At 64.1% G+C, this 226,637-nt stretch carries 216 protein-coding genes and 5 pseudogenes (2 of these 221 only partly in view); 122 read left to right on the top strand and 99 right to left on the bottom strand.

Annotated features, from left to right (window positions below):
- Positions 1-533: the 3' portion of a MarR family winged helix-turn-helix transcriptional regulator gene (locus ABID59_RS06200; protein ID WP_354082780.1), read on the top strand. 4 nt of this gene lie to the left of the window's left edge; the window shows 533 of its 537 coding nt (coding positions 5-537); its start codon lies beyond the left edge, outside the window; its stop codon occupies positions 531-533.
- 126 nt (positions 534-659) lie between these two features.
- Here ABID59_RS06200 and ABID59_RS06195 read toward each other — a convergent pair whose 3' ends face one another.
- The gene (locus tag ABID59_RS06195; protein WP_148753875.1) at positions 660-911 is read right to left on the bottom strand and encodes a hypothetical protein; all 252 of its coding nucleotides are present in this window, start codon (positions 909-911) and stop codon (positions 660-662) included.
- 196 nt (positions 912-1,107) lie between these two features.
- Here ABID59_RS06195 and ABID59_RS06190 point away from each other — a divergent pair, with 196 nt between their 5' ends.
- Positions 1,108-2,340 (top strand): lytic murein transglycosylase, encoded by a 1,233-nt coding sequence (locus ABID59_RS06190; RefSeq protein ID WP_354082779.1) that lies wholly within the window; start codon positions 1,108-1,110, stop codon positions 2,338-2,340.
- A 6-nt stretch (positions 2,341-2,346) separates the two neighbouring features.
- Here ABID59_RS06190 and ABID59_RS06185 read toward each other — a convergent pair whose 3' ends face one another.
- From ABID59_RS06185 to recJ, 3 genes are all read right to left on the bottom strand, one after another.
- Positions 2,347-3,138 carry an aldolase gene (locus ABID59_RS06185; RefSeq protein ID WP_354082778.1) on the bottom strand — a complete coding sequence of 264 codons (792 nt, stop codon included), beginning with the start codon at positions 3,136-3,138 and terminating at the stop codon, positions 2,347-2,349.
- Positions 3,139-3,234: 96 nt separating this feature from the next.
- Positions 3,235-4,044 (bottom strand): SDR family NAD(P)-dependent oxidoreductase, encoded by an 810-nt coding sequence (locus ABID59_RS06180; protein WP_354082777.1) that lies wholly within the window; start codon positions 4,042-4,044, stop codon positions 3,235-3,237.
- 45 nt (positions 4,045-4,089) lie between these two features.
- Positions 4,090-5,931 (bottom strand): single-stranded-DNA-specific exonuclease RecJ, encoded by a 1,842-nt coding sequence (recJ, locus tag ABID59_RS06175; protein WP_354082776.1) that lies wholly within the window; start codon positions 5,929-5,931, stop codon positions 4,090-4,092.
- 270 nt (positions 5,932-6,201) lie between these two features.
- Between recJ and ABID59_RS06170 the strand changes: the two genes are divergently transcribed.
- From ABID59_RS06170 to ABID59_RS06160, 3 genes are all read left to right on the top strand, one after another.
- Positions 6,202-7,281 (top strand): methyl-accepting chemotaxis protein, encoded by a 1,080-nt coding sequence (locus ABID59_RS06170; protein ID WP_148753870.1) that lies wholly within the window; start codon positions 6,202-6,204, stop codon positions 7,279-7,281.
- Between the two features lie 238 nt (positions 7,282-7,519).
- A complete protein-coding gene (locus ABID59_RS06165) occupies positions 7,520-8,068 on the top strand; it encodes a hypothetical protein (protein WP_354082775.1) in 549 nt (182 codons plus the stop codon).
- A 114-nt stretch (positions 8,069-8,182) separates the two neighbouring features.
- A complete protein-coding gene (locus ABID59_RS06160; RefSeq protein ID WP_148753869.1) occupies positions 8,183-8,680 on the top strand; it encodes a bleomycin resistance protein in 498 nt (165 codons plus the stop codon).
- Here ABID59_RS06160 and ABID59_RS06155 read toward each other — a convergent pair.
- Positions 8,677-9,663, bottom strand: coding sequence for a helix-turn-helix domain-containing protein (locus ABID59_RS06155; RefSeq protein WP_354082774.1), 987 nt, complete (start codon positions 9,661-9,663; stop codon positions 8,677-8,679). The genes ABID59_RS06160 and ABID59_RS06155 overlap by 4 nt on opposite strands.
- A gap of 502 nt (positions 9,664-10,165) precedes the next feature.
- On the opposite strand from ABID59_RS06155, the gene ABID59_RS06150 reads away from it, so the two are divergent.
- The 20 genes and pseudogenes from ABID59_RS06150 to ABID59_RS06055 all read left to right on the top strand — a co-directional run.
- Complete coding sequence (locus ABID59_RS06150) at positions 10,166-11,173, top strand: formylglycine-generating enzyme family protein (RefSeq protein ID WP_354082773.1); 1,008 nt, start codon at positions 10,166-10,168, stop codon at positions 11,171-11,173.
- Between the two features lie 242 nt (positions 11,174-11,415).
- A complete protein-coding gene (locus ABID59_RS06145) occupies positions 11,416-12,411 on the top strand; it encodes an AAA family ATPase (RefSeq protein ID WP_354082772.1) in 996 nt (331 codons plus the stop codon).
- Between the two features lie 7 nt (positions 12,412-12,418).
- A complete protein-coding gene (locus tag ABID59_RS06140) occupies positions 12,419-13,396 on the top strand; it encodes a DUF58 domain-containing protein (RefSeq protein ID WP_354082771.1) in 978 nt (325 codons plus the stop codon).
- The gene (locus ABID59_RS06135; RefSeq protein WP_354082770.1) at positions 13,389-13,904 is read left to right on the top strand and encodes a DUF4381 domain-containing protein; all 516 of its coding nucleotides are present in this window, start codon (positions 13,389-13,391) and stop codon (positions 13,902-13,904) included. Before ABID59_RS06140 ends, ABID59_RS06135 begins: the two co-directional genes overlap by 8 nt.
- Positions 13,897-14,895 carry a VWA domain-containing protein gene (locus tag ABID59_RS06130; RefSeq protein WP_354033533.1) on the top strand — a complete coding sequence of 333 codons (999 nt, stop codon included), beginning with the start codon at positions 13,897-13,899 and terminating at the stop codon, positions 14,893-14,895. The genes ABID59_RS06135 and ABID59_RS06130 overlap by 8 nt, the downstream gene beginning before the upstream one ends.
- Positions 14,888-16,411, top strand: a complete 1,524-nt coding sequence (locus ABID59_RS06125) for a VWA domain-containing protein (RefSeq protein ID WP_354082769.1) — start codon at positions 14,888-14,890, stop codon at positions 16,409-16,411. The genes ABID59_RS06130 and ABID59_RS06125 overlap by 8 nt, the downstream gene beginning before the upstream one ends.
- The gene (locus ABID59_RS06120; RefSeq protein ID WP_354082768.1) at positions 16,408-17,805 is read left to right on the top strand and encodes a BatD family protein; all 1,398 of its coding nucleotides are present in this window, start codon (positions 16,408-16,410) and stop codon (positions 17,803-17,805) included. Before ABID59_RS06125 ends, ABID59_RS06120 begins: the two co-directional genes overlap by 4 nt.
- Positions 17,806-17,948: 143 nt before the next feature.
- On the top strand, positions 17,949-19,568 hold the full coding sequence (locus tag ABID59_RS06115; RefSeq protein ID WP_502916777.1) for an arylsulfatase: 1,620 nt from the start codon (positions 17,949-17,951) through the stop codon (positions 19,566-19,568).
- 28 nt (positions 19,569-19,596) lie between these two features.
- The gene (locus ABID59_RS06110; RefSeq protein WP_354033575.1) at positions 19,597-20,607 is read left to right on the top strand and encodes an HAD family hydrolase; all 1,011 of its coding nucleotides are present in this window, start codon (positions 19,597-19,599) and stop codon (positions 20,605-20,607) included.
- A gap of 58 nt (positions 20,608-20,665) precedes the next feature.
- The gene (locus ABID59_RS06105) at positions 20,666-21,175 is read left to right on the top strand and encodes a hypothetical protein (RefSeq protein WP_354082766.1); all 510 of its coding nucleotides are present in this window, start codon (positions 20,666-20,668) and stop codon (positions 21,173-21,175) included.
- A gap of 17 nt (positions 21,176-21,192) precedes the next feature.
- The gene (locus ABID59_RS06100; protein WP_354033574.1) at positions 21,193-22,599 is read left to right on the top strand and encodes a DUF1254 domain-containing protein; all 1,407 of its coding nucleotides are present in this window, start codon (positions 21,193-21,195) and stop codon (positions 22,597-22,599) included.
- Between the two features lie 14 nt (positions 22,600-22,613).
- On the top strand, positions 22,614-23,651 hold the full coding sequence (locus tag ABID59_RS06095) for a DUF1254 domain-containing protein (RefSeq protein WP_354082765.1): 1,038 nt from the start codon (positions 22,614-22,616) through the stop codon (positions 23,649-23,651).
- Positions 23,652-23,661: 10 nt separating this feature from the next.
- Positions 23,662-23,901 carry a DUF3302 domain-containing protein gene (locus ABID59_RS06090; RefSeq protein ID WP_148748847.1) on the top strand — a complete coding sequence of 80 codons (240 nt, stop codon included), beginning with the start codon at positions 23,662-23,664 and terminating at the stop codon, positions 23,899-23,901.
- Positions 23,901-24,842 (top strand): HlyD family secretion protein, encoded by a 942-nt coding sequence (locus ABID59_RS06085; protein WP_148748846.1) that lies wholly within the window; start codon positions 23,901-23,903, stop codon positions 24,840-24,842. The genes ABID59_RS06090 and ABID59_RS06085 overlap by 1 nt, the downstream gene beginning before the upstream one ends.
- A gap of 37 nt (positions 24,843-24,879) precedes the next feature.
- Positions 24,880-25,878, top strand: a complete 999-nt coding sequence (locus tag ABID59_RS06080) for a SphA family protein (RefSeq protein WP_502916417.1) — start codon at positions 24,880-24,882, stop codon at positions 25,876-25,878.
- Between the two features lie 22 nt (positions 25,879-25,900).
- Positions 25,901-28,003 carry an adenylate/guanylate cyclase domain-containing protein gene (locus ABID59_RS06075; RefSeq protein WP_354082764.1) on the top strand — a complete coding sequence of 701 codons (2,103 nt, stop codon included), beginning with the start codon at positions 25,901-25,903 and terminating at the stop codon, positions 28,001-28,003.
- Positions 28,000-29,004, top strand: coding sequence for an ABC transporter substrate-binding protein (locus tag ABID59_RS06070; RefSeq protein WP_148748844.1), 1,005 nt, complete (start codon positions 28,000-28,002; stop codon positions 29,002-29,004). The genes ABID59_RS06075 and ABID59_RS06070 overlap by 4 nt, the downstream gene beginning before the upstream one ends.
- 313 nt (positions 29,005-29,317) lie before the next feature.
- On the top strand, positions 29,318-30,061 hold the full coding sequence (locus tag ABID59_RS06065; protein WP_354082763.1) for an SDR family oxidoreductase: 744 nt from the start codon (positions 29,318-29,320) through the stop codon (positions 30,059-30,061).
- A 437-nt stretch (positions 30,062-30,498) separates the two neighbouring features.
- On the top strand, positions 30,499-32,340 hold the full coding sequence (gene ftsH, locus ABID59_RS06060) for an ATP-dependent zinc metalloprotease FtsH (protein WP_354082762.1): 1,842 nt from the start codon (positions 30,499-30,501) through the stop codon (positions 32,338-32,340).
- A 99-nt stretch (positions 32,341-32,439) separates the two neighbouring features.
- Positions 32,440-32,547 (top strand): annotated as a pseudogene (locus tag ABID59_RS06055) (NmrA family transcriptional regulator); the annotation flags it as partial.
- Between the two features lie 36 nt (positions 32,548-32,583).
- On the opposite strand, the gene ABID59_RS06050 reads toward ABID59_RS06055, so the two are convergent.
- From ABID59_RS06050 to ABID59_RS06020, 7 genes are all read right to left on the bottom strand, one after another.
- Positions 32,584-33,504: a L,D-transpeptidase family protein gene (locus ABID59_RS06050; protein WP_354083111.1), complete on the bottom strand. Its 921-nt coding sequence runs from the start codon at positions 33,502-33,504 to the stop codon at positions 32,584-32,586.
- A 198-nt stretch (positions 33,505-33,702) separates the two neighbouring features.
- Complete coding sequence (locus ABID59_RS06045; protein ID WP_148748841.1) at positions 33,703-34,707, bottom strand: 4-hydroxythreonine-4-phosphate dehydrogenase PdxA; 1,005 nt, start codon at positions 34,705-34,707, stop codon at positions 33,703-33,705.
- Positions 34,704-36,242 carry a tripartite tricarboxylate transporter permease gene (locus ABID59_RS06040; RefSeq protein ID WP_148748840.1) on the bottom strand — a complete coding sequence of 513 codons (1,539 nt, stop codon included), beginning with the start codon at positions 36,240-36,242 and terminating at the stop codon, positions 34,704-34,706. The genes ABID59_RS06045 and ABID59_RS06040 overlap by 4 nt, the downstream gene beginning before the upstream one ends.
- An 11-nt stretch (positions 36,243-36,253) precedes the next feature.
- Positions 36,254-36,736 (bottom strand): tripartite tricarboxylate transporter TctB family protein, encoded by a 483-nt coding sequence (locus tag ABID59_RS06035; protein ID WP_354082761.1) that lies wholly within the window; start codon positions 36,734-36,736, stop codon positions 36,254-36,256.
- A 58-nt stretch (positions 36,737-36,794) separates the two neighbouring features.
- Complete coding sequence (locus ABID59_RS06030; protein ID WP_354082760.1) at positions 36,795-37,787, bottom strand: Bug family tripartite tricarboxylate transporter substrate binding protein; 993 nt, start codon at positions 37,785-37,787, stop codon at positions 36,795-36,797.
- Positions 37,788-37,842: 55 nt separating this feature from the next.
- Positions 37,843-39,102 (bottom strand): CaiB/BaiF CoA transferase family protein, encoded by a 1,260-nt coding sequence (locus ABID59_RS06025; protein WP_354082759.1) that lies wholly within the window; start codon positions 39,100-39,102, stop codon positions 37,843-37,845.
- Between the two features lie 12 nt (positions 39,103-39,114).
- Entirely contained in the window at positions 39,115-39,909 is a 795-nt protein-coding gene (locus ABID59_RS06020) for an enoyl-CoA hydratase/isomerase family protein (RefSeq protein WP_354082758.1), read from the bottom strand.
- A 116-nt stretch (positions 39,910-40,025) separates the two neighbouring features.
- On the opposite strand from ABID59_RS06020, the gene ABID59_RS06015 reads away from it, so the two are divergent.
- Together ABID59_RS06015 and ABID59_RS06010 are read left to right on the top strand one after the other, a co-directional pair.
- Positions 40,026-40,691 carry a GntR family transcriptional regulator gene (locus tag ABID59_RS06015; protein ID WP_148748835.1) on the top strand — a complete coding sequence of 222 codons (666 nt, stop codon included), beginning with the start codon at positions 40,026-40,028 and terminating at the stop codon, positions 40,689-40,691.
- Between the two features lie 152 nt (positions 40,692-40,843).
- Positions 40,844-43,312 carry a hypothetical protein gene (locus ABID59_RS06010; RefSeq protein WP_354082757.1) on the top strand — a complete coding sequence of 823 codons (2,469 nt, stop codon included), beginning with the start codon at positions 40,844-40,846 and terminating at the stop codon, positions 43,310-43,312.
- 6 nt (positions 43,313-43,318) lie between these two features.
- Here the strand turns inward: ABID59_RS06010 and ABID59_RS06005 are convergent, their stop codons facing one another.
- The 3 genes from ABID59_RS06005 to ABID59_RS05995 all read right to left on the bottom strand — a co-directional run bounded on the left by ABID59_RS06005 (position 43,319) and on the right by ABID59_RS05995 (position 47,361).
- Positions 43,319-44,272 (bottom strand): phosphatase PAP2 family protein, encoded by a 954-nt coding sequence (locus tag ABID59_RS06005; protein WP_354082756.1) that lies wholly within the window; start codon positions 44,270-44,272, stop codon positions 43,319-43,321.
- Positions 44,273-44,349: 77 nt separating this feature from the next.
- Positions 44,350-46,140, bottom strand: a complete 1,791-nt coding sequence (locus ABID59_RS06000) for an adenylate/guanylate cyclase domain-containing protein (protein ID WP_354033514.1) — start codon at positions 46,138-46,140, stop codon at positions 44,350-44,352.
- Positions 46,141-46,434: 294 nt separating this feature from the next.
- Positions 46,435-47,361 carry a LysR family transcriptional regulator gene (locus tag ABID59_RS05995; protein WP_354082755.1) on the bottom strand — a complete coding sequence of 309 codons (927 nt, stop codon included), beginning with the start codon at positions 47,359-47,361 and terminating at the stop codon, positions 46,435-46,437.
- Between the two features lie 97 nt (positions 47,362-47,458).
- On the opposite strand from ABID59_RS05995, the gene ABID59_RS05990 reads away from it, so the two are divergent.
- Positions 47,459-48,334 carry an ABC transporter substrate-binding protein gene (locus ABID59_RS05990; protein WP_354082754.1) on the top strand — a complete coding sequence of 292 codons (876 nt, stop codon included), beginning with the start codon at positions 47,459-47,461 and terminating at the stop codon, positions 48,332-48,334.
- Positions 48,335-48,353: 19 nt separating this feature from the next.
- On the opposite strand, the gene ABID59_RS05985 is transcribed toward ABID59_RS05990, so the two are convergent.
- The 6 genes from ABID59_RS05985 to ABID59_RS05960 all read right to left on the bottom strand — a co-directional run bounded on the left by ABID59_RS05985 (position 48,354) and on the right by ABID59_RS05960 (position 53,793).
- Complete coding sequence (locus tag ABID59_RS05985; RefSeq protein ID WP_354082753.1) at positions 48,354-49,073, bottom strand: haloacid dehalogenase type II; 720 nt, start codon at positions 49,071-49,073, stop codon at positions 48,354-48,356.
- 129 nt (positions 49,074-49,202) lie between these two features.
- Positions 49,203-50,204: a class II fructose-bisphosphatase gene (gene glpX / locus ABID59_RS05980; RefSeq protein WP_148748828.1), complete on the bottom strand. Its 1,002-nt coding sequence runs from the start codon at positions 50,202-50,204 to the stop codon at positions 49,203-49,205.
- 142 nt (positions 50,205-50,346) lie between these two features.
- Positions 50,347-51,663, bottom strand: coding sequence for a homoserine dehydrogenase (locus ABID59_RS05975; RefSeq protein WP_148748827.1), 1,317 nt, complete (start codon positions 51,661-51,663; stop codon positions 50,347-50,349).
- 28 nt (positions 51,664-51,691) lie between these two features.
- Positions 51,692-52,912 carry an LL-diaminopimelate aminotransferase gene (locus ABID59_RS05970; RefSeq protein ID WP_148748826.1) on the bottom strand — a complete coding sequence of 407 codons (1,221 nt, stop codon included), beginning with the start codon at positions 52,910-52,912 and terminating at the stop codon, positions 51,692-51,694.
- Positions 52,913-53,170: 258 nt separating this feature from the next.
- Positions 53,171-53,446: a hypothetical protein gene (locus tag ABID59_RS05965; RefSeq protein ID WP_354082752.1), complete on the bottom strand. Its 276-nt coding sequence runs from the start codon at positions 53,444-53,446 to the stop codon at positions 53,171-53,173.
- 41 nt (positions 53,447-53,487) lie between these two features.
- Positions 53,488-53,793, bottom strand: a complete 306-nt coding sequence (locus ABID59_RS05960; protein WP_187434585.1) for a hypothetical protein — start codon at positions 53,791-53,793, stop codon at positions 53,488-53,490.
- Here ABID59_RS05960 and ABID59_RS05955 point away from each other — a divergent pair.
- From ABID59_RS05955 to ABID59_RS05945, 3 genes are all read left to right on the top strand, one after another.
- On the top strand, positions 53,699-55,519 hold the full coding sequence (locus tag ABID59_RS05955; protein ID WP_354082751.1) for a PHA/PHB synthase family protein: 1,821 nt from the start codon (positions 53,699-53,701) through the stop codon (positions 55,517-55,519). The genes ABID59_RS05960 and ABID59_RS05955 overlap by 95 nt on opposite strands.
- 58 nt (positions 55,520-55,577) lie before the next feature.
- Positions 55,578-55,976, top strand: a complete 399-nt coding sequence (locus ABID59_RS05950; RefSeq protein WP_354082750.1) for an MAPEG family protein — start codon at positions 55,578-55,580, stop codon at positions 55,974-55,976.
- Positions 55,977-56,250: 274 nt separating this feature from the next.
- Positions 56,251-57,027: an outer membrane protein gene (locus ABID59_RS05945; protein WP_148748822.1), complete on the top strand. Its 777-nt coding sequence runs from the start codon at positions 56,251-56,253 to the stop codon at positions 57,025-57,027.
- A 128-nt stretch (positions 57,028-57,155) separates the two neighbouring features.
- On the opposite strand, the gene argC is transcribed toward ABID59_RS05945, so the two are convergent.
- The 5 genes from argC to ABID59_RS05920 form a co-directional block, all read right to left on the bottom strand.
- Entirely contained in the window at positions 57,156-58,154 is a 999-nt protein-coding gene (argC, locus tag ABID59_RS05940; protein ID WP_354082749.1) for an N-acetyl-gamma-glutamyl-phosphate reductase, read from the bottom strand.
- The gene (locus ABID59_RS05935; RefSeq protein ID WP_354082748.1) at positions 58,151-58,816 is read right to left on the bottom strand and encodes an FMN-binding negative transcriptional regulator; all 666 of its coding nucleotides are present in this window, start codon (positions 58,814-58,816) and stop codon (positions 58,151-58,153) included. The genes argC and ABID59_RS05935 overlap by 4 nt, the downstream gene beginning before the upstream one ends.
- A gap of 257 nt (positions 58,817-59,073) precedes the next feature.
- On the bottom strand, positions 59,074-61,671 hold the full coding sequence (locus ABID59_RS05930; protein ID WP_354082747.1) for a DUF3857 domain-containing protein: 2,598 nt from the start codon (positions 61,669-61,671) through the stop codon (positions 59,074-59,076).
- Between the two features lie 182 nt (positions 61,672-61,853).
- Positions 61,854-62,384 carry a DedA family protein gene (locus ABID59_RS05925; protein WP_148748819.1) on the bottom strand — a complete coding sequence of 177 codons (531 nt, stop codon included), beginning with the start codon at positions 62,382-62,384 and terminating at the stop codon, positions 61,854-61,856.
- Positions 62,385-62,495: 111 nt separating this feature from the next.
- Positions 62,496-62,651, bottom strand: a complete 156-nt coding sequence (locus ABID59_RS05920; protein ID WP_354033508.1) for a hypothetical protein — start codon at positions 62,649-62,651, stop codon at positions 62,496-62,498.
- 5 nt (positions 62,652-62,656) lie between these two features.
- On the opposite strand from ABID59_RS05920, the gene parE reads away from it, so the two are divergent.
- The 4 genes from parE (at position 62,657) to ABID59_RS05900 (ending at position 67,143) form a co-directional block, all read left to right on the top strand.
- Positions 62,657-64,705, top strand: a complete 2,049-nt coding sequence (gene parE, locus ABID59_RS05915) for a DNA topoisomerase IV subunit B (protein WP_354033507.1) — start codon at positions 62,657-62,659, stop codon at positions 64,703-64,705.
- Between the two features lie 383 nt (positions 64,706-65,088).
- On the top strand, positions 65,089-65,874 hold the full coding sequence (locus ABID59_RS05910) for an outer membrane protein (protein WP_148748817.1): 786 nt from the start codon (positions 65,089-65,091) through the stop codon (positions 65,872-65,874).
- Positions 65,875-66,165: 291 nt separating this feature from the next.
- Complete coding sequence (locus ABID59_RS05905) at positions 66,166-66,351, top strand: hypothetical protein (RefSeq protein ID WP_007609848.1); 186 nt, start codon at positions 66,166-66,168, stop codon at positions 66,349-66,351.
- 21 nt (positions 66,352-66,372) lie between these two features.
- A complete protein-coding gene (locus ABID59_RS05900; protein WP_148748816.1) occupies positions 66,373-67,143 on the top strand; it encodes an SDR family NAD(P)-dependent oxidoreductase in 771 nt (256 codons plus the stop codon).
- 89 nt (positions 67,144-67,232) lie between these two features.
- On the opposite strand, the gene ABID59_RS05895 is transcribed toward ABID59_RS05900, so the two are convergent.
- Complete coding sequence (locus ABID59_RS05895) at positions 67,233-68,003, bottom strand: outer membrane protein (protein ID WP_354082746.1); 771 nt, start codon at positions 68,001-68,003, stop codon at positions 67,233-67,235.
- 169 nt (positions 68,004-68,172) lie between these two features.
- Positions 68,173-69,441 (bottom strand): FAD-dependent oxidoreductase, encoded by a 1,269-nt coding sequence (locus ABID59_RS05890; protein WP_354082745.1) that lies wholly within the window; start codon positions 69,439-69,441, stop codon positions 68,173-68,175.
- 121 nt (positions 69,442-69,562) lie between these two features.
- Between ABID59_RS05890 and ABID59_RS05885 the strand changes: the two genes are divergently transcribed.
- Positions 69,563-69,847 (top strand): hypothetical protein, encoded by a 285-nt coding sequence (locus ABID59_RS05885; RefSeq protein WP_148748813.1) that lies wholly within the window; start codon positions 69,563-69,565, stop codon positions 69,845-69,847.
- A gap of 39 nt (positions 69,848-69,886) precedes the next feature.
- On the opposite strand, the gene ABID59_RS05880 is transcribed toward ABID59_RS05885, so the two are convergent.
- Entirely contained in the window at positions 69,887-71,404 is a 1,518-nt protein-coding gene (locus ABID59_RS05880; protein ID WP_148748812.1) for a caspase family protein, read from the bottom strand.
- A gap of 191 nt (positions 71,405-71,595) precedes the next feature.
- On the opposite strand from ABID59_RS05880, the gene ABID59_RS05875 reads away from it, so the two are divergent.
- From ABID59_RS05875 to fabA, 4 genes are all read left to right on the top strand, one after another.
- Entirely contained in the window at positions 71,596-72,573 is a 978-nt protein-coding gene (locus tag ABID59_RS05875; protein ID WP_148748811.1) for a helix-turn-helix transcriptional regulator, read from the top strand.
- Between the two features lie 280 nt (positions 72,574-72,853).
- Positions 72,854-74,398 (top strand): DEAD/DEAH box helicase, encoded by a 1,545-nt coding sequence (locus ABID59_RS05870; protein WP_354082744.1) that lies wholly within the window; start codon positions 72,854-72,856, stop codon positions 74,396-74,398.
- A gap of 128 nt (positions 74,399-74,526) precedes the next feature.
- Positions 74,527-75,594 (top strand): GGDEF domain-containing protein, encoded by a 1,068-nt coding sequence (locus tag ABID59_RS05865; protein WP_148748809.1) that lies wholly within the window; start codon positions 74,527-74,529, stop codon positions 75,592-75,594.
- Positions 75,595-75,707: 113 nt separating this feature from the next.
- Positions 75,708-76,238, top strand: a complete 531-nt coding sequence (gene fabA / locus ABID59_RS05860) for a bifunctional 3-hydroxydecanoyl-ACP dehydratase/trans-2-decenoyl-ACP isomerase (RefSeq protein ID WP_354082743.1) — start codon at positions 75,708-75,710, stop codon at positions 76,236-76,238.
- A gap of 62 nt (positions 76,239-76,300) precedes the next feature.
- Here the strand turns inward: fabA and ABID59_RS05855 are convergent, their stop codons facing one another.
- The 9 genes and pseudogenes from ABID59_RS05855 to ABID59_RS05815 all read right to left on the bottom strand — a co-directional run.
- A complete protein-coding gene (locus tag ABID59_RS05855; protein ID WP_148748854.1) occupies positions 76,301-76,741 on the bottom strand; it encodes a TfoX/Sxy family protein in 441 nt (146 codons plus the stop codon).
- A 166-nt stretch (positions 76,742-76,907) separates the two neighbouring features.
- Complete coding sequence (locus tag ABID59_RS05850; protein ID WP_148748807.1) at positions 76,908-77,318, bottom strand: HesB/IscA family protein; 411 nt, start codon at positions 77,316-77,318, stop codon at positions 76,908-76,910.
- 49 nt (positions 77,319-77,367) lie between these two features.
- Positions 77,368-77,739, bottom strand: coding sequence for an SUF system Fe-S cluster assembly protein (locus ABID59_RS05845; RefSeq protein WP_148748806.1), 372 nt, complete (start codon positions 77,737-77,739; stop codon positions 77,368-77,370).
- Positions 77,736-78,983 (bottom strand): cysteine desulfurase, encoded by a 1,248-nt coding sequence (locus tag ABID59_RS05840; protein WP_354082742.1) that lies wholly within the window; start codon positions 78,981-78,983, stop codon positions 77,736-77,738. The genes ABID59_RS05845 and ABID59_RS05840 overlap by 4 nt, the downstream gene beginning before the upstream one ends.
- A complete protein-coding gene (sufD, locus tag ABID59_RS05835) occupies positions 78,980-80,284 on the bottom strand; it encodes a Fe-S cluster assembly protein SufD (RefSeq protein ID WP_354082741.1) in 1,305 nt (434 codons plus the stop codon). Before sufD ends, ABID59_RS05840 begins: the two co-directional genes overlap by 4 nt.
- A gap of 11 nt (positions 80,285-80,295) precedes the next feature.
- A complete protein-coding gene (gene sufC / locus ABID59_RS05830; protein WP_354033498.1) occupies positions 80,296-81,048 on the bottom strand; it encodes a Fe-S cluster assembly ATPase SufC in 753 nt (250 codons plus the stop codon).
- A gap of 61 nt (positions 81,049-81,109) precedes the next feature.
- Positions 81,110-82,606, bottom strand: coding sequence for a Fe-S cluster assembly protein SufB (sufB, locus tag ABID59_RS05825; protein WP_354082740.1), 1,497 nt, complete (start codon positions 82,604-82,606; stop codon positions 81,110-81,112).
- Between the two features lie 113 nt (positions 82,607-82,719).
- Positions 82,720-83,859, bottom strand: coding sequence for a cysteine desulfurase family protein (locus ABID59_RS05820; RefSeq protein WP_354082739.1), 1,140 nt, complete (start codon positions 83,857-83,859; stop codon positions 82,720-82,722).
- Positions 83,860-83,943: 84 nt separating this feature from the next.
- Positions 83,944-84,063, bottom strand: a pseudogene (locus ABID59_RS05815) (acyltransferase family protein); the annotation flags it as partial.
- Between the two features lie 176 nt (positions 84,064-84,239).
- On the opposite strand from ABID59_RS05815, the gene ABID59_RS05810 reads away from it, so the two are divergent.
- From ABID59_RS05810 to ABID59_RS05795, 4 genes are all read left to right on the top strand, one after another.
- Positions 84,240-85,058: a LytTR family DNA-binding domain-containing protein gene (locus ABID59_RS05810; RefSeq protein WP_354082738.1), complete on the top strand. Its 819-nt coding sequence runs from the start codon at positions 84,240-84,242 to the stop codon at positions 85,056-85,058.
- Positions 85,059-85,412: 354 nt separating this feature from the next.
- Positions 85,413-86,060, top strand: coding sequence for an alpha/beta hydrolase (locus tag ABID59_RS05805; RefSeq protein WP_007591562.1), 648 nt, complete (start codon positions 85,413-85,415; stop codon positions 86,058-86,060).
- Between the two features lie 7 nt (positions 86,061-86,067).
- Positions 86,068-86,580, top strand: a complete 513-nt coding sequence (locus tag ABID59_RS05800; protein ID WP_354082737.1) for a DUF1697 domain-containing protein — start codon at positions 86,068-86,070, stop codon at positions 86,578-86,580.
- Between the two features lie 43 nt (positions 86,581-86,623).
- On the top strand, positions 86,624-86,914 hold the full coding sequence (locus ABID59_RS05795) for a DUF1330 domain-containing protein (RefSeq protein ID WP_148748798.1): 291 nt from the start codon (positions 86,624-86,626) through the stop codon (positions 86,912-86,914).
- A gap of 15 nt (positions 86,915-86,929) precedes the next feature.
- Here the strand turns inward: ABID59_RS05795 and ABID59_RS05790 are convergent, their stop codons facing one another.
- From ABID59_RS05790 to ABID59_RS05780, 3 genes are all read right to left on the bottom strand, one after another.
- Positions 86,930-87,253, bottom strand: a complete 324-nt coding sequence (locus tag ABID59_RS05790; protein WP_148748797.1) for a DMT family transporter — start codon at positions 87,251-87,253, stop codon at positions 86,930-86,932.
- A gap of 3 nt (positions 87,254-87,256) precedes the next feature.
- The gene (locus ABID59_RS05785) at positions 87,257-87,934 is read right to left on the bottom strand and encodes a glutathione S-transferase family protein (protein WP_354033494.1); all 678 of its coding nucleotides are present in this window, start codon (positions 87,932-87,934) and stop codon (positions 87,257-87,259) included.
- A 77-nt stretch (positions 87,935-88,011) separates the two neighbouring features.
- Entirely contained in the window at positions 88,012-89,115 is a 1,104-nt protein-coding gene (locus tag ABID59_RS05780; RefSeq protein WP_354082736.1) for an anhydro-N-acetylmuramic acid kinase, read from the bottom strand.
- 165 nt (positions 89,116-89,280) lie between these two features.
- Here ABID59_RS05780 and tyrS point away from each other — a divergent pair, with 165 nt between their 5' ends.
- The 3 genes from tyrS to ABID59_RS05765 all read left to right on the top strand — a co-directional run bounded on the left by tyrS (position 89,281) and on the right by ABID59_RS05765 (position 92,504).
- Complete coding sequence (tyrS, locus tag ABID59_RS05775; protein WP_354082735.1) at positions 89,281-90,534, top strand: tyrosine--tRNA ligase; 1,254 nt, start codon at positions 89,281-89,283, stop codon at positions 90,532-90,534.
- Positions 90,535-90,589: 55 nt separating this feature from the next.
- Positions 90,590-91,846 carry an MFS transporter gene (locus ABID59_RS05770; protein WP_354082734.1) on the top strand — a complete coding sequence of 419 codons (1,257 nt, stop codon included), beginning with the start codon at positions 90,590-90,592 and terminating at the stop codon, positions 91,844-91,846.
- A gap of 220 nt (positions 91,847-92,066) precedes the next feature.
- Entirely contained in the window at positions 92,067-92,504 is a 438-nt protein-coding gene (locus ABID59_RS05765) for a DoxX family protein (protein ID WP_148748792.1), read from the top strand.
- A gap of 135 nt (positions 92,505-92,639) precedes the next feature.
- On the opposite strand, the gene ABID59_RS05760 is transcribed toward ABID59_RS05765, so the two are convergent.
- On the bottom strand, positions 92,640-92,879 hold the full coding sequence (locus ABID59_RS05760; protein WP_354082733.1) for a hypothetical protein: 240 nt from the start codon (positions 92,877-92,879) through the stop codon (positions 92,640-92,642).
- Here ABID59_RS05760 and ABID59_RS05755 point away from each other — a divergent pair.
- On the top strand, positions 92,862-94,556 hold the full coding sequence (locus ABID59_RS05755; protein ID WP_354082732.1) for a methyl-accepting chemotaxis protein: 1,695 nt from the start codon (positions 92,862-92,864) through the stop codon (positions 94,554-94,556). The two genes, ABID59_RS05760 and ABID59_RS05755, sit on opposite strands and share 18 nt — an antisense overlap.
- A 220-nt stretch (positions 94,557-94,776) precedes the next feature.
- Here ABID59_RS05755 and ABID59_RS05750 read toward each other — a convergent pair whose 3' ends face one another.
- On the bottom strand, positions 94,777-98,583 hold the full coding sequence (locus ABID59_RS05750; protein WP_354083110.1) for a YhdP family protein: 3,807 nt from the start codon (positions 98,581-98,583) through the stop codon (positions 94,777-94,779).
- A gap of 204 nt (positions 98,584-98,787) precedes the next feature.
- Between ABID59_RS05750 and ABID59_RS05745 the strand changes: the two genes are divergently transcribed.
- Both ABID59_RS05745 and ABID59_RS05740 read left to right on the top strand, forming a co-directional pair.
- Complete coding sequence (locus ABID59_RS05745) at positions 98,788-99,552, top strand: peroxiredoxin (protein WP_354082731.1); 765 nt, start codon at positions 98,788-98,790, stop codon at positions 99,550-99,552.
- 111 nt (positions 99,553-99,663) lie between these two features.
- Positions 99,664-101,025, top strand: a complete 1,362-nt coding sequence (locus ABID59_RS05740; protein WP_354082730.1) for a M23 family metallopeptidase — start codon at positions 99,664-99,666, stop codon at positions 101,023-101,025.
- On the opposite strand, the gene ABID59_RS05735 is transcribed toward ABID59_RS05740, so the two are convergent.
- Together ABID59_RS05735 and ABID59_RS05730 are read right to left on the bottom strand one after the other, a co-directional pair.
- Positions 101,022-101,948, bottom strand: coding sequence for a LysR family transcriptional regulator (locus ABID59_RS05735; protein WP_187434578.1), 927 nt, complete (start codon positions 101,946-101,948; stop codon positions 101,022-101,024). The genes ABID59_RS05740 and ABID59_RS05735 overlap by 4 nt on opposite strands.
- A 14-nt stretch (positions 101,949-101,962) precedes the next feature.
- On the bottom strand, positions 101,963-102,097 hold the full coding sequence (locus ABID59_RS05730) for a hypothetical protein (protein ID WP_354082729.1): 135 nt from the start codon (positions 102,095-102,097) through the stop codon (positions 101,963-101,965).
- Here ABID59_RS05730 and ABID59_RS05725 point away from each other — a divergent pair.
- Genes ABID59_RS05725 through ABID59_RS05700 form a run of 6 tightly spaced genes read left to right on the top strand, consistent with a single transcriptional unit; the run spans position 102,080 to position 106,996 of the window.
- Positions 102,080-102,754 (top strand): RraA family protein, encoded by a 675-nt coding sequence (locus tag ABID59_RS05725; RefSeq protein ID WP_354033488.1) that lies wholly within the window; start codon positions 102,080-102,082, stop codon positions 102,752-102,754. The genes ABID59_RS05730 and ABID59_RS05725 overlap by 18 nt on opposite strands.
- Positions 102,751-103,968: an aspartate transaminase gene (locus tag ABID59_RS05720; protein WP_354082728.1), complete on the top strand. Its 1,218-nt coding sequence runs from the start codon at positions 102,751-102,753 to the stop codon at positions 103,966-103,968. Before ABID59_RS05725 ends, ABID59_RS05720 begins: the two co-directional genes overlap by 4 nt.
- 25 nt (positions 103,969-103,993) lie before the next feature.
- Positions 103,994-104,812, top strand: a complete 819-nt coding sequence (locus ABID59_RS05715; protein ID WP_148748783.1) for an ABC transporter substrate-binding protein — start codon at positions 103,994-103,996, stop codon at positions 104,810-104,812.
- A gap of 35 nt (positions 104,813-104,847) precedes the next feature.
- Complete coding sequence (locus ABID59_RS05710; protein WP_246229562.1) at positions 104,848-105,561, top strand: amino acid ABC transporter permease; 714 nt, start codon at positions 104,848-104,850, stop codon at positions 105,559-105,561.
- Positions 105,561-106,265: an amino acid ABC transporter permease gene (locus ABID59_RS05705; RefSeq protein ID WP_354082727.1), complete on the top strand. Its 705-nt coding sequence runs from the start codon at positions 105,561-105,563 to the stop codon at positions 106,263-106,265. Before ABID59_RS05710 ends, ABID59_RS05705 begins: the two co-directional genes overlap by 1 nt.
- 8 nt (positions 106,266-106,273) lie before the next feature.
- Positions 106,274-106,996, top strand: a complete 723-nt coding sequence (locus tag ABID59_RS05700) for an amino acid ABC transporter ATP-binding protein (protein WP_354082726.1) — start codon at positions 106,274-106,276, stop codon at positions 106,994-106,996.
- A 19-nt stretch (positions 106,997-107,015) separates the two neighbouring features.
- On the opposite strand, the gene ABID59_RS05695 is transcribed toward ABID59_RS05700, so the two are convergent.
- Together ABID59_RS05695 and ABID59_RS05690 are read right to left on the bottom strand one after the other, a co-directional pair.
- A complete protein-coding gene (locus ABID59_RS05695) occupies positions 107,016-108,200 on the bottom strand; it encodes a DUF5666 domain-containing protein (protein ID WP_354082725.1) in 1,185 nt (394 codons plus the stop codon).
- Positions 108,200-109,099: a DUF6502 family protein gene (locus tag ABID59_RS05690; RefSeq protein ID WP_354082724.1), complete on the bottom strand. Its 900-nt coding sequence runs from the start codon at positions 109,097-109,099 to the stop codon at positions 108,200-108,202. Before ABID59_RS05690 ends, ABID59_RS05695 begins: the two co-directional genes overlap by 1 nt.
- A 124-nt stretch (positions 109,100-109,223) precedes the next feature.
- On the opposite strand from ABID59_RS05690, the gene ABID59_RS05685 reads away from it, so the two are divergent.
- From ABID59_RS05685 to ABID59_RS05670, 4 genes are read left to right on the top strand one after another with little or no spacing between them, the layout of a single operon-like run.
- On the top strand, positions 109,224-109,388 hold the full coding sequence (locus ABID59_RS05685; protein ID WP_354082723.1) for a hypothetical protein: 165 nt from the start codon (positions 109,224-109,226) through the stop codon (positions 109,386-109,388).
- 7 nt (positions 109,389-109,395) lie between these two features.
- Complete coding sequence (locus ABID59_RS05680; protein ID WP_354082722.1) at positions 109,396-111,324, top strand: glycosyltransferase; 1,929 nt, start codon at positions 109,396-109,398, stop codon at positions 111,322-111,324.
- Positions 111,325-111,327: 3 nt separating this feature from the next.
- Positions 111,328-112,068 carry an ABC transporter ATP-binding protein gene (locus tag ABID59_RS05675; RefSeq protein ID WP_354082721.1) on the top strand — a complete coding sequence of 247 codons (741 nt, stop codon included), beginning with the start codon at positions 111,328-111,330 and terminating at the stop codon, positions 112,066-112,068.
- Positions 112,065-113,450, top strand: a complete 1,386-nt coding sequence (locus ABID59_RS05670; RefSeq protein ID WP_354082719.1) for a glycosyltransferase family 4 protein — start codon at positions 112,065-112,067, stop codon at positions 113,448-113,450. Before ABID59_RS05675 ends, ABID59_RS05670 begins: the two co-directional genes overlap by 4 nt.
- Before the next feature lie 38 nt (positions 113,451-113,488).
- Here ABID59_RS05670 and ABID59_RS05665 read toward each other — a convergent pair whose 3' ends face one another.
- The 3 genes from ABID59_RS05665 to ABID59_RS05655 form a co-directional block, all read right to left on the bottom strand.
- Entirely contained in the window at positions 113,489-114,748 is a 1,260-nt protein-coding gene (locus ABID59_RS05665) for an ABC transporter substrate-binding protein (RefSeq protein WP_354082718.1), read from the bottom strand.
- Positions 114,749-114,852: 104 nt separating this feature from the next.
- Positions 114,853-115,764: a DMT family transporter gene (locus ABID59_RS05660; protein WP_354082717.1), complete on the bottom strand. Its 912-nt coding sequence runs from the start codon at positions 115,762-115,764 to the stop codon at positions 114,853-114,855.
- Between the two features lie 79 nt (positions 115,765-115,843).
- Positions 115,844-116,719, bottom strand: coding sequence for a DMT family transporter (locus ABID59_RS05655; RefSeq protein WP_354082716.1), 876 nt, complete (start codon positions 116,717-116,719; stop codon positions 115,844-115,846).
- A gap of 156 nt (positions 116,720-116,875) precedes the next feature.
- On the opposite strand from ABID59_RS05655, the gene ABID59_RS05650 reads away from it, so the two are divergent.
- Entirely contained in the window at positions 116,876-117,283 is a 408-nt protein-coding gene (locus ABID59_RS05650) for a hypothetical protein (RefSeq protein ID WP_354082715.1), read from the top strand.
- Between the two features lie 65 nt (positions 117,284-117,348).
- Here ABID59_RS05650 and ABID59_RS05645 read toward each other — a convergent pair whose 3' ends face one another.
- From ABID59_RS05645 to ABID59_RS05625, 5 genes are all read right to left on the bottom strand, one after another.
- Positions 117,349-118,230 (bottom strand): NAD(P)-dependent oxidoreductase, encoded by an 882-nt coding sequence (locus ABID59_RS05645; RefSeq protein WP_354082714.1) that lies wholly within the window; start codon positions 118,228-118,230, stop codon positions 117,349-117,351.
- A 2-nt stretch (positions 118,231-118,232) separates the two neighbouring features.
- A protein-coding gene (gene prfB / locus ABID59_RS05640) for a peptide chain release factor 2 (protein WP_354082713.1) occupies positions 118,233-119,364 on the bottom strand; the annotation gives its coding sequence in 2 pieces (ribosomal slippage) (positions 118,233-119,294 and positions 119,296-119,364; 1,131 coding nt in all).
- Between the two features lie 110 nt (positions 119,365-119,474).
- On the bottom strand, positions 119,475-121,982 hold the full coding sequence (locus ABID59_RS05635; RefSeq protein ID WP_354082712.1) for a penicillin-binding protein 1A: 2,508 nt from the start codon (positions 121,980-121,982) through the stop codon (positions 119,475-119,477).
- A gap of 242 nt (positions 121,983-122,224) precedes the next feature.
- Positions 122,225-123,523 (bottom strand): N-acetylmuramoyl-L-alanine amidase, encoded by a 1,299-nt coding sequence (locus ABID59_RS05630; RefSeq protein ID WP_354082711.1) that lies wholly within the window; start codon positions 123,521-123,523, stop codon positions 122,225-122,227.
- A gap of 614 nt (positions 123,524-124,137) precedes the next feature.
- Entirely contained in the window at positions 124,138-124,992 is an 855-nt protein-coding gene (locus ABID59_RS05625; RefSeq protein ID WP_354082710.1) for a hypothetical protein, read from the bottom strand.
- Positions 124,993-125,013: 21 nt separating this feature from the next.
- Between ABID59_RS05625 and ABID59_RS05620 the strand changes: the two genes are divergently transcribed.
- Positions 125,014-127,305, top strand: a complete 2,292-nt coding sequence (locus tag ABID59_RS05620) for an Rne/Rng family ribonuclease (RefSeq protein WP_354082709.1) — start codon at positions 125,014-125,016, stop codon at positions 127,303-127,305.
- A 67-nt stretch (positions 127,306-127,372) separates the two neighbouring features.
- On the opposite strand, the gene ABID59_RS05615 is transcribed toward ABID59_RS05620, so the two are convergent.
- Complete coding sequence (locus ABID59_RS05615) at positions 127,373-128,056, bottom strand: helix-turn-helix domain-containing protein (protein WP_148748768.1); 684 nt, start codon at positions 128,054-128,056, stop codon at positions 127,373-127,375.
- Positions 128,057-128,265: 209 nt separating this feature from the next.
- Here ABID59_RS05615 and ABID59_RS05610 point away from each other — a divergent pair, with 209 nt between their 5' ends.
- From ABID59_RS05610 to ABID59_RS05590, 5 genes are all read left to right on the top strand, one after another.
- The gene (locus ABID59_RS05610) at positions 128,266-129,762 is read left to right on the top strand and encodes an amidase (protein WP_354082708.1); all 1,497 of its coding nucleotides are present in this window, start codon (positions 128,266-128,268) and stop codon (positions 129,760-129,762) included.
- A gap of 50 nt (positions 129,763-129,812) precedes the next feature.
- Positions 129,813-131,039 carry an MFS transporter gene (locus ABID59_RS05605; protein WP_354082707.1) on the top strand — a complete coding sequence of 409 codons (1,227 nt, stop codon included), beginning with the start codon at positions 129,813-129,815 and terminating at the stop codon, positions 131,037-131,039.
- A gap of 16 nt (positions 131,040-131,055) precedes the next feature.
- Positions 131,056-132,288: an NAD(P)/FAD-dependent oxidoreductase gene (locus ABID59_RS05600; RefSeq protein WP_148748765.1), complete on the top strand. Its 1,233-nt coding sequence runs from the start codon at positions 131,056-131,058 to the stop codon at positions 132,286-132,288.
- Positions 132,289-132,555: 267 nt separating this feature from the next.
- Positions 132,556-133,044, top strand: coding sequence for a hypothetical protein (locus ABID59_RS05595; protein WP_354082706.1), 489 nt, complete (start codon positions 132,556-132,558; stop codon positions 133,042-133,044).
- A 33-nt stretch (positions 133,045-133,077) separates the two neighbouring features.
- Positions 133,078-134,910 (top strand): hypothetical protein, encoded by a 1,833-nt coding sequence (locus tag ABID59_RS05590; protein WP_354082705.1) that lies wholly within the window; start codon positions 133,078-133,080, stop codon positions 134,908-134,910.
- Between the two features lie 161 nt (positions 134,911-135,071).
- Here ABID59_RS05590 and ABID59_RS05585 read toward each other — a convergent pair whose 3' ends face one another.
- Positions 135,072-137,147 carry a tetratricopeptide repeat protein gene (locus ABID59_RS05585; protein WP_354082704.1) on the bottom strand — a complete coding sequence of 692 codons (2,076 nt, stop codon included), beginning with the start codon at positions 137,145-137,147 and terminating at the stop codon, positions 135,072-135,074.
- Between the two features lie 61 nt (positions 137,148-137,208).
- Entirely contained in the window at positions 137,209-138,042 is an 834-nt protein-coding gene (locus ABID59_RS05580) for a helix-turn-helix transcriptional regulator (protein ID WP_354082703.1), read from the bottom strand.
- A gap of 104 nt (positions 138,043-138,146) precedes the next feature.
- On the opposite strand from ABID59_RS05580, the gene ABID59_RS05575 reads away from it, so the two are divergent.
- Positions 138,147-139,025, top strand: a complete 879-nt coding sequence (locus ABID59_RS05575; protein WP_354082702.1) for an SDR family oxidoreductase — start codon at positions 138,147-138,149, stop codon at positions 139,023-139,025.
- Between the two features lie 34 nt (positions 139,026-139,059).
- On the opposite strand, the gene ABID59_RS05570 is transcribed toward ABID59_RS05575, so the two are convergent.
- The 3 genes from ABID59_RS05570 to ABID59_RS05560 form a co-directional block, all read right to left on the bottom strand.
- Positions 139,060-140,394, bottom strand: coding sequence for a dicarboxylate/amino acid:cation symporter (locus ABID59_RS05570; RefSeq protein WP_148748762.1), 1,335 nt, complete (start codon positions 140,392-140,394; stop codon positions 139,060-139,062).
- Between the two features lie 84 nt (positions 140,395-140,478).
- Positions 140,479-141,036: a biotin transporter BioY gene (locus ABID59_RS05565; RefSeq protein WP_354083109.1), complete on the bottom strand. Its 558-nt coding sequence runs from the start codon at positions 141,034-141,036 to the stop codon at positions 140,479-140,481.
- A gap of 90 nt (positions 141,037-141,126) precedes the next feature.
- Entirely contained in the window at positions 141,127-142,314 is a 1,188-nt protein-coding gene (locus ABID59_RS05560) for a pyridoxal phosphate-dependent aminotransferase (RefSeq protein ID WP_354082701.1), read from the bottom strand.
- Positions 142,315-142,516: 202 nt separating this feature from the next.
- Between ABID59_RS05560 and ABID59_RS05555 the strand changes: the two genes are divergently transcribed.
- From ABID59_RS05555 to aat, 10 genes are all read left to right on the top strand, one after another.
- On the top strand, positions 142,517-143,923 hold the full coding sequence (locus ABID59_RS05555; protein WP_354033464.1) for a M48 family metalloprotease: 1,407 nt from the start codon (positions 142,517-142,519) through the stop codon (positions 143,921-143,923).
- Positions 143,924-144,019: 96 nt separating this feature from the next.
- Complete coding sequence (locus ABID59_RS05550; RefSeq protein WP_148748759.1) at positions 144,020-144,787, top strand: DsbA family protein; 768 nt, start codon at positions 144,020-144,022, stop codon at positions 144,785-144,787.
- Positions 144,788-145,038: 251 nt separating this feature from the next.
- Entirely contained in the window at positions 145,039-145,851 is an 813-nt protein-coding gene (locus ABID59_RS05545; protein WP_148748758.1) for a DUF1236 domain-containing protein, read from the top strand.
- A gap of 255 nt (positions 145,852-146,106) precedes the next feature.
- Complete coding sequence (gene aroQ / locus ABID59_RS05540) at positions 146,107-146,574, top strand: type II 3-dehydroquinate dehydratase (RefSeq protein ID WP_148748757.1); 468 nt, start codon at positions 146,107-146,109, stop codon at positions 146,572-146,574.
- Positions 146,575-146,611: 37 nt separating this feature from the next.
- Positions 146,612-147,097, top strand: coding sequence for an acetyl-CoA carboxylase biotin carboxyl carrier protein (gene accB / locus ABID59_RS05535; RefSeq protein WP_148748756.1), 486 nt, complete (start codon positions 146,612-146,614; stop codon positions 147,095-147,097).
- An 82-nt stretch (positions 147,098-147,179) separates the two neighbouring features.
- Positions 147,180-148,538 carry an acetyl-CoA carboxylase biotin carboxylase subunit gene (gene accC / locus ABID59_RS05530; RefSeq protein WP_148748755.1) on the top strand — a complete coding sequence of 453 codons (1,359 nt, stop codon included), beginning with the start codon at positions 147,180-147,182 and terminating at the stop codon, positions 148,536-148,538.
- A 102-nt stretch (positions 148,539-148,640) separates the two neighbouring features.
- On the top strand, positions 148,641-150,158 hold the full coding sequence (locus ABID59_RS05525) for a sensor histidine kinase (RefSeq protein ID WP_354082700.1): 1,518 nt from the start codon (positions 148,641-148,643) through the stop codon (positions 150,156-150,158).
- On the top strand, positions 150,155-150,595 hold the full coding sequence (locus tag ABID59_RS05520) for a response regulator (protein WP_354082699.1): 441 nt from the start codon (positions 150,155-150,157) through the stop codon (positions 150,593-150,595). The genes ABID59_RS05525 and ABID59_RS05520 overlap by 4 nt, the downstream gene beginning before the upstream one ends.
- A complete protein-coding gene (locus ABID59_RS05515; RefSeq protein WP_354082698.1) occupies positions 150,592-151,707 on the top strand; it encodes a sensor histidine kinase in 1,116 nt (371 codons plus the stop codon). The genes ABID59_RS05520 and ABID59_RS05515 overlap by 4 nt, the downstream gene beginning before the upstream one ends.
- A gap of 61 nt (positions 151,708-151,768) precedes the next feature.
- Positions 151,769-152,449 carry a leucyl/phenylalanyl-tRNA--protein transferase gene (gene aat / locus ABID59_RS05510; protein WP_354082697.1) on the top strand — a complete coding sequence of 227 codons (681 nt, stop codon included), beginning with the start codon at positions 151,769-151,771 and terminating at the stop codon, positions 152,447-152,449.
- A gap of 6 nt (positions 152,450-152,455) precedes the next feature.
- Here the strand turns inward: aat and ABID59_RS05505 are convergent, their stop codons facing one another.
- On the bottom strand, positions 152,456-153,508 hold the full coding sequence (locus ABID59_RS05505; protein WP_354082696.1) for a DUF2155 domain-containing protein: 1,053 nt from the start codon (positions 153,506-153,508) through the stop codon (positions 152,456-152,458).
- A 246-nt stretch (positions 153,509-153,754) separates the two neighbouring features.
- Here ABID59_RS05505 and ABID59_RS05500 point away from each other — a divergent pair, with 246 nt between their 5' ends.
- A complete protein-coding gene (locus ABID59_RS05500; RefSeq protein WP_354082695.1) occupies positions 153,755-154,771 on the top strand; it encodes a Na+-dependent transporter in 1,017 nt (338 codons plus the stop codon).
- Between the two features lie 490 nt (positions 154,772-155,261).
- Here ABID59_RS05500 and ABID59_RS05495 read toward each other — a convergent pair whose 3' ends face one another.
- Positions 155,262-156,200, bottom strand: a complete 939-nt coding sequence (locus ABID59_RS05495; RefSeq protein ID WP_354033456.1) for a GlxA family transcriptional regulator — start codon at positions 156,198-156,200, stop codon at positions 155,262-155,264.
- Between the two features lie 91 nt (positions 156,201-156,291).
- On the opposite strand from ABID59_RS05495, the gene ABID59_RS05490 reads away from it, so the two are divergent.
- Positions 156,292-156,978 carry a DJ-1/PfpI family protein gene (locus ABID59_RS05490; protein ID WP_148748746.1) on the top strand — a complete coding sequence of 229 codons (687 nt, stop codon included), beginning with the start codon at positions 156,292-156,294 and terminating at the stop codon, positions 156,976-156,978.
- Between the two features lie 335 nt (positions 156,979-157,313).
- On the opposite strand, the gene ABID59_RS05485 is transcribed toward ABID59_RS05490, so the two are convergent.
- Positions 157,314-157,721, bottom strand: a complete 408-nt coding sequence (locus tag ABID59_RS05485) for an NADH:ubiquinone oxidoreductase subunit NDUFA12 (protein WP_354033454.1) — start codon at positions 157,719-157,721, stop codon at positions 157,314-157,316.
- Positions 157,722-157,992: 271 nt separating this feature from the next.
- On the opposite strand from ABID59_RS05485, the gene ABID59_RS05480 reads away from it, so the two are divergent.
- The 6 genes from ABID59_RS05480 to ABID59_RS05455 all read left to right on the top strand — a co-directional run bounded on the left by ABID59_RS05480 (position 157,993) and on the right by ABID59_RS05455 (position 165,534).
- Entirely contained in the window at positions 157,993-158,613 is a 621-nt protein-coding gene (locus ABID59_RS05480) for a BA14K family protein (protein ID WP_187434573.1), read from the top strand.
- A 316-nt stretch (positions 158,614-158,929) separates the two neighbouring features.
- Positions 158,930-159,343 (top strand): response regulator, encoded by a 414-nt coding sequence (locus ABID59_RS05475; RefSeq protein WP_148748743.1) that lies wholly within the window; start codon positions 158,930-158,932, stop codon positions 159,341-159,343.
- Positions 159,340-161,595: a CHASE3 domain-containing protein gene (locus ABID59_RS05470; RefSeq protein WP_354082694.1), complete on the top strand. Its 2,256-nt coding sequence runs from the start codon at positions 159,340-159,342 to the stop codon at positions 161,593-161,595. The genes ABID59_RS05475 and ABID59_RS05470 overlap by 4 nt, the downstream gene beginning before the upstream one ends.
- A 174-nt stretch (positions 161,596-161,769) precedes the next feature.
- Positions 161,770-163,671, top strand: a complete 1,902-nt coding sequence (locus ABID59_RS05465) for a DUF4236 domain-containing protein (protein ID WP_354082693.1) — start codon at positions 161,770-161,772, stop codon at positions 163,669-163,671.
- A gap of 2 nt (positions 163,672-163,673) precedes the next feature.
- Positions 163,674-164,603, top strand: a complete 930-nt coding sequence (locus ABID59_RS05460) for an AbiU2 domain-containing protein (RefSeq protein ID WP_354082692.1) — start codon at positions 163,674-163,676, stop codon at positions 164,601-164,603.
- Positions 164,604-165,015: 412 nt separating this feature from the next.
- Entirely contained in the window at positions 165,016-165,534 is a 519-nt protein-coding gene (locus tag ABID59_RS05455; RefSeq protein ID WP_354082691.1) for a hypothetical protein, read from the top strand.
- 53 nt (positions 165,535-165,587) lie between these two features.
- Here the strand turns inward: ABID59_RS05455 and ABID59_RS05450 are convergent, their stop codons facing one another.
- A complete protein-coding gene (locus ABID59_RS05450; protein WP_354082690.1) occupies positions 165,588-166,484 on the bottom strand; it encodes a DMT family transporter in 897 nt (298 codons plus the stop codon).
- Positions 166,485-167,250: 766 nt separating this feature from the next.
- On the opposite strand from ABID59_RS05450, the gene ABID59_RS05445 reads away from it, so the two are divergent.
- A complete protein-coding gene (locus tag ABID59_RS05445; RefSeq protein ID WP_354082689.1) occupies positions 167,251-171,018 on the top strand; it encodes a vitamin B12-dependent ribonucleotide reductase in 3,768 nt (1,255 codons plus the stop codon).
- A gap of 160 nt (positions 171,019-171,178) precedes the next feature.
- Positions 171,179-172,207 (top strand): GTP pyrophosphokinase, encoded by a 1,029-nt coding sequence (locus ABID59_RS05440; RefSeq protein ID WP_354082688.1) that lies wholly within the window; start codon positions 171,179-171,181, stop codon positions 172,205-172,207.
- A gap of 220 nt (positions 172,208-172,427) precedes the next feature.
- Here the strand turns inward: ABID59_RS05440 and ABID59_RS05435 are convergent, their stop codons facing one another.
- Positions 172,428-172,760 carry a hypothetical protein gene (locus ABID59_RS05435; RefSeq protein ID WP_354082687.1) on the bottom strand — a complete coding sequence of 111 codons (333 nt, stop codon included), beginning with the start codon at positions 172,758-172,760 and terminating at the stop codon, positions 172,428-172,430.
- Positions 172,761-173,066: 306 nt separating this feature from the next.
- Here ABID59_RS05435 and ABID59_RS05430 point away from each other — a divergent pair, with 306 nt between their 5' ends.
- On the top strand, positions 173,067-174,095 hold the full coding sequence (locus ABID59_RS05430; protein ID WP_354083108.1) for a hypothetical protein: 1,029 nt from the start codon (positions 173,067-173,069) through the stop codon (positions 174,093-174,095).
- A 93-nt stretch (positions 174,096-174,188) separates the two neighbouring features.
- Here the strand turns inward: ABID59_RS05430 and ABID59_RS05425 are convergent, their stop codons facing one another.
- Positions 174,189-174,812, bottom strand: a complete 624-nt coding sequence (locus ABID59_RS05425) for a cell envelope biogenesis protein TolA (RefSeq protein WP_148755963.1) — start codon at positions 174,810-174,812, stop codon at positions 174,189-174,191.
- 134 nt (positions 174,813-174,946) lie between these two features.
- On the opposite strand from ABID59_RS05425, the gene ABID59_RS05420 reads away from it, so the two are divergent.
- On the top strand, positions 174,947-175,744 hold the full coding sequence (locus tag ABID59_RS05420) for a transglycosylase SLT domain-containing protein (protein ID WP_354082686.1): 798 nt from the start codon (positions 174,947-174,949) through the stop codon (positions 175,742-175,744).
- A gap of 3 nt (positions 175,745-175,747) precedes the next feature.
- Here the strand turns inward: ABID59_RS05420 and ABID59_RS05415 are convergent, their stop codons facing one another.
- From ABID59_RS05415 to ABID59_RS05395, 5 genes are all read right to left on the bottom strand, one after another.
- The gene (locus ABID59_RS05415; RefSeq protein ID WP_354082685.1) at positions 175,748-176,257 is read right to left on the bottom strand and encodes a GDSL-type esterase/lipase family protein; all 510 of its coding nucleotides are present in this window, start codon (positions 176,255-176,257) and stop codon (positions 175,748-175,750) included.
- A 213-nt stretch (positions 176,258-176,470) separates the two neighbouring features.
- A complete protein-coding gene (locus ABID59_RS05410) occupies positions 176,471-177,481 on the bottom strand; it encodes an acyl-CoA desaturase (RefSeq protein WP_354082684.1) in 1,011 nt (336 codons plus the stop codon).
- 246 nt (positions 177,482-177,727) lie between these two features.
- Positions 177,728-178,009 carry a hypothetical protein gene (locus tag ABID59_RS05405; protein ID WP_354082683.1) on the bottom strand — a complete coding sequence of 94 codons (282 nt, stop codon included), beginning with the start codon at positions 178,007-178,009 and terminating at the stop codon, positions 177,728-177,730.
- A 304-nt stretch (positions 178,010-178,313) separates the two neighbouring features.
- On the bottom strand, positions 178,314-179,138 hold the full coding sequence (locus ABID59_RS05400) for an FkbM family methyltransferase (RefSeq protein WP_354082682.1): 825 nt from the start codon (positions 179,136-179,138) through the stop codon (positions 178,314-178,316).
- 318 nt (positions 179,139-179,456) lie between these two features.
- Positions 179,457-180,128 (bottom strand): hypothetical protein, encoded by a 672-nt coding sequence (locus ABID59_RS05395; protein ID WP_354082680.1) that lies wholly within the window; start codon positions 180,126-180,128, stop codon positions 179,457-179,459.
- A gap of 88 nt (positions 180,129-180,216) precedes the next feature.
- Between ABID59_RS05395 and ABID59_RS05390 the strand changes: the two genes are divergently transcribed.
- Together ABID59_RS05390 and ABID59_RS05385 are read left to right on the top strand one after the other, a co-directional pair.
- The gene (locus ABID59_RS05390; RefSeq protein WP_354083107.1) at positions 180,217-181,053 is read left to right on the top strand and encodes a PhzF family phenazine biosynthesis protein; all 837 of its coding nucleotides are present in this window, start codon (positions 180,217-180,219) and stop codon (positions 181,051-181,053) included.
- Between the two features lie 209 nt (positions 181,054-181,262).
- On the top strand, positions 181,263-181,613 hold the full coding sequence (locus ABID59_RS05385) for a zinc ribbon domain-containing protein YjdM (protein WP_354082679.1): 351 nt from the start codon (positions 181,263-181,265) through the stop codon (positions 181,611-181,613).
- 25 nt (positions 181,614-181,638) lie between these two features.
- Here ABID59_RS05385 and ABID59_RS05380 read toward each other — a convergent pair whose 3' ends face one another.
- Positions 181,639-182,049, bottom strand: a complete 411-nt coding sequence (locus ABID59_RS05380; protein WP_148755956.1) for a VOC family protein — start codon at positions 182,047-182,049, stop codon at positions 181,639-181,641.
- Positions 182,050-182,259: 210 nt separating this feature from the next.
- Between ABID59_RS05380 and ABID59_RS05375 the strand changes: the two genes are divergently transcribed.
- Entirely contained in the window at positions 182,260-182,520 is a 261-nt protein-coding gene (locus tag ABID59_RS05375; protein WP_148755955.1) for a hypothetical protein, read from the top strand.
- Positions 182,521-182,671: 151 nt separating this feature from the next.
- Here the strand turns inward: ABID59_RS05375 and ABID59_RS05370 are convergent, their stop codons facing one another.
- Positions 182,672-182,818 (bottom strand): hypothetical protein, encoded by a 147-nt coding sequence (locus ABID59_RS05370; protein ID WP_354082678.1) that lies wholly within the window; start codon positions 182,816-182,818, stop codon positions 182,672-182,674.
- On the opposite strand from ABID59_RS05370, the gene ABID59_RS05365 reads away from it, so the two are divergent.
- Entirely contained in the window at positions 182,817-183,050 is a 234-nt protein-coding gene (locus ABID59_RS05365; RefSeq protein ID WP_354082677.1) for a hypothetical protein, read from the top strand. The two genes, ABID59_RS05370 and ABID59_RS05365, sit on opposite strands and share 2 nt — an antisense overlap.
- A gap of 61 nt (positions 183,051-183,111) precedes the next feature.
- On the opposite strand, the gene ABID59_RS05360 is transcribed toward ABID59_RS05365, so the two are convergent.
- Together ABID59_RS05360 and ABID59_RS05355 are read right to left on the bottom strand one after the other, a co-directional pair.
- Positions 183,112-183,366 carry a hypothetical protein gene (locus tag ABID59_RS05360; protein WP_148755954.1) on the bottom strand — a complete coding sequence of 85 codons (255 nt, stop codon included), beginning with the start codon at positions 183,364-183,366 and terminating at the stop codon, positions 183,112-183,114.
- 158 nt (positions 183,367-183,524) lie between these two features.
- The gene (locus ABID59_RS05355) at positions 183,525-183,689 is read right to left on the bottom strand and encodes a Flp family type IVb pilin (RefSeq protein WP_187435426.1); all 165 of its coding nucleotides are present in this window, start codon (positions 183,687-183,689) and stop codon (positions 183,525-183,527) included.
- A gap of 317 nt (positions 183,690-184,006) precedes the next feature.
- Between ABID59_RS05355 and ABID59_RS05350 the strand changes: the two genes are divergently transcribed.
- Positions 184,007-185,347, top strand: coding sequence for a M15 family metallopeptidase domain-containing protein (locus ABID59_RS05350; protein ID WP_354082676.1), 1,341 nt, complete (start codon positions 184,007-184,009; stop codon positions 185,345-185,347).
- 8 nt (positions 185,348-185,355) lie between these two features.
- On the opposite strand, the gene pdxY is transcribed toward ABID59_RS05350, so the two are convergent.
- From pdxY to ABID59_RS05335, 3 genes and pseudogenes are all read right to left on the bottom strand, one after another.
- Positions 185,356-186,168 carry a pyridoxal kinase gene (pdxY, locus tag ABID59_RS05345; RefSeq protein WP_354082675.1) on the bottom strand — a complete coding sequence of 271 codons (813 nt, stop codon included), beginning with the start codon at positions 186,166-186,168 and terminating at the stop codon, positions 185,356-185,358.
- 48 nt (positions 186,169-186,216) lie between these two features.
- Positions 186,217-186,297: pseudogene (locus ABID59_RS05340) on the bottom strand (FMN-binding negative transcriptional regulator); the annotation flags it as partial.
- Between the two features lie 57 nt (positions 186,298-186,354).
- Entirely contained in the window at positions 186,355-186,999 is a 645-nt protein-coding gene (locus ABID59_RS05335) for a TetR/AcrR family transcriptional regulator (RefSeq protein ID WP_354082674.1), read from the bottom strand.
- A gap of 98 nt (positions 187,000-187,097) precedes the next feature.
- Here ABID59_RS05335 and ABID59_RS05330 point away from each other — a divergent pair, with 98 nt between their 5' ends.
- The 3 genes from ABID59_RS05330 to ABID59_RS05320 all read left to right on the top strand — a co-directional run bounded on the left by ABID59_RS05330 (position 187,098) and on the right by ABID59_RS05320 (position 188,883).
- Positions 187,098-187,763 carry an O-methyltransferase gene (locus ABID59_RS05330; protein ID WP_354082673.1) on the top strand — a complete coding sequence of 222 codons (666 nt, stop codon included), beginning with the start codon at positions 187,098-187,100 and terminating at the stop codon, positions 187,761-187,763.
- 206 nt (positions 187,764-187,969) lie between these two features.
- On the top strand, positions 187,970-188,314 hold the full coding sequence (locus ABID59_RS05325) for a DMT family transporter (RefSeq protein WP_354082672.1): 345 nt from the start codon (positions 187,970-187,972) through the stop codon (positions 188,312-188,314).
- Positions 188,314-188,883 carry a TetR/AcrR family transcriptional regulator gene (locus ABID59_RS05320; protein ID WP_354082671.1) on the top strand — a complete coding sequence of 190 codons (570 nt, stop codon included), beginning with the start codon at positions 188,314-188,316 and terminating at the stop codon, positions 188,881-188,883. The genes ABID59_RS05325 and ABID59_RS05320 overlap by 1 nt, the downstream gene beginning before the upstream one ends.
- Positions 188,884-188,893: 10 nt before the next feature.
- Here the strand turns inward: ABID59_RS05320 and ABID59_RS05315 are convergent, their stop codons facing one another.
- From ABID59_RS05315 to ABID59_RS05295, 5 genes are all read right to left on the bottom strand, one after another.
- Positions 188,894-189,211, bottom strand: a complete 318-nt coding sequence (locus ABID59_RS05315) for a hypothetical protein (RefSeq protein WP_354033427.1) — start codon at positions 189,209-189,211, stop codon at positions 188,894-188,896.
- A gap of 87 nt (positions 189,212-189,298) precedes the next feature.
- Entirely contained in the window at positions 189,299-189,676 is a 378-nt protein-coding gene (locus ABID59_RS05310) for a hypothetical protein (RefSeq protein ID WP_354082670.1), read from the bottom strand.
- Between the two features lie 129 nt (positions 189,677-189,805).
- Positions 189,806-190,084 carry a hypothetical protein gene (locus tag ABID59_RS05305; protein WP_187435425.1) on the bottom strand — a complete coding sequence of 93 codons (279 nt, stop codon included), beginning with the start codon at positions 190,082-190,084 and terminating at the stop codon, positions 189,806-189,808.
- A 163-nt stretch (positions 190,085-190,247) separates the two neighbouring features.
- On the bottom strand, positions 190,248-191,225 hold the full coding sequence (locus ABID59_RS05300; RefSeq protein WP_354082669.1) for an SH3 domain-containing protein: 978 nt from the start codon (positions 191,223-191,225) through the stop codon (positions 190,248-190,250).
- Between the two features lie 140 nt (positions 191,226-191,365).
- Entirely contained in the window at positions 191,366-193,288 is a 1,923-nt protein-coding gene (locus ABID59_RS05295; protein ID WP_354082668.1) for an FAD-binding monooxygenase, read from the bottom strand.
- A gap of 98 nt (positions 193,289-193,386) precedes the next feature.
- Here ABID59_RS05295 and ABID59_RS05290 point away from each other — a divergent pair, with 98 nt between their 5' ends.
- Both ABID59_RS05290 and ABID59_RS05285 read left to right on the top strand, forming a co-directional pair.
- Positions 193,387-193,845, top strand: a complete 459-nt coding sequence (locus ABID59_RS05290) for a MarR family winged helix-turn-helix transcriptional regulator (RefSeq protein ID WP_148755945.1) — start codon at positions 193,387-193,389, stop codon at positions 193,843-193,845.
- A 185-nt stretch (positions 193,846-194,030) separates the two neighbouring features.
- Positions 194,031-194,465, top strand: coding sequence for a COG4315 family predicted lipoprotein (locus ABID59_RS05285; RefSeq protein WP_354082667.1), 435 nt, complete (start codon positions 194,031-194,033; stop codon positions 194,463-194,465).
- 61 nt (positions 194,466-194,526) lie between these two features.
- On the opposite strand, the gene ABID59_RS05280 is transcribed toward ABID59_RS05285, so the two are convergent.
- Complete coding sequence (locus tag ABID59_RS05280) at positions 194,527-195,123, bottom strand: L,D-transpeptidase (protein WP_502916780.1); 597 nt, start codon at positions 195,121-195,123, stop codon at positions 194,527-194,529.
- Positions 195,124-195,463: 340 nt separating this feature from the next.
- Here ABID59_RS05280 and ABID59_RS05275 point away from each other — a divergent pair, with 340 nt between their 5' ends.
- The 4 genes from ABID59_RS05275 (at position 195,464) to ABID59_RS05260 (ending at position 198,017) form a co-directional block, all read left to right on the top strand.
- Positions 195,464-196,492, top strand: coding sequence for a hypothetical protein (locus tag ABID59_RS05275; RefSeq protein WP_354082665.1), 1,029 nt, complete (start codon positions 195,464-195,466; stop codon positions 196,490-196,492).
- A gap of 368 nt (positions 196,493-196,860) precedes the next feature.
- On the top strand, positions 196,861-197,091 hold the full coding sequence (locus ABID59_RS05270) for a DUF6894 family protein (protein ID WP_280706853.1): 231 nt from the start codon (positions 196,861-196,863) through the stop codon (positions 197,089-197,091).
- Positions 197,092-197,268: 177 nt separating this feature from the next.
- Positions 197,269-197,661, top strand: a complete 393-nt coding sequence (locus tag ABID59_RS05265) for a hypothetical protein (RefSeq protein WP_148755940.1) — start codon at positions 197,269-197,271, stop codon at positions 197,659-197,661.
- 101 nt (positions 197,662-197,762) lie between these two features.
- A complete protein-coding gene (locus tag ABID59_RS05260; protein WP_354082664.1) occupies positions 197,763-198,017 on the top strand; it encodes a hypothetical protein in 255 nt (84 codons plus the stop codon).
- A 45-nt stretch (positions 198,018-198,062) separates the two neighbouring features.
- Here the strand turns inward: ABID59_RS05260 and ABID59_RS05255 are convergent, their stop codons facing one another.
- The 5 genes from ABID59_RS05255 to ABID59_RS05235 all read right to left on the bottom strand — a co-directional run bounded on the left by ABID59_RS05255 (position 198,063) and on the right by ABID59_RS05235 (position 201,506).
- Positions 198,063-198,248 (bottom strand): hypothetical protein, encoded by a 186-nt coding sequence (locus tag ABID59_RS05255; protein ID WP_234682669.1) that lies wholly within the window; start codon positions 198,246-198,248, stop codon positions 198,063-198,065.
- A 191-nt stretch (positions 198,249-198,439) separates the two neighbouring features.
- Positions 198,440-198,721: a cell division topological specificity factor MinE gene (gene minE, locus ABID59_RS05250; protein ID WP_148755937.1), complete on the bottom strand. Its 282-nt coding sequence runs from the start codon at positions 198,719-198,721 to the stop codon at positions 198,440-198,442.
- Entirely contained in the window at positions 198,718-199,533 is an 816-nt protein-coding gene (gene minD, locus ABID59_RS05245; protein ID WP_148755936.1) for a septum site-determining protein MinD, read from the bottom strand. The genes minE and minD overlap by 4 nt, the downstream gene beginning before the upstream one ends.
- Positions 199,534-199,554: 21 nt before the next feature.
- The gene (gene minC, locus ABID59_RS05240; RefSeq protein WP_148755935.1) at positions 199,555-200,253 is read right to left on the bottom strand and encodes a septum site-determining protein MinC; all 699 of its coding nucleotides are present in this window, start codon (positions 200,251-200,253) and stop codon (positions 199,555-199,557) included.
- A gap of 248 nt (positions 200,254-200,501) precedes the next feature.
- Positions 200,502-201,506 carry an ABC transporter substrate-binding protein gene (locus tag ABID59_RS05235; protein ID WP_354082663.1) on the bottom strand — a complete coding sequence of 335 codons (1,005 nt, stop codon included), beginning with the start codon at positions 201,504-201,506 and terminating at the stop codon, positions 200,502-200,504.
- A 100-nt stretch (positions 201,507-201,606) separates the two neighbouring features.
- On the opposite strand from ABID59_RS05235, the gene ABID59_RS05230 reads away from it, so the two are divergent.
- The 6 genes from ABID59_RS05230 (at position 201,607) to ABID59_RS05205 (ending at position 206,806) form a co-directional block, all read left to right on the top strand.
- A complete protein-coding gene (locus ABID59_RS05230) occupies positions 201,607-202,254 on the top strand; it encodes a TetR/AcrR family transcriptional regulator (protein WP_148755933.1) in 648 nt (215 codons plus the stop codon).
- Between the two features lie 82 nt (positions 202,255-202,336).
- Entirely contained in the window at positions 202,337-203,110 is a 774-nt protein-coding gene (locus ABID59_RS05225) for an ABC transporter permease (RefSeq protein WP_148755932.1), read from the top strand.
- 18 nt (positions 203,111-203,128) lie between these two features.
- Positions 203,129-204,166 carry an NAD-dependent epimerase/dehydratase family protein gene (locus tag ABID59_RS05220; RefSeq protein WP_148755931.1) on the top strand — a complete coding sequence of 346 codons (1,038 nt, stop codon included), beginning with the start codon at positions 203,129-203,131 and terminating at the stop codon, positions 204,164-204,166.
- Positions 204,153-204,974: a GNAT family N-acetyltransferase gene (locus tag ABID59_RS05215; RefSeq protein WP_354082662.1), complete on the top strand. Its 822-nt coding sequence runs from the start codon at positions 204,153-204,155 to the stop codon at positions 204,972-204,974. Before ABID59_RS05220 ends, ABID59_RS05215 begins: the two co-directional genes overlap by 14 nt.
- A gap of 6 nt (positions 204,975-204,980) precedes the next feature.
- Complete coding sequence (locus ABID59_RS05210; protein WP_354082661.1) at positions 204,981-206,036, top strand: dihydrodipicolinate synthase family protein; 1,056 nt, start codon at positions 204,981-204,983, stop codon at positions 206,034-206,036.
- Positions 206,024-206,806, top strand: coding sequence for an ABC transporter ATP-binding protein (locus tag ABID59_RS05205; protein ID WP_354082660.1), 783 nt, complete (start codon positions 206,024-206,026; stop codon positions 206,804-206,806). Before ABID59_RS05210 ends, ABID59_RS05205 begins: the two co-directional genes overlap by 13 nt.
- A 183-nt stretch (positions 206,807-206,989) precedes the next feature.
- Here the strand turns inward: ABID59_RS05205 and ABID59_RS05200 are convergent, their stop codons facing one another.
- Positions 206,990-207,424: a MarR family winged helix-turn-helix transcriptional regulator gene (locus ABID59_RS05200; RefSeq protein ID WP_354082659.1), complete on the bottom strand. Its 435-nt coding sequence runs from the start codon at positions 207,422-207,424 to the stop codon at positions 206,990-206,992.
- Positions 207,425-208,009: 585 nt separating this feature from the next.
- Between ABID59_RS05200 and ABID59_RS05195 the strand changes: the two genes are divergently transcribed.
- Positions 208,010-209,863 (top strand): tannase/feruloyl esterase family alpha/beta hydrolase, encoded by a 1,854-nt coding sequence (locus tag ABID59_RS05195; protein WP_354082658.1) that lies wholly within the window; start codon positions 208,010-208,012, stop codon positions 209,861-209,863.
- 106 nt (positions 209,864-209,969) lie between these two features.
- On the opposite strand, the gene ABID59_RS05190 is transcribed toward ABID59_RS05195, so the two are convergent.
- Positions 209,970-210,227 carry a hypothetical protein gene (locus tag ABID59_RS05190; protein ID WP_148753038.1) on the bottom strand — a complete coding sequence of 86 codons (258 nt, stop codon included), beginning with the start codon at positions 210,225-210,227 and terminating at the stop codon, positions 209,970-209,972.
- Between the two features lie 64 nt (positions 210,228-210,291).
- Positions 210,292-211,242: a DUF2778 domain-containing protein gene (locus ABID59_RS05185; protein WP_354082657.1), complete on the bottom strand. Its 951-nt coding sequence runs from the start codon at positions 211,240-211,242 to the stop codon at positions 210,292-210,294.
- Positions 211,243-211,434: 192 nt separating this feature from the next.
- Between ABID59_RS05185 and ABID59_RS05180 the strand changes: the two genes are divergently transcribed.
- Both ABID59_RS05180 and ABID59_RS05175 read left to right on the top strand, forming a co-directional pair.
- Entirely contained in the window at positions 211,435-211,875 is a 441-nt protein-coding gene (locus ABID59_RS05180; RefSeq protein ID WP_354082656.1) for a DUF1810 domain-containing protein, read from the top strand.
- Between the two features lie 101 nt (positions 211,876-211,976).
- Positions 211,977-214,058: a methyl-accepting chemotaxis protein gene (locus ABID59_RS05175; RefSeq protein WP_354082655.1), complete on the top strand. Its 2,082-nt coding sequence runs from the start codon at positions 211,977-211,979 to the stop codon at positions 214,056-214,058.
- An 11-nt stretch (positions 214,059-214,069) separates the two neighbouring features.
- Here the strand turns inward: ABID59_RS05175 and ABID59_RS05170 are convergent, their stop codons facing one another.
- Positions 214,070-214,660 (bottom strand): NADPH-dependent FMN reductase, encoded by a 591-nt coding sequence (locus ABID59_RS05170; protein ID WP_148753035.1) that lies wholly within the window; start codon positions 214,658-214,660, stop codon positions 214,070-214,072.
- Between the two features lie 51 nt (positions 214,661-214,711).
- Entirely contained in the window at positions 214,712-215,659 is a 948-nt protein-coding gene (locus ABID59_RS05165; protein WP_148753034.1) for an AraC family transcriptional regulator, read from the bottom strand.
- 300 nt (positions 215,660-215,959) lie between these two features.
- Between ABID59_RS05165 and ABID59_RS05160 the strand changes: the two genes are divergently transcribed.
- The 3 genes and pseudogenes from ABID59_RS05160 to ABID59_RS05150 all read left to right on the top strand — a co-directional run.
- Positions 215,960-217,063: a DUF2336 domain-containing protein gene (locus ABID59_RS05160; protein ID WP_354082654.1), complete on the top strand. Its 1,104-nt coding sequence runs from the start codon at positions 215,960-215,962 to the stop codon at positions 217,061-217,063.
- On the top strand, positions 217,060-217,380 hold the full coding sequence (locus ABID59_RS05155; RefSeq protein WP_148753032.1) for a PilZ domain-containing protein: 321 nt from the start codon (positions 217,060-217,062) through the stop codon (positions 217,378-217,380). The genes ABID59_RS05160 and ABID59_RS05155 overlap by 4 nt, the downstream gene beginning before the upstream one ends.
- 73 nt (positions 217,381-217,453) lie before the next feature.
- Positions 217,454-217,636, top strand: a pseudogene (locus ABID59_RS05150) (hypothetical protein); the annotation flags it as partial.
- Between the two features lie 44 nt (positions 217,637-217,680).
- On the opposite strand, the gene ABID59_RS05145 reads toward ABID59_RS05150, so the two are convergent.
- On the bottom strand, positions 217,681-217,884 hold the full coding sequence (locus ABID59_RS05145) for a hypothetical protein (RefSeq protein WP_354082653.1): 204 nt from the start codon (positions 217,882-217,884) through the stop codon (positions 217,681-217,683).
- 133 nt (positions 217,885-218,017) lie between these two features.
- Positions 218,018-218,167: a nitroreductase family protein gene (locus tag ABID59_RS05140; protein WP_354082652.1), complete on the bottom strand. Its 150-nt coding sequence runs from the start codon at positions 218,165-218,167 to the stop codon at positions 218,018-218,020.
- A gap of 112 nt (positions 218,168-218,279) precedes the next feature.
- Between ABID59_RS05140 and ABID59_RS05135 the strand changes: the two genes are divergently transcribed.
- From ABID59_RS05135 to ABID59_RS05125, 3 genes are all read left to right on the top strand, one after another.
- Positions 218,280-219,242, top strand: coding sequence for an alpha/beta hydrolase (locus ABID59_RS05135; protein ID WP_354082651.1), 963 nt, complete (start codon positions 218,280-218,282; stop codon positions 219,240-219,242).
- A 114-nt stretch (positions 219,243-219,356) separates the two neighbouring features.
- Positions 219,357-219,605 (top strand): hypothetical protein, encoded by a 249-nt coding sequence (locus tag ABID59_RS05130; protein WP_148753029.1) that lies wholly within the window; start codon positions 219,357-219,359, stop codon positions 219,603-219,605.
- A 195-nt stretch (positions 219,606-219,800) separates the two neighbouring features.
- Positions 219,801-220,946, top strand: a complete 1,146-nt coding sequence (locus ABID59_RS05125) for a type II asparaginase (RefSeq protein WP_283812749.1) — start codon at positions 219,801-219,803, stop codon at positions 220,944-220,946.
- A 10-nt stretch (positions 220,947-220,956) separates the two neighbouring features.
- On the opposite strand, the pseudogene ABID59_RS05120 reads toward ABID59_RS05125, so the two are convergent.
- Positions 220,957-221,193: pseudogene (locus ABID59_RS05120) on the bottom strand (MBL fold metallo-hydrolase); the annotation flags it as partial.
- A 119-nt stretch (positions 221,194-221,312) separates the two neighbouring features.
- Between ABID59_RS05120 and ABID59_RS05115 the strand changes: the two are divergent.
- Positions 221,313-221,846, top strand: coding sequence for an REP-associated tyrosine transposase (locus tag ABID59_RS05115; protein ID WP_354082650.1), 534 nt, complete (start codon positions 221,313-221,315; stop codon positions 221,844-221,846).
- A 79-nt stretch (positions 221,847-221,925) separates the two neighbouring features.
- Here the strand turns inward: ABID59_RS05115 and ABID59_RS05110 are convergent, their stop codons facing one another.
- Entirely contained in the window at positions 221,926-223,548 is a 1,623-nt protein-coding gene (locus ABID59_RS05110; RefSeq protein ID WP_354082649.1) for an ABC-F family ATP-binding cassette domain-containing protein, read from the bottom strand.
- 203 nt (positions 223,549-223,751) lie between these two features.
- Between ABID59_RS05110 and ABID59_RS05105 the strand changes: the two genes are divergently transcribed.
- On the top strand, positions 223,752-224,840 hold the full coding sequence (locus ABID59_RS05105) for a hypothetical protein (RefSeq protein WP_354082648.1): 1,089 nt from the start codon (positions 223,752-223,754) through the stop codon (positions 224,838-224,840).
- A gap of 192 nt (positions 224,841-225,032) precedes the next feature.
- A protein-coding gene (locus ABID59_RS05100) for a xanthine dehydrogenase family protein molybdopterin-binding subunit (protein WP_354082647.1) crosses the window boundary here: on the top strand, positions 225,033-226,637 show its 5' portion. Its footprint extends 1,167 nt past the window's final position; only the first 1,605 of its 2,772 coding nucleotides appear in the window; its start codon is at positions 225,033-225,035; its stop codon lies off the right edge, out of view.

The following is a 226,637-nucleotide window of genomic DNA, read 5'->3' as shown; positions in this document are numbered from 1 at the left end:
CGCGCAAGACTGTCAACGTCACAAGGTCGCAACCGGGGCGGACGACGCCCGAGCCGGCCAAGCATAGCCGGCCGCACGTGCCCGCCCCCGGCGAAGGCAAGCGCGGCGAGCAAGGTTATCTCGGCTATCTCTTGCGTCAGGCCCACGCCGCTGTGCGGCTGAAGATGGAACGCACGCTGGCTGATCTCGGCGTCACCTCGCCGCAGTTCGCCGTGCTGACCATGCTGAACGCCTATCCAGGACTATCAGGCGCCGATGTCGCCCGCCTCACCTTCCTGACGCCGCAGACCGTCGGGGTGATCATCCGCAACCTCGAGCGCGACGGCGCGATCCTGATGACGCCGCATCCAGTCCACGGCCGCATCCAGCAATGGACGCTGACGCCGCGCGGCGCGACGCTGCTCAAGGCGTGCCGGGACCGCGTGCTCGAACTGGAGAAGCGCCTGGTGACAGGGCTCGACGGCAAGGCTGAAGTCACTGTCCGCCGCTGGCTTGCGGGAGTCGCAGCCGATCTGCAGGAGGAGGAGGCCTAGTCGCCTCCTCCGTCGCCGCCGTCACCATCTCCAATATCGCCGAAGCCGAAGTCGCCGTCGCCGTCGCCCTGGAAGCGAAGCGACCGTAAACGGACAGGCTTAAAGTTTGGGATTTGAGAGGCTGCCCTATCCGCGCTTCAACGCGTTCTTAACCTCGCCATCCGGCCACACCTCGCCCGCCGCAATGACCCGCACCCGGCTTCGGTCCGCAGCGTTGACCAACACATGCGAACTCATCCGGTCGCCGCTCGGCTCCAGATCCAAATCCGTTTCAGGCTTCCAGCTCAGCGTCGCCGCGAGATCGCCGGGAAAAATCTGCCAGCACGATCCGTCGTCGAGCTCGACGACATGGCTTTCCGCATGCGCGCGTATCTTCATCCCACCCCGAAGTCTCGTTGAAGAAGGCGAGCCCCGGCGACCGGCCGGAGCCCTGCCTCATCTCATCCTCTTCCAATGTGAGCGGAAGGAATGCGGGGCTGCGACACTTTGTTCCGGGGAACATGGCGTCGAAAGCCTGTTCCTCCTGTTCCAGGAACCGGCTCACAGGCGCCGCGTTTCCGGCTACGATAGCCGCATGAAACACGCTGATTCCTCGGCCAATCGCATCACCCGCCGCGCCGTGCTCCAATCAACGCTGGGCGCAGCCGCTCTGCTCGCAGTCCCGACGAACGTCTTCGCGTCGCCTCCCGGCTTCGACGAATGGCGCGAGGGTTTTCGCGCACGCGCAATGGCGAAGGGCATTTCGGCGGCGACCTGGCAGCGCGCGATGGCGCGGATCGAGCCGGACATGAGCGTGTTCAAGCAGATGCGCAACCAGCCGGAATTCCACGAGCAGGTCTGGCAATACATCAACCGTCGCGTCTCCGACTGGCGCATCATCAACGGCAAGATCGCGCTGAAGAACAACGAGGCGCTGCTTGCGCGCATCGAACGCGATTTCGGTGTCGAGCGCGGCACGCTGCTGGCGCTGTGGGGCGTGGAGTCCGCCTACGGCGATCCGCTGGTGCAGCAGAACCACATGACGCCCGTTTTTCCCTCGCTCGCCGCGCTCGCCTGGAACGAGCCGCGCCGCAAGGCCTATTGGGAGGCCGAGCTGATCAATGCGCTGCGCATCGTCGACAAGGGTTGGAGCACGCCGGAGGAGATGCAGGGATCCTGGGCCGGCGCCATGGGCCATTCGCAATGGATGCCGGAGGTCTGGCTCAATGTCGGCATCGACTACGACGGCGACGGCAAGGTTTCGCCGTTCGGCAAGCCCGATGACGCGCTGGGCTCGACGGCAAAGTATCTCGTCAATCGCGGCAAGTGGCATCGCGGCGAGCATTGGGGTTACGAGGTCCGCGCGTCCAGTGAGATGAGCGGCAGCCGCACTTATTCGGCGTGGCAAGCAGCCGGTGTCACTCGCGCCGACGGCCAGGCATTTCCGCAGCCGAACGCATCCGCACAGATGTGGACGCCGGTTGCGGGCGGGCCGACGTTCCTGCTGGGCCCGAATTTCTATTCGGTGAAGAGCTACAATCCCTCGATGAATTATGCGCTCGCGATCTGCCATCTCGGCGACCGCTGCCTGGGCGCGCCGCCGTTCATTCAGCCTTTCCCCGGCTCCGAGCGTGTGCTCACGCTCGCCGAGGTGCAGGAAATGCAAACGCGGCTGACCAAGGCCGGCTTTGATACCGGCGGCACCGACGGCCGCGTCGGCAATGACACCATGAAGGCAATTAAGGATTTTCAGCAGCGCGCCGGGATCACGCCCGCCGATGGTTATGGCGGGCTTAAGGTGCTGGCGAAGCTGCGGCAGGGATCGTAGACGGCCTCAGTGCCGATACTGGGGCTCCTCGGCGTCGAGCTGGCGCCGGATCGCGGCGAGATGCAGTCGCGCGGATTCTGAATCGCCTTCACGCATCTGCTTGTAGGTTGCAGCCGCAATCGCGGGATCGACCGGTTGCACCTTTCGCCCCGTGGACATCGCCAGCACCTGCACCTCGGCGGCGCGTTCCAGATAGTAGAGATCGTCCCAGGCTTCCGCAATCGTCGGCGCCAGCACCATCACGCCGTGATGCTTCATGAAGATGATGTCGGCATCGCCCACGGCGGAAGCAATGCGTGCGCCTTCGCGGTTGTCGAGCGCGAGGCCGTTATAGTCGCGGTCGACCGCGGTGCGGCCGTAGAATTTCAGCGCGGTTTGTCCGGCCCAGATCAGCGGATCGCCCTCGGTCATCGACAACGCCGTGGCGTAGGGCATGTGGGTGTGGAAGGCGACTTTCGCGCGCGGCAGGCGCTTGTGCATCTCGGCGTGGATGTAGAACGCGGTCGCCTCGGGCTCGCCTTCGCCATCGAGCACGTGGCCGTGGAAGTCGCAGATCAGCAACTTTGACGCGGTGATCTCGCGGAAGGCGTAGCCATAGGGATTGACGAGGAACAGATCGTCATGGCCCGGCACGACGGCCGAAAAATGGTTGCAGATGCCCTCCTCAAAGCCATTCCGTGCGGCCATCCGGAAGCAGGCGGCGAGATCCTCGCGCGCGGTGCGGATTGCATCGGTCGCGAGGTCCGGCCGGTTCGAGCGAACGGCTGCGGGTGCGGAGGCATGAAGGCTGTGTGCCATGGCGAAGGAAACCTCTTTCAGGCAGGAGACGGCAGCGTTTTACAGGGCCCACGCCTGCGCGTCAGCCCCGCTGGCCGCCACCCTGCCCTGCGCGTCTCACGCCCGCCGCGGGACGCCGCCGGCATTCATGCCGCCGTCGATCACGAGCTCGCTGCCGGTGACGTAACGCGAGGCATCTGACGCCAGATACAGCACGCCGGAAGCAATCTCGCCAGCCTGGCCGGCGCGGCCGAGCGGGGTTGCGACCTTGGCGCGCTCCTCCGGATCGATCGGCGCGTTCTGACCTGCGCCAGTCGCGCCGGTCGGGATCTTGCCCCAGATCGGCGTGTCGATGATGCCTGGATGCACGGAGTTGACACGGATGCCGTCGCCGGCCGCCGCGCACTCCATCGCGATCGACTTGGCGAACAGCCGCACGCCGCCTTTGGTCAACGAATAGGCTGCGAGGCCCGGTGCGCCGCGCAGGCCCGCAAGCGAGGACATCATGACGATCGAGCCGCCGCCGGTCTTGCGCATCAAGGGCAGGCAATGTTTCACCGAGAGAAACACGCCATCGAGATTGATCGCATTCTGCTTGCGCCAGTCAGCGAGCGTCATGTCGACGATCGAGGGCACGGCAATGCCGATACCGGCATTGGAGACCAGGATGTCGAGCCGCCCGTGGCGCTTCGCGATCTCGTCGACGATCTCGATCCAGCGCTCCTCGCTGGTGACGTCCTGCTCCAGAAAGATCGCCTTGCCGCCTGCCTGGGTGATGCGCCTGGCGAGCTCGGGGCCGCGCAGCTCGTCGATGTCGGTGGCGATCACGGTGGCGCCCTCGCGCGCGAACAGGTCGACAATGGCCTCGCCAATACCGGACGCGCCGCCCGTCACCAATGCGACCTTGCCCTCAACCTGCCCCGCCATGTTCACTCCCTTTTTTTGTTGTTTGAAGTTTGTTGTTTACGGTCGTTATCTAATCACGGATGGTCCCTGGTCCGGTAGCGCGACGTCGATGACGCGAAACTGCACGCGCTCGGCGCCCTGATAGCGGTCGACCGACAAGGAGCCCGCGACATGCAGCTGCTGGCCACGATTGGCGAGCAGCGCGTTGCCGAGCTTTTGCCCGACCGAGCGGAACGCGATGCCGTTGACGATGGCGCCGTCCCCCGACTTGAATCGCAAACGCAGATGCGCCTGTCCCACCTCGTCGGCAAAGACGAGCTGATGCGCCGGCAGCGCCAGCACGGCTTCCGGATTGCCGCTGCCGAAGGGACCTGCCCGATTGAGCGTGGTCGCAAGCTCCGTCGTCACCGCGCGCGCCGAGATCGCGCCGTCGATGTAGAGCTCGTTGACATGCCGCGCCTCGGCGACGTCCTGCGCCAGCGCGTTCTCCAGATAGGCGCGGAATTCGGCAAGCTTCTCTTTCCGCAGCGTGACGCCCGCGGCCATCGCGTGGCCGCCGCCCTTGAGCAGAATGCCATCAGTGACCGCCTGCCGCACGGCCTTGCCGAGATCGACGCCGGCGATCGAACGGCCTGAGCCGGTGCCGATACCGCCGGGCTCGAGCGCAATGGCAAACGCGGGCCGCGAGAACTTCTCCTTCAACCGGGAGGCGACGAGGCCGACCACGCCGGGATGCCAGCCTTCGGACGCGGTAACGATGACGCCGAGCTTGTCTTCCAGCCCGATCGAAGCAAGCGCCTCGGCTTCGGCCTGCGCTTCTGCCGCCTGCTCGATGACCCGGCGCTCGCTGTTGAGACGGTCGAGCTCGGCGGCGATCCGCGCGGCCTCGACGCCGTCGCTCTCGAGCAGAAGCCGAACGCCGAGATCGGCGCGGCCGATACGGCCGCCGGCATTGACGCGCGGTCCCAGCATGAAGCCGAGATGCCAGGCCTCGGGCGGGCCATTGAGCCGCGCCACGTCCATCAGCGCGGTGTGGCCGACATGGTCGCGCCGCCGCATCGCGATCAGCCCCTTGGCGACGAAGGCCCTGTTGAGGCCGATCAATGGGGCGACGTCGGCGACGGTCCCAAGCGCGACGTGATGGAGCATGCCGAGCAGATCGGGCTCGGGCATCTCCGCGTTCCAGAAGCCGCGCCGGCGCAGCTCGCGATTGACGGCGACGAGCGTGACCAGCACGAGGCCGACGGCGGCGAGATGGCCGAGCCCGGAGAGATCGTCGAGCCGGTTCGGATTGACCAGTGCATCGACCTCCGGCAGCTCCGTGCCGGCCTGGTGATGGTCGATCACGACGACGGACATGCCGAGGCGCCTGGCTTCGGCCAGCGGCTCGATGCTGGTGGTGCCGCAATCGACGGTGACGAGCAGCGTGGCGCCCTTGGCCGCCAGCCCGCGAACGGCTTCGACATTGGGACCGTAGCCTTCAAAGATGCGGTCGGGAATGTGGATCAGCGGATCGAGCCCGCAATGGCGCAGATGCCAGGCGAGCAGCGCCGCCGAGGTCGCGCCGTCGACGTCGTAGTCGCCGAAGATCGCGACCGTCTCGCCCTTCGCGGCCGCATCGGCGATCCGCCTCGACGCGGCCTCCATCTCCGTCACGGTGAACGGATCGGGCAACAATTTTCGGATGGTCGGATCGAGGAAGTCGGGCACCGCGTCGATGTCGATACCGCGGCCGGCCAGCACCCGCGCCAGCAGTTCCGGCAGCTGGTGACGCTGCACGATGGCAAGCGCGGTGGCCGCGCCCCGCGCATCCAGCCGGTTGCGCCAGAGCTTGTCGGTGAGCGAGCGTGCCACGCCCAGGAAGGCCTGAGGCATTTCGACGGGCAAGGCGGTGGCGGGCGGCGTCATGATTGAGAGGGTCTCGGGACTCTGGCCCGACGCGATGGCGCGGCGTCCAGCTGGCTAAGGGATTGGCCGGCAATCCCCCGGGAATTGCAACGGCAGCGGCGCACAAAGCGGTGGATGGCCCGGCCGGCGTGACTACCATTTAGGCACTGCGCCGAACAGCAAATTAAGCAGGCGTTAGGTTGAATCCTAGAAAAAGACTCGTATTCGATCTGTAATTTGTTGTCCCGGGTTCGTTGCAGATCAGGCCTCATTGCCAAGGGAAGTTCCCCGATGTCCGCTGCGCTGGGTCTGAAAACCAAGCCGACCACCACCGAACCGGACGACGACGATGATTCCGACATCTCCGCGCTGATCAATCGCCTGACCGCGGAGGTCAACCAGATCGCGGTCGACAAGACCAAGTCGATCCAGCAGATCACCAACCAGATGAAGATGCTGGCGCTGAACGCGCTGATCGAAAGCTCGCGGGCCGGCGCGCAAGGCGCGGGCTTCGCCGTGGTGGCGCAGGAGGTGCGCGGCGTCGGCCAGCAGGTCGAGACCATCGCGCGCGAGCTCGAGACGCAGCTGACGAAGCGCACCGGCGATCTCGTCGCCTCGATCGACCGCATGAGCCAGCGCTCGCGCGGCGAGCGCATGATGGATCTGTCGCTCAACGCGGTCGAGCTGATCGACCGCAACCTCTATGAGCGCACCTGCGACGTGCGCTGGTGGGCGACCGATTCCGCCATGGTCGATTGCGCAGCCTCGCCTGCGCCGGCCGCGGTCACCTACGCCTCGCAGCGCCTCAGCGTCATCCTCGGCGCCTATACCGTCTATCTCGACCTCTGGCTCTGCGACCTCGACGGCAACGTCATCGCCAACGGCCGCGCCGACCGCTTTCGCGTCGTCGGCCAGAACGTCGCCCACACCAAATGGTTTCGCGAGGCGAAAACCTTGCGCTCCGGCGACGACTATGTCGCCGGCGACATCGAGAGCCAACCGCTGCTCGGCAATGCCCAGGTCGCGACCTACTGCGCCAGCGTCCGCGCCGGCGGCCAGGCCAACGGCGCGCCGGTCGGCGTGCTCGCGATCCATTTCGACTGGGAGCCGCAGGCGCGCGCCATCGTGCAAGGCGTGCGCGTCGGCGACAACGACAAGGCCCGCGTGCTGCTGGTCGACTCGCATTTTCGCGTCATCGCCGCCTCCGATGGCCAGGGCATTTTGAGCGAGCGCATCTCGCTGTCGCTCAACGGCCAGCGCTCCGGCTTCTACCAGGACCGCACCGGCACGATGATCGCCTTCCATGCGACGCCGGGCTACGAGACCTATCGCGGGCTCGGCTGGTACGGCGTGATCGTCTGCGGAGCGTGAGGCCGGAGCCGCCCAATCCCAAACCTTGAAAACAACCCCATGCACAGTAGCCGCGGGGTTGTTTTCATGACGTTTTCTCTTTCGATCTGGCGGGTCGAAACCAAGCCCTGGATTCAGTTTTGATCTCGCCGGGAGCGTCCTGTGAAGGCTCGCTCAAGGCTATCCGCTTCGCCGTCGCACGACTTGAATTTTCTCGCGATGCCGTTTGACACGTCGGGCAAAACACCGGCATTCTGCGATGATGGCAAAGCCTGCGAGGCTCGGAGCCGCTTCCGCGGCAAGGCAGCTGATCTGGCGCTCCTGCGATGCCTGGATCGCCTCCAGAGTGTCATCGGCGCTCTCGTCAAAACAAGTTCGATTAGTACCGGACGAACGACCTGACTTCGAGATTCGAAGCGCCGAACGAGTCCTCCAATTCGAAGCCACTGAAGCGGATATGGAGGGCCGCCGGCGTGGCGACGAGCCTGACGACGAAGGCTGGCAGCCTGATCCCGTCGAGGAGTGGCGGAAGAGATTTGACGCGATCCCAGCGGCCCTCGACCGTGTCGTAAGTAAGAAGCTCTGCAAAGATTATCCGCCGGGCACAGCTCTGGTCGTGTACGTCAATCTGGGATGCTACGGTGCATACCTAAAGGAAGGAATTCCAATTCTCCAAACCGGCACCGCAGCCGCCAAAGATAGATTCAGCGTTGTGTTCGCGATGTGGGAGGGCGTCCTCTACAAGTTTTGGGAGGACGGCGCTGCTGTCTCCGAGCAATGGCCGTACGCCCGCCCGGACGACATCTAGCGACACATCTAAGAGCCGAGCGCACGCGACCAACGCCAAATGACGAATGGCGAAGCGGACCCGGCAAACGCCAATTCTATTCCTAGCCCTTCTGCTCTTCTCCGGGAAGCGACCATGTCAAAGCCACCGCTTTCAGATCCTCACGCTCGCGCCGCCTCCGACAGCACGGGAAGCGCACCACGCGACGGCTTTGCCGATCTCGTGCCTGAGCTCAGCGTCTCGGACATTCAGGCCAGCCTGTCGTTCTGGCGAGACCTGCTCGGGTTCGAGATCGCCTATGACCGTCCTGACGCCCGGTTTGCCTATCTCGTCAGGGGCCGCTTGCAGGTGATGCTGTGCGAGCGGAACGGACGCTGGGAGACGGCCGAGATGCAGCGGCCACTTGGACGCGGCATCAATTTTCAGATGGTTGTCGACGGCATCGATACGATCCTGAGCGCGCTCGATGGAGCGAAATGGCACCTCTACGAGCCGCCGAACGAGGTCTGGTATCGGGTCGGTGACCGGGACGTCGGGCAGCGTGAATTCCTGGTCCAGGATCCCGATGGCTATTTGATCCGCCTCGTCGAACGCTTAGGGACACGCGCGCCATCGTCATCCGCGCAGCGCTAGGCGCTAGCGGTATCGTTCCCGGCCGTGTGCAACGTTGCAACTCCGAGCGTCTGCGACGGACGTTCGCCGAACATCGCAAGATAATATCGCGAGAACCGGCCGAGCTCGTAAAACCCCTGCTCCATCGCGACGGCCGCCACGGTGGTCGAGCCAGGTGCGCTCTGCTGCAGGATGGAATGAACGGCGCAGAGCCGCTTGTGCCTGAGGAAGCTGACCGGGCCGAGGCCAAATACTTCATGAAAAGCGCGATGCAGAGTACGCCGCGCGACGCCCAGCGCAGCGCAGACTTCCGACACGTGCACCGGGCGGGTGCCAGCCTCGTCGAGATATTCCTCGGCCCTGCGGATCAGCCGTCTTGCCGAAGGCAGCGAGCCATTGTCGTCGGTCGGCAGCGAGGACATGACGTTGGCGGCGATGCATTCGACGATCGATCGTTTCCAGAAATCGGCGGTCGATCGCGTCAGGCCGGACTTCTGGGTCCGCAGATGCGACATGATCCGAACAAGGCTGCGTGACGCTATTGCGCCGGTCTCGAGGTCCGCGCGGAAATGGCCGCGGCTGCGCCAGGTATCGGGGTCGCTCAACCGCGGCTCGCCGCCAAATAGCGAAGCGACCTCGTTGATGTCGAAGCGCATCGCTGCGTAAGCGGACGCGCCGTGAAACACCCCGTCATGCTCCAGCAGCGGCGGAATCACGAGCACGTCGTTGAGCTGCATGTCGAACGACCAGTGCGCGACACGATCTTCGGCTGCGAGAAGCATCCCGATGATCAGCTTGTCATCGCTGGAAATGCGCTGCGTGCGCATGCCGACATTGAAGGTGCCGATGCTCAGCGAAAAATCGTCGATGCCGATATGCGACAACGTTCCGCGCAGCCGCCCGCGGCCGAGCTGCATCACATCGACATGCGAGCCGTGAACGGCCTGACGAAGTCCTTCGAAACCGTCCAGCTTTCTCGAATCAACCAGAAGGAATTGCCCCATGGTTGTACCCTGTTGCTGAAGCGCGACAATTCTGCGGCAGGTCGCAACAAAGTGCCACCACAACGCGAGGCGGGTGCGACAATCTGCCTTCGCGTTTTGAGACAAACGCTATCGAAATCCAGCAGGCAAATTTGACTGCATTTCGGCTTAATTTCAGTGGTTTGCGACGTGGGTCGTTTGGTCTCACCCAGTGCTCCTGCGTACTGGCACAAACTGCACATCACAGCCGTCCAATCTTCGGATACCGTTTGCAACCTCAGCGGTATCGACCCAAAGCGCTCTGCGGATGGCAGAGCGCACGCGGCAGGGTTTTGCCGCCTGCTCGAAAGCGTGCGCGCGAGGGGAAAAAGATGTCGACGCAATGAAGCGTCGTCCTCTCCTCCAAGCGCCAAGAAAGAGGGACCGGACAATGCGTCCAGCGTACCGGGCAATGGGCCGTCGACGACCTCTGCCAAGGTCTTCGCCGTAGCATCGGGTGGAATACGCGTATCGGAGTACCACCATGTTGCGCGCGGATCTCGATCACTGCGAGTGGTTGCCGGATGATGTGAAGACCGGCGAGATGGTCTTTATTCCCGGCGGAACCTTTCGCATGGGGTCCGACCATCATTATCCCGAGGAGGCGCCGAGCCATCGCGTCTTCGTCGACAGCTTCTGGATCGACCGTACGCCGGTCACCAACCGGCAGTTCAAGCAATTCGTCAACGCGACCGGCCATGTCACTGAGGCGCAGATCGTTCCTGATCCCAGGAACTATCCCGGCGCGCTGAAAGAGATGCTCTATGCGGGATCGCTGGTGTTCTCGCCCCTGCCCCGCATCACCGATCTCACCGACTGGAGCCAATGGTGGTCCTTCCTGCGGGGCGCCAACTGGCGCCATCCCTACGGCCCCGGCAGCAACATCAGGGGTCTCGACGACCATCCGGTCGTGCACATCTCCTACAGCGATGCAGCGGCCTATGCGCGCTGGGCCGGCAAGGATCTGCCGACCGAAGCCGAATGGGAGTTCGCCGCGCGCGGCGGCCTCGACGGCGAAGAGTTTGCATGGGGCGATGCGCTGATGCCGGGCGGCAAGCACATGGCCAACATCTGGCAGGGAAGCTTCCCCGCCCAGAATCTCGGCGAGGATGGTTACGAGCGTACCTCCCCGGTCATGGCCTTCCCGCCGAACGGCTACGGCCTCTACGACATGATCGGAAACGTCTGGGAATGGACCTCCGACTGGTGGACGGCAAAGCACGCCGCCGACGCCGCAAAACCCTGCTGCATCCCCAAAAATCCCCGCGGCGGCGGTGAGGACGCAAGTTACGACCCTCGCCTCCCCGACATCAGGATTCCCCGCAAGGTGTTGAAGGGCGGATCACATCTTTGTGCGCCGAATTACTGCCGCCGCTACCGCCCCGCCGCACGCCATGCGGAGCCGGTCGACACATCGACCAGTCATGTCGGATTCCGATGCGTGGTGCGAGCGGCCGATCCTGATTCAGCGAGATCACCGTCCGCAGGATAGGAGTGCCGGAAAGCTTCAGGAATTTCCCGCCATGTGCCAAGGCGGCGAGCTTCACCATCGGCGACGCCATGGACAAAATCTACGCGGCCAACCCCAACAAGTGAGGCACCGAGATCCGAGATGAATGCCGCGCCATCATGCGTGGTCGTGAACAAGTCGACGTTCGCGGGATGCGAACGTCTCGCAAGGTGAGTGAGATTTCCATGCCGGACGGAAGCCCAAGCAAACGCATGGCGGCTCCAGTGTCTCAAGGTGCCGGGACGTCGTCGGCGCGCGAAGGCCTGCTGGATCTCAGGACACGGATCGGAAAGTCGGTGCTCGGTCAGGATCATCTGGTGGAGAGCATGCTGATCGGGCTGCTCGCCAACGGCAATCTTCTGATCGAAAGCCTGCCGGGCCTTGCCAAGACCCGCGCGGTCAAGACGCTCGCGAAGCATCTCGCGGCGGATCTGTCGCGCGTGCAATTCACGCCCGACCTGCTGCCGTCGGACGTGACCGGCGCGGAGATCTATGTCCAGACCGACAAGGGCGGGCAATTCGAGTTTCAGAAGGGACCGATCTTCGCCAACCTCTTGCTCGCCGACGAAATCAACCGCGCGCCGGCAAAGGTGCAATCCGCGCTGCTCGAAGCGATGGAAGAGCGTCAGGTTACCGTCGCCGGCAAGACCTACAAGATGCCCGACCTGTTCATGGTGCTTGCGACCGAGAACCCGATCGAACAGGAGGGCACGTATTCGCTGCCGGAGGCCCAGCTCGACCGCTTCCTGATGCATGTCGTCATCACGTATCCGGACGAGGCCGTCGAAGGCGAGATCATCAAGCTCAATCGCGCGGAGAACGCGCAGAAGCCGAAGGACCGCGGCGCGGAGCTGCCGCCGATCCCGCAACAAGCAATCCTGGACGCGCGCGGCGAAATCGATGGGATATTCGTCTCCGATCTTGCCCAGAAGTATGTGGTGGACGTGATCTACGCGACGCGATTTCCGGACCGCTACGGCGATCCGCTCGCCAAATGGATCCAGGTCGGCGCCAGTCCGCGTGGCAGCCTCGCGCTCGATCGCTGTGCCCGTGCACGGGCCTGGCTCGATGAATACGAGTTCGTGACACCCGACCACGTGCGCGCGGTGGTCCATGACTGCCTGCGGCATCGCTTGATCCTCAGCTACGAGGCGGTGTCGCAGGGCGTGACGCCCGACCAGGTGATCGACAAAATCACCGAACTTGTCGCTGCAGCGTGAGGCCGTCATGACATCAGCCAACTCGCCCGGTGTCTATGTCAGTCTCGACGACCTGATCGCGCTCGAATATCGCGGACGCAAGGTCTCGTTCCTGCCGCGCCAACCCGTGCACAGCCTGTTGTCAGGTCGCTTCGCGTCGCGCATGCGCGGACGCGGGCTCAATTTTGAGGAGATCCGGGACTATCGCGCCGGCGACGACGTCCGTTCGATCGACTGGAAGGTGACGGCACGGCTCCAGAAGCCACACATCAGGGTTTTCAACGAGGAGCGCGATCGGCAGACGATCCTCGTGGTCGACCAGCGCCTGTCGATGTTCTTCGGCAGCCGGCTCGCGATGAAATCGGTGACCGCGGCACAGGCTGCGGCGATCGGCGCGTGGCGGGTGCTTGGTGTCGGCGACCGGATCGGAGCAATCATCTTCGGTGACCGCGATCTCGTGGAGGTGAACCCACGGCGCAGCCGGGCCAACGTACTCCAGATCTTCTCAGCCATCGTTGCGCAAAACCAGGCGTTGGGCGTCGGTCGCGGTCTCGTCTCCGCGCCGGCCATGCTCAACACGGCGCTGGAGCACGCTCTGCGCCGCGCGCTGCACGATACGGTCGTGGTCATCATCAGCGATTTCGACGGCGCCGACGATGCGACGCGCAAGAAGATCGGCGCGATGGCCCTTCACAACGACGTCGTCGCCCTGCTGGTTCACGATCCCCTGCAAAGCGACCTTCCGCCATCGGCCAGCATGACGGTGACTGACGGCGAGTTGCAGATCAGGCTCGATGTCGGACGCGACAGCGTGCGCAAGAACATCTCGCAGGCGACCGAGGAGCGCCTGAGGGGCGTCTTCGCCTGGACGCACGAGCTAGGCATTCCCGTGCTGCCGCTGAGCGCCGCGGAGGATACCGCCGTGCAGCTCCGTCGCCTCCTTGGCGCGATGCCGGCCAGGCACGGTCGCGGCGGTAGCCACAGGACGGAGCCGACCCTTGGCTGAACACCTGGCTGAATCCTTGGCAAAAGTTCAACCCGCCATGCCCGATCCGGTCGCCGGCCTCATCGACATCCCGTTGCCGCGCGAGGTGAGCCTGTGGCCGCAGACCTGGGAAGCGCGGATCGCAATCATCCTGGTCCTGGCGGTCGTGACCGCTGCGGCGTGGCGCCTCGTGCACCATCGGCGCGGCAATCGTTATCGGCGCGAGGCGATCGCCGAGTTGACCGCGATCAGGCGCGCGAGCCCCTCGGCACGAGGAGAACTGCTGACACGGCTGGCCCTGCTGGTCCGGCGCACGGCGCTCGCGGCCTTTCCTCGGGAGCAGGTCGCGCCACTGATCGGCCCGGCCTGGCTTTCTTTCCTCGACCGGAGCTATGGCGGAGACGAGTTCTCGCAAGGAATCGGTCGTTTGCTTGTCAGCGGCCCCTATCGCCAAATCTCGCCGGATGATGCCGAACTGAAATCGCTCGTCGGTCTCGTCCGCAGCTGGATCAGGAGGCACCATGCTTGAATTCGCCTGGCCCTGGCTGTTCCTGCTGCTGCCGCTGCCGATCCTCGTATGGTGGCTGTTGCCGCCATACCGGGCGCGGCAGGCTTCGGTCCAGGTGCCGTTCTTCGAACGGCTGGCGGCCGCGACCGGACAGACCCCGCAGCGGGGCGCCGTGGTGCTGGAGCGTCGCGCCTTGCAGATGATCGTGGCGGCGGCGATCTGGATCCTGCTGGTCATAGCGCTCGCAAGGCCGCAATGGGTCGGTGATCCCGTGACGCGAGAGGTGTCCGCGCGCGATCTGATCCTGGCGATCGACATATCGGGATCGATGGACCAGCGCGACTTCAAGACGCCGGACGGTACGACGCTGACGCGGCTCGACGGCGTGAAGCGCGTCATCAAGGATTTCATCGCCCGCCGCAAGGGCGACCGCGTTGCGCTGATCCTGTTCGGCACCAGGGCCTACGTGCAGGTGCCGTTCACCCAGGACCTGCAGACCGCGCAGCAATTGCTCGACCAGACCGCAGTCGGAATGGCCGGCCAGCAGACCGCGATCGGCGACACCATCGGGCTTGCCATCAAGACCTTTGCGACCAGCACGGCGAAACAGAAGCTCCTGATCCTGCTGACCGACGGCAACGATACGGCGAGCCGGGTGCCGCCCGAACACGCTGCCGATATCGCGCATCAGAACGATGTCGCCGTCTACACGATCGGCGTCGGCGATCCCGCAGCTTCGGGCGAAAATCGCGTCGATCTCGGCGTCCTGCAATCCGTTGCAAGCACGACCGGCGGTCACTTCTTCCGCGCCGAGGACGGTGCGCAGTTGCAGGCAATCTATGCCGACATCGACCAGCTCGCCCCGGCAAAGCTCGATACGCTGTCATGGCGCCCGAAATTGCCGCTGTTTCAATGGCCGCTCGGCGCCGCCGTCGTCCTCGGCCTGTTGCTGTGGCTTACGCTTCTGCTCGGAAGCGAATGGCATCGCATGAAGATCGTCAGCCATGCATGATGCCGCCACCATATCCTTCCATCTGCTGCGCCCGCTGTGGCTTGTCGCGCTGATCCCGGTTGCGGCCGTGTTCGCGCTGTTGCTGTGGCGGCAGAACGCGCGGGCGCAATGGGGCGGCGTCATTGCGCCGCACCTGCTTGACCATCTGATCGTGCAGCCCGGCCGGGGACGCAGCGTCAACGCGCTTTATCTCGTGGCCGCCGCAATGGTGCTCGGCACCATCGCGCTGTCCGGCCCCACCTGGCGGCGCGAATTGCCGCCCTTTGTCGAAGACAAGGCGCCGCTGATGATCGCGCTCGCGGCCGGGTCGTCGATGACCGAGAGCGACGTCGCGCCTTCGCGCCTCGAACGCGCCAAGCAGAAGATCGGCGATCTCCTTGCGGCACGCGCTGGCGCCAGGACCGGGCTCGTCGCCTATGCCGGAACCGCGCATCTGGTCATGCCGCTGACCGACGACCGCTCCGTGATCGCGCCGTTTCTCGCCGCGCTGACGCCGGGATTGATGCCGTCGGACGGCAAGAACGTGACGAGTGCGGTTGCCCTGGCTGCACAATCCCTCGCGACGGAGCCAGTCGCCGGCACGATCCTGGTGGTCGCCGACGACCTCGGCGCTGCCGACGCCGCGCCGATCCGGCAGGCGGCCGGGCGAAACAATCTGGTGATGCTCGCCGTGACCGCGAGCGCAACGTCCGAGCCATTGGGAAGCGACGTCGTTCGGGTCAGTGTCGACGGTGAGGACATTCTGCGGCTTGAGCGCCGGATCGAGACGCGTTTCCAGGCTGCCGAGGGCGATGCGTTCGGTACGCGATGGCAGGACGAGGGCTTCTGGCTGCTGCTGCCGCTCGCGCTGCTGAGCCTGCTCTGGTTTCGGCGCGGCACGACGGTCGCGTGGGTTGTTGCCTTCGTCCTCCTGACCCAAGTGAGCCCGTCACGGGCCGGCGAGACGTCGCGCCTTGCTAATCTCTGGCTGACTCCGGATCAGCAGGGCCGGCTCGCGTTCGACCGGGGCGACTATCGTGCCGCGGCAAATCTGTTCGCCGACCCGATGTGGCGGGGCATCTCCGCATACCGCGCCTACGACTTCATCGTGGCCGCGCAGGAATTTACGCGGGTCGAGACGCTGGAGGGCACCTTCGCGCTCGGCAACGCGCAGGCCCAGAACCATGCCTTCGAGAAGGCGATCAAGGCCTATGACGATGTGCTGAAGGTCCAGCCGGGCCATCTCGCCGCCAAGACCAATCGCGCAATCGTGCAGGCCGCGCTGGACGCGCAGGAAGCGAAGCGTCGCAAGCAGGAGCAGGACGATAGCGCGGCGCCCGACCAAAAAGCCGACGAGATGCGCGTCGACCCCAAGCAGAAAGGCGGCAAGACGATCAAGGTCACGCCGCAGGACGTCACCACCGCAGGCGCGGCCGAAGCCTGGATGCGCCAGGTCCAGACCTCGCCCGCAGACTTCCTCAAGCTGAAATTCGCGATCCAGGCGGTCGCGCCGGCCCAAGGGGGAGCGTCGCGATGAGACATTGGCTCGCTGCCATTGCGTTGCTGCCCGCGGTCGCGCTGCCGTCGCAATCCGGGCGGGCGCAACAGCCCGTCACGCCCGCCCCGACGGTGCAGGTGACCATCGATCCGCCGCGCGTGGTGGTCGGGCAGCAAGCGACGCTTCACGTCATTGTGCTGGCGCCGAACTACATGACGTCGCCGCCCGAATTGCCCGGCTTCCAGCTGCGTAACGCCGTGACCCGGCAGCTGCAGAGCGTCAACACCAACGAGCAGCGCGACGGTGCGTTCTATGCCGGCGTGCGCTTTGAATATGCCATCTACCCGCAGGAGCCGGGCTCCTATGCTGTTTCGGACCAGAAGGTCCACGTCAAGTATGCTGCCGAGCCTCCGGCGACGCGCGAAGTCGACATCGTGCTGCCGCGCGTTTCGTTTGAAGCCTTCATTCCGGATGCCGCGGCCGAGCTTCGGCCATTTCTGTCGGCGACCCGGCTGAACGCCGAGCAAACGATCAAGCGCTCGTCGGATCAGCTCAAGCCAGGCGATGCCGTCACGCGGACTGTGACGATCGCGGCCGAAGGGACGCCCGCGATGCTGCTGCCCCCGCAGCCGTTCGCCGACGTCGATGGTCTCAAGCTCTATCCCGCGCAACCCGCCCTCGCGGACAAGACGGAGGGTCGCACCGACGTCATGAGCTCGACCCGCGTTGATTCCGCGACCTACATGCTGGAACGCCCCGGCGACTATTCCCTGCCCGCGATCGATATCGGCTGGTGGAACACCGGCGACGGCAAGGTCCAGCAGGTTCATCTCGATGCCGTGCCGCTGAAGGTCATTGCCGATCCGGCAGGAGGTACGGTGCCCATCGACGGGTCCGACGTGAGCCGGACGTGGAGCGGCCTTGTCGACCTCATTGCGGATCACTGGCCATCTGTGCTGGTCGCGACCCTCATTGCTGTCGCACTTGGCTGGTTCGCACCCGGCATGGCGCGGCGAGCTGCGGATTATCATCGTCGCCGGCGGGAGGCCTATCGGCAATCCGAAGCGTTTGCGTTCGACCGGCTTCGCCGCGCCGTTCGTCATCGAGACGCAAGCACCGCGTACTTCGCATTGCTTGACTGGCTGCCACGTCTTGAGGCCACCTCCTCCCGGACTACGATCAGCGCCTTCAGGTCCGTCGCATGCGATCCTGCCCTGGACGGTCAGATCGGCGCCATCGAGCACGAACTGTTCGCAAGACAGCACGATTCGCACCGCTGGTCGCCACGCCAGCTGCTGCGCCACGTCACCGTCGCCCGCCGCAGGCTGCGACTGCGAACCCACCGCCGCAAAAGCGCGCGTCTACCGCAAACCCTCAATCCAGTCGGGGCCTCGAAGGCTCCGGCCCATGGCGGCAGAAGGCCTGCCAGATGACTGAAGCCTACGGAGACTGATCAAGCAGAACGCAAGACTCGGAAGCCAGAGCGAACAACACTTGCAGACCAAAGGAGCGTCGAATGCGCAACGAGACAAATAAAGACGGCGTCGCCGGATCCCCTTGCAGCGATAACTCAGCCATGAACCGTCGGGCCATACTGCTCGGCTCGTCATCAATTGTCGCGGCGGCGACATTGACCTCGCAGGCATTCGCGCAAGCTCAGAAGGCCGCTCCCTCTGCGGCTCCGGCCGCGTCGCCTGCCCCGGGCCGCAAACCGAATATTCTCGTCATCTTCGGCGACGACATCGGCATCCCCCAGATCAGCGCCTACACGATGGGCATGATGGGATATCGCACACCCAACATTGACCGCATCGCACGCGAAGGCGCCATCTTCACCGACGCCTACGGCCAGCAAAGCTGCACCGCCGGCCGTGCCTCCTTCATTCTCGGTCAGGAGCCGTTCCGGACCGGCCTTCTCACCATCGGCATGCCCGGCGATCCCCACGGCATCCAGGACTGGATGCCGACGATCGCCGACGCCATGAAGACCCAGGGCTATGCCACCGGACAGTTCGGCAAGAACCATCTCGGCGACCGCGACGAGCATCTGCCGACCAAGCACGGCTTCGATGAGTTCTTCGGCAATCTCTACCACCTCAATGCCGAGGAGGAGCCGGAAGGCTACTTCTATCCGAAGGATCCGAACTTCCGGAAGCAGTACGGTCCGCGCGGCGTGATCAAGGCATCCGCGGATGGGAAGATCGAGGACACCGGTCCGCTGAACACGGCGCGGATGCCCACGGTCGACGAGGAATTTCTGGGAGCCGCCAAGGACTTCATTGGGCGACAAGCCAGAGCGGACAAGCCATTTTTCGTCTGGTTCAATTCCACCCGCATGCACATCTTCACGCATCTGAAGAAGGAGTCGCTCGGCAAGACCGGCAAAGGCATCCACGCCGACGGCATGGTCGAGCACGACGGCATGGTGGGAGAGTTGCTCAAACAGCTCGACGATCTCGGCATCGCCGACAACACCATCGTCCTCTACACCACCGACAACGGCGCCGAGATTGCGCTGTGGCCCGACGGAGCCATGACACCCTTCCACGGAGAGAAGGGCACCACATGGGAAGGCGGCATGCGCATTCCGATGATGGTCCGCTGGCCGGGCGTGGTGAAGCCGGGCACCCAGTACAACGAGATCATCTCGCTGATCGACTGGTTCCCGACCCTGTGCGCAGCAGCCGGAATACCTGACGTCAAGGAGAAGATGAAGACCGGCTTTGCCGGTGCCGGCGGAAAGAATTTCAAGGTTCATCTCGACGGCTACAACTTCATGCCGTTCTTCAAGGGCGACGCCGCGCAGCCGCCGCGCGACGCGATCTACTACTTCGATCAGGGCGGCAACCTCAATGCCATCAGGTGGAACGACTGGAAGCTGAGCTTCGCATCGTCGAAGGGAAACATCGCGACCGGCACACGGGAGGTCACCGCCTGGTCGCTGATCACCAACCTTCGGATGGATCCGTACGAGAGAGGTCTGGAAGAGGGAGGGGGAGCCATGGAATTCCTTGGCCGGAATATATGGCTGCTCGTGCCGGTACAGGGAAAAATCAAGGAGTTCTTCTCCGATTTCGACCAGTTTCCGTATCAGGAAGGCGGTTCGCTGAACGCGGGCGGCATCAACTACGGACTGCTCCGGCAGCAGGCGGCGCTGAAGCGGCTCAACGAGCTTGAGTCGCTCAAACCGCAATAGCTAGGGAACAGGAGGACAAGTGCCCGTGATGGTCCGGTTCTACGCCGTGCTGCTTGCATGTCTCGCCACCGTCTCGATTGCGGTGGCGCAGCCGGCCGACCCCTTGCCGTCCTGGAACGGCGGTGCGACGAAGACGGCGATCGCCGATTTCGTCGCACGCGTCACATCGCAGGGCGGCGCGGACTTCGTGCCGTCCGCCGAGCGCATCGCCGTGTTCGACAATGACGGCACATTGTGGTGCGAGCAGCCGGTCTATTTCCAGCTCGCCTTTGCCCTCGACCAGGTCAAGGCGATGGCGCCGCAACATCCCGAATGGAAGCAGCAGCAGCCGTTCAAAGCGTTCCTGTCGCACGACAAGGAGACGCTGGCGGCGCAAGGCGAGAAAGGAATGCTGTTGCTGGCCGCCGCCGCCCATAGCGGCATGACGACGGACGTCTACGCGCAGTCGGTCGCCGATTGGCTCGCCCGGGCCCGGCACCCCAGATTCAACCGTCCCTACAACGAGCTCGTCTACCAGCCGATGGTGGAGCTGCTCGCCTATCTGCGCGCGAATGGATTCAAGACCTTCATCGTCTCCGGCGGCGGCGTTGAATTCATGCGGGTGTGGGCGGACAAAGCCTACGGCATCCCGCCGGAACAGGTGGTCGGCTCCTCCGGCGTCACGCAGTTCAGGATTGGCGCCGACGGCAAACCCGTCCTGATGAAGTTGCCGAAGGTCGAGTTCATCGACGATGGCCCCGGCAAGCCGTCCGGCATCAACCGCTTCATCGGCCGCCGCCCGATCCTCGCCTTCGGCAATTCGGACGGCGACCACCAGATGCTGCAGTGGGTGGCGGCCGGCCCCGGCGCGCGCTTCCTCGGGATCGTCCATCACACCGACGCGGCCCGCGAATATGCCTACGACCGGCAGTCCAGGATCGGAAAGCTCGACAAGGCCTGGGACGACGCCGTGCAGCACGGCTGGACCGTGGTCGATATGGCGAAGGACTGGAAGACGGTGTTCGCGTTCGAGCGCGGCGGCACGGGAGCGTCGCAATGACCGGGACAATTGCGGCGGGACATTTCATCAACGAAGCAAAAACTATGGAGGCACGAACATGTCTAGACACATCCGCACGTTTCGGCTGACGGGCTGCTTGCTGGCATTGGCAACCAGCGTTTCTCTCCCGATAGGGACGGTATCGGCGGCGCCGCTTCAGCCGGCGGCGATCCAGCAGGGCGCAACTGGACCATCCGACCTCGTCGAGGTGCGCGCTGCCGGCCGACGTGGCGGCGCGGCCGTGGGGCCGCGCGGCGGAGCCGTGGTCCATCGCGGCGGCGCGGCGGTCGGCCCGCGCGGCGCCGCCTATCGCGGCGGCACCGTCGTGCGAGGACCACGCGGCAACGTCGCGGTTCATCGCACCACGGCAGTGGCCGGGCGCGGTGGATGGGCGCGGCCCGGCCGTTATTACTGGCCGCGAGGCGGTGCGATTGCCGCCGGTGCGGCGATCGGTTTCGTCTCAGCGGCCACGGCTGCTGCCTGGGCCGGCGCGGCACCCGCGCCGGGGATGTGCTGGTACTACACCGATCCGTCCCGGACCCAGGGGTTCTGGGATTACTGCCAGTGATTGCAAGCAGGACCGTGATGGTGACGAAGCATATCGCTGCCGCAGCCGTTGGCTCAGTGTTACTCCTGACGCCCGGCGCACCGGCTCAGGCCCAGACGGTCGCTCCGAGTGAGGCGCGTGCAATCGCCAGGGAGGCCACGATCTACGGCTTCCCGCTCGTGGACAATTACCGCGTCCAGTACGCCTATTTCGTCGACCGCGGCAGCCCTGAATTCAAGGCGCCGTGGAATCATATCTTCAATAACGCGCGTGTCTACACGCCAGAAGACAAGGCTATCCAGACCCCCAATTCCGATACGCCGTATTCCTATGTCGGGGTCGATCTGCGCGCGGAGCCTGTCGTCCTCACAGTGCCGGAAGTTGAGAAAGGGCGTTACTACTCTTTGCAGTTCATCGACATGTACACGTTCAATTTTGCCTACGTGGGAAGCCGAGCCACAGGCAACGGTGCCGGCAGCTATCTGCTCGCCGGACCCAAATGGAAAGGCGAGAAGCCGAAAGGCATCAAGGCGGTGATCCCGTCCGAAACGGAATTCGCGTTCGTGCTCTACCGTACACAGCTTTTCAATCCCGGCGACATCGACAACGTCAAGAACATTCAAGCCGGCTACAAGATCGAACCGCTCTCGGCGTTCCTTGGCAAGCCTGCGCCGCCGGCCGCGCCGGCGATCGATTTCTTCAAGCCGATCGGGACCGACCAGGAGCGAACCTCGCTCCAATTCTTCTCGGAACTGAACTTCATTCTCCAGTTCTGCCCAACGCATCCGTCCGAGAAGGCTCTGATGGCGCGCTTTGCCCGGATCGGCGTCGGCGCGGGTAAACTCTTCGATTCCGACGCGTTGTCTCCGGACATGCAGAAGGCGTTGCAGGACGGCATGGCCGATGCCTGGGCCGCATTCAAGGTCCACAAGGAAACGGAGGTGGACACGGGCAAGGTTTCAAGTGCGGACAGCTTTGGAACGCGTGCCTTTCTGAAGAACAATTACATGAGCCGCATGTCCGCCGCCGTGCTCGGCATCTACGGCAATTCGAAGCAGGAGGCCTACTATCCGGCCTATTTTGTCGATGCTGACAAGCAGAAGCTGGACGGCAGCCACAGCTATACGCTGCGCTTCGCGCCAAACCAGCTGCCGCCGGTCAATGCGTTCTGGTCGCTGACGATGTACGAACTGCCGGCGAGCCTGCTGTTTGCCAATCCGCTCAACCGCTACCTGATCAATTCGTCGATGCTGCCGTCGCTCAAGCGCGACGCCGACGGCGGCATCACGCTGTACGTCCAGAACGAGTCGCCGGGCGCGGACAAGGAATCAAACTGGCTGCCCGCGCCGAAGGGACCTTTCCTCGCGGTCATGCGGCTGTATTGGCCCAAACCGGCGGCACTCGACGGGAAATGGAAGGCGCCGCCGCTGCAGCGGGTGAATTGAGGGAACGTCACATCATGAAAATGAAATCAACCCTGCCCCTGTCATTCGTCTCGTTCGCCGTGACCGGTACGGTCGCGTTCGCAGCGACGCCCACGCCGGAAACGATCCCCATCACCGTCGACAATTTTGTCCGCGCCGAAAGCGATTTGTATTTCCGCGGGATATTGAAGGACAGCGGCGGAATCGGGAAGGTTCTGCACCGCCGCGAGCCGGCGGCGATCGACAAGCAGACTGTGATCCGGCTCAACCGCGATACTCTCTATTCGTCGGCCGTTTTCGATCTCGATGCAGGGCCTGTGACGATCACGCTGCCTGACACGGGCAAACGCTTCATGTCGATGCAGGTCATCAATGAGGATCACTATGTGCCGGAGGTCGTCTACGGCAAGGGCAGCCATACGCTCTCGAAAGACAAGGTCGGCACGCGCTATGTCGCCGTCGCGATCCGGACGCTGGTCGACCCGGCCGACCCGAAAGATATCGAAACGGTTCACCGACTCCAGGACGCCATCACGGTCACCCAGAAGGCTGCCGGCGCGTTCGAGGCGCCGGACTGGGACCAGGCCAGCCAGAAGAAAGTGCGCGACGCACTCCTGGCGCTCGGCTCGACCATTCCGGACTTCAAGAAAGCGTTCGGCACCAAGGCCGAAGTCGATCCCATCCGGCACCTGATCGGATCAGCGGCAGCCTGGGGTGGCAATCCCGACAAGGATGCAATCTATCTCAACGTCACGCCGGCGAAGAACGACGGCACGACGGTCTACAAGCTCGACGTGAAGAATGTTCCGGTCGACGGGTTCTGGTCCGTCAGCCTCTACAATGCCGAGGGGTACTACGAGAAGAATTCGTACGACGCCTACTCGATCAACAGCATCACCGGCAAGAAAAGCGCCGATGGCTCGATCGCCGTTCAGTTCGGCGGCTGCGACGGCAAGGTTCAGAACTGTCTGCCTATCATGAAGGGCTGGAACTACACCGTGCGGCTCTATCGTCCGCGGACCGAAATCCTGAACGGCAAATGGAAATTCCCGGAGCCGCAGCCGGCCAGCTAGAGGATCAACCATGAGCGGCTATGATATCTTCGCTTGGATCGTGCTCGTGATCTTGCTCGTGAGCGCGATCGGCGTGGTCTGCATCGCCGGCTGGCTGCCCGGGCATATCGCGAAATCGCGCGGCCATCCCCATGCGCAGGCCGTGACGGTCGCCGGCTGGATCACGCTGTTCTTCGGCTTCGCGCTGTGGCCCCTCGCCTTCATCTGGGCCTATGTCGACGTGCCCTCGCGCAAGAGCGGAGACGCGTGATGGCCGTCGCGATCCTCAACATCTATCTCTTGCTGCTGTTCCTGCTGGTTCATTTCAAGGTGGTGCCTTTCAATCTGTTCTGGAAAGTTTCGCCGTTCATCGTTCTGGTGCTGGTGATGTTCGGCCTGCTGGTCCCGATGGGATGGGGCGCGCCGCAAGGCAGCGCACTGGTCGTGCGCAACGCGGTCTCGATCGTGCCAGACGTCGCGGGTGAAGTGACGGATGTTCCTGTGGTCGCCAACGCGCCGCTGAAGTCCGGCGACGTGTTGTTCAAGATCGACCCGACGCCCTATGCGGCGCAAGTCAAGGCAATCGACGCGCAGTTCAAGCTCGCCAAAACGCGCCTCGGCCAGATGACACAGCTTTACGAACGTGACGCTGGCCGCGGCTTCGACGTCGAGCAGCGCCAGTCGGAGGCGGACCAACTCTCGGGCCAGCTCGAGGCCGCGCAATGGAATCTCGACAAGACAATCGTGCGCGCGCCTGCCGACGGTTACGTCACCAACCTCGCGCTGCGCAAGGGCGCGCGCGTCGGCACCTTGCCGTTGTCGCCGGTGATGGCCTTCATCGATACCTCCTCGACCATCATCGGCGTCGAGATCAACCAGATCGACGCGCGCTACGTCGCGCCCGGCCAGCAGGTCGAGGCGACGTTCAAGTTCGCGCCCGGCCAGATTTTTGCCGGCAAGGTCGAGAGCGTGCTCCAGGCGATCGCGCCCGGGCAAACGCAGACCTCGGGCTCCGCCGTGATGCCGAAGGCAATCGAGGCCGCGCCCTTCGTCGTCCGCGTCAGGCTCGACGACGCCGAATTCGCCCGGCGCCTGCCGGCCGGCAGTGCCGGGACAGCGGCGATCTACACCGATCACGTCAAGCCGACTCACGTCGTCCGCCGCGTGATCCTGCGGCAGCTTGCGATCCTGAACTACGTCAATCCGTTCTGAAGGCACAACGATGAAGACGATGGGGACATGCGACATGATGAAGAATTTTCGGAAAGGCGCGCTTGCGGTCGTGCTGGCGGTAACGGTTTTCGCGGCGCAGCCCGCGCTCGCCGATGAAGGCGGCATCAGCTTCTGGCTGCCGGGTAATTTCGGCAGCCTCGCCGCCGCGCCCGGCACGCCGGGATGGTCGTGGGCGACAGTCTACTATCATACCGACGTCAGCTCCGGCGCGGGCCAGCAGTTTCCGCGTGGCGGCCGCGTCGACGTCGGCATCAGCGGCAAGGGCGATATCGCCCTTTTCGGGCCGACCTACGTGTTCGCCACACCCGTCCTGGGCGCGCAGCTCTCCGTCAGCGTGCTGGGTGTCGGTGGCAGGAATGAAGCCTCGGCGGCGCTGTCGCTGACGGGACCGCTCGGCAACACCATCGGGATCAATCGCACCCAGGATCTCGTCGCCTTCGGCGATGTCATCCCGGAGGTCGCGCTGAAGTGGAACATGGGCGTCAACAATCTCATGGTCTACGGCATGGGCGACATTCCCATCGGCGCCTACAATTCGTCCCGGCTTGCCAATCTCGGCATCGGCCACGGCGCGATCGATTTCGGCGGCGGCTACACCTACTTCAATCCCCAGACCGGCAACGAATTCTCCTGGGTCGCGGGCCTCACCTACAATTTCAAGAACACCGACACGCAATACCAGAACGGAATGGACTTCCATCTCGACTGGGGCGCTTCGCATTTCGTCACCAAGCAAGTTCAGCTCGGGCTGGTCGGTTACTACTTCCAGCAGGTGACCGACGATTTTGGGGCACCGCCGGCGCTTGGCGGTTTCCGTTCGCGTGTCGCCGGCGTCGGGCCGCAGGCCGGCTTCCTGTTTCCGGTCGGCGACATGCAGGGCTACCTCAACCTGAAGGGCTATTGGGAGTTCGCTGCGGAGAACCGCCCATCGGGCTGGAACACCTGGGTGACGTTCGCGATCTCGCCCGCGGCGCCGGAGCCGGCCTCCGCAAAGCCGATCGTGCGCAAATACTAGAGGAGGCGTTCAGGACGCTCTGATGGAAGGAGATTGGATCAGAGGCACACTTCGCATCGGCTTCCGGACATCGATCATCACGGTGTTCGTTGGCGTCGTGCTGCTCGTGGGCCTGACGCTGGTCTATCTCAGCTTCGAGCGCGTGACCTCGATCACGCGGACGGCGGCGAGCGGCTTCATCGAGAAGGTGGCACAGTTGGGTGCCGATCACGTCGACGAGCAGTTCAAGCATGTCCGCGACAATCTCGACATTCTCTCCGCCCTGCCGTCGATCCAGGAAGCCGATATCGCGGACAATTCGCGGTTGTACAGCCTGATGGCGGCGATGCTGCGCAACAACCCGCAGCTCTTCAATCTCTATGTCGGCTACGAGGACGGCTCGTTCATCGAGATGGACGTGATCGATCGCGCCAGGCCGGAGTTCCGGACGAGCCTGAAGGTCGATCAGGATGCGGCGTTCCGGCTGGTCGTGATCACGCGCACGGCCGGCAGCGCACCGGTCACGCAATATCTGTCGGAAAACATCATCCAGGTCGCGGAGGTCGCCGGGCCCACCGGCTACGACCCGCGGCAACGGCCCTGGTATGTCGAAGCGTTCAAGAACGACAAGACGCTGCTGACGGGGCCTTACGTCTTCTACGCCACGGGCGAGCCCGGCTACACGCTGCGGACGCCGCTGAAGGAGGGCCGCCGTGGCGTCGTCGCCGGCGACATCCTGCTGAACCGGTTCGAGGACATGCTGGCGCAGCAGAAGCTCGGCCGATCCGGGCTCGCCTTCCTGTTCAACGCTGCCGAGCGCATCGTCGGCCATCCCGAGATGAGCCGCCTGATGGCGGAGATCCCGGAGCGGCAGAATGGCCTGCCGCAAATCGGTGCGCTCAAGCTGCCCGCGCTGGTCCCGATCATGCGCTCCTGGCGCGATGGCGGGCCGGCGCAACAATTCTTCGACGACGACGCCGGCCGGACCTATATCGCGGCGGTCCACCGGCTCGATACCGCCGGCTCGGCCAATGTCCGGCTCGCGATGATCGCGCCGCTCGACGAATTCTACGCCCGGATCATCAACGAGCGCCGCACGCTGTTCGCGCTGGCGCTGGCCTTCGTCGGCGCCACGCTGCCGTTCGCATTCTGGCTGGGGTCGCTGATGGCGCGGCCGCTGCGCAAGCTGGCCGAGGAAACCGACGCGATCCAGCGCTTCGATATCGCGGAACGGCCGCGCATTCATTCCGCCATCGCCGAGATCGAGGAGCTCGGCCGCTCGGTCTTCACCATGCGCAGCGTGGTCAGCAGCTTTGCAAGCTTCATTCCGCGCCCGATCGTGCGGCAGCTGATCGAGACCGGCTCGTCGCTCCGCCTCGGCGGTAGCAGGCGTGAGGTCACCGTGCTGTTCACTGACGTCGCCGACTTCACCGCCAAGACGGAGCGGGCTGACCCGTCGCAGGTGATGATTTTCACCTCGCGCTATTTCGCCGCGCTCTCGGACGAGATCATGCGGCACCAGGGCACGGTCGACAAATATATCGGCGACGCCGTGATGGCGCTCTGGAATGCGCCGGCGGACGATCCCGATCATACGGTCGACGCCTGCCGCGCCGTTCTCGCCTGCCTTGCGGCGAACGAGGCCCTCAACAAGGAGTTTCGACGCGAGGGCTGGCCGCCTTATGAGACGCGGTACGGCCTGCATGTCGGCGACGCCGTGGTTGGCAATGTCGGCTCCAGCGATCGGATGAACTACACCGCGCTCGGCGCCACCGTCAACCTGGCCTCGCGGCTGGAAGGCCTAAACAAGAACTACGGCACGCGCGTGCTGGTCAGCGCAGTGGTGCGTGCGCGAGCGGGCCATGCGTTCCTGTTCCGCAGCGTCGACAGCATCACGCCGAAGGGATTTGCCGAGCCGATCGCGGTCAGCGAGCTGCGCGGCGAATTGGCGCAGGCCAATGAGGCCGAGATCATCATGTGCCAGCGCTGGGACGAGGTTTTTGCAGCGATTGCGCAAGACGGTGCGGCCGACACCACGCTGGTCCGCCTCTCCGGCTTCCTGCTCGACTATCCCAAGGATGGCATCGCGCAGTTTCACGCCCAGCGTCTTCGCGCGGCTGCCGGGAATAAAGGAGCTGCGGCATGAGCGCTCGCCTGGTCAGCCGTCGGCAACTGCTGCGCCATGGCGCTGCGCTGACGGTGGCTGCGGCGCTCCGCGCGCCCGCCATCGCGCAGGCCCGCGCAAAAGTCCGGCTCGGTTATGTCCATGTCGTCGCCGTGGACGGGCACATCTGGACCGGCATCGATCGCGGCTCGTTCGCCAGGGAGGGCATCGATTTCGAGCTGCACGAATTCAACACCGGCCCCGAAGTGTTCGAGGCGATGATGCGGGACGAGCTCGACGTCGCCTCGGCTGGCGGCGTCATCTCCAACTACTTGGCGCTCGGCCGCGGCCGGGGCTTTCTCATCAATGACATCGAGGTCGCCACCGCGCAGCTCTGGGTCCGGCCGTCGCTGGGGGTGAACAAGCTGGCCGATCTCAGGGGCAAGCGGATCGCGACGACCATGAAGACCACGGCGCACATCTTTCTCGACCGCGCGCTGCGCGCCAACAACATCACCCCGTCCGAGGTGAAGATCGTCAACGCCAGCATGCCGGATGCCGTCAAGGCGTTCATTGCCGGCGAGGTGCCGGCCATCGCACTGTGGGTGCCATTCAATGTCGCCGTCCGCGAGGCGCTGCCCGACGCCGTGAAGCTGGTCGATGCCTCCGCCTTTTATCCGCAATCCGCCGTGCTCGGCGGCTGGGCGGCGCGGACGGACTATTATGCCGGGAACAGGGACGTGCTGAGCCGGATCATCCGCGGCTGGATCGGTGCGAACGACCACATGGTGCGGAACCCTGCGGCGGCCGCGGAGGCGCTCCAGGCTCACTACAAGCCCTCGCGCCCTGCCGACATCGCAGAAGCCCTCAAGGCGCAAAAACTCTACTCCGCGCGCGAATGGCGGCGGCTCTATGCTGACGGCACCGTGGTAAAGTGGTTGCAGGAGGTCAGCGATTTTTTCATGACGGACGCCGGCGTCACTGGCGCGCTGCACGCGTCCGATTACTTCGACACACAGCTTTACCTGGCGGCCGCCGGATAGAGGCGCGCTCAAGACAAGCCCGGCCACCACCGCCTCGACGTCGATCCATCCCCGTAGAAGCCGTCATGCTGATGCGCGGCAACGCGAATAGCGATATTCGGGCGCGGCGTACCATCATTCGTTCGAGCCAAACGGAATATTTTTCTCGGCATGCGCGTTTCCTGAGCATTTTCCGGCGAGTTTGGGCCGCTGCAGGGGGGAGCGTGCCCGACAACTCTGTTAGGATGCATCCCGCACCACATTCAGCAACGTGAGAGCGTGAGCATCCGCTGGATCGGTCAACTCACGCTCCGAAATGTTGAGGAGATACGTCATGAAGATCGTCGTGATCGGCGGAACCGGGCTGATTGGGTCCAAGCTCGTTGCGAAGCTCAAGCAGCAGGGCCACGAGACAGTCGCCGCCTCGCCAAGGTCGGGTGTGAACGCCGTGACCGGGGAAGGCCTCACGGCAGCGCTGGCCGGCGCGGATGTTGTCGTCGACGTTGCCAACGCGCCATCATGGGAGCCAGCCGCCGTGCTCGAGTTCTTCGAGCGTTCCAGCCAGAATCTCGTCGCGACCGAGGCCGCAACTGCGGTCAAGCATCATGTCGCGCTGTCGATCGTGGGGACCGACCGCTCGCCCGACATCGCCTATTTTCGTGCCAAGCTCGCACAGGAGACCATCGTCAAGGCCTCTTCGGTGCCCTACTCGATCGTTCGCGCCACCCAGTTCTTCGAATTCCTCGGCGCCATCGGCGAAGCGGGCGTGACTGGAGGCAAGATCGTCGTTCCATCGGCGCTGTTTCAGCCGATCGCATCCGACGATGTGGTCGATAGCCTTGCCGAGGTCGCAACGGGACGGCCGCTGAACGGCACGATCGATATCGCAGGCCCCGAGAAGGCCCCCTTCAATGAATTCGTCGCGCGACGTCTGAAGGCGTCCGGCGACAATCGTCCAGTGGTCGGAGACCCCAGCGCGCAGTATTACGGCGCCCCGATCGACGACACCTCGCTGAACCCGCTCGGCGAGGCGCGGCTCGGGAAGACGCCGCTCGCAACGTGGCTCGCAAAGCCGTGAGGACCCACAACGGAGAGTAACGCCGGATCAGCCGGGACCGCACCGGGTCGATGATCGGCTTCCACGCGACGCCGGGCTACGAGACCTATCGCGGACTCGGCTGGTGCGGCGTAATCGTCTGCGCCGTATGACGAGCCGGCCGTCCGGCGCGCTGGGACCGGTGGGCCAGCCGGCCCCCGGTGGTTGCAGGCACAAGGTTTTTAGCCACGGTCGTTTGACACGTCGGGCAAAGCGAAGGCATCGACGATCGTCGCGCCGTTTGCGGGCGCAGTGCTCTTTGCGAGGCCGGGAGGGCCTGCTGCGCCGGACAACGGGCCGCGCGGGGCACGCGACGGCCCAGTATTGAAACCAAGCCTGCGGGCCCAGGTTATTCCCGATGGTCCGGCCGATGCCGGCGTCCGCTTTCGCCCCGTTCACCCGTCATACCGAGCTTTCGCATGACGACGAAGACCCGCTTCAATATCGCCTATGCCATTGCCGCCATCCTTGCGGTCTTTGTCCTTCAGCACCTGATTGCGACGGTCGGCCAGATCGCCGTTATCCCCTACAGCGAGTACCAGCAGCTCTTGCGCGACAACAAGGTCGAGAGCGTCGGAATCTCGGACCGCACCTTGCAAGGCACGCTCAAGGAGCCGCTGCCGGGCGGGCAGAAGCAATTCATCACGACGCGCGTCGATCAGGATATCGCCCAGGAGCTCGAGAAGCACAATGTCCGCTTCACGGGCCAGATCGAAAGCACCTTCTTCCGCGATCTGCTGTCGTGGGTCATGCCGGTGCTGCTGTTTTTCGGCCTGTGGTGGTACGTCGGCCGCCGCATCGCCGAAAGCGGCGGCCTTGGCGGCGGCTTGATGCAGATCGGCAAGAGCAAGGCGAAAATCTACGTCGAGTCCAACACTGGCGTCACCTTTGCCGACGCTGCAGGCGTCGACGAAGCCAAGGACGAGCTTCGCGAGGTCGTCGATTTTCTGAAATCTCCCGCCGACTATGGCCGGCTGGGCGGACGCATGCCGAAAGGCGTGCTGCTGGTCGGACCACCGGGGACAGGCAAGACCCTGCTGGCGAAGGCGGTAGCGGGCGAAGCGAAAGTGCCGTTCTTCTCGATTTCGGGATCCGAGTTCGTCGAGATGTTCGTTGGAGTCGGCGCCGCCCGTGTTCGTGATCTATTCCAGCAGGCACACGAGAAGGCGCCTGCCATCATCTTCATTGACGAGCTCGACGCGCTCGGACGCGCTCGCGGTATCGGCCCGTTCGCGGGCGGTCACGATGAGAAGGAGCAGACCCTGAACCAGCTCCTGGTCGAGCTTGATGGATTCGACTCGCGATCGGGCCTCGTCATCCTCGCTGCAACCAATCGGCCCGAAATCCTCGATCCCGCCCTGCTCCGAGCCGGTCGCTTCGATCGCCAGGTCCTCGTCGATCGCCCGGACAAGAAAGGCCGGGTCGACATTCTGAAGGTGCACATGACCAAGGTGCGGCTCGCCCCCGACGTTGAGGCGGTGGCGGTGGCCGCACTGACGCCGGGATTCACCGGAGCCGATCTCGCCAATCTCGTCAACGAGGCGGCGCTGCTGGCGACGCGCCGCGGGGCCAAAGCAGTCGGCATGAGCGACTTCAACAACGCAGTCGAGCGGATGGTCGCAGGACTTGAGAAGCGGAACCGCCTGCTCAACCCTCGCGAGCGCGACATCGTGGCCTACCATGAGATGGGTCACGCACTGGTCGCTCTGTCGCTGGCCGGGGTTGACCCGGTGCATAAGGTGTCGATCATCCCGCGCGGCGTTGGCGCGCTCGGCTACACCATTCAGCGGCCGATCGAGGACCGCTTCCTGATGACGAAGGAAGAGCTGGAAAACAAGATGGCGGTTCTGCTCGGCGGCCGCGCTGCCGAGTTGATTGTGTTCGGCCATCTGTCGACCGGAGCCGCCGACGATCTGCGCCGCGTTACCGATATCGCCCGCAGCATGGTGACGCGCTACGGCATGTCGGAGAAGCTCGGAAGCATCGCCTACGAGCGCGATCCCGGCAATTTCCTGGCGAGCACGGATCGTCCCTACCCGGTGCGCGAGCGCGAATATGCCGAGGAGACGGCAGCGGCCGTCGACCGGGAGGTCAGGGTGATCGTCGACAATGTGTTCCAGCGGACGCAGGGCCTGCTCACGATGCGCCGATCCATTCTCGACCGCGCCGCAAAGCAGCTGCTGGAGAAGGAGACGCTGGAGCAGAGCGATATCGACAAGCTGATCCGAGAGGTGCCCAAGGAAGGCTTGCGGGCGGTCTGAAGTCGGATGAGGTTTGGTCGAACCGATGCGAGCCGAACGGCCGAGCGAAGCATCCGTCACCGCTGCGCTCGACGCGTCAGGTCGGCCGCTTCCTGCCGGGATCCCGAACAGTATTACGGCGCTCCCATTGACGACACTTCGCTGATCCCGCTCGGCGAGGCGCGGCTTGGAAGAACGCCGCTCGCAACCTGGCTTACGAGCGTCTGAGGATCCGCCCTACGGCCGTCGCGGCGGGCGCTGGCATCAACCACCGCCCTCCACGAACGCGACCGGCGTGCCTTTCGCGACGCTGGTTGCGACGCGTTCGGCGTCCCAATTGGTGAGGCGCACACAACCATGCGATTGCGCCTTGGAGATATTTTGCGGCGACGGCGTGCCATGGATGCCATAGCCGTCGGCGGACAGGTTGATCCACATCGTGCCGACCGGATTGTTCGGACCGGGCCTGATCTTGAAGGGTTTTCGGGAATGAACACCCTTGAAGTGATAGGCGGGATTGTAGCGATAGGTTGGATTGGGATCGATCTCGGTGACCTTCAGCGTGCCCGAAGGTGACGGCTTCTCCTCGCTGCCGACAGTCGCCGGATAAAAGCCGATCAGCGCATTCGACTTGTCGAACAGTTTTACGGTTTGCCGCTTCTTGTCGATCTCGACCCTGCCTGCCTTCACGGGCGCAGCGCTTCCACCGTCGCTCGTGTCGACCACAGTGATGGTCTCACCGGCGCGGTCGAAGTGGCGCCCAGGGTTGAGCGCGGCCAGCAGCTGCTCGCTCATGTGAAACTTCTCGGCCAGCGCTTCGCGCGGACTGGTGTAACCGAGCCTCGGAATGTCCTTCATGTCCTCCATCTTCGACGGAAGCTTACGCAGGAACGGGCCGGCGACGTCCTTCTCGGTAATGGTGTAGGTCGCCGTCGGCGGCCGGTCGTCCGCCTTCAGGGCCTTCCAGACGTCATCCGTCAGCTCATCCGTACCAGGCAGTTGCCGTGCTTCCGCATAGGCGCGCAGCGCCTTCCTGGCGTTCTCGCCAAATTTGCCGTCGATCTCGCCCGGCGAGAAATGGGCCCTGTCCAGTAGCACCTGCAGACGCACGCCCGCCGGGGTCGGCTTCTCCTTCGACAGGGTTTTCTTCGAGGGCTCGGCGGCACCGATCGCGGCCGCGTCCATCCCGGCGGCGAACGCCGGTGCGGCCGCCAAGACCAAGACAAAGACCAAGAGCGTGAGGGCGAAAGCAATCTTCGCTGCCGCGCGTAGTGCCGCCTCCTCGATCATGTTCCAGCTCCGAGGCGGAGACATCCGTCGGATTGGCAACTCGACTCGATCGCGGAAGTTTCCAGTTTTTCCCGAAAAGCGCGCCGGCTCGGATCAACCGACCCGTCGCCCGGCCATCTCCGCCGCAAGCAGCACTGCGGCCCGGCTGGCACCGGTCGATGCGACGCCTTGCCCGGCGATATCGTAGGCGGTGCCGTGCGCGGGGGTGCAGATCGGAAACGGGAAGCCGCCGAGCAAGGTGACGCCGCGATCGAACCCCATCAGCTTCATCGCGATCTGGCCCTGGTCGTGATACATCGTCAGCACAGCATCGAAGGCGCCGGCCTTGGCGCGCAGGAACACGGTGTCGGCCGGAAACGGCCCCTCCACGGCAATGCCCTCGCGCTGGCCGGCTTCCACCACCGGCGCGATGACATCGATCTCCTCGCGGCCGAAATTGCCGCCGTCGCCGGCGTGCGGGTTGAGGCCGGCCACGGCGATCCGCGGGCGCGCAAAGCCGGCGTTGCGCATGCAGGCATCTGTCAGCTTCAGCGCACGCTGGATGCGTTCGGCGGAGAGCTTCGCAGCGACATCCCTGAGCGGAATGTGCGAGGTGACCCGCGCGTTCCAGAGCTCGCCCAGCACGTTGAATTCGCTGGCCGGCGTCTTCAGGCCCGCAACCTCCGCCGAGAACGCGATCTCGTCGTCATAGTCGGCGCGGGCATACCGCATCGCCTGCTTGTTGAAGGGCGTGAAGCAGACGGCATCGACGCGATTGTCGCGGGCGAGCTCGAGCGCGTAGCGGTAGTTCGCGAGGGCGAATTTTCCACCGGCCAGGGTCGCAGTCTTGGGCTCGACGTCCCTGGGATCGAGATGGCCGAGATCGACGAACAGCACATCGCCCTTCGCGGCGCGAAAATCGCGCCCCTGCTCCACCGATGTCAGCTCCGGCGCAACGCCGGCGACGCGTGCACCTTCGTCGAAGATGCGGCGGTCGCCGATGACGACGAGGCGGGCGCGGGCCCGGATCTCGTCCAGCGCCGCGAGCTTTGCCGTCAGCTCCGGGCTGATGCCGGCGGGGTCTCCCATCGCGAGAGCAATGAGCGGCTTTGCGGTCATATGATCACCTTTTCCTGGGCTGGCGTATCGGCGTCCGGAGACGCCGTCTTGCGAAACGGCCGCGCAAGCTGCAGCACGAGCGGAAGCAGCAACAGCGCGATGCCGGCCACCACGAGGCACGTCACCAGCTTGTTGGCAAAGAAGATTCCGAGCGATCCCTTGGACATCAGCATCGACTGCCGGAACGCATCCTCGGCCTTGTCGCCGATGACGATCGCGAGCACCAGCGGCGCCAGCGGATAAAACAGCTTCTTGAAGAGATAGCCGACAATGCCGAAGCCGAGCATCATGACGACGTCGAGATAGGAGTTCGACACCGAATAGGCGCCGACGACGCAGATGATCACGATCAGCGGCGCGATGATCACGAACGGAATCCGCATCAAGGCGGCAAACACGGGCACGGTCAGAAGCACCAGCGCGACCGCGACGATGTTGCCGACATACATCGAGGCGATCAGGCCCCAGACGAAGTCTTTCTGGTCGACGAACAGCATCGGTCCGGGATTGAGGCCCCAGATCATCAGCCCGCCCATCATGACGGCCGCGGTGGCCGAACCGGGAATGCCGAGCGAGAGCATCGGCAACAACGCGCTGGTGCCGGCGGCATGGTCGGCGGTCTCGGGCGAGATGATGCCTTCGACCTCGCCCGTGCCGAAATAGCGGCCGCGCCGCGAGAAGCGCCGCGCGATGCCGTAGCTCATGAAGGACGCTGCGGTCGGGCCGCCCGGCGTGATCCCCATCCAGCAGCCGATGGCAGCACTCCGCAGCAGCGCAACGCCGTGCCGTGGCAGGCGGCCGACCGCGCGGAACACCTCGCGCCAGTCGATCCTGGAGGAGACGGCGCGGGCATGAAACTCCTCCTCGACCGCAACCAGCAGCTCGCCGATGCCAAACAGGCCCATCACCGCGACGACGAAGTTCACGCCCTTGACCAGCTCGTCGATGCCCATGGTGAGGCGGACGCTGCCGGAGACCGTGTCGATGCCGATCGCGGCGATCGCAAAGCCGATCGCGAGCGCCACCACCGTCTTGATCGGCGCCGCGCCGCCCATGCCGACGAAGCTCGCGAAGGCCAGGAAATAAACCGCAAAGTATTCCGGCGGGCCGAAGGCGAGCGCGACCTGCGCCACCCATGACGCCAGGAAGGTGATCAGGATGACACCGATCAGCGCGCCGAACGCTGCCGAGCCGAAGGCGGTGGCGAGCGCCGTGGTCGGCCGGCCGTCGCGCGCCATCGGATAGCCGTCGAAGGTGGTCGCGACCGAGGACGGCTCGCCGGGGATGTTGAACAGGATCGAGGTCACCGAGCCCCCGAACAGCGCGCCCCAATACATGCTGGAGAGCAGGATGATCGCTGACACCGGCTGCATGCCGAAGGTCAGCGGCAGCAGCAGCGACACCCCGTTCGGCGCACCCAGCCCCGGCAGCACGCCGACGAGAATGCCGAGCAGCACGCCGACGACCATCAGCGCCAGATGCGGCACGGTGACCGCGATGGTGAAGCCGTGGAAGAGCTCCGAGAGATTGTCCATCACCCGCCCCCTCAGAACCCGAACGCGGCGGCGAACGCGCCGTGCGGCAGGCTGACCTGGAACATGCGCTCGAACACGACGTAGAGGGCGAGCGCCGTCGCCGCCGCCGCAATCGCCGAACGCAGCACGGATTGATGACGGGGGATCGCGAGCACCGCGAAGACGTAAATTGCCGACGCCAGATACATCCCGAGCAGCGGGATGGCGGCGACGAAGATCGCGGCCGGCACGAACAGGCCCGCCAGCCGCCGCAGCTCGATGGACGTGATCGCGATGGGCACGCTGGCCAGCGTCGCGCCGGGCACGACGCCGCGCGCCAGATTGTACAGGCTGCCGGCGACAATGATGACGCCGGTCAGGAACGGGAATGTGCCGGAATCCACACCCGCACTCGACCAGCCGATGCCGTTGTCCAGACTCTGGACCACCACCGCAACACCAAAACCGCCGGTGAGGATGGCGGTCGCAAGTTCGAGCGTGCGTCGTGAGATCATGGAAGGCTCCAGTCGAGCAATGGACAAGGGCATTTCACTTGCGCAAGCGCGCCCGGTCTTACTTGACCAGCCAGCCCTGCTCGCTTGCAACCTGCCTGAGGTGTTCGAGATCCTCCTTGATGAACTTGTCGAACTCGGCACCAGTGAGGAAGGTGTCGATCTGTGAGGATTTCTCGATGTAGTCCTTCCACTCCGGTGTCGCCTGCACCTTCTTCATGAGGTCGACATAGTATGCCGCCTGGTCCGGCGTGACCTTGCCCGGCAGCCAGACTGTGCGCGGCTGCTCGTATTGCTTGATATCGAGGCCCTGCTCGACGCAGGTCGGCACGTCGCTCCAACCCTCGGTCGCAGTGATCTTGGCGCCCTGCGGCAGCCGCTTCGGGCTGAAGGCGCAGAGCGGACGCTGGGTGCCGCCGCGCCATTGCCCGAGGCTCTCGCTGGGATTGTTGACGTGGGAATCGATATGGCCGCCGGCGAGCTGCACGGCCGCCTCGGCACCGCTCTTGAAGGGGATGTAGGTCAGCTTCACATGACCGGCCTTCTCGATCATGCGCGTCAACACCTCGTCGGTGTCCTTTGACTGCGCGCCGCCCATCTTGAAGTCACCCGACGCGGCGGCCTTCAGATAGTCGCCCGCAGTCTTGTAGGGCGAGTCCTGCTTGACCCAGAGCAGGAACTCGTCCTGCGCCATCGCCGCGATCGGGGTGAGATCGGTATAGTTGAATGCGACCTTAGAGACGAGCGGCTGCTGCCAGGCGTTCGAGGTGCCGAAGATCACCTTGTAGGGATCGCCAGCCGAGGCCTTGCCGTAGACATAGCCTTCGGCGCCGCTGCCGCCGGCCTTGTTGACGACGACGATCGGCTGGTCCGTCAGCTTGTACTTGGTGATGATGTTCTGCACCGCGCGGGCGATGTTGTCGGTCCCGCCGCCGGGGCCGGCGGTCGCCACGAACTCGATCGGCTTCTGCGGCTGCCAGGCAGCACACGCCGGCGCGTTGCCTGCAAGCACGGCCGCACTGACGGACAACAAAAAGAGAGACGTCCCACGCATGATTTCCTCCAACTGATTTTTTCTGTTTTGTTTGACCAGTCGTCTCGACGTCCGTTCAGGCGACGCGTTCCCTGCGCTCCCTGGATGCCGAGACGATCGCGCCTTCTTGCTCGAGCGCTTCGATCTGCTTCTCGTCGAACCCGTGCTCGGCCAGCACCTCGCGCGTATGTTCGCCATAGATGGGCGCGCCGGACAGGACCTTGCCCGGGGTTTCCGAGAACTTGACCGGCAGCCCGATCGTCTTGACCGGGCCGAGTGTGGAATGCTCGACCTCGACGACCATCTCGCGCGCCAGCGTCTGCGGATCGCTCAGCGCCTCCAGCATGTCGTGCACGGGGCCGCAGGGCACGCCCTTCTCGTCGAGTGCCGCGAGCCAATGCGCGCGCGTTTGGGTGCGGAAGCGTTCGCTCAAGACAGCCTCGAGCTCCTTCAGATTCGCCATGCGGTCGGCGCCGTTGACGAAGCGCGGATCGGAGGCGAGCTCGCTCGCGCCGAGCGCTTCCAGCATCAGCAGCCAGTGCTTCTTGTTGGCACCGCCGACCACGAGCCAGCCGTCCGAGGCCTCAAACGCCTGGTACGGCGCGTTGAGCGGATGGGCCGAGCCCATCGCGCGCGGCGCCGTGCCGGCGGCGAGCGCGATGGTCGATTGCCAATAGGTCTGCACCAGCGCCGCCTCGTAAAGCGAGGTCTCGACCCACTGCCCCTCGCCGGTCTTGAGGCGGTGCGTGTAGGCGGCGAGGATACCCATGCTCGCGAGCAGGCCGGCGGTGATGTCCGATAGCGGCGGGCCGCATTTCACCGGCGGGCCATCGGGGCGTTCGCCGGTAAAGCTCATGATGCCGCTCATGGCCTGCGCGACCAGGTCGAAGCCGCGACGATCCTTATAGGGACCGGTGCGGCCAAATCCCGACAGCGAGCAATAGATCAGCGCCGGGAATTTTCCGTGCAGCTCTTCATAGCCGAACCCAAGGCGCTCCATCGCACCCGGCGCAAAGTTCTCGACCAGCACGTCGGCGTCCGCGATCAGCCGCCGCAGCACCGCCTTGCCGCCGTCGGTCTTCAGATCCAGCACGATGCCGCGCTTGTTGCGGTTCATCATCAGGAACGAGGCGGCCTCGTCTCCGATCCTGGGCGGGACCGAATGACGGGTGTCATCGCCGTTCGGCCATTTCTCGATCTTGATGACGTCGGCCCCCATGTCGGCGAGCATCAGGGTGCAGGTCGGCCCTGCCATGACATGAGTGAGATCGATGACCTTGAGGCCGGCGAGCGGGCCGGCACGGCGTGAAGTGGATTGCGATCGATCGCTTTGCATCACGGGTGCGTCCTATTGACCGCGCCACTGCGGGGCGCGCTTGTTGAGGAAAGCATCGAGCCCTTCGCGAAAATCCTGGCTCGTGTAGCACATCAGGATGAGGTCTTCGCCCTCGTCCCGCGTCAGCCGCCGTTGCAGGCGGGCCACCGCCTGCTTGGTCGCGTTGAGCGTCAGCGGTGCATGGCTGGCAACAAGGCGCGCGAGCTCGCCGGCACGCTCGTCGAGCGCTGCGAGATCGTCGACGACCTCGCCGAGCAGCCCGACGTGGGCTGCCTCCGCCGCATCGACCAGGCGTGCGGTGAAGATCAAATCCTTGACCCGCGCAGCACCGATCAGCGCGGTGAGACGGCTGACATTGGACATCGACAGGCAATTGCCGAGCGTGCGGGCGATGGGAAAGCCGATCTTCGTGCTTCTCGTCCCGATGCGCAGGTCGCAGGCGGCGGCGATGCCCGCCCCACCGCCGGTGCAGAAGCCGTTGATCGCGGCGATCGTCGGCACCCGGCATTGCTCGAGGGTGGAGAGCACCCGGTCGATCCGGTTCTCGTAGTCGATGGAGTCCTGCGGCGTCTTGAATTCGCGGAACTGGTTGATGTCGGTGCCCGAGGCAAAGGCCTTGTCGCCGGCGCCGCGCAGCACCAGCACCTTGATGGACCGATCGTCGTTGGCCTGCCCGCAAATGGCGGCGAGCCGCTCATACATGGCGAAGGTGAAGGCGTTGCGCGCCTGCGGGCGGTTGAAGGTGATCCGCCCGATGCCGTCGTTGCATTCAAAAACGAGGTCGTCCGCCTCTACGGTCTGGTCCATTTCCGCGATCCCCGCTGTTTTTTGTCTTTTTGAATGCAAAATTTCAGATTTACAAGATATAATTACCTGACTTTCGTCTATGAGATCATTTTTGCATTCAAAAATAGAGATATCCCATGCTGCATGAGGAGGTCGTCGGCCGCATCCGCGACATTCTGCTCGACGGCGAGATTCCGCCGGGCGCGCGGATCCCCGAGCGCGAGCTGTGCGAACGGCTCGAGATTTCACGCACGCCGCTGCGCGAGGCGCTCAAGGTGCTCGCTGCAGAGGGCCTCGTGCAGCTCCTGCCCCATCGGGGCTCGCGCGCGGCAAAACTGACCGACAAGGACATGCGCGACCTCTTCGAGGTCTGCCAAGGCCTCGAAGCGCTGGCCGGCGAGCTCGCCTGCGAGCGCATCAGTGATCACGAGATCGCGGAGATCGCGGCTGCGCATGTAGCGATGGTGCAGCATTATCGTGAGGGCGATCTGATCCAGTACTATCGCGGCAACCGCGCCATCCACGAGGGGATCGTCAATGCGGCCGGCAATCCCGTGCTCACGGGGCTCTATGCGTCAGTGACCGCGCGCATCCGCCGCGCCCGCTACGTCACGCCGATGACGCCGCAGCGCTGGGCGTTTGCGGTCAGCGAGCACGAAGCCATCCTGAACGCGCTCCAGCGCCGCGACGGCGCCGGCCTCTCCCACATCTTGCGCGCCCATCTGCGCCACAAGCGGGAAGAGGTTTTGCAGGCGGGGTTTGCGGAGACGGAGGCGAATGAGCCCACGCTGAAGATCGCGTGAGACTTGTCGCTGGACCGCCCGTGCGCCCGGAATTCCTCTTCCTGGCAGCTCTTGCGCGCCCCTCCACGACAAGCAGGACGCTTGCCTCGCGCAACCACCGGGAGCATGATCAGGCCAGTCGCGCCGGAGATCGAGACCCCTCGAGGTAAACTGTGAATCTTCCGCAGGGACCAGACCTTCTGATCGAACTCGATGCGCACCGGAACGTCCGGGAGCTGCGCCATTTGCAGACACCTGCGAACGGCGAGTCCGGCCAATCCGCCAAGCAGGCCGCCCTCGCCTATCTGCAGGATGCTGGTGTGCATCGCCATCTGTTGCCTATCAGCGATGACGACTGGCAGCACCTGAACGACACCATCAACGACGACGGACCGACGAGAGCCGGTGGTTTCAGATTTCGATGGGTGGCCCCTCGCGAACTGAAACGGAATTCGACCATCGAGACCTCGATCGTCTGGGTCCAGCAGACGGCTCCACTGGCAGCCTCCGATTTTGTCCCCGATGTCCTGGGCGGCAGCATACGGCTGGTGGTCCATCACCGCGGCGCGATCCCACTGATCACCAGCGCGCGATCGACGACGATCGAGAGCGCACAATTGTCGATCGCGCCTGAGTTCGTCGAGCGAACATTTCCTGGCCGGGTCCTGGAACCGGCATGGGCAGACTTCCTACCTCGCGATCTGACCGAGAGCCTTCTGGCTCCCTTGCTTGGCCTTTCCGACGACAAGACCGGCATCGGAGACGCGCTGCTTGTCGCCTATCGCCTGCGCAAGCGCAGTGCCGTCTATGGCGGCGCGCTGGGCATCGCGGTCAGTGCAACTGCATTCCTGTCCGTGGCAGGCGAGGAGATCGCGCATCGGGTTCTGCTCGATCCTTTCGAGAACGAACTCTTGCGCAAGGCGCCAATCGCGTCGGCATGCGCCGGATACGCCTTTCTCAGCGATCCCGACAGCAAGTCCGGAACTTTCGAGCTGCGTCCCGATACCGGAGCCGACTTGCTCGATCCCGAGCGCGATCCGGTCGCGCTGCTCGACCTTGATCACGCCCCGGGCGGCCGCCGCAAGCTCTCCGGTCCGCGCGTTCAAGTGCTGACGCCGGCGGCGCTGGGTGCCGACTACGATCCACCTGTGCAGCGACCGCCTTTCGCGTTCTCGGCGCGGACCAACGCGTTCGCTGCGGTCAGCGCCTATTGTCATTGCGATTCCATGATGCTGCTGGTCGAGCAGTTCGGGTTCACGAACGCCGACTATTTCGCCAAGATCAGGCGGCCTTTGGTCGTCGAGCACAGGGCCAAGATGCTGGCGGGCTCCGGCGCGCGCGACGGCCGCGGCATCAATGCCTATGTGACACCGTTCCGCGCCGATCCGGTCGGGCCGCCCTGGGACGCCCGGATGCTGTTCGGGCTCGCCGATTTCGCCGACACCTGGAGAAATCCGCTCGGACTCGTCGCCGATGTGCGCTTCGTCTGGCACGAATTCTGCCACGTGATGATCCTTGCCGCGACCGGATCGACGGAATTCGATTTCGCCCATAGCGCCGGCGATGCGCTTGCGGCGATCATGGACGATCCTTCCTCCAGGCTGGTCAAGCTCGACGACGATGCATGTCGCGGCGTGACCTTCCCCTTCATTCAACTGCCGCTGCGGCGTCATGATCGCAAGGTCGAGGACGGCTGGGGATGGAACGGAACGCTCTATGAGCGCCCCAATCCCACCTACGGATTGCGCGATCCGGCCGGATACAATGCGGAGCAGATACTCTCGAGCACCCTGTTCCGTCTCTATTGCGCGCTGGGCGGGGATGCTCGCCGCACCAACGCGGCGGGTGTTGTCGAGCCGGACGTCGAACGCCGCCGGGCAGCGGCCTATTATTGCGCGTACCTCATCGTGAGCGCGATCGGCTCGCTCGGCTGTGTCCAGACAGAACCGACCAGCGAAGCAAGCCAATTCGCCACGGCGCTCATGGAGGCCGACGTCGGCACCTCAGAAGTCGACGACGACGGGACGCCCCGGCTCGGTGGAATGGTGCACAAGGTCGTGCGCTGGGCGTTCGAACAGCAGGGCCTGTACCAGATCGCATCGAACAGCCCACGCAACGAACCGGGACGCCCGCCGGCGGTCGATATCTATATCGACGACGGCCGCGCCGGGGGCTACGGCTACAGCAACAGCGGCTGGCATGCTCTGCCGGGGGCGGTGTGGGTCCGCCCCAATCCCGATGCCGACACCGCGGGCACACAGCCGACGCCGGGACAGCCCAACTACGTCTACGTCAGTCTGCGCAATCGAGGCGACGATGCGGCGATAGCGGCATCGGTGGATGTTTTTGCGGCCACCGGCCCTGCCGCCGATACCTGGGAGCCTGCAGCGAACTATTGGCAGAAGCTGCAGTGGAACAACGCGCCACACAACGTCCCAAGCGGGCAATCCTACACGTTCGGCCCGTTCGAGTGGACTCCACAAGTCGGCAGGAATGCGCTGCTGGTCCGCACCACCGTTGCCGGCGACCGCAGCAACATCGACGACGACTCCCCGCTGCGCTGCGCCACCGGCCCGACGCCGGTGGAAGATCTCGTCCGCAGCGACAACAACCTCGGTTATCGCGAATGGCAGCTTCCGTAGGCGTGGCTACGGCGGGGGGAAGTTCGGGAACGGCTCATTCGTAAGTTGCGCGACCGTATTTGGCGTGACCGATGCGGCCCACTCCGCCACCACAGCATCGAATAGATGACCGGTCTCTGGACATCGGGTCCGGTCCTTAATCAGGTCCACGCAAGCACGGGCAATGACTTTGCCGGCGGCGCTGTCGCTCGGATAGTGCACGCCCGCGCGCTCGCGGTTGAATGCGACCCGGCTGGCGAGCCATTCGAGCTGATCCGTCCAATGCGGCAGCACCTCGGCAAGCAGGTACGACATCAGCCAGCTCTGGAGCGAATGGCCGCTCGGGAACGAGGCATGGGCTGGCGGGCCAAACGCCGGCAGGAGACCGGGACATATGAACGAGGGCCGCGGCCGCTTGTACTTCTTCTTATAGTAGACCGCGACGACCTGACCGATGCGAACGGCAAGGTTCATGAGCACCAGCGTGTAATAGTGAGCGCGGTTGTTGACCGCCAGCATGCTCACCCAGTAGCCGGGCGCATTGTCGTGCTGAAAGACGATCTCGCCCATATACCGCTCGCGGTCGATCTGCATGAGCTGCTGGAGGTGATGAAGCTCGGCATTGATGAATGCGGTCGGGTTTGCACTGCCCTGCTGCCAGCCCAGCAAATCGGGGGTATGCCCGGCGAGATTGACCTGTTTCCAGCCGGGGCCGCAGTTCTCCATGAACTCGGTGAGGAAGAGCAAGCAGAGCACGTCGGGATCCCAGGGTCCGATCCTGCCCTGCCAGTCCCCCGATGGCAGTGTCTGCTGCGGGAAGCTTGGCGCGCAGTTCGGGCCGAGGTCGAATTGCAGGGTCAAGGGCCGGAAGCTGAGCTCGGCCGGGGTGGCTCCGAAGCCCATACCCATTCCCATACCCATTCCCATACCCATTCCCATGCCCATACCCATGCCCATACCCATTCCCATGCCCATTCCCATGTCATCCTCCGGAGCTTGTTCAGCGGGAACTTGTTTGTTGACGGCTAGCAGACGTCGCGGCGCAATTCGTCTCGCTGTTAGCGAGGCAGCCCAGCTTCAATCAATCGTTCGGCAAGCAGAGCGAGACGCGCCGGCTGCTTGATCGGGTACCAGCTGCAATATTTTTCGACCGAGAATGAGGGATCAATCCGCATATGCGCGGCGCCCACCTCGCGCGCCCGCTCGAGCGAACCGGCGGCGACAAGGCTTGCCGCAAGAAGTCGCAAATTGGCGACAAACTGAGGAGCCCCCGCCATGACCTTCGTGCCCCAATGCACGGCCTCGTCGAAGGTCTCGTTGGTGTAGTGCGCGTTAGTGAGCGCCGATTGATAGAAGTAGGCATACGGATCGAGCGGCGACAACGATATCCCGTACGATGCGCGCGCCACCGCACGCGGCCCGTCACCGATATAGCAGTAGGTCGACGCACTCAACGACCAGGCGATTGCGGAATTCGGCGTTCCTCCGATCGCACGGTCAAAGGCATCGATGGCGCGGTCATACGCGGCGAAGAGAAAGGAATTGATATGGCCGAAGATGGCCAGCGCCATGGGATCCGACGGCTCGAATTCGAGCGCACGCGATGCAAGCCTGAGAGCTTCGTGGGAGTCGGCCTTGAAGTCGGTCGTATGCCCTTCGCCGATGTGCAGGATGTACCACTTTGCCATCAGCGCGTAGGCCGCCGCATAGTGGGGATCATGGTCGAGCGCTCGCTCGAACAGGGTTCGTGCCACCTGCATGTCGTCATGACCAAGACGATAGAGGCGGTACATGCCCTGCAAGACCAGGTCGTAGGCGTTCATGCTCTGCGGAATCTTGCGCTCGGCATGCTTCAGTTCGGATATGTGGATGTGCGGCAGGAGCGCATATGCGATGTTTGTCGCGATTTTCTCCTGCACGTCGAATAACTGGCTGATCGATGAATCATATTGGTTGGTCCACAGCATGGACTTCGTATCGACATCGATCAGCTGAACCCGCATCCGCAACAACTCGCCGCTGCGGGTGAGCGTCCCCGTGACAAGATATCGCACGCCCAGGTGATGGCAGACGCTGGCAGCGTCGATGGTCGGGTCGGTGAAACCCAGCGTCGACGTGCTGGATACGACGAACAGATCGCGGATTCCCGCCAGTGATGCCACGATATCGTGGACGATACCCTGCGCCAGATAGGCGTCCGCCGCTTCGAGACCGAGCATCTGCAACGGCAGGACCGCCACGGACGGCTTGAGCGCATGAGCCACCGAGATCGTCGGAGGCCGCAGCTCGTGATGCGCGATCTTGAATGCCCGGATGCGCCGCTCGATATTCTTGAGCGTCAGGAAGCCCAGCTCTGCGGCCTGATAGCGCAGATGATCCTTCACCTGATCGTGGATGGCCCCCGAAATCACGATCCCGCCGGGGCCAGCGAATTCCTGAAGTCGGGCCGCAATATTGATGCCGTCCCCGTAGATATCGTCGTGCTCGGCGATGATGTCGCCGACATTGGCGGACATCCGTATCTGCAGCGGGTTGCCCCCGTCCGATGACGATTTCTCCAAATGGAGCTGGGTGCCGAGCGCGAAGCTGATCGCGTCAAGCGGGCTCTTGAATTCCAGGAGCAGCCCATCGCCGGTGCTTTTGATGACCTCGCCGCCGCTCGAAGCGACGCGTGGCTCGATCACGTCCGTGCGCATCGACATCCATCGCCGATGCGTGCCTTCCTCGTCGCCTCCCATCAAGCGGGAATATCCGACGACATCGATGAAGACAGCGGCGGCAGTACGCCTTTTCGGCCGGCTCTGATCCGAGCCGTCGTCCGGGGACCTGTTGTCGACACTGATCATCATGACAGGCACAACAACTGCTGGGCGGCCACAGTCATTGTGGCGCCGAAAGATTGTAGCAGACAGGGGCTGCCGGGCAAATGTAAGGCCTGCACACCGACTGGGCAGAAATTGCGGTCACGCCAATTGACTTGCACAATCAAAGCGTGCGTTTCTATAAATCCTCGTTCAAAAAAGCGAATGGAGGCACTGAGCGCTCTCCAGAACGCGAAGGTGTGCCCATCGAAATATCGAGAGCCGTCGCAGACTGGTACCCCGCGACCTCAGAGGGCACCGCCGGTGGAGCCCTTGATCGCGCTAGGCGCGATTGCCGAACAGATCGAGCGTGATCGACCGCAGCCAGCGGTGAGCGGGATCGCGGTGGTAACGCTCGTGCCAATATTGCGCGATCTCGATCCGCGGTAGCGCCACCGGCGTCTTGAACACGGTCATGCCGAGCGGCTCGGCGACGATCGTGGCCAGATTGGCGGGCAAGGTCGCGACACCATCGGTCTGCGAGGCCACGATCGCGCCCGCGATGAAGCTCGGCACCTGCAACAGGATGTTCGTGCGCGCGATCGCGCGCGTCAGCACGCGCTGCGTCTCGAGGTGGGCCGCATGGCCGGTCTCGGACGCCGTGATCAGGATGTGCTTCTCCTCGAGAAATCCCCGACGCGTGCGCGCCGCCGCCGGCCTTGGATGGCCTCGTCTCACGACGCTTGCGTAGCCGTCCGAGTAGAGCCGCTGGGAGCGAAGATGCCCCGCCGCACGCGGCAAGGCGCCGAGCGCAAGATCAGCCTCACCCGACTCGAGCTTGAGGGCGAAGTGCCGGGAGTCCAGCGGGATTGCGCGCACCTGAACGAGCGGTGCGAGTTCCGAAAGGCGCGCGACCAGAGGCGGCAGGAACCGCACCATGCCGACATCGGTCAACAGCAGGCTGAAGGTCTTCTCGGATTTACGGGGATCGAACGGCAGCCGTTCCTGCCACAACCGGTCGGCCATTTCGAGCAAGGCGCGGACCTGCGCCGCCATCTCGAGCGCGCGCGCCGTCGGCTGCACGCCGCTGCCACGTCGCACGAACAGGGGATCGTCGAAGCGCAGGCGCAATCTCGCCAGGAGCTTGCTGATCGCCGGCTGCGTGGTCTCGAGGCTCACGGCCGCACGCGTGATGCTGCCCTCGCGGATCAGCGCGTCGAGCACGCGCAAACCGCGAAAGTCGATCCCGTAAGATTCCATTTTCGACATATAAAACATTCCCTCGTGGCTATGGATCGAGCTTCGGCCTTTGCTATCCTGCAGTCAATCGAATGGCCGAAACGGCCACGCGGACAGGGAGGACGCCATGACCAAATTCGTGATCGAGTCGCATTTCCGCCTGCAGGAATGGGTGGCCGAGGAGAAGGGCTACTTCCGCGACGAAGGGCTCGACTACGAGTTTCGCGAGCTGATCCGCTCGACCGAGGGCCAGCACCACAACAAGGTCAATGAAGGCGCCTTCCAGAGCATCGAGCAGGGCCGCAAGGCCGACGTCAGCTGCGCCTGCCACTGGACCGTCAACGTCGCCGCCTCGAACGGCCACGCCAAGCTCTACGCCGACGTCTATTCGGTCGCGCCTTCGGGCATTTTCGTCCCGGCGGATTCGAACATCCGCACACCTGCCGATCTCGCCGGCGTGCCGATCTCGGTCGGATTCCAGTCAGGCAGCCATTATTCGACGATCCAGGCACTCGAGCCGTATCTGGCGCCCGGCCAGATCAACCTCACCTTCGAGGACGGCATGCTGTTCCGCCGGATGGAGCTGTTGTTCGAAGGCAAGAGCGAGGCGGCCTCGCTGTTCAACGGCCCCTATTATTTCGCCGAGCAGCTCGGCTATCGCAAGATCATCGACACCACGTTCATGATCGCGTCCATGATCAATGGCGATCCGGCGCCCGAGGACATCAAGCGCTACTTCCGGGCGCTGAAGAAGGCCCAGCGCGACATCGACCTGCGTCCGGAGCTATTCACCCGCTACTACAAGAACGAATTCCCGGACCGATTCCATGCCGCGATGGATACCAGGCGCTGGGGGCCCGGCGAGCGGATCGTGTTCGAACCCTATTCGCGCGAGATCTACGAGCAGTCGTTCGACTGGATCGAGAAGCACGGCATCTTCGAAGCCGGCACGATGGGCGACGGCGCCTACGACAAGGCGACGGTCGCGTTCGGAAGGATTTGAGGGTCGGCGAGGCCGTGCGCTAGCAGCCGAGCTGGTCGGCGACGCCGCCAAAATCCTTGGCGACGATGTCCCAGTTGCCGGTCGCCTCGAAATCGACCTTCTGCAACGGGCCGTACTCGGTCGGCCGCGCGACGAACGCGGTCTTCAGACCGTACTTCTGCGCGGCGGCGAGATCACCATTGTGGGCTGCGACCATCATCACCTGGTCCGGCTTGAGGCACAGCAGCTTTGCTGCGCCGAGATAGGTTTCGGGATCGGGCTTGTAGTGCTCGAACAGCTCGGCCGACATGATGAGGTCCCACGGCAGCTTTGCAAACTTCGCCATGTTGGTCAGCAGCGCGACGTTGCCGTTCGACAGCGGCGAGATCACGAATTTTGTCTTGAGCCGCGTCAGGCCGGCGACGCTGTCGGGCCAGGGGTGCAGGCGATGCCAGCCCTTGGTGAGATGATCGAGATCGGCTTCGGTGAGGCCTTCGATCGCGAACTGCTCGACCAGCTTCTCCAGCGAGCGGCGGTGCAGATCGTCGAGCATGACATAGCCGCGCTCGGGGTGCTTGCGCACGTCGTCCATTGAGGCCGAGTACACGGCGCGCCAGCCGTCGACCAGAGCGGTCCAGTCGGTGCTGATGCCGCGGCCCTTCCCCCACCAGATAAAGTCGGTGATCAGGCTGGTGCGCCAGTCCACGACAGTGCCGAACACGTCGAAGACGAGGGCTTTGACGGCGGAGAGGTCGGACATGTGCGCTTCCCTTGTTCTTATTGTTGTCGTTCCGGGGCGCGCGGAGCGCGCGCGAACCCGGATTCTGGCGCCATCATCTCTGGATTCCGGGCTCGACGCTTTCGCGTCGCCCCGGAATGACGGAGAGCATCAATCCAGGTGGAACTTCGCGAGCTCGCGGTGCTCGGCCTTGATGTAGCGCACGGTGCCGGTGACCGATCGCATCACCACCGTCTCGGTCTCGATCACGCCGTCCTTGCGGAATTTGACGCCCGAGAGCAGCGAGCCCGTGGTGACACCGGTGGCTGCGAACAGGCAGTCGCCGCGCGCCATGTCCTCGATGCCGTAGATCATCTTGGGATCGTTGACGCCCATCTTGGCGGCGCGCTCGCGCTTCTCGTCGGAATCGAGGATCAGGCGGCACTGCATCTGGCCGCCGATGCAACGCAGCGCCACCGCCGCAAGCACGCCTTCCGGCGCGCCGCCGGTGCCGAGATACATGTCGACGCCGGTGTTGTCGGGGTCGGCGCAGTGGATCACGCCGGCGACGTCGCCGTCGGTGATCAGGCGCACGGCAGCGCCCGTCGAGCGCACGCTCTCGATGATGCTGGCATGGCGCGGACGGTCGAGCACCAGAACGGTGATGCCCTCCGGCTTGACGCCCTTGGCCTTGGCGAGACGGCGGACGTTTTCGGCCGGCGTCGCGTCGAGCTCGACGACACCCTTGTCGTAACCGGGGCCGATCGCGAGCTTCTGCATGTAGACGTCGGGAGCGTGCAGCAACGTGCCGCCGTCGGCCATCGCCATGGTGGCGATCGAGCCCGGCATGTTCTTGGCGCAGAGCGTGGTGCCTTCGAGCGGGTCGACCGCGATATCGACTTCCGGCCCGGCGTTCATGCCAACTTTCTCGCCGATGAAGAGCATCGGCGCCTCGTCGCGCTCGCCCTCGCCGATCACGATGGTGCCCTGGATCGGCAGCTTGTTGAGCTCGCGGCGCATGGCGTCGACGGCGGCCTGGTCGGCGGGCTTCTCCTGCCCGTGCCCGCGCAACCGCGCCGACGACACCGCCGCCCGCTCCGTCACGCGCACGATCTCCAGCGTGAGAATGCGCTCGAGCAATGCGTGCGGCGGCACTGAAATATGGGTCGACATCGGCTAACTCCTTCGAAACAGTTTTGGACAGGACTCCCTGCCCGCATCAACTCGCAACGCCCACAGTTCGTTCGAACGAACCGCCTCAATGTTTGAGCATGACCTTCTCGGAAAACCGCTTCACACCTTTCCGGGTCATGCTCTAGTTCTTCTCGATCCGGATCACCTGCGGCCGTCCGCTGATCACCTTGTCGTGCTGCACAGCGGCGAGCGCGCGGCGCACCGCGTCCTCATGCGTGGCGTAGGTGATCAGGATGACGGGCACGGGGACCGCCTTGCCGTCGCTAGGCGCAGCGCCGCCATTGGGATGGCGCTGCACGATCGACTCGATCGAAATCTTCTGTTCTGCAAGCCGGGTCGCGATCGCAGCCGCGGTGCCCGGGAAATCGCGTGCCAAGAGGCGGATGTAATAGCCGCCCTCGTGCCGCTCCATCGGCGCCTTCTTGGTGTCGCGCAGTTGCGCAATGGGACGGCCGAACGGATTGGCTCGGATGCCCCGCGCAACGTCGGCGATATCGGCCACGACGGCGGACGCGGTCGCGGCACCGCCGGCGCCGGGACCGACCAGCGTGATCGGCGGAATGCCCTCGCCATCGATCGTGACCGCATTGGTGACACCCATCACCTGCGCGATCGAAGAGATTTTTGGAACCATGGTCGGATGCACGCGCTGCTCGATGCCCTTGGCCGTGCGAACGGCAACACCGAGCAGCTTGACGCGGTAGCCAAGATCAGCGGCAGCGCGCAGATCTTCCGGCGCGATGGAGGAGATGCCTTCGACATACACCGCGCTTTGAGCAACTTTCGTGCCGAAAGCGAGGCTGGCGAGAATGGCGAGCTTTTGCGCGGTGTCGTGGCCGTCGACATCGAAGGACGGATTGGCTTCGGCATAGCCGAGCCGCTGCGCATCCTTGAGGCACTCGGCAAACGACAGGCCTTCCTGCTCCATCCGCGTCAGGATGTAATTGCAGGTGCCGTTGAGGATGCCGTAGACCCGGTTGATGCCGGTTCCCGCAAGACCTTCGCGTAACGTCTTGATGACGGGGATCGCGGCGCCAACGGCTGCCTCGAAATTCAGCGCACCGCCGTGCTTTTCAGCGGCCTTGGCGAGCTTCAGGCCGTGCTTGGCGAGCAGCGCCTTGTTGGCGGTGACGACCGACTTGCCGGTCGTCAGCGCCGCCTCGACTGCCGACAGCGCGGGATCTCCGGCGCCGCCCATCAGCTCGACGAAGCAATCGATGCCGGGATGCGTGGCAAGCGCCACCGGATCCTTCACCCATTCGACGCCGCGCAGATCGATGCTGCGCTTCTTGGCCTTCGAGCGCGCAGTGACGGCGACGACGCGGATGCCGCGGCCGCTGCGGCCCGCGAGCACGCGGGCCTGGGTTTCAATCAAACGGATAACTTCGGCGCCCACGGTGCCGAGCCCCGCTATGCCCACTTTCAGGGGTGCAACCATGATGCTTTAGTGAACCTGCAGAAGAGAATTAGCGCCGATTGGCGAGCGGAACGACGTTGTGCAACGTTTCGATGCCGCTTTCAAGGAAGCGGCGCACGCCGCGCGCGGCCTGCCTGATCCGTTGCTCGTTTTCCACCATGGCGATACGGACATATCCTTCACCATGCTCGCCGAAGCCGACACCGGGCGAGACCGCGACGCCGGATTTCTCCACCATCAGGGTCGCAAACTGCATGCTGCCGACGCTGCGGAACGCTTCCGGCAACGGCACCCAGGCGAACATCGAGGCCTCCGGCGGCGGAATCTCCCAGCCGGCGCGGCCGAACGATTCCACCAGCGCGTCGCGGCGCTTGCGATAAGTGTCGCGCATCTCCTTGATGCAATCGTCCGGGCCGTTCAGCGCGGCGGTCGCCGCGACCTGCACCGGCGTGAACGCGCCGTAATCGAGATAGGATTTGACGCGGGCGAGCGCCGCAATCACGCGCTCATTGCCGACCGCAAAGCCCATGCGCCAGCCGGCCATCGAATAGGTCTTCGACATCGAGGTGAACTCGACGGTGACGTCGATGGCGCCGGGCACCTGGAGCACGGAAGGCGGCGGGTTGCTCTCGTCGAAATAGACCTCGGCATAGGCGAGATCGGACAGGATCAGGATCTCGTGCTTTTTCGCGAAGGCGACGAGGTCCTTGTAGAAATCGAGGCTCGCGACATAGGCGGTCGGGTTCGAGGGATAGCAGACCACGAGCGCGAGCGGCTTCGGGATCGAATGCACGATCGCTCGCTCCACTGCCTCGAAGAATTGCGGCGTCGGCTCCGACGGCACCGAGCGGATCACGCCGCCCGCCATCAAGAAGCCGAAGGCATGAATCGGGTAGCTCGGGTTCGGGCAGAGGATGACGTCGCCCGGCGCGGTGATCGCCTGAGCCACGTTGGCAAAGCCCTCCTTCGAGCCCAGCGTCGCCACCACCTGGGTATCAGGATCGAGCTTCACGCCGAAGCGGCGGGCGTAGTAGCCGGCCTGGGCCCGGCGCAGGCCGGGGATGCCGCGGGAAGCCGAATAGCGGTCGGTGCGCGGCTTGCCCAGGGTCTCCTTGAGCTTCTCCAGCACGTGTGGCGGGGCCGGCAGATCCGGGTTGCCCATGCCGAGATCGATGATGTCGGCGCCGGCATTCCGCGCGGCCGCCTTGGCCCGGTTGACCTGTTCGAACACGTAAGGCGGAAGGCGGCGGATGCGGTAAAACTCGTCCATGGCTCTCTGGGCTCCGGGCAACCGCTCAGGATAGAATCGATGGGCGATGACCACCCCTCGAGGAGATCTCGCCCTGCACACAAAAATCGCTTAAAATCAAATGCTTGGAGCGATTTTCGGTGACGAGGACTGAACTCCTTCGCCCTGACTCTCGGCTGAATTGAAGTCTTTTTAGCACGGAGTGGCGGGGGCGCCAGCGATTACCTTGTGCCCCGCGATGGCGTCCCGTGCCTGATTGGCGGTCCTTACTTGGCGGTCTTACTTGGCGTCCTTGGCGGCGACGGCCTGGCGGTCGCGGGCGGCCGCAAGCTCGGCCTCGATCTTGGCGCGCTGGTCGGGCGGGATGACCGCCTGATCACGATCCGGCGGCAGATCGTGCACCGGCAGATAGGCACCGGGCTCCCTCGGATGAGCCGGCGTGTCGGCGGCCGACATGTCCGCGAGCTGGCTCGAACAGCCGCCCAGCGCAAGCGCCGTCGTCAGCAGCGCGCAGCATGCAAGCCGCGACTTTTGCAGGTCCCAAAACGCAAACACCTGGGAATTCCCCTACTCGTCCCATGCGAGGCTGCGGGAGCTTAACCCAACAACCTGCCCAAGCCCAAACCATTGCTGCCCACAAATGGTACGAGCGAGAAATCATCCAAGGCCCACACCGCGAGAGGTGCACTGCGATTGTGACAAAAGCAAGAAGCCTTGTCGCAGTGCAGCACATCTTCGCGCGTGTTTGACGCGAAACCAGCGAGCTTCGCGGTGACGAATACGGAATGAATCGTTACTGTTGCCTTCATGAATAGTGCCACGACCGATACGCCCAAAGCTGGGACAAAATCTGAAACGAAGTTCGATGCGGAAACCTTCGCGATGAATGTCGCGCGGGCCATGGAAAGCGGCGGCAAGGCGCTCGCCGCGTATCTCAAGCCGCGCGAAACCGGCGAGGTGCAGGACCGTCCGCCGGCCGAGATCGCCGAGGTCGTCAAGACGTTCACGTCGGTCGCGGAATACTGGCTGTCGGACCAGTCGCGTGCGTCCGACCTCCAGACCAAGCTCGCCAAGGACTATCTCGATCTCTGGGGTTCGGCGGCACGGCGGATGGCCGGCCAGGAGGCCCAACCCGCGATTGCGCCCTCGCCGCGCGACAAGCGCTTTGCCGATCCGGAATGGAAGTCGAACCAGTTCTTCGATTTCATGATGCAGCTCTATCTGCTCACGACCAAATGGGCGCAGGAGCTCGTGCGCGATGCCGAGGGGCTCGATCCGCAGACCCGGCGCAAGGCCGAGTTCTACATGCAGCAGCTCACCAACGCGATCTCGCCGTCGAACTTCGTGCTGACCAATCCGGAGGTGCTGCGCCAAACGGTTGCCAGCAGCGGCGAGAACCTCGCGCGCGGCCTGACGATGCTGGCGGAGGACATCGCCGCCGGCAAGGGCATGCTGAAGATCCGCCAGTCCGATCCCGACAACCTCGTCGTCGGCGTCAACATGGCGACGACACCGGGCAAGGTGATCTACCAGAACGAGATGATGCAGCTGATCCAGTATTCTCCGACCACGGAGAAGGTGCTGCGTACGCCGCTGCTGATCATCCCGCCCTGGATCAACAAGTTCTACATTCTCGATCTCAAGCCCGAGAAATCCTACATCAAGTGGTGCGTCGATCAGGGCATCACCGTGTTCGTGATCTCATGGGTCAATCCCGACAAGAAGCTCGGTGCCAAGAGCTGGGAAGACTACATGAAGGAAGGCCCGCTCACGGCGATGGACGTGATCGAGCGGGTCACCGGCGAGTTGAAGGTCCACGCCGCCGGCTATTGCGTGGGCGGCACCATGCTCGCGACCACGCTGGCCTGGCTCGCCGAGAAGCGGCGCCAGCGCGTGACCTCGGCGACGTTCTTTGCCGCCCAGGTCGACTTCACCCATGCCGGCGATCTCCTCGTGTTTGTCGACGAGGACCAGATCGCGGCGCTCGAGCAGGACATGAAGGCGTCCGGCGTGCTCGAAGGCTCCAAGATGGCGATGGCCTTCAACATGCTGCGCTCCAACGACCTGATCTGGTCCTATGTGGTCAGCAACTATCTCAAAGGCCAGCAACCGAGCGCGTTCGACCTGCTGCACTGGAATTCCGACGCGACGCGGATGACCCAGGCGAACCATTCCTATTACTTGCGCAACTGCTATCTGGAGAACCGGCTGTCGACCGGCACCATGGTGCTCGACAACACGCTGCTCGACCTCTCCACGGTCAAGGTGCCCGTCTACAACCTCGCCACGCGCGAGGACCACATCGCGCCGGCGGAATCGGTGCTGTACGGCTCGCAGTTCTTCGGCGGCCCCGTGAAATACGTACTGTCCGGCTCCGGCCACATCGCAGGCGTCGTCAATCCGCCAGCCTCGAACAAGTATCAGTACTGGACCAACGACAACATCAAGGACGTCAACGTCGCCCAGTGGATGAAGGGGGCGGTGGAGCACAAGGGCTCGTGGTGGCCGGACTGGCGCGAATGGCTGGGCGGGCTCGATCCGGAGGAAGTGCCTGCGCGCGGCGTCGGAAGCGAAGCGCTGCCGCCGATCGAGGACGCCCCGGGCAGCTATGTCAGGGTTCGCGCATAGCGCAACGGCGCGCACTTTCGTATAAGCTCACGACATCGATTTTGAAGGGGACCGGGTTATGACGCGTGAATTGTTCTGGCTGACCTGCACGGTGATCCTGACCGGGATCCTCTGGATTCCCTACACCATCAACCGCTGCCAGATTCGCGGGCTCAGCGGCGCGATGGCCAACCCCTCGCGCGGCGACAAGCCGCAGTCGGAGTGGGCGAACCGCCTGATGTTCGCGCACGACAACGCGGTCGAGAACCTCGTGCTGTTCGCCCCGCTGGTGCTGATCCTGAACGCGATCGACTATTCCTCGAAATGGACGGTGCTCGCCTGCGTCGTCTATTTCTGGTCCCGCGTCGCGCATCTGATCGTCTATGCGCTCGGCATTCCGGTATTCCGCACCCTCGCCTTCACCGTCGGCTTCCTCGCGCAGGCCGTGCTGGCGCTGGCGATCTTCAAGGTGGTTTGAGACCAACGTCCCGACCACGTGGCAACGCGTAGCGATGCATAGCGAATCCAGCCGGGATTTTCTCCAAAATTTGCAATGTAGCTTCGTCCACGGCGACACTCGTGTCGGCAGGCTGCCGACAAACTGCCTACTCCCAAGGCAGCCACGTGGGAACCGCAGGTGTTGCCGAGAGACGACACTTCCAGAGAATCAGCATCGCTCCGGTTTGCACATACAAGTTGTCGCCCATCCCCATGTATATTTGCGCATCGCAATTGATAGATTCGGGGAAGACATGAATTTGAAGGTTGTATCCGCGCTCGGCGCGCTCGCGCTCGCCGCCGTCGCGACCCAGGCCAACGCCGCCGATCTCGCCGCTCGCCCCTACACCAAGGCACCGCCGATGATCGCCGCGGTCTATGATTGGAGCGGCTTCTACATCGGCGCCAACGGCGGCTATGGCACGTCGCGGAATTGCTGGGACGGGACTGCCGGTTTCCCGGCCGGCATCGCCGAAGGCTGCCATGATGCGACCGGCGCCGTCGCCGGTGGCCAGATCGGCTATCGCTGGCAGAGCAGCGCCTTGGTGTTCGGTCTTGAGGCTCAGGGCGACTGGGCCGACCTCTCGGGCCGGAATGCCAGCACGGTGTTCGGCGTCGCGAACCGCACCCATATCGACGCCTTCGGACTGTTCACCGGCCAGGTCGGCTACGCCTGGAATAATGCGCTGCTTTATGTGAAGGGCGGCGCCGCGGTCACCAGCAATCAATACCGCGGGATCGGTACGGGCGGACTGGCCGGCGCCGAGTTCGATCGCGCGAACGACACCCGCTGGGGCGGTACGGTCGGCGTCGGCTTCGAATATGGCTTTGCCCAGAACTGGTCGGTCGGCCTCGAATACGACCACCTGTTCATGGGCCGGCACGACGTCACCCTCACGGCCAATGGCGTGCTGGCGCCGGCGGTGCCTGCCGGTGCGTTCTCGCGCACTGATAGCATCCGTCAGGATGTCGACCTGATCACCGCGCGCATCAACTACCGGTTCGGTGGCCCGGTCGTCGCGAAGTATTGAGGCTTGGTGTCCCGGACGCGCGAAGCGCGAGCCGGGACCCAGAAAGCAGACCAAGCAAGAAGATGGGCCCCGGCTCGGCAGCGCATCACTGAAGAAGTGCTGCGCTGCGTCCGGGGCACGGCCGTGACTTACACGTCCGCCATGCCGAGCATCAGCCGCATGTTCTGCACGGCTGCGCCCGAGGCGCCCTTGCCGAGATTGTCCAGCCGCGCGACCAGCACCGCCTGATGGTACTTGTCGCTGGCGAAGACGTATAGCTCGAGCATGTTGGTCTCGTTGAGCGCTTCCGGCTCGAGCCGGCCGCCCTTCGACGCCTCATTCTGGAGCGGCATCGCCGAGACGTATCTTGAGCCCGCGTAGCGTTTGGCGAGCGTGGCCTGAAGGTCGGCGCCGCTCGGCTTGCCCGGCAGCGCGTCGAGCTGGAGCGGGATCGAGACCAGCATGCCCTGCCGGTAATTGCCGACCGAGGGAATGAAGATCGGCCGCCGCGTCAGGTTCGAATAGAGCTGCAGCTCCGGCAGATGCTTGTGCTCGAAGCCGAGGCCATAGAGCTCGAACGACGGCGCGCTGCCGTCTTCGAAGCTCGCGATCATCGACTTGCCGCCGCCGGAATAGCCACTCACCGCGTTGACGCTGATGGGATAATCGGGCGGCAACAGGCCGGCATCGACGATCGGCCGCAGCAGCGCAATGCCGCCGGTCGGATAGCAGCCGGGATTGGAGACCTTCTTCGCGGCCTTGATCTTGCCGGCCTGATCCGGTGCCAGCTCCGGAAAACCGTAGGCCCAGTCCGGCGCGATCCGGTAGGCGGTCGAGGCATCCAGCACCTTCGGCCCCGCAGCGCCCATGCTATCGATCAGCGCCACCGTCTCCTTGGCGGCATCATCAGGCAGGCAGAGGATGACGAGATCCACCTCCTCCATCAGCGCCTTCTTGGCCGCCGGATCCTTGCGCTTGTCGTCGGCGATGGTCTTCACCACGACGTCATTCTGGAGCTTGAGCCGCTCATTGATGCCGAGGCCGGTGGTGCCGGAGCCGCCGTCGACGAAGACGGTGGCGGGCTTGCTGGCGGCACCCGACTTCGGGGCGTCCTTGGTGTCAACGAGGCTGGTTTCAGAAAGGCTCATGGCACGCTCCTTTCGAGCTTGTTCGTGTCGTCTGCAAAAGCTTGCGGCCTTGCCTGCCGCATCAACTGTGAAATCTGCTTCGCGTCGGCATCGCCCTCGCCGAGCGCAGTCGCGATCGCCGCAAAGTCGGCGTCCGATTTGTGCTGGTTGAGCTTGAAGCTGCCTTCGACCTCTTCAACCGTCATGACCAGACCCACGATCGCCTTCTTCAACGTCTCGAACCGGCCTGCCGTCATCTTCGCCGAATTCCACGGCGTCTTCGGCAACAGCCAGCTCTCGAACTTGTCGCTCAGCGTATCGATCTGCACCGCCAGCTCATCGTCCGACAACAGCCGCACCGGGCCGCTCAGATGCACCGACTGGTAGAGCCAGGTCGGCACCTGATCCGGCGAGACGTACCAGTCGGGCGATACATAGGCATCGGGGCCATTGATCGCGAGCAGCCAGGACGTTGCGCCGTCCGCAAGCTTTACCAGCGGATTGTGACGTGCAGCATGAAAGGCGGCCTGCGGCGTGCCGTCGGCGGCGTAGGTCAAATAGAACGGCAGCGGCGAGGCGACCGGCTTGTGGCCGTCGAAGGCGCACATGGTACCGAAGCCGCGGTCGCCTGCGAATTTCAGGCTTGCGGCGCGATCCGGCTTGAAAAAGGGTGGCGTGTACATCGTGGTCTCCTGCTGGGCCTCCTTGGGGGCCGCCGGATCAGATCGCGCTGACAGGAGAGAGAATGCCGCGGATCGGGTCCAGCGGCAAAGACGATGATCTCAAACGCGATCGACCGCCCAAACCGCTAAACAGCGGCGGCGGCGACGGGCGAACAGGATGGTCGCGGCGTTGATCATGGCGCGGGGCTATAAGGCCAAACCGGCCTGGCGTCAAGGATTTGGAGCTGTCATTCCGCCCCGCCGCAGCCTTTGGGTCGCTACCACCTAGCCAGGCCGAGATGACTGAAGAGTGTCCCCCAGAAGGAACCTCCGCGTGTCAGCTCATATAGATGAGCGCCTGCTTGCTCGTTTCCACGAGCCGATGCCTTGCTGTACCAATTGATTGCCTGCTGGGTGTCCTTCGGCACACCCGTGCCACTCTCATAGGCCCACCCCAAATTGTATTGAGCCCAGCCGTCGTTCTGATCGGCGGCCTTGCGCAGCAGGGAAATGCCTTTGGCAAGGTCTTGTGGCACACCTTCGCCCTTGATGTGCAAGAGGCCGAGACCCGTCTGCGCGTACGTCGAGCCCTGCTCAGCCGCCTTCGAAAACAGATCGAAAGCGAGGGCAAAGTCCTGGGGAACGCCTCGTCCGTCCCTGTACATGGCGGCAAGGCGGGTCTGGCTGTAGGCATTGCCCTGATCCGCGGCCTTGCCGTACCACTCGGCCGCCTGCTTTTCGTCGCGAGCCGTCCCTGCGCCCGTCTCGTAGAGGTAGGCAAGTTGCTCCTGACTGTAGGCATCGCCCTGTTCGGCAGAGAGACGAAACCACTTGATCGCCTCCGCGCGATTGCGCTTCGTTCCATTTCCGTCCCGGTACATCGCGCCCAAATAGGACTGCGCACGTGCATTGCCGATTTCGGCCAGCGGCTTCAATCTCTCCATCGCGCGTTGGAAATCGTGAGCAAGATATGCGTTCGCACCGTCGGTGAAGTCTGCACTGACTTCGACAACCGAGGCTGCTCCCTTCGGGGTCAGGCCGATCAGCCCGTACTTGAACTCGTCGAGCTTATCGAACCCCTTCTCGATAGCCGGACCAAACTCCGCCGGGCAGACCGGTGCGTCGAGCGTCAGGCGAAGAAGCGCATTGGAGCGGATAGTTCGGCCATCGACAGCGATGGTGCCATTCACCTCGATCCGGCCGTGGATTTCAGCGTTGCCCGTTCTGCCTTCGAACGTCGCCGAATAGGCGATCGGTGCCGGTTTCTCGTAGAAGAATGTGTTTTCGGGAACCGTGAGTGAAGCGACCTCGCGGTATTCCATCGGTCGGCAAACAAAAGGCCGTCCATTCGTCTGGCGCGCAACCAACCGCAGGAGCGATTGTCTTGGATCGGTCAGAGGCAACATCCTGATGCGCGCGGGCCGGTCGAGATCGACAGGTTTGCTGATCTGGAACGTTGATGTGATCGCGTAGTCGTCTGTCAGTTCGCGCGGATTTGGATAGGTGTAATCGCCGGTGCCGGTCAGACCGGCCTGCTCGATCAGCTTTCTGGCGGCCATACGCCGGTCTTCATCATCCAATCCCTGCGCGAGCGTGCGTCCTATTTGCGCGCCAACGCCAGTGCCAGACAGGATCGAGCGGACTTCGCGTTTCCCATCATTGCCGAGGACGTAGTCCGTTTCCGCAGCCATCCGGAAGCGCTCCGGACCAGCCATGGGAATGCGGCTCAAAGTGCCCTTGTCGATGTTGAGAACCGGCTTGCCCGCGAGGTTCGGCGGCAGGGAGCCGAAAGCGAACAGCGGCGCGGTCGGATCGAGATATTGGTCGATCTCCGGGACATAAGCGATCGCGTGGTCGAAATTCGGCGTGGCAATTTCGGTGAGCGTGTATCTTGCGTCGGCGTTCACCGCGACCAGATTGGCTTCGATGCCCTGGGCGGCAAGCAGCGCCTTGAACAACGTCGCGTGCGCCTTGCAATCGCCGTAGCGCGAGGCCAGCACAGCCGAGGCAGGCTGCGACGTCCAGCCGCCGTCCTCGAGTCCAATCCCGACGTAGCGGATGTTTCGAGCCACCCAATTGTAGAGGCGCTCGACCTTCGCGCGCGTGCCGACGGCGTCGCCGGCAATCTCCCGCGACAGTCGCGTCACCCTGTCGTCCGGTCGCGCCATCGGTGCGTTGCGTGCGTTCAGCATCGCCGCGAAAGCGGAATAGTCGGCAAACGTGCTGACCTCGAAACGCTCGGCAAATGCGAGCGTCTCGTCGTCGATCTGGCGGGGTCTGGGCGCGTCTTGCTGGAAGCGCACGTGATGGACGATCCGATCGTTCACCCTCTCTTCACGGTGCTCGACATTGCGCAACGCGACCCGCAAAGGCCTGGATGCCGGTCCATCAACGGTCACCTCGAGCAATTCGGGAGGCTGGCTCGCCGGCTCGCTCCAGGAGCGCGCAAACTCACCCGGAAATCTCGGCTGCTTCGCCTTGTAGACCAGACGCCCGCGGATGCTGTCGCCGGGAGCAACATGGGGATAGGCGATGATTCTGTTCCGAACCTCGTCGAAATAGGGCGACGAGGAATCTGTCGACGCCGGTTGATCGCGGATGGCGCGCTCGTCGACCTCGACCACGGTGCCATCGGCCTTGAGAGTGGCAAGCGCCATCGAGGACAAATCGTCAAAATAGCTGTTGTACTGAAAACTCTGCTGCGCGATCGCCTCGGCGCCCTTCTCGTCGAGCGCCTTGATTTCGAACTCAAAGACCTCCGTGCTCAGCCCCTTCTCGTCGAATGTCACGGCGTAGCGCGCCACCGTTCGCCGCCAGCCCGGATCGACCCAGCCGGGCCGATCAGCGGCGGATGATTCAGCGGCATACGATTTCATGCATGGCGACGCGAGGAGCAACGCCACCAGGAAAGCTGAACAAACGCGTACGATCATATGCTGAGCGCTCGGCCGTTAAGTCGGCAACTCAACTAGCAGGCGAAAATTACCAGCCGCACTCTCGAAAAGAACGACTTTTAAATTTCTTCCGCCCTGCGGGCGTCAACCTGTCCCGGTCTCGCTCAGATCACGCGCCAGAGCCATTCCATGATCGTCGCGATCACATCGCCGAACAGCAGGAGCGCCGCCGACCAGACCAGCGCGGAGGCGAAATTGGCGGCCTGAAAGCTCCAGTAAGGCATCTCGAAAATGCCGGCCGCGAGCGGCACGGAGGCGCGCAAAGGTCCGAAGAAGCGGCCGATGAAGATGCTGGGCACGCCCCAGCTCCGCACGAACGCCTCGCCCCTGGGCAGGATTTCCGGATAGCGCGAGAGCGGCCACATCTGCGCGACCTGCTCCTTGTAGCGGTAGCCGAACCAGTAGGAGACCCAGTCGCCGAGGGCAGCACCGATCGCGCCGGCAATCCAGATTGGATAGAAGCTGATGCCGCTCGCCCCGATCAGCGCGCCGATGGCGACCAGCGCCCCCCAGGCCGGGATCAACAGCGAGATGAAGGCCAGCGATTCCCCGAACGCCAGCAGGAACACGATCGGCGCAGCCCAAGCCTGATGGAGGCGCACGAAATCGGCCAGTGCGTGCGCGTACTGCTCCATTCCAGAATAGCCTTCCCGCCCCGCCTTGAGGTGCTGCTGGTGAAAAGCACTGGTAAGCCAGGGACTTGTGTGACATCAAGTCACAAAGCCGGCTCCGGCCGGACCGAAGCCTCAAATTGCCGGGATTTGGTTAGCTTGCGGCGTAAATTCGCCGGCATTAGCTCCCACCCACAGCGCCCGGCCAGCGCTGCGATAACCTTTCGAAGCCAGAAGTGGCATAGTCGGGCCAACCGATTCGCCGCCTTCGCGGCCATCAAAACGCATCAAGATATATGTCCAAGCAGTTGAAAACAAAAGCCAAAGACGACCTATTCGACGGCAATGAGCCGAAGGGGCGCACAGCCGCCGCGAAGGCAGCGCCGCGCGGAACCGGCGGCGAGGCCGATTACACGGCCGCCGACATCGAGGTGCTCGAAGGCCTGGAGCCGGTGCGGCGCCGGCCCGGCATGTATATCGGCGGCACCGACGAGAAGGCACTGCATCACCTCTTCGCCGAAGTCATCGACAACTCGATGGACGAGGCACTGGCCGGACACGCGACCTTCATCGGCGTCGAGCTCTCCGCGGACGGCTTCCTCACCGTCACCGACAACGGCCGCGGCATCCCGATCGATCCGCATCCGAAGTTTCCGAAGAAGTCGGCGCTTGAAGTCATCATGTGCACGCTGCATTCGGGCGGCAAGTTCGACAGCAAGGTCTACGAGACCTCCGGCGGTCTGCACGGCGTCGGCATCTCCGTGGTGAACGCCCTCTCCTCGCTGCTCGAGGTCGAGGTCGCGCGCGGCCAGAAGCTGCATCGCATGACGTTCGAGCGCGGCCATCCCAAGGGCAAGCTCGAGGATCTCGGCAAGGTCAACAACCGCCGCGGCACGCGCGTGCGGTTCAAGCCCGACGCCGACATCTTCGGCGCCAAGGCCGCGTTCAAGCCGCAGCGCCTGTTCAAGATGACGCGCTCGAAGGCCTATCTGTTCGGCGGAGTCGAGATCCGCTGGAACTGCGCGCCCGAGCTGCTCAAGGGCGTCGAGGATGTTCCGCCGGAAGCGACCTTCCACTTCCCCGGCGGCCTGAAGGACTATCTGGCGGCGGCGATCCACGCCGACACGCTGGTGCATCCCGACATCTTCTCTGGCAAGTCGGGCCGCAACGGCGCGCATGGCGCCTGCGAATGGGCCGTGGCCTGGACCGCGGATGCCGACGGCTTCCTCTCCTCCTACACCAACACCGTACCGACGCCCGATGGCGGCACGCACGAATCCGGCCTGCGCAGCGCGCTGTTGCGCGGCCTGAAGGATCACGCCGAACGCGTCGGTCAGGGCAAGCGCGCCTCGTCCATCACCTCGGAAGACGTGATGGTGGGCGCCGCCGTGATGCTGTCCGTGTTCGTGCGCGAGCCTGAATTCCAGGGCCAGACCAAGGATCGTCTCGCCACCGCCGAAGCGCAGCGCATCGTCGAGCAGGCGATGAAGGATCCGTTCGACCATTGGCTGTCGGGCAATCCGAACATGGCCAACCGGCTGCTCGATTTCGTGATCGACCGCGCCGAGGAGCGGCTGCGTCGGCGGCAAGAGAAAGAGACCGCGCGGAAAACCGCAGGCAAGAAGCTGCGCCTGCCCGGCAAGCTCGCCGACTGCAGCGATGCGGGCTTGGACGGCTCGGAACTCTTCATCGTCGAGGGCGACTCGGCCGGCGGCAGTGCCAAGCAGGCGCGCGACCGCAAGACCCAGGCCGTGCTGCCGCTGCGCGGCAAGATCCTCAACGTCGCCTCCGCCGGCAAGGACAAGCTGACGGCGAACACCCAACTCGCCGACCTGGTGCAGGCGATCGGCTGCGGCATGCTCGCGCAGTATCGTGAAGAGGATTTGCGCTATCAGCGCATCATCATCATGACCGACGCCGACGTCGACGGCGCCCACATCGCATCGCTGCTGATCACGTTCTTCTACCGGCAGATGCCGCGGCTGATCGACGAGGGGCATCTCTTCCTCGCAGTGCCGCCGCTCTACAAGCTGACGCATGGATCGAAGTCGGTCTACGCACGCGACGACGCGCACAAGGAAGCGCTGATCAAAAGCGAATTCAATGCCAACGCCAAGGTCGAGGTGAACCGCTTCAAAGGCCTCGGCGAGATGATGCCGGCGCAGCTCAAGGAGACCACCATGGATCCTGCCAAGCGGACCATGCTGAAAGTCGTCTTGCTCGCCGACGATCGCGACACCACGGCGGATTCCGTCGAACGCCTGATGGGCACCAAGGCCGAAGCGCGCTTCGCCTTCATCTCCGACAAGGCCGAGTTCGCGAGCGAAGAGCTGCTCGACGTCTGATGCGGCGATTCCCGCTGAAAAGCCCCGGCCCGTGGCCGGGGTTTTTCAATTGGGATGGCGAAAGCGCGACTCGGCCAACGACTCACAGCGGCCGGTCGGCAAGCCAAGGCTGAGGCAGGATCGCCTCCGTTTCGGACAAAGGCGAATTCCTAACAGAACCCTACCCGGGCAGGCGATGCGGAGACCGGCGTAATACATTGAAATTACGTCGCTTTTTGGGGACTTATTGACGGCACCTCAAAACCCGGATGGCGGGCGTTTTCCGGCGACTGTGCCTGCCCTGCAACAGCATTTCGGCGAGAACCGTCTATAGTCCGGGCATCAGATCACACGGACTTCAGAGCGCTCGCGCCTGCTACGGACCTAAGGTTGGGGATTTAATCATGAAGAAGATTGTACTCGCGCTGACCGCGGTTGCGGCGATGACCGGTTCGGCTTCGGCGGCTGACCTTGCGGCCCGTCCCTACGTGAAGGCTCCGATGGCGGCTCCGGTTGCCAACTGGACCGGCTTCTACATCTTCGGCGGTGGCGGCGGCGGTCTCTCGAACTCCGACCAGTCCGTCCAGTCGACCGTCGGCGCGGTTCCGCTGACCATCACCCAGCGTCAGGGTGGTTCGGGCTGGTTCGGCACCGTCGGTCTCGGCTACGACTGGCAGTTCAGCGGCACCTGGGTCGCCGGCGTGTTCGCTGACGGTCAATTCGGCAGCATCCGCTCCACCGTGCAGGATCCGATCCTCGGCTACACCGGCAACCAGAAGCTGGAAGACTCCTGGGCCGCCGGCGTCCGCCTCGGCTGGCTGGTCGCTCCGAACGTTCTCTCCTATGTCAACGGCGGTTATTCGGGCGCTCACTTCGGCAGCACGAGCTTCACCAATCTGGGTGGCGTTCCCGCCGGTGTCCATCTCGCCGGCTACAACCGCAACGGCTTCTTCGTCGGCGGCGGCGTCGAGAACAGCCTGAACATCTTCGGCATCTCCTCGCCCGGCTGGTTCATGAAGACGGAGTACCGTTCGGCCTTCTACAACGCCAAGACCCGGGATGAGCTCTCCGACGTCACCAACCTGCCGACCGGCGTCAACAGCATCCGCGCCAACAGCTGGAACCAGACGATCTCGACCTCGCTGGTCTACCGCTTCAACTGGACCGGCCCGGTCGTCGCCAAGTACTGAGCTGAAAAGTACTGATCTGATCCGAATTCAACTTCAGACGCTAAAGCCCCGGCATTGCCGGGGCTTTTTCGTGTTCGGAGGCCTGAGCGATTGATGCTCGCCTTCAACGAGCTGCTCGCGCCGGCGATGCCCGAGGTGGTCTCGGCGAACATGCGTTCTCGCGCGGCCTTGCATCCCTGCCCATTGTATCCGAACAGAAGCTACGGCTAGTCTGGCCGCAAGCTCTCGCGAAGTGCGGCCGTCCTTTTGTTCCGCAGGCCACGACAGAATCAGACCGACAGGGAGGAACGCATGCGCAGATTTCTGCTGATCGCAGGCCTGTTTGCCCTCGCTGTCGGGCTGCTCTGGATCGGACAAGGCACGGGCACCGTCGCCTGGCCGCGATCGAGCTTCATGGTCAACCAGCTGCAATGGGCCGGCTATGGCGCCGCCATGGCAGGCTTCGGGCTGGTGCTGATCTGGCAAAGCAACCAATAGAAGAAACCAGGAAGTGAAAGCATGACATCCAACCGGTTCGATCTCCGCGGCAAGGTCGCGATCGTCACAGGAGGCAATGGCGGCATCGGACTCGGCCTCGCCCATGGGCTTGCGGACGCCGGCGCCGATATTGCCGTGGTCGGACGCAACGAAACCAAGTCGGCGGCTGCCGTTGCCGATCTCAAGGCGCGCGGCGTGAAGGCGATTTCCGTCACCACCGACGTCACCGACAAGGACGCGGTCGCGGCGATGATCGACCGCGTCGTTGGGGACCTCGGCCGCATCGACATCCTGATCAACAACGCCGGCATGAGCATCCGCAAGCCGCCGCACGAGCTCGAGCTCGACGAGTGGAACAAGGTGATCGACACCAACCTTACCAGCGCCTTCCTGTGCTCGAAGCTCGCCTATCCGGCGCTGAAGGCATCGGGCAACGGCAAGGTGATCAACATCGGCTCAATGATGTCGATCTTCGGCGCGAGCTTCGCGACCGCCTATGCGGCCAGCAAGGGCGGCATCGTGCAGTACACGCGCGCCTGCGCGAATGCCTGGGCGCCCGACAACATTCAGGTCAATGCGATCCTGCCGGGCTGGATCGACACCGATCTCACCCGCGGCGCGCGGCAGCAGGTGTCGGGTCTGCACGAGCGCGTGCTGGCGCGCACGCCTGCGGGGCGCTGGGGCGACATCGACGACTTCGCCGGCATCGCTGTCTTCTTGGCCTCGCCCGCTTCGAATTTCGTCACGGGCACCGCGATCCCCGTCGATGGCGGCTTCTCGGTGATGGCCTGAGGCGCCTTTCGCGTAAAAAAGAAGCCCCGGCGATGCCGGGGCTCTAAGTTTTTGGCAGTGATCTTTTTTGCTGGTTGGTCGTTTGTTGCTCAGTAGCGGCCGATGACCGGCGCATCGAACTTGTAGCTCGCGCGCACAACCGCCCACTGGATGTCGCGCGGCTTGGCATCGAAGGTGTAGTTACCCGAGGTGCCGCCGAGCTGATAGGTCTGGCTGCCGAAGGCCGCGTAATTGTACTCGAGGCCGACGATCCAGTTGCGGGTGATGCCGTATTCCCAGCCGGCGCCCACGGTCCAGCCGTTGGCCCAGTGGGTCTGACCGCCGTTGCCCGTCGCCGGGCCGACCGTGTCGGTCACCGACAGGCGGTTGTTGACGCCGGCATAGCCGCCCTTGATGTAGAACAGGTTGTTCTGAACCGCGAAGCCAGCGCGACCGACGACGGTGGCAAGAACGTTCGCACGCCAGGAGAACACGTCGTCGCCCGCGCCGAACGCGGTGTTCACGATGGTACCCTTGTTGTTGAGGCCGGAGATCGTGCCTTCCATGCCGAACACGTAGTTGTTGGCCTGCCAGTTGTAGCCGATCTGGGCGCCGCCCATGATGCCGCTACCACGCTGACGATAGCCTTGGCCGGGCGTCAGATCACCGAACGGCGCCCCGATTCCATTGTTGATGAACTGCTCGTTGGTCCATGCGCCACCGATGTGGCCGCCGACATAGAGGCCGGTCCAGTTGAACAGAGGCTCGATATAGGCCGGCGCCTTGGTGTAGGGCCGCGCGCCGAGATCGGCAGCGGAAGCAGCGCCGGTCGAAACCAGAGCGGTCGTGCAGGCGAAGGCGGCAATCAATTTGTTACGCATGATACTGGTACACCCCGTGTCCTTTGATGGGTGCACGCTCACAGACAGTTCTTACTCAAATTTGAATCAAGAGAGTTAAGGCGCCGGATTGACGCATTGCGGTCTATAAATCCGCGTGCGCTGTTGCGCGAACGCAACGCAAAGCGCGCGATTTAACGCGACATTATCCCTACTGAATCCCTGACGCCGGCGCGGCCTTTGAACGCACGTGCTCGGGCCGCACACCGAGCGCAACGAAGCGCGCCGCAATCCCCTGAAGCCATGGCGATGCGGAGATCAATCGCAGGAGCAGCGGCACCTTGAGCGGGTGATCGCCGCCCTGCAGCGCGCCCCTGATGATGTTGTTCTGCACGATCACCTGCATCGCCTGGGTCATCTTCACCGGGAACTCGCGGCGGCGCCGCACGGTATCGAGCTCGTCCTCGGATGGACAGCCGCGCTGAAGCTTCTCCGCGAGCAGGTTTGCAGTCGCGACCGCGTCCTGTACGGCGAGATTGACGCCGACGCCGCCGACGGGCGACATCGCATGCGCGGCGTCGCCGATGCAGAGCAGGCCCGACCGCGTCCAGCGTGGCAGGCGGTTGATCGCGACGGTCAGCAGCTTGATGTCGTCAAAACTCTTCACGTCGGCAATTCCGGATCGCAGGACCGGCGCCATGCGGACGACGTCGTCGAGCAGTGCCTGCAACCCCCTCGCCTTCACCGCATCGTATTGCCCTTTGGCGATGACATAGGCGCACTGCCAGTAATCGCCACGGTCGAACGTGACCATCATCCTGCCGGGCTCGATCCGTGCAAACAGATTCTCGGTCTCGTCCGGCTTGCGGCCGGCACGGAACCAGAGCACGTCCATCGGCGCGCCGATCTCCTTGACCTCAAGGCCGGCGCGCTCGCGCACGGTCGAATGCCGGCCGTCGCAGGCGACGGTGAGATCGGCCTCGATGTCCACAGTGCCGTCTGGCGTTTCCGCGCGCACGCCGGCGATGGTCTCGCCGCGGCGGATCAGGTCGACCGCCTCCGTGCTCATCATCACCTTGAGCGAGGCGAAGCGCCCGCCTGCCTTGCGCAGGAAATTCAGGAAATCCCACTGCGGCATAAAGGCGATGAAGGGGTATTTCGTGTTGAGCCGGCTGAGATCGGCGATCCGCACCTTGGTGCCGCCGAACAGGCCATCCATCGTCTGCAAGCGCTGATGCGGCAGCTTGAGGAAGCCGTCGATCAGGCCGAGCTCGTCCATCAGCTGTAGCGTCGAGGGATGCACGGTATCACCGCGAAAATCGCGGAAGAAATCGGCGTGCTTCTCCAGCACCACGACATCGATGCCGGCGCGCCCGAGGAGATAGCCGAGCATCATTCCCGCGGGCCCACCGCCGACAATGCAACACCGGACTCTCACGGAGTGACCTACGGTGTGCTGAGGCGTATCTGTTTCAGCCATCAGATCCTCGCTTGCGACTTTAGTCCGCTGTGCGGTGCAACAAGTCCGAATTGGTTTGCCGTGAGAGCGAATGGTCCGTAGCGTTGCTGACGAGTTCGATTGATTTCAGGATGATCTTGCTGTGCGCACCCTCCTCATAGTGCTTAGCATCTGGTTGTTGATCAACGTGCTTTTTGTCGTGATCATGCTTCCGGCGCGCAAACCGCGAAGACTGGATCCGCGGGCGACGGGTGCGCTTGCACCTGTGCGGATCGATCAGCATGGCTATCCGTTTGAGGAGCAGGAGAAGCTCCTGCTCAGCCATGTCATCATCTCGATCGCCATGGGAACTTTCTTCTCGCTGGCGCCACCCCTGATCGAGGCCATCGACTCTGCCAAGCGCCTCTTCAGGAAGCGCCGGCCTTAGCGGACCAGTCCCCGCCCGCTTCGGAGCCCCCGAGACAGCTCAATTGTTGCTGCGGTTGGCCGTACGAAAACTCTTGACCTCGGAAACGCTGCCGTCGCGATAGGTCAATTCGACCGACATGAACTGCGTGGCCGGAGGCAGCTTCTCGTAGAGCAGCATGCCGGCCGTGATCGCCGAGGGATCGCGGAGGTCGCAAGGCGGCAGCTTCAGCACCTTGTCCGGCACCGCCGTGTCGATGCCGATCCGCGCCTCGCGGATCGCGCAGCGATATGACACCAGATGGGAATAATACACCAGCAGCCCGTTAAACTGACGGAACGACAGCCAGCTCGTGGCGGTCATGTCGAGGATCTTGCGCTGGTCCCGGATCAGCGCCGCTTCGGGATCGAACTTGATCGGGAACGGGCCCTGCATGTCACCGGACGCGTCGACGTAGCGGACCTCGATGGTGCCGGCCTGCGCGTCCGGGGGCAGCTCGATCGACGGGTTCGGCATCCGCTTGCGCGTGCGCGGATCGAGCGCGTCGATGAAGCCGGTCTCGCGGAAATCACCATTGCCTGCCATGCGCCAGGACACCCCGAGGGTGGGATCAGCGAAGGAGAACGTTACGCTCCAGCCGCCATTGTGGCGCGAGAAGCTCGCGATCGGCGCGTTGGTGGTCTCTTCCTTCGGCACGCGCGGCACCGAGACCGGCGGCAGCGCCGCGAGCTTCTGCGGCGGCGGGTCGGCCGGACGCGCGGCCGCGGCATCCTTCGCGGCTCCGCTGAGGAAGACGTCGTCGACCATCTGGTCGAAATAGACCGGCACCTGCTTGTGCTTGACGGTATCGGCCATCTCGCTGACCAGGCGGCGCGTGTGCTGCGCGACCTGCACGAGGTTCTCGCCGGGCTGCAGCAGCTCCTTGGCGAAGGTGCGCGTGAACACCGAATTGGGATTGGCATCATCGTTGGAGAGGCGATCGAGCGCGGTCTGGCGCGGACCTGCCGAGAACACCGAGAACACGCCTTCGGGCAGCTGCGTCATCGGCGCAAGCCCACCACCGCCGGCGACTGCGCGCGTGCCGCTGCGCTCGAACGGATTGTTGCGGCAGGCGTCAAACACCAGGATCGAGGTGCGCGCCTTCTTGTTCTGGAGGCGCTCGACGACACGATCTGCGAGAATCGAAGCGTCGCGCACCAGCTCTTCCTGGCCTTCGGCCGCCGCCGGCACGTCGGTCGGCAGCAGATAGTTCTGGCCCGCAATCTCGAACCCGTGGCCGGCATAGAAGAAGAACGCGGTGTCGCCGGGCTCGATCGCCCGGTCGAAGGCGAGCAGCGTCTCGGAGAATTGCTGACGGTTCTGGTTTTCGGCGACCATCACGGTGAAGCCGAGTTGCTTCAGCGTATCGCCCATGGTGCGGGCGTCGTTGACGGCCTTCAGGAGCTTCGGAACGTTCCTATAGTCATTGTTGCCGACGACGAGCGCGACACGCTTTTCGGCATGTGCGGCACTCGCGAAACCGCTGAGGCCCGCCGCCAGGCCGAGCGCCGCCAAAATTCTGAAAAACCGACGCGTCATCGTGATATTCCCGCTGCAGAACGGCTCCCCGTTGGCTCCATGCGGAACCTTACGCCGTTGATGTGATAGTCGGTCCAGCCGTAACGGCGGTTCAACCGGTCCGTCCCCGCGGCGCCATGATTTGGCCTATAGAAGATTCTCGTGGAATCTGCTTCTTCTTGGGCGGAATTCCGTTCGAGACGAGGGCTGCCGTGTATCGCTGGTGCACCGACGAGGTCGAGCCGCACGATCGCTTCGATTTCTGGCGCGAGGTCCGCGCCAAGGGGCTGTTCGGGGTCACCGCCGAGCTCGAGCGCGAACGGCGCGGCGACTTCTACGGCGAATTCTCGCTGAGCCAGGTCGGCAATGGCGCCCTCGTGGAGCTGAAGGCGTCTTCCTATGCGGTCGAGCGCAGCCAGGCCGACATCGGCTACGCGCCGGGTGACAGCATCTGCGTCTACCAGCAGCTCGGCGGCGGCGGTTGGTTCGGCGGCATGCGCTCGAGCGATTTCGCGATCGCCAATGGCGGCTTTGCCACCAGCCATACCGACCTGCCCTACCACACGAGGCCGTTGGGCGATTCCGGTTTCCATCTGCGGATCCTGAAGATCCCCGTCAGCGGCCTCGCGACACAGGACAAGCGCACGCGCGAGCTTGCGCCCAAGGTTTTCAACGATCCCGCTCTCGCGCCTCTGCTCGACGCCTGCTTTGCCGACCTCGGCGACGCCGCCGCGAATGATGGTTCGTCCGGCGCGGTCCCGCTTGTACAGGCCTTGCTTGTACAGGCCTTGGGGCAGCTGGCGCTGATAGAGCGCGGCATCGTCAGGCCGGGCAGCCGGCGCGGACAGGCCGCGCTCCGGACCGGCCGCCTCTCGCTGGCGCGGCGCCTGATCGCGCGCCATCTGCAAGACCCCGATCTGGCGCCGACGCGTGTCGCCGACCTGCTCGGCGTCTCCGTGCGCCATTTGCACATGCTGTTCGAGGTCGCCGACCGCAGCTTCTCGCAGACCGTGACGGAAGAGCGGTTGAAGCAGAGCCGCCGCTTGATGTGCGAAGCGCCGGAGCGGCTGATCGCCGACATCGCCAGCGCCTGCGGCTTCGAGAGCCTGGCGACCTATTACCGGGTCTTCAACGCCGCCTATGGCATGGCGCCCGGCGATTTCCGGGCCCGGGCCGCAGGCGCGCGTTAACCACCGAGCTGGCTGCTGCGGCGAAAAGCCCAGCCGCGCCCGGTATTTGGGCAAAAACCTGAGGGTTTTTAGGGTCTTCCCGCGCCTGCTCCATTGACTTTGGCCGATTCCGCCCTATGTTCCGGGTCGACGCGGCTCGGTATCGAAGAGCGATTCCTGAGCTGGCGCTTTGTTCGCGTGAGTCAGCACCCCCAGCTTCTTTGAGAGCGCGCCGTTTCGGGGTGGAACGCGACAGCCTTATTACCCTCGATTCCGAACGGCGGTTTCGACCAGAGGCTCAATGTCCTTTTCCAATCTCGGACTATCCGAAAAAGTCCTCGCCGCAGTGGCGGCCACCGGTTACACCACCCCCACCCCCATTCAGGAACAGGCGATCCCCCACGTCCTCGCACGCAAGGATGTGCTCGGCATCGCCCAGACCGGCACCGGCAAGACCGCAGCCTTCGTGCTGCCGATGCTCACCATCCTCGAAAAGGGTCGCGCCCGCGCACGCATGCCGCGCACACTGATCCTGGAGCCGACCCGCGAGCTCGCAGCGCAAGTGAAGGAAAACTTCGACCGCTACGGCGCCGGCCAGAAACTCAACGTCGCCCTGCTGATAGGCGGCGTCTCCTTCGGCGACCAGGATGCCAAGCTGACCCGCGGCGTCGACGTGCTGATCGCCACCCCGGGCCGGCTGCTCGACCATACCGAGCGCGGCGGTCTGCTGCTCACCGGCGTCGAGCTGCTCGTCATCGACGAAGCCGACCGCATGCTGGACATGGGCTTCATTCCCGACATCGAGCGCGTCTGCAAGCTCGTCCCCTTCACGCGGCAGACCCTGTTCTTCACCGCGACCATGCCGCCGGAGATCCGGCGCATCACCGAAACTTTCCTGCACAATCCGCAGAAGGTCGAGGTTTCCAAGCCCGCCACTACCGCAGTCACCGTCACGCAGTGTCAGGTCCCGGCCGGGCGCGAGGCGCATGAAAAGCGCGAATTGCTTCGCCGCCTGCTGCGCGAGGCCAAGGATCTCCAGAACGCGATCATCTTCTGCAATCGCAAGCGCGAGGTCGCGGTCGTTCACAAATCGCTTCAAAAGCACGGCTTCAGCGTCGGCGCCCTGCACGGCGACATGGACCAGTCGGCCCGCACGGCGGCACTCGAACAGTTCCGCAAGGGTGAGTTGCCGCTGCTGGTCGCCTCAGACGTCGCCGCCCGCGGCCTCGACATTCCCGAGGTCAGCCACGTCTTCAATTTCGACGTCCCCCACCATCCCGACGACTACGTCCATCGTGTCGGCCGCACCGGCCGCGCAGGCCGGTCCGGCATGGCGATCTCGCTCGTTACGCCGCTCGACCAGAAGTCGATGGTCGCGATCGAGAAGCTGATCGGCCAGAGCATTCCCCGCGCGGAAGGCGATTACGAAGTACATGCGGGTTCGGGTGAGCAGGGCGACCGTCCGCGCGAATCGCGCGGACGCGATCGCGAACGTTCCCGCGGCGGACGCGGCAAGCCGCAGCGCGGTCGTGACCGTGAGCGCAGCCACGAGCCGCGCGAGGCGCGACACTCCTCGGAGGCAGCGCCTTCGACGGATGCAACGCCTGCCGCTGAAGCACGGTCTCCTCGCGAAGCGAGGCCTGTTCGCGAAGCAAGGCCTCCGCGCGAGGCAAGGCAGCCGTCCGAGCCGCGCGGAGGATCGCGCCAGCCGGCCAATCCGTCGCATGTCCCGTCGATCGGCCGTCCCGAGCCGCGCCGCCAGCGCGAAGCCGATACCGAGCCCGGCGATCACTCGCACCTCCCGGCCTTCCTGCTCCGACCGGTCCGCTCCCCCGCCGGGGCCTGAAACCACGATACACGCGTGAGTTGAGCGGTCGACCGTTTACCGACCGTTCATCATCGTCCGTTAGCCTACGAACATAATTTAAGCATTGCTGCGGTCGCGAGCGCATCGACCGTTGTGGGGTATGTTCTGTGGTCAAGGTTCTCGATGAACATGAACGCACGATGGCGTTTGCCGAGGTGGCGCTCGGTCAGATCCGGTCGCTGAAGCAAACCGCAATTCCCCGCAATTACGAGATCTGGTACGTCTACGCGACCGGCTACAATGCCCCGCTCAACAAGATCATCAACGAGACGCTGGCACGTAGCGGCAAGCTGACCGAAGCCGATCTCGAGCAGATCTACGACACCTATCTCTCCCACATCAAAACGACCGACCGCATCGACAAGGTCGGCGCGCGCGTCATCGGCGAGATCGACGACGTGATGTCCGTCTTGAGCGACGCGCTCGGGATGACCGGTGCCTACGACACCAGCCTGTCGCGCGCGACCGAGCAACTGTCCTCGGCCAAGAGCCGCGAGCAGATCAAGGCGATCGTCGAGACGCTGCTGCGTTCGACCGACGAGATGCGCGAGACCAACAAGGCGCTGGAAGGCCGGCTGACACTGTCGAAGAACGAGATCAGCAATCTCCAGCACAGCCTGGAAGCGATCCGCGCCGAGAGCCTGACCGATCCGTTGACCGGGCTCGGCAACCGCAAATATTTCGACCGCATGATCGGCATGGCCGTGCAGAACGCACTCGCCTCGGGCGAGCCGCTGTCACTGCTGCTGTTCGACATCGACCATTTCAAGTCGTTCAACGATTCCTACGGCCATCTCACCGGCGACCAGGTGCTGCGCCTGGTCGGCCTGTCCATGAAGCAGACCATCAAGGGCCAGGACATCACTGCGCGCTATGGCGGCGAGGAGTTCGCCGTGCTGCTGCCCAACACGGCGCTGCGCCAGGCTCTCACCGTCGCCGACCATATTCGCCGCGCCGTGATGGCGAAGGAGCTGAAGAAGAAATCGACCGGCGAGATCCTCGGCCGCGTCACCATCTCGGTCGGCGTCTCCATGCTGAAGCAGGGCGACGACACCGATGCCCTGATCGAGCGTGCGGATGCCTGTCTCTACGCCGCCAAGCGCAACGGCCGCAACCGCGTGATCTGCGAAGTCGACCCGGAATACGCGGTCGAGACACACAACCGGGTGGCGTGAGGCGGGACACGGCGGGCCGAGAGACGCGGGCCGCGCTTGACATTCCAACCTGACGGACGACATCTTCCTCGCCACCTGCAACGTCTGATCGCGCGTATCGAGGACTTGTTGTCGTGCCCAATCCTCATGATTTTCACAGGCCACAACCGTCTTACACCAGGGACGAGCTGCTGAAATCGATCGAAGGCGGCTATTTCGGTCCGGGCAATGCGCAATTGCCGGCGCCGCCGATGCTCATGATGGACCGCATCACCGAACTCAGCCTGAACGGCGGCGAGTTCGGCAAGGGCCATATCGTCGGCGAGCTCGACGTTGTGCCGGACCACTGGTTCTTCGATTGTCACTATCGCGGTGACGCGATGATGCCCGGAAGTCTCGGCCTGGATGCGATGTGGCAGATGGTCGGCTACTGGCTCGGCTGGTCGGGCTCACCGGGCAAGGGCCGCGCCATCGGCGTCGGCGAGGTCGAGGTCACGGGCGCCATCACGCCGACGACGCGATCCGTGCGCTACGAGGTCACCATGCGCATGGTCCGCCGCGGCAAGCTGGTGCTCGGGATAGCCGACGGCCGCGTGCTTGCTGACGGCACCTGTGTGTTCGTGGCGAAGGATATGCGGGTTGGTTTGACCAAGGCCGCGGAGTGACGTGCCGTAGGGTCGGCAAAGGCGCGCTTGCGCCGTGCCCACCATCTCTCCACACCGGGACTTCAACGGTGGGCACGCTTCACTTTGCCAACCCTACGAACCGACTTCTTGGCTGGCCGTTTTTTCGCAACGGGCTTCTTCGGCTCCGCCTTCTTCGCGACCTTCTTCCCCTTCGGGCGCTTCTTCACCTTGGCGCGCTGGGCGGCGGCGAGCGCCGCCCTCGCCCATTGCGCCAGCTCCTCGGAATCGTCGAACAGCCGCGCCGGCAGCTCCCAATAGGAGTTCACCAGCACGGTCTTGGCGCGGGTCGAATACTGGAAGGGCTTTGAGCCTTCCGCTTCAAAATCGGGAATGGTCACCTCGTCGGCGCGGAAGAACAGGCCGGCGCGAAGGGCGAGTGCGAAGTTGATGCCGTCGGCGGAGATGCCGTAGCCGGAGAACATCTTTCGGATGGCGACGGGGCCGAAATCGGCGAACAGGTCGATCAGGAATTCGCGGTCCATAGGCATGCTCTCTCGTGCCCCGGATGCAGCGCAGCGTGAAACGGTGCGCTGCTGAGCCGGGGCCCAGCCGTCTTTGTACTGGTGACTATAGCGTGGGTCCCGGCTCTGCACAGCAGCACAAGCGCGCTGCAGCGCGCCCGGGACACGAGAGCAACGACGGAGAAATCTACCCGTCGATCTGCGCCGGGCGCAGCTCGACCGATTCGCCGCAGCCGCAGGCGGAGATCTGGTTGGGATTGTTGAAGACGAACTGGGCCTGCATCTTGTCGGCCTTGTAGTCCATCTCGGTACCGAGCAGGAACAGCACGGCCTTGGGGTCGACCAGGATCTTGACGCCCTTGTCCTCGACGACCTCGTCGGTCGGGCGGATATCATGGGCGTATTCGACCGTGTAGGACTGGCCGGCGCAGCCGCCATTCTTGACGCCGACACGCAGGCCGACGATCTCGGAATCGGCGCGCTGGGTCAGCTCGCTGATCCGCTGGGCAGCGGCATCGGTCAGCCGCATCACCTGCGGGCGCGGACGCCGCGGCTTCGGGGTGGATGCTGGTGTCGAGCCGGACGAGATCTGGGTCATGTTATTTATGTGGTCCGTTGCGGAGCGAATTCAATATCGAGGTTACGCGTCACCACATGTTGAGGACGAGGCGCGCCTCGTCGCTCATGCGTTCCGGCGACCAGGCCGGCTCCCAGACGACCTTGACGTCGACCACGCCGACGCCGGGAACGCTGGCGACCGCGTTCTCGACCATGGTCGGCAGCTCGCCGGCGGCCGGACAGTTCGGCGTCGTCAGCGTCATCTGCACGTCGACGGAGCGATCGTCCTTGATCTCGACCTTGTAGATCAGGCCCAGCTCGTAGATGTCGGCCGGGATCTCCGGATCGAACACGGTCTTGAGGCCGGCGATGATCTCGGTCGTGAGACGCTCGGTCTCCTCCGGCGGCAGCGCCGAATGAGTCTCCATCGGATTGGCTTTGATTTCGGCCGTGTCACTCATGCGAACAAATCCCGCGCCTTCAGCAGCGCCTGTGCCAGATGATCGACTTCTTCCCGCGTATTATACATGCCGAACGAGGCCCGGCATGTGGCCGTCACGTTGAACCGCTCTAAAAGCGGCATCACGCAATGGGTGCCCGCGCGCACCGCGATGCCCTGGCGGTCGATCACGGTGGCGACGTCATGGGCGTGCGCACCCTTGAGCTCAAAGGAGATCACCGGGCCCTTGCCTCGTGCGGTGCCGATCAGCCGCAGCGAGTTGATCTCGCGCAAGCGATCCTGGGCGTAGGTGACCAGATCGTGCTCGTGGGCAGCGATGCGCTCCTTGCCGATCGAATTGACGTAGTCGATGGCCGCGCCAAGGCCGACGGCCTCGACGATCGCGGGCGTGCCCGCCTCGAACTTGTGCGGGGGATCGCCATAGGTGACGACCTCGCGTGAGACCTCGCGGATCATCTCGCCGCCACCGTTATAGGGGCGCATCGCGACGAGATGGTCATACCTGGCCCAGAGCACGCCGATGCCGGTCGGACCGTACACCTTGTGGCCGGTAAAGACGTAGAAGTCGCAGCCGATGTCCTGGACGTCGACGGGCAGATGCACGGCGCCCTGGCTGCCGTCGACCAGCACGGGAATGCCGCGGGCATGGGCGATCTTCACGACGTCCTTGACCGGCACGATGGTGCCGAGTGCGTTCGACATCTGCGTGATCGCGACCAGCTTGGTCTTCGACGTCAACAGCTTCTCGAACTCGTCGATGAGGAAATTGCCCTCGTCGTCGACCGGCGCCCACTTGATCACGGCACCCTGGCGCTCCCTCAGGAAATGCCAGGGCACGATGTTGGAGTGGTGCTCCATGATCGAGATGACGATCTCGTCGCCCTCCTTGATGTTCGGCCCGCCCCAGGACGAAGCGACCAGATTGATCGCTTCCGTCGCGTTGCGGGTGAAGATCACTTCCTCGGTCCGCGCGGCGTTGATGAACTGCGCGGCCTTGGTGCGGCCGCCCTCATAGGCTTCGGTCGCGGCGTTGGCGAGATAATGCAGGCCGCGATGGACGTTGGCGTATTCGGATGTATAGGCCTGCGTCATGCGCTCGAGCACGGCGCTGGGCTTCTGGGCGGATGCCGCATTGTCGAGATAGACCAGCGGCTTGCCGTAGACCTGCATGGCGAGCGCCGGAAAGTCCTCGCGCACGCGCGCAACGTCATAAGACCCGTTCATGACTGCGGGATGCGTGCTCATGACCGACGCTCCAGCCAGCGCTCGGCAATGCCGATCACATGCTCGCGCAAGCCGTCATCAGCGATCTGCTCGATCGCTTCGCCCACAAAAGCCTGGATCAGCAGCGCCTGGGCCTGCTTCTCCGGCAAGCCGCGCGCCTTCAGATAGAACAGCAGGTTTTCGTCCAGCGCGCCGGCGGTGGCGCCGTGGCCGCAGGAGACGTCGTCGGCAAAGATTTCCAGCTCCGGCTTGTTGTCAGCCTCGGCTTCGTCAGAGAGCAGCAGCGCACGGGTCATCATCTTGCCGTCGGTCTTCTGCGCATCGGGGCGAACGATGATGCGGCCCTGGAACACCGAATGGGCGCGATCGTCGATCACAGCGCGAAAAACCTCGCGGCTGACGCAGTTGGGTACCGCATGATCGACGACCAGCGTGGTGTCGGCATGCTCGGTCTTCTGCAACAGGTTGACGCCGTTGATCGAGAGCTCGCTGCCCTCACCCGCCAGCGTGATGAAGCCTTGCAGGCGGCTGACGGCAGCACCGGTGGTCATGTTGAAGAAATTCAATTTGACGTTGGCGCCGACCGTCACGAAATGCGAGGTTACGTTCAGCGCGTCGGGCGCGTCGTCCATCAGGCGGATATGCGCGACATCGGCATCGTCGCCGACCGTGACGAGCACGGCGTCGTCGATCTGGTAGGCCTTGGCGCCAGCCGCCACGAAACTCTCGACGATGGTGGCGCGAGCGCCCTTCCCGATCGCGACCTGCGAACGGGTGAAGGCCGACGCGGAAGCTGCGGTCGCGATGTGGATGATCTGGATCGGTGCGGACAGCTGGGCGCCGTCGGCAATCGACAGCACCACGCCATCGGTCGCCATCGCCGCGTTGAGCGCGATCACGGCGTCGGTGGCAGCGGTCTTCAGGAGACCCGCATCCTTCTCCAGCGTCTCCCGCAACGTCTTGAAACTCGCCTCGGTGGCGAGCGCCTTGACGTCTGACAGATCGGCGGCGAACACGCCGTCGACCAGCACCAGCTTGCGGGCACCCTCGATCGCATGCGCCTTGATGGCATCCGAGGCGCGTTTCAGAGCGGCCGCATCGGGCGCGGCCGCAAGCGGCAGCACCTCGCCGACCAGCGCGCGCAGGTCGGTGTATTTCCATTCCTCGATCCGGCGGTGCGGCAAGCCGAGACGCTCATAGGTCTCGAACGCCTCGCGGCGCGCCGCGATCACGGACGGCGAACCCGGCAGCCGGCCTTCGGCGCTGGTGAAGAGATCGCTCACCGCGCGGCCCTTTCCGGTCTTTGCCACAGCAACGTTCATTGCAAGATTCCTTACGCGGCATCCTCGAACTGGGTGTAGCCGGACGCTTCCAGCTCCAGCGCCAGTTCCTTGCCGCCGCTCTTCACGACGCGGCCCTTCGACATCACGTGCACCACGTCGGGCACGATGTAGTTCAGCAGCCGCTGATAGTGGGTGATCACGACCATCGCGCGCTTGGGCGAGTGCAGCGCGTTGACGCCGTCGGCTGCGATACGCAGCGCATCGATGTCCAGGCCGGAATCCATCTCGTCGAGGATGCACAGGCTCGGCTCGAACAGCGCCATCTGGAGCACCTCGTTGCGCTTCTTCTCGCCGCCGGAGAAGCCAACATTGACGCCGCGCTTGAGCATGTCCTGGGGGATGTTCAGCGACTTCGAGACCTCGCGGACCTTCTTCAGAAAGTCCGGCACCATCAATTCGCTCTCGCCGCGGGCCTTGCGCTGGGCATTCAGTGCGGTCCGCAGGAAATTCATGGTGGTAACACCGGGAATCTCGACCGGATATTGGAACGCGAGGAATACGCCCTTGGCAGCCCGCTCCTCCGGAGCCATCTCCAGGAGGTCCTCGCCTTTGAACAGGATCTGGCCGCCAGTGACCTCATAGCCGGGCTTGCCGGCAATGACATGGGACAGCGTCGACTTGCCGGAGCCGTTCGGCCCCATGATCGCATGGATCTGACCCTCGTTCACAGTCAGAGTGAGCCCATGGAGGATCTCACGCTCCTCGACACGAACCTGCAGGTCTTTCACTTCAAGCAAAGCCATCTTGGCATCCAGTTCATTCAATTGATGTTGGAGCGCCTGAGCGCACCGCGAGGGTCGGCAATTAGCCAACCGACCCTTCAAGCGAGATCGAGATCAGCTTCTGCGCTTCCACCGCGAACTCCATCGGGAGCTGCTGGAGCACGTCCTTGACGAAGCCGTTGACGACCAGGCCAACCGCTTCTTCCTGAGAGAGCCCGCGCTGGACGCAGTAGAACAGCACGTCTTCGGAGATCTTCGAGGTCGTCGCCTCGTGCTCGAACGTCGCCGAGGAGTTCTTGGCCTCGATGTAGGGCACGGTGTGCGCGCCGCATTTGTCGCCGATCAACAGCGAATCGCAGGCCGTGAAGTTACGCGCGCCGGTGGCTTTCCGGTGCGCGGTGACGAGGCCGCGATAGGTGTTCTGCGACTTGCCGGCGGCGATGCCCTTGGAGATGATGCGGCTCGACGTATTCTTGCCGAGGTGGATCATCTTGGTGCCCGAATCGACCTGCTGGAAGCCGTTCGAGATCGCGATCGAGTAGAACTCGCCACGGGAATTATCACCGCGCAAGATGCAGCTCGGATACTTCCAGGTGATCGCCGAACCGGTCTCGACCTGGGTCCAGGAGATCTTGGAATGGTTGCCGCGGCAGTCGCCACGCTTGGTGACGAAATTGTAGATGCCGCCCTTACCTTCCGAATTGCCCGGGTACCAGTTCTGCACCGTCGAATATTTGATCTCGGCGTCGTCATGCGCGACGAGCTCGACCACGGCGGCATGCAGCTGGTTCTCGTCGCGCTGCGGCGCGGTGCAGCCTTCGAGATAGGAGACGTACGAGCCCTTGTCCGCGATGATCAGCGTGCGCTCGAACTGGCCGGTGTTGCGCTCGTTGATGCGGAAATAGGTCGACAGCTCCATCGGGCAGCGCACGCCTGGCGGCACGTAGACGAACGAGCCGTCGGAGAACACCGCCGAGTTCAGCGTCGCGTAGAAATTGTCCGAGGTCGGAACCACCGAGCCCAGATATTTCTGCACCAGCTCGGGGTGCTCGCGGATCGCCTCCGAGATCGGCATGAAGATCACGCCGGCCTTCTTCAGCTCGGCCTTGAACGTGGTCGCCACCGAAACCGAATCGAACACGGCATCGACCGCGATCTTGCGGCGGGCCGGATCTTCCTCGCCCACCTTGGGCTCGACGCCCTCGAGCATGGCCACTTCCCGCAAGGGGATGCCGAGCTTCTCGTAGGTCTTCAGGATCTCCGGATCGATCTCGTCGAGCGAGGTGATCGTCTTCTTCGGTTTCGGCGCCGAATAGTAATAGAGGTCCTGGAAGTCGATCTTGGGATAGTCGACGCGCGCCCAGGTCGGCTCCGTCATGGTCAGCCAGCGCCGATAGGCCTCAAGCCGCCACTGGAGCATCCAGGCGGGTTCGTTCTTCTTCTCGGAGATGAACTTGACGGTCTCTTCCGACAGCCCCTTGGGGGCCTTGTCGGATTCGATCAGGGTCTCAAACCCATAACGATACTGGTCGACGTCGATGCGCTTGACGCGCTCGACCGTCTCTTGGACGGCTGGCATTCTATCCTCCGCTCGCGGTTTCAAGGACCGCGGTGGATCAAACTCGGACGAGTATTACGATGTTTCTCTGCGGAAAGCACGGGCTTAGAACCGTTCAAGCCGTGTTTCGTCGCTTAGCCTCTAAGTAGGGTATTACCGAGCTTTCGCCAAGCCTCCAGGCACCGATTGATGTCCCCCGGCTGCGTGGACCAGCCCAGACTGAGGCGCACCGCTCCTTGGGCCACGCTGGCATTGTACCCCATCGCCGAGAGCACGTGGGACGGCTGGACCTTGCCGGAGGAACAGGCCGAACCGGAGGAGACGGCGATGCCTTCGAGGTCGAAGCCGATCACGGCAGTCTCGGCCTTGAGCCCCGACGCGGTGAACAGGACGGTATTTGGCAACCTCTTCACGTTTTCCGCGAAGATGCTCGCCCCGGCAATGCCCCGAATACCATTTTCCAAGCTATCTCTTAGACTTGTCATGCGCTCCGCATCTTCCGGCAGAGCCTCAAGGGCGGCTCTCACCGCTGCCCCAAAGCCAGCGATACCGGCGACATTCTCGGTTCCCGCCCGTCGGCCGAGCTCCTGTCCGCCGCCACGCAGCACCGGCTCCAACCCGGCAAGCCCCTCGGCGACGACCAGCGCGCCGACGCCTTTGGGGCCGCCGATCTTGTGCCCAGAAAAGCTCGCAAGATCCGCGCCTACCGCGTTAATATTGAAACCAATTTTGCCGAGCGCCTGGATCGCGTCGACATGCAGGAGGCCGCCCGCCTCGTGGACGATCCGCGCTGCTTCAGCCACCGGCTGGAGCGCGCCGGTCTCGTTGTTGGCCGCCATGATCGAGACCAGCGCCGGAGGGCCGGCGGCGACGAGCGCGCGGAGGTCATCGAGATCGACCACGCCGGAGCTTGTGACCCGGATCCGGCCGATGTCGTTGGCCGGGAATCGGCCGCCCGCCAGCACCGAGGCGTGCTCGACCGCGGAAACCAGGAGCCGCCGCACCGGCTCACCCGATCGGCTGCGCAAGCCGGGCGACAGCGCCAGCGCATTGGCCTCGGTTCCGGCGGAGGTGAACACCACGTTCCGCGGCAGCGCGCCGATGGCTGCCGCAAGCGAGCTACGTGCGTCCTCGACCAGCCGCCGCGCCTCCCGTCCCTCGGCGTGGACCGAGGACGGATTGCCGATCAGCTCGTAAGCGGCCAGCACCGCTGCACGCGCCTCGGCGCGCAGCGGCGTGGTCGCATTCCAGTCGAGATAGACGCGGCTTGGCATGCGTCCTCTTAGCACCTTTTCTCCTTGCGCCAATCAGCCGCCGCCGCACATCAGGCCGGCTGTTGCTGCGCAATTCCGCCAACGCCCCCAGGATACGCAGAGCATGCCGACGTGGTAGAAGATCAAGAGCCCGAAGGCTAAAATCCGCACCCAATCCAGATCGATGCGTCGTTCCGAAATCGAAACTTGCTGCGGTGTTGACATGGTTCTCTGCTCCTTGACGGGACGGCAAACGCGGTTTTCCGGCCATGACTGACAGCCAAGATGCCCCCGAAACGGAGCGCGTCGAAACGGTTTGGGATCAGGACCGGGCGCTAGGGGATGAGGCGTCGGCGTCCGGGACGAGCGGTTGGCGCGGCGGGATCAGTGGCGAATGGACGATGTTCGCTGCGATCGCAGCCGTCGCGCTCGCCATCGGTGTCGTCAATGCGCTCTCGGGCGCGCAGGACGCCGCCTGGCGCGGCGACAGCTATGACATTGGCCGGCGGCTGTTCTGGGAGCTGTCGAGCATCATCGTCATCCTGCTGCTGGTGCCGATCCTGACGCTGGCCGTGCGGCGCATGCGCCAGGCACATGGGCTGGCGATACGGATCGGAATCGCCGCGGTCGCCCTGCTCGGCTTCTCGGCCTTCCACATCACTGGCATGGTGGGCTTGCGGAAACTCCTGCTTTGGCTGGCGGGAGGCGGCTACGACTTCCACTTCTCGCCGGCAACGGTCCTGTACGAGTTCCGCAAGGATGCCGTGACCGCCTTGCTGCTGGGAGCAACGCTCTGGCTGATCGAAAGCCGGCGTGAGCTGAGGAAGGCCGCCCGCGTGGCCGCGTCCATGCCGGCCGCTGCGCAGGAGCAACCATCATCCGATCTGATCTGGCTCCGGGATGGCACCAACCGCGTCCGCGTCGCGCCGCGTGACATCCTCTGGGTCGCCTCCGCCGGCAACTACATCGAATACATCCTCGCCAACGGCACCCAGCACCTGATCCGCGGCACGTTGGCCGCAACCGAAAGCGAGCTCGCCCGCTTCGCCATCGTGCGCGTGCACCGGACCAGGCTCGCCAATCTCGACCGCGTGAGCGGCGTCGACTTCAAGCCCTCAGGGGACTTCGAGCTCACGTTCGACAACGGGCAGACGCTCGGGGGCAGTCGCCGCTACCGGCCCGCGGTCGCCTCGCTTGGAGGGCGTACCGCGCCTGTGTGAATCGCCACCGTCGGTCGCCCGACGGTCGATAAACGATCGTGATTCCAATCAGTTGCCGCCACAGATGCGAACCGGGCCATGACCCCGCTCCACCCCGGCTGCCATTGGCATGACACCGCGATGATGAGCCTAAGTTCTTGAGCACATTGGCAGATGTCGAAGATGCTTGCTTTTAGCCCCGCAGCCTATGTTAGAACGCGGCCGTCAAGTCACCGCGCGCCATTTGCGCATCACCGCGAGGCGCACGCCTTCTCGTCCTTCCATTCGCGCTCTCGCCGGCGTCGCTGCCGATGAGGCCACAATCGGTTGATTGCGGAGAACCGCCTCTCCAGGACATCAATCAAGAGATCACCCATGCCTGAAGTTATTTTCACTGGCCCCGCCGGCCGCCTCGAAGGCCGCTATCACCCGGCCAAGCAGAAGAACGCGCCGATTGCGATGGTCCTGCATCCGCATCCGCAGTTTCACGGCACGATGAATCATCAGATCATCTACCAGTGCTACTACGCCTTCGCGCATCGCGGCTTCTCGGTGCTGCGCTTCAATTTCCGCGGCGTCGGCCGCAGCCAGGGCTCGTTCGACCACGGCACCGGCGAATTGTCGGATGCCGCAGCAGCCCTCGACTGGGCGCAGACGATCAATCCCGAGGCGCGCGCCTGCTGGGTCGCCGGATTCTCGTTCGGCGCCTGGATCGGCATGCAGCTTTTGATGCGCCGTCCCGAGGTCGAAGGCTTCATCTCCATCGCGCCGCCGGCCAACCTCTACGACTTCTCGTTCCTCGCGCCCTGCCCGTCGTCGGGCCTGATCGTGCACGGCGAGAAGGATGCGGTGGTGCCGCCGAAGGACGTCAACACGCTGGTCGAGAAGCTGAAGACGCAGAAGGGCATCGTGATCGACCAGCAGGTCATCCCCGGCGCCAACCACTTCTTCGACGCCAAGCTCGAGCCGCTGATGGAAACCATCACGGCGTATCTTGATATGCGCCTCGCCAACGTGCGGTGAGATTGACATGACCGCGTTCGTAGCCCTGCTGCGCGCGGTCAATGTCGGAGGTACCGGCAAGCTGCCGATGACCGAACTCAAGACGATGTGCGAAGAGCTCGGTTTCGGTGCCGTGCGCACCTACATCGCCAGCGGCAATGTGGTCTTTACCAGCCGCAAATCGGAATCCGCGATCAAAGCCGCGCTGGAAAAGCGTTTGCACACCTACGCCGGCGTGCCGCTCGGTGTGCTCGTGCGCAGCGATAGCGAGATGGCAAAGGTTTTGGCCGACAATCCGTTTGCTAAAATGGCGCCCAACCGCACGGTCGCGATCTTCCTCGACAAGGCGCCGCCCGCGGACACGCTCGCCGAAATTCGCGGTCAGAAGGGCGAAGAGGTCAAGCTCGGCCGCCGCGAGATCTACGTGCATTACCGCGACGGCATGGGGACTTCAAAACTCGTGATCCCCGCCGCCAAGACCGGCACCGCGCGCAACATGAACACCATCGCGAGCCTAGCGAAGATGGCCCTGGAGCTCTAGCTAGCTGACCGAGGATGACATCGCCCGGTTCGGGAGAGAAACATTGAAGGCGTATCTGGTGCTCGACCTGTCGGTGAACGACGTCGCCGGCTTCAAGACATATATCGCTGAAATTCCCGCCTTGATCGCCAAGCACTCCGGGCGCTACATCGTCCGCGGCGTGGAGCCGACCACGATCGAGGGTGATTGGGCGCCCGAGCGCCTCGTCATCATTGAATTTCCGGAGCGCAAGAAGGCGCAAGCTTTCCTGGACGATCCCGACATCCAGGACCTCTTCAAGCTGCGCCACGCCACGACGACGAGCAAGCTGCTGCTTGCCGACGGCTGCACCTGATCGCTGTGGCGCCGCCTAGGCCAGCTTCAGCGCGACGATCCCCATCAGCACCAGCGCGATGCCCGCAAGCTTCATCGCGCTCAAGGCCTCGCCGAACAGCACGACGCCCATGGCGAAGGTTCCGGCGGCGCCTATTCCGGTCCATACCGAATAGGCGACGCCGACCTCGAGCACCTTCAACGCACGCCCGAGCAGGAAGACAAAGGCGGCGAGCAGCACCAGCGAAACGATGCTCCAACCGATGCGCGTGTAGCCTTCGGCATATTTCATCGAGATTGCCCAGCCGACATCGAGTGCGCCGGCGATCACCAGCATCAGCCAGGCCAGAGACTGCGACATAGCTCAGGCCGCAAGCTTCAAGAGATGCGCGTCGTGGCGCACCAGGAAGGCGCGCAGCAATTGCGGATAGTCGGCGTCGACCGCAGTGCGCACGCTCGGACGTTTTGCGAGCTCGCTCCGCCACGCGCGCACCTTGGGGACATCGCTGAAGATGCCATGCTCGGTCAGTTCATCGAACAGGTCGAAATAGCGGAAGACCGGCGCGAACACCGCATCGACCATGCTGAACGCTTCGCCGGCGAAGAACGGGCCTGCGCCCAGCGCCGTCTCGACGCGCGCGAACTTCGTCACCAGCGCCTGACGCTTGCTTTCGAACGTCGCCGGATCGGTCGTGGTCTCCAGGCCCCAGAGATCGCCGAGGATCGCCGAGCCGAACTCCATCCAGGCGCGGTGCTCGGCACGCTTGAGGGCATCGGCCGGATGCAGCTTTGCGCCGGCTTGCGTCTCCTCGATGTACTCGCAGATCACGTTGCTCTCGAACAGCGCGACCTCGCCCTTGTCGGTCGTCACCACCAGCACCGGCACCTTGCCGAGCGGCGACAATTTCAGAAACCAGTCAGGCTTGTTGGCGAGATCGATATCGATCCGCTCGAACGGAACGCCCTTCTCCTTCAGCGCGATCACGGCGCGTTGAACGTAAGGGCAAAGCTTGTGGCTGATCAGTTTGAGCGAAGCGGTCATGACTAATCCCGACAGTTGGATGCAGTTGCATCAATATAGATGCATCTGCATTCATCCGTCAAGGTCGACCACCTCACTCAGGGCCGCGCGATCACCCCGCCCGTCATCGGCATCGGCACGCCTGTCGTGCTCGGATAGGACAGAGGCAGGCCCTTCAGGCCGCGCGCTGCGAGGAAGCCGAAGGCCTGCGCCTCGATCGCGTCGGAGGCCCAGCCGAGCGTCTCAGCTGCCTCGACGGTCGCCGTGCCGACCCGCTCCCGCAGCCTGCGCAGCATGGTCAGATTACGTGCGCCGCCACCGCAGACGATCCAGCTTCGCGGCCGCCGCGGCAGCAACGGAATGACGCGCGCGATCGCAGCCGCAGTGAAAGCGGTGAGCGTCGCGGCGCCATCGGCCGGCTGGACATCGCCGAGCTTCAGCGCGGCGAAGTCGTTGCGGTCGAGCGATTTCGGCGGCGGGCTTGCGAAGAACGGCAATTCCAGCGCGCGGGCGATCCAGGCCTCGTCGGCCTTGCCGAGCGCCGCAAACTTTCCTTCCGTATCGAACGCCTGGTTCATGGTGCGGTACATGAAATCGTCGAGCAGCGCGTTGCCGGGCCCGGTGTCGCAGGCGATCAGCGTGTCGTTGCCATCGATATAGGTGATGTTGGAGACGCCGCCGATATTGACCACGACGATCGGCCCTTCGCGCGCCAACGAATTGGCAAGCGCCCGGTGGTAAACTGGCACGAACGGCGCCCCCTGCCCGCCAGCCTCGACGTCGGCGGCGCGGAAGTCGTGCATCACGGGGATATGGATGGCTTTGGCTAGCGCCAGCGCATCGCCGATCTGCACCGTCAGCCGCCGCTCGGGCCGGTGCAGCACGGTCTGGCCGTGGAAGCCGACGATGTCGATGTCTTCGGGCTTCATCCGGTTCTGGGCGACAAAGGCGGCCACCGCCTCGGCATGCGCCAGCGTCACCGCGCGCTCGGCCTCGGCCAGGATCCCGGGCCGGGCATCGCGTTGCAGCAGATGCACGGCCTCGGACAGCGCCTGGCGCAGCAGGTTGCGCTCCGCCGGGCTATAGGGCCGGTAGCCGGACGGCCCGAACGCTTTCACCTGCTTTCCGTCGGTTTCGATCAGCGCGACGTCCACCCCGTCCAGCGAGGTGCCGCTCATCAAACCGAGTGCCGTCAACATCATGGATCAGCGTCCTCAAAACCCTTCCTCCGGCATGCCGATCTTGTGCCAGAGGGACACATCTTATAATGCCACAGCGCCAAGTGGCGGGCAGCAATCCAGTTCCAGCGGAAGTCTCCTAAATTGCTCCCAAAACAGTAAACCAAGAATTGTCAGGCATGCCGACAGATGACTGCATTTAAATCGGATTTCCTCAACACCCTGCAGGAACGTGGTTTCATCCACCAGTGCTCCGATTTCGAGGGGCTGGACGCGCTCGCCGCCAAGGGCGAGGCGATCGCCTATGTCGGCTACGATTGCACCGCTCCTTCGCTGCACATCGGCAACTATCTGACCATGATGCTGCTGCACTGGTTTCAGCACTCCGGCAACAAGCCGATCACGCTGATGGGCGGCGGCACCACCATGGTCGGCGACCCCTCCGGAAAGGACGAGACGCGCGCGATCCGCACCGTCGCCGAGATCGAGGCCAACAAGGCTTCAATCCGCGGCGTGTTCGCAAAAGTGCTGCGCTACGGCGACGGCAAGAGCGACGCCATCATGCTCGACAATGCCGAGTGGCTGACCAAGCTCAACTACATCGACATGCTGCGCGACGTCGGCCGGCATTTCTCGGTCAACCGCATGCTGACGATGGATTCGGTCCGCCTGCGCCTCGAGCGCGAGCAGGAGATGAGCTTCATCGAGTTCAACTACATGATCTGCCAGGCCTACGACTTCGTCGAACTGGCCAAGCGGACCGGCTGCCATTTGCAGATGGGCGGCTCCGACCAATGGGGCAACATCATTATGGGCGTCGATCTCGGCCGCCGCATGGGTACACATCAGCTGTACGCGCTGACCACGCCGCTGCTGACGACCGCATCGGGCGCCAAGATGGGCAAGACCGCGCAAGGCGCGGTGTGGCTCAACGCCGACCAGTTTTCGCCGTATGATTTCTGGCAGTACTGGCGCAACACCGAGGACGCCGACGTCGCCAAGTTCCTGAAGCTGTTCACGACGCTGCCGATGAGCAAGATCAAGAAGCTCGAAGCGCTCGGCGGCTCGGAGATCAACGAGGCCAAGAAGGTGCTCGCCACGGAAGCGACCGCGCTGCTGCATGGCCGCGACGCAGCGAACGAAGCGGCCGAGACCGCACGCCGCACCTTTGAGGAAGGCGCACTCGCCGAGAGCCTGCCGACGGTGGAAATTCCGCGCGGCGAGCTGGAGGCCGGACTCGGCGTGCTCAACGCCTTCGTCAAGGCGGGCCTCGTCGCCTCCAATGGCGAGGCACGGCGCCAGATCAAAGGCGGCGGCCTGCGCGTCAACGACGGCCCCGTCACCGACGAGAAGATGGCGCTGTCGGCTGCCAATCTGACGCCGGAAGGCGTGATCAAGTTGTCCTTCGGCAAGAAGAAGCACATCCTGCTCAAGCCTGCATAGGCGTATGAGCTTTTGATGCTTGTCAGGGCGCGTCGATGCGCGCTCCCTGACGGCAATGGATCAGAACACGCCCCGGGAAACGTCGACGGAACAAGGAAGCACGCAGCAGGACGCGGTGCGCACCGCGCTTGTCGTGCTCGCGCTGTGCTTCACGCTGGCCGTGCTCGGGCGGGGCTTAAGCGAAAGCTTCACCGTCTTCCTCAAGCCGATCTCCGAAAATTTCGGCTGGGATCGCGCGCAGGTGGTTTCGATCTACTCGCTGACCTGGCTCATCAGCGGACTGACTGCGCCGCTGGTTGGCCGCCTGTTCGATCATTCCGGACCGCGCATCGTCTACGCGCTCGGCCTGCTGCTGCTCGGCTCGGCCTTCCTGATCGCAGGCCATGCGCAGGCGCTCTGGCAATTTCAGCTCTCGATCGGATTGTGCGTCGGCATTGGCGTCGCCTTTATCGGCAACGTGCCGAACTCGATCCTGCTCGGCCGCTGGTTCGGGCCAAAGCTGCCGACCGCGATGGCGGTGGTGTACTCGGCGATGGGCGGCGGCGTGCTGGCGCTGCTGCCGGCCTCGCAGCTGCTGATCGATCATCTCGGTTGGCGCGAGACCTATCAGGTCTACGGCTTCGCCGCGCTTGGTCTGCTGGTGCCGCTCATGCTGCTGCCGTGGCGCCTGTTCGCGTCGGGCTCGCCTCATGTCGTCAAGAAGACCGATCCGGATTTCATCGACGACGGCTGGACGCTTCTGAGCGCGATGCGTCACCATGCCTTCTGGGCGCTGTTCTCGACCTTCTTCTTCACCGCCGTCGGCATGTATGCGATCGCGGCCCAGATCGTGGCCTATCTGATCGATGCGGGCTTTCCCCCGCTCCAGGCCGCAACCGCCTGGGGTTTTTCCGGCGTGGTGCTGGTGTTCGGCATGATCGGGGTGTCCGCGCTCGACGGGCTGATCGGGCGCCGGCCGTCCGTGCTGCTGAGCTACGCGATCTCGATCCTCGGCATCGCCCTGCTCTGGCTGTTGCAATATTTGCCGAACCTCATCCTGCTGACCGGCTTCGTCGTCTGCTTCGGCAGCATGATGGGCTCGCGCGGACCGCTGATCACCGCAACTGCGATGAAGATTTTTCGGGGCAAGCGGGTCGGCACCATCTACGGCACGATCTCGATCGGCAGCGGTTCGGGCTCGGCCTTCGGCTCCTGGAGCGGCGGCCTGATCCATGACGCCACCCACGGCTATAACGCGCTGCTCGTGTTCGCACTTGCGAGCGTGGTGCTCGGAATGATCCCATTCCTGATCGTGCCCGCCTTGCGGCGCTAGGTTTCCCGGAGGTAACCTGAACTCATTCGTGTCACCGGGGAACTACGGGCGGGCACGACGCGTAGATGCTCAGAAAATGCGGATGGCGCGCGGCTAAAATCACAGCCTGCGGTGTTTTGACCGATATGACAAAAATGTCAGCGCAAATTGACCTGGCGCAGCTTGCAGGGCGGAACCGAATGCGGTCCTAGTCGCAGCATTGGATGGAGGGCACAAACCAATGAACTTTCCTTATCTCACTCGCTTTCAGCCGGTTCTCTTGAGCCTGTTTCGCTTCATCACGGGACTGCTGCTGTTCCAGTACGGTGTCGCCAAGCTGTTCAAGTTTCCTGCGCTGCCCTACTTCGCCGACATCCCGCCGCTGATCTACGCGGCCGGCACGCTCGAGCTGGTGCTCGGTGCGGCCCTGATGCTCGGCCTGTTCACCCGGCTATCAGCTTTCATCCTGTCGGGCGAAATGGCGTTCGCTTACTTCATGGGCCACATGCTCAAGACAGGCACGCCGGTGCTCCTGCCGCTGCTCAACGGCGGCACCGCCGCGATCCTGTTCTGCTTCGCCTGCCTCTACGTCTCGGCAGCTGGCGGTGGTCCGGTCAGCGTCGATGCGCTGATCGGCAAGGAGAGTGACGCACCGGGCGGCGCCTTCGCGCGGCGCTGAGGCGCGCGCAACCGATCCGCAGACCCGGCACTGGCATTTCGCCGGTGCCGGTTCAGCGCGAGCCCAGCACGTTCCAAATGAGAACGAGGGCCGCCACAAGAAGCACGGACATGATGATGCGGTGAACGAATCGGTTCATTGCCCGTCCAGCCAGGCTCGATCACAACCAAAGTCTGGAATCGTTCTGTTCCCGCAAAAATACCGGCGCACGGCATCGCGTCGCGATTTGCCTGCACGATTGCGCATAGGGCTGCGAAGGATCACCCGCGCGGCGGCCGCGCGCACGCCTGTCTTCATGATTGGTAAGAACTTCATGTTAGCCATGAGAGCAATAACAAACATGTCGTAGGGGCTGTGATGAAGCTGCTGAGCCATTTGAAGATCCGCACCAAGCTTGCCAGCATGGTGTGCCTCGCAGCCCTCACAGTCACGGCCATCATCGCGGGATCGACCGTGCTCAGCAAGAGCCGCATGATGGACGACCGGGTCCAGCAGATGAAGGCCGCGGTCGACCTGCTCCACGGCCTCGCGCAGAGTTTCCAGGATGACGCCGCCGCCGGCAAGATGACGGCGGACGAGGCCAAGCTGCAGTTTCGCCAGCGTGCCCGCAACATGAAGTTCGGCGGCGGCCAGGGCTATCCTGTCGTCTACAATCCCGACACGTCGATCCTGGTCAATGGCGCCAATCCGCAGCTCGAAGGCAAGATCACAGGCGCCAAGGATTCCAATGGCGTCCTGATTGCCGATGCTCAGCTCAACGCCGCCAGGCAGGCGCCGCAGGGCGGCGTCACATCCTATCTCTACCCGCGCCCCGGCCAGACCGAGCCCGTCCGCAAGACCGTGTTCGTCCGCCAGTTCACGCCCTGGAACGCCACGTTCAGTTACGGCCTCTATGTCGACGATATCGATGCTGACGTGCGCGCGCTCACGCTCGAGCTCGCCGCGATCGGCGGCGGCTTGATGCTGCTGATGGCAGCGCTGTCCTGGCTGATCGCCCGCGACGTGCTCAGCGCACTCGACCGCCAGAAGACCCGCATGCAGGACATCGCCGACGGCGCCATCGACAAGCCGGTCGAGGAGACCGATCGCGGCGACGAGATCGGCCGCATGGCCGAGACGCTCGAAGTGCTCAGGCAGACCGCCTTGACGGCGCGCACGCTGGAAGCCGAACAGGTCGCGGCCAAGGCCCGCGGCGAGCAGGAAAAGCGCGACGCTTTGATTTCCCTCGCCGACCGCTTCGATGCGTCGGTCGGTCAGCTCGTCGGCCTGATGGCCTCGGGCTCCGGCGAGCTGGAGACCACGGCCAAGTCGATGTCGTCGACCGCCGAGGGCACCAACCGCCGCGCCGCCGTGGTCGGCTCGGCCGCGACCGAAGCCAGCCAGCGCGTCCAGACGGTGGCGGCCGCCGCCGAAGAGCTCTCCTCCTCCATCACTGAAATCAGCCGTCAGGTCGCGCAATCGGCCGAAGTCACCGGCCGCGCGGTCGAGAGCGCACGCCACACCGACACCATCGTGCGCGCGCTGTCCGACGGCGCCCAACAGATCGAGCACGTCGCCGAGCTGATCTCCAGCATCGCCGCGCAGACCAATCTGCTCGCGCTCAATGCCACCATCGAGGCCGCGCGAGCCGGTGAGGCCGGCCGCGGCTTCGCCGTCGTCGCCTCCGAAGTGAAATCGCTGGCGAGCCAGACCGCGGAAGCCACCCGCGAGATCGGCGACAAGATCGCCCAGATCCAGGGAGCGACCAAGGAGGCCGTGGACGCCATCGGCGGCATTACCGCGACCATCGAGGAGGTCAGCCGCATCGCCACCTCGATCGGCGCCGCGATCGAGGAGCAAGGCGCGGCCACCGCCGAGATCGCCCGCAGCGTCTCGCAAACGGCCGAAGCCACCAGGGAAGTCACCACGAATATCGGTGGCGTCAGCACGGCAGCCAACGAGACGGGCAATGCCGCGGGCATGGTCCTCACTGCCGCGTCAAACCTCTCCAAGCAGGCCGAGCAGCTCTCGGGCGAAGTTGGCACGTTCCTGGCGGGCGTGCGCGCGGCGTAAACGGCGCGGTCTCGATTGGTCCGGACCGTACCGTGCGACCGCATTCGTGGCCTATCCTTCGAGACGATCGCTTCGCGATCTCCTCAGGATGAGGTCGTGCTTATGGTGGGATTCGATATCTGGCAGCAAGACCTGACCTCATCCTGAGGGCTCGCCGGAGGCGGGCGTCTCGAAGGATGGCCACAGATGATTTGAGCCGCGACGAAGCGGCCTTCTGCGCTTAACGCTGCGAGAGCTTGCAACCGCTCGACAGCGGCCTTGCCGTGGTCGTCGGGCTGTCGCCGGACTGCGACGACGGCAGCTCGTCGAACGGCGTGTTCTGTTTGCCGGTATTGAACTCGAAGATCTTGCGGAACACGCCGGGCACCATCGCGGAGATCGGATTGACGCGCATCACGGGAGCCGCAGGCGTGCCGACGACCTCGTAGGTGACGCCGATCAGCCCCTCCTTGTCGCCGCCGCCGAGGAAGAGGCCAAATAACGGGATCTGGCCGAAGATGTTGTTCACGCCATACATCGGCACGAAGGTGCCGCTCATGCACACCTGGTTGCCGGGATAATCGATCGACCCCTCGATGGTGGCGCCGATCATCGGCCCCTTGACCAGGCCATCGCGGACCGTGAGCGCGCCGTTCTGCCGGGTGAACTCGGCACGCAAGGCGCTGAAGGAAACGCCGCTGCCCCCCGGAGTGCCGTTCGGCGCGCCCGCGGCGACGCGCTCCAGCTGCGCCTCGCCCTTCACCGTGAAGTCGCGCACGTTGATGAGACCTTCGCGCGCCGTGGTCGGCTCGGATGTCGGCGGCTCCATCGCCACCACCATCTGGCCGCCGATCGCCTTGGTATAGGTGTCGGTGAACTTCAGCAGCGATCCGGCATCATTGGTCTGGAGATAGATTACCTCGCGGCTGCCCTGCGCACGCCCGCCGCGCAAGTCCGCCGCTACCGGCGTGTTCTGGCCGATCCGGCCGCTCAGCGAGAACGCCTTGATCGCCCCGCTGCGTTTCGACACCTTGGCATCGACGCTGCGCATCGCCTCGCCGTTGAAGCCCGCGACCGTACCGAGTTTCACGTCGATGTCGAAATCGACGTTCTTCAGCTTGCTCTTGCCGTCGTCCTTGGAATTGCCTGAGATCGCCGACTTCAGGAAGCCGCGGCCGTCGAAGACGTCGCCGCGCATCGTGCCACGGACCACGCCGTCCTGACCGCGCTCCACCTTCAGCGACGTCTTGTCGCCATCGGACGGCGCGTAGATCGGGAAGTTCGCATTCATGAGGTCGCCGTTCGGGTCGACTTCCAGCGAGCCCTTGATCGAAGCGCCGCCGCCTTCGATGACGATGTCATCGAGCCGGGTCGACTGTGCCGTCGGCACCACCTTGAACGTCGCCTTGCTCGACTTGCCCGGCAGCTTGACCCAGCCGGGCAGGATGTTGTCGAGCTTGACCGAGGTGAGGTCAGCCTCGATGCCGAGCTTCGTGGTCTGGTCAGGGCCACCGGCAATCCTGCCCGACACCTTGACCGGCACCGACCCGCTGACGGCAGGACTGAGGTCGAAGCCAAGGCGCGCACGGCCGGCGTCATCCAGCGTCGTCTGCAGCTTGACGTCCGCATCGCCATCGGTCGCCTTGCGGTAGTCGAGCGAGGCCGCCTGCCCGTTGATCTTGACGTCGCCCTTGACCTGGTAGCCCTGGTTGTTGGCGACGATCTTGAGATTGTTGGCCTCGAGCTTCTGGTTCATCACCAGCTTGTCGGCAGCAAAGCCGTTGAGATCGGCAGTGACGGCGTAGACGGTGTCCGCCCTGGTCAGCTCGCCCTTGACCGGCAGGCCGAGCTGGATATTGGCCGTGAAGGTGCCCTTGGCCGTGTTGGGATCGACGACGGTCGACGACAGATCGCTCAGGCGATCGTTGGACAACATTTCGGCCGCCGCCGGCACTGGACCATCGACACGGAATCGGGTCCGCGACGGCGAGGGTTTCGGCGCCATGTCCGGCACCTCGAAGGTGAAGTCGGAGATGGTGATCTTGCGGCCCGCGGGCGTGTCGGCAATGCCCTGAGCGATATTCACGGTGGCGGTGCGTCCGGTCACGTGGGCCTTCAGATCGGCGTCGTGCACAATCGGCATGCCGTCAACGGGACGAACCGCGACGCCGCTTGCCACGATGTTGACCGACAGGCCGTCATCGGGAATGGGCGGTCCCTTGCGCGGAAGGTTCCGCGTCGGCGAGTTGATGCCGACCTCGATGCGTTGAAGCGTGCCGCGCTCGATCCGCTCGATCACCCATTGGCGCAACTCGGGCACCACCAGTGTCGGCCACATCCGCTTCAGCGCGGAGGCCGACATCGGCGTTCCCGCAAAGCCGAGCGTCAGGCGCGGCTCGCCGGAATAATCGATCGCACCGGTGCCGGCGACGCCGATCTCGCCGTTGGAGATGTCAGCCTGCGTCAGCAGCATGCGCTTGTGATCGGTGTCGAAGCGGAAGCCGATCGCGATACGGTTGAAGACGAGCGGCGGCTCGTTGTCGATGCCACCGAGCAGGATCGAACCGCCGCTGAAGCCGAGCTGCCAGTCGTTGGTGGTGCCGTTGGGCGGCTCGAGGTGGGCGAGCAGAGTCATGCGATTGGCGCCGGAGATGATCTTGAACGGTGCGACCAGCACCCGCCGTCCCGCATCCCACTCGACGTTGATCTCAGCCGAGTCGATCGCCATCGGATAATCGGGCGTGTCGGTGTCGATGATATTGCCCGCGCCGATCGTGACCTTGCCGCGGAAGAACGTCGGCACGCCGTCGCGGCCGAGCTCACCCTTGAGCTCGCCGGTCAGAGGCAGGTCGGCCGTATAGGTGAGGTCCTTGACGCGCAGCGCGAGCAGGATGTTGGCGGTCGAGACCTTGTCGGCGCGGATATCGATCGAGCGTACGCCATTCTCGCTCGGTCCGATCGTGGCGCGCAGCGACCACGGGCGCGCGCCCTCTTCGCCGAAGCTGAGCGCGACGCCGCCATGGGTCGGTCGGCGCAGGCTGAGCGTGATGTTCTCAAACGTCCATTTGCTGCCGCGCTGCTGATCGTCGACGATCAGATTGCCGTTCTTGAGACCGATCTCGTTGAGGTTCTGGCCGTCGAGTCCGGTCAAGCTCAGGCTGTCGAGCCAGTCGAGGCCCTGAAGAATTCCACTCTGCGCGACCGGCTGAGGTGCGGCCAGGGACGCGTCGGGGGTCGCAGGCGCCATCCCGAACGGCGGCGGCGGAACGCCATTGCGCGGGAATGTCGGCGGCAGGCCCGCTTCCTTCTTGGACGCGACGCCGGTTGCGAGCGGCTTCGCCGTGTCGCCGGCTGACACCGTGACGGTCCCGTCAGGTGCGATCCGGATCGCAAGCTCGGCATCGACGAGGTTGAGGCTTTCGGCGCGCAGATGCCCGGTGAGAAGTGCTGCCCCCGACAGCCGCACCTCGGCCTTCGGTGCGCTGGCGACGATGGCATGGTCGTGATCGCGGACGATGATGTCGCGGATACGCACAGCAATCCGGACCCGCCCGGCGCGCTCGATCTGGGTGCCGCCGACCTCCACGGTGTTACCGTGGCCGATATTGTCCTCGATGGCAGCGGCGAGCCAGGGCGTCGCCAGGTCGAGATTGATCGGACCGGCACCAAGGCGCCACCACAGCGCTCCAAAGCAGCCGACGAAGATGACGATCAGGGCGCCGAGGACGAGAGCCATCCAGCGCAGCCAGCGTCCGCTCGGCAGCACCCGCCGAAACGCTGAGAAACCGTCACCGACGGGGATGCGCGAACTGGAACGCGACAACAGGCGGCGTGCGCGATGACCCGCCTCCTCTTCCTGGTCTTGATCCCAGTCGGCCTCGTCCCATTCCGGCAGCGTGTGATGACCGCCGCGCCGATCGACGTCCCGATTGTGATCCTGGGGCGACGTATTCCTAGCCATTGCCTCTCGATACAGGCGCCCGTCATAGGATCGAGCGCCGCCGGGACCGCAGCCGTCGACGGGAATCGACGCTTCCCGCCCCGGCATTGGCGCCATACCTCGAATGTTCCTGCTGTTCGTCATTTCGCCCCGGGAGCGCGTTCAACGAGCAGTGGGGTGGTGCGTGGAATTCCTTGTAACCATACTCCGTCGCCGCCAAAATTGCCCAGCCGAGGGCGCGAATCCGGCATACCGGACGAGAGCTGCAATACCGCTTTGGTTGACCCGTCGAAAGCGACGAAAGGAAGGCGTATGTCCAAGAAATCCCGAAAGAAATCGCCCAAAACGCCCTCCGGCAGTCCGACCGCTAAAAAGAAGACCCAGAAAACACGGGCGTCGACGCAAACACGTGGCGCGAAAACACATCCGACATCGGCAAGCAAATTAAGCAAAGCAGGCGCCAAGGCAGCATCGCATAAGGCCGCATCGAAACGGTTAAAATCTTCTGAAAAAACCTCTAAGCCCGCCGCGTCGGCGTCGGCCGTTTCAGCAAAGTCGTTGTCAGCAAGGTCCCTGTCAGCAAAGTCCCTGTCAGCAAAGTCCCTGTCAGCAAAGTCCTTGGCCGAGGGCCAGAAGGCGCCGGCCTTCCGCCTGCCGCGCGACGGCGGCAACGTCGTCACCCTGTCGGACTATGCCGGCCAGAAGCTCGTCCTGTTCTTCTACCCTCGCGCCGACACACCGGGCTGCACCCGCGAGGCGATCGACTTCACCCGGCTCAAGGACGCCTTTACCGCTGCCGGCACCGCCGTTCTCGGCATTTCGGCCGATCCGTTAAAGGCCCAGGAGAAGTTCCGCGACAAGCACAGCCTCGGCATCCCCCTGATCTCGGACGAGCAGCATGAGATGCTGGAGGCGTATGGCGCGTGGGGCGAAAAATCCATGTACGGCAAGAGCTTCCTCGGGATTCTTCGCACCACGGTGCTGATTGGATCCGACGGCAAGGTGGCCAGGATCTGGCGCAATGTCCGGGTCGACGGACATGCGGACGAGGTGCTGCTAGCTGCAAGAAGTCTTTAACCAGCCCGTTAAAATCGAGCGTTCCCGTTTCCGAAAAATTAACCATGACTGGCCCAGATTGCTGCGGCAATTGAGCCGCAAGGAACCGTTCCGATCGGCGCGGGAGTGCCGATGTCGAAAAGTTCTGCCCAACATTCGCAGTACCCTCATCATCACCCCCACGACCACGGACGCGCCTTCCATCGCCGTGCTGCCCCGGCGGCCGCTGCGATTCCCCTGCCCGATGCCGACGACGCCTACACGATCCTGCATCACGGCAAGCAGGTTCGCCTCGGACCTGTCGTGTTCTGGATCGTGGTCGGCACCGTCGTGCTGCTGGGGCTGTGGTCAGCGGCGACCGCCACCTATTTCGCCTTCCGCGACGACGTCCTGACCCGGCTGATCGCCCGTCAGGCCGAGATGCAATACGCCTATGAGGACCGCATCGCCGAGCTGCGCGCCAAGGTCGACCGTACCACCAGTCGGCAATTGCTCGACCAGGAGCAGTTCGACCAGAAGCTCGACCAGATCATGAAGCGCCAGACGGCGCTGGAGTCCAGGGCCACGGCGCTGGGCGCCATGCCTGATGTCACCGGGTCAATCCCGCGCGCGGCGTCGCAGCGTGGCGACGCGAACCAGACGACGACGCAAGGCACACCCAAACCGTCGCCAATCAGCGACACCGTGATCTTCGTAGCGCCGCCTGACCGCGAAGCCCGGCTCGAATCGCGTGCGCCGGCCGTGATCGCCCCGCCGATCAATCAATTCGCCAAGAATCAGGGCTTCGACAATGTCCTGGTCCGGCTGACGAACTCGCTCGATCAGGTCGAGCGCCGCCAGGTTGCGGCGCTCAGCGCCGTCGAGGAAGGCATGGATTCGCGGATGCGGCGGATGCGCGGCGTGGTCAGCGACCTCGGCCTGAACCTCGCCAATCTCGAGGCCGCCGTGCCGCGCGCCGCGATGGGCGGTCCGTTCGTGCCGGTGAAGCTCACCGCGAACGCAGGTCCCTTCGAGAAGCAGCTCTATCGCATCAACGTCACCCGCGCCGACATGGACCGGCTCAATCGCACCCTGGCGCAGGTGCCCTATCGCAAGCCGGTCGTCGGCGAGGTCGAATTCACCTCCGGCTTCGGCGTGCGCAGCGATCCCTTCCTCGGCCGGCCCGCAATGCATACCGGCCTCGATTTCCGTGCCGCGACCGGCGATCCGGCGCGCGTCACGGCCAACGGCAAGGTGGTCTCGGCCGGCTGGTCCGGCGGTTATGGCCGCATGGTCGAGGTCGATCACGGCAACGGGCTGTCGACCCGCTACGGCCATCTCTCCGAGATCAACGTCAAGGTCGGTGAGATCGTGAAGATCGGCCAGGTCATCGGCCTCGTCGGCTCGACGGGACGTTCCACCGGCCCGCATCTACACTACGAAACCCGCATCGATGGCGAAGCTGTCGATCCGCAGAAGTTTTTGCGCGCCGGCGTGCGTCTCAGCGCGGGCTAGGCCCCTCGGACACGCCGCGCCGACAAGCCTCGAAGCGAGAAGTCGCAGCATTCACGCGCAATCCGCGCGATCTGCCCGGCCAGCGGATCGACGGCGTCCGCACGCGTCACGGCAAAATATCTGATCTGCGGGATGGCCGGCGACGTCCTGATCGTGCGCAAGAGACCGATCTCGATCTCATGCCGGAAATACTGCTCGGTGAGAAAGGTGATGCCGAGCCCCGCCACGGCAAGCGCCGAGAGGACACTCAGGCTGTTGCACTTGACGACGCGATTGAGCTTGATGCCGCTCACGCCCAGCCAATCCAGAACGAGCTTCTGCAAGCCTGATCCTTCCCCCTGGGTGAGGATCGGGTAGCGGGCGATCTCCTCCAGCGCCGCCTCATCGGCCTTGGGGCCGACGCCGGGCGCCGACATCCATTGCAGCGTAACGCTGTCGAGAGGCAGTGCGTTGAAGTCGGCACTGGCCGGCGGATCAAGACCAATCACGAGATCCAGGCGACGATCGGCGAGCTTGTCGAGCAGCACAACGCTGGACTCCACTTCGGGCTCTGGAATGACCGCCGGATAGGCTTCCTTCATGGCCACAATCAGCTTGGGGAGCCAGGTCAGCGCCACGAGTTCGGTGACGCCGAATCGGAAAGCACCACTGAAAGCCAGCGGGCCTGCCGCGACCTGGCGCATTCGCGCCTCGAGCTCCAACAGCTCAGCGGCGAGCTCGATCAGATTTTCGCCGCTGCGCGTCAGGCTGATCTTTCGACTGTTGCGATCGAACAGCGCGCTCCCGACCGTTGCTTCCAATTCGGCGATGCGCTTGGAGATAGTCGATTGCGCCAGGTTCAGCCGCTCCGCGGCGCCAACCACCCCGCCCAATTCGGCGATCCAGTAAAACGCTTCGACCTGCTTCAGTGTCAGACTCACCATGGCATCAATGCCCATCAATCGAAAAAAGCGATCTCAGACGTAGAAAAATATTCACTTTTCTTCAAGCCCACCACACGGCAGGCTTCAAGCGAAATCTGCGCTCTAGCGCACAGCCCATCGGTTTTGCCCATATGCTCCTGCCCGGTCATCGACTGCTTCCCTCACCGCCCTCGGTCCCGCCTGCAATCATCGCCGACTTTGCGGCGGCGCAGGTCGCGATCGTATCTGACAACATGAACCGGCTGCACGGCACCCGAACGCTCCGCCCGTTCCATGGCAACGGGCACCTGATCGGCACCGCGATCACCGTCAAGACTCGTGCCGGCGACAATTTCATGCTGCACAAGGCTTATGAGCTGCTCCGGCCAGGCGACGTGCTCGTGGTCGATGGCGGCGGCGATCTCAACCAGGCCCTGGTCGGTGAGATCATGATGACACGCGCGAAGGCGATGGGAGTCGCCGGCTTCGTCATCGACGGCGCCGTTCGCGACGTCGCTGCGTTCGCCGAAGCTGGCTTTCCCTGCTTCGCGCGCGGTGTCACACATCGCGGTCCCTACAAATCAGGCCCCGGAGAGATCAACGTGCCGGTCTCGATCGACGGCATGGTGGTGATGCCGGGCGATGTCATTCTCGGCGACGAGGATGGTGTCGTGGCCTTCGACCGATCCGTTGCCCCGGAGCTACTCGACCGAGTCAGACAGCAGGAAGTGCGCGAGGCCGGCGCACTGGCGGCCATCAGAGAAGGCCGCGTCGACAATTCCTATATCGGCACCGGCAACGCTCCTGCCCAAGGCGCAACGTCATGAGCCGCGCTGGTGCCATCGCCCTCGCCCCGAGGGTTCAACGGATCAAACCATCGCCAAGCATGGTCGCGCGGGATCGGGTCCGCCAGCTCCAGGCCGAGGGACGCGACGTCATCGATCTCACGGCCGGCGAGCCTGATCTCGATACGCCGAAGCATATCCGCGAAGCGGCTGCGGCCGCGCTCGAAGCGGGAGAGACGCGCTACACGCCAGTCAACGGAACGCCGACACTGCGCAAGGCGATCATCGAAAAGCTCGCCCGCGAGAACGGCGTTCGCTATGCCATGAACGAGATCTCCGTCGGCGGCGGCGCCAAGCAAGTCATCTACAACGCACTCGCCGCCACCCTCGGAGCTGGAGATGAGGTGATCATCCCCGCACCCTATTGGGTCTCGTACCCCGACATGGTCGAGGCCTGCGACGGAACGCCGGTGACCGTGAGCTGCGGCGAGAACGCGGGCTTCAGGCTGTCGGCCGAGGCTCTGGAAACAGCGATCACGCCCAAAACGCGCTGGCTCATTCTGAACTCTCCGTGCAATCCCACGGGCGCGTTCTATTCCGCCGCCGAGATCGGCGCGCTCGCCGATGTGCTGCTGCGGCATCCCCATGTCGCGGTCATGACCGACGACATTTACGAGCACATCCGCTTCGACGGCGGGGCAACTCCATGCATCGTTGCCGCCGAGCCTCGGCTGAGGGTACGGACTCTGCTGGTCAACGGCGTCTCCAAGACCTATGCCATGACTGGCTTCCGGCTTGGCTACGGCGCGGGGCCCGCAGAGCTCATCGCCGCCATGAACACGATCCAGTCGCAGTCGACGTCCTGCACGTCCGCGATCAGCCAGGCGGCGGCGACCGCAGCGCTCGAAGGCGATCAGGGTTTTGTCACTGAGGCCCGCGAGATGTATCGCCTTCGCCGCGATCGTGCGGTCGCCTTGCTGAACGGCATTCCCGGCCTTTCTTGCCTTCCGCCCGACGGCGCCTTTTATGTGTTTCCGTCTTGCGCCGGCCTGATCGGGAAGACCACGTCCGAAGGCAAGACCCTGAAGACCGATCTGGACGTCGTCATGCACTTCCTCGATGCCGCCGGCGTCGCAGTGATCGATGGCACGGCCTATGGCATGTCATCCTATCTGCGCATGTCCATCGCGACCTCATTGCCGAAGATCGAGGAAGCCTGCACACGGCTGGCGCGAATCTGTGCGGCCTTGCGCTAGTTGCAGAAGGATGAAGGAAACAGCCATGAGATTGTTCCAGATCGCCACCGCCGGACTCCTGTTGATCACCGGGGTCGTCGGCGCCGCAAAGGCCGACGAGCTTGCCGATGTGAAGGCCCGCAGCAAGCTGGTCTGTGGAACGCTCGGCACGGCCGAGCCGTTCAGCTTCCAGGATCCGAAGACGCGTGAAATCGTCGGTTACGACATCGACATCTGCCGCAAGGTCGCGGAGTCGCTCGGTGTCGCGCTCGAGATCAAGCCGATGGCCGTTGAGGCACGTATCCCCGAGCTGATACAGGGCCGGGTCGACATCCTCGCGGCCAATCTCGGCTGGTCGAAGGAACGCGCGCAACAGATCGACTACAGCTATTCGTACTTTGTCAGCGAGCAGAAGGTGCTGGTGTCTGCCGATTCCGGCATCGCGACGCTCGATCAGCTCTCCGGCAAGCGGGTTAGCGCCCTCAAGGGATCGTCCTCGGAACAGGGCGTCAGGCGTGTCATACCAACGGCAGAAACTGTGACTTTTCAGGATTCATCCTCGGCCTTTCTTGCGGTCGTTCAGGGAAAGGTCGATGGCTTTTGCGCCTCGGAGCTGATCCTGGTGAAGCTCCGCAAACAGGCGCAGGCGTCCTCGCCGATGTCGATCGTCGAGAAATCGGTCTTCCTCGAACCTTGGGGGCTCGGCGTCCGCAAGGGCGAAGCGGCTTTCAAGGATCAGGTCAACAAGGTGCTGGCCGATCTGGATGCATCGGGAGAAGCCGGCAAGATTTTTGCTAAGTGGTTCGGGCCGGGAACCGTCTATGACATGAAGCGGGATTTCAAAATCGAGGAGATCAAGGGCTGATCCCCTCACATCGAGCGCGAAACTGAACATCCGGAGTGCATGATCTTACGATGGGCTATGTCTTCGACCCGGCCGCAGTCCTGACCGGCCAATATCTGGACTGGTTCATCTGGGGACTGGCGACGACGATCGCGCTGACCGTAGCGGCCTGGCTGCTCGGAATGACGATCGGGATCATCCTGACGCTGGTCCGCATGCTTCCGTTCAGGCCGCTCGAATGGCTGGTCGCGGGTTACGTCGAATATCATCGCAACGTTCCGCTGCTGGTTCAGATCCTGGTCTGGTATTTCGGCGTCCCTCAACTGTTGCCTCGCGCCATCCGCATGTGGGTCAACAGCCACCACAGCGAGTTTCTTCTCGCGATGGTGGCGCTGGGCCTCGCCAGCGCGGCCTATATCACCGAGGATTTGCGCAGTGGAATTCGCTCGATCCCGAAGACGCAATACGAGGCCGCGCGCTCGATCGGGTTCAACTACCTCCAGGCGATGAGCTACGTGATCCTGCCGCAGGCGCTGCGCATCGTGATCCCGCCGCTGATCAACCAGACCCTGCTTCTGTTCAAGAACACCAGCCTCGCCATGGCGATCGGCGTCGGCGAGCTGACCTATCGCACGCGTGAGGTCGACAGCTACACGTTCAAGACGTTCGAGGCGTTTGCTGTCGCAACCATCCTTTATCTAGCGATCTCCTTCGCGATCATGGCGCTCGGCAGCTTCGCTGATCGGCGGCTGAAACTCGAGATCCGCTGATGCTGGAGATCCTCGAGGACAACTGGCTTCTGTTTCTGATCGGGCAATATCCGCACGGCCCCGTCGGTGGCCTCGCCATGACGCTGCTCCTCGCCGCGGCTGGTTTATCTCTCAGCTTTCCCGTCGCGATTGCGCTCGCGCTGGCGCGTCTCAGTGCGCGTCGCTGGCTTCGCGGACCGGCCACCGCCGTGGTTTACATCGTGCGCGGCCTGCCGCTGATCATGTTCATCTTCTGGACCTATTTCGCGCTGCCGCTGTTGATTGGACACACGGTCGGAGGCGTCGAGACGCTGCTCTTCGCACTTATCGTCTACGAGGCGAGCTATCTGTCGGAAATTATCCGGGCCGGGATCGAAGGCCTGCCGAAAGGCCAGGTTGAGGCGGCAAAGGCCCTGGGCCTCGGCTACTTTCCGACCACCTTCAAGATCATCCTGCCGCAAGTCCTGCACAACATGATGCCAAGCCTGGTCAGCCAGTTCGTCTCCACGATCAAGGAGACCTCGCTCGGCTACGTCATCAGCGCCAACGAGGTGACCTTTGCGGCAAGCCAGGTCAACAACCAGCTCATGACGCAACCGTTCGAGGTGTATGGCTTGCTTGCGCTGACCTATTTCACGCTTTGCTTCACCCTGACATCGGCGGCCCGCTGGCTGGAACGGCGGCTGACCGCCGAACGCGGTGGGCTCGGCGCCCAGCCGGCATGAGGGCAGCCATGATCCGCTTCGAGTCCGTCGAAAAATGGTTTGGCCAGCACCAGGTCCTGGCCGGCGTGACGGGCGAGGTGAAACGCGGCGAGGTCGTCACACTGCTCGGTTCATCGGGCTCCGGCAAATCGACGCTCATTCGTGCGGTGACGCGCCTGGAAGCCATTCAAGGCGGACAAGTGCTGTTCGAGGGAGCGGACGTCGCCGGGCGTGGTGTCGATATCAACCGTTTGCGTCAGCGCGTCGGCTTCGTATTCCAGGCGTTCAACCTGTTTCCGCATCTCACTGTCCTCGGCAACATCACGCTGGGGCTGGAACGCCTCCGAAAGATGCGCAAGGCTGCGGCCAGAGACCGCGCCATGAGCGAGCTTGACCGCGTCGGCCTGGCAGACAAGGCCGACGCCTTGCCGTCGCGCCTGTCCGGCGGACAGCGGCAACGCGTCGCGATCGCGCGCGCGCTCGCGATGGATCCGGACGTCATGCTTTTCGACGAGCCGACCAGCGCGCTCGACCCGGAAATGGTCAACGAGGTGCTGCGGGTGATGAGGACGCTGGCGCGGGATGGCATGACGATGGTTGTCGTCACGCACGAGATCGGTTTTGCGCGCGAAGTCGCGGACACAGTCTGGTTTCTGGACAAGGGTCGGATCGTCGAAAGCGGTGCACCGGCCGAGGTCCTTGATGATCCGCGTCACGACCGTCTGCGCTCCTTTCTATCGAGGGCGCGTTAGGGCCCTCTTATTTTCATCCCTAGCGCCGGCCGCCGCCCATCCCGCCGCCGGGACCGCCTAAGCCGCCACCACCCATTCCGCCACCGGGGCCCATCGGCCCACCGGGCGAGCCCATACCGCCGGGGCCTGACGGGCCGCTCGGTCCTGTTGGCGCGGGGCCTGGGTTTGCACCAGGATTAGATCCGGGCGCAGCTGGTCCGCCCGGCCGGCTGTTACCCGGGTTCGGCGTGCCGCGGTCCGGATGCATGATCGAGCCGCCGGGTGACCGGCCGGGACTGCCGCCGCCTGGCTGAGGCGTGCCCGGTCCCGGGCCGATCGCTTGCGTCGATTCGACCTGCAAGCCGCGCGAGCGATCGAACACGCCATTGACGACCATGCGCGCTTCACCGGCGGCCGGCCCGAAGCGTGAGCTGTCGCGGGCCACCAAGCCGGAGCCGAGCTGCAGGCTGGAGCCCGCACGCTGCACATAGGCCTCGATCGAGAGCCGGCTTGCGCCGACGAGATCCGAGAAATCGTCGATGCGCGTGCGCGCAGCCTGCATCGCGCCCTGGCTCGCGCTGCCCTCGATCTGGACGCGCTGGCCGACCAGCAAGGGATCGACGCCGCTCAGCTTCAACCCGCCAATACGCAGCCCGTCGGGCCCGCGCTCGACCAGGCCCGTGACGCGTTCGGCTGCGTCCTTCCGAGGCTCGACCAGGCTTGCAACGATCACGCCGTCGGTCCGGCGCAGGCCGTAGACGGCGACCTGCGTGCCGGCGCGGAGCTTGCTCTCCTTGCTGCCCGCGACGACCTTCTGGCCCAACACCGTCAGCTCATTGCCCTTGACCTGCTCGATCGGCCCGGAGACCTCGCTTGCGATCGCGATGTTGCGCGTGACGAGCGTGCCGTCGGCCTGCCGCGTCGCGACCACGCGGGCGAGCTGGCCGATGCGCAGCGCCTTCGGGCTCGCCGCCTCGCCGTCGATGCGCACCGACACGTCGCTCGCATAGGTGACCCGCTCGCCATTGACGTAGATGCTGCCGAAACGCTGGATCACGCCGACGATGCCGGTGCCGCCGATGCCATGATCGTCACCGCGCGTGATTCCGGTGCCGCCGATGCCTTGATCCGTGCCGCGCTTGACCTGCGCACGCGCGATCACCGTTCCGGCGAGCCAGAATCCGGTCAGCAGCAGTCGGCGCGAGATCAGCGGCGGCCGGCTCATCAGGAGCTGCCCTCTTTGCCATTATCCTTGCCGTTTTCCTTGCTGACGTCCTTGGCCTCGCCATCCTCGTCGGCGTCTTCGCTGTAGATGTAGATGCCGAAGTTCCAGCGCGCGTCGCCGCCCTTGTCCTTGGCAAGCGCGCGATTGGCCTCGCGGTTGGCGGTTTTCAGCGCATCCATCGCGAGCTCGCGCGAGCGTGCCTCGAGGCGCCTCGCAAGCTTCGGCGAGATGTTGTTGTAATGCACCGCGCGCTCGAGGAAGCGCGGCGCCGGCCCCGATACGTTCTCGGCGGCGGCCGCAATATGGTCGTGCAGATTGCGGCCGAGATAGTGCCACTTGCTGTCGTCCGCGCCACTCGGGACGAAAGCCGCCTCCACAAGCTCGATCTCGTCGGCCGCATTGATGGTGACGAGCTGGCGGTCGACCCATTCGTCGAGCACTGCGCGCGGGCGCACGTCCTTGGTGACGGAGGCGACGAGCTGCTCGAATGACGGCGCATCGCCCTCGGCCGTGCGCGGCAAGGCCAGCGGCTCGCCTCTCGCATCGGTGAACTCAGGCGCGGCGAGCCAGCGCGCGATCACCGCGCTCGTCAACGACAGCGCCGCCGGCGTCTCGTGCACCGGTGCGCCGGCGCCGCGCAGCCGCGCCACCTCCTTGCGGTGGATGCCGGTGAGCAGGCTGACGCGGCTGTCGGTCTGCTCCTTGCCCTCGAGCGCGAAATCATGCTCGGCGACGTTGACGAAGAGCTCGCGGAGCAGCTGCGCCAGTGCCGGAAAGGTCATGCCAGTGCGGATACAGAGCCGCACGAGCGGGCGCAGCAGCCGCGCCAGCGGCGCGTGCAGCTTTGCTGCGGCATTCGGCTCTGGAGCCGCCGCTTTAGGCCCGGACCTGGCATTCATGTCTGAATTGTACCCGCGCCATACGTGGGACACAATCCCACATCTTTCAGTTTCGCGATTGACGTGGTAAATTTTCCCACATATACGGAACCTCACTGAGGGCGCGAGGTAAAGGGACAACACCATGGCTGACCGCTTGGTCCGCAATTCCAGCTCACTGCGTGCTGTGCCGTTTCCCGACCGGAGCCGGGCCGGCGCGATCGAGCCGCTGCTGCCGGCGCTGCTGCGCGGCGTGATCTTCATCTCGGTGCTGGCCGCACCGTTCGTCGCAGCACTGCTCGCGGGCTGACGCCATCATGCATCACACAAGCGACACCCCGCGCCGTCCGTCGGTGCTGCACATCTTCAAGATCTACTATCCCGACCTGTTTGGCGGCACGCTCACGGTGATCCGTGACATCTGCGCCAGCCTGAAGGACACCTTCGCCTCCGCCGTGCTGACCTGCTCGCAATCGGCCGACCGGCGCGCGATCATCGTCAACGACGTGCCAGTCGAGCGTGTCCGCTCGTTCGGCAATGTGATGTCGCTGCCGGCCGCGCCCGCCTATCCCTGGCGGCTGTGGCAGAAGATCGCCGAGCACGATCTGCTGGCGCTGCATGCGCCCTTCCCGCTCGCCGACCTCGTCTTCGCCCTCGGCTTCGGGCGCAACCGGCCGCTGGTCGTGCACTGGCATGCCGACATCATCACCCATTCGGGTCTGCGCTGGCTCATCGAGCCCCTGATGCGGCGGACGCTGCGCCGCGCCAAGTCGATCATCGTCTCCGACCGCGTCCTGGTCGACGAGACGCCGCTGCTGCGGGAATTCGAAGACAAATGCCATGTCGTGCCGTTCGGCATCGACACCAGTGTCTATGACTGGCCGAAGATCGAGCCACACCACGTCAACGATCGCGGCCGCCTCGTGCTCGCCTGTGGCCGGCTCGTGCCCTACAAGGGCTATGACGTGCTGATCCGCGCAGCCGTCAACCGTAAGTTCGAGGCCTGGATCATCGGCGAAGGTGCCGAGCGGCCCCGGCTCGAGCAGCTGATCGCCGAGCTTGGCCTCGGCGACCGCGTTCGCCTGCTCGGCTCCGTCAGTGACTGCGAGCGCATCAAGCTGATGTGCCTGGCCGACGTCTTCGTGATGCCGTCCGTCACCAATGCCGAGACCTTCGGCCTCTCCCAGCTCGAAGCCATGGCCGCCGGCCGCCCCGTTGTGAACACCGCGCTCGACACGGCGGTGCCGCGTGTTGCCCGTCACGGCATGGAGGCGATCACCGTGCCGCCGGGCGACACCGAGAAACTCGGTGAAGCCATCGACGCACTGATCAGCGATCCCGAGCGCCGCCGCCGCATGGGGCTTTCGGCCCGGACCCGCGCCGTGAGCCGCTATTCCGCCACCGCCTTCAGGGAAGGCATGGAATCCGTCTACCGCGCGGCCGTCACCGCCCCCTGCGGCGATGCCGCGCCCGTCGCCGAGGCGCCGCAGCCAACGGGCTGGCTCGACAGCTTGCGGATCGCTGCAGCGCTGGCCTGGTCCGACATGCGCCACCGCTATGTGCGCTCGCTGCTCGGTCCGTTCTGGATGTCGCTGCAGATGGCGATCGTGGTCGCCGTGCTCGGCTCGGTGATCGGCCAGATGTCGAACGCCGACATGCTGGCGCGGCTGCCGATGCTGGCCCTGTCGATGACGGCCTGGACCTTTCTCAACAGCGTGGTGCTCGATGCGACCACGGCGCTGCAGAACTCCGCGAGCCTGATCCGTGACCGGGCGCTGCCGCCGGTGATCTTCCTTCTGCAATGCACGTTCCGCCAGGGGCTGTTCGCCCTGCACAATGCCTGCGTCCCGCTCCTGCTGTGGCTGCTGCTGACGCCGCACGATCTCTCCGGCGCGCTCGCAGCGCTCCCGGGCCTGTCGCTGTTCGTGATCTGCACCTTCGGCCTGAGCCTCGTCCTCGGCGCGCTGGCGACGCGGTATCGCGACCTCAAGCCGATCATCGAATCGACGCTGATGCTCGCCTTCCTCGCCTCGCCCGTGATCTGGTCCGCCGACATGATCAATCACCGCTCCACCGTGATGCGGCTCAATCCGCTGACCCATCTGTTCGCGGTGTGGCGCGAGCCGCTGGCCGGCGGCCATGTCGATGCGACCAGCATCATCTATGTCCTGGTGGCGCTGGCGCTGCTGCTCGGTGCGAGCGTGCTGACGCTGGTCCATCTGCGCAAAGCCGCGTTCTGGATCTGACCGATGGCCTCGATCAACCTGCACAATGTCTGTCTCGATTATCCCCTCTACGGTGCCTACGACTTCTCGCTGAAGCGGCGCCTGCTCGGCCACCTCATCCGCGAGAAGGGCGAGACGCGGATCATCCGCGCGGTCGACAATGTCACGATCGAAGCCGAGGCCGGCGTGCGCATCGGGCTTGCCGGCCCCAACGGCTCCGGCAAGTCGACGCTGCTGCGGCTGATCGCCGGGGTTTATCCGCCGAGCAGCGGCCGCGTCGCGGTCAGCGGCAATGTCGTGCCCCTGCTCGGCCTCAATGCCGGCGTGAACCTCGACTTCATCGCCGAGGACAACATCGCCCTGTTGCTGCGGATCAGCGGCCGCAAGCCGACACGCGCCGTGCTCGATGAGATCTGGGCCTTCACCGAGCTCGAAGAGCGCATGCAGCGGCTGCCGTTGCGGATGTTCTCCTCGGGCATGCTGATGCGCGTGCTGTTCGCGACCGCGACCGCCTTTCCGGCCGACATCCTCCTGCTCGACGAATGGCTGAGCGTGGTCGACGAGCATTTTGCCGGGAAGGCCGAGCGGCGGCTGCAGAACCTGGTCTCGCAGGCCGCGATCGTGATCATCGCCTCGCACGACCAGCCGCTGCTGCGCCGCACCTGCACCAGCATCATCAATCTCGACCACGGCCGCATCGCCTCGACCGTCGCGGTCGAGCCACCGTCGCCCTTTTCCTTCGAGCTCCGCGAGCAACGCGCATGAAACAGAACATCCTTGTCGTGTCCGAGGCGCTCGGCGAGCCCAACCACAAGCGCGGCATCTTCCATTTCACCCGCGAATTGATGCGCTCGCTCGCAGCCGAAGGCCATGATCTCACCCTGCTGGTCGAGACCACGCGGCGTTACCGCAAGCTGCGCCGGCGCGAGCGGCGCACAAAGCTGTTCCCGACGCAGTCGCGCAATATCGAGCTCCTGGCGCTCTATCGATTCCTCGACGAGATCAACATGAGCGAGCCGGCGACGCGCAGCGGCTTGCGGCGCACGCTCGACTGGGTCCGCCACAAGGCCACCATGTCGGTGTCGTTGGACTATATCGCCTGCTTCCTGCGTGCGATCGGCCTGCGCGGCCTGCACGCGCGGCTGATCGAGAACAGCACTGCGGCGCTCGAATACATCCCGCCGGATCTGCGCCACCTCGAGCTGTTCCGCGACTTCCAGCTCGAGCCCGGATTCTACAGCTATCAGGACTCCTCGGCCTTCTTCCTGCTGCCGCCGCCACGGATCGACGCGCGCAATTATGACGTCATCGTCATCGACACGCCGACACGGGTGTCGGTGAAACGCAGGCCGGATGCCAAGGTGATCTGCGTCGTGCACGATCTGCTGCCGCTCACCGATCTCAAGCTCAGCGACGTCGCAACGCGGCTGTTCCTGTCACGGCTGCTCACCAGCCTGCGTCAGGCCGACGAGCTCGCCTTCGTTTCAAACTATAGCATGATGCGGTTCAGGGATCTGTTACCGCAATTTGCGCACCTGCCGGCGCGGGTCGTGTATCCCCGCACCCGGTTCGACGCCCCGGATGTCCTGCACCTCCCAGCCCCGTCGGGGCGTCCGGGGCGGCCGAGCTTTGTCGTCATCGTCTCGAACGAGCCGCGCAAGAACGTCGCCACCGTCATTCGCGCGTTCCGCAACATCCCCCAGGCCGATCTGGTGGTGATCGGCCTGGCCGGCCAGATCAGCCGGATGCGCAACCTTCCGCCAAACATTCGTTTCGCCGGCTATGTCGACGAGCACGAGAAGGCCGCTTTGATCGCGGACGCGCATGGCCTGATCATGCCGAGCTTCGCCGAAGGTTTTGGCGTGCCGATCATCGAGGCGCTGGCTGCGAACACGCCCGTGCTCTGCTCCGACATAGCCGTGTTCCGCGAGGTCGCGGGCGAGCTCGCCGATTACTTCGATCCGTTTGCGACCGAGTCGATCGTGACCTCCGTCACCCGCGTGCTGGCGCGGCAGGAGGAATGTCGTGGCCGAATCCGCGCGCGCCGCTCCGAGCTTGCCGAGCGTTTCGGCTACCAGACCCAGGCCCGCGATTTCCTCGGGCAACATTTGGCCCCGGAACGCCTCGTCGCGGCGCAATCGGCATGACCGTCGCCACGCTTCGACCGCGCAACGCCCGACCCTGACTACTGGCTGCGTTCGTGACCGACCTCGCCGGTGATGACGTCGCCGAACAGCTCCCAGGCTTGCCCGTTGAAGCGCATCAGCTGCATCTGCTCGATCGGGAAATAATCGTCCGGCGAGGTATTCACCATGATGCCGGGCAGCATCAGGTCGGTGTGGAAGTTCTTCAGGTTGGCCGCCTGCTTCATGACGTTGTCGCGCGTGAGCGTGTCGCCGCACTGTTTCAGGACCTGCGCCATCGCCTCGGCCTGCACGTATCCGTAGATGTTGTTGGAATTGGCCTTGTCGCCGTCAGGGTAATATTTGTCCATGAATTCGCGCCATTTGATCACGGCCGGATCCTTGTCCCAGGTCGGATCGGTCGGATCCTTCAGATAGACGGTCGAGATGATGTCCTTGGCATAGTCGAGGCCGGCAGGCTTCAGGACCGAGGCGACCGAGGTCGCGGTGTTGGCCAGGAAGAACTTTGGCTTCCAGCCGAGCTCGCCGACCTTCCGGATCGCCTGCGCCGAGCCCTTTGGCGCTGCCCATGAGAAGAAGATGTCGGCACCGGAATCATGCAAGGCGACGATCTGCGAGTCGATCGAGGGATCGCTGACCTCATAGGACTTGTCGGCGATGATCATGCTGGCCTTGTCGGCGATGATCATGCTGGCCTTGTCGCCGAGCCCGTCCTTCAGGCCCTTGAACTGGTCCTTGCCGGCGTCGTCGTTCTGCCAGAACACCGCGATCTTACCGTTCGGGAAATTGTCGCGAATGTACTTTGCGTAAATCCGCCCCTCGCTCTGGTAGTTCGGCTGAAAGCCCATGGTCCACGGAAAGTTCTTCGGGTCCCCGAACTTGGTGCCGCCGGAGGCGACGAAGAGCTGCGGCACCTTCTTGGCGTTCATGTATTTCATGATCGCGGAATTCGAGGGCGTGCCGAGTGCCTGGAAGATCAGCAGCACCTCGTCGCTCTCGACCAGCTTGCGCGCCTGCTCGATCGCCTTCGGCGGCGAGTAGGCATCGTCATAGCTGACGAAGTTGATCTTGCGGCCGTTGATGCCACCCTGATCGTTGATCATCCGAAAGAACGCGGCCTCGGTCTTGCCGATCACGCCATAGGACGACGCCGGTCCGCTATAGGGCATGATGTTGCCGATCTTGATTTCGGTGTCGCTGGCGCCGGGATCGTATGTCTTCTCTGCCACGGCCGGTGTCGTGACGAGCACTCCGGCAGTAAGCATGGCAAGGGCAGCAAGGCTTTTGCGACGACCCGGCATCGTTCTCTCCCCTATGTAGTCTTGTTTTGAGGGGAGTGTCGCAAGGCGGCCGGCGACTGGCAAGCGGCAGGATTTTCCGCGGAGTGAAACGCTGGCTCAGGAACTTAACCCACGCGCTGCAGCATTCTCACAGCCCGTCCGTCGATCACGATCAACGCGCTGCCGATGACGACCGCACCGGCGATCTCTCGCATGGAGATCGGCTCGCCCAGCACCAGCCATCCCAGAAGAATGGCGGTCACGGGAATGAGCAGCGTCACCAGCATCACATTGCTCGCGCCTGAGCGTCGTATGATCTGAAAGAAGACGATGTAGGCGAGCGCCGTCGAGAGCGCCGCGAGGCCCAGCACGGCAAGCCAGGTCGCCAGACCCGGAACAGGAAGACGCCACGGCTGCTCCACTGCACCGGCGACGATCGCCATCATCACAGTCGACGCCATCAGCTGAAACGTGGCCGTTCCCAGTGGCGGTGAGTCCTTCAGCAGCCTCCGCGCGGCGAGCGCCGCAAAACCATAACTGAGCGCGCCGCCAAGGCAGAGCAGGATGCCGAACCCCTGCCCGGCGCGCGACTCGACACCCCACCCACGCAGGATGACCACGCCGGCGAGGCCCAGCGCCACGCCGGCCACCCGCCGCGCCTGCAACGCCTCTTCACCCGCCGCCGCCATCACCAGCACAGTGAACAGCGGCGTGGTCGCATTCAGGATCGACGCCAGTCCGCTCGGAATGAAAGTCTGGCCGGCCACGATCAGCGAGAACGGAATGACGTTGTTGAGCAGCCCGATCACGACAAAGGCTCGCCAGCCCCTCGCGCCCTTGGGAAAGCTGATCCCCTGCACACGCAGCAACGGCAGCAGAATGGCCGCGCCAAGGGCAACGCGCAAAAACACCAGCGTCAGCGGCGGCAACTCCCGCAACGCCGCGCCATTGAAGAAGAACGACCCGCCCCAGAGGATCGAGAGGACCGCAAGCAGCGACCAGTCTCGCGCGTCGATCCGGTTTTCATTCAAAGGCATGCGTCTTACCTCGGCGGTCGGGCCTGCCGCCTAGGCCAGCGCGACGCATCTCGCCACCCGATTTCCGACGAGACGAGGCTCATGACGATCGGCGAAAGCGGGCGTCGCCTGCAATATCAGTGATCACTGCCCCGATCACCAGTGCCCCGCCAATGAGCGCATGCACGGCCGGCACCTCGCTAAATCCCACCCAGATCCAGAACGCCATCAGCGGCGTCTCCAGCGTTGCGATCAGGGAGGCTTGGCCCGAAGGCAGCAGGCGCGAGCCGAGCATGTAGAAGGTCAGGCCGAGCGCGACCTGGAGGCAGCCGAACATCGCAAGGATCGCAAGGCTGTTGCCGCCGACATGGGCGATGTCGTGGGCGAACGGCAGGCTGACGAGGCTGCCGATGAAGTTCGACAGTGCTGCCGCCGCAACCATCGAGGTCTCCTTGTGGCGCCGAACGACGACCGTCATGGCCGAGATCGCGAGCACCATCAGGCAGCTCAGGGCCACGCCGCCGATATCGGCGCCGGCTCTGATGCCGCCGACGGTGATGGCGACGCCGGCAAAGGCAACGAGGCTCGCGATCAGGGTGCGCCATCTCGCGGCTTCGCCGAGCCACAGCCACGCCAGCGCCGCCGCCACGAACGGCTGGGTCGCGATCAGCACCGCGACGTTCATGACATCGGTCATCTGGAGCGCGGGAATGAACGAGATCATGCCGAGCGCAGATAACGACGCCACGAGCAATCCGCCGCGTCCCGGCACCACCAATTGCCGCAACGCGCCCGGCCCCTGCATCAGGACGAGAAGCACCGAGATCAGACCGCCGCCGAACAGGCCGCGCCAGAACAGGATGGTCCAGGGATCGAACGGCAAAAGCCGCGTGAAAAACGGCGCCGTGCTCCAGGCAATCGCCGCCGCGGTAACGAGGGCCATGCCGAGACCGCGCTCCGATCGAGGCTGCCCCATGTCATATGGCTCCGATTAGGAGGTTTTCGTTTTGGTTGAGAGAGGAACTCGAGCACGCTCTCAGCCAGCGTCACACTCCTGAGTAGCACGAGTTCTCCTTTCTGCCGCAATCTTGACGTGTAGTTCCACCGCCGATACGGTATGGAGGGCGAAGCGATGAAATTAAGTCTCACAAGCGGCATAATGGGCGCAAGTCTGATGTTGGGGTATTCTTTGCTGGTCGGCCCAATGGCTCACGGAGCACCGCAGACGTGCTCGGTCGAGAAGCTCCAGGGCCGCTACGTATTTACTGGCCAGGGCACGAACTATCATTACGGTGCGTTCGACTTTGACGGGGCGGGAAAGTTTTCAGGCAAACAGACCTCGCTGCGCCATGCGATCGTTCAACGCGAAGCTCTGAATGGTACGTACACGATTGATCAGGACTGCACCGGCGTGATGACCCTCGAAGGTCAACCAGGTGGCACGGCGCACTGGGACGTCTTTTTGACCGACGATGGGAAGAAGGGACGCATGATCCGAACGGATTCCGGTGTGGCGGGCCTGCGCACCTTCGAGCAATAGAGCAGCTCAAATCAACGGACCGTCCCCGGCGGTCGGGCCGCGTTCGTGCTTGGAAGCGTCGGCGATCAGACAGCGCCTTTCGGCCGCGACACTAGCTCGATCATCCTGCCTTCGTCGTCGTCGGGCATCGCGGCCTTAGCCTGCGCGTAGGCCTCGACGGCGGCGCGCGAGACCAGCGGCTTGTCGGCCAGCAGGCTCTCGGCGAGCTTGACGGCGTAGGCGGCATCCTTGTGCCGGAGCGCGGCCGTGAACGTCGCGCCGCTGAAGTCGCGGGCGACCATGCGCTTGGAATGGCGCTGCACCTGCGGGCTGGCGGCGACGCCCGCCTGGATCGAGTCCAGCACCAGCTTCATGTCGAGCCCGGCCTGCTCGGCGATCGCGAGGCCCTCGGCGAGACCCGCGATCTGGATCGCGCCCAGGAGATTGTTGATGAGCTTGTAGACCGTGCCGGAGCCCACTGCGCCGAAATGGCGGATGGTCGAGCCGATCGGTTCGAGGAACGGTCGCGCCCGCTCGAGGTCGGCCGCATCGGCGCCGGCAAGCAACGTCAGCTTTCCGGCCGCGGCCGCATCCGGCAATCCCGTCACGGGGCAGTCGATGTAGATCAGCCCGCGCGCATTGAGCTCGCGGCCCATCTCGCGCGCATGATCATAGGAAACGGTGGAGCACTCGATCGCAATGGTGCCGGCCTTGGCCGTCTTGGCCGCGCCGTTGAGCCCGAGCCAGACGGCGCGCGAGGCCTCGTCATCCGCGACCATGGTCACGACCGCGTCGGCATCGATCGCGGCATCCTCGGGCGAAGTCGCCCAATGCGCGCCGCGCGCGATCAGGTCTTCTGCTTTTGCCCTGCTGCGATTCCACAGCGTCACCGTAAAACCGGCATCGAGATAGCGGCCGGCCATGCCATGGCCCATCCGCCCCAATCCGATGAAGGCAACGCGGGGCATGATCAGTCCACGTCCTCGATGTCGGCGCCGGTGGTGCCGAAAGCACGTTGTGCCAAGGTCGCGGCCATGAAGTCGTCGAGCTCGCCGTTGAGCACGCCCGAGGTGTCGGAGGTCTGCACGCCGGTGCGCAGGTCCTTCACCATCTGATAGGGCTGCAGCACGTAGGAGCGGATCTGGTGGCCCCAGCCGATTTCGGTCCTGGCGGCCTGGTCGGCGGCGGCCTTCTCCTCGCGCTTCTTCAGCTCGATCTCGTAAAGCCGCGCGCGCAGCATGTCCCAGGCCTGCGCCCGGTTCTTGTGCTGGGAGCGGCCGGCCTGGCAGACCACCGCGACGCCGGTCGGGATATGCGTCAGGCGCACCGCGGATTCGGTCTTGTTGACGTGCTGACCGCCGGCGCCGCCCGACCGCATGGTGTCGACGCGGACGTCGGCTTCCTTGATGTCGATCTTGATGCTGTCGTCAATGACGGGGAATACCTGCACGCTGGAGAAAGACGTATGCCGCCGCGCGTTGGAATCGAACGGCGAGATGCGCACCAACCGGTGCACGCCGGCCTCGGTCTTCAGCCAGCCATAGGCATTGTGGCCGGAGACCTGGATGGTCGCGGACTTGATGCCGGCCTCTTCGCCCTCGGACTCTTCGAGGAATTCGACCTTGAAGCCGTGCGTCTCGGCCCAGCGCGTGTACATGCGCAACAGCATCTGCGCCCAGTCCTGGCTCTCGGTGCCGCCGGCGCCGGCATGGACCTCGAGATAGGAGTCGAAGCGATCAGCCTCGCCCGACAGCAGCGCCTCAAGCTCGCGCCGGGCGACTTCCTTCTTGAGGCTCTTGAGTGCGGCTTCAGCTTCGGCCACGACACCGGCGTCGCCTTCGGCCTCGCCGAGCTCGATCATGCCGATATCGTCTTCGAGCTCCTGCTCGACCTTGCCGATGCCCGAGAGCGAATCCTCCAGCGAGGTTCGCTCCTGCATCAGCCTCTGGGCTTTCTGGGGATCGTTCCAGAGATTGGGATCTTCTGCGAGCTTGTTCAGCTCAGCGAGGCGCGCCGTCGATTTCTCGACGTCAAAGATGCCTCCTCAGCAGCCCGACCGACTGCTTGATCTCTTCTACCAACCGTTCGATTTCGGCGCGCATGTCGTTCTCGGGTCTCGCGGAATCTGCGTGTAATTGAGATGGGGATGTAGCGGCGGCGGCTGCAAAGCGCAACCGCCGGAGCTTCAAGTCACCGTTGTTATCCTTAGGCCCTAGTACAGGCCGCCGGTGCCCGGCCGCATGAAGAAGCCGGAATCCGGCTGCTGCTGCGGCGCCCCCGGCGCGCCGCGGCCGTCAGCATCAGCGACGCCAATGACGGAGTAGTTATCCGGCGGCGCCGTACCCGGCTTGAAGGCTTCCAGAATGGTTCCGCCGGTCTCGCCGGGGCCGGCGCGCATGCCGGTCTTGGAGACAACGCGAACCAGCTTAATGCCGGCCGGCACCTTGAACGGGACCGCGGGCTTGTCGGCAAGCGCAAGCTTGAGGAAATCGCGCGCGATCGGGGCAGAGAGATGGCCGCCGGTTGCGGCATTGCCTCTGCCGAGCGAGCGCGGCTTGTCGTAGCCCATGTAGATGGCAACTGCGATGTCCGGCGAGAAGCCGACGAACCACGCGTCCTTGGCCTCGTTGGTGGTGCCGGTCTTGCCGGCGATCGGCTTGCCGACTTCCTTCACGACGGTCGCGGTACCGGCTTGGACCACGCCCTCCAGCAGCTCGGTGATCTGATAGGCGGTCATGGAATCCAGCACCTGCTCGCGACGATCGATCAGCTGCGGCTCGGCCTGGTTCTTCCAGCCGCCGGGCGCGTCGCAGCCGCGGCATTCGCGCTGGTCATGCTTGAAGATGGTGCGGCCGTAGCGATCCTGGATACGGTCGATCAAGGTCGGCTTCACGCGGCGGCCGCCATTGGCGAGCATCGAATAGGCCGTGACCATGCGCATTGCCGTGGTTTCGCCGGCGCCGAGTGCATAGGAGAGATAGTTCGGCAGCTCATCGTAGACACCGAAGCGGCGCGCATATTCGCCGATCAGGGGCATGCCGATGTCTTGCGCAAGCCGCACCGTCACCGTGTTGCGCGACAGCCGCAGCGCATTGCGCAAGGTCATCGGACCCATATACTTGCCGGCATCAAAGTTTTCCGGCCGCCACACACCGGCGCCCTGGCCCTGATCGATTTCGATCGGCGCGTCGAGCACGACAGTCGAGGGCGTGTAGCCGTTGTCGAGTGCGGCCGAATAGACGATCGGCTTGAACGACGATCCCGGCTGCCGGTAGGCCTGGGTGGCGCGATTGAATTGGCTCTGGTCGAACGAGAAGCCGCCGACCATTGCGAGCACGCGACCGGTCCAGGGGTCCATCACTACCATCGCGCCCGATACTTCGGGTATCTGGCGCAGGCGGTATTGGCCTTCGACCGGTTGTCCTTCCTTGGTGTAGAGCGGATCGGCATAGATCACGTCGCCGGGTTGGAGCACCTGCGACACACCCGTGGCAGCCCTACCCTTCCCGGCTCCCGAAGCCGCCTTCGCCCATTTGACGCCGTCGAGCGTGATCAGGCCGGTCTCGCGCTGCTTGCTGACGGCGCCGCCGAGCTCGCGGTTCGGCTGGAAGCCGATCCGCGCCGACTGGTCGCTGGTTTCCAGCACCACCGCCATGCGCCACGGCGAGATGTCGGAGAGCGACTTGATCTCGGCGAGCTTCACGCCCCAGTCGCCCGAAATATCGAGCTTGCTCATGGCGCCGCGATAACCCTGCTGCTCATCATAGTTGACGAGGCCGGCAACCATGGTCTTGCGCGCCATGACTTGGATCTTCGGATCGAGCGTGGTGCGCACCGAGAGGCCACCCTCATACAGCTTCTTCTCGCCATAGCGCTCGAAGATGTCGCGGCGGACCTCCTCGGCGAAATATTCGCCGGCGAATGTGTGGGCGCCGTTGGAGCGGTTGGTGACGGCCAGCGGCTCCTTGCGTGCCTTCTCGGCGTCGGCCTGCTTGATCCAGCCGTTCTCCTGGAGGCGGTCGATCACGTAGTTGCGGCGCTCGATGGCGCGGTCGCGGTTACGCACCGGATGCAGCGTCGCCGGCATCTTCGGCAGCGCCGCGAGGTATGAGGCTTCCGCCACGGTGAGCTCGTTCACCGACTTGTCGAAATAGACCAGCGAAGCGGCTGCGATGCCGTAGGCGCCGAGACCGAGATAGATTTCGTTGAGATACAGCTCGAGGATCTTGTCCTTCGAGTAGGTCTTCTCGATCCGCATCGCGAGCAAGGCTTCCTTGATCTTGCGCGCGAACGAGACCTCGTTGGTCAGGAGGAAGTTCTTCGCAACCTGCTGGGTGATCGTGGAGGCACCCTGCGGACGGCGGTTGGAGCCGTAGTTCTGCAGATAGACCAGGCCGGCGCGGGCCATGCCGGTGTAGTCGATGCCGCCATGCTCGTAGAAATTCTTGTCCTCGGCGGCGAGGAACGCGTTGATCACGAGCTTCGGCACCGCCTGGATCGGGAGGTACAGCCGCCGCTCCTTGGCGTATTCGCCGAGCAGCGAGCCGTCGACCGCGTGCACGCGGGTCATCACCGGCGGCTCGTAATCCTGGAGCTGAGAGTAGTCGGGCAAATCCTTGGAGAAATGCCAGATCAGGCCTGCCACGGCACCGACACCGACAAGGAACACCACCGTTCCCGCGGCGAACAGGAAGCCCATGAACCGCACAAGCAAGCGCATTATGTGTTTATCCGTTTAATCCCTGGATCGGCCCAAGAGCAGACCAAGATCAGCCTCAAGGCGCCCCAAACGGACGCCATCCTCACGTCGCGAACTCCCCGGCCTACTCAATACCATCGATGCCGGACCGAAAGACGCTTGCCGAACGGGATTCTCGTCGATTCCGGAACCCCCTGCGCCGGTTTTATAAAGCGTCCGCTGTGGCCAAACTAGGGCTTAACATCGGAACCGGCATTCCCTGTTTAATTGCTGGCCCCCGCCGTCGCCATCCGCTTGGCCAGGAACGTGTCGATCGCCTGGGCCATCGAGCCCACCGCGCGCGACCGCCAGCCCTCGGACACGAGGTGCTCGAGGTCGCCCTTGTTGGAGACGTAGCCGATCTCGACCAGCACCGAGGGCACGTCGGGGGCTTTCAGCACCCGGAAACCGGCCGACTTCAGGGGATGCTTGTGCATCCGTACGGTCGACTTCATTTCGCCCATCAGCAAATGCGCAAAACGGTTTGAAAAGGTGCGCGTTTCCCGCTGCGTCAGATCGATCAGGATGTCGGCGACGTCGGTCGGCTCTTCCGCGAGATTGAAGCCGGCAATCGCGTCCGCGCGATTTTCGGCATCGGCCAGGCGCTGGGCCTCGGCGTCGGAGGCCTTGTCCGAGAGCGTGTAGATGGTGGCGCCCTGCGCGTCGCCCTCGGCCTTCGGCAGCGCATCGGCGTGGATCGAGACGAACAGCGCGGCGTTCAGATTGCGGGCGACTTTGGACCGGTCATTGAGCGGAATGAAGGTGTCGTCGTCCCGCGTCATTACCACCCGGTATTTGCCGGCCTTTTCCAGCCGGTCGCGCAGCGCCAGGCCAAAGGCGAGCACCAGGTTCTTCTCGCTCTCGCCGTTCGACTGGGTGCCGTTGTCGATGCCGCCATGGCCGGGGTCAATCACAACGACCGGACGGCCGTCGGACGGTGCCCCTGACTTTTGCGGCGCCGATTCGGGCGCGGCAGCAATCGTTGCCGGAGGCGCGGCGGCAATCGCTGGCCGCAGTTCGGGTCGATTCTCCGGGGCGGGCGTCTGCACGAAAGCCGCGCGGTCGACCTCCTCCAGCTCGAGCACGAGCCGGGCCGGCTGGCCGTTGGCCGCCTCGAGTACATAGGAATTGGCGATCTTGGCGGGCCCGGTCAGGTCGAACACGATTCGGGAGCCACCGGGCATCACGAGCCCGTAGCGGAAGGCCTTGACCAGCCCTCGCCCGGCCCCGCTGCCCGGGCCCAGCTGAAAATTGACCTGGGGAACGTCGACCACGACCCGGTAGGGATCGGCGAGCGTCGTGGCGCGGAAGCTGACGGTCTGGTCGAGGTCGAGAATGAAGCGGGTCTGCTTGCCGTCACCGGCCAGGCGCGCGGCGGTGGCGATCGGAAAATTCGTCGTCGCAACAGAGGGTTGCGATGAGCTTTCGGCCGCGTTCAGACGCGAGGAATCGGCGCACGGCGACGCCGCGGCACACAGCAGCGCAACCCCCAGCAAAACCCTTTGATTTGTGCGGCTCGCCACCGAATCCGTGCCTCCGAGCAGCCCTCTTTAACGCAATAGAACCACAGGGTTAAACGATCCTTAATGACGGAAACACGAAACTGTCCGACTGTGACCGGCGTGCGACGCTCCCTTGCACGGATGGCCCATTCCTCGTATGTACGGATTGCTGACGGCCAATAATTTCCGGTTGTGTCGCATTCAGCCTCCCGGTGCAGCGCCGGAACTCCCAAGGTTTGGGAATTCCAGCGTTTTTCTGTTCCCCTCTAAGACCAGCGCGGTGCGCGGCAGCGAGGTGGAGCGGGGCAAGCCCCGGCGGCGGACGGTTTCCGGTTACCAACTGTTTCCGGAGCAGTTTTGACAGCGACGCGGCCAGTTACCCGATCCCTTAATCCCTAAGGGGGCGGTTCTTGATCCAAGGCGAGCGCGCACGCGCCATGCCCGGCCAACAGCAACTGATTAGGGGCGGCCCCGCCGCCCGATGTTTCATACGGGCCGACGCTTGATGCGCCAGACTGTGCCGACGAATTCTGAAGGACCTTTCGCGACGCTGCGGAGTGACGCTCCCGCGCGCCGTTTCGGTCCTGAAGCTTCCGGTTCGGCAAGGCGCGAGAGACGGCGTTTCGGCCTTCCCCTCACCCCCGAATCAGGTGGACCGTCGCGTCACCCGGCAGCGCTCTTCGCGCCCACGGTCGATCGCGCCCGCCGCCGCCAAGAGTTAAGACATGCCCAACAAGATGTTGATCGATGCCACCCACCCGGAAGAGACCCGGGTCGTCGTGGTCCGCGGCAATCGCGTCGAAGAGTTTGACTTCGAGACCGCGCAACGCAAGCAACTGCGCGGGAATATCTACCTCGCCAAGGTCACAAGGGTCGAACCCTCGCTCCAGGCCGCTTTCGTTGAATATGGTGGCAACCGCCACGGCTTCCTCGCCTTCAGCGAAATCCATCCCGACTACTACCAGATTCCGGTCGCCGACCGGCAGGCGCTGATCGAGGCCGAAGAGCAGGCCCATCGCGAAGCCGAGGAAGAGAGCGAGAACCGCTCCCACGGCCGCCGCCGCTCGCGCCACCGCAACGCCCGCCGCCGCGGTCAAGGCGAACGTGTCCGCAGCGAGATCGTCGAGGGTCTCGCCGATCCGGCCGGCCAGCCGGTCGAGGGCCAGGCCCTGCCGGAGCACGCCGAGGGCGCTCTGCATGAGGGCGAGCATCTGCACGCCGATGCCGAGCATCGCGGCGAGCATGAAGGTCACGACCACGATCATCATGAACATGATCACGACGATCACGGGCATGACGATCATGAGCACGATGATCACCATCACGCTCACGATCATGACGACCATGGCCATGACGACGCGCACGATCATCACGACCATGATCATGCCGACGAGACGCCCGCGCCTGTCGCGGCGATCGGCGCCGAGCCCGCCGTCGTTGCCGAGCCTCAGGAAGCTCCCGCCTTCGAAACGCATGACGAGGAAACGCATGGCGAGGCTTTTGCCGAAGCCGTGACCTCCGTCACCGAGCCGGCCGATGCCGTCTACTCCGCCGGCGAGAGCACTGAAGCGCCGCATCAGGACGCCGAAGCGAGGGCCGACGAAGACGACGAGGACGATGACGATGGTGAGGAAGCCGAGGAGGAGCACGTCGAATCCGTCGGCGGTGACGACGTGCTCGAGGAAGTGCCGGAGCGCACGTTCCGCCCGCGCCGCCAGTACAAGATCCAGGAAGTCATCAAGCGCCGCCAGGTGATGCTGGTGCAGGTGGTCAAGGAAGAGCGCGGCAACAAGGGCGCGGCGCTGACGACCTACCTCTCGCTCGCCGGCCGCTATGCCGTTCTGATGCCGAACACCGCCCGTGGCGGCGGCATCAGCCGCAAGATCACCTCGGCCCAGGACCGTTCGCGCCTGAAGGAAGTGGTGCAGGATCTCGACGTGCCCGAGGGCATGGGCATCATCCTGCGCACCGCGGGTGCCGCCCGCACCAAGCCAGAGATCAAGCGCGACTTCGAGTACCTGATCCGGATGTGGGAGACGGTACGCGACCTGACGCTGAAGTCGCAGGCCCCGACGCTGGTCTACGAGGAAGGCTCGCTGATCAAGCGCTCGCTGCGCGACCTCTACAACAAGGAGATCGACGAGATCTCGGTGGCCGGTGAATCCGGCTACCGCGAAGCCCGCGACTTCATGAAGATGCTGATGCCCGCCAATGTCAGCGCGGTGAAGCAGTATCGCGACGGCCAGCCGCTGTTCTCGCGCATGGGCGTCGAGAGCCAGCTCGATGCGATGTTCTCGCCGACCGTGCAGTTGCGCTCTGGCGGTTACATCGTCATCAACCAGACCGAGGCGCTGGTCTCGATCGACGTCAACTCCGGACGATCGACGCGCGAGCACCATATCGAGGACACCGCGCTCAAGACCAATCTGGAGGCGTCCGAAGAGGTCGCCCGCCAGCTCCGCCTGCGCGATCTCGCCGGCCTGATCGTCATCGACTTCATCGATATGGACGAGAAGCGCAACAACCGTGCGGTCGAGCGCAAGCTGTCCGACTGCCTGCGGCAGGATCGTGCACGCATCCAGGTCGGGCGCATCTCGCATTTCGGCCTGCTCGAGATGTCGCGCCAGCGCATCCGCGCCAGCGTGCTGGAATCCTCGACCGATCCCTGCCCGCATTGCGGCGGCACCGGCCATGTCCGCTCGGTGTCCTCGGTGGCGCTGCAGCTGCTGCGCGGCCTCGAAGAGATCCTGATGAAGGGCGCGACGCATAACCTCGTGGTCCGCACCCGCACCGACGTCGCGCTCTATGTGCTGAACCACAAGCGTGGTCATCTGCGCGATCTCGAAAACGGCTTCAAGGTCTCGCTGTCTGTCATCGCCGACCCCAGCGTCAGCGGACCGCAGGCCTACGTCATCGACCGCGGCGAGCAGGTGCATACGCTCGAAGCCGCCAAGGCGCTGCTGGCGGCACAGGCGGCCGCAAGCCCGCCGCCGCTGGCCGAAGAGGCCTATGACGACGAGGAGCTCGATACGGAGCTGGAATCCGAGGTCGAGACCGAGGAAACCGAAGGTCTCTCCGAAGAGCAGGCAGCAGGCGATGCTTCGCCCGAGCAGGACGGCCAGCGCCGCAAGCGCCGCCGCCGCCGGCGTGGCCGCGGCGGTCAGCGCGACGGCGAGGCGCGCGAGGACGGTGCTCCCGCTTCTCCTGAAGGGGCCGTAGCGGTCGCAGGCGAAGGTGAAGAGGACGCCGAGGCCGAACAGGACGGCGAGGAAGGCGAAGAACAGGCCGCCCGTGGCGAGCAGCAGGGTAGCGGCGACCGCCGTCGCCGGCGTGGTCGCAGGGGTGGACGTCGTCGGCGCGGTACCGGCGAGGAGGGTCTCGCCGGCTCCATCGGCGACGAGCTCACGGGCAATCCGCCGTCGGAAGCAACCGAAGCGGTCGCTGATTTCGATAGCTCCGGCAACGAGACAGCTCCCTCGATTGCGCATTCGGAGCATATCGCGCCGGTCGAAACGTCCCAGCCCGAGTTTCGGTTGCAGGCGCCGGTGGAAACGCCGGTGCAGCCCGCGCCCTCTGAGGAAGAGCCCGCATCCGACGACAAGGCGGCACGACGCCGCTCCACCGTCCGGGAGAAGGTGAGCTTCCTGTCGAGCAACTCGAGCGAGCCGGCAACCCCGGTTGCAGCAGCGCCGGAGCCGGTTGCTCCGCCCGCGCCTGAGCCTGCGCCGGAAGCGGCAAGCGAGACGCCGGCCGCACCGCGTCGCGCCGGCTGGTGGTCACGCCGTTTCGGCGGCGGCGAATAGAGCCAGCGTCCGAATAAAAAACGCCCGGCCTGGCCGGGCGTTTTTCATTTCACGCCTCGCCTGAAGGTTACGGCGGCGGCAGTTCGTCGTCACCGAGCGGCGCCACCTCGCGCGAAGCGATCTGGCGAAGCTGGTCGTAGAGATCAGGCGCCTCGCTGGTGCAGAGACAGACGCCCTTGGCGGACGGTGCCTCGCCGGCGTTGAGATAGGCGTGGCCCATGGTGCTATCGAGATAGATGCCGTCGCCCTCGCCAAGGATCTCCGGCGCGTAGAACTCGGTGTGAACCGCGACGCGTCCGCTCGTCACCAGAAAATACTCTTCGCCGGCATGGCGCAGCAGCGGACCGAATTCGTCCAGCGAGCGCGCGCGGACCTCGGCCACGATCGGCACCATGCGCTTGCCGATCAGGTCGGTGCATTGATAGGTGTAGGTGTAGAATTTCGTGGCGATCAGCTGCCCCTGCCCGGCCCGGCTGATGCTCCGCCGCGCGGTGACCGGCCTGCCTTGCGTAGGCGCTGCGACCGCCGGATTGAACAGCTCCGCGATCTCCATCTTCAAGCCGGAGGTAAGCTGGAGCAGCTTGTCGTAGGTCAGCGACATCAGGCCATTCTCGACCTTCGACAGGGTCGACAGCGCCATGCCCGTTCGCTCCGCCACCTGCTTGAGCGTCAGGCCGCGCGCCTGGCGCGCCGCCTTGAGGCATTGGCCGAGCTGGGAGTTGGCACCTTCGGGCGTCGTGATCTCGCTCATGCGGTATGTCTATCACGCTGCGGGGAAAAAATATTGGCCGATCGGCCTAATCTTTTCGGCGTGATCCGCCGCACAATACCTCTCCAGGGTGCCTCCCGGGCACACACGCCAAGATTTGTGCATGAATTGCCCCGATTTGGCGAATATTGGTGCGCTGAACGCGGTTTCCGATATGCTAAATCGTTTTCACAATTTGAAAGGGCCTGGCGTTGTCCGAACTTTGCGACACGAGTGCCGTCGAGCTGCGCCGTCTGCTGACCGCACGGGCGATCTCGCCCGTCGAGCTGCTCGACGCCTGCCTGTCCCGCATCGGCGCCATCAATGCCGCCGTCAATGCGGTTGTGACGCTCGACGAGCCGGGTGCACGTGCCGCCGCGAAGAAGGCTGAGGCCGCGATCCTGCGCGGCGAGGATCATGGCGCGCTGCACGGGCTCCCCGTCCTGATCAAGGATACGCAAGACACCGCCGGAATGCGCTCGACCTACGGCAGTCCCCTGTTGCGCGACAATGTCCCTGCCGCCGACCAGGGCTCGATCGCGCGGCTGCGTGCGGCGGGCGCCATCATCTTCGGCAAGACCAATACGCCGGAATGGGCGGCGGGCGGCAACACCCGCAATCCCGTCTTCGGTGCGACCGGCAATCCCTTCGATCCCATGCGCTCGGCGGCCGGCTCCTCCGGCGGATCGGCGGTCGCGCTCGCCTGCGGCATGGCACCGCTCGCATCGGGCTCCGACACCGGGGGATCCCTGCGCAATCCCGCGGGCTATGCCGGTATCGTCGGCATGCGTCCCTCCTACGGCCTGGTGGCGAGCGAAAAGCGCGCCTTCGGCTGGTCCAATCTGTCGACCGACGGACCGATGGCCCGCAGCGTCGCCGATACCGCGCTAATGCTGTCGGTGATGGCGAGCGATGATGCCCGCGATCCGCTCGCCTACACGCTTCCCGGCGAGCCTCTGCGCGGCCGTGCCGAGCGCTGGTCCGCGCCGCGCCCCGCGGAGCTTGGCAAGCTGCGCCTTGCCTTCACCGAAGACTTCGGCTTCGCACCGACCGAGCAAGCCATCCGCCGCGTGTTCCGCGATCGCGTGAAGAGGCTTGCGCCGCTGTTCGCCGAAAGCCGAGAGGCGACGCCGGACTGCACCGGCGCAGACGACGCCTTCGCCGTGCTGCGCGCCGGCCTGTTCCTGGCGATGCACGGCAAGAACTACAAAGAGCGGCCCGAGATGCTCGGCCCCAATGTCCGCGCCAATGTCGAGGAAGGCCTGAGCTACACGCTCGAAGATCACGGTCGTGCCGCGACGACGCAAACTCGGATCTATCGTGCCTATCAAAGCTTCTTCGAGACCTGCGACGTACTGATCAGCCCGACGATCACACTCAGTCCGCGGCCGTGGTCGGAGCTTTATCCCGCCGAGATCGACGGGGCGCCTACGAAATCCTACTTCCACTGGCTCGCGCTCGCCTATGCCGTCACGCTTCCCGGCCATCCCGCGATCAGCATTCCGCTCGGCGTCGATGAAGCCGGCTTGCCCTTCGGCCTGCAGATCGTTGGCCCGCGCGGTGGCGATGCCATCGTGCTCGCCATTGCCGCAAGCCTGGAGGCCGCGTTCGCGGGCGATGCGCAATTGTGCCGGCCGGTGCCTGACCTGGCGCGACTTGGGACGGCGCCGCCGCTGGCGTCCGCGCCCGGCTTCCTCACCTGGGAATAGACCAAGCAAACAGGCAAGCCCGCCGGGTCGCCGGCAAAGCGGAGATCAGCATGGCCGAATTGTCGAACCGCAAGACCGGCATCGTCGCCTTCGTCCTGCTCTATGTGGCCTACTGCATCTCCTACATCGACCGCGCCGCGATCTCGCTGGCGCTGGCGCAGATCGGCAAGGACTTCAATCTCCAGGCTGCCGATCTCGGCATCGTCATCAGCGCGTTCTTCTTAGGGTACGCCGCGATGCAGGTGCCGGGCGGATGGCTCTCCGACCGCTTCGGCTCGAAATATGTGGTGATCGTCACCATCGTGATGTGGTCGCTGTTCACGGCCTTCACCAGTCTCGCCTGGTCGCTGACCTCGCTGATCGCGATCCGCTTCGTCTTCGGCATCGCCGAGGGCGGCTTTCCGCCGGCAAGCATTCGCGCCATCGCCGAGGTATTCAAGAGGGACAGCCGGCCCAAAATGTCGGCGCTGCTGCTGTCGTCGAACTATGCCGGCAGCATGGTCGCACCGCTGATCATGGCGCCGTTGATCGTCTGGCTCGGCTGGCGCCACGCCTTCAACGCGATCGGCATCGCCGGCATCGTCTTCGCGGTGATCTATTTCGTCTTCGTCCCGTATCTCGGACGCCCGGACAAAGCGGCTACGGGCCCATCGGCAAAGGCCGAACAGCGCGCGCCGATGCGCGAGCTCATGAGGAATCCGCTGCTGTGGCAGCTGATGGTCGTGTGGTTCGGCCTCAGTTGCGTCAACAAGGGCCTGGATTCCTGGATGCCGCTCTATCTGCTGCAGCAACGCGGGCTCGACCTCAAGACCGTCGGCGTGGTGGCGCCGATCCCGTTCGTGATGGCGACATTCGCGACGGCGATCGGCGGCTGGGTCATGACCACGTTCTTTGCCGAGCGGGAAAAATATCTGCTGATCGGCAGCTCCGCGTTGACCGGCATCTTCCTCTACGCCATGTACAAGGCGGAGACGATCACGGTGCTGATCGCCTATCAGTCGCTGGTCTACTTCTTCAAATCCTTCGTGCTGGCCGCTGTGATTGCGCTCCCGACCAAACTGCTCCGCGACGACCAGATCGGATCGGGCGTCGGCATGGTCAATCTCGGCGGCCAGAGTGCAGGCTTCGTCGCACCGGCGGCGATAGGCTTCATCGTGACCGGAACCGGATCGTTCGATGCCGCCTTCGGCTTCCTGGTGGCGATGACGGCGCTGTCGGTCGTCGTCGCCACGACCATCAACACGGCGCAGCCCAAGCTTGCGCCGAAGCCAGCCTGACAGGAGAGTTCTGCCGATGCAAAGCGCAATCATTCTCGGCGGCGGCATGGTGGGCGTCGGCGCCGCCTTGCATCTGAGGCAACGCGGCTGGACCGTCACGCTGGTCGACCGCAGGGAGCCCGGCCGCGAGACCAGCTACGGCAATGCCGGGATGATCCAGGCGGAAGCGGTACGGCCCTATCCGATGCCGCGCGATCTCGCCTCGCTCGTGAAGATCGCGACCGGCCGCACCAACGACGTGCGCTACAGCTTGTCCTCGCTGCATCGCCACGTCGAGCCCCTGCTCCGCTATTGGTGGCATTCGGCGCCGAAGCGGCATCGCGAGGCGATCGCCGCCTGGGCGCAGCTGATCGCCTATGCGACGCCCGAGCACGACATCCTCATCCGCGAGGCCCATGCCGACAATCTGATCCGCCGCGCCGGCTATCGCGCGCTGTTTCGCGACGCCGCCGCGCTCGACGATTCAATCAAGGCCGCGGAAGCAGATCGCCGCGAGTTCGGCGTGAATTTTCGCGTGCTCTCGGGCAGCGAGCTGACCAAGGCCGAGCCGATTCTGCGCGACGATCTCCCCGGCGCGATCCATTGGCTCGATACCTGGACCGTGTCCGACCCCGGCGCCCTGGTCACGGCCTATGCCGATCTGTTCGAGCGGCTCGGCGGCACCATCGTGCTCGGCGATGCGCAGTCGCTGCAGCAGACCGCGACCGGATGGTCGGTCGACACCGACAATGGCCGCATCGATGCCGCCAACGCCGTCGTGACGCTCGGGCCGTGGTCGCCGGATCTCCTGCACAAGTTCGGCTACCGGATTCCGCTGGTGCGCAAGCGCGGCTACCACATGCATTACAGCGGCGGCGCCTCGCTCGATCTGCCGCTGGTCGACAAGGGCAGCGGCTATGCCATGGGGCCGATGGCCAAGGGCATCCGCATCACCACCGGTGCGGAGTTGACCGGCCCGGATGCACTGGCAACGCCGGTGCAGCTCGCCAGCGCCGAAGCCTCGGCGCGCGAGCTGATCGATCTCGGCAAGCGCGCCGAACCGGAGCCGTGGTTCGGCACCCGCCCCTGCACACCGGACATGGTGCCGGTGCTCGGTCGCGCCCCGCGCCACCCCGGCCTCTGGATGAATTTCGGCCACGGCCACCAGGGCTTTACGCTCGGCCCCGCCACCGGACGCCTGCTCGCGGAGATGATGAACGGCGAGACGCCCTCGATCGATCCGACGCCGTACCGGCCGGAGCGGTTCTAGGGACGAACAGACCCGACTTTATCGAGCAGGTTAAAGCTACAACCGCGCCCTGGCCGTAAGATAGACGTTGAGCCGACCTCCTCTCAGTCAATACGAGAATAGGCAGCTTTCAATTGCACTTGACGAGGGGATGAGCACATCCCATGATTGCACATAAACTAAATTGCGTATTTTCATGAAGCCCTCGCAAGATCCGGCCACGAGCCCGTAAGTTTGCCGGACAAGAGTCCAATGCATGTTGGGGCTGCGCGGGATTGAGGTCGTTCAATGTCTGTTGGGCGTAACGCTAGAGTCGCAAAATGGATACTCGTTCTTTCAACCTTGGTCCTCACGATCCCAAGCGCTGCGAAAGCTCAAAGCAGCTACCTATGCGACATTGTTGCCGCGATCGAAGTCATCAAATGCTATGGGCAAGGCGAAGTACCGGAAATCGCCCAATACGATCTTCCTGGACTTTCGGCCGTATTGGTTACTAGAGAACTTGAAAACAGTCTCCCAGATAAGTTGTCAACTCTAGAAGACTATAGAGAAGCAGCTGAAACCTTTAGACGTTCGAGCCTTGAACTCTTTAGGCGGTCAATCGAAGATTTTCGCGCTAATGCGGAAGAAGAGCGAAAAGCCGGACACCAACATTTGTACGAGGCGCTAATCGACGTCTACGGTCGAATGTTCGATTTTTATAGGGATGGTATGACCAGCTATCGCACTCGAGTCCAAAAATATCGCGATTCAATTTATCGCATCATTGTTCCATAGCAGACGCTGAAATTGCCGAGGTAGCTTATCCCGATGGGCAGTTTTCTCTCCGCGGCGGCCTTCGCGTTTTCGATTTTCGAGTTACTCGCTTTTGCAAAGCCGCCAACCCTAAAACGGCGCTATAACTTTTCGCTTGGTGGCGCTGTTCTTCGAATTACGCCGCGGTTAGCTGGAATTCTCCACTACATCGTTCTGGCGATTTCAATATCGCTGATATTGTTTCTTCTCCTAGCGTTGCACGAACTTATTGGACCATTCGACGCGATATCTCGCAATCGAGTCAACATCACCCTTGGCTTCTTGTGGGGACCGGTCTTTGGGATCTGGGTTAACTCGGTCCTGAGACATCCCGGTGGGAAGGAATTATCGAGGCTTCAAGTTGTCGCGGGAATCGCTCTGACCGTGCTCTTTGTGGTCGGATCTTTCGGGAATGCCGTTGGAAGCTTTATCGAGAAGTATGCCGATTCATTGAGCGGGGTAAAAATTGGTGTTGCTGAGCTGTCGTTCGCGAACAAGGGACACGGAGGAACACCAGGCGCGGCTTCATATTCACCTGCAGGTACTCACGGAAACAGTGTCGAGTCCTCGCTAGGCTTGGAATACGTCATGCACCTTCATGACTACTTCATAGAACCGGATGTTCAGTTCATGAAGGAGTTCTTCAAAATATCGGATACAGCTTTAGAGCGGCAGCTCGACCAAGTCCGCCGATTTGCGGTGGACTATATTGAACCACCTCTAAGCTGTCTGCTGGAGTGGCAACAAACTTCCGATGATGCACTAGCGATAGAAGATCACCTTCGGGGATTCGCAAATGTTTATCGGAGGCTTAGGCTTGCAGCGAAAGATCCAAGGCTCCCAAGATTCGGGCCGGAGTTAGTGCAGCGCTCCGAATTTTTGGTTTCTGACGTCGACGTTGCGTCGCCCGTTCCATTCTCTTGCACTTATCTTCAAACGGCCGTTTCGAATCCAAATTGGATTAAGCAGTCTGACGTAGACCAAGTGGCGGCCAATCGCGAGTACCTTGAGCGCCCGTATCTGGCCATTACCTTGGCCGGATTGATGGCGCAGGTTAACCAATATCAAAACGCAGGTAGCATTCTTAGCCAATGGATCGCTCAGCACGAGCGAACTTCGTCCAACGCTGAAATTGAATTCGCTCCAAACAGCGCAGCCACTCCCGGACAATGGCTCAATATTCGAGCGAGATCTATACTCGCCGCATTTACAGAAGAGTGGCTGAGAAAAGATGAAGCGAGCGTCAATACTCGCTTGAGAGACGAACATCTATCGAATTTGGGTTTCTTACGGCGCGGCTTAGGTAATATTCTAAGTAAGGTTCCCGCATTTGAGAACCTGCACCGCAAAGCCGGTACGGAATTGGATCCAACATATAAGGAAAACTGCAAGCTTGAAGGAAAGCTCTGGAGACGCCTCTATGTGTCTTACGCCTCGATTGAACTAGCGTATCTTCAGAACACCCTGGTCCATGCTTCCTACGAAGAGAAATATGCAGAAACCACCACTGCGGGTTTATCGCAGTTGTTAGGATTCGATTTTTCGTGCCTTGATGATCCGCGTCTCTTCCGCGCACAAGTCCTAGAGGCCTTCAGTCGGAACGCCTTTCTGTATATCCGAGCCCGCGGGAAAAAAGATTCAGCAGAAGCCCGCAACAACCGTCTAAAAACAGCTCTCCGCGCGGCGGAGATAGGCCTCGAAGAAGTACGAAACTCAAGATCAATTATGGATAGACGCGAACTTTCGGCAAAATACTCCGACAGGATTACGGCAAACGACGCAGTCTCAGTCCAAGAGGCGTTGACCTCCACCAAAAAGTTGCTCGATGCGGTCGTTAGGGAGGAGTAACTCCTGCTTGAACCGCCGTAACCACAGTGACCGAGAGGGCGAGCAGCAGAAACAATAGCGCAGCTTTCATGGGATCCTCCTGATTAGGCATTATACATCGAGAGCGCATCGAACTCTATCCGTAGATTACACAGACAACCGAGCTCCATCTGTGACATAAATCACGCAACAGCTAACACCGCCAGCGCGGCCGTCAGACGCATTAGCGGATCATCCCATTCGCGCGGCTTGCGCTGGCGGAACAGCCGCATGGTCGGATACCACGGGCTGTCCTCGCGATCGCGCAGCCAGCGCCAGTCGAGCGCGTATGGCGTGAGCATCCAGACCGGGCGGCCGAGCGCGCCGGCCAGATGCGCAACCGAGGTGTCGACGGCGATGACGAGATCGAGCGCTGCCACGGCCGCCGCCGTGTCGGCAAAATCCCCGAGCGCAGGCGCGAGATCGATCACGTCGTCGCCGAGCGCCGCCAGCACCGCACCGTCTTCCGCGCGCGGCTCCTTTTGCAGGCTGTAGAGCTGCAAGCCCGGCATCACGAGCCGCGGCAACACCGCCGCGGCCGACAGCGAGCGCTGCCCGTCGCCCTTGTGCCTGGGATTGCCGGCCCAGACCACGCCGACCTTCAGTCGCCTCTCGCGACCAAGGACGGCTCGCCAGCGCGAAAGCTTCCCGGGGTCGGAGTGCAGATACGGAACGTCCGCGGGCAGATTGTCGAGCGTGGTGCCGAACAGGCGCGGCAGGCTCATCAGCGGCAATTGCAGATCGAATGGCGGCAGCGCCTCGCCGCGTGGAATCACGGTGACATCAGGCAATTGCCGCAGCAGCGAGGCGAGTGCGGGCTGCACCTGCAGGATGATCTTGCCGCCCTTCCCCGTCACCATCGACAGATAGCGCACGAAATGCACGGCATCGCCGAGGCCGTATTCGGCGAATACCAGCAAGGTACGGCCTGCGAGCGGCTCGCCCCGCCATTCCGGCTCGCTGAAAGTCGGATCGCCCTCCGACAGCGTCTTGCATTTGCGGCGCCACCGATAGGCCTCGAACCCCTCGGCGAAATGGCCGTTCATCAGCAGGAAATGCGCGTGGTTGTATTGCGCGAGCGGCTGCTCCGGATCGAGCGCGACCGCGCGGGTCGACGCCGTGAGCGCCTCGTCGATCTCGCCGGCGTTGCGCAGCGCGACCGCGAGGTTGGCGTGGCCCTTGGCATAGGACGGATCGGCCGCAACCGCGCAACGATGCGCGGCGACCGCATCGGTGACGCGCTGCTGCTTCTCGAAGATGATGCCGAGATTGGTATGGGCCGGCGCGTGATCGGACTTGAGCAGCAGCGCGTGCTCGCAGGCCGCAACGGCGTCGTCGAGCGCGCCGAGATCGGAGAGGCAGGCCCCGAGATTGGTGGCGATGATGTGATCAGCGGGATCGCGCGCGAATGCTTGCCGGTAGATCTCGGCGGCCTCCTGCAAATGGCCGGCTTCATGCAGGACAAGGCCAAGCAGGCGCAGCGCCGCGACATCGTCGGGCGCGAGCGCGATGGCACGGCGATACTGGACGATGGCCTCTTCGAGCAATCCTTGTCGATAGAGCGCCGCGCCGAGATTACAGATCAAGCCGACATCGTTGGGATCAAGCTGGAGCGCGCGGCGATAGGCGGCCACGGCATCGCCCGACCTGTTCTGGTCCGCAAGGACGTTGCCGAGATTGAGCCAGACGCCGCGAAAAGCAGGCTCGCGCGCGATCACGGCGCGATAGGCCTCCTCCGCCTCGATCAGCCGTCCCTGCTCGGCGAGCGCGACGGCGAGGTTGAAGCACGCGCGCGTCAGATGCGCATCGAGCGCGATCGCGCGGCGATAGGCGGTCTCGGCCTCGCCGAAGCGCGACAGTTCGCCCAATGCCACGCCGAGCTTGTTGTGGAGACCGGCATCGTCCGGCTTCCGGCGCAGCGCGCGCTGGAACGCGGCCACGGCGCCGGCGTGCTCGCCTTTCACCGCGAGCGCATCGCCGAGCGTGGCCAGCGCCGGCGCATGGTCGGGATCGATGTTGAAGACCCGGTTGAGCAGCGCTGCGCCGTCGGCGGCGCGGTCGGTGACGAAGGCGGCAACGGCGGCCAGGTGCAGCGCCGGCACATGATCCGGCTCAACCTTGAGCACCTCCGCGCAAAGCACGTCCGCCTGATCCGGCCGTCCCGCCACAAAATGCTCTGCCGCCTCCAGCACAATCCGATTCACAGCCACGTTGCCCACGATACCGCCCACCCCTTCGGCGTCAGAGATGCCAGTTAAACGGGCGAGATCGCGAAATCCGTCAGTCGGATTGCTTGGCGAGGACAGCCCTGATGCGCGCGGCATCGTCCGGCGTTGCCGGATTGTAGACGACCATGCCGAGATCGGGCCGGCCGTCGACGGCGAAGGCCGAATATTCGAACGAGATCGGGCCGAGCACGGGATGGCGCAGATGCTTGACGCCCTCGCCATAGCTGCGGACGTCGTTGTCGCGCCACAGCCTCGCGAAGTCGGGGCTGAGACCGCACATTTCGTCGACGAAGTCGGCGACATGCGAGACCGCGCCGGCGCGGGCCGCGTCCGCCCGGAACGCTGCGACCACGAAACGGGCCACGCTCTCCCAGTCGTACTGCGCGGCGCGCACGCGAGGCACGGAGAAGATCAGCCGCAGGATGTTGCGTTGCTCCGGCGGAAGCTTGGCGTAATCGGTTAGCACCAATGTTGCCGCGCGATTCCAGGCAACGACATCCCAGATCAAGGTCCTGATAATCGCCGGGCTGGTCTCGAGCCCATCGAGCACCCGTTGAAGCCGCGGCGACACGCCTTCGGATGCCTGGTAGCGGACCTCGGGCGGGCGGCCGAGCCCGATCAGGAACAGATGCTCGCGCTCGACGTCGGTGAGCATCAGGGCACGGGCGATCCGGTCGAGCACATCGGCCGACGGCGCGCCGCCGCGGCCCTGCTCCAGCCAGGTGTACCAGGTCGGGCTGATATTGGCCCGCTGCGCCACCTCCTCGCGCCGCAGCCCCGGCGTGCGCCTGCGGCCGCCGCCAAACCCGAAGGCGGCCGCGTCGAGCCGGGTGCGACGGTCCTTCAAATAGGTCCCGAGCAGGTTCTCGCTGGAGGTCTCGCTCATCCTGTTAGCTATTATACCCTGATAATGTCCCTACTTTACCCGGATAATCCTAGCGCAGATGCTGCCTCCTACCAACCTTTTTGCCGATCTTTGGAGAACTGCTCATGCGTGTATTCGTCACTGGCGCCACCGGCTTCGTCGGCTCCGCCGTCGTTGCCGACCTGATCGCCGCCGGCCATAGCGTCACCGGCCTTGCCCGCTCCGATGCGGGTGCCGCATCGCTCGCCGCGATGGGAGCAAAGGTCCACCGCGGCTCGCTGGAGGACCATGTCTCCCTGCGCAGCGGCGCGGCCGCGTCAGACGGCGTGCTGCACCTCGGCTTCAACCACGACTTCTCGAAATTTTTGGACAATTGCGAGCTCGACCGCCGCGCCATCCTCGCGCTCGGCGAGGAGCTCAAGGGCTCTGACCGTCCGCTCATCGTCACTTCCGGCGTGGCGCTGCTGGCGCCCGGACGGCTTGCGACCGAGGACGATGAGACGGCACACCGCTTTCCACGCGTGTCGGAATCAACGGCGCTGTCGCTGGCCGGCGTCCGCACCGCCGTGGTCCGGCTGCCGCCGACCACCCATGGCGAAGGCGACCACGGTTTCGTGCCGATCCTGATCAACCTCGCACGCCAGAAAGGCCTGGCGGCCTATATCGGCGACGGGATGAATCGCTGGCCGGCCGGCCATCGCTTCGACGCCGCGCGCGTCTATCGGCTTGCACTCGAGCAAGGCGCAACCGCACCACGCTATCACGCGATCGCCGAGGAAGGCATCCCGTTCAAGGCAATTGCGGAGGTGATCGGCAAAAGGCTCGGCGTGCCCGCGGTCTCGAAATCGCAGGACGAAGCGGCCGAGCATTTCGGATGGTTCGCGCAATTCGCCGGCGTCGACGTGCCGACATCGAGCGCGAAGACCCGCGCGTTGCTCGGCTGGGCGCCAAAAGAAATCGGGCTGATCGAGGATCTCGACCAGCCCTATTACTTCAAGGTCTGACGGCGGGGTGCGCCGTCGCTGAGCTACTTGCAGATCAGTCGGTCGTGACCGCGGTTTCCATGTCCGTCGGATCGATCTGCTGGTTCAGCCGCGCGTTGAGCTTGTCGCGATCGAGCTCGCCCTCCCACCAGGCGACGATCACGCAGGCGACGCCGTTGCCGCAGAGATTGGTCAGCGCGCGGCACTCGCTCATGAACTTGTCGATGCCGAGCACGATCGCCATGCCCGGCACGAGCCGCGGATCGACCACCGCGAGCGTCGCCGCGAGCGTAATGAAGCCCGCACCGGTGATGCCGGAGGCGCCCTTCGAGGTCAGCATCGCCACCACCAGGATGGTGAGCTGCTGGCCGAAGGTGAGATCGAAGCCGAGCGCCTGCGCGATGAACAGGGTCGCCAGCGTCATGTAGATGTTGGTGCCGTCGAGATTGAACGAATAACCGGTGGGCACCACCAGGCCGACCACCGACTTCGAGCAGCCGAGCCGTTCCAGCTTCTCCATCAAGGACGGCAGCGCGCTTTCCGACGAAGAAGTGCCAAGCACGATCAGCAGCTCGTCCTTGATGTAGGCCAGGAACTTGAAGATCGAAAACCCTGCAAAGCGCGCGATGGTGCCGAGCACCACGATCACGAACAGTGCCGCGGTCAAATAGAACGTCGCGATCAGGCCCATCAGATTGAGGATCGCACCGGTGCCGAACTTGCCGATGGTGTAGGCCATCGCGCCGAACGCACCGAGCGGCGCGGCACGCATCACGATGGAGATGACGCCGAATACGGCATGCGCTGCGTCGTCGATGAAGCTGCGGATGGTGTGGCCGCGCTCGCCGAGCCCCATGATGGCGAAGCCGAACAGCACCGAGAACAGCAGCACCTGGAGGATCTCGCCTTGCGCGAAGGCGCCGACCACGGTGTCGGGAATGATGTGCAGGATGAAGTCGACCGACCTCTGGCCCTCGGCCTGCTTGGCGTAATTGGCGACGGCTTGCGCGTTGGCCGCCGCGTTGCCGAAGCCTGCGCCCGGCTTCACGATGTTGCCGATGATGAGGCCGATGACGAGCGCGAAGGTGGAGACGATCTCGAAATAGACCAGCGCCTTGACGCCGATGCGTCCGACCTTCTTGGCATCCTGGATGTGGGCGATGCCGGAGACCACGGTGCAGAAGATGATCGGGGCGATCACCATCTTGATCAGCTTGATGAAGCCGTCGCCGAGCGCCTTGATCCAGTCGTTGGTGGCAATCGTCGGCCAGAGCCAGCCGACGATTGCGCCGAGCACGATCGCGATCAGCACCTGGACATAGAGAATTTTATACCACGGCTTGGCCGCGCTCGGTGCGGCCGGCGCGCCGGCCATCGTTGTCGTTGTCATTGTTCGCTCCCCCCTCAAAATTGAGAGCCAGCCAAGATCAACTTGGCCGGCTCTGTCAATTGGAACCATTCCGTATGGTGAGTTCTAGACGCGGCGGTCGACGATCCGGCGTATCGCCGGCATCAGCGCGGCACCCAGCGCGTTCTTGACCACCGAGGCCGCAATGAACGGCGCGACGCCGACCGCCCAGGCCTTGGTTGCACCAAGGCCGATGCCGTAGGCCAGCCAGCCGAAACCGGCGATGAAAATGACGACATGGCCGACCGCCATTGCCGCAAACAGCAGCACGACGTTGCGATCCCAGCCCCGTTCGGCGAACCAGCCGATGACGAAGGCAGCCAGCACGAAGCCGTAGAGATAACCGGCAGTCGGGCCGAGCAGCGGTGCAATTCCACCGACCGGACCTGCGAACACCGGCAGCCCCATCGCGCCTTCGGCGAGGTAAGCGATCATGGTTGCGCTGCCAAGGCGCCAGCCATAGGCCGAGCCAATCATCAGCACGACCAGGGTCTGCAACGTCATCGGCACATAAGGCAGCGGCAGGTTCACCTTGGCCGACAACGCCATCAGTGCGGAGCCGAGCGCGACCAAGACGACGGCGCGCAAGGCGCCGACGGTCTCACCCGGTCGGGTCGGCCACATCACTGCGGCAAGAGGAGAATGCGACGTGGCGGCGGACTGTACGGTTCGGTCAGACAAGATGCACTCCGGAAGGCTGTTTGAAACTGGCGGCTATTTAAGCCAGTGAGCGATCCGGTCAACTGCCTCCCGCATCTCCGCGGCCGAGCGCGCATAGGAGAATCGGATGAACGAGCGGCCATGGATCGGATCGAAATCGACGCCGGGCGTTGCCGCAACCTGGGCCTTCTCCAGCATCTGCTTGGCGAAATCGAAACTGTCGGAGGTGAAATCCGAGACGTCGGCATAAAGGTAGAACGCGCCGTCCGCAGGCAGGAATTTGCTGAGGCCCGCCTTGGGCAATCCCTCGATCAGGATGCGCCGGTTTTCCTGATAGCCGTGCTTGATCTCCTCCATCTCGGCCGCGCCGTCGAAGGCGGCCTCTGCCGCAATCTGCGACAGCGACGGCACCGAGATCGAGAGGTTCTGCTGCAGCCGTTCGATCGGGCGCACCAGGATCTCGGGCACGACCATCCAGCCGACGCGCCAGCCCGTCATGCAAAAATACTTCGAGAACGAGTTGATCACGAGTGCGTGCGGCGACAGCTCTGCCGCCGTCACCGCCGGAAAGGCATAGTCGAGCCCGTGATAGATCTCGTCGGAGATGAAGCGGATGCCGGCATCCTCGGACGCCGCGATCAGGCTGGCGAGCGCCTCCCGGGACATCATCGTTCCCGTCGGATTGGCGGGGCTGCCGACCAGCACGCCCTTCAGCGGCGCCTTGCGATGAGCGGCGAGCAGTGCCTCGCCGGTCAGCGCGTGACGCGTCTCATTGGTGGTCTCGATCAGCACCGGCTCACAGCCGAGCGCAGTGAGGATGTGCCGGTACGGCGGATAGCCGGGCACTGTCACCGCGACGCGATCGCCGGGCTCGAACATCGACAGGAAGGCCAGGATGAACCCGCCGGAGGAGCCCGTGGTCACCACGATTCGCTCCGGGCTGATGTTGCAGCCATAGGCATCGCGGTAATGCCGCGAGATACGCTCGCGCAACGAGGGGATGCCGAGTGCTGACGTATAGTCGATCCGCCCCGCCTCAAGTGCGGCCTGTGCGGCCGCGATCGCGGTCTTCGGCGCGCCGGCCGCGGGCTGGCCGACCTCCATGTGAATGACATGGCCGCCAGCCGCCTCGATCCTGGCCGCCGCGGCCATCACGTCCATCACCATGAACGGGGGAACATCACTGCGGCGGGAGGGCTCGAGCCACTGCGCCACCCGGTTCCTCAATGTCGCATCGTGCATCGATTTCTGCTATTTCGCTGGCGGAACGGTCCGTTCGGTCCGGAAAACAGGGCGCTTGCGCCCCAGACTAGCCGCATTATACGGCTCATAAGGGCATATCGCGTATCCGGTCCGCCGCCAATCGCCAAAACCAATCACAAAAACCGCATTCCAGGTCCCTTGCCAAGTCCGCTTGCAAAGCCCGTTTGACCCAGACCGTTTGATGTTGCTCCAGATCGCATTGCGCAAGAAGGCCTCCGCCCTCACCGCCCTCGTCACGGCGGCTGCGATCGCGCTGCTGCCGGTCCCGGCGACGCAGGCGCAGGAAGGCCGCGGACCGCCGGTCCTGCGCGACACCGAAACCGAGCAGCTGTTGCGCGAATATACGCGCCCGATCCTGCGGGTTGCCGGTCTGGAGAAGCAGAACATCCAGATGGTGATCATCAACGACAACTCGTTCAACGCGTTCGTCGCCGATGGTCGCCGCATCTTCGTCAATTTCGGCGCGATCCTGCAGTCGGAGACGCCGAACCAGTTGATCGGCGTGCTCGCGCACGAGACCGGGCATCTGGCCGGCGGCCATCTATCGAAGCTGCGCGAGCAGCTCGCCAATGCCCAGACCCAGATGATCATCGCCATGCTGCTCGGCGCGGGCGCGCTGGTCGCGGGCGCCAGCCGCGGCTCGGGCAGCTCCGGCAATAACGGGCTCGCCAATGCCGGCGCGGCTGCGATCGCCGGACCGCAGGAGATGATCCGCCGCTCGCTGCTGTCCTACCAGCGCCAGCAGGAAGAGAACGCCGACCGCGCCGGCGTGAAATTCCTGACCGCGACCCAGCAGTCGCCGAAGGGCATGTACGAGACCTTCAAGCGCTTCACCAGCGAAAGCCTGTTCGCGGCACGCGGCGCCGATCCCTATCTGCAGTCGCACCCGATGCCCGCCGAGCGCGTCGCGGCGCTCCAGGAATTCGCGAGCACCAGCCCTTATTGGGACAAGAAGGACGATCCGGCGCTCCAGCTCCGCCATGACATGGTGCGCGCCAAAATCTCCGCCTTCATGGAGCGGCCGGAACTGGTGTACCGCCGCTATCCCCTGACCAATGACAGCATGCCGGCGCGCTATGCCCGCGCCATCAGCACCTATCTGCACGGCGATTTGCGCAGCGCGCTGACCCAGATCGACGCGCTGATCGCGGTGCAGCCGAACAACCCGTACTTCTACGAGGTCCGCGGCCAGGCCCTGCTGGAAAGCGGCAAGCCGGCCGACGCGATCGCCCCCCTGCGCAAGGCTGTCGCACTCTCGAACAATGCGCCCCTCATCGAGATGTTACTTGGGCAGGCTCTGGTTGGAACCGATAATAAGGCCTACACGGACGACGCCGTTCGGATTCTCCGTGCCGCAGTGGCGCGGGAGCCCGAGGCCCCTCTCGGCTACATGCAGCTCGCGATGGCCTATGGCCGGAAGGGAGACTATGCCGAGGCTGATCTCGCCTCCGCCCAGGCCGCCTACCTGCGCGGCGACAACAAGACCGCTCGCGAGCTCGCCACGCGTGCGAAAACCCGTTTCGCCGTCGGCACGCCCGGATGGGTCAAGGCCGACGACATCGTGGCGTCGAAACCGCCGCGCAACTAGCCTGATCACGACATCCGCCACCTTGACGTCACGACACTCCGATTAAGTCCGCCGGGACGTTTATTCGAAACCTGCTCTGGATAAGAGGATTTGCCAATGCCTTCGTTGCGCCTGCTTGCTTCCGCGCTGTTTGCGCTCGCCATCTTCGGCGCAACGGGACCGGCTTCGGCCGAAAGCTTCTCGGATTCCCAGCGCACCGACATCGAGGCGATCATCAAGAGCTACCTCGTCAGCCATCCCGAGGTGCTCGAGGAGGCCATGACCGAGCTCAGCAAGCGCCAGGCTGATGCCGAAACGAAGAAGCACGAAGCCAGCATCGCGCAGAACTCGAATGCGATCTTCAATTCGCCGCGCCAGGTCGTGCTCGGCAACAAGGACGGCGACGTCACCTTCGTCGAGTTCTTCGATTACAATTGCGGCTACTGCAAGCGCGCGATGAGCGACATGCTCGACCTGATGAAGGCCGATCCCAAGCTGAAGGTGGTGCTGAAGGAGTTTCCGGTGCTGAGCCAGGGCTCGGTCGAAGCCGCGCAGGTTGCGGTCGCCGTGCGCATGCAGGATCCCTCCGGCAAGAAATATCTCGACTTCCACCAGAAACTGCTCGGCGGCCGCGGCGCCGCCGACAAAGCGCGCGCGCTCCAGGCGGCCAAGGAAGCCGGCCTCGACACCGCGAAGATCGAGAAGGACATCGCGAGCCCCGAGGTGCGCGCCACCATCGAGGAGAACTTCAAGCTCGCCGAAGCGATGGGCATGAACGGCACGCCGAGCTACGTGATCGGCAAGCAGATCGTGGTCGGCGCCGTCGGCCTCGACGGCCTCAAGGAAAAGATCGGCGTCGCCCGCTGCGGCAAGGCGACCTGCTGACAAGGCGACTTGCTGGTCAAGCGTGTCTGGCCAAGCGTCTTACAACTTCACGCATGTAACCAGGCCGGCTGAAAAGCCGGCCTTTTTCGTTGGCCAAAGCCCTACACAAATCCTGGCGTGGATCCGGCACGGACGTTCATCCCGTGTTTAGGAAACAAATGCCGCGGAACAGCAGATGTTCCGGAACAACTCAAATCTCCTTTCGTTGGTGGCGCGGGCAATGACGCAAGGAAACACGTGAGGAGAATACGATGTTGAACCGCTTTATGATCTCGGTTGCCGCACTCGCGCTCATCGCAGGCACCGGTCTGGCGAACGCACAGGGCACGATGAAGAACGACAGCGGCGGCGCCGGCGCACAGCCGATGCAGCACTCGCAGTCTTCGGGCGGCGCAGCCGAACATGGCGCGACTGGCAAGGAATCCGCGAGTCCGCAGAAGGGCACCGTGGGTCAGGCCGGCGGCTCCATGAAGCCGGGCGAAGAGAAGTCCTCTGGCGCGATGGAGAAATCCGGCGGAGCGGAGAAGTCCGGCGGGATGGAAAAGTCCGGCGCGATGAACAAGAACGCGGCTGACGAGAAGGCCGGCGCGGCGAAGGGTGAGCACGCCCAGAGTGCGCAGGACAAGGGCGCCCAGGACAAGTCGAAGAGCATGAGCACGGATTCGACGACCAAGTCCGGCGGCAAGGACATGAAGGCCGAGGACAACAAATCCGGCGGCGCCGCCAAGAGCAATAATGCCGAGAACCGTCCGGCTGCGACCGACAGCAAGTCGCAGACCACGACCGGCAATGCCGCGACCTCGGCGACCGCTGCTCCGCCGCCGGAGAAGCGGACCCAGATCGTGTCGGCGATCAAGTCCGAGAAGATCGAGGAAACGACCAACGTCAACTTCAACGTTTCGGTTGGCGCGGCCGTCCCGGCAAATGTCCGTTTCCATCCGCTCCCGGCACGGATTGTCGAAATCTACCCGGAATGGCGCGGCTATGACGTGATCTTCGTGCACGGCCAGTACATCATCGTCCGTCCCCAGACGCGCGAGATTGTCTACATCATCGAAGGCTAAGTCGCTTCGCTGATGCCCGAATGAGCCCTTGCCGAGCGATCGGCTGGGGCTTTTGGCCTATTGGGCGGCCTCCCCGCCGGTCCGGGCCGGCAGCCACGCTTCGGACTGGTTAACAAGCAATTTCCGTGGTTTCCGCACAGGTTTTTGCACACCGGATGAGGTGCCTGAAGCGGTCCCGGAGGCCCTTCAAGGCTTCCCCTGGCTCATTTTGTTACCTATAACCCCCGCCACGCCAAAACACGCGCCGGGACAGGAATGGCCGAACCAGCAACCGACACGATCCTCGTTCTCAACGGGCCGAACCTCAACATGCTGGGGACGCGTGAGCCTGAGAAGTATGGTCATGCGACGCTGGCCGACGTCGAGGCGCTGTGCCGGGAGACTGCGGCGACGTTCGGCCTCAAGGCCGACTGCCGGCAGTCCAATCGCGAAGGCGAGCTGATCGACTTCATCCACGAGGCGCATGCCCGCGGGATGAAGGGCATCATCATCAACGCCGGCGGCTATTCGCACACCTCGATCGCGCTGCACGACGCGCTGCTTGCGGTGCAGATTCCGACAGTCGAAGTGCACGTGACCAACATCCACGCCCGCGAGAGCTTCCGTCACCACTCCTACACCGCGCGCGCAGCCTTCGCCTCGCTCTGCGGCTTCGGCATCGAGGGCTACCGCCTCGCCATCCAGGGCCTTGCCGCCAAGGTCGGCATCAAGCCCAAAGCCTGACGCTCCCTCATCACTCAGAACATTCGGATCAAACGACATGGCGCGCCAGCCAGACGACAAAGCAGCCGCAAAGTTTTCCAGCGAGGATTCCGCACTCGTCCGCGAGCTCGCTCTGCTGCTCGATGAGACCAGCCTCACCGAGATCGAGATCGAGCGCGCGGGCCTGCGCCTGCGCGTCGCCCGCAACATCAGCGTCGCCGCGACCATGCCCGTTCCGGTGGCGCATACGGCCCCCCTGCCGGTTGCGGCTGCCGCACCCGCGGCCGCTGCGGCCGACATGTCGAAGCATCCGGGCGCCGTGTCCTCGCCGATGGTCGGCACCGCCTATTGGGCGCCCGAGCCCGGCGCCAAGCCGTTCGTCGAGGTCGGCTCGAAAGTCTCGGTCGGCCAGACCCTGCTGATCATCGAAGCGATGAAGACCATGAACCAGATCCCCTCGACGCGCGCCGGTACGGTGACCCAGATCCTCGTCGAGGACGGCCAGCCGGTCGAGTTCGGCGAACCGCTGGTGATCATTGAATGAGCGAGTGGCGAATGGCGAATAGCGAATGGTCGCCGCATCGCCATTCGCTATTCGCTACTCCCTATTCGCCAGTTGAGGCACCATGTTCGACAAGATCCTCATAGCCAATCGCGGCGAGATCGCCCTTCGCATCCTGCGGGCCTGCAAGGAACTCGGGATTGCGACCGTCGCCGTGCACTCCACCGCCGACGCCGACGCCATGCATGTGCGCCTGTCGGACGAAAGCGTCTGCATCGGGCCGCCGCCGTCGAAGGACAGCTACCTCAACGTGCCAGCGCTGCTCGCGGCCTGCGAGATCACCGGCGCCGACGCCGTGCATCCCGGCTACGGCTTCCTCTCGGAGAATGCGCGCTTCGCCGAGATCCTCGGCGAGCACAATCTGCAATTCATCGGCCCCAAGGCCGAGCACATCCGCCTGATGGGCGACAAGATCGAGGCCAAGAAAACCGCCAAGAAGCTCGGCATCCCCGTGGTGCCCGGCTCCGACGGTGCGGTTGGTCCCAACGACGATGCGATAGCGATTGCCAGGAAGATCGGTTTTCCCGTGCTGGTGAAGGCGGCTGCCGGCGGCGGTGGCCGCGGCATGAAGGTCGCGCAGACCGAGGCGGATCTCCAGGTGGCGCTGTCGACGGCGGCCAATGAGGCCAAGTCCGCCTTCGGCGACGCCTCCGTCTATCTGGAGAAATATCTCCAGAAGCCGCGCCACATCGAGATCCAGATTCTCGGCGACGGCCGTGGCGGCGCGATCCATCTCGGCGAGCGCGACTGCTCGCTGCAGCGCCGCCACCAGAAGGTCTGGGAAGAAGGCCCCTCGCCCGTGCTGGCCGCGGCTGCGCGCGCCAAAATCGGCGAGACCTGCGCGAAGGCGATGCGCGAGATGAAATATCTCGGCGTCGGCACCATCGAGTTCCTGTTCGAGGACGGCGAGTTCTACTTCATCGAGATGAACACGCGCATCCAGGTCGAGCATCCCGTCACCGAGAGCATCACCGACATCGATCTCGTGCTGGAGCAGATCCGCATCGCCGCCGGCGGCGAGCTGCCGGCCAAGCAAAGCGAGATTCAGATCATCGGCCATGCGATCGAGTGCCGCATCAACGCCGAGAACCCGCAGACTTTCCGCCCCTCGCCGGGCCGCATCACGCAATATCATCCGCCTGGCGGGCTCGGCGTCCGCATCGATTCCGCGGTCTATCAGGGCTACACGATCCCGCCCTATTACGATTCCCTCGTCGGCAAGCTGATCGTTCACGGCAAGACCCGCGCCGAATGCCTGATGCGGCTGCGCCGGGCACTGGATGAGATGGTGGTGGAAGGCATCGAGACCACCCTGCCGCTGTTCCGTGACCTCGTGCGCCAGGACGACATCATCAACGGCGATTACCACATCCACTGGCTCGAGCAGTACCTCGCCGGCAAGCCGGAACCGGCCGCGCAGTAATCCGTCCGTGGAACCCTTTGGCCCCAATCGCATTATGGACGGTTGGGGGCAGTTCCAAGGGGGCGTTTTGAACTCCGCTACACCTAACAAGGCGAGACCGTCGTGACAGCTGGGGAACAGCGGCGGCGTGCATTCTGGCAGATCCTGCTGTTCGCTGCAGGACTTCTGGTGCTGACCGTGATCAGCGCCGGCTCCGTCTATCTCGTCAATCAGGCCCGAGACGACAGCAAATGGTTGGTTCATACCCTCGAGGCAGAGAACCAGATCAATGCTCTGCTGCTCGAAGTCCGGCGCGCGGAGAGCGCCCTGCGCGGCTATGTCCTGACGTTGGGACCGGAATTCCAGGACGACCACGAGAAGGCCGTCGCCGCAATCATTCCTGCGCTTGACCGGGTCACACGCCTCACGGGCGACAATCCCGCGCAGCGCGACAGCATCGAGAAACTGAGTGCGGCGATCGAGACCCGCCTCGGCCAATTCGCGCGCGAGATCAAACTGATCGGGCAGGGCCAGCAAGCCCAGGCCGCAGCGCTGGCTCGCGAGGCGGCCGCCGGCAACACCACCGCCACGATCGGCAGTGTCGCGGGCGCAATGATGGCCGAGGAGGAGCGACTGTACCGGCTCCGCTCGGCGAATGCCGACCGCAGCCAGACGCTCGCTGCCTCGATGACCGGCATCGGCTCGGGCCTCGTTGTGCTGCTGGCCCTGATCGCGGTCTGGCTGGTGCGGCGCTCTGCCCGCGCCCGCGACGACGCCGAGACACGCCTGCGCGATGCCAACCTCAATCTGGAGGCCACCGTCGACGAGCGCACGGCAGACCTGCGTGAAGCCAACGATGAGATCCAGCGCTTTGCCTATATCGTCAGCCACGACCTGCGGTCGCCGCTGGTCAACATCATGGGCTTCACCAGCGAGCTCGAGGAATTGGGCAAGGACATCTTTCGACGGATCGGAGCGCTTACGGGCGTGCCGGCAGGCGGGCCGTCTGTCGACGTTGCGGAGATCGCGCTCGACGGCCCCGACAAGCAGCTTTCTGCGGATTTTTCCGAAGCGCTCGGCTTCATCAAATCCTCGATCGCCCGGATGGACCGGCTGATCACGGCGATCCTCGACCTCACCCGCGAGGGCCGGCGCGAGTTCCAGCCTGAGAGGATCGATACGCGCGCGTTTATCGAGACCATCGTCTCGTCGCTGGCGCATCAGGCGGTCGAGGCGCAGGCCGAGTTCCACATCGAGCCGCTGCCGAATATCGTTAGCGACCGGCTTGCGCTGGAGCAGATCTTCTCCAATCTGATCGACAACGCGATCAAGTATCTGAAGAGCGGGGTGCCCGGCGAGATCAGAATTCGCGGGCGCACCAAGCTCGGCTACGCTATTTTCGAAATCAGCGATAACGGCCGCGGTATCGATCCGAAGGATCACCAGCGGATTTTCGACCTGTTCCGCCGGGCGGGAACCCAGGACAAGCCCGGCCAGGGCATCGGTCTCGCCCATGTGCGTGCACTTGTGCGCCGCCTCGGCGGCACGATGTCGGTATCGTCGGAACTGAATGCGGGCAGCACTTTCACAATCACGCTGCCCATCTCGTGGAAGGCCAGCAACCGGAACGCTGACAAATGACATTGCCCGTCACCATCATCATGATCGAGGACGACGAGGGTCACGCCCGGCTGATCGAGCGCAACATCCGCCGCTCCGGGGTCAACAACGAGATCGTGTCGTTCGCCAACGGCACTGCGGCGATGAAGCATCTGTTCGGCGCCGACGGCACCGGGCTGAACCAGAAGGGCAACGCGCTTCTGATCCTGCTCGACCTCAACCTGCCCGACATGAGCGGGATCGATATCCTGAAGCAGATCAAGGAAAACAAATATCTCAAGGCTTCGCCCGTGGTGGTGCTGACCACGACCGACGACAGCCAGGAGATCAAGCGCTGCTACGAGTTCGGCTGCAACGTCTACATCACAAAACCCGTCAATTACGAGAATTTCGCCAATGCCATTCGGCAGCTCGGCCTGTTCTTCTCGGTCATCCAGGTCCCGCCCGCCGCCTCATGACCCAGCGCATGCCAACCCTACTTTACATCGATGACGACGGCGCGCTGGCGCGCCTGGTCGATCGCGGCCTGACGCGCCGCGGCTACAAGGTCATCCACGCCGCGAGCGGCGAGGAAGGCCTCGAGCGCATCCGCCGTGCGGGAGCCCAGGAAAGCGTCGAGGACTGCATCGATGTCGTGGCGCTCGACCAGTACATGCCGGGTCTCGACGGGCTCGATACGCTCGAGCAGATCATGGCGATCCCGGACGCTCCGCCGGTGGTGTTCGTCACGGCCTCGCAGGATTCCAGCATCGCCGTCACCGCGCTGAAGGCGGGCGCGGCTGATTATCTGGTCAAAGACGTCAAAGGCGACTTCATCCCGCTGCTGCATGTCGCGGCCGATGGCGCCCTGCGCCAGGCCGAGTTGCAGCGCGCGCGCGAGGAAGCCGAGGCCGAGATCCACGCCTCGCGCGACCGCTACGCTGCACTTGCCGCCGAGCGCGAGCTGTTGCTGCGCGAGGTCAATCACCGCGTCGGCAATTCGCTCCAGATCATCGCCTCGCTGCTGCATCTGCAGGCGAGCTCAGCAGCACAGGAGGAGGTCAAGGCCGCGCTGACCAACGCGATGGGCCGCGTCGCCGCCGTCGCCCAGGTGCACCGCCGGCTCTACACCTCGCAGGATCTGAAGAGCGTCGTGCTCAATCAGTATCTGGATTCCCTGCTCGAGGATCTCCGCCGCTCCGCCGAAGGCGACCGGATGTCGCGTCTGACGCTGAAGGCCGAACCGATCGAGATCGACCCGGACCGCGCGGTCGCCGTCGGCATCATCGTCAACGAGCTGGTGATGAACGCGGTGAAATACGCCTATCCCGACGGCGCCGGCCCGATTCACGTCGAGCTGACTTCACAGGGCGACGATCTCCTGCTGTCGATCAGCGACGACGGCGTCGGCGACAACGTCAAGGCCGATCCGCGCTCCACCGGCATGGGCCAGCGCATTGTCGCGGCGATGGCGACCAAGCTCGATGCCACCGTCGAGCGCGATCCCGCACATTCCGGAACCCGCATCATCCTCAGGTTCCGCCGCACCCCCGCGGCACCCGGCAACGCGAACAGCGCTGCGACAGGTTGATCCTCGCATCCGGTATCGCCCCCATCGCACGCGCAGCGCGATCCTGCTATGATCAGGTGCTATGACTTCGCGCGACTCCGCCTCGTCTGAAATCACGCCGGCCGTGCTGCTGCGCGCCTATGCCTGCGGCATCTTTCCGATGGCCGAGAGCGCCGACGACCCGACCCTGTTCTGGGTCGAGCCGGAAATGCGCGGCGTGATCCCGCTCGGCGGCTTTCGCGTTGCCTCGCGCCTTGCGCGCACCGTGCGCTCGGATGCGTTTCGCGTCACCGTCAACACCGCGTTCAAGGCGACTATCGCCGGCTGCGCCGCGCCGCAAGCCGGACGCGAGGACACCTGGATCAACAAGCGCATCCGCGACCTCTACGGCGGCCTCCACGAGCTCGGCCATTGCCACAGCGTCGAGGCCTGGCAGGGCGACGACCTCGTCGGCGGCCTGTATGGCGTGAGCCTGGGGCGCGCCTTCTTCGGCGAGAGCATGTTTCACGCCGCGCGCGACGCCTCGAAGGTTGCGCTGGTGCATCTGGTCGCGCGGCTGATCCATGGCGGCTTCGAGCTGCTCGACACGCAATATGTCACCGAGCATCTCAAGAGCTTTGGCGCGGCCGAAATCTCGCGGCGGCGCTACACCGCGCTGCTCGACAAGGCGCTCGCCGGCGAGCCCGCTGATTTCCTGCGATTGTCCTCGGGGGATGCGATCCCGGGTGCGCGCGCGCTCGAGATCATCGCCTCGCGGCAATAAATCAGATTACCGGCCGAAGCCCGGAATACCGAACAGACCCGGCCGCTGTTCCGGCGGCGGAGGTGGTGGCGCCGGCTGCTGCTGCTGGATCGGCGGCAGAGGCTGCGGCGGACGCTGCTGCACGGCCTGCTTGGGCGCGGCCTTCTTCTGCGCCGGAGGCGGCGGTGGCGGCGCGGGCTTGGTCGCGGGATCGGGCGCGGCGGTCGCAATGGTCTGCTGCGGCTCTTTGCAGTCGGTGAGCCAGATGTCGTAGATCGGGTGCTCGACGCCGTGCAGGCCGGGGCTTGCGGCATACATCCAGCCGGAGAAGATCCGCTTCACCTCGCCCTGCAAGGTGATCTCGTCGACCTCGACGAAGGCGTCGGTGTTGGTCGCTTCCGTGGCGGGCCGCGTGTAGCAGGCGTCGGTCTTCACCCGCAGCGCGCCGAACTGCACGGTCTCGCCGATATCCTCGTCGAAATTGATGATGCGCCCGGTGATCTTGTCGAGGCCGGAGAAGGTCGCCTTCTTGTTCACGATCTTCTGGGCCGGCGGCTCGGTGACGACCTCGTCGCCCGGCTGGAGGGTCGCAGGCGCCTGCGGCACGGCGCCCTGCTGGGTTCCGCCCTTCTGCGGCGGCTGACGCTGGCCGGGAGTTCCGCCCGGCTGAGCAGGCGCGCCCGGCGGCGCCACGGCGACGGGGGGCGGCTGGTTCGGCGGCGCGATGGTGGTGCCCGGCGGCGGCGCCAGCGGCTGGCTCTCGACCGGGCCGGGCATGGCATTGCCCTGTCGGCTCGACGGCGGCATCGGGCGCGACGGCAGCACGCGACCCTGCGGCGGCAGCTCGGGCACCTCTTCGTCGTCCTCGGGGGTCGGCTGCGGTTGCGGCTGCCCGCCACGGGGAATGCTCCCCGGCGGCCGCAACGGCGGCGGATCGGAGAAGATCGTGCCGATCTGCGCCTGCGCGGGCGTCGCCACCGTCAAAGCGGTAGCGGCCAAAAGCGCCGCAAGACCTGTCAGGGTAAGGGTTCGAAACATAATCTCGCGCGGCTTCAACAGCGAATCGGGCTTGCTGGACATTCTACAGGGGATACCGCCGCTCGCAGGCCATCCGGTTAACACGCCGAATACGGCGGGGAAAGGGCGGCATCCCTGCCCGCCCCGCCTCCGGCGTGACAGGCCGGCGCCCGGATGGGATAGTTGTAGGCCCCGTACCGGGGCCGAAGCGGGCATCGCCTCCCGAAAATGACGTCCAACGATAACCAGGACCTCTGGGGTACCTGCTCATGCCCGTGAAGGCACTGGACTGAGAACGCCATCATCCGAATGTCGTCTGCGCTCAAACCTGTCTTCGCGCTTCCCATCCGCGGCCTGACCTGGCTTGGCGGCCAGGGTACGCGTGCGGTGGCCGCCGTGGTGTTCATCGCCGCCGCAGTGCCGCCGCTCGGCGCGCTGCTGCGTCCCTACGTCACCGAAGCGATCCTCGTTCTGCTCTGCATCTCCTTCTTGCGGGTGGACCTGGCGGCGCTGTACGGACATCTGCGCCGGCCGGCGCTGGTGGCGACCGCCACGGCCTGGACCACGATCGGCGTGCCGCTGATCGTCGGACTGATCGCGCATGCGACCGGGCTCACCGACCGCGCGCCCGGCCTGTCGCTGGCGCTGATGCTCCAGAGCATGGCCTCGCCGATGATGGCCTCTCCGGCGCTCGCGGCCCTGATGGGCCTCGACGCGACGCTGGTGCTGATCACGCTGGTGACCGCGACCGCAATCGTGCCGTTCACCGCGTCGCTGTTTGCGAGCCTCTTCCTCGGCGGCATGCTGAGCATTTCGCCGCTCACGCTCGGCCTGAAGCTGCTCGGCATCCTCGCAGCGTCGCTGCTGGCGGCAACCGCCATCCGCTGGATTTTCGGCGCCGATGCGATCCGGCGCCACAAGCAGCCGATCGACGGCTTCAACATCATCATCCTCGTGATCTTCGCGTCCGCGGTCATGGGCGATGTCGTGAGCGATCTGGTGGCGCAGCCGGTCTTCACGATCAGCCTCGCAGCTCTGTCCTTCGCGATCTATTTCACGCTGCTCGCCGTCACGACCTTGCTGTTCCGCCGCATCGGCTATGAGCGCGCGCTGGCGCTCGGGCTGATGGTCTCACAACGCAATCTCGGCCTCATGCTGGCCGCCACCGCCGGCGCGCTGCCGCCAACGACCTGGCTCTATTTCGCGATGACGCAGTTTCCGATCCATCTCTCGCCATACCTGCTGATGCCGATCGCGCGGCGGTTGGCGGCAAGGGCGGATACATCCAGCACGGCGGCCGCAGGCGAGACGGCCGCATCGAGCTGACAGGCCCGCGCAAGGCCCGAGAACGTCAACAAGGTTAGCTTCAACTCAGATGGCAGCTCCGGCCAGCAAGGACGCAGCGCCAAGCGCTACCAGTGAAAGTCCAGGCCAATTCGATTTGATCCCAAAGCCCGTAGCCGGTCTTTCAGGTTCAAGGCTGTCACTGGGTCGCCCGGAGCGAAGCCGCCTTCCGCCACTTAGGCGGCCTCGCCAGATCGGCTGATACGCCATCTGGAGCACGCCGCCGAAAACCAGGAGCACACCGAGCCAAATAAGTGTCATGTTCGTCTCCCGCACCAATGAATGCCCGAGAAGTTGTCTTCCACGGAAGACCCTCGTCCATTTCGATTGACTGTTTTTCAACGTCTGACCCGTGCTTTCGGTCCATTCGTGTCATCTGCTTGGATCCCACTTGGCCTGGCGGGCAGGCCTTTTGGCGGAGGATGATCGGCTGGTCGTCAAAGCGAACCCTCCCCAGATTGATGAGTCCGCTTTAACCGGCGCGCGCCGCGCGGCGCAGCGCCTGCGGCGGCTGGCCGAAGGCGCGGATGAAGGCGCGGCGCATGCGCTCGGGATCGCGGAAGCCGGTCGCTTCCGCGACGAGCTCGATGGCCTCGCGCGAGGACTGCACGCGCTCGCGGGCGACCTCGATCCGCAACCGCTCGATCGCTTTCGACGGCGTCGTGCCGGTCTCGGCGGCAAAGGCGCGGGCGAAATGCCGCGCGCTCATGCCGGCGCGATCGGCGAGGTTCTCCACCGTCAGCGGCGCGTCGAGATTTTCCCGCGCCCATGACAACAGCGCGCCGAAGCGTCCGTTCGGTGTCTTCAATTCCAGCAGCGATGAGAACTGCGACTGGCCGCCGCTGCGGCGATGGTAGAGCACAAGCTGGCGCGCGGTCGCCTGCGCGATCTCCTCGCCATGGTCCTCGGTGACCATCGCGAGCGCGAGGTCGATCCCGGCGCTGATGCCCGCCGACGTCCAGACATTGCCATCCCGGGTAAAGATCTGGTCCGGCTCGAACTTCACCTGCGGATAACGCGCGACGAAATCGCGGGTGCGGCCCCAATGCGTGGTGGCGCGGCGGCCGTCGAGCAGGCCGGCCTCCGCGAGCACATAGGCGCCCGAGCAGACGCTGGCGACACGCACGCCGCGTTTGGCCAGCCGCTGCACGAAGGCGAGCGTCGCCGGACAGCGCGCCGCCGCCGAGACGCCCGCACCACCCGCAACGACCAGCGTCGTGATCGCGTTCGCCGATTTGAAATCGCGCGCCATCATCTCGACGCCGGAGGACGAGCGCACCGCGCCGGCGTTCACCGCCAGCACGCGGAGCGCGAGCGGCTTGCCGCTGGCGCGTGCCGCGATCTCGAACACCGAGATCGGGCCGGCCGCATCGAGCAGCTGAAAATCCGGGAAGATCAGGATGCCGATCATGCTCATGTCCGAAAGTGAGGGAAATATGCCATTTTGGACAGGATGGCATCATGCCAATCTGCGGGCGTCAAGCACTTCATTGGAGGCTCTCATGTCGGCACCGCTCCAGATCGGACTTCTGGTGTTCCCGCGCGTCACGCAGCTCGACTTCACCGGTCCGTTGCAGGTGTTTTCATCTGTGCCCGGCGCGAAGCTGCACCTGGTCTGGAAGCGCATCGAGCCGGTGCCGAGCGATTCCGTTCTCACGCTGACGCCGACCACGACGTTTGCCGACTGCCCGCAGCTCGACGTGATCTGCGTGCCCGGCGGCGGCGGCACCGACGACCTGCTCAACGACGAGGAGGTGCTCGATTTCCTGCGCCGGCAGGCCGAGGGCGCAAAGTATGTCACCTCAGTCTGCACGGGATCGCTGGCGCTCGGCGCCGCGGGCCTGTTGAAGGGCTATCGGGCCGCGACCCATTGGAGTGCGATGGAGATGCTCGGCCAGTTCGGGGCGACGCCGACCAGGACACGCGTCTGCGTCGACCGCAACCGCATCACCGGCGGCGGCGTCACCGCAGGCATCGATTTCGCGCTGACGCTGGTCTCGATCCTGGTCGACCGCACCACGGCGGAAGCGATCCAGCTTCAGCTCGAATACAATCCGGCGCCGCCGTTCAATTCAGGCTCGCCCGACACGGCATCCGCGGAGGTGCTCGCCTTGCTCCGGGAGCGCGGCGCGCCAAGGCAGGCCCGCCGCCTCGAAGCGGTCGCGCGTGCGTCAGCGCGGGTGATGTAGCGCGCCCCACAACAGAAAAAGGCCGCCCGGTTTCCCAAGCGGCCTTTCCTGTCTTACGACGGCGCACATTCTCATCGGGCGATTTCGGAACTTGCAGACCGGGGGCCTATCTCCCGATCGAGTCCTGGTCGGCGGCCGCTGCATCTCGGGACAGTCGCGAACTGTTGCCCGAACCGAACGCGATGGTTTCCCATCTCCGTAAGATGGGTTGATTGAGCCGCATCGCACGCGCAGGCGCAATGGCCACGCAGCCAACATCCCCGCTGTTCCCATTGTCCACAGCGATGTGAGGCGGATGCGTGTGCATCCAATCCAGTGATGGAAGAGCGCGCGGCCTAGCCGGGCGTCCAGGGCTGGTAGTCGCCGGTCGCCTTGGGGCGCTTGCCGCTGGCCAAGGTCGAGCCCGAGGGCCGATAGGCCTTCGCCGTGCCGGTGAGATTCGGCAAATGCGGCTTCTCCCACTCGCGCGGCTGGTAGTTCTCCTCGGTCGGCGGCACGTCAACGGTGTGATGCATCCAGCCATGCCAGGACGGCGGAATACGGCTCGCTTCGGCATAGCCGTTATAGATCACCCAACGCCGCTCGAAGCCGAGCGTGGGGTCGATCTTGCCGCCGGTCGTGCGGTAGTAGCGGTTGCCCTGCTCGTCCTGGCCGACCAGCTCCCCGAACCGACGGGTCCAGAGTTGGGTGCCAAAGGTCTGGCCGTTCCACCAGGTGAAGAGCTTCAGGAAGAATTGTTTCATGCGGCAAGGGCCCTGCTTCGTGGAGTCCTGATGCCATCCGGACGGCCAAATGTCCAGTTCGCCCCGTGCGGCCGTGCCCCACGCCAAGGGGGACGCCAAGGGGACGCCAAGCGCGGTGCCTCGGCCCGAGCGCCGCCGCAAAGCGAGCACGGTCCGTTCATGCCGGGTACAGCGGCCGCATGGAAATCTAGCCCTTCACGCGCACACCGGCGTGAACCCAGGAACAACGGCCGTTTCGGTGGGTTTGATCCCGGGAAAAAGGAGTTTGACCATGAACAGTCTGAGAGTTTTGAGTGCCGCCGCGGCGCTGGCACTGGTGCTTCCGATGGCCACCCCAAGCTTCGCCCAGGGCCCTGGCGGTCGCGGCGGTGGCGGGGGCGGTCATTTCGGCGGCGGTGGCGGTGCTCACATCGGTGGGGGCGGCGGTGGTGCTCACTTCGGCGGCGGCGGCTTTAGTGGCGGCGCCCGGATGGGTGGTGGCGGCGGCAATTTCGCGGCCGGCGCGGCAGCGCGCCCGAGCGCTGGACCTGCCGCCGGACCTGCCTTTAACGGCGGTGGTCGCAACTTCGCAGCGGCCGGAGGCCACTGGAATGGTGGCGGAGGGAACTGGCACGGCGGCGGCTGGCATCGCCGCGGTGGCGGCTTCTGGCCCGGCGTTGCAGCCGGTGCCGCAATCGGCGCGATAGGCTCGTCCTACGCCTATTACGGCGGCGGCCCGTATTACGGCGATTCCTATTACGACGACAGCTATTATGACGACGGCGCATCCGTCGCTGTGGTGCCCGACACAGGCGGCGACTCGTCTGGCTATTGCGCTCAGCGCTATCGGTCCTACGACCCGGCGTCCGGCACCTATCTCGGCTATGACGGGCTGCGCCATCCCTGCCCGTAATACGGCCTGAAGGGAATCATCTGTGAGCGGCGCCGAGCAACGGCGCCGCTCATTTATGTGGGCCGCCGCGCTGAGCTCTTGCACGCCTCGTCGCGAACGCAGTCCATGACGCGCGGCGCAGCAGCTTTCGTTGGACCGCACGGATTTGTCTCAACCTGTCATAGAAATCCGAGGGAATTCACCTGCCACCGGAACCTGCAGAGGCGCTATGCATTCCGCCGTGCATATGTACTTCGGTCCGATCCAAAATTGACCCGGCGCACGATTCGCCTATATCACCAATCACTGTGGGGACTTCGATCTACTAGGGAAGGTCATGCCGCGTATTCTCGTGGTCGATGACGATCCGATGGTCGGCGCGACCATCGAGGTCCTCCTCCTGCGCCAGGGCTTCGACGTCACGCTCACCGACGGCGGCGAAACGGGGTTGGCTGCGCTGGAGGCGCAGACGTTTGATGTCATGCTGGTTGATATCTTCATGCCGCATATGCGCGGCTTCGAATCCATCCGCATCTTTCACGAGCGTGCGCCGGCGATTCCGTTGATCGCCATGTCGGGCTATGCCTTCGCCTCATCCGCCTCGCCCTCCCCGGACTTCCTTCGCATGGCGCTGGAGCTCGGCGCCTCGCGCTGCCTGCGCAAGCCGTTCACGCCCGAGACGCTGTTGGTGACAATCCGGGAATGCCTCGGCGAGAGCGCGCCGCCGAAGGACCAGAAAGAGGCCCCTTGATTCCCTCGCAGCGCGTCATTCTCGGTGCCGGACTCGCCATCCTCCTGCTCATCACCGCCGCCTCGATCGGGCTCGACGTCAAGTCGCGCTCGGACGCGGCCTGGGTCAATCACACCGTCCAGGTCCTGAAGAAGATCTCCGATCTGCAGGTTCTGATCCGGCGCGCCGAGAGCGCCGCGCGCGGTTACGAGATCTACCGAAATTCCAGCTTCAGCGACGAGTTCCAGGAGGTGCACGCCCGGATCGCGCCGGCCCTTGCCGACCTCAAGCGCAGCGTGAACGACAATCCCGACCAGATCGCGCTGCTCGAGGGCATGGAGCCGCTGGCGCTCCGCCGGCTCGATATTGCCGCCGAGGCGATGCGCCTGCGCGCCACCAACGACGGGGCCGGCATTGCCGCGCTTCAGGGCAAGGGCGAGGGTCGCGGCCTGATGGACACGGTGATGGGCAATCTCGACCATCTGAGCGCAGAAGAGGAACGGTTGCTCACCGCGCGCTCCCAGGATTCGCGCCGCACCGGCATCGTGCTGCTCGGTATCGACGTCGCCGGCGCGCTGGTGATCCTGCTGCTGGTCGTGATGGTGATGCGCGAGAGCCAGCGCACCACGGTCGCGCTGAAGAGCACGCTACTGGAGACCACGGCAGCCAACCAGCAACTCGAGGCGGCCGTGGCCGAGCGCACCGAGCATCTCGTCAACGCCCATGACGAGCTTCGCGTGTCGATCAACGTGCTCCAGAGCACGTTCCACAGCATGGCGGAGGCCGTGCTGGTCATCGACGCCGAGGGCAATGTCCTTTTGTCCAATCCGGCCGCGGAGCGCATGCTCCTGCATCGCGCCGGCATGAACCTGCGCAATCTGCGCGCCCTGTCCGACGTCTTCCACGGCGACGGCGTCACGCCACTCAAGTCCGACGAGCTGCCGTCCGTGCGCGTGCTGCGTGGCGACGAGTTCGAAGATCTGGAGATGATCGTCCGCCCGCACAGCGGCAACAGCGCGCGCCATCTGATGATCAGCGGCCGGCCGATGCGCGACGGGCAAGGCAACATCTCGGGCGGCGTGCTGGTCTATCACGACGCGACATCGTCGCGCGAAACCGAGCGGCAGTTGCACCAGTCGCAGAAGCTCGACGCCATCGGCAAGCTGACCGGCGGCGTCGCGCACGATTTCAACAACATGCTGACCGTGATCTCGGGCAACACCGAAACGCTGGTGGCGAGCCTGAAGGAGCAGCCCGAGCTGCAACGCGCCGCGCGCCTGATCGACGATGCCGCCGGGCGCTGCGCCGAGCTGATCCAGCACCTTCTCTCGTTTGCGCGCAGGCAGCCGCTGCAGCCGCGCAATGTCGACATCAACGCAGCGATCGCCGATATCGCAAAACTGTTGCGCCCCACCCTCGGCGAGCAGATCCAGATCGAGACCGTGCTGGAACAGGAACCGATGACGGCGCATATCGACCCGTCCCGCCTCACCAATGCCGTGCTCAACATGGCCATCAACGCCCGCGACGCCATGGCCAACGGCGGCAAGCTGCTGCTCGAGACCCACCGTGTCGTGCTGGACGAGGCCTATGCGAAGGCCAATGCCGACGTGCGGCCCGGCCCTTACGTAATGCTCGCGGTCAGCGACACCGGCACCGGCATGCCGCTAGATGTCCAGGAGAAGGCGTTCGAGCCCTTCTTCACCACCAAGGAGGTCGGCAAAGGCTCAGGTCTCGGCCTCTCCATGGTCTACGGCTTCGTCAAGCAGTCCGGCGGCCACATCAAGATCTACAGCGAGCAAGGCCACGGCACCACGATCAAGCTCTATCTGCCGCCGGGCGAAGGCGCGGCGGAAGCCACGGCCGCGATCGCACCACAGGCCGAAGGCGGCGCCGAGACCATTTTCGTGGTCGAGGACGACACGCTGGTGCGCAACTTCGTCACGGCGCAGCTGCAGAGCCTCGGCTACAAGACGATCGCCGCCGGCGACAGCCGGGCCGCGCTGCAATTGATAGAGGCCGGCCAGGCCTTCGACCTGCTTTTCACCGACGTCGTCATCCCCGGCGGCATGAGCGGCCGCGAGCTCGCCGACGAGGTGGCGAAGCGCCGGCCGGGGCTCAAAGTGCTCTACACCTCCGGCTACACCGACAACGCCATCGTCCACCACGGCAAGCTCGACGACGGCGTGATGCTGCTGACAAAACCCTATCGAAGAAACCAGCTCGCGGAGATGATCCGGAAGGCGCTGAATGGCGGGGGAATGGCGGCGTAGATCCGTCAGATAGCCTCCTCACTTCGCCCAGTGAAGCCGCTTCTTTTCTCCGACGTTATTGAGAGAGCCGGTACACTGTTACGCCATCGATTCCAGGCGCCTCAGCCTTCTCATCGACTTTTGCTTGCAGAACCGTCGTCGTGCTACCAATATCCGCTTGGATTGGGGTAGCTAATGGGTTTTCGCTTCCGCCGTTCGTTTAAGCTATTGCCAGGTGTCAGGTTGAACGTAAGTAGCCGCGGCACTTCAGTGTCGTTGGGCGGGCGGGGCTTTCACTACAATATTGGGCCGAAAGGGACGCGCGTCACGGCTGGGATTCCCGGAACCGGCTTGTCTTGTACCAACTATCAACCGTATGCGCACAACGCGCCCGATAGAGAAGCTGCCTCGCCGCCGGCGCCGGTCGAATACCTCGACCAACCCTACCAACCAGACCAACTCACGATCATTCAGAATGCCTCTGCGGCGCAAATCAATGCCTTATCAACTAGTCAGCTCGCTCCCATTCTGAATTCGGTGAGCCGGCGCATCCAACTTGCTCCCACAATTTTGGCGATCTGTCTTTTGCTGTTTATTGCGGCTCTGATGCAAACAGAACAACAAAGGTGGATGGCGCTGACGGCATTATTTGCAACCGTATTCGTTCCCATAACCATTTTCTTGGACCGATACCGCCGATCGGCAATTGTCACATTTGATCCTGAAGGTTTGACGGGGCGCATCTCCGAAGCACTCTCGGTTGCCTTCGTCGAGCTAACGAAGTGCGCGGCGGCGTGGACCGTTGAAGCCGAAGCTCAGACTACAGACTGGAAGCGCAATGCAGGTGCAACGGGTCTAAACAAACGCAAAGCCACATCTCTCCGTTTTGGTAAGCCCGACTGTCTACGGGGAAAGGTAGTCTTTCCGACTTTTCGGGTCGGGTCGGATCAACTTTATCTGCTGCCGGACGCTGCACTAGTGGTAGTGAGGGGCGAGGTGGCGTCCGTCAGCTACGGAGAATTGGAATTCTCGAGTAGCGTTGTGCGATTTATCGAGGAGGAGCGTCCACCCTCTGACGCCACGATTGTTGCGCATACTTGGCGCTACGTAAATAAATCCGGCGGCCCCGACCGTCGTTTCATCAACAATGCACAACTGCCGATTTGCCTATACGGAGAGCTGACGTTTCGTTCGGCGGGAGGCCTGAACTGCAAACTACATATATCTGCTGCTCAAGCGCCCGAACCACTCTGCCGAGTGATCGACGCGCTCAAACGCACGTTGATTGAAGTACCGACACCTATTACCTGCGTCAGCACGGCGCGTCGCTGGCCAACTGTTGCGCTGCTTTCATCTTTCGCGTGCCTAACATTGCTTCAGGCTGGCTTCCTCCAGAGAGATATCCGTATCAAACTGGCAAACAACGGTCCGAATTCGGTAGCAAATGACAGGCAACCTTCGCCGGCTCCGCCAACAAGCCGGGATTCGGACACGCCTCCAAAAACCATTGCGAGAATTGTTCCTCCACAAAAGCCAAGTCTACCTGCTGATTTGAACCAACCACCTGCACAGATCGATCCACCCACAAATAACAGCGCGATGGCCACCTCCGTGCAAGCATTCGATCTGAGTGATCCGCAGAACATAATCTTGGTTCAATCGCGACTGAGAGAGCTTGGATTTTTGCAAGGACCAACAAAGGGTTGGGATTCATTTTCTCGATCAGCCCTTCGAGACTTCAAAGCGACTAACAATCTCGCCTTGGATGACAAATGGGATCCAAAGACACAAGAATTGCTCACCTCAGGACTAACCTTGCGGGTCGAACAAACATTCGTCGGCTCCTGGTCTGAATCGGCCTGCGATGACAGTTCCAAGCCGGACCTGTCCATCAATTCGCGCCGCGCAGTCTCATCGGCTGGTGGCATTTGCGAATTCTTGAATATCAGACGTTCAGGATCGATCTGGAACGTTGCTACGGCCTGCTCCAACGCCGGCGAAAAATGGAAGGCTTCTGTTCAGCTGACCGTGACGGGAGACAAGCTCGTTTGGACTGGCCGCGATGGCAGCCGCACTGAATATCAGCGGTGCCGCTAGACATGACAACATCGACGAACGATAGCAGTCGATCAGCTCTGCCTGACGAACGACCGCGGATCGATAGAGTTACTTTCTTCAACATTGACAATAAAACAGCTTTTCAAATCCATACGGTCCCCGTAGGCGCCGATTCCGAAAAATACGCTAGGGCATTTGTTGAACGTGAGACGCGGGAAGGCCGCCTGACCCGATCCTATCTTATTGAACGTGACAGTGGACGTATGCGAGCCTCAATGGCCGATCAAACAGCCGATGAGGCTAAGAAAGCAAATATTCAGAAGATGGGAGAGCAACTCGGCACCCTCTTCTCCGGCCTTTGGCAAGAGGTCGCGACCCTGCATTTCCATTGGAATGAGTATGTTACACTGTTCGGTACGAAGCCCGAGCGAATTACGCTGCTCAACCAAGCGGCTCCATTCTTTTTTCGAGTCATCCAAGATACACTTTGGGAAAGCACATTACTCAGCTTGGCACGATTGACTGACCCTTCGAACTCTCAGGGTAATCCTGATCGATCCAACCTGACTGTTCAGGCGCTCCCGGCTTTGATCGCAGATGAGAGATTGAGGGAAAAGGTCGAAAGGCTAGTCCGCGAAGCAACAAAGCTAACCGAATTTTGCCGCGATTGGCGGAATCGACGGATCGCTCATCGCGACCTAAAGCTGGCTCTCAACGAGTTCACGAAGCCTCTCGCAGAGGGAAGCCGAGCGAACGTGAAGGATGCACTCAAAGCGACGGCGGAGGTATTGAACGCAGTGCAGCTCCACTACTGTGATTCAGGGACCGGATATGACTTGGGCGGCCCGCTTGGGGGAGCGAATTCACTGCTATATGTGCTTGACGATGGGCTGCGCGCAGAGGAAGCAAGACAAAAGCGGCTTGAGGAAGGAAAGCCGTTGGCGAACGATTTCGAGGCCAGAGATCTGTGAATTCGTCGCGGTGCCTCGCATTGTTGCAACTTAAGCCATCTATCCATCGACACGTCATCCCGGCATCGGTGCACAATGCCCTCGACATGATCCGCCTGGCGCTGAGCAAGGGCGGCATGATCGCGCGCTAGCAGTGTCCGTTACCGCCGCCGCAGCTCGACCGCCGACTTTGCGAGAGAACCTATTTCTTGGGATTCGATTTGGCTGCCCGTGCCTTCAATTGTTTCGTACGCAGTTCGGCGTATCTTCGCTTCTTCCTTCCTTCTATTTCCTTCTTCGTGCTTTTCCGTCCCGAAAGGTGCTTTTCTTTTCGTATGACCACGAATCACCTCCCGGTTGTGCCTGATACGACGACTGGGAATACTGCCCACTTTCCGATTGCTTAGCGGGACCTTTTCCTACGGGGAGCTTGATGGAAGCCAAAGATTGGTACTCGATAATTTTGGGTTTCCTCCTTGGAATTCCTGGTTCCATCATAGCAACTTGGATTCTAGGTTCAATTTTGCCGATCGCTGCCGGCTTCAACGCCATTAAGCTATTGGCAAGAGTGCGACAGAGACTAAGGCGGGATGAACTTTTCGATAATCCGTGGACGCAGGAGTGGCAGGCTCAAACGGAAAGATACCCTAAGGGGTATCCCAGCGAACTGAAACTGTATCGATTTATGAATCTCCTAAGCGCGGAGTTTTATGATTCGGAGAATCCAAATCCAACAGGTGACTATCGTATAGTGGCCGTCATCGACAGCAATAGGATAACTGGCACCTGGAAAGATTGTCGACCGATTGGCTATTATGGAACCTTTCAACTACTCCTTTCCTATAAGCGGGACGAAGCTAATGGGAAGTGGGTAGGTTTTTCAAATAAGGGAATGGTCCGGACCGGAAATTGGGTTTGGAAACCTGCGAGAACGAACGATGCAGCTTCTTGACGTTCAAGCGTTGTCTGTTCGGCCCTAGCGAACGTGCGCTGACTTTCTTCGGCTCATCGCGTCGCCAGCACCACCGCCGCCAGCGTAAAGATCAGCCCTGCGATCTGCCCCGGCCCGAGCGGCTCTCCCAGCGCAAGTGCGGATGCGACGACGCCGATCACCGGCACCGCCATCGTCCCGATCGCTGCGACCGAGGCCGGCAGGCGCGAAAGCGCCGCGAACCAGCTGACATAGGCGATGCAGAACTGCACCACGGTCGAATAGAGCAGCAGCCACCAGCCGACCGGCGTCACCCTGTCCAGATGCGAGGTCTCGATCAGGAGGCCTACGATCGAGACCGGCAGGCAGCCGATCCCGATCTGCCAGGCGGCGGCCGTGATCGGCGGCAGATGGATCGGGTACTTCTTCGAGAACACCGTGCCGACGGCAAAGCCGATCGCGCCGCACAGCGCCATGACGATGCCCGGCAGCTTCTCCGCGCTGGCGGCAATGCCGTTGCCGCCCATGATCGAGGCGAGGCCGGCAAAGGCCATCACCAGCCCGAGCGTGCGCAGCACGGTCGGCCGCTCCCCGAGCACGGGCCAGGCGATCAGCGAGGCCCAGACCGGCATGGTGTAGGCAATCAGCGCCGCCTCGCTCGCCGGCAGCCAGAGCAGCGCCAGCCCCATCAGCACCATCCAGCCGGTGACGTTGAGGACGGCGGCGGTCGCCAGCCGCGGCCAGATCCCGGGCGCGACCTTCAGACTGTCGCCACGGACCAGCGCGAGCGCGGCCAGCAGCACCGCGCCGAGCACGCCGGTCACCCCGCGCAGCGTCAGCGGCGGCAGCTCGCCGAGCAGGAATTTCGTGACCGGCCAATTGAAGCCCCAGCCGATCGACGTGATCGCGAGGAACATCAGGCCGGCCGGGGCGATGCGCGGTCGCGCATCCCGGCGGGTCGAATCAAGCATGTGGGCAATCCGGCAAGATCGAGCCTCAGCTTGGCGCGGATTCGCGCACCTTTCCACCACCCCGGCGGGCATGCCTGCCCTCAGCTTCCGTACCGCTACGTGAGTCCCAACGGTGCAACCCCGGACCTCAAAAATATACCTGCCCTGTGAACAGCGGGATGAAGGGTCCGTATCGGCACCGAATGCAAATTTTTTCGGTTGGGAATCCCTGAGGACTCACTGATACTTGGCTCAACAACAGGTGAGGCCTCGCCCCCTGTTATCCCCGGCAATCCACCATATTTAGTATTTGATTCAGGAACTCGCACTAGTTCTTGACGGGCGCAACGGAGAGTCCTAGCTTTCGGTCCGTTCGGCGCGAGTGTGTTTGCGTCCCGCCGGCACTCCCCCAAAGGGTCCGCAAAACTGCACTCCGCCAGGCCAGACGAAGGCAGCGGGATGAGGGCTTGTCTGCCCGCGGACAGTGGACTTTTCGGGCGCCAGAACGGGCCGGCAACAGGCTCGGATGGCATCGGTAGACGTTGTGACGGTGTGGGGCGTTTGAACGCATGTCGGGCTCATCGCTTTGGGGCGGATGGGCCTGGACATGCCGGCGGATGATCGGTGCGCGCATCGACCAATCGCGTCGGGAGAAACTGGGCCGGATCCACCGGCTGAACTGCGGTGCCCAAGGGCCGATCGGGCCCGGGTGGAAACGCGAAACGTAATGTCGACCCGGATGCCTGAACGGAGGCAGTCCGGTCAAAGAATAGGACGGGGCAAGACCATGCGGATTGAGCGGCGCCACACCACTTCGGGACAGTCACCTTACGCCGGGATCGAATTCCGGCTGACCACGTCGGAGATCAGGAATCCCGACGGCTCGGTCGTGTTTAAAATGGACGGCGTCGAGGTCCCGGCCGAATGGTCGCAGGTCGCCTCCGACGTGCTGGCGCAAAAGTATTTCCGCAAGGCCGGCGTCGCCGCGTGCCTGAAGAAGGTCGAGGAAGAGTCCGTCCCCTCGTTCCTGTGGCGCTCGGTGCCCGACACTGATGCTCTCGCCGCGTTGCCCGAGAAAGAGCGCTATGTCAGCGAGCTCTCGGCAAAGCAGGTGTTCGACCGCCTCGCCGGCTGCTGGACCTATTGGGGCTGGAAGGGCAACTATTTCTCCTCCGACGAGGACGCCCAGACCTTCTACGACGAGCTCCGCTACATGCTCGCCATGCAGATGGTCGCGCCGAACTCGCCGCAATGGTTCAACACCGGTCTGCATTGGGCCTATGGCATCGACGGCCCCGGCCAGGGCCACTATTACGTCGACCCCTTCACCGGCAAGCTGACCAAGTCCAAATCGGCCTACGAGCATCCGCAGCCGCACGCCTGCTTCATCCAGGGCGTCGGCGACGACCTCGTCAACGAGGGCGGCATCATGGACCTCTGGGTCCGCGAAGCCCGCCTGTTCAAGTACGGCTCCGGCACCGGCTCCAACTTCTCGCGCCTGCGCGGTGAGGGTGAAAAACTGTCCGGCGGGGGCCGCTCGTCCGGCCTGATGAGCTTCCTCAAGATCGGCGACCGCGCCGCCGGCGCGATCAAGTCGGGCGGCACCACGCGCCGCGCCGCCAAGATGGTCGTCGTCGACGTCGATCACCCCGATATCGAGACCTATATCGACTGGAAGGTGAAGGAGGAGCAGAAGGTCGCCGCTCTCGTCACGGGATCGAAGATCAACCAGAAGCATCTCAAGCTGGTGCTGAAGGCCTGCGTGAACTGCGAAGGCTCGGGCGACGATTGTTTCGACCCGGAGAAGAACCCGGCGCTGCGTCGCGAGATCAAGCTCGCGCGCCGCAGCCTCGTGCCTGACAATTACATCAAGCGCGTCATCCAGTTTGCCAAGCAGGGCTACAAGGACATCCAGTTCGACGTCTACGACACCGACTGGGATTCGGAAGCCTACCTCACGGTCTCCGGCCAGAACTCCAACAACTCGGTCTCGCTGCGGGACGACTTCCTCCGCGCCGTCGAGACCGACGGCGACTGGAACCTGAACGCCCGCACCTCCAAGAAGGTGACGAAGACGCTGAAGGCGCGCGACCTCTGGGAAAAAATCGGCTACGCCGCCTGGGCGTCGGCCGACCCGGGCCTGCACTTCAACACCACCATGAACGACTGGCACACGTGCAAGGCGTCCGGCGACATCCGCGCGTCCAATCCCTGCTCGGAATACATGTTCCTGGACGACACCGCGTGCAATCTCGCCTCGGCGAACCTGCTGACGTTCTACGACACCACGACGAAGCAGTTCGACGTCACCGGCTACGAGCATCTCTGCCGGCTCTGGACCATCGTGCTCGAAATCTCGGTGATGATGGCGCAGTTCCCGTCGAAGGCGATCGCCGAGCTCTCCTACGAGTTCCGCACGCTCGGCCTCGGCTACGCCAATATCGGCGGCCTGCTGATGACCATGGGTCTGTCCTATGACAGCAAGGAAGGCCGTGCGCTCTGCGGCGCGCTGACCGCTGTGATGACCGGCATCACCTACAAGACCTCGGCGGAGATGGCGGCTGAGCTCGGCACCTTCCCGGGCTACAAGAAGAACGCCGCGCACATGCTGCGCGTCATCCGCAACCACCGCCGCGCCGCCCACGGCCAGTCCAATGGCTACGAGGCGCTCAGCGTCAACCCGGTGCCGCTCGACCTCGTTTCCTGCCCGCAAGGCGACCTGGTCGCGCGTGCGCAGGCGGCCTGGGATGGGGCGCTCGAGCTCGGCGAGAAGCACGGCTATCGCAACGCCCAGACCACTGTCATCGCACCCACGGGCACGATCGGCCTGGTGATGGACTGCGATACGACGGGCATCGAGCCGGACTTCGCGCTGGTCAAGTTCAAGAAGCTCGCCGGCGGCGGCTACTTCAAGATCATCAACCGCGCGGTCCCCGCAGCGCTGCGCGCGCTCGGCTATCGCGAGAGCGAGATCGCGGAGATCGAGGCCTACGCCGTCGGCCACGGCTCGCTCTCCAACGCCCCCGGCATCAACGCCTCGACGCTGAAGGCCAAGGGTTTCACCGATGAGGCCATCGCCAAGGTCGAAAAGGCGCTGCCGACGGCCTTCGATATCAAGTTCGCCTTCAACAAGTGGACCTTTGGCGAGGACTTCATTCGCGACCAGCTCGGCATCGGCGCGGAAGCCATTGCGGCTCCCGGCTTCGACCTGCTGCAGGCCGTGGGCTTCACCAAGCGCGAGATCGAGGCGGCCAACGTCCACATCTGCGGCGCGATGACGGTGGAAGGTGCTCCGCACCTCAAGGCCGAGCACTATGCGGTGTTCGACTGCGCCAACCCCTGCGGCAAGGTCGGCAAGCGCTATCTCTCGGTCGAGAGCCACATCCGCATGATGGCGGCGGCCCAGCCCTTCATCTCGGGCGCGATCTCCAAGACCATCAACATGCCGAACGACGCAACTGTAGAGGACTGCAAGTCCGCCTACATGCTGTCGTGGAAGCTCGCGCTGAAGGCCAACGCGCTCTATCGCGACGGCTCCAAGCTCAGCCAGCCGCTCAACTCGCAGCTCATCAGCGATGACGAGGACGAGGATGATGCGGTGGAGAGCCTCTACGAGAAGCCGATGGCGGCGCGCACCGCCCAGGTCTCGGAGAAGATCGTCGAGAAGCTGGTCGAGCGCATCATCGTGATGCGCGAGCGCGAGAAGATGCCGGACCGCCGCAAGGGCTACACCCAGAAGGCGGTCGTCGGCGGCCACAAGGTCTACTTGCGCACCGGCGAGTATGACGACGGCCGTCTCGGCGAGATCTTCATCGACATGCACAAGGAAGGCGCCGCACTCCGCTCCTTCATCAACAATTTTGCGATCGCGGTGTCCCTCGGTCTGCAATACGGCGTGCCGCTCGACGAATATGTCGACGCCTTCACCTTCACCCGCTTCGAGCCGGCGGGCCCCGTGCAGGGCAACGACAGCATCAAGTACGCGACCTCGATCCTCGACTACGTCTTCCGCGAGCTCGCGGTGAGCTACATGTCGCGCTTTGATCTCGCCCATGTCGATCCGACCGAGTCGAATTTTGACGCGCTCGGCAAAGGCGTGGAAGAAGGCAAGGAGCCGGACGCCCACCAAGCGACCAAGCTGGTCTCGCGCGGCCTCACCCGCTCTCGCACCGACAATCTGGTGGTGATGCGCGGCGGCTCCGCCGCGGTCGTCTCCGGCAGCGACAACGCGCCCGCCGGCGGCAGCAAGGTCACCTCGCTCGCCTCCCACGGCGCCACCGCTCGCGGCGCGGGCGATGCCCTGGAAGGCGCGGTCGCGCTGAAGCAGGAAGCCAGCCACGACCTCTCGCCCACCGAGAAGCTCGAAGCCCTCCAGTGGAGCAAGGCCGGCAGCGCCGCAACCGTCGCCGCCCCCAGCAAGGCCGAGCGCCGCGCGGAAGCGAAAGCAAAAGGCTACGAAGGCGAGATGTGCAGCGAGTGCGGCAACTTCACGCTGGTGCGGAATGGCACCTGCATGAAGTGCGATACTTGCGGAAGTACGACGGGGTGTTCGTGAGAACTAAACTGATGATCAAAGTCTTCTGAGGACAGCATTTATCTTATCAGAGGGGACGGCTGGGGCCGTCCCCTCTTCACTTTCAAGGCGATTCATTTCGTGGCAGCTTGGGTATCTAGCAGAATAAGCGCATTGCCACTCTAGTTGGATTTACGTGGCCATGATGAGCAACGAACCAAAGCATTGGCTCAATGAAGCGATTGCTAGGCACGCCCGATTGACGCCAGCGGTTGCCGGCCTCCTCAAGAACGTCCTAAATCGACATTCCATCGAATATCTAAGCATTGACGGAAGAACCAAAAACTTCAGTTCTGCGGAGGAAAAGATAAGGAGGAAAAAATATACAAATCTTAAAAGCCAACTCACGGACTTAACTGGAGTCCGCGTCATCACATTCCTCGAGGCCCAAGTCAACGCGATCAGTCAGCTTATCCGAACAACCTTTGAAGTTGACGAGAAGAACAGCCTAGATCGAGCTTCCGATCTGGGCGAGGATAAGATCGGATATCGATCAACTCATTTCGTCTGCACTCTGGGGACAACCCGGCAATCTCTCCCTGAGTACGATGCGCTCAGTGATCTAAAGTTCGAGATACAGATTCGGACCGTACTCCAGCACGCTTGGGCCGAACTAGCTCATGACCGGTCCTTCAAATTAGGAGGCGGCCTGCCAACAAAAATCCAGCGAAAGCTAAATCTATATTCAGGCATGCTGGAGATCGTCGACGGCGCGTTCGACGAGATCGCCAAAGAGGTCGACGAGTACAAACAAGCAATCGCCATTAAGACCCCCACACAGCTCTCCGACACCGAAACAAATTCCCTTTCACTTCAGCGATACGCACGCGAACTCGAGGAGCAGTACGGAATACACTTAGATATCCCTGACATACCCGAAGATATTCTTGCGGAATTTAAGGCCTTTGGTTTGAGTAAGATTGGCGATCTGCGCCAAATCGCCAGCGATGAAGCAGTTGCGCCTGGAGAAGGAAGCCGCGGAGGCATCGATGGCTGCCTTCAGGGGCGTCCACGCAACGGAAGCGCCGCGCACCCGCTCGACGACGGGCCGCGACAATCCAAAGGCATCACCGGGCCGGACCGTGGGATCGACACCGAAAACATTGTCGGACTGGATCACGCAGCAAAAGGGCAACGGCGGCCGCTATTGATGGCCGGCTGCAGGTCTTGAGATCACAGCTCGAATTGCAGTGACAGTGCACGAAACCATCACGATCAATCGGCCCTCCGCCCGTCTCCTCGCGCCGGAGTGATAGCCGCAATCGACTTGCCCGACGCAAGTTCAACGCGCGAAGGTGGAAGCGATACCCATCAATCCGGCAGAGCCGGAGTTAGCCGAGGGCGTAACCCGCCAATCGGGTCTCGCGAATGGCGGGTTACTGTTGTGCTCGTCAGTACTTTGGCGCTGTGCTCGTGCCCGACTTTGGCATCGTGCTCGTGCCCGTGGTTTGAGACCTGGTGCTCGCGCCGGTGGTTTGGCCGGGCGCGGAATTGGACGCGCCGGCGCTGGTCTTGTTCGAGGCCTTGGCGTGGTGCGTCGCATGGTGCATCGCATGGTGCTTCTTGTGTCCCGGAGCGTAGCTGGAAGCGCCCGGCTCACCCGTCTTGGAGCCCATCTGCTGCGTCTCTTGGCCCGGCGTCTGGCTCGATACGCCCTGAGCAAACACGGCTGGTGCCGTTGCCATGAGAATAGTAGCAGAGAGCGCGATGATCTTCGATTTCATGTCGTCCTCCTCCCGATAAGCCCCTCAATGCAACGAAATGAGACCGGCCCCGTTCCCCTGAACGAATGTTCATAATGGGCCGGGCGACTGATGGGGCGAAGCCCGTAGGATGGGTGGATTGGAGCGAAGCGATGCCCCATCATCAGCCGATCGGCAAGGCGATAGGCTCAACCCGTCCTACGAACTCGATCCGCCCCGCCCCCGAGCCCGCCATAATTTCTCCCTCGCACGCGCGTTGTGTTGGACAGCGGCGAGACCTATTCTTCCAGCGATCGGATTGCCGCACGCCCAGTGACGCCCGACTGGATGGAGAGCGCATCGGTGCCTGAAGCGGACGACCCCAAGACCGATACCCAAAAGACTGATACCCAAAAGGCTGATTCCCAAAAGCCTGGTATCCAAATGCCTGATACCCAAAAGCCGGACGAGATGCGTGCCGATGGCGGGCTGGCGCGGGCCTTTGACCAGATCAAGAGCGCAGAGGACGACCTTGCGCGGCTGGACCGGCTGGTTTCCGCAATGGAACGCGGCAGCGAAAGCCCGCGGGCTTCGCAAGCAAGCGCCGCTGCGGCGGCAGCCGAGGACAAGGCGCCGGATAGCAAGCTTCGCGATCAAGGCCTGAAGGGAGATCGGCCCATGCTGCGCGCTTTGGTTGGCCTCGTGCTGGCGATCGGCATTCTCGGTGCTGCCTTCGCTTCGCAATATCGCGATGAGGCCAAGTCGATCAGCAAGTCGATCATGGCGCGCTGGGCCCCGCCGGCCACGAATGAGCCCCCGCAAGCGTCCGCGGTTGCAAGTCCGGCGCAGCCGCCGGCACTGCAATTGGCTGCTGTGGATCAGCCTGGTCCGCTGCCCCCGCCGCCGGTCGGCAAGGAAACGGAAGGCGCTCCAAAACCTGACGTTTCAAGACCGGACGCTCCAAGCACTGGCACCACAGCGCCTGACCAGCCCTCGTCTGATCTCGCGCAATCGCTCAAGACCATCACCAACGAGCTTGCGAGCATCAACGGAAAGCTCGAGCAACTGAAGAGCCGCAACGAGCAGACGCTGCGCGAGCAGGCCGACACCATTCAACAGCTCAAGGCGGCGCAGGAGAAGGATGCGGCGGACAATGCGCGCCTCGCCGCGCAGGTCCAGGCGCTGCAAACGCAACTGACGGCTTCATCCGCATCTGCATCTGTGAAACCCGCCGTGCGGAGCGTGCTCAACAACGATACGGCTGCGGCTGCACGGCCGCACGTGCAAGCGGCCGCACCCCGGCGACCCAGGCCACCACGAGGACCATGGATGCCCCCGCCCTATATGGTCGACCCCTACGGCGATCCGGATTGGTAGGCGCGCAAGGGCGGATGCGCCGACGGGGTGGAACGCCGCTCGTGCGCCTGACAGGATGCGGATCTACCGTGTCGGCCCATCCGCCCCGCGCCTCTACCCTCGCGCCCGACGAACCGCCTCCTCCAGCTTGATCCTCTGCTTGTGCCAACGCGCGTCCTCCGCCCCGGCACGTTCGTCCAGCACAGCCCGCTCCGCGTCGATCTCATCCACCCGCGCCTGGTGGTCGCGCTTCGCCTTGTCCAGCGCCGCCTGGGCGGCCGCGACCGCCTTGTCACGGCGCGCGCGGGCGGCCTCTTCCTTGCGGCGCGCGCTGTCGCGGCGCTGCTCTTCCCGGGCGAAGGCCGCGGCGGCCTTGCGCGCGTCCTGATCGCCGATCTTGCGGGAGGACTTCGCCGCACGCCTGGCGGGACGCTTCTTTGGCCTGGACCTGGCTTTTGTCTTGCCCTCATCACCGGCGAGATCGGTCGGCAGTTCAGAGTGCTCGGTGAACGGGCCGTCCGATCCGACCGGGCGCCTGAGCACCACGCCCGGGCTCGCCATGGTCGCGGCGACGATATCAGGGTCGTCGGTCTCCTTCGCGATGCCCTGATGGAACAGGTTGGACCTGGCGCCCCAGGCATCCAGCGCCGCCTTCATCGAGGGAGCAGCGACCGCCTGATCGTAAAAGCCGAGCGAGGTCTGATACGTCTTCAGTTTTCTTTTCAGTGTCCTTGGCATGTCGCCTCACGGCTTGGTATTCCCGGTGCGGAGGGGCCGCGGATCGTCGCGCAGCCCCGAAGCGATATAGATCAACCCGTCGGACCACGGCTTCCGCAACGGCTCGGCCCATCCTACCGGCTCCCACAAGCCCCATGCCAAGGAAAAGCAAGCGCCTGCTCACTCGCCTTCGCAGCATCCGCCAGGGCGCTCGGTGGGTACGAAAAAAGTTCGTGCGCGCACCGCGGCTGGTTCGGATCGCGGCCGGCTTGGCGATGCTGCTTGCGCTCGCGGCGCTTGCAAACATCCTCTATCAAATGGTCCGCAAGCCGACCGAGCTGTTCGTCTTTCTCGGCAATTCCCTCGACAAGGAGCCTGCCGAGAACTGGCGGCAATACGGCCCGCTCTTCCGCACCTACTCCACTGCGACGATCTCGCCCGAACTGCTGGCGGCACTTGCGCAGGTCGAGAGCTCGGGCAATCCGGTGGCGCGCACCTACTGGCGCTGGCGATGGAGCTTTAATCCGCTGGCGATCTACCGGCCCGCCTCGTCTGCCGTCGGGCTCTACCAGATGACCGATCCGGCCCTCAGCGAGGCCGCGCGGTTCTGTATCCGCGGCAACGTCGTGACTGATACCGGCTGCGGTTCGACCTTCCTCTACACCCGCGCGATCCCGAGCCACGCCATCGAGCTGGCATCGGTATATCTCGACCGCAATGTCGCCGACGTTCTCGCCCGCGCCGGCGACGTGAAGGCCAATGCGCAGCAAAAGCAGGATCTCGCCGCCTTCATCCATCTCTGCGGCGGAGGTCCGGCCACCGCCTATGCGCGGCGGCACTTTCAGATGGTGGCCACCGAACGCTGCGGCGATCACCTCGTCGCGAGCTATGTCGCCAGGGTCAACGCGATGAAGCGGCAGTTTCAGCGCCTTGGGGCGGGTGACGGCAATTAGCGGCTACTTCGCCACGCCGACCATCGCCGTCGCCATCTTCTTGTTGCCCTCGACGCTCAAATGACGCCCGTCGGGACCGACGCTGCCTGGTTGCCGCCAAACTGACATGTAGGTCCCCCAGACGTCGACGACCCGGATGCCCCGCGCCTTCAACTGGCTCTTGATGGCCGCGATGTTCTCCATGGCTTTGACCGGGCTCATATTGTGCCTGACGTCATTGGCCGGATTGTCGCAGAGAATGACGAGCTTCGTCCCAGCCGGAACGACGCTCGGCGTACGTGCAAGCGTCGCATCGGTGGTCTCACCCCACACGCCGGCATTGGCGACATGGACCTGAGACCCCTTGGCGCGCAGCAATCCCTCCAGCACGGCCGGCCACATCTCGGATTCCGCGACGTTGCCGTGGACCGCGCTATGGCCGAGGGCCACGATCTGCGCGGACGAAGGATTGACCGGGGCAACAACCACGGCCGCAACAGCAAGGAGAAGAATTCGGAAATTCGAACAATCCATGGCGCCCTCCAAAATATTTTCAAAATCGACTCAGACGGGGCCGAATGAATGCCCCGTCGAGATCCGCAGCCAATGTTCGCTATTCCGTCTGCGTTTGGCAACTCTCCATCCGGATATCCGTAGTCCGTAGGATGGGTAGAGCTCTTGCGAAACCCATCATTCCGCGAGGGATTCTTTGATGGGTTTCGCTTTCGCTCTACCCATCCTACGGCTTCAGACCGTCGCTTCGGTATCCGGCATTGAACTCTTGCCGCCGTCCGAACCTCGCTGCCGGCTTCCGGCCGAGAAAATGTCGTGCACGAGGCCAAGCTTCCCGAGTCCCAAAATAATCAGGCCGTTGATGTCGATCTCGTACCAGGCGTGCGACAGATAGGCGTCGCGCGGAAACCGGTGATGGTTGTTGTGCAGGCCTTCGCCGAAGGTGAGGATCGTGGTCACCAGCTCGTTGGTGGTGCCGTCGTTGAGCTCATAGCGGCGGTAGCCGTAGCGACCGTCGCTATGGCAGACCGAATTGACCAGCGAGGTGGCCATGGTCATGAGGTAGCTGCGGAACAGGCCGGAGAACAGCACGCAGCCGATCATCGTGTGCACGCCGCCGAACGCATAGCCGATAGCGCCCGGAATGACGATCGCGGACAGCGCGTACCAGTACCAGCGCGTCCTGGTGAAGAACATCGCGATCGGGTCGGCCAGAATATCCCTGGCGTAATATTCGGAATCGGTGGTCGCGAGGTCCCACACCCAGTTGCCTTGCGCGTGCCCCATCCCCTTGGCGAAGGAGGCAATGCGGTTTCCGAAGCCGTCATAATAGGGGCTGTGGACGTCGCCGGGCTTGTCGGAGTGAAGATGGTGCCGGCGATGGTTGCTCACCCATTTCAGGATCGAGCCCTGCACCGCCATCGTGGCGATCGCGGCGAGTATCGTCCGCATCACCGGACCGCAGCGGTAGCTGCGGTGGACGAAGTAGCGATGCATGAAGCCGATCCCGATCGTGGTCATCATGAACAGGCCGGCGAAGACCGAAATCTCGACACGCCCGATGCCTTGCGTGAAGGCCCAGACCAGCGCCCCGATCGAGCCCAAGATCATCATGGCGAACGAGATGTAGGAATCGCGAAATTTTGCGTCGACCACCGGGCCTTCGACCAGCACGCCCGGCGGCATCTTTGGCGGCAGTTCCCGGTCGGAATCTTGCTCCGGAAGCAGGCCCTCGGTTGCAGTCATTTCAGTCCGTCCGTCGATGGAAAGCCAACCCTTCTGCAACGCAGGGTACAGACGCCGGTTATGTTGAGCAAGCCGTGCAAAGCGCGGGGGTTAACGCGAGGGAGCGGCGGGTTCGGTGCGGTAGGGTGGGCAAAGCGGAAGCGTGCCCACCATGTCTGTCGCATTCGTAGAGAGATGGTGGGCACGGCGCGCTGCGCCTTTGCCCACCCTACGAGACTCTACAACTCGGCAACGCCCCGCTGCCCTTCACCACCAATACGGCCAGCGCCACCCCTCATAACGAACATAGGACGGCACCAGCGGCGGGCCGTACGGATCGACCCGGTCGTCTTCAGGGCGATAGCGATAACGCGGAACTACATTGTAATCCCACGGCGTTGGCCTCAGCACAGGCGCCGTGACGATGAGCCTCTCTTGTGGTGCGCGAACGACGACGGCTCTCCGCGCCCTAGCCTCGGCACCCGACATCCCGAGGCTGCACAGCACCACGGCCGCTCCGAGCGCACACGCGACAGTCTTGATCATCATGCAATGGTCTCCTTCCCGGCGAAGAGTGCAAAAGGACGCAAAGCAAGGCAAGCCCATTTCGATCACGACTTGCATGAATGACGGACGTCGGCTCCGGCGACTTGGCCCTGGGCGCAGGGCTATCGCATGTGGGAGCGATTCCCATGTGGCCATCCTTCGAGACGCCCGCCGTTGGCGGGCCCTCAGGATGAGGACCGAGTGTGCGTCCGTCGTTTTTGACGAGCACCGGTGCCGCTTAGCCTCATCCTGAGGAGACCGCGAAGCGGTCGTCTCGAAGGACGAGGCGCGCAATCGAGCAGTCAGCCTAGGCCGCGTGTGTTTGCGGGCCGGCGCTCTGGGATACGTTGATATCCTTCAAGCACACATCGCTCTGATGGATGGCGAGAATGTTGATGCCGAGACCCATCAGCCGGTAGCCGTTGTCGATGAGCCATTGCTCGAGCTGCCGGAGATCCGTCTTGATCTTTTCGATCAGCAGGATCGGACGGTATGTCCTGATCGTCTCGCGGGCGCCGCTGAGAGCCTCCATCTCCATGCCCTCGATGTCGATCTTGATGAAATCGGCACGCGGCAGATTGAGCTCGTCCAGCGTCATCTTGCGCACGACGACGGTGTTGTCGGTGTAGTCGATCGGCTGACCGATGAATTCGTTGCTCGGGCGCGGCCGCAATTCCAGGCTGCCGAAGCTGGACGGCATGAAATAGTTCGGATTCGGGATTTGCAGCGTGCCGGATTCGGAGGACACGGCCGCATGCACCGCCAGCGCATTGAAGCAGTTATTGATGGCGATGTTGCCGGCCAGCGCATAGTAGATCCGTTCCTGCGCCTCGATCGCGATCACCGAGCCCCAGCCCGTCATCGCCGAGGCCCATTCGATGGTGTGCACGCCGATATTCGCGCCGCAGTCGATCGCGATGACGCCGTCACCGTGGTGCTTGCGCCGCAAGGCCAGCAGCTCGAGCGCGATCTTGACTTCGCCGGGATCGAATGCGGCGGCCTCGAGGATCTGATGCCCCACGCCATAGCCGCGGTCCGGGGCGACCATACGATAGTCGAAGCGATTGACGATCATGGTTCCATGGCTGGACGAGACCATGACAAAGGCCAGCTTTTGCCCCGCGATCGGCATTGCAGAATCTCCTCGAACCCAGAGTAGAGGCCACTATCCCCATGCCGGCTTATGCGAGGCTTGTCCCGATCCCGTAGGATGGCTAGAGCCCTTGTGAAACCCATCATTCCACAACAGCTATTTGATGGGTTTCGCTTGCGCCCATCCGGGCTGCTCGCGGCAAACAGGTCACCGCCGCGAGGATTCTGGATTCCCCCGCCCTATATGGTCGATCCCTACGGCGATCCGGATTGGCGAGCCCTTAGGGCGAAAGCGATACCATCACCTTGGCTCCGCCAAGGTGATGGATATCACAAAGGGGTAAACCCATCCTGGGGATTATCGCTCCGTGGCCGGTATCTCGTACACCGACACCTTGGCGGCGATCCCGGTCAGCTGGCGCTCTTGCGTCGCAAGCTCCTCATTGGAGGACTCGCCGACCGAGACGTCCTTCATTCTGCGCTTGACCTCTTCGCATGTCTTGCGGACGTCTTCGGTGAAGAGCGCACATTCTTCGATGCGCTTGAAGATCTTCCGTCCCTCGTCACGATACCCCGCGGCCGTTTCGCGCATGAAGGCAATCGCATCATGGACCTGGACTGTCAGCGCTTCGCACTTTTGCGCGGCGTCGATCAACTCGGTGCCCATGGCCTCGATCTCTTTCGCCGCGGACTCATAGTCGCGAATGACCGCCTCTGCACTGAGCGCACCGACGCGCGTGACGCCCTCGGTGTGCTCGACGTAATCAGGCAGAGAAATTGAAGCGATCGAACTTCCCGTGCGAACCGATGCAATATCCGCCTCGAGTTGAACCAGGTTCACGCCTTCCCGCCTGCGCAATTGCTCAACACTTGCCATGATTGATCCTCCCAATACGCACCCCGAACCCCAAAGGACATTCAGTGTATTACGGGGATAAGCGGCAGTCCTAACCCGATCTTCTATTGACAGCCTCAGCTTTGCCATTTTGTCCCAGCGGCCAGCGCGGCACGCAGCGATGATGGATGCCATAAGCGCTCAACCTCTCATAATTGCGGCTCGTGAAGATGATAGGTTTCGCATGAGCGCAACCCATCCTGCGGCAAATGAGATCGATCCCATGACGCCAGTGCTTCGTATCGCGGCATTTTCAGACGGCGGCCGAGGCGGCAATCCCGCCGGGGTCTGGATCGGCGACATCTTGCCGGATGCCGCGACGATGCAGGTGATCGCAGCCGAGGTCGGCTTCTCGGAGACCGCCTTTGCCGCGCCCGAGAGTGACGGATGGCGGGTGCGTTATTTTTCGCCGGCGATGGAGGTGCCGTTCTGTGGCCACGCCACCATCGCGCTCGGTGCCGCGCTCGCGCATCGCTTCGGCGATCGCAGTTTCGGGCTGCAGTTGAACGATGCGGTCATTTCCGTTTCGGGGCAGCGCCAGGGCAACACCATTGCGGCCGCGCTGCAGTCGCCGCCGACGCGCAGCGCGCCGCTGGATGCGTCGCTGCGGGATGCGCTGCTGGACCTGCTCGGCTATGCGAGCGGCGATCTCGACCCGAAGCTGCCGCCCGCAAACATTCACGGCGGCGCCGATCATGCCCTGCTGGTTTTGCGATCGCGCGACGCGCTCGCGCGCATGACGTACCAGTTCGAACGGGGCCGCTCCCTGATGGAGCAAGCGGGCTTGGTCACCATCGCGCTGGCGACGGTGGAGACGCCGCGCCTGTTCCATGTCCGCAATGCCTTCGCCGCCGGCGGCGTGGTCGAGGACCCCGCGACGGGCGCTGCCGCCGCCGCGTTCGCGGGTTACTTGCGTGACATCGACTGGCCGCATGGCGGTGCGATCGACATCGTCCAGGGCGAAGACATGGGCGCGCGCTCGCTGATCCGCGCCGAGATCGGCGCGGCCAAGGGCAGCTCGATCCGGGTCTCGGGGACGGCGCGGTTCATGGACGGCTGACGCGTTTTCGGCACCCTGGCATCATGCGCCTGTTTTGCCCGACGGGTCAAACATTATTCTGATTCGCCGAAACTAGAAATTCCGTAGGCATTTCTACTGTGCATGGGGTTGTTTTCGCGATCTTGATTATGGGAGCGAGCGACTTTCCCTTGCATTTGCCTGCCTCGACCCTACGGTGCGCCGCGCACGCAAGCCGGAGACCAGACTTCATGACCGACGCCACCAAATGCCCGAACTGCCAGTCGGAGCATGCCTATCAGGACCGGGATCTCTGGATGTGCCCGGAATGCGGCCATGAATGGAGCGCTGCGGCTGGCGCAGCCGCAGATACGCCCGTGGAGGCGGGCGTGCGCGATGCCCATGGCAACGTGCTCACCGACGGCGACAGCGTCATCGTGATGAAGGATCTCAAGGTCAAGGGATCGTCGTCGGTCGTCAAGGGCGGCACCAAGGTCCGCAACATCCGTCTCCAGGATGCCACCGACGGGCACAACATCGCCTGCAAGATCGACGGCATCGGCGCGATGAATTTGAAGTCGGAGTTCGTGAAGAAGGCGTAGCTGCATCGGGTGGATTGCGTTGCGCTCATCCGTCCTGCGAGCCCAGCAACGCGTCATACCCCTTCGCGCTGAACGCCAGCAGACAAAACCCGTGCCCGAACGGATCGGCCAGCATGGCAATCCGCCCATACGGCGCATCGCGCGCCGGGGCTTCGAGCACGGCGCCGGCGCGCAGCGCGCGCTCGACTGCGGCATCGACATCGTCGACGACGACGTCGACATGCAGCGGCGTCCAGTGCCGGTCGTAGCGACGGCGGTCGCTGCCGGCGCCTAACGACCCGGCCGGCTTGGTCAGCAGGTACACCGGCGCCGGCCAGCCCACGAGCTCGACGAAGTCGCTGCCGAAGCGGCGGCCGACGGTGAGCCCAAACGCGACGGTGTAGAAAGTCGTGGCGGCTTCGATGTCGGGGACGTCGATGTTGAGCAGGACGGTCATGGCTTCATCAGCTCCCTGATCGCGCGGGTCGGCCTCAACTACCACTTCGGCAGTTCCTCGTCGCGAGATCCCTGGGCCACGGATCGCAGCACTGGCGTCGCCCTGCTCGCGGCGCCGTTCTCTGCCGCGGGATTTGGTGCTATGCTCTCGTGGAACGGCCGTTGGTCTCGCATCAGGAGGTTCGCACATCGGCCGACGTAGGAGCGCATGATGAGGCACCGACTTCCGCTGGTCTTTGCACCTATGATGCTGCTGGGCGCGGTCAGCGCCGCCAACGCCGACGGCCTCTGCGGCCCCGGTTGCCACCCGACCGTGACCGGCGCCTGCGTGGTCGACGGCTGGGGCACCGGCGCGCGGGTCTGGAACGAATGCCCGGCCACCACGCGTCCACGCCCGCCCTGCGGCGGATCGGACTACGTCTGGAGCTCGAGCAAGCGCGCCTGCTTCCCGAGAGTGAAGGACTGGATCTAAAGCGTGCTGCCGAGGGGGCGGCCCGCCGGCGAAGAGCGGTTAGCCGCGGCGCGCCCTACCTCTGCCTTTGCGGCAGTACGTCGGCGGACGTTACGGCTCAACCCACGTCCCTGCAAGGCAGGCGCGCGGGAGAACGCGGATTGAAGTCCGCTCAGAAGAAGCCGGGGCTGAGATCGAGCCCATAGCTCAGGCTCAGCACGAACACGAACAACGCGGCGGCTGCGAACATTGCGAGATGCCGGACGATGAATTCGCGCGGCGAATTGGCGACAACAACGGCTTTTTGCGCAACAGGCATGACAGTCTCCATTATGAAAACGATTCTTGGCCGCCAATATGCGGCGCCCGCATCAAGCGCCGCGATCTGCAAAACAACTATTAAAGAGATCACACTCGTTTTGAACGCCGGTACACAAGTCGCGCGTTGCGAGGAGTTTTTCTGCCGAAGCATTCTCAGTCAGCGCATCAACACGCGACATGAGATGGAACACACTCACGGTGTGATCGATCAATTCGTCGCGATGACATGACGGCCGCGGATAAAAAAATGGCCGGGACAAGCCCGGCCATGACGTCGTGACGGCTTTGGTCTCAGCGGGCGGAGCCCGTGGTCACGGTCGCGGTCTTCAGCTTGCGCGGCGTCAGCACGGCGGCCTGGAGCGCCGTCACGCTGGTGGCGGGCGCCGTCACCTGCTGCTCGACATGGGCAGCGCCGAGCACGCGAACCTGCACGGGCGAGGCCGGAATGCCGTTGGCCTCATAGGCCGGCAGCTCGGCGGCGAAGGCGGCAGTCGTGCCCGCAAGGGTGAGGACAGCGGCCGCGATCGACAAAGTCTTCTTGTTCATGGTGATGCTCCAAAGAGAAAGTTCGGAGCACATGTAAGTCCGATTTGCTGCATTGCGACATGCATTGCTGCAATGCAATATCGCGCGCCGTGCATAACGGTATGTTTAACGCGCCGCACGCCCTTTCGTACTGCTCGCAAAGAGGAGGCGACAACGCCCTATTTCAAAGCGGTCGCCAATGATTGCAGCTTTGCGACAAGATTGGTGCCGAGCGCATAAATGACTTCAATAATCGCGAGCGCAATGCCCGCTGCGATCAGGCCATATTCGATCGCTGTGGCACCGGATTCATCGGACGCGAACTCAACCAACAAGCATTTCAATTTCACAAGCATATCCTTCCCAGATCTACCGGACGTTGCCGGCACGGCACGCGAGCAATGCACCTCCACAATCCAAGATTGAGTGAATTTGGATAGTTCAATTTTATGAGCATCCGAAGGCGATTTTCCCTGGCTTTTCCCGTCCACGGACGCCGGCCCCTGCGGGAACCAAAGTTGCATTCAGGCAACACCTGGCGCGAAAAGCCCTTTCCAGGGGATTTACGCCATTGCACCGCCACATCGTCCTCCGAACAATTGACGCGCCGCGTGCTTGGCTGTGCAATCTGGTTCGCTTACGAACCTTGGAGGCAGGGATCATGAATGATCGGCGGTCTCTTCTTGTGGCGGTCTCGTGCCCCTCGGCCGTGATGGTCGGCTGGCTGGCGCTCTCCCTCTCCGCCTATGCCCCTGCTTTGATCGAGAACAGCGGCGCCAATGCAGCCGCCGTCTCCCGCGCCAAAGATTTCACCCACCTTGAGCTTGCCGATATCCCGCGCGCGGCGACGATCGACGATGGCATCGCCCTGACCGCCGACATCGCCGCCGCCGCGGCTGCGACACCAAGCGCAGCACTGGTCGAAGCACCACCGCCCGGGGCACCCGCCCCCGCTGTCCAGCTCGCCTCGGCCGATCCAACTGACATGGTCGCGGCGGTCTCACCCGCACCCCAGATCGCACCTGAACCGGCTCCGGTCGCAAGCGAGGCTGCCGCCGTCACCAACGAAGCTGCTCCCGTCGCAAGCGAAGCTGCACCCGCACCCGAGCCGACCGTCAAGCTCGCGTCCGCCGATCCCGGCGACGTCGTGCCGTCGGAGGCTCTGTCACCCGCGGCGATCGCGAGCGGGCCCGTGGCCGAGAGCAAGGCGTCGCCGCCCGCCGACACCGTGGCCGTGCTCGATGAATGCTTCGTCATGGATGCCTGTATCGACCGCTATCTCTGGGCGCTCTATCAGCGCACGCCGAAGGAAGATTCCATCAAGGTCGAGGACCGCCGCGCCGTCACCGTCAAGCGCAAGGGCAAGATGGTCACGGTGATGCGGAGCTTCACCAAACTCGTCGACGAGGATTTTGCCTGGAAGGATCCGAAGGCGGCCGACCACGCCAAGATGACGCTGATGGATTACGTCATCGGCGGCATGGACAAGAGCTTCAAGCAGAAGCTGTTTCGCATGCTGCTCACGGCAGAAGCTGCCGGTCTGTCGCCGGGAATCACCAGCGCGTTCCGTGACGACTATCGCCAGGAGATTGCGAGCGGCCTGAAGGCAGCCTCCAACCGCTCCTATCACGGCGGCAGCCTTCGCGGCGGCTACGGCCACGGCATGGCGGCCGACATCGTCAGCACCAAGGGCGACAACCGCGCGCAGCGCTGGGTCTCGACCGAGGCGTTATGGAAGTGGGTGGATGCCAATGGCAAGGCGCTCGGCATCGGCCGGCCCTATCTCGACCGCGATCCGCCGCATGTTGGCCCGATCGACGGTCAGGAATATATCTCGAAGCGCGGCGTTGCGACCGACCGCAAGGAAGCTGCCAACACCAAGCCGAAGAAGGCGCGCGCGGTGGCCAGCGCCAGGCGGCCGAAGGCGCAAGCGGTGCGCGAGCAGAAGAGCCCCGCAAAACCGCTGAAATCGGCACAATCTGCAGCGAAGCGCGCGACCTGATCTGAGCTTTACGTGCCTGAGGCCGGCAACGGCACGAGACGCATCTCGGCCGATCCTGCGGCTTGCGTGCGAACGAGCACGGCAAAGATGGTCTCGACCGCAAGCCGCACCGCCGCCTCGATTGCCGTGCCTTTGGCAAGGTGCGCCGCGATCAGGCCGGTGAGGAGATCGCCGGTGCCATAGGGGCGGATCGGCAGGCGCGGCGTCGCAAAGCGCGACAATTGCCCGTCAGCACACAGGATCGTCTCCACCTGCCCCGCCGGCGTGTCGACGAGGGTGCAGCCGGTGGCGACGGCGTCGATCCGGCGTTGCGCCGCAATCGCAGCCGCTGCAGCACGCAGGTCGTCCGTGTCTGCGATCTTGACGCCGGAGAGCAGCTCGAGCTCGAACTGGTTCGGCGTGATCAGATGTGCCGCAGGCAACAAGCGATGCCGCACCACATCCAAAATGCCGTCGGCGACATAGACGCGGCCGTCGTCGCCGATGACGGGATCGCAGAGATAGACGAGCTTCGAATTGCGCGACAGCGCGCGCTCGACAAAATCGGCGATGACGACGGCGTTGTCGGGCGAGCCGAGATAGCCGGTGACGAGCACGGCCGCCTCGTCGACAAGGTCCCGCTCCTCGACACCTCGCAGCAGATCGGCGACCAGCTCAGCGTCGAGCACCCGCCCACGCAAGGTCGGATAGCGCGGATGGTTGGACAGCAGCGTCGTCGGCACCGCAGCGACGTTGACGCCCTCCGCCTGCATGGCGTGGACTGCCGCGCTGTTACCGACATGGCCGTGGACCACCTGGCTTTGAATCGAGATGATGAGCATGCAGAGGTCCGTAGGGTCAAAAGCTGGATGTGGCAAGCATAGCCCGGATCACGGAGCGTCGTACCCGAGCCCTGGCCGCAGCGCCTGCATCTTCCGCGCCAGCCTCCGGTGCCCGGTCTCCTCCGACCGCCCGCTAACCCATGATCCCCAGTAGTCCGAAACGATATTGGGCTGCAAACGCAGATGTCAGGAATAACTTCCGCGTCGCGCAAGCTCATCGAGGTAGGCGCAGAACATGTCAGCCAGCCCGTCGGCATGGCGCGCGATCTCCGCCTCGCTGTGCGGCGTCTCCGAGAACCGCTTGCCGACCTCGGCCAGCGTCGTCTTGATCAGCTCTCCGGCGAGCTCGCGCGTCGCCTCCGAGGCCTTTGGCAGCACCTCGCTCATGAAGGCTGCGACAATGCCCTCGCCGGCCGCGCGCGCCTCCCGCGCCTCCGGCGCATCGCGATAGAGCGGTGCGGCATCGCTGAGCGCGCCGCGGATCGCGGCCTCCTCGCATTCGGAGCGTATGAAGGCGTGGACCAGCGCGCGCAGGCGCATCGGAGGCGACGTCGCACGGTCCGCGAGAATGCCGCGGAGGAGCTCGCTCGTGCTTCGCCACTCGTCGCTCTGCAGGCGGAACAGGATCGCCGCCTTGTTCGGAAAATACTGATAGAGTGAGCCGACGCTGACCCCGGCCCGCTCCGCCACCCGCGCGGTGGTAAAACGCTGCGCCCCCTCCTTCGCCAGGACCTGAACAGCGGCATCCAGAATGGCCGCCACCAGCTCGTTGGAGCGGACCTGTTGCGGCAATTTTCGTGAGGAAACTGAACGGCTTCGACGATCGGCCATAGTGCGCTCGGGGGAATGCGAATAGGAAATGCGACGAATTAGTCGTATTTCATTTCGCACGCAAGCCCACGCTTTGCCGCGAACTCTGGAGACACGAAATGACCATCCCAACCATCACCTCGCTTGCGCCGTTGCTGGATCGCCTGTTCGACCAGGACGAAGCAGCACGCGGCGCAACGCGAGCCGCCTTCGCCGACGTGACCGACGCCGACCGCACACGGATGATGCAGAGCAAGACCGATTACCGCGACCTCTACGCACGCCTGAAGGACGCCCCGCTCGCGGTCTCACGCGAGACCGGTCACCTGCTCTACATGCTGGCGCGCAGCTCACGTGCCAGAACGATCGTCGAGTTCGGCACCTCCTTCGGCATCTCGACGCTGTACCTTGCGGCAGGCTTGCGAGACAATGGCGGCGGCCGTCTCATCACCAGCGAGTTCGAGCCATCCAAGGCGGCGCGGGCGCGCGAAAACCTCTCGGCCGGCGGGCTGATCGATCTCGTCGAAATCCGTGAAGGCGATGCGCTGAAGACGCTGAGCAGGGACCTGCCCGATCAGATCGATCTCGTGCTGCTCGACGGCGCCAAAGCGCTCTACCCGGATATCCTCGATCTGATCGAAGACCGTCTGAAGCCGGGCGCGATCATCGTCGCCGACAACGCCGACTTCAGCCCCGACTATCTCGCGCGCGTCCGTAAGCCCGGAAACGGCTACATGTCCACGCCCTTCGCCGAGGACGTCGAACTCACCGTACGGATCAGCTAGGGCCGCATCGAACGCTTCACGACGGCTCGGAGCTGCCGCGCGATCCCTCGCGCGGCGGCTATGTGTGATCGGCCCCCTGAGGTGGTCAGACCCGCTGTCGCAGCCTCGTCACTCACACGTGATATTTGCTCCCGACAAAAGCCATGTTGCGCGTGCTAAACATACCTACCGCGCGGTATCTTTCGCGCGCCACGACCGAGACCGCCATGACGCCCGCTTTCACCTCCTATGCCGCACTTGCCCTCGCCATCATGCTCGAGGTGACGGCGTCCGCCTTCCTGCAGCAGTCCGCGCAGTTCACCCGGCCCTGGCCGACGCTGGCAATGGTGTTGTTCTATGTCGCCTCGTTCTACGCGCTTTCCGTCGCGATCCGGGTCATCCCCTTGAGCATCGCCTATGCGATCTGGGGCGGGGTCGGCATCATCCTGACCGCCACCGTCTCCTTCGTGCTGTTCCGCCAGATGCTGGACGCCGCCGCTTTCGTCGGTATCGCCCTGATCGTTTCCGGGGTCGTGGTCATCAACCTGTTCTCGCAGACGACGGCGCATTGATGCCGGCGAGTGCCTATACCCGCGCCAAGCAGCCCGAGCAGGTGCGGCGCGCCCTGCTCGACCACGCCGCGGCGATCGCCATGGACCACGGCGTCTCCGGCGTCACCGTGCAAGCGGTGGCAGCGGCGGCCGGCGTCACCAAGGGCGGGCTGTTTCATCATTTCGGGAGCAAGCAGGCGCTGATCGAGGGCCTGTTCGCCGATCTGCTCGCCCGCGTCGATGCCGAGATCGACGCGGCCATCGAGGCGGATCCCAAGCCGCTCGGCAGCTTTACGCGCGCTTATGTGAATGCGGTGTTCACCGGCAAGGCGTTCGGCTTCGCCACGCCTTGGGCGGCGCTGAGCATGGTGGTCGTCACCGATCCGTCGCTGCGCAAGCTCTGGAACGACTGGATGAAAGCGCGCCTGAAACGCCACCGTGCAACCGATGCGGCGCCAGAGTTCCAGATCGTGCGTCTGGCCGCCGACGGCGCCTGGCTGTCTTTCGTCACGACGGGACAGACCCGCATGAACGCAGATTGGCGCGCCGTGCACGACCGCCTGATCGCGCAAACTTATCGGCGCGGGTAGCCGGCGACGACTACTGGCTCTGCACCGGCTTGGGCGGACGCGGCTTGGATCGGCCTGACTTTGCGCCAGATTTCGCCGAAGCACTTGCGGGCGGCGTATCGACCGACACCAGATAGGCCGCGAGCGCCTTGGCGCTATCGGAGCTGGCCGAATAATGGTCCTGCAGGAACCAGGACAGCGTCAGGGTGTAGCGCCCTTTCGCAAGCCCCCGCGGGCTGCGATGGCAGGCCGTGCAACCGTCGGCGAAGAGCTTTTCGGGCGATTTGCCGGCGTCGAGATTTTGCGCGGACGCAAGCGGTGTCGTCAGCACGATCGCGGCTGCGGCCATGGTCCCAAGAATCACCAGAGGCGCGACGAATGCGCGCCCCGGTCGAATTTGCGATCTCAATGTCGTCCCCTAGCCCGCGCCTCGCGATCACGCCGCCAGCAACTGATCGAACTCCGGCGGTGCGTACGCTTTGCCGTCCTGATCGGTGATGACGACCCGCCACCCTTCGCTCGCCCAAACCTTTGCCTTCGCCACGATGAGCAACCGGCTCTCGCGCGCAAAACTGTACTTCTCATTGTCGCGTTCTGCGATCATTTTATAGGCCAATGCTTGTCCCCTTGCGTTGCCCTGCACCCGTTCTCCCTCGTGGCAGCGGGCTTTGGCGGCAATTCGCCGGGAGCGTGGCAATTTGGTGCTCTCCGCGGCAGCATTGTGCGCCGGCACCGGTTCCGCCGAGCGACGGATGTCAACCATGCGCAGCGTCATGAGCGCGATTCTGCTTGCCGGGAGCTTGTTCGCCGCCATGCCCGCAACCGCGCAGACCTGAATCCGCGACGGCCGAGTGCCGTGCTAACCCTTATGCGGTGCAGAGCCGCCAGCCTGGCGCCGGCCCATCGCCGCCGCGACGGAACCGATAATGCCGAGCCGATCCGCTCAGTGGACGCGGATGATGTGTGGACGGCCGAGATCAATCAGACCCTGCACAGCTGACAGACGATCGTCCAGGGCAGCAATGGTGAGCAATAAGTTATTGCGGCGCTCATCGAGCAGCCCCATTTCGGCGCCGGAGAGCTTTGTGCTCGTCCGCTCCTTGTGGATGCCGTCGAGAGATTTGCGCAAGCCGGCAATCAGGCCGGCCAGTTGCTTGGCCTCTTTGGTCATCGACCGCTTCGCGACATTTTGGCGGCGCGTCTCCGCCTGACTTTGTCTCATCTTCATCCTCCCGTGCCCCGCTGCCCCGAGTGGATGCTTACAGCTTTGGATACACATATTACGATCGATGAAATCTGCCCGCGAAGAACTTTCTTAAATTGTACGCGCACGGAACCGGGTTAACCCAAGCAAAAGCCCGGCGCGAAGGCCGGGCTTTCATTGCTCAATGCTCGTGCTTCTGCGGGCCGCTGGGCGCGCCGCCGCCGTGCGGAGCCGCATTGACGTGCGGAGCGCCGCCGCCTCCACCGGGATGCGGCATCGCAGGCGCGGCCGCACGCGGCGCCGGCATCTGCGCATGAGCGTTCATCGGCGCAGCGTGGCTGACATTCGGCTGAGCCATATGCGGCGTCACGGGCCGGGCCGCCGGCGCAGCCGACATGCGCGGCGCTTCATGTGCACGCGCCACAGGCTGCGCGTGGACTGCGGCGCGACTTGCCGCCTGTTCGTGCATCATACGCGCCTGCGCATCACGGGGATTGCGACCCTGCACCGCGGTCCGCTCGTTGACGAAACGCTGGCTCCGTTCGGCACGATTGCGATCGACGCCAACCGCAGCGTCGCGCTTTGCGATGGCCGCATCATGCCGCGCCGTCGCGGCATCACGGCCGGAGACTGCGACATTACCCTTAACGTTGTCGCTGGCATGCGCGTCGCGGCCTAGCGCGACCGCAGCGTCACGCGTCGCCGCGCGTCCGATGCGAGCGGCGCGCGGATCGATCGTCATCCGCGTCGCAAAGCGCTCATGCGAGGTCCAGTAGTTGTTCCAGTAGGCGTGACGGCGATACCAGGGGCGCCCCTCGTAGTAGCTCGACCAGTACGAGCTCAGCACGAAGGGGACGACGGGCACGCCGACCTCATCGGCATAGTCGGGAAGATAGACGTAGTGATTGCGGTAGAGGTATTCGAGATATTGCGACGACACCCAGCCGCGATCGTCGGAAAAGCTCACGTCGCACCAGGCATTGCCACGCAGGCAACCATGGATGTTGACGCGGGCGCCCTCGGGGACGCGGTCGACCAGCGGAAAGCCCGCCCCCGGGCCGGCGCGCAGGCCGGTCGAGACGGTGACGATGCCCGGCGCGGCCAATGCGGCCGTCGGCGCGAGCAGCAATGCGGCAACTAAAGCGGTTTTCAATCTCATGGCAAAGTCCTCCTCTGAGAGGCGGAACGCACGAACGGAACGAAGCGTTCCGCGCGCAAAGGTCGTATCAGCCAAAAGATTGAGAGGCGCGCCGCGCGCGCAGTTCAATATTCATCCGCCATTCATCGGCGGAGCACGCTTCAGTTCACCTGCAACATGAAGGCGTCGAAATACGCGGCGAGCGCCGCAAAATCATCGAGCGGCAGCACCTGTGCAACGTATTGATCGGGACGCACCACGACCATGCAGCCGGCCTTCCGATCGATGCCGCGCATCTCGAAAACGTCGTGACCACTCTTGAGGTCCGGACAAAACATCTTTTCGTAGTCGAGCAAGCCGTAGCGCCCTTTGCGCGGCAGCAGCAGCGTTGGCATCGCCTCGATCGCGAGCGCGCGATGGTCCTGCTGAAACACCGTACGCAGATCGATCACGGCGTCGATGTCGGCACCGGCTGGCGTGTATCGCCTGAGCGGCGATTCCCTGGCCTCGGCGAGGAAATTGCACAGCGCGCGAATGGCGGAGCCGGCAGCGGCGGGGTCTTCGGCGCCGGAGAACGCGTAGATGCGGAAACGGCCATCGGCGTGCGCCGCGTGGCCGAGATGAACAGGCTTCGCATCCCCGAGCCGGATCACTGGCGCCGAATGGAAGCGCGTGCCGATGACGAGGCCTTGCGCGAGATGCTGATGGGAGGCCGCGCCGGTGAGGATCGACGGCGTGTAATGCGTCGCCGTGCCCGCGGTGTAGCGGCCGTGCCTGACGAAATAATCCTGCGTCTTGGCGGCATCGGCGCCGCCTGCCTTGGCCGCGGAAGCGAGAATGCCCGCCCATTCGCGATCGAATTCGATCAGCTCCTTGGCCACCGCCTGCCGCTCGGCCGAATAGGAATGCAGCAGGCTCGGTGCACTCTGCTTGCGAAGGACGGAGGCGAGCTTCCAGCCCAGATTGAAGGCGTCCTGCATCGAGACGTTCATGCCCTGCCCCGCCTTCGGGCTGTGGGTGTGACAGGCATCGCCGGCGATGAAGATGCGCGGCAAACGCGTGTTGATCTCGGTTTCCGGCACGTCGTCGAACTTGTCGGTCAGGCGCTGGCCGATCTCGTAGACCGACCACCAGGCGATCTCCTTCACCTCGAGCGTATGCGGCTTCAGGATCCGCTGTGCTTTCGCAATCACGTCGTCGGCCGTGATGTCACGGTTGGCGACGCGCTCGCCGACGTCGAGCTTTGCCAGCTCGACATAGAGGCGGACCAAGTAGCCGCCTTCGCGCGGAATAATGAGAAGGCTGCCGTCCTTCGCCGACTGGATCAGGACCTTGAAGCGGATATCAGGGAAATCGGTCACCGCCAGCACGTCCATCACGCCCCAGGCCTGGTTGGCGGAATCGCCATGCAGCTCGCGGCCGATCGACTTGCGCACCGTGCTGCGCGCGCCGTCGCAACCGACGACGTAGCGCGCCCTGATGGTTTCGACCTTGCCCTCGTTGGCAGCATCGACGCATTCGAGGCCCACCGTCACGGCATGGTCGGAGGGCCCCGCGGCGGCATCGACCTCGAGGTCAAGCAGACGCCTGCCGTAATAGGGCTCGAGCTTGGCCGGTGACTTTCGCATGACGTCGAGAAAGCCGTCATGGATGCGCGCCTGGTTAAGAATGACATGCGGGAATTCCGACAGCCCGTCCTCGACGTCCTGCACCCGGCCACTGCGGACGATCTTCTCCGGTGCGGCCTCGTCCGGTTTCCAGAACGTCGTCTCGTTGACCCAATAGGCCTCCTTCAGCACGCGCTCGCTGAAACCGTAGGCGTGGAACATCTCCATGGTGCGGCAGGCGACGCCGTCGGCCTGGCCGACCAAGAGCGGGCCCGGCTTCTGCTCGACGATGCAGGTCTTGATATCAGGGAATTGCGCGAGCTGGGCCGCGAGCGTCAGGCCCGCGGGGCCACAGCCGACGATGAGGACGTCAACCTCGTCGGGCACGGCGCCGATAGCGCCCGAGGCCTGAACGCGCTCGGCGGGATCGGCAATCTCGGGATCGCCCGGCTGGAATCCATTGAGATGGAATTGCATGAGCACCTCTCCCGTTGACGTCTTGTGATATTGATCAGTATGCTGACTATCAGTATACTTGTCAATGATAGCCGCCATCCCTGCTCGCGGAGAATTCGGTGAAAGACAACAACGATATGCCCGGCCATCTGGCGCGGCGGTTCCAGCAGATCGCGGTCGCCGTGTTTCTGGCCGAGGTCGGCGAAGCCGGGTTCGATCTCACCCCGGTGCAGTACGCGGCCCTTGCGACCATCAAGGCCAATCCGGGGCTCGACCAGGTCACGCTCGCAGGATTGATCGCCTATGACCGGACCACCATCACCGGCGTGGTCGATCGCCTCGTGCAGAAGGGCCTCACTGAGCGTCGCGCCAGTAGCCGCGACCGCCGCGCCCGCGAGCTCGAGATCACCGACGAGGGCCGCCGAACGCTGCGCAAGATCACGCCCGCGGTCGAATCCGCGCAGCAGAAAATGCTGCGCGGTCTCAGCGCGAAGGAAGGTGGGGATTTGATGCGGCTCTTGCGCAAGGCCATCGCCGCCGGCAACGAGCTCAGCCGCGCGCCCCTGCGCGAGGCCTAAAGCGCGTCCGAGCGAAGCGGGTACCGGTTCGCGTCAAGAAAACGCGATAGACAAAAAGCCATAACCCCGTAGTTTTGCCCGCATCTGTCACAGTGCCGCGAAACCTGGAACTAACCTTCAGTTGCTACCGTCGTCTCCAATTCTGCGCTTAACGCGCGATTAACTTTGCCGGTTTGGAGCTTCGGATGTTCAGGTTCGTCATTGCCGCCGCGGTCATCGCGCTGTCTACCGGTCATGCGTTCGCGAATGGGCATGGCGGCGGCGAAGCCCCTGCTGCGCCGAAGGCCGAGGCGGTGCCCGTCCCCGCGCGCTACGTTCTGACCAAGCAGGGCCCCAAGCTCGTCGATCTCAAGGGCATGACGCTCTACTTCTATGAGCGTGACACCAGCGGCAAGACGTCGAGCTGTGACGGCAAATGCGCTGAGGCCTGGATTCCGCTTGCTGCGCCCGCGAATGCCCAAGCGACCGGCGATTTCACGCCGATTACCCGCAACGACGGCAGCAAGATGTGGGCCTTCCGCTACCGTCCCCTCTACATGTCAGTGGCCGACAAGGCGCCGGGCGAAGCCAATGGCATAGCCACAACGTTGCAATGGCGCGTCGCTCGGCCAGAGGATTAGGGCCGGAACGGCGCGCGTCCGTCGCCGCCCGCGGCGGAAGCGACAGGTCAGATCGGCCGCCTCACCCGCGCCAGCTCGGCCCTGCCTCGACCCGCGCGTTCTGCCCGGGTGGCAGCACCACGACGGTCGCGTTGAGCTTCACCCGGTCGAACAGATCGATCACGTCCTCGTTGCGCATCCGGATGCAGCCCGAGGAGATCGCCTGCCCGATATATTCCGGCTGGTTGGTGCCGTGAATGCGGTAGAGCGTGTCCTTGTTGCCGACATAGAGATAGATGCCCCGCGCGCCCAGCGGATTGGCGGGACCACCGGCCACGCGCGCCGGGTACGGCCCCAACCGCGCCTGGATCTCTGCCGTCGGCACCCAGTCCGGCCATTCCGCCAGACGACCCACGCGCGCGACGCCCGAGAAAGCCATCGCCTCTTCGCCGACCGCGACGCCGTAGCGGATCGCCTTGCCGTCGGGCAGCACGTAGTAGAGGTAGCGCGCATCGGTATCGACCAGGATCGTGCCCGGCTGCTCTTTGCGCGGATAATCGACGATGTGGCGGAGATATTGCTCGGGCACATTCGCCTGGGCGTAAGGTGTGTGCGCCAGCAACTGGCGGTCGCGCACCGTCATGCTCGCATCCGTCGATGGCGAGAGCGTCGTCTGCATGCAGCCGCCGAGCGGCAGCAAGGCAAGCACGAACAAAGCGAGTAGAGATTTTGGCACCGCCGGCCCCCGATAGCGGATAGCAGCGCCCCCAGCCCCCGTAGATGCTGCCCAAATCGTGCTGAAAACATGGCAGCACGGAACACGTGGCCGTGTTCGGCTGCCCGGGTTCCGTCACCACAAACGGCGGAAGACCGTCGCGATGTCTCCATCGCCTCGCCTTGCTTTGGTCAAACCCGGCTGGACTCGTGCCACATCGGGCCAACCTGATTAGATTTGGGGTGAGCTCATGCAACAGATCGGCTCGCGCCAATGCGGACGACCAATCTTCAGAGGAGCTGCGATGCTCGCGACGTTGAACAGCCGGCAGATTGTCGATGAGATCGTGAAGGACACGGTCAGCAACAACGATCCGCACGACGCCGTCCAGATTTCACCCGAAATGGTGCGGGGTTCGCGCGTGAGCAGCGAGGCGGCCACGCTTGCACCCGCGTTCACGGCCCGTCCTGAGCCGAAGTTCGTGCCGGAACCCAAGATTAGTCCGAAGATTCATCCGGAGCCGAAATTCATTCCCGTCTCGAAGCCGCAAGCGGCAGCGCCCTCGGTCGACACCGCCGTGCGCGTGACGGCCAGCGATGGTCGCAGCCGGCCGAAGCGATCGACTGCTGGTAAGTGGTTGCGCGGCGCGTTCGTCACGTTCCTGTTTGCAGGTGGCAGCGCCGCTGCCACGATCGCCTGGGAGAAGCACGGCGATACCGCGACGCAGATGCTCGCCGAATGGACACCGGCTCTGGCGTCGCTGCTGCCTTCGACGTCGCAGACAGCGCCGGTTGCAGCCGCGCAGGCAGTCCCGCCCGTCGCACAGGATCAGGCCGCCGACCAGACTGCGGCGGCGCCCGCAGCGCCAGTTGTCACGCCTGCTGCCACGCCCGCCGCGACACAAGCCGATGCCACGCAAACAGTGGAGTCGCAAACAGTGGAGTCGATGACGCGCGACATCGCCGCAATGGCGCAGCAGATCGAGCAGCTCAAGGCGAACATCGCCGAGTTGAAGGCCGGCCAGGAGCAGATGGTGCGCGAGATGGCGAAGTCATCAGCGCCAAAGCCGGTCGCCGAAGCGAAACCGCCGCTCGATCCACGCGCGCGCGTGTCTGCGCTGCCACCGCGCGCTCCGGGGTCGATGCCGCCGCCTGTCCGCAAGCCGAAGCCGGTCGTGTCGCATACCTACATGCCGGCTTATTCGCCGCCGCTCGCACCTCCGCCGTCGCAAGCTGCCGCCGTCCCGCCGCCGGTGGCACCACCGGTCGCGACGACGCAAGCCGTTGCCGATGATGACGGACCTGTCGTGCGTCCACCGATGCCGGTGCACTAGGCCTGCATCGAACGACAACGCAAGCTGTCAGACTCGATGTGACGATGTGAATCCGTGCAACTACGGTGATACGCAGCTCGGCGCGATGAGAAAAGGCCGTCGGGATTTATGCCGCCGGCCTTCTCTTGCAGCTGCCGGTTCCCGGAGCCCGGTTCTGCTGCAATTCGATGCCTTATGATCAGGCCGACATATTTAATAAAATCTTAAAGCACTCGGATGTTGCACATCATTTCTGCGCCATAAGCACAGAGATTGCGCGCTCCGTTCATCGGATAGATATCGACTCAGTGGTATGATCGCTCTCGTTTTGAAGACTTCCGTTGAAGGCTTCGTCTGAGGATTTGGGTCGTCACACCGGGGAAATTCGGATGCCGTACTACTCCTTCGATCTCGTGGTTGGTGAAGAGTTCAAGAACCAGGGCGGAATCATCCTCGAGGACATCGAGGTCGCCTCCGATCGCGCCGTTCAATTGGCTAGCGAGCTGTCGCAGGTGAAGCCTGAGCTGCAGCGCAAGGGTTGCGCGGTGCGCGTCACCGATCGCGATCACAACGAGGTCTATCGCACGCCGCTCGATCCCGTGCCGGCCTGGCGTCGCTAGCCCGGCCGTAGCGTTTTTGAGCGAAGTGAACGTGCCGGTTCGCGTAAAGAAAACGCGTCGAAAAAGAGTGTCCAGCACCGGCGCTTCGAACCAGTTCGTCAGCGGCAATCCGCCGGCGACTATTGCGCTGCGGCGCGCCGGACGCTAGCCTCCCAAAAAAACGCGGAGGACCCTAGGATGCGCACCCCTTTCCTGATAGCAGGCCTGTTGCTGATCGCGGCTCCAGCCCAAGCGGCTGACGAGCATCCGCGCTCGACCTACGTGACACTGGTCCTGCAGGCCTTTGCCGCCAAGGTCCAGTGTCCGGGCACGGACGTCGTCTATCAGGATCTGGTGCAGAAGGCGCAGCAGATGCAGCTGCCCGACGGCACCACTGAGCAGGTGCGCAAGGCGATCGCCTTCATGCATACCGGCGGCAAGATGGGCGAGAAGCAGGCCGACGACGTCATGGCCGAGGTCGCGGTGGCGACGCAAGCGACCGATCTCGACCAGCGCCGGCTGGGCATGAGCAATTGGTGCGAAAAGCAGAAGACGAGCCTTGCCGGCCTGATCCGCAGCAAGGGCGGCTAGGCACTCCCTCGCCGTTAAGCACGCCGCGACGGAACCGCCGTCGCGGCCAATAATCGTCACAATCCTCGCCAGCATGCGGCGTCTTCGAACAGGAGACCCCCATGCGAACTGCCCATCTCGTTTTGGCCGGAGCTCTAGCGATCAGCACCGTGCTGACCGCCCCGGCCGTCGCGAAGAATTCCGATGCCCAGAAGGGTGAGGACAAGGCGATCTCATCGTCATCATCCTGCAGCGCCTATCAGCAGGCGGCGGACGGCTCTTGGGAGCAGCTCCCCTGCAAGGAGACCGGCGAGCGCGCGCAGCCGCAGACGCAGCATAAGCCGATGACGCAAGGCGCCGACCAGGGCGAACACTAGGCTCCCGAGCGGGAACCGGCAGGCCTTAACCTGCTTGATCGCGGATCAGCTGTGGGCAGGACCGCGCATGATCTTCATGGCGTCCGCGATATGACGCCATTCCTTGGCCTCGTCGGCCTCGCCGCGGCCCTCGCAAGCCTGCGCCTGCTCCGCGGCCTTCGCGATCGCAGCAAAGCCATGCCGTTCCAGCATCTGCCGCGCGACGGTGTGGACCTGGACCTCGGACATCATGAGCGCTCTCCCGTTTGACGTAGCCCCGGTGCATCGCTCCCGCGCGCCCCCCGGAGTGCTGACAACGACCGAGCCGCGTGTCGCGTTCCGCTCACGCGGCCCGCAAAACCAAAAACAAAGGCGGTCCGCCATGCCCGGCGGACCGCCTTCTCACCCACCCCAGATCACCCACTCAGTTTCAGTCGCGTCCCCTACGCGACCGCCACGCGCTTGCGCTCGAAATCGTTGGGCACTTCGATATCGACCTCGAGGGTCGAGACCTCGTCGCCGCGTTCGAGCCGCACGATCACCTTGGTCGGATCCAGCGTGACGTGCCTGGAGACGACGGCGAGAATTTCCTCGCGCAGCACACCGAGCAGATCGGGCTGGCCGCGCTGGCCGCGTTCATGGGCAAGCAGGATCTGCAACCGTTCGCGAGCGACGGGTGCGGACGCCTTGTTGCCACGGAGAAGCCGGAGCAGACCCATGCTCATGCAGCCCTCCGTCGCAGCAGACGATCCATAAAGCCTTTGCGCTCGGTCGGCACCTGCATCGGCACAGTGTCGCCGCACAGCCGCCGCGCCGCGTCGATATAGGCCCGCGCAGGCGCGCCTTCGGCGTTCGATAGCGTCACCGGCGTGCCGACATTGGAGGCCTTCAGCACGTCCTGGCTCTCCGGAATGATGCCGAGCAAGGGCGTTGCGAGGATTTCCAGAATGTCGTCGATGGTCAGCATCTCACCGCGCGCGGCGCGCGAGGGATCGTAGCGGGTGATGAGAATGTGCTTCTCGACCCGCTCGCCCTTCTCGGCCCGCACCGTCTTGGAATCGAGCATGCCGATGATGCGGTCGGAATCGCGCACCGAGGAGACTTCCGGATTGGTGACGATCACGGCTTCGTCTGCAAAGCGCATCGCCATCGAGGCGCCGCGCTCGATGCCGGCCGGGCTGTCGCAGATCACCCAGTCGAAGCGGCTGCGCAGGTCGTCGATGACCTTGCCGACGCCTTCCTCGGTCAGCGCGTCCTTGTCGCGGGTTTGCGAGGCCGGCAGCAGCCAGAGGTTCTCAAGCCGCTTGTCCTTGATCAGCGCCTGCGGGAGTTTCGCCACACCCTGCACCACGTTGATGAGGTCGAACACCACGCGGCGCTCGGCGCCCATCACGAGGTCGAGGTTGCGCAAGCCGACGTCGAAATCGACGACGACGACCTTGTCGCCGCGTTGCGCCAGTGCGGCGCCCAGCGCGGCGGTCGTCGTGGTCTTGCCGACCCCGCCCTTGCCTGATGTCACGACCAGTACCTTACTCATCTGAAATGTCTCCTTTGCTGGTCAGTTCAGTGCTGTAATTCGCATGGTATTCCCCTGCAGCCAGGCCTGCGCCGGCTTGCCGCGCAAGGCGGCGTCGATGTCGTCCGCAGTCTGATAAAATCCATCAATCGCAAGCAGTTCGGCCTCGATCTTCTGGCAATAGATGCGCGCGCTGGTGTGACCGTTCACGCCCGCCATGGCGCGGCCACGGAGCGCGCCGTAGATGTGGATGGAACCGCCGGCGACGACCTCGGCGCCGGAGCCGACCGAGCCCAGAATGGTGACGTCGCCTTCGGGGAAGATCACGGTCTGGCCGGAGCGCACGGGGCTATCGAGCAGCAGCGAGGTCGGCTTGGTCTCGACCTTTGCCTCGGGCTTCTTGGGCGCGCTCGGCTCGATCACGCAACTGCGCCCGCCCGAAAGCAGCGGCGGCATCGACGGCGTCAGCCGCGCCTCCTCCACGCCCTCGATGCCGAGCACGCGGATATTGCGGTCCTGCAAGCTGGTGAGGAGATGACCAATGCCGGACTGGCTGAGATCGACCGAGGACAGGTCGATCACCACGGGCCGGCCGGCGAAGAAGCCCGGCGAGCGCGCGATGGTGGTGTCGATCTCCAGCAGCCAGTCCTGGATCGGAACCGTCGGCACGAACACGAAGGCCACATAGGAGCGCCCGCGCAGGCGCACCATTTGGCGTTGGACTTTTGCTACAGCCTCCATAGCGACCGACTCGTTCCCTTATTGAATAGTTAACGATGCCGCCGATATGGTTAATGGCTAGTTAATTTCTCCGTGCGGTTACGTGATGGCATGACGGGCACTCTCGCCGAACAGCATTTAGACGATGTGTGGCACAACTGCCCCAACGCCGTCATTGCGAGCGAAGCGAAGCAATCCAGACTGCCGCCGCTGAGAGACTCTGGATTGCTTCGCTTCGCTCGCAATGACGAGGAGAGAGCCTAGCCCCCCTACTTCTTCACCTTGCTCGGATCCATCTTGATCGCGGAATCCAGCATCTTCGTCGAAAACGCCGTCGTCACGTCGAACGGCCTCTCCATGCCCAGATAGGTCTGGACCAGCTCATAGTCCTTCTTCATCCGCTCGCCGTCGATCCAGCCGAGACCCTTGGTGGTCGTGAACTCGTCGGTCATCAGGTACTTGATGCGCTCCCACTGGCGCTCCTGGTTCTCCTTGTCGAGACCGGAGACCTGGTCGAGCAGCGCTTTCAGGCACGGCGTCACGTCGGCGACGCAGGCCGCAAAGGCCTTCTGCGAGATGCGCACGAACTCCTCGACCAGCTTCGGATTCTTCTGGAGATAGGCACCGTTGACGATCAGCGAGTTGCCGTAGGGGTTGAGGCCGATATCCTTCCAGTTGACGTAGCCGAGGTCCTGTCCGAACTCGATCACCTTCAGGTCGTGCTCGTTGTAGAAGTCGCTGATGATGTCGACGGTGTGGCTCTTCAGCGCCGCGATCTTCGCGGTCGGCCCGATATTGACGAAGCTGACGGAGTCGGGCGCGAGACCGGCGGCCTTGGCAAAGGCCGGCCACATCACGCGCGAGGCGTCGCCCGGCGGATTGCCGATCTTGTGGCCGGCAAACTCCTTCGCACCGTTCACGCCGTAGCTCTTCAGCCAATAGAACGTCTGGCCGGTATTGGCGTAGATGCTCATCAGCGCGACGTCGTCGGCGCCCTTGCTCTTGGCGACCAGCATGGTGGCGAGATCGGCGATGCCAAACGGCGAGCCGCCGGAGCCAACCTTGGCGGCGGACACCCCGGAGCCCTTGCCGACCTCGATGGTGAGGTCGATGCCGGCCTTCTCGTACCAGCCCTGCGCCTTGGCGTAATAGAACGGCGAATGGTCGGCCGTCGGCGTCCAGTTCAGGATCAGGTTGACCGCCTCGCTTGCGCTCGCCGGCATTGCCGGCAAACCCAGCGTCAGAGCCACAATCGCCGCCTGCAAACGCTTCATCGCCTGTCTCCCCATTGCCGCGACCCGGCTTGTCGCTCTCCCGATGTGAGGCTACCAATGCAACAAGCCCGTCCTCAACTTGTCAACTGTTTGGTTGGAAATGCCCGCAAAACGATCCGGCGACACCGTGCCGCAGCGCCGCGACCCCGTCGCCACCCGCAAGAAACTGCTCACCGCGGCGCGGCTGGAGTTCGCCCGGCACGGTTTTGCGGGCGCCCGCGTCGACGAGATCGCGGAGCGCGCCGGGGTCAACAAGCAGCTGGTCTATCACTACTTCGGCGACAAGGACGCGCTCTACCTCGCCGTGCTCGAATGGGTCTATGAGGACATCCGCGAGCAGGAGCGCAAGCTCAATCTCGAGGGTCTGCCACCGGACAAGGCGATCCGCCGGCTGACCGAGGCCTCGTTCGATCATCTCGCGGAAAACCCCGATTTTATCGTGCTCTTGAACGACGAGAACCGCGGCGGCGCCCGCCACGTCCGCGGCTCGACCCGGCTGGAGGCGATGCATTCGCCGCTGGTGAAGAGCGTCTCCCACATCCTCCACGAAGGCGTGCGCGCCGGGATGTTCCGCAAGGGGATCGACCCGCTCCAGCTCTACATCTCAATCGCGGGCCTCAGCTATTTCTTTTTCTCCAACACGCCGACGCTGTCGGCGATCTTCGGCAAGGACCTGTCGAGCCGCACCGCCCGCCGCGCCCGGCGCCGGCATGTCGCCGATCTGGTGCTGCAGTCCCTCCGGCCGTAATCAACCAACTGGTTGAAACTTGCACCAAGGCCGGTTAGGCTCGGCGTTGCGGCAGTGAGGCCCGGGCAACAGGGAGCAGACGGTGGCAGGTGACGGAGCCAGCAGTCCGGCGCGCAACTTTGCGATCATCCTGATCGTGCATCTGGCCGTGCTCGTGCTCTGGCAGGTCCTGGTCGATGCCTTCCACGTGCCGAAATTCATCCTCCCCTCGCCGCTTGCGACGGTGCAGACGCTGGGAACCGCGAGCTATGCCTGGGGCGCCAACACGCTGGTGACCGCGGTCGAGATCCTCGGCGGGTTCGCGCTCGGCGCCTTCGTCGGCGTCGCACTCGCGGTGATCTTCAGCTGGGCGCCGCTCGTGAGCCTCGTGCTGCTGCCGCTGTTCGTGACCTTGAACATGATCCCGAAGGTCGCGCTCGGGCCGCTCTTCATCGTCTGGTTCTCCTACGGCATCCTGCCGAACATCCTGATCGCCTTCAGCATCTGCTTCTTCCCGATCCTGCTCACGACCGCGCGCGGCCTGCGCGAGGTCGAGCCGGATTTGCTCGATCTCGTCAAATCGCTGCGCGGCTCGCGCTGGACGCTGTTCCGCAAGATCCAGCTGCCGGGATCGCTGCCTTACGTGTTCTCAGGCATGAAGGTCGGCGCCATCCTTGCGGTCGCCGGCGCCATCGTCGGCGAGTTCATCGCCTCCGAGCGCGGGCTCGGCTACCTCATGATCCAGGTGCAGTCGTCGCTCGACACGCCTGCGATGGTGATGGCCGTCGTGCTGCTGACCCTGCTCGGCGTCACACTCTACGGCCTGGTGCTCGCCCTCGAACGCATGTTCGTCGTCGGCGATGCCAGGCAGACCTGAAGACCAAGGACGAAATTCATGCTGCTCACCCGCCAGACGCTGCCGAAGACCATTCCTGATATTGCAGCCCTCGACGATCTCCTCTGCCGTCCGACGCAGGCGTTGATCGACGACCTCAAAAAGGTCGAAGGCGACATCATGATCCTCGGCGTCGCCGGCAAGATGGGGCCGACGCTGGCGGGGCTTGCCAAAGCCGCCGCCCCCGAACGCCGCGTCATCGGCGTCGCCCGCTTCAGCGATCCTGATGTCAAGGACTGGCTGCACGCGCGCGGCGTCGAGACGATCAATTGCGACCTGCTTGATGAAGCCGCGATCAAGGCGCTGCCGAAGGCGCCGAATATCGTGTTCATGGCCGGCCGCAAGTTCGGCGCCGAGGGCGATCTGTCGCTGACCTGGGCGATGAATGCGCATGTGCCGGCGCTGGTGGCGCAGGCCTTCCCGTCGTCGCGCATCGTGGCGTTCTCGACCGGCTGCGTCTATCCCTTCGTGCCCGTCGACGGCAAGGGCTCGACCGAGGACATGGCGCCGAACCCGCCCGGCGAATACGCCCAGTCCTGCGTCGGCCGCGAGCGCATGTTCGAGTATTTTTCGCACAGATTTTCAACGCCGGGCCGCCTGTTCCGGCTCAATTACGCGATCGACATGCGCTACGGCGTGCTGCACGACATTGCGATCAAGGTGCTCAGCGGCACGCCGATCGACGTCAGCCTCGGTCACGTCAATTTCATCTGGCAGGGCGATGCGTCGGCGCAGGCGCTGCGCTGCCTGGCGCATTGCACGGCGCCGACCTCGCCGATCAATATCAGCGGCCACGAGATTCTGGCGGTGCGCGACCTCGCGCAAAAATTCGGCGCCCGCTTCGGCCGCGCGCCGGTGCTAACAGGCACGGAAGAGCCGACGGCGTGGCTGACCGACACGTCGAAAGCCGTCGAGCTGTTCGGCCTGCCCGTCGTCGACACCGAGCAGTTGATCGCCTGGACCGCCGACTGGGTCTCCCGCGCCATGCCGAGCCTCGGCAAGCCGACCAAATACGAGGTGCGCGATGGCCGCTACTGACGGGCCTCCCGTCCTCAAGCTCGGCCTGGATGATGCCATGGCCGGGCTCGTGCTCTCGACGGAAGCCCACTGGAACCAGACCGAGGAGGACTGGCGCATTTTCCTCCGCGACGGCGTTGTGTTCGGCATCCGCACCGGCGTGCTGCTGGTCGCAACGGCGGCGCTGCTGCCCTACTCCGGCAACAACGCCTGGATCAGCATGGTGCTGGTGACGGCCAGCCACCGCCGGCGCGGCCTCGCCACGCGCCTCGTCGATGCCTGTCTGGAAACCGCGCGCAAGAACGGCTTGACCAGCTGGCTTGACGCCACGCCGGACGGGGTCGCGGTGTACGGGCCGCTCGGCTTCACGCCGACGCTGCAATTGCGGCGGTTGAAGCTCGCGAAGCAGACGCGGGCCGAAGCGCCACCACCTTCATCCGCGAGCATCGATGCGCTTCGCGCGCGCGACCAGCGAGCCACCGGGTTCGATCGCACCGCCCTGCTGTCCGCCTTCGCACAGCGCTCCGGCTCGCGTATCGTCTCCGCGAACGGAGCCATCGCGCTGGTTCGCGACGGGCGGACCGCCCGCCACATCGGCCCGCTATTCGCCGACAATGCCGCGGCAGCGCTGGCCCTGGTGCAAACGATCGTACGCTCCGAGACCGGCCCTCTCCTGCTCGACGCCGTCGCCCCGCAGGCCGCGTTCCTCGAAGGATTGACGACCTCGGGCTGGACCATCGAGCGGCCGTTCCAGCGCATGCGGCTCGGCCCCGCCACCGCCATGGCCGAGGAAATGCCATTCGCCGTCGCCGGCCCCGAATTCGGATAGGACATCATGCACCACAGCCAGATCAACAGCGAGATCCGCAAGCTGATTGCCGAGGGCACCGTGCTGCCGGCGCATCCGCTCGCGCTCACCGCCGAGCGCCAGCTCGACAAACAGCATCAGCGCGCGCTGACGCGCTACTACATCGACGCCGGCTCCGGCGGCCTTGCGGTCGGCGTGCACACGACGCAGTTCGCGATCCGCGACGTCGGCCTCTACCGCCCCGTGCTGGAGCTTGCCGCCGAGACCGCAGCGAGCTGGACCAAGCGTCCGCTGGCGATGGTCGCGGGGCTGGCAGGTCCGACGAAGCAGGCAACTGCCGAGGCGCGCACCGCGCGCGACATCGGCTATCACGCCGGCCTGCTCAGCCTCGCCGCGATGAAGAGCGCTTCCGAGGACGAGATCATCGCGCACTGCACCGCCGTCGCGGCCGAGATTCCGCTGGTCGGGTTCTACCTTCAGCCGGCGGTCGGCGGCGTCATCCTGTCGAGCCGGTTCTGGCAGCGCTTTGCCTCGATCGACAATGTGATCGCGATCAAGATCGCGCCGTTCAACCGCTACCGGACGCTCGACGTGCTGCGCGGCGTCGCAGCCGCCGGCGCGCTCGACCGCGTCGCGCTCTACACCGGCAACGACGATCACATCCTGCTCGACCTGATGCTGCCGTTCGATTTGCGCGACAGGGGCGTCACCACGCGCACTTACTTTAGGGGCGGCCTGCTCGGCCACTGGTCGGTGTGGACGGCGAGCGCCATCCAACAGTTCGAACGCTGCAAGGCGGCGCGGCACAAGGACAGCGTGCCGGCTGATCTGCTCGCGCTCGATGCCCGCGTCACCGACTGCAACAGCGCCTTCTTCGACGTCGCCAACAATTTTCACGGCTGCATCGCCGGCTGCCACGAGGTGCTGCGGCGTCAGGGCCTGATGCAGGGCCTATGGTGCCTCGATCCGAACGAGGGCCTGAGCCCGGGCCAGAAGGGCGAGATCGACCGCGTCACGCGCGAGCACGCCGACCTCAGCGACGATGCCTTCGTCGCAGCCAATCTGGATAAATGGCTGGCATGAGCTCAAAACCCTTCATCAGCCTGCAAGGCGTCCGAAAGGTCTATCGCAGCGGCGGCACGGAGTTTCTCGCGGTGTCCGACGTCACTATGGACGTGCAGGAAGGTGAGCTGGTGTCGCTGGTCGGCCCGTCGGGCTGCGGCAAGACCACGGTGATGAAGATTCTTGCGGGCCTGCACGGCGCCGACGGCGGCACAGTGACAATCGGCAACGCCAAAAGTCCGTTCGACCCGACCCGCGACATCGGCATGGTGTTCCAGCAAGCGTTGCTCCTGAAATGGCGCACCATCCTGGACAACGTGCTGCTGCCGGCCGAGATCGTCGGCCTGCCGATGAAGGCTGCGCGCGAGCGGGCACGCGACCTACTCAAGCTGGTCGGGCTTGCTGGCTATGAGCAGAAATATCCGCGAGAGCTCTCCGGCGGCATGCAGCAGCGCACCGCGATCGCGCGCGCCTTCATCCACGATCCAAAGCTGATCCTGATGGACGAGCCGTTCGGCGCGCTGGATGCGCTGACACGTGAGCAGATGAATCTGGAGATGCTGCGGATCTGGCGGGAGAGCGGCAAGACCATCATCTTCGTCACCCACTCGATCCAGGAAGCCGTGTTCCTGTCCTCGCACTGCGCCGTGCTGACCGCGGGCCCGGCGAAGATGGCCGACTACTTCCCGATCGACCTGCCCTTCCCGCGCGACCTGCCGCTGAAGACCACGGACGCATTCGGCGCGTATGCCAGGCGGATCTATGCGAAGCTGGGATTGGGCGCGGCGTGATATTCGGTAGCCCTCCGCCGTCATTCCGGGGCGCGACGAAGTCGCGAGCCCGGAATCCATCGGGCGGCAAGACACGCGGTGAAATGGATTCCGGGTTTGCGCCAAGAGGCGCACCCCGGAATGACGGCGTCCTCAGCCCTTGTGCATCTTGCCGAGCAGATAGTTGTCGGCGCCGCGGATCGCTCAGGCATCGCCGACAAAGACCGATAGCGCCCGCTGCAATTCCTTGTAGGCGCGCGGTCCGATCTTGGCTGCGAGCGCCTTGTCGCTTTCGGCGGCCGCCGGCCTCAGCCGGCCCAGCAGCGCCGTTCCGGCCTCGGTCAAATAGAGCACGTAATAGCGACGGTTGATCGCCGACGCCGTGCGCCGCACCAGGCCACGAGCCTCCAGATGATCCACCAGCCTTCCGAGCCCGGCCCGCTCGATCGACAGCAGCTGCGCGACCGCGAGCTGGTTGACGCCGGGATTGGCGTCGATCACGCAGAGCACGGAAAATTGGGCGGGACTGATCTCGAACGCCGCCAACTGCCGGCTGAATTCCTTGAAGATCCAGAGCTGCGCCCGGCGAATGCTGTAGCCCAGCAGCTGCGAGAGGTCCCCGAGGTCAAGCGGTTTCACCTTAGCCGTCTTGGTGCCGGGTACCACGCGCGGTGCCGGTCGCGATGGTTTTGTCACGCGTGCCGCCCGCCGCGGTCGCGCGATCCGTTTGCCGACCCGTGCCTTGCCTGGCTGCATCGCCGCGCATCTTTCGCAAAGCCGGCATAGGCGCATCCGGCGGTATCCTCAGGGATTCGGACAGCGAGTTTAACGCAACGCAGCCGGATCGAGAAGCCGAGCGCGATCCCACGCTCGCGCCCTACACCTTCTATGACAGGTTGCACGGCAATATCGCGCGATGCGTCATGTTGACACGGCAACATGGCTCGCCTAAGGATCGTGAAAGCCTGCCGTTTCGCGAGCAGGTTCAAGGGGAGCGAACGTCCGTGCCGTCATCAGGGGTGGGCGACGATCCGCGTGCCACGGCGCATCGCGGAAGAATGGTTTTGCGCGCAACCGCAACTGCGTCATGGCTCATTGCCGGCGCATGCGCATGTCTCCCGACAGCAATTCAGAAAACGTCTCTGACCACGCGACGCCTCGTCAGCTCGCGGCGCGTCGGGTGCTTTCGTTCAATCATCAACGTTGAAACTGGGAGGGCATGACATGAAACGATTTTTCCTCGCCTCGACGATCGTCGCCACATGGGCGTCTCTCGGCCCGCAAGCGGCCGCACACGGGCTGCCGCCGAGCGGCGTGGCCCCGCGCTCGTCCTGCACCGCCCTCACCGGGCTCACTCTGCCGAACACGCAGATCCTGAGCGCGACGCAGAAGTCGGGCTATTGCAACGTGATCGGCATCATCAACAAGCGCGTTTCCACGCAGGATCCCGATCACTTCACCTACGGCATCGGCTTCGCGCTCAACCTGCCCAACACCTGGCATGGCCGCTTCGAGATGATGGGCGGCGGCGGCACCGACGGCAGCCTGCAAAGCGATCCGCAAGGTGCTGCCGGCGTCGAGCTCGGCCAGGGCTGGGCGGTGGCGGCCGATGACGGCGGCCACGAGGACAGCGCGACCAATGTCCTCGGCGGCTATCAGGACGACGACGCCAGTGCCGGCGGCTCCGCGCATTTCGCGATCGATGCGCAGGCACGCCGCGACTACGGCTATAACGGCATCGAGAAGACCGCGACGACGGCCAAGCAGATCATCTCCTATTTCTACGGCCTCGATACCGTCTATTCCTACATCATGGGCTGCTCGAACGGCGGCCGCGACGCGATGGTCGCCTCGCAACGATCGCCCTGGCTGTTCGACGGCGTGATCTCGCAAAACCCCGGCTTCAACCTGCCGCAGGCGGGCCTCGCGGAGGCCTGGAACGAGCAGGTGCTCGGCACGCTTTCGACCAGCAAGGACATCAACGGCCAACCGTATATTCCCGACACGTTCCCACAGCAGGACCTTCAGGTGGCCTCGGCTGCGATCCTGAGCGCCTGCGACGCGCTCGATGGCCTCGTCGACGGCATCGTCGACAATTACCACGCCTGCACGGCCAGGAAGGTGTATCCGGCACTCGCGAGCTACACTTGCGGCACCGGCTCGCACGGCAGCACGCCGCATGGCGGCACCTGCCTCACCAGCGCCCAGGTCGATGCGCTCAAGAAGATCTACGCCGGACCGGTCAATTCGAAGGGCGAGCGACTCTATTCGAACTGGTTCTGGGATGCCGGCATCTGGACGCCGCCGACCGCGCCGGGCGCAGGCTGGCAATTCTGGAACGTCGTCACCGCGCCGGTACCGGGTGTCAACACCGCGATCAACCTGACGCTCGGCGCCGGCGCAATCCCGATGATCTTCCAGACGCCGCCCGTCGTCACGCCCGTCAACGGACCGACCGGCCAGGAAGCTTTCGTGTTCAAATTCAACTTCGACACCGACGCGCCGAAGATCTTCACGAAGACCGCGGCCTATCCGGAAAGCGCGATGGATTTCATGGCGGCGGTTGCAACCGATTTGCGTCCGTTCAGGGCGCGCGGCGGCAAGCTGATCATCTCGTCCTCGGTCAATGACGGCATCTTCTCGGGCGCCGCAATCGCCCGCTGGTACCGCAAGATGAACCAGCGCATGGACAATCACGCCACCGATTTCGCGCGGCTGTTCATGGTGCCCAACATGGCCCATTGCGGCGGCGCAGCGACCACGAGCTTCGCCACCAACGAGCTCAAGGCGATCACGGACTGGGTCGAATACGGCGTCGCGCCGGAACGCATCGTCGCGGCCAATACCAACACCACCTCGCCCTACCCGGCCGGCGGCGTGTTCGATCCGCGCATTGCCCAGAACTTCCCGACCGGAGGCACGCGGCCGCTCTGCGTCTATCCCAGCATTCCCGCGTACAAGGGCAGCGGCCTGACCAGCGATGCCGCGAGCTTTGCGTGCGTCGACCCCGGCTTCAGCCGAGGCGGCGACCACGACTTCCACGACGATGACGACGGCCACGGCGACGACAGGCACTGAGCTTCGGACGTGGTTGCGGACGACACTGATGAGATGCTGCGCGCGCTACTGCCGAGCGCAGCATCTTCGAGTTGGGCGCGACTGCACTCGGAATGACGAGCCTGCTTCAGAGCAGCTTCGCGCTCACGAACAACGCGCGTATCGCGTTCGTCGCCTGCACCACGAGCATGGCATTGTCGGCGGCACCCTCCAGCGCGTGGACGGCATCCTCATGCAGCGAGCGGAATTCCATCCACTCGACCGATTTGAAGTTGGTGAGGAATTGATAGGCCTGGCCGACGGTCGCAATCGCCAGCGTGTCACCGTTCAGCTTGATCTTGAACGTCGTGCGCAGCGGGGTCTCGGAGCTTGCTGGATCACTCATCGGCTGGTTCTGGACGACAACGGCTTAATGAAGGGAAAACGGCAGCCCCGCCGTCCGACGAATATCAGGAATCGGTGCTGGCGCGTTGCGCGACAGTTGCCGGGCTGCTCAGGCTCGGCACCACGACCAGACGATTAAACTCGCCATTGTCGTAGGCCTTGAGGAAGCGATCATAGTCCTTGATCGAGACGCAACCGTTGGAATCGCCGCGCGGCCCGAGCATGTAGGTGTGGGTGAGCAGGCCGACACGGCCGAGTGCGCTGGTGCCATCCGCCGGCGTCATGCGCAGCGCGCGAACGCCGTGGAACAGCTTTTCGCGCGGCTTGAGGTCGTAGGTCGCAGGCGGGGTGGCACCGACCATGCGCTGGTCGACATGATCGGGGTCGTCCATCAGCGCGCCCATGCCCGAATGGGCCTCGATCGTGGCGCCGTTCGGCAGATACAGCGCCTTGGCTTTGATGTCATAGACCGCCGTCCGCGAATCGTAGCCGAGCGCGGCCAGATCCGGCGCCTTGCCGAACAGGCCGCTGTCGGGCGTCAGCGAGGCTAGCTTGATCTTGTCGGTGAACTTTTCGAAGAAATTGCGGTTGTCGGCCCTGGGCGTGGTGTCGGCATAAGCCTGGCTGGACGCGATCTGGGCGCTGAAGTCCGCCTGAACCGGCCGCGAGCGCGGCACCGGCACGGCGTCGGCACGTTGCGCGGGCCGCCTCTCGTCAACCGCGGTCCGGTCGTCATCGGTCAAGGTCGAGCGCCAGTCATCGCCCTGGAGCTTTTGGGCGAGCATCGCCTTGGCATCGCGAAGCTTGAGCTGGACTGCACTCAGGGCGGAGCGCTCCATCGCCCGCAGGCCGAGGTCACGGGCGGGCGGGCTGCCGGACAACGAGGCGAAACGGTCGTCGAACGAGGGAGAATTGGCCGGCGGCAGCGCGGCGGTGACCAGCGGGGTGGAATCGCCGATATCCGCGACCCAAGCGGCGGCGCCCAGCGCCAGCGCGATGGCAGCCATAGACAGCAATATTGTCTCGGCTCGCCCAATTCGGCGGCGCGGCAAAAGCCCCTCGGCGCTTGCGCGGTCGGAAACCATCAGATCCCCAAGTCGACACCTCCGGGGGACCCAACCCCCACCCGGAGACTCTCTACCAGCTACCACATTGGGAGCCAAAAGTTAGGCATAATCGCGGCCGGCAAGCCCTCCTGAGGGTATCCAATGACCGATCCTTTCGATCTAGAGCGCTTCCTCAGGGCCCAGGACCCGGTTTTTCGCGGCGTTCTGGCGGAGCTGGCCCGTGGCCGGAAGCAATCTCACTGGATGTGGTTCGTCTTCCCCCAGATTACCGGCCTCGGCTTTAGCGCCATGTCGCAGCGTTACGCCATTGGCTCGCGGACGGAGGCCGATGCCTACCTCGCCCACCCCGTGCTCGGCCCGCGCCTGATCGAATGCACCAGTCTCGTGCTTGCTCTTGAAGGACGCACCATCAACTCGATCCTCGGCGCGCCTGACGATGCCAAATTCCGCTCGTCGATGACGCTGTTCGGCGCGGTCTCCGACGAGGCCGTTTTCGACGGGGCGCTCGCCCGGTATTTCGCCGGCGAGCCTGATTCGGCGACGCTGGAGATCCTCGCTGTGCTTGACCGAAAGGCTAGCTAGGTGACCACGGCGGCCGGCCGCCACCAACGTAAACCCGGGATTAACATCGCCTGCCTATCTTCCGTGCAATTAATTCTCCCGCGCCAATTGCCGGATAGATCATGAAAATCGGTACGCTGCTGACCACCGCCATCGTCTCGCTCTCGACCGTCGGCGGCGGCCTCGCCGTCTACGTCGCCGTGACGAAGTACCAGACGATGGAGCGGATCACCGAAGCGCAAGGGCGGCTCGCGATCGTCCGCGCCGTCAGCGACATCCCGCGCTATCTCAACCCCGAGCGCGGCTTTTCCACCAACATTCTCTATGGCCCTGCCACTCTCGATCCGGCGTTGCTCACCGAGCAGGACAGGCTGCGCAAGCAGACCGACGGCGCCCGTGACAGGATGAACGCGCTTCGCAAGGAGCTGCCCGGCCCGTTCGACGACGGCAACGCCATCGGCGGCAGCATCGACGGCATCAATTCGAAATTCACCGCCTTGCGCGACGCCATCGACAAGGCGTTGGCGGGACCGGCCGAGGCGCGCAAGGACGCCGCGAAGAAGATCGTCGCCGACAACGCCGTGCTCAATGGCGGCGTGACCGCGCTGCTCAACGAGCAGGTCCGGCGCATGGCGATTCTCAACGGCGATGCCTACCGCCAGGCCAGTTACGCCAACGTCGCGATGACGCTGCGGGACGTGGGCGGCTTCAATTCCAGCCTGCACAAGAATCTCGTCGGAGGCAAGAAACCGGCGACGGACGCCGAGAAGGCCGAGATCAGCCGCTCACAGGGCCGCAACGACCAGATCGTGATGGCGCTGCAGGAATTGCGCGGCAATCCGGCAACTCCGGCGAACGTTGCCGCTGCGCTGGAGAAGTTCAACTCGGTCTATATCGAGGAGTTCGGCCGCGAGCTCAAGCTGGTGAGGGACGGTGCGATCAGCGGCAAGTACGAACACGACATGGATACCTATTACGCCGCCACGCAGCGCGGCCTCGGCACCATCATCGAGGTCCGCGATGCGTTCTACGACAATGCCGAGCAGATCCTTTCCGGCGCGTCCGCTGCCGCGCGCACCAGCTTCACGATCGCGCTCACCGGCCTCCTCGCGATGCTGGTCGCCAGCGCCGGCCTCATCGCGATGGTCCGCCGCCGCGTCTGCGCTCCGATCGTCAGCCTGACGACCCGGATGTCGCGGCTCGCCGACGGCGAGGTTGCGGAAGCGATCCCCGGCGCGGAGCGCTCCGACGAGATCGGCGCGATGGCCGCGGCGGTGCAAGTGTTCAAGGACAACATGATCCGGGCCGACCGGCTCGCGGCCGAGAAGCAAGCCGAGAACGACGGCAAGATGCGCCGCGCCCAGGCGCTCGACGAGCTGACCCGCGCCTTCGAGGCCAAGGTCACCGAGCTCGTCGGCGGTCTGTCGCAGGCCTCCTCCACCATGGAGACGACGGCGCAGTCGATGACCTCGACGGCCGCCCAGACCAACAGCCAGGCCGCGGTGGTGGCCGCCGCCTCCGAGCAGACCTCGACCAACGTGCAGACGGTCGCAAGCGCGACCGAGGAGCTGACCTCGTCGATCGCGGAGATCGGCCGTCAGGTCGCCCAATCGACCGAGATCGCGGCCCGCGCCGTCGACAACGCCCGCCGCACCGGCGACACTGCCCGTGCGCTCGCCGAGGGCGCGCAGAAGATCGGCGATGTCGTCACGCTGATCCAGAGCATCGCCGAACAGACCAACCTCCTGGCGCTCAACGCCACCATCGAGGCCGCCCGCGCCGGCGACGCCGGCCGCGGCTTTGCCGTCGTCGCGTCCGAAGTGAAGTCGCTGGCCGGCCAGACCGCCAAGGCGACCACCGAGATCTCCGAGCAGATCACGGCGATCCAGTCCGCCAGCGACGAGACCGTCACTGCGATCCGCAACGTCGCCGACGTCATCGCCGAGATCGACCAGATCGGCACCGCGATTGCAGCCGCGATCGAGCAACAGGGTTCGGCGACCCGGGAGATATCCCGCAGCGTCCAGGAAGCCGCCCGCGGCACCCAGGAGGTCAACACCAACATATCAGGCGTGCAGCGCGCCGCCGACGACACCGGTGCGGCCGCGAGGGAAGTTCTCGGCGCGGCCGAACAGCTCTCGACGCAGTCCCGCGATCTCGCCGGCCAGTTCGACCGCTTCCTCGGCGAAGTCAGGGCGGCGTAAGGCGCGCGTGCCTAATACGGCGGCGCCTTGCGCGCGCGCTGCGCCTTGGCCGCCTCGATCCACCAATTGAGATCGTCGGCGAAGCGAGGGAACGAGCGTTCCAGCGCCTTGCCGCCCTCGCCGATCGGCTCGCTCTCGGCTGACAGCGTCTGCGCGATCGGCCCGACGCCGATGGTGCTCGAGATCACCACCATGCCCATTTCCGACAGCGTGCCGTGCCACGCGGTCGAGGCGCGCGCGCCGGACAGGCGGCCGGCGGAATAGCTCACGATCGCAGCCGGCCGCCAGAACCACTCTTCCAGGAAGTGGTCGGTGAGGTTCTTCAGGCCGGGCTGAATGCCCCAATTATATTCGCCGGTGACGAAGACAAAGCCATCGGCGCCGCGGATCTGGCCGGCCAGCTTCTCCAGCGCCTCGGGCGCGGTGCCCGCAGGGTGTTCCTTGTACATGCGATCGAGCATCGGCAGGCCGATCGCCTTGGCGTCGATGAACTCGACCTCCTCGCCGCGACTGCGCAGGCGATCGATGACGAAATTCGCAAGGCGGATGCCCATGCGGTCGGACCGGTAGGAACCGTAGAGGACGAGGATGCGATTGCTCATGGCCGGCAGGCTAGCACGAAACGGCGGGACGGCCCCAACCGATTTGCCGCACTATCGTTTTCGCCCGAATTCCAGCGTCTGCGACGGCGTCTCGCCGAACTGATCGCGATAGCTGCGCGAGAAATCGCTGAGATGCCAGAAGCCGAACGCGAGCGCGACGGCCTTGACGCTGTCGGCGCCGGCAAGCAGCCGCTGCCGCACCAGCCACAGGCGGCGTAGGCGCAAATAGCGGTGCAGGCTCATGCCGCGATAGCGGCGCACGACATCGTGCAAGGTGCGGACGGACAGGCCGAGCTTGCGCGCAATCTCCTCGCTGTAGATCGGCTGCGAGAGGTCGTCGGACAACAGTGCGCGGATGTCCTGGAACAGCTTGAACTGCCGCTCGTCGTTCGGACGCCGGGTCCAGCGCGCGGGCACGACATCGGCGAATACGGCATCGACCGCACCGAGCAGGGACTCCTTCATCGCTGCCGCCTTCAGCGGCACCTCGGCTGCATCGATCGGCTCGGGCGCAGCCGCCAGCACTTCCCTGACCAGCTTCCGCAACCTATGCAGCGCCAATGGACTGGTCTCGAATATCTTGAAGCTGGAGTTCGTCTCGGGCCAGCCGCGATCCCTCACCTCGGGGTGGAACACGACCGAGGCGATTTGCCGCTGCACCTCCTCGATCGTGTTGTAGGCCGCGCCGCTGCTGCCGATGACGATGACGGCGCGGTCGCGCTGCGCGCCATTGAAGCGGATCGGGATTTCGAGGTCGTCCATCGCGAAGCCCACCGCCGTGCAATCGGCAACGAGCTGCGCGTCCACGACGCGCGGAAATGCCCGCGTCATATTCACGTCGCAGCCGGGCAATTGCAGAATGGTCTGCTCGGCCGCAATCCTTCGCACAAGCGGCGTGAACTCGAAATTCAGGCCGCGGATCGCGTTGCGAAACTCGTCGACGTCTGCAAAACGAAATATCTTGGGCGCCAGCGCTGGCGCAGCATCACTGTTGTTCATGACAAATGAAAAACCGCGCCAGGAAACGACGCGTGTCCGGCACTACGCCGGTCTGAATTCCCCCTTTCGGTTTCCCCTGAGACCGAGAGACTCATGCGAGCCTCCCTCGATCAGTTGGCGAGCGTCCAATGCAAAGGACAAGAAGGGTGTTCGCCTCCTGCCAAATTTCGATAGCGTTTCCAGTCAAGCAGGCGGTGCGCTGATACCCGGAGGGGCGGGGTCTAAATTTCAAATTAACGCCTGTGGTGCGGAATGAAGGGCATTGCTTAGTCGAATTTTATTTGAGTACAGGCCCCTGCCATGATGGCAAATTTGCCTGCTGATATTTTGGTCGAATTGGAAGAGGCGGTCGCAAGCTGCCCGCTGGACCGCTGCGCTCGCATTCTCTCCGGCATTGTGCAGTTGCTCACCGGCAGCCGCGACCGCTCTCAGGAACTGCTGTCCGGTGTGGTCGATGGCGTTCTGCTGCGACTAACGGAACGGGTTGAGGCCAGTGCGCTAATTCAGCTCAGCACGACGCTTGCCGACCTGAAGGTGGCTCCGCCGGAAACATTGCGGCGCCTTGCCTCCCATGACAACGCCGACGTGGCGTGTCCTGTGCTGCTCAGATCGCAGGCACTCTCCACGGCCGATCTTGCGGCAGTCGCGGCCTCGTGCGGCGAGCGGCACCAACGCGCGATCGCGGCGCGCGACTGCATCGAGCCTGCGGTGACCGAGGCGCTCATCAAGCGAGGCGAGCAGATCTGCCTTGTGCTGATAAATAACCCGGGAACAAAATTCTCCGAGGCAGCTTACGCCACTCTTGGTGGGGCCGACCAGGACGGCGAGATTGCGAAGGCGCTCGTGCTGCGGCCTGGCACCCCAGACTTGATCGTACGGAAGCTGCTCTCCGCCCGCCCTGCCAAGTCAGCACCCGCCAAGCCCAACCCCTCCGCCGCTCCGCCCGCGCAAGCAGCCGCGCCGATTCCGCCAAAGCCGCCCACCCTCGCCGACTATGCGAGCGCCAGACCGGAGATCGTGGCGCTCAGCCGCGTCGGCAAGCTCAACGATTCCACCGTGAACCGCTTCGCCATCCGCGGCGAGACCGCCAATCTGTTCACCGCCCTGTCGGTGCTGTCGGGGGCTCCGATCGAGATCGTCGAGCATGTCATGAGCGATGACGATTGCGAGGGCCTGGTGATGGCCTGCCGGGCTTCGCGCCTGAACTGGACGACCACGCTCGCGATCCTCAGCAATCGAGGTGGTACGCGCCTCTCCTTCGCCCAGCGCGAACGCGCGCAACTGATTTTCGAAACGCTTCTTTTGTCGACCAGCCAATGGACAGTGCGCTGGGGGGAAATTGCAGCCAGCGCCAGCACAGGCGATCCGGGAAATCGCGGCGCGAAAATGGGGGTTAGCCGATGAAGTTCGACGGTCGCAAGGCGCTTCGCGTAAGGATGGACCACAAGCAGTCCGTCAACCTGATGGGCTCGGACGGCACCTGGCGGCGCAGCTGCGTGCTGCTCGACGTGTCCCAGACTGGCGCCAAGATCGAGGTCGAAGGTACCCTCGACGTGCTGCAAGCCAAGGAGTTCTTCATGCTGCTGTCCTCGACCGGGCTCGCGTACCGGCGCTGCGAGCTGGTCTGGATCGACGGCACCATGGCCGGTGTTCATTTCGTGAACGCAGACAGCAAGAAGAAACCGGCGAAGGCGGCGCAGAATACCGCCCGGAGCAAGTAGGCTCGAAACTCCATCAACCGATTACCGCGATCGCATCGATGTTCACGGCCGTCACACTTGGCCAGCCCCTTGCGAGAGCATCAACGACATCGTGCGCATTCTCACGATCTCGGACATCTTCGCCGCGTTGATCGAGCACCGGCCCTACAAGCCGATGATGCCGCGCACGGAGGCCAATCATCTTCTCTGCGAGATGACCGGAAGGCTGCAGAAGGCGCTGGTCAGATCCTTTAAGGAGGTCGCACTCTCACGCTGAGCGCGCGCCAAACCAGCGGGCGGGCAACGGCGTCACGGGTGCGCCTAGTGCGTCGCCCGGTATTTGATGCGGCGCGGCATCGAGCGACAAGCCAGTCCTTCGGCGAGCAGCTTCATGTCCTCGTGCCGGCCGCTGCGGACCAGCCTGCTGAACTCTTCAGGCGTAAAAGGAAGGCTGGGATCATCATCGATCGGACGCCGCATCCGCGGACCGAAGAACCATCGAACCAGGCTAGCCAGCCGCCGCATGTCAATTCCCTCGCGCCAGCAACAAACCTTGAGTCCGCGTATTGTTCCTCCTGCACGGTAGAGATTGCAAGGGGACGTAACGAGTCCGCACGAAAAATTTCGTGAGGGAATAATCTCCTCCGGCCTTTCCGCGTCAGTCGGCGAAGCCGACGTAGCGTACGAACTCTGTGTTGCCTTCGCGATCGGAACGAACGGCATTCGCGGCAAAGTTGTCGTCGGGATAGCCCATCGCAACGCAAGTCATGATGACCTCGTCCTCGGGAATCTTTGCGACCTCGCGCACGATGTCGGAGCGCAGGATGCCACATCTGCAACACCTGGCCGGTTGCCGATGCGGCGCGCGAAATCTATGCTAACCCGCAAGCAAGACCAAGAACCCCCGTAAGGACCCGATCATGGCCGCACCGCTCGATCCCGTCATCGCCCAGATCATTCCGCTGCTGCCGCTGCGCGATCCCGCGACGATGACGCCACAGAGCACCCGCGATTCCTTGCGCGCACTGGCTGCCTCGCGCGCCGCCGTGCCGCCGCCGCCCGTCGATACCGTGCAGGATATCAAGTTGAAGGGCGGCGCCGGCCCCCTGAATGCACGCGTTTATCGCGTCGGCAGCGTGCCCGCGCCGACCGTGGTGTTCTTCCACGGCGGCGGCTGGGTCGCGGGCGACCTCGAGACCCACGACCGGCAGGCGCGCAATCTCGCGATCGAGAGCGGCGCGGTCGTGGTCTCCGTCGACTATCGCCGCCCGCCGGAAACGCGCTTTCCCGGCGCCTTCGAGGATGCCTTCACCGCGACCAGCGACGTGTTCAACCGTGTCGCGGAATTTGGCAGCGATGCAAAGCGTCTTGCCGTTGCCGGTGACAGCGCCGGCGGCAATCTCGCGGCCGCCACAGCTATCGCCTGCCGCGATGCCGGCATCAAGCTCGCCGCACAGCTGCTGGTCTATCCCGTCACCGACGTCGTGGGCGGCTATGCCGACGCGCGCGAGAACGCGCGCTTTCCGTCGCGCGCCGAGAATGCCGAAGGCTACTTCCTCTCGCGAGCCGTCATGGAATGGTTCGCCGGCCACTATCTCGCTGATGCCAGTCAGGCCGCCGACTGGCGGGTCTCGCCGCTGCGTGCCGCCTCGCTCGCAGGCCTCGCGCCCGCGATCGTGACCACCGCCTGGTTCGATCCGCTGCGCGACGAGGGTGCCGCCTATGCGCGGGCGCTGGAGACCGCCGGCGTGAAGGTGAAGCATCACGAGGGCGCCGGCCTGATCCATGGCTATTTCGGCCTCGGCGACGCCTCCGAGGTCGCCCGCGCCGAAGCGCAGCGTGCACGCGCCGACTTCAAGGCGTTGCTGGCGCGGGGTGTCTGAACCACGGATGAATGGAAGAAGCTGCGATCGACCTCCCGGCGCGCGATCCTGCTTGATTGCGCCACGATTTCGGGCTCCAATTCGCGCGCCATCTTTTGGTTTAGGGAGACACCCATGATGAAGCGAATTTTCCTGGCTGCGATCGTTGCGACCTTTGCAGCAGGCTCGGCCCTTGCAGACGACACCTGCGAGAGCAAGGCGGTCGGCAAGGACGGCAAGGCGCTCGCCGGCGCGGCCAAGACCTCGTTCATGAAGAAGTGCAAGGAAGACGCCTGCGCGCCCAAGGCGGTCGGCTCCGACGGCAAGCCGCTCGCCGGTGCCGCCAAGAACAGCTTCATGAAGAAGTGCGAGATGGGCGCGTAAGGCGCGCTGCGAATTCGTTGCTTCTTTAGCGAGCAATCAGCGACCGAACTCCGTCATGGCCGGGCAGAAGCGCGAAGCGCGTCTTCGCGCTAGATGTCCCGGCCATCCACGTTCTTGCGCGCGCCGAGCGCCCAAGCCATATCATCCGATGACGTCACAACCCTAGACAGAAGCCGTCGGCTGACGGATCATGCAATGCTGAGCGAATTGGGGCGCGTCGAGAAGGCTTTCCAGCAAAAGGACGTCAAGATGTGGCAACTTCGAGTGCGTCATCGGATATTGGCAACATTGAGCTTGCTGTTCGCGCTGCTCATCAGTTTTGACGTCGCGAACGCGAGGGGCGTCGGTCTGCCTAACGTCATGGTTCTGGCAACCGGCGGCACCATCGCCGGCTCCGGAGCGAGCAGCACCACTGTGGTCGGTTACACCGCAGCCACGGTGGGCATCGAGACTCTCCTGAACGCCGTCCCCGAGCTGAAGACGGTGGCCAACGTCAAGGGCGAGCAGGTCTTCCAGATCGCCAGCGAGAACATGAACAATGACTACTGGCTCAAGCTCGCCAAGCGCGTCAACACGCTCCTCGCGCAGGACGACGTCGACGGGATCGTGATCACGCACGGCACCGATACGATCGAGGAAACCAGCTATTTCCTGAACCTGACCGTCAAGAGCAAAAAGCCTGTCGTCGTCGTGGGCGCGATGCGGCCGTCGACAGCGATCAGCGCGGACGGGCCGATCAACCTGTTCAATGCGGTGATCCTCGCAGGCAGTGAGGAGGCGGTCGGCAAGGGCGTGCTCGTCTCTCTCAACGATCAGATCAACGCGGCTCGCGACGTCACCAAGAACAACACCTCGACGGCAGACACCTTCCGCACACCTGAGCTCGGCTTTCTCGGCTATATGCAGGGCAACAAGCCGTATTTCTATCGCCAATCGACCCGCCGGCACACGGCGGATTCCGAGTTTGACGTCTCCAACCTCGATACGCTGCCGCAGGTCGATATCGTCTACGGCTACGCCAACATGAACCGGGTCGCGATCGATGCTTTTGTCGCCGCCGGCGCCAAGGGGATCGTGCATGCCGGCACGGGTGACGGCAGCTTGGCCCGGCCCGCGGTCGAGCCGGCTCTCGACGAGGCCCACAAGAAGGGCGTCGCGATCGTTCGCAGCAGCCGTGTCGGCAACGGCATCGTCGCGCGCAATGGCGAAGCCAAGGACGACGAGCACGACTTCATCGTCTCGGATACGCTCAATCCGCAGAAGGCGCGCATTCTGCTGATGCTGGCGCTGACCAAGACGACCGACAGCAAGGAAATCCAGCGGATGTTCTACACCTATTAGAGCATCCGCTCTATTCGCGCCTGAAGCGGTAATCAAAGGCGGCGCCTAGCGGCTTGATCAGGCCGACGGTCGGCGCCGGAAAATGGATCGGCAGGATCAGCGTGTCGGTGTCTGCGACGGAAGCGAAGAACTTCCGCCGCGACACCGCCGACTGCTTCGCATCCCAATCCGGCTTCGCCGACCAGTCCGGCTCGCGGCACTGGATCTGGTGATGCATGAGGTCGCCGGCGACCACCGCGCGTTCGCCTATCCGAAGCTCATGCGCGCTCTTTTCCCTTTTCTCCCTTTTTTCTGGAGTTTCTTGCGTGATGCCCGATTTGATTGTAGCCCGGATGGAGCGAAGCGGAATCCGGGAAAGCCCCTCGCATGGTTCGCTATCGGAGAAATTTCGTACCCGGCGGGAGCTACTTTTTCACTGCGACGCTGGACGATCGAAGATCGTCCGTGCTCGTTGATCACGCCGACAAGCTCCGCACCGCGTTTCGCGTCACACGCGCTGAAAGACCATTCACGATCGACGCGATTGTCATCTTGCCCGACCACCTTCACGTCATCATGACACTGCCCGAAGATGACTCCGATTTTTCGGGTCGATTGAGGCGGATCAAGGGTCTGTTCACCCATCAACTGGCTGCTTCGGGCGCATCAATCTCCCGCAATCATCGCGGCGAGTTCGCTCTATGGCAAAGGCGGTTCTGGGAGCACACCATTCGCAACGAGTCCGATTTCGAACGCTGCGCCGACTACATCCATTACAACCCAGTTAAACACGGCCTTGTCGCGTCGCCGATTGACTGGCCGTATTCCTCGCTCCATCGCTACGTCCGCGCGGGCCTGCTGCCCGCTGATTGGGGAGGAGCCGGCCAGATCGACGGCCGCTTCGGTGAACGCGGAGATTGACCCCGGATCAACCACATCGCCTGCCCGCGTTGTGCGAGACCCGGATTGCGCTTCGCTCCATCCGGGCTACCGCCCAACGCTACGACCGCAACCCCGGCGCTTCCTGCCCTGTACGCGCGACATACTCCGTGTAGCCGCCGCCGAACTGGTGGATGCCGTCCGGCGTCAGCTCCAGCACGCGGTTCGACAGGACGCTGAGGAAGTGACGATCATGCGAGACGAACAGCATGGTGCCTTCGAAATCCGACAGCGCCGCGATCAGCATCTCCTTGGTGGCGAGGTCGAGATGGTTGGTCGGCTCGTCCAGCACCAGGAAGTTCGGCGGATCGAACAGCATCTTCGCCATCACCAGCCGCGCCTTCTCGCCGCCTGAGAGCACGCGGCAGCGCTTCTCGACGTCGTCGCCGGAGAAGCCGAAGCAGCCGGCGAGTGCGCGCAAGCTCCCCTGCCCCGCGGTCGGAAACTGGTCTTCCAGCGACTGGAATACGGTGCGCTCGCCATCGAGCAGATCCATCGCGTGCTGGGCGAAATAGCCCATCTTGACGCTGCCGCCCAAGGCGACCGTGCCCTCGTCCGGCTCGCTCGCGCCTGCGACGAGCTTGAGCAGCGTCGACTTGCCGGCGCCGTTGACGCCCATGACGCACCAGCGCTCCCTGCGGCGGATCATGAAATCCAGCCCGTCATAGATCCGCTTGGCTCCATAGCCCTTGAACACCTTCTTCAAGGCGACGACGTCCTCGCCCGAGCGCGGCGCCGGCAGGAAGTCGAAGGCCACCGTCTGGCGGCGGCGCGGCGGCTCGACCCGCTCGATCTTGTCGAGCTTCTTGACCCGGCTCTGCACCTGGGCGGCATGAGATGCGCGCGCCTTGAAACGCTCGATGAACTTGATCTCCTTGGCGAGCATCGCCTGCTGGCGCTCGAACTGCGCCTGCTGCTGCTTCTCGTTCAGCGCACGCTGCTGCTCGTAGAACTCGTAATCGCCGGTGTAGGTCGTCAGCGAGCCGGAATCGATCTCCACCACCTTGGAGATGACGCGGTTGATGAACTCGCGGTCATGCGAGGTCATCAACAACGTGCCTTCGTAATCGTGCAGAAACTTTTCCAGCCAGATCAGGCTTTCGAGATCGAGATGGTTGCTCGGCTCGTCGAGCAGCATGACGTCGGGACGCATCAGCAGAATGCGGGCCAGCGCCACGCGCATCTTCCAGCCGCCGGAGAGCTTGCCGACATCGCCGTCCATCATCTCCTGGCTGAAGCCGAGGCCGGACAGCGCCTCGCGCGCACGGCCATCCAGCGCGTAGCCGTCGAGCTCCTCGAACGCGTGCTGCACCTCGCCATAGCGCGCGATGATCTCGTCCATCTGGTCGGCCTTGTCGGGGTCGGCCATGTCGGCCTCGAGCTGGCGCAACTCGGCCGCGACCTCGCTGACGGGACCCGCGCCATTCATCACCTCGGCCACGGCGCTGCGGCCAGACATCTCGCCGACGTCCTGGTTGAAATAGCCGATGGTGATGCCGCGATCGGTCGAGACCTGCCCTTCGTCGGGCAGCTCCTCGCCGGCGATCATCCGGAACAGGGTCGTCTTGCCGGCGCCGTTCGGGCCGACGAGGCCGATCTTCTCGCCCTTGTTGAGGGCGGCGGAGGCTTCGATGAACAGGATCTGGTGGCCGGCTTGCTTGCTGACGTTGTCGAGGCGGATCATGAGGTCTTTTTGGGGGAATTGTTGCGTTGCGGCGTAATAGGCCATGAGGGCGGCCAAAGGAAGCCCGGCGAGGTACGGGTTTTGTCCTTTCCTGACAAATCCTTAGCAATTTTCAGCCAGAAACGCGGTGGCGCCGTCCAGCGCATCTGACGGACGTCCTTAGAGCTGACGCTTGCTGAGAATGCACTTTGGGGGGAATACCGATGAAAACTCGCTTTGGCCTGGCCATGGCCGCCGCACTGATGCTCGGCGGCGGCGCCGCAATCGCCCAGACCCTGCCCGACTACATGGCGCCGATCTCCGGCAAGACCAATGCCGCGCCGGGCGATATCGCCACCAGGGACGTGCTTGCGCTGAACACCGCGATGTTCGAGCTCTATGGCGACGCTGCAAAGGTGTTCCAGAAGAACATCCTCGACAAGCACCCCGTAATCCTCGGCCTGTTCTCCGGCGCCGGCGGTCGCCTGATCCTGTACCGACCGGGCCAGCCGCCGCTCGACGCGCCGCAGGTGCCGGTCGTCTATCAGCTGCTGAAATCGGTCGGCCACAGCACCATGGCGCTGGCCGAGGTGGTCGGCCCCTATGTCGACAATCCCGACAACAAATCCTGGCGCGGCGCGATGCTGGCGTTCCGCAGCCGGATGCAGTCGGCGCTGGACAGCCTCGACGCCACCCCGATGCAGGCCGACTGGCGCGACAACAATCGCATCATCCTGAAGAACAACATCGCCTTCATGGACGAATGCCTTGCGAGGGGCGTCATTCCGTTCGCGAAGTTAGAGGCTTTCGGCAAGCAGCAGGCCCCGTTCCTCGCCAGAAACGTCGCGTGGGCGGCGCAGACGCAGGTCGCGCACTGGATGGGCGTGCTGGCCGACTGGAAGACACAGCTCGGTCCCGACTGGGAGAAGACCTATGCCGCCAGCAACACGATCTACGTGACGCGGCAGAACAACGTGATCTTCAGCGTGCTCGCGCAGTTCTTCGGCCCCGACGCCATCAACACGCGCCTGCTGCTGATCGAAACGGTGTCGTTCACCACGACGCCGGCCGACATGCTGGAGTCGCTGACGCGGATCATCGCCGATCGTTCGGTTGGTGCGCTGTTCTTCGGCAATTATCATTTGATGGACTACGAGCTGATGGGAGGCGACGGGCGGGCCGCTATCGTCGCGGAGACGGCAAAGCGCGGCATGACGCCGTTCCTGCCGCCGCTGGTTCCGTTCGGCTCCAGGCAGTGGCCGACCCTGGTCACGCCGGGTCCCGGCCCCGCGACGATCGCGGATCTCAAATAGCGCACGAAACATCGGGACACGCGGCGGCAATGCGGCCGCGTCTTCACGAGGTGGTAATGCGCTGCGCTGTTCTATTCCCGCATGACGAATCATGACAGCTTCAGGCCAGCGTTGGCGCGTACCCGTTTCGTAGCTTTGGCAACGATGCCGTCAGCATCGCGAGCTCCTGAAAAATTGCACAAGGATGAGACCATGCGGCCTTCGCGACGCGAGTTCGTGAAGTGGTTATCGGCGGGCGGCATCTCGGTCAGCCTGTCGCATCTTGCGGGGGCGGCCAACGCGCCCTTCGCGGCGCACGAGACGCTGCCCGGACGCGGCAATTTCAATCCGGCGACCAAAGGCGCCGGCCGCGTCGACGGCGTCGCCAAGGTCACCGGTGCAAAGCTCTACGCCTCCGACTTCCGCGCCAACGATCTGCCGGGCTGGCCGCGGACCACCTCGCACGCGATCCTGGTGCGCGCCAATGACGCCACGCATGTCTACACCGGCATGGACCTCGCCCGGCTCAAAGGCGCGCTGAAGCCTTCGGTCGTCGTCACCGCCGCCGATCTCGACCGTGTCGGCACGCAGGCGCCGGAGTTCTATGCCGGCGACCTGTTCTGCCCGCCCGGCAAGACGCCGCTTTATCTCGGACAGCCGGTCGCGCTGTTGATCTTCGAGACGTTCGATAGCTTCGACCAGGCCCGCCTCGCCTTGCGTGACGGCACCTTCGTCAGATTCGGCGAAGAAACCGGCCCGGTGATGGCGCCCGACTACGGCTCCTATCGCTTCACCCGTGTTGCAGGCCCATCGCCCGAGAAGCCGGACGTCTATTCGCCGCTCCAGGCCGGCTGGGTCTCGCCCAGGAAGCTGCAGACCACAGCACTTCCGGTGTGGTCGTCGCTCGCCAGGGAAATGCCGGCCGACTATGCCAAGGCGGCGAAATATGGCGAGCAGATCCGCGCCGAGCTCGCCGCGGACGACGCCTCGCTGCTGGTTCTCGACCGCGAGTTCGAGACGCAGTCGGTCGACCCGATGTTCCTGGAGCCGGAATGCGGGCTCGCCTGGTACTCCGGCAAGGGCGGCAATCTGGAGCTGGTGCTCGGCGTGCAATCGCCCTATGAGGCGGCGGATTCGCTCGCGTTTCTGCTGGCCAAGGCCCGCACGCCTTACAAGCCGACCCATATCAACGCGCAATTTGCCCATGTCGGCGGCGGCTTCGGCGGCCGCGACCACACGCCGTTCATCCTTTACGTCGCGCTGGCGGCGATTCTCTTCCCCGGAAAGCCGGTGCGGCTCGCCCATGACCGCTATCAGCAGTTCCAGGGCGGCATCAAGCGTCACCCGATCAAGATGCGCTCGCGCATCGGCATCGACCGCGCGACCGGCATCATCAAGGCCTTCGCTGCCGACCACGTGCTCGACGGCGGCGGCCAGGCCAATTTCTCCGCCAACGTGGCGACCGTCGCCGCCACCGCCGCGATCGGCATCTACGATATCCCGAAGGTCGACGTCACCACGGTCGCGCTGCATTCGCGCGGCGTGACTGCAGGCTCGATGCGCGGCTACGGCGCGCTGCAGACCATGACCGCGCTCGAAGCGCTGATCGACGAAGCCGCGGGCGAGCTCAAGCTCGATCCGATCGAATTCCGCAGGCGCAATGCGCTCAAGCAGAACGGCCGGACCATGACCGGCAATCCCTACATCGTCTCGGTGCGCACGCCCGAGATCCTCGACAAGCTCGAAAAGCATCCGATCTGGCAGCAGCGTGCGCAATTCAGGCAAGCCTCCGGAGACCGCCTGGTCGGCACCGGGGTT

The sequence above is a fragment of the Bradyrhizobium sp. S3.3.6 genome (assembly GCF_040546905.1).
Lineage (GTDB): Bacteria > Pseudomonadota > Alphaproteobacteria > Rhizobiales > Xanthobacteraceae > Bradyrhizobium > Bradyrhizobium cytisi.
The sequence above is the reverse complement of the archived record's forward strand: the minus strand, read 5'-3'. Positions and strand labels throughout refer to the sequence as shown.

Bases quoted from the DNA above. Each gene is read 5' to 3' on its own strand.
- ABID59_RS05490 (WP_148748746.1), top strand. From the start codon at position 156,292: ATGTCGGCACCGCTCCAGATCGGACTTCTGGTGTTCCCGCGCGTCACG.
- ABID59_RS05675 (WP_354082721.1), top strand. From the start codon at position 111,328: ATGGCCTCGATCAACCTGCACAATGTCTGTCTCGATTATCCCCTCTAC.
- ABID59_RS05700 (WP_354082726.1), top strand. From the start codon at position 106,274: ATGATCCGCTTCGAGTCCGTCGAAAAATGGTTTGGCCAGCACCAGGTC.
- ABID59_RS05175 (WP_354082655.1), top strand. From the start codon at position 211,977: ATGAAAATCGGTACGCTGCTGACCACCGCCATCGTCTCGCTCTCGACC.
- ABID59_RS06070 (WP_148748844.1), top strand. From the start codon at position 28,000: ATGAGCGCTCGCCTGGTCAGCCGTCGGCAACTGCTGCGCCATGGCGCT.
- ABID59_RS05260 (WP_354082664.1), top strand. From the start codon at position 197,763: ATGCGAACTGCCCATCTCGTTTTGGCCGGAGCTCTAGCGATCAGCACC.
- ABID59_RS05215 (WP_354082662.1), top strand. From the start codon at position 204,153: ATGGCCGCTACTGACGGGCCTCCCGTCCTCAAGCTCGGCCTGGATGAT.
- ABID59_RS05385 (WP_354082679.1), top strand. From the start codon at position 181,263: ATGACCGACGCCACCAAATGCCCGAACTGCCAGTCGGAGCATGCCTAT.
- ABID59_RS05545 (WP_148748758.1), top strand. From the start codon at position 145,039: ATGTTGAACCGCTTTATGATCTCGGTTGCCGCACTCGCGCTCATCGCA.
- ABID59_RS05310 (WP_354082670.1), bottom strand. From the start codon at position 189,676: ATGGCGGCGAACAAGCTCCCGGCAAGCAGAATCGCGCTCATGACGCTG.
- ABID59_RS06195 (WP_148753875.1), bottom strand. From the start codon at position 911: ATGAAGATACGCGCGCATGCGGAAAGCCATGTCGTCGAGCTCGACGAC.
- ABID59_RS06045 (WP_148748841.1), bottom strand. From the start codon at position 34,707: ATGACCGCAAAGCCGCTCATTGCTCTCGCGATGGGAGACCCCGCCGGC.
- ABID59_RS06140 (WP_354082771.1), top strand. From the start codon at position 12,419: ATGACATCAGCCAACTCGCCCGGTGTCTATGTCAGTCTCGACGACCTG.
- ABID59_RS05105 (WP_354082648.1), top strand. From the start codon at position 223,752: ATGAAAACTCGCTTTGGCCTGGCCATGGCCGCCGCACTGATGCTCGGC.
- ABID59_RS05190 (WP_148753038.1), bottom strand. From the start codon at position 210,227: ATGAGTGATCCAGCAAGCTCCGAGACCCCGCTGCGCACGACGTTCAAG.
- ABID59_RS06115 (WP_502916777.1), top strand. From the start codon at position 17,949: ATGAACCGTCGGGCCATACTGCTCGGCTCGTCATCAATTGTCGCGGCG.
- ABID59_RS06100 (WP_354033574.1), top strand. From the start codon at position 21,193: ATGGTGACGAAGCATATCGCTGCCGCAGCCGTTGGCTCAGTGTTACTC.
- ABID59_RS05970 (WP_148748826.1), bottom strand. From the start codon at position 52,912: ATGGACGAGTTTTACCGCATCCGCCGCCTTCCGCCTTACGTGTTCGAA.
- ABID59_RS05655 (WP_354082716.1), bottom strand. From the start codon at position 116,719: ATGGGGCAGCCTCGATCGGAGCGCGGTCTCGGCATGGCCCTCGTTACC.
- ABID59_RS05945 (WP_148748822.1), top strand. From the start codon at position 56,251: ATGAATTTGAAGGTTGTATCCGCGCTCGGCGCGCTCGCGCTCGCCGCC.
- ABID59_RS05365 (WP_354082677.1), top strand. From the start codon at position 182,817: ATGACAGTCTCCATTATGAAAACGATTCTTGGCCGCCAATATGCGGCG.
- ABID59_RS05335 (WP_354082674.1), bottom strand. From the start codon at position 186,999: ATGGCCGATCGTCGAAGCCGTTCAGTTTCCTCACGAAAATTGCCGCAA.
- ABID59_RS05495 (WP_354033456.1), bottom strand. From the start codon at position 156,200: ATGATCGGCATCCTGATCTTCCCGGATTTTCAGCTGCTCGATGCGGCC.
- ABID59_RS05960 (WP_187434585.1), bottom strand. From the start codon at position 53,793: ATGGCCCGCGCGACATTCATCGCGAAGGTTTCCGCATCGAACTTCGTT.
- ABID59_RS06075 (WP_354082764.1), top strand. From the start codon at position 25,901: ATGGAAGGAGATTGGATCAGAGGCACACTTCGCATCGGCTTCCGGACA.
- ABID59_RS06025 (WP_354082759.1), bottom strand. From the start codon at position 39,102: ATGCAAAGCGATCGATCGCAATCCACTTCACGCCGTGCCGGCCCGCTC.
- ABID59_RS05130 (WP_148753029.1), top strand. From the start codon at position 219,357: ATGATGAAGCGAATTTTCCTGGCTGCGATCGTTGCGACCTTTGCAGCA.
- ABID59_RS06125 (WP_354082769.1), top strand. From the start codon at position 14,888: ATGCATGATGCCGCCACCATATCCTTCCATCTGCTGCGCCCGCTGTGG.
- ABID59_RS05205 (WP_354082660.1), top strand. From the start codon at position 206,024: ATGGCTGGCATGAGCTCAAAACCCTTCATCAGCCTGCAAGGCGTCCGA.
- ABID59_RS05500 (WP_354082695.1), top strand. From the start codon at position 153,755: ATGTCGTCTGCGCTCAAACCTGTCTTCGCGCTTCCCATCCGCGGCCTG.
- ABID59_RS05195 (WP_354082658.1), top strand. From the start codon at position 208,010: ATGAAACGATTTTTCCTCGCCTCGACGATCGTCGCCACATGGGCGTCT.
- ABID59_RS05230 (WP_148755933.1), top strand. From the start codon at position 201,607: ATGCCCGCAAAACGATCCGGCGACACCGTGCCGCAGCGCCGCGACCCC.
- ABID59_RS05505 (WP_354082696.1), bottom strand. From the start codon at position 153,508: ATGTCCAGCAAGCCCGATTCGCTGTTGAAGCCGCGCGAGATTATGTTT.
- ABID59_RS06065 (WP_354082763.1), top strand. From the start codon at position 29,318: ATGAAGATCGTCGTGATCGGCGGAACCGGGCTGATTGGGTCCAAGCTC.
- ABID59_RS05560 (WP_354082701.1), bottom strand. From the start codon at position 142,314: ATGCACGATGCGACATTGAGGAACCGGGTGGCGCAGTGGCTCGAGCCC.
- parE (WP_354033507.1), top strand. From the start codon at position 62,657: ATGTCCAAGCAGTTGAAAACAAAAGCCAAAGACGACCTATTCGACGGC.
- ABID59_RS05220 (WP_148755931.1), top strand. From the start codon at position 203,129: ATGCTGCTCACCCGCCAGACGCTGCCGAAGACCATTCCTGATATTGCA.
- ABID59_RS05870 (WP_354082744.1), top strand. From the start codon at position 72,854: ATGTCCTTTTCCAATCTCGGACTATCCGAAAAAGTCCTCGCCGCAGTG.
- ABID59_RS06185 (WP_354082778.1), bottom strand. From the start codon at position 3,138: ATGGCACACAGCCTTCATGCCTCCGCACCCGCAGCCGTTCGCTCGAAC.
- ABID59_RS05635 (WP_354082712.1), bottom strand. From the start codon at position 121,982: ATGCGCTTGCTTGTGCGGTTCATGGGCTTCCTGTTCGCCGCGGGAACG.
- ABID59_RS05305 (WP_187435425.1), bottom strand. From the start codon at position 190,084: ATGAGACAAAGTCAGGCGGAGACGCGCCGCCAAAATGTCGCGAAGCGG.
- ABID59_RS05950 (WP_354082750.1), top strand. From the start codon at position 55,578: ATGACGCGTGAATTGTTCTGGCTGACCTGCACGGTGATCCTGACCGGG.
- aroQ (WP_148748757.1), top strand. From the start codon at position 146,107: ATGGCCGAACCAGCAACCGACACGATCCTCGTTCTCAACGGGCCGAAC.
- ABID59_RS05450 (WP_354082690.1), bottom strand. From the start codon at position 166,484: ATGCTTGATTCGACCCGCCGGGATGCGCGACCGCGCATCGCCCCGGCC.
- ABID59_RS05600 (WP_148748765.1), top strand. From the start codon at position 131,056: ATGCAAAGCGCAATCATTCTCGGCGGCGGCATGGTGGGCGTCGGCGCC.
- ABID59_RS05705 (WP_354082727.1), top strand. From the start codon at position 105,561: ATGCTGGAGATCCTCGAGGACAACTGGCTTCTGTTTCTGATCGGGCAA.
- ABID59_RS06190 (WP_354082779.1), top strand. From the start codon at position 1,108: ATGAAACACGCTGATTCCTCGGCCAATCGCATCACCCGCCGCGCCGTG.
- ABID59_RS06030 (WP_354082760.1), bottom strand. From the start codon at position 37,787: ATGCGTGGGACGTCTCTCTTTTTGTTGTCCGTCAGTGCGGCCGTGCTT.
- ABID59_RS05315 (WP_354033427.1), bottom strand. From the start codon at position 189,211: ATGGCCGCAGCCGCGATCGTGCTGACGACACCGCTTGCGTCCGCGCAA.
- ABID59_RS06040 (WP_148748840.1), bottom strand. From the start codon at position 36,242: ATGGACAATCTCTCGGAGCTCTTCCACGGCTTCACCATCGCGGTCACC.
- ABID59_RS05985 (WP_354082753.1), bottom strand. From the start codon at position 49,073: ATGTCCGACCTCTCCGCCGTCAAAGCCCTCGTCTTCGACGTGTTCGGC.
- ABID59_RS05990 (WP_354082754.1), top strand. From the start codon at position 47,459: ATGACCAAATTCGTGATCGAGTCGCATTTCCGCCTGCAGGAATGGGTG.
- ABID59_RS05125 (WP_283812749.1), top strand. From the start codon at position 219,801: ATGCTGAGCGAATTGGGGCGCGTCGAGAAGGCTTTCCAGCAAAAGGAC.
- ABID59_RS05480 (WP_187434573.1), top strand. From the start codon at position 157,993: ATGAACAGTCTGAGAGTTTTGAGTGCCGCCGCGGCGCTGGCACTGGTG.
- ABID59_RS05805 (WP_007591562.1), top strand. From the start codon at position 85,413: ATGCCTGAAGTTATTTTCACTGGCCCCGCCGGCCGCCTCGAAGGCCGC.
- accC (WP_148748755.1), top strand. From the start codon at position 147,180: ATGTTCGACAAGATCCTCATAGCCAATCGCGGCGAGATCGCCCTTCGC.
- ABID59_RS05330 (WP_354082673.1), top strand. From the start codon at position 187,098: ATGACCATCCCAACCATCACCTCGCTTGCGCCGTTGCTGGATCGCCTG.
- ABID59_RS05845 (WP_148748806.1), bottom strand. From the start codon at position 77,739: ATGAGTGACACGGCCGAAATCAAAGCCAATCCGATGGAGACTCATTCG.
- ABID59_RS05725 (WP_354033488.1), top strand. From the start codon at position 102,080: ATGCTCCTGCCCGGTCATCGACTGCTTCCCTCACCGCCCTCGGTCCCG.
- ABID59_RS05295 (WP_354082668.1), bottom strand. From the start codon at position 193,288: ATGCAATTCCATCTCAATGGATTCCAGCCGGGCGATCCCGAGATTGCC.
- ABID59_RS05715 (WP_148748783.1), top strand. From the start codon at position 103,994: ATGAGATTGTTCCAGATCGCCACCGCCGGACTCCTGTTGATCACCGGG.
- ABID59_RS05435 (WP_354082687.1), bottom strand. From the start codon at position 172,760: ATGAAATCGAAGATCATCGCGCTCTCTGCTACTATTCTCATGGCAACG.
- ABID59_RS06180 (WP_354082777.1), bottom strand. From the start codon at position 4,044: ATGGCGGGGCAGGTTGAGGGCAAGGTCGCATTGGTGACGGGCGGCGCG.
- ABID59_RS05485 (WP_354033454.1), bottom strand. From the start codon at position 157,721: ATGAAACAATTCTTCCTGAAGCTCTTCACCTGGTGGAACGGCCAGACC.
- ABID59_RS05895 (WP_354082746.1), bottom strand. From the start codon at position 68,003: ATGCGTAACAAATTGATTGCCGCCTTCGCCTGCACGACCGCTCTGGTT.
- ABID59_RS05750 (WP_354083110.1), bottom strand. From the start codon at position 98,583: ATGCCGGGGCGGGAAGCGTCGATTCCCGTCGACGGCTGCGGTCCCGGC.
- aat (WP_354082697.1), top strand. From the start codon at position 151,769: ATGACTTCGCGCGACTCCGCCTCGTCTGAAATCACGCCGGCCGTGCTG.
- ABID59_RS05320 (WP_354082671.1), top strand. From the start codon at position 188,314: ATGCCGGCGAGTGCCTATACCCGCGCCAAGCAGCCCGAGCAGGTGCGG.
- ABID59_RS05325 (WP_354082672.1), top strand. From the start codon at position 187,970: ATGACGCCCGCTTTCACCTCCTATGCCGCACTTGCCCTCGCCATCATG.
- ABID59_RS05880 (WP_148748812.1), bottom strand. From the start codon at position 71,404: ATGACGCGTCGGTTTTTCAGAATTTTGGCGGCGCTCGGCCTGGCGGCG.
- ABID59_RS05575 (WP_354082702.1), top strand. From the start codon at position 138,147: ATGCGTGTATTCGTCACTGGCGCCACCGGCTTCGTCGGCTCCGCCGTC.
- ABID59_RS05735 (WP_187434578.1), bottom strand. From the start codon at position 101,948: ATGGTGAGTCTGACACTGAAGCAGGTCGAAGCGTTTTACTGGATCGCC.
- ABID59_RS06000 (WP_354033514.1), bottom strand. From the start codon at position 46,140: ATGATGATCAGTGTCGACAACAGGTCCCCGGACGACGGCTCGGATCAG.
- ABID59_RS05595 (WP_354082706.1), top strand. From the start codon at position 132,556: ATGTCTGTTGGGCGTAACGCTAGAGTCGCAAAATGGATACTCGTTCTT.
- ABID59_RS05955 (WP_354082751.1), top strand. From the start codon at position 53,699: ATGAATAGTGCCACGACCGATACGCCCAAAGCTGGGACAAAATCTGAA.
- ABID59_RS05400 (WP_354082682.1), bottom strand. From the start codon at position 179,138: ATGCCGATCGCGGGGCAAAAGCTGGCCTTTGTCATGGTCTCGTCCAGC.
- argC (WP_354082749.1), bottom strand. From the start codon at position 58,154: ATGAGCCTTTCTGAAACCAGCCTCGTTGACACCAAGGACGCCCCGAAG.
- tyrS (WP_354082735.1), top strand. From the start codon at position 89,281: ATGACTGCATTTAAATCGGATTTCCTCAACACCCTGCAGGAACGTGGT.
- ABID59_RS05650 (WP_354082715.1), top strand. From the start codon at position 116,876: ATGAAATTAAGTCTCACAAGCGGCATAATGGGCGCAAGTCTGATGTTG.
- ABID59_RS05235 (WP_354082663.1), bottom strand. From the start codon at position 201,506: ATGAAGCGTTTGCAGGCGGCGATTGTGGCTCTGACGCTGGGTTTGCCG.
- ABID59_RS05410 (WP_354082684.1), bottom strand. From the start codon at position 177,481: ATGACTGCAACCGAGGGCCTGCTTCCGGAGCAAGATTCCGACCGGGAA.
- ABID59_RS05350 (WP_354082676.1), top strand. From the start codon at position 184,007: ATGAATGATCGGCGGTCTCTTCTTGTGGCGGTCTCGTGCCCCTCGGCC.
- sufC (WP_354033498.1), bottom strand. From the start codon at position 81,048: ATGGCTTTGCTTGAAGTGAAAGACCTGCAGGTTCGTGTCGAGGAGCGT.
- ABID59_RS05380 (WP_148755956.1), bottom strand. From the start codon at position 182,049: ATGACCGTCCTGCTCAACATCGACGTCCCCGACATCGAAGCCGCCACG.
- ABID59_RS05275 (WP_354082665.1), top strand. From the start codon at position 195,464: ATGCTCGCGACGTTGAACAGCCGGCAGATTGTCGATGAGATCGTGAAG.
- ftsH (WP_354082762.1), top strand. From the start codon at position 30,499: ATGACGACGAAGACCCGCTTCAATATCGCCTATGCCATTGCCGCCATC.
- ABID59_RS05645 (WP_354082714.1), bottom strand. From the start codon at position 118,230: ATGCCCCGCGTTGCCTTCATCGGATTGGGGCGGATGGGCCATGGCATG.
- ABID59_RS05695 (WP_354082725.1), bottom strand. From the start codon at position 108,200: ATGAGCCGGCCGCCGCTGATCTCGCGCCGACTGCTGCTGACCGGATTC.
- ABID59_RS06085 (WP_148748846.1), top strand. From the start codon at position 23,901: ATGGCCGTCGCGATCCTCAACATCTATCTCTTGCTGCTGTTCCTGCTG.
- glpX (WP_148748828.1), bottom strand. From the start codon at position 50,204: ATGTCGACCCATATTTCAGTGCCGCCGCACGCATTGCTCGAGCGCATT.
- ABID59_RS05765 (WP_148748792.1), top strand. From the start codon at position 92,067: ATGAACTTTCCTTATCTCACTCGCTTTCAGCCGGTTCTCTTGAGCCTG.
- ABID59_RS05255 (WP_234682669.1), bottom strand. From the start codon at position 198,248: ATGATGTCCGAGGTCCAGGTCCACACCGTCGCGCGGCAGATGCTGGAA.
- ABID59_RS05660 (WP_354082717.1), bottom strand. From the start codon at position 115,764: ATGCCTTTGAATGAAAACCGGATCGACGCGCGAGACTGGTCGCTGCTT.
- ABID59_RS05930 (WP_354082747.1), bottom strand. From the start codon at position 61,671: ATGAAATCGTATGCCGCTGAATCATCCGCCGCTGATCGGCCCGGCTGG.
- ABID59_RS05110 (WP_354082649.1), bottom strand. From the start codon at position 223,548: ATGATCCGCCTCGACAACGTCAGCAAGCAAGCCGGCCACCAGATCCTG.
- ABID59_RS05855 (WP_148748854.1), bottom strand. From the start codon at position 76,741: ATGGACCGCGAATTCCTGATCGACCTGTTCGCCGATTTCGGCCCCGTC.
- ABID59_RS05680 (WP_354082722.1), top strand. From the start codon at position 109,396: ATGCATCACACAAGCGACACCCCGCGCCGTCCGTCGGTGCTGCACATC.
- ABID59_RS05570 (WP_148748762.1), bottom strand. From the start codon at position 140,394: ATGACAACGACAACGATGGCCGGCGCGCCGGCCGCACCGAGCGCGGCC.
- ABID59_RS05755 (WP_354082732.1), top strand. From the start codon at position 92,862: ATGAAGCTGCTGAGCCATTTGAAGATCCGCACCAAGCTTGCCAGCATG.
- ABID59_RS06130 (WP_354033533.1), top strand. From the start codon at position 13,897: ATGCTTGAATTCGCCTGGCCCTGGCTGTTCCTGCTGCTGCCGCTGCCG.
- ABID59_RS05935 (WP_354082748.1), bottom strand. From the start codon at position 58,816: ATGTACACGCCACCCTTTTTCAAGCCGGATCGCGCCGCAAGCCTGAAA.
- ABID59_RS05850 (WP_148748807.1), bottom strand. From the start codon at position 77,318: ATGACCCAGATCTCGTCCGGCTCGACACCAGCATCCACCCCGAAGCCG.
- ABID59_RS05415 (WP_354082685.1), bottom strand. From the start codon at position 176,257: ATGGATTGTTCGAATTTCCGAATTCTTCTCCTTGCTGTTGCGGCCGTG.
- ABID59_RS05440 (WP_354082688.1), top strand. From the start codon at position 171,179: ATGATGAGCAACGAACCAAAGCATTGGCTCAATGAAGCGATTGCTAGG.
- sufD (WP_354082741.1), bottom strand. From the start codon at position 80,284: ATGAACGTTGCTGTGGCAAAGACCGGAAAGGGCCGCGCGGTGAGCGAT.
- minC (WP_148755935.1), bottom strand. From the start codon at position 200,253: ATGGAGGCTGTAGCAAAAGTCCAACGCCAAATGGTGCGCCTGCGCGGG.
- ABID59_RS05770 (WP_354082734.1), top strand. From the start codon at position 90,590: ATGGATCAGAACACGCCCCGGGAAACGTCGACGGAACAAGGAAGCACG.
- ABID59_RS05165 (WP_148753034.1), bottom strand. From the start codon at position 215,659: ATGAACAACAGTGATGCTGCGCCAGCGCTGGCGCCCAAGATATTTCGT.
- ABID59_RS05745 (WP_354082731.1), top strand. From the start codon at position 98,788: ATGTCCAAGAAATCCCGAAAGAAATCGCCCAAAACGCCCTCCGGCAGT.
- ABID59_RS05760 (WP_354082733.1), bottom strand. From the start codon at position 92,879: ATGGCTCAGCAGCTTCATCACAGCCCCTACGACATGTTTGTTATTGCT.
- ABID59_RS05900 (WP_148748816.1), top strand. From the start codon at position 66,373: ATGACATCCAACCGGTTCGATCTCCGCGGCAAGGTCGCGATCGTCACA.
- ABID59_RS05840 (WP_354082742.1), bottom strand. From the start codon at position 78,983: ATGAGCACGCATCCCGCAGTCATGAACGGGTCTTATGACGTTGCGCGC.
- ABID59_RS06035 (WP_354082761.1), bottom strand. From the start codon at position 36,736: ATGATCTCACGACGCACGCTCGAACTTGCGACCGCCATCCTCACCGGC.
- ABID59_RS06015 (WP_148748835.1), top strand. From the start codon at position 40,026: ATGCTGCATGAGGAGGTCGTCGGCCGCATCCGCGACATTCTGCTCGAC.
- ABID59_RS05670 (WP_354082719.1), top strand. From the start codon at position 112,065: ATGAAACAGAACATCCTTGTCGTGTCCGAGGCGCTCGGCGAGCCCAAC.
- ABID59_RS06150 (WP_354082773.1), top strand. From the start codon at position 10,166: ATGTTGCGCGCGGATCTCGATCACTGCGAGTGGTTGCCGGATGATGTG.
- ABID59_RS05820 (WP_354082739.1), bottom strand. From the start codon at position 83,859: ATGCCAAGCCGCGTCTATCTCGACTGGAATGCGACCACGCCGCTGCGC.
- minD (WP_148755936.1), bottom strand. From the start codon at position 199,533: ATGAGTAAGGTACTGGTCGTGACATCAGGCAAGGGCGGGGTCGGCAAG.
- ABID59_RS05580 (WP_354082703.1), bottom strand. From the start codon at position 138,042: ATGAGCGAGACCTCCAGCGAGAACCTGCTCGGGACCTATTTGAAGGAC.
- ABID59_RS05565 (WP_354083109.1), bottom strand. From the start codon at position 141,036: ATGTGGCCGACCCGACCGGGTGAGACCGTCGGCGCCTTGCGCGCCGTC.
- ABID59_RS05910 (WP_148748817.1), top strand. From the start codon at position 65,089: ATGAAGAAGATTGTACTCGCGCTGACCGCGGTTGCGGCGATGACCGGT.
- ABID59_RS05360 (WP_148755954.1), bottom strand. From the start codon at position 183,366: ATGAACAAGAAGACTTTGTCGATCGCGGCCGCTGTCCTCACCCTTGCG.
- ABID59_RS05615 (WP_148748768.1), bottom strand. From the start codon at position 128,056: ATGAGCGAGATCACGACGCCCGAAGGTGCCAACTCCCAGCTCGGCCAA.
- ABID59_RS05405 (WP_354082683.1), bottom strand. From the start codon at position 178,009: ATGATGATCAAGACTGTCGCGTGTGCGCTCGGAGCGGCCGTGGTGCTG.
- ABID59_RS06090 (WP_148748847.1), top strand. From the start codon at position 23,662: ATGAGCGGCTATGATATCTTCGCTTGGATCGTGCTCGTGATCTTGCTC.
- ABID59_RS05785 (WP_354033494.1), bottom strand. From the start codon at position 87,934: ATGACCGCTTCGCTCAAACTGATCAGCCACAAGCTTTGCCCTTACGTT.
- ABID59_RS05555 (WP_354033464.1), top strand. From the start codon at position 142,517: ATGTTGCTCCAGATCGCATTGCGCAAGAAGGCCTCCGCCCTCACCGCC.
- ABID59_RS05115 (WP_354082650.1), top strand. From the start codon at position 221,313: ATGGTTCGCTATCGGAGAAATTTCGTACCCGGCGGGAGCTACTTTTTC.
- ABID59_RS05370 (WP_354082678.1), bottom strand. From the start codon at position 182,818: ATGCCTGTTGCGCAAAAAGCCGTTGTTGTCGCCAATTCGCCGCGCGAA.
- ABID59_RS05465 (WP_354082693.1), top strand. From the start codon at position 161,770: ATGGGTTTTCGCTTCCGCCGTTCGTTTAAGCTATTGCCAGGTGTCAGG.
- ABID59_RS05975 (WP_148748827.1), bottom strand. From the start codon at position 51,663: ATGGTTGCACCCCTGAAAGTGGGCATAGCGGGGCTCGGCACCGTGGGC.
- ABID59_RS05740 (WP_354082730.1), top strand. From the start codon at position 99,664: ATGTCGAAAAGTTCTGCCCAACATTCGCAGTACCCTCATCATCACCCC.
- ABID59_RS05210 (WP_354082661.1), top strand. From the start codon at position 204,981: ATGCACCACAGCCAGATCAACAGCGAGATCCGCAAGCTGATTGCCGAG.
- ABID59_RS06120 (WP_354082768.1), top strand. From the start codon at position 16,408: ATGAGACATTGGCTCGCTGCCATTGCGTTGCTGCCCGCGGTCGCGCTG.
- ABID59_RS05265 (WP_148755940.1), top strand. From the start codon at position 197,269: ATGCGCACCCCTTTCCTGATAGCAGGCCTGTTGCTGATCGCGGCTCCA.
- ABID59_RS05780 (WP_354082736.1), bottom strand. From the start codon at position 89,115: ATGATGTTGACGGCACTCGGTTTGATGAGCGGCACCTCGCTGGACGGG.
- ABID59_RS06170 (WP_148753870.1), top strand. From the start codon at position 6,202: ATGTCCGCTGCGCTGGGTCTGAAAACCAAGCCGACCACCACCGAACCG.
- accB (WP_148748756.1), top strand. From the start codon at position 146,612: ATGGCGCGCCAGCCAGACGACAAAGCAGCCGCAAAGTTTTCCAGCGAG.
- ABID59_RS06095 (WP_354082765.1), top strand. From the start codon at position 22,614: ATGAAAATGAAATCAACCCTGCCCCTGTCATTCGTCTCGTTCGCCGTG.
- ABID59_RS05425 (WP_148755963.1), bottom strand. From the start codon at position 174,812: ATGCCAAGGACACTGAAAAGAAAACTGAAGACGTATCAGACCTCGCTC.
- ABID59_RS06160 (WP_148753869.1), top strand. From the start codon at position 8,183: ATGTCAAAGCCACCGCTTTCAGATCCTCACGCTCGCGCCGCCTCCGAC.
- ABID59_RS05135 (WP_354082651.1), top strand. From the start codon at position 218,280: ATGGCCGCACCGCTCGATCCCGTCATCGCCCAGATCATTCCGCTGCTG.
- ABID59_RS06155 (WP_354082774.1), bottom strand. From the start codon at position 9,663: ATGGGGCAATTCCTTCTGGTTGATTCGAGAAAGCTGGACGGTTTCGAA.
- ABID59_RS06050 (WP_354083111.1), bottom strand. From the start codon at position 33,504: ATGGACGCGGCCGCGATCGGTGCCGCCGAGCCCTCGAAGAAAACCCTG.
- ABID59_RS05625 (WP_354082710.1), bottom strand. From the start codon at position 124,992: ATGCGTTTCCTCGTCATGCGTTTCGAAGGCGGGAGCTTCCTGAGGCTC.
- ABID59_RS05460 (WP_354082692.1), top strand. From the start codon at position 163,674: ATGACAACATCGACGAACGATAGCAGTCGATCAGCTCTGCCTGACGAA.
- ABID59_RS05270 (WP_280706853.1), top strand. From the start codon at position 196,861: ATGCCGTACTACTCCTTCGATCTCGTGGTTGGTGAAGAGTTCAAGAAC.
- ABID59_RS05430 (WP_354083108.1), top strand. From the start codon at position 173,067: ATGGAGAGCGCATCGGTGCCTGAAGCGGACGACCCCAAGACCGATACC.
- ABID59_RS05810 (WP_354082738.1), top strand. From the start codon at position 84,240: ATGTTCGCTGCGATCGCAGCCGTCGCGCTCGCCATCGGTGTCGTCAAT.
- pdxY (WP_354082675.1), bottom strand. From the start codon at position 186,168: ATGCTCATCATCTCGATTCAAAGCCAGGTGGTCCACGGCCATGTCGGT.
- ABID59_RS05690 (WP_354082724.1), bottom strand. From the start codon at position 109,099: ATGAATGCCAGGTCCGGGCCTAAAGCGGCGGCTCCAGAGCCGAATGCC.
- ABID59_RS05905 (WP_007609848.1), top strand. From the start codon at position 66,166: ATGCGCAGATTTCTGCTGATCGCAGGCCTGTTTGCCCTCGCTGTCGGG.
- ABID59_RS05685 (WP_354082723.1), top strand. From the start codon at position 109,224: ATGGCTGACCGCTTGGTCCGCAATTCCAGCTCACTGCGTGCTGTGCCG.
- ABID59_RS05590 (WP_354082705.1), top strand. From the start codon at position 133,078: ATGGGCAGTTTTCTCTCCGCGGCGGCCTTCGCGTTTTCGATTTTCGAG.
- ABID59_RS06080 (WP_502916417.1), top strand. From the start codon at position 24,880: ATGAAGAATTTTCGGAAAGGCGCGCTTGCGGTCGTGCTGGCGGTAACG.
- ABID59_RS05790 (WP_148748797.1), bottom strand. From the start codon at position 87,253: ATGTCGCAGTCTCTGGCCTGGCTGATGCTGGTGATCGCCGGCGCACTC.
- ABID59_RS05995 (WP_354082755.1), bottom strand. From the start codon at position 47,361: ATGTCGAAAATGGAATCTTACGGGATCGACTTTCGCGGTTTGCGCGTG.
- ABID59_RS06020 (WP_354082758.1), bottom strand. From the start codon at position 39,909: ATGGACCAGACCGTAGAGGCGGACGACCTCGTTTTTGAATGCAACGAC.
- ABID59_RS05375 (WP_148755955.1), top strand. From the start codon at position 182,260: ATGAGGCACCGACTTCCGCTGGTCTTTGCACCTATGATGCTGCTGGGC.
- ABID59_RS05445 (WP_354082689.1), top strand. From the start codon at position 167,251: ATGCGGATTGAGCGGCGCCACACCACTTCGGGACAGTCACCTTACGCC.
- recJ (WP_354082776.1), bottom strand. From the start codon at position 5,931: ATGACGCCGCCCGCCACCGCCTTGCCCGTCGAAATGCCTCAGGCCTTC.
- ABID59_RS05475 (WP_148748743.1), top strand. From the start codon at position 158,930: ATGCCGCGTATTCTCGTGGTCGATGACGATCCGATGGTCGGCGCGACC.
- minE (WP_148755937.1), bottom strand. From the start codon at position 198,721: ATGAGCATGGGTCTGCTCCGGCTTCTCCGTGGCAACAAGGCGTCCGCA.
- ABID59_RS05155 (WP_148753032.1), top strand. From the start codon at position 217,060: ATGAAGTTCGACGGTCGCAAGGCGCTTCGCGTAAGGATGGACCACAAG.
- ABID59_RS05515 (WP_354082698.1), top strand. From the start codon at position 150,592: ATGACCCAGCGCATGCCAACCCTACTTTACATCGATGACGACGGCGCG.
- ABID59_RS05300 (WP_354082669.1), bottom strand. From the start codon at position 191,225: ATGAGATTGAAAACCGCTTTAGTTGCCGCATTGCTGCTCGCGCCGACG.
- ABID59_RS05520 (WP_354082699.1), top strand. From the start codon at position 150,155: ATGACATTGCCCGTCACCATCATCATGATCGAGGACGACGAGGGTCAC.
- sufB (WP_354082740.1), bottom strand. From the start codon at position 82,606: ATGCCAGCCGTCCAAGAGACGGTCGAGCGCGTCAAGCGCATCGACGTC.
- ABID59_RS06165 (WP_354082775.1), top strand. From the start codon at position 7,520: ATGATGGCAAAGCCTGCGAGGCTCGGAGCCGCTTCCGCGGCAAGGCAG.
- ABID59_RS05800 (WP_354082737.1), top strand. From the start codon at position 86,068: ATGACCGCGTTCGTAGCCCTGCTGCGCGCGGTCAATGTCGGAGGTACC.
- ABID59_RS06110 (WP_354033575.1), top strand. From the start codon at position 19,597: ATGGTCCGGTTCTACGCCGTGCTGCTTGCATGTCTCGCCACCGTCTCG.
- ABID59_RS05665 (WP_354082718.1), bottom strand. From the start codon at position 114,748: ATGCCGGGTCGTCGCAAAAGCCTTGCTGCCCTTGCCATGCTTACTGCC.
- ABID59_RS05170 (WP_148753035.1), bottom strand. From the start codon at position 214,660: ATGAGCAATCGCATCCTCGTCCTCTACGGTTCCTACCGGTCCGACCGC.
- ABID59_RS06105 (WP_354082766.1), top strand. From the start codon at position 20,666: ATGTCTAGACACATCCGCACGTTTCGGCTGACGGGCTGCTTGCTGGCA.
- ABID59_RS05890 (WP_354082745.1), bottom strand. From the start codon at position 69,441: ATGGCTGAAACAGATACGCCTCAGCACACCGTAGGTCACTCCGTGAGA.
- ABID59_RS05605 (WP_354082707.1), top strand. From the start codon at position 129,813: ATGGCCGAATTGTCGAACCGCAAGACCGGCATCGTCGCCTTCGTCCTG.
- ABID59_RS05395 (WP_354082680.1), bottom strand. From the start codon at position 180,128: ATGGCATCCATCATCGCTGCGTGCCGCGCTGGCCGCTGGGACAAAATG.
- ABID59_RS05145 (WP_354082653.1), bottom strand. From the start codon at position 217,884: ATGCGGCGGCTGGCTAGCCTGGTTCGATGGTTCTTCGGTCCGCGGATG.
- ABID59_RS06005 (WP_354082756.1), bottom strand. From the start codon at position 44,272: ATGGGAATGGGCATGGGAATGGGTATGGGCATGGGTATGGGCATGGGA.
- ABID59_RS05390 (WP_354083107.1), top strand. From the start codon at position 180,217: ATGACGCCAGTGCTTCGTATCGCGGCATTTTCAGACGGCGGCCGAGGC.
- ABID59_RS05455 (WP_354082691.1), top strand. From the start codon at position 165,016: ATGGAAGCCAAAGATTGGTACTCGATAATTTTGGGTTTCCTCCTTGGA.
- ABID59_RS05550 (WP_148748759.1), top strand. From the start codon at position 144,020: ATGCCTTCGTTGCGCCTGCTTGCTTCCGCGCTGTTTGCGCTCGCCATC.
- ABID59_RS05730 (WP_354082729.1), bottom strand. From the start codon at position 102,097: ATGACCGGGCAGGAGCATATGGGCAAAACCGATGGGCTGTGCGCTAGA.
- ABID59_RS05420 (WP_354082686.1), top strand. From the start codon at position 174,947: ATGCCAAGGAAAAGCAAGCGCCTGCTCACTCGCCTTCGCAGCATCCGC.
- ABID59_RS05280 (WP_502916780.1), bottom strand. From the start codon at position 195,123: ATGCAGACGACGCTCTCGCCATCGACGGATGCGAGCATGACGGTGCGC.
- ABID59_RS05180 (WP_354082656.1), top strand. From the start codon at position 211,435: ATGACCGATCCTTTCGATCTAGAGCGCTTCCTCAGGGCCCAGGACCCG.
- ABID59_RS05925 (WP_148748819.1), bottom strand. From the start codon at position 62,384: ATGGAGCAGTACGCGCACGCACTGGCCGATTTCGTGCGCCTCCATCAG.
- ABID59_RS05285 (WP_354082667.1), top strand. From the start codon at position 194,031: ATGTTCAGGTTCGTCATTGCCGCCGCGGTCATCGCGCTGTCTACCGGT.
- ABID59_RS05720 (WP_354082728.1), top strand. From the start codon at position 102,751: ATGAGCCGCGCTGGTGCCATCGCCCTCGCCCCGAGGGTTCAACGGATC.
- ABID59_RS05160 (WP_354082654.1), top strand. From the start codon at position 215,960: ATGATGGCAAATTTGCCTGCTGATATTTTGGTCGAATTGGAAGAGGCG.